The sequence below is a fragment of the Variovorax sp. PMC12 genome, assembly GCF_003019815.1.
Lineage (GTDB): Bacteria > Pseudomonadota > Gammaproteobacteria > Burkholderiales > Burkholderiaceae_C > Variovorax.
Map to the genome: position 1 here is coordinate 5,154,928 of NZ_CP027773.1, position 221,340 is coordinate 5,376,267.

Consider the following 221,340-nt stretch of genomic DNA (forward strand, 5'->3'; position numbering starts at 1 on the left):
GCCTGTTGTGCGAACGCCGTGCCGCCGGGCAGGCATGCAGCGGCGAATGCGATGGCTGCGAGGGCGCCCGGGCGAAGGATGGTGGGAATGCGCATGGTGTGTCTTGTCTCCTGGTTCTTGTGTGTATGCGTGCCTCGCCGAGGGGGGCAAGGCCTGTGCGTTCAGCCGGGCAGCAGCCCGAGCCCGCGCGCGCTCTCGACGATGGCGCGTGCGCGAAGCACGAAGGGGATGTCGATCATCTTTCCGTCCACCACATAGGCTCCGATGCCCTTGGCGTCCGCCTCGCGTGCCGCTTCGACCACCTTGCACGCGTGCGCGATCTCCTCGTCGGTGGGGCGGAACACTTCGTTCGCGATGGCGACCTGGCTCGGATGGATGCAGGTCTTGCCGAGGAAGCCGAGGTTGCGCGCGAGCTTCGCCTCGGCGCGAAAGCCTTCGGCATCGCGGATGTCGGCGAATGCGCTGTCGTAGGCGTAGACACCGGCTTCGCCTGCGGCGATGCGCACCGCGAACATCGCCTGCTGGATCGCTTCCGGCGCGCGCCGCGCAATGCCCAGCGGTTCGAACAGGTCGCCGAGGCCCAGCTGCAGCCCCTTCACGCGGGGATGCGCGAGCGCGAGCTGCGAGGCCATGCGCAGGGCAGAGGGCGTTTCGATGTTCAGCAGCAAGCCGATGGGTGTTGTCACGCCATGCGTTCGCTCGGCACGCTCGATGGCTTCCGCCGCAGCCTGCACGTGCGCCGGGCTCTCGGGCTTGGGCAGGTTGATCAGGTGCACGCCGGGCATCGCCACCGCGGCCACGTCGCGCTCGAAGTGCGGCGTGTCCATCGCGTTGACGCGCACGATCAGGGTCTTGCCGGCTGCTGCCGCATCGACGCCCGCCAGCAGCTGGCGCACGCAGTCACGCGCCTCGTCCTTGCGCGCTTCGGAGACTGCATCTTCCAGGTCTAGACAAATGCCGTCAGCCGCGCTGTCCAGCGCCTTGGCGAACAGCTCGGGGCGTGTGCCGGGAACAAAGAGCTTGCTTCTCATGCCCGCAGTGTCCGCAGTCCATGAGATTAGAAAAACACATGCTTTCTATGATCAGATCATAGAAAATCTATCTTCATGGAAACCGCCTACCTGCACAGCTTTCTATTGGTGGTGGAGTCCGGCTCGATGTCTGAGGCCGCGCGCCGGCTCGACCTCACGCCCGCCGCCGTGGCACAGCAGGTCCGCGCGCTGGAGCGCGAGCTCGGCGCGCCGCTGCTCGCGCGCGCCGGCCGCACGGTGCAACCCACGGAGGCAGGGCACCAGCTGGTGCAGCGCGGGCGCAACCTGCTCAGGGAGGTGAGCGACATCAAGGCGCTGCTCGGCAGCGATGCGGCCGGCGGCGAGCTGCTGGTGGGCACCATCAACACCGCCATTCACAGCCTGCTGCCGGACATCCTGGCGCACTTCGTGAAGGCGCACCCGGGCGCCAAGGTGTTCCTGCAGTCGGGCACCACCGCCACGCTGCACAAGGCGCTGGCGCAGGGCGAGCTCGACGCGGCCGTGTGCCTCCATCCGACCTTCGCGCTGCCGAAGACCTTCGACTGGTCGTTGCTGCGCGAAGAGCCGCTGGTGCTGCTCGCGCCCAGCCGCTTGGCGCGGCGCGATCCGCACGAACTGCTGAGGACATCGCCGCTGATCCGCTACGACCGCAACCTTGGCGGCGGCAAGCAGGCCGACCGTTACCTGCGCGCCGCGGGCATCGTGCCGCAGGAGCGTTTCGAGCTCAGCTCGCTGCTGGCGATTGCAATGATGGTCGACCGCGGGCTCGGCGTTTCGATCGTGCCGGACATCGCATCGCCGCTGCTGGAAGGCCAGCGCATCGCCAAGATCGCGTTGCCGCTGCCTTCGGAGCCTCGGCGCTTCGGTGTGCTGTGGCTGCGCGCATCGCCGCGGTTGAGACTGATCGAGGGCTTCGTGGACAGCGCAGGGCAAGTCAGCGGAGGCAAGAGAACTTCACGCAGAAGTGCCGCATCCAGGGAGGCCCAAAAAAGCAGGCTATAATCGAGAGCTTAGCGGCTGTAGCTCAGTTGGATAGAGTACTTGGCTACGAACCAAGGGGTCGTGGGTTCAATTCCTGCCAGCCGCACCACCTGTTAAAAAGCCCGGAAGATTCGTCTTCCGGGCTTTTTTCTTTGTGGGCTCCGCATCGTTCGCTCCGGAAAACCAAGAATCGGGTGAAAAAGGCAGGCTATAATTGCAAGCTGTGCGGCTGTAGCTCAGTTGGATAGAGTACTTGGCTACGAACCAAGGGGTCGTGGGTTCAATTCCTGCCAGCCGCACCACTACAAGGAAAGCCCGCAACGTGAGTTGCGGGCTTTTTTCATTTGGAGGATCTGCGTGAGCAAGGCATTCACCAAGGAAACCGAAACAGACGGGGACGACGACGGCGCCGATGGCGCATCGCCTCCGCTGCCCGCGGGCGGCAAGAACTACATCACCCCCGACGGCTACGCGCGGCTGCGCGACGAGCTGCTGCACCTGATGGACGAGGAGCGGCCGAAGATCGTCGAAACAGTGCATTGGGCTGCCAAGAACGGTGACCGCTCCGAGAACGGCGACTATCTCTACGGCAAGAAGCGCCTGCGCGAAATCGACCGCCGCATCCGTTTTCTCACCAAGCGTCTCGAAATCGCCGAGGTCACCGACCCGTCGGTGCATCACGGCCGGGACCAGGTCTTCTTCGGCGCCACGGTCCGATATGCCGACGAAACCGGCGACGAGCGGAGCGTCACGATCCTCGGCATTGACGAGGCGGAAAGCGCCCAGTCGCAGGTCAGCTGGATTTCACCGATCGCGCGGGCGCTGCTGAAGGCGCGCGAGGGCGACGTGGTGAAGCTCGTGACGCCGGGCGGCGCGCACGAGGTCGAGATTCTGTCGGTGAGCTATCCGGCACCGCGCCCGGCCGCGACGTAACAACGCCGCTTCAATCAAGGCCCGCTCAGGGGACGGGCACGGTCCTCGATGCCGTCAGCACCGACGCGGTCCGGCGCGCGGCGCGCAGCACCGCATCGAGATGCGCGCGGTCGCGCACCGCGATCACGAAGCGCAGGTCGGTCGAATCCTGCGGCGTTTCATCGGCCATTTCGACATGCGTGATGTCGGCTTCGGCATCGGCCAGCGTGGCGGCGACCCGCGCCAGCACGCCCTTGTCGTTGCGCACCGTGATGACCACGCCGGTCTCGAACGCGCGCGTGGGCTCGTCGGCCCATTCCACGGCGAAGAAGCGTTCGCTGTCCTTGTGGCGCAGGCGCTGGCCCACGCCGCATTCTTCGGTGTGCACCACCAGCCCTTCGCCATGCCCGAGGTAGCCGACGATCTGGTCACCGGGAATCGGGCGGCAGCACAGCGCAAAGCGCACCGATGAGTTCTCGCTGCCGTCCAGCGTAACCGCGCCCTGCGACACGGTTTCGTGCGAGATGAAGCGTTCGCGGCTCAGCAGCAGCGCGTCGGGGCGCTCGCCCAGCTCCGACAGCATGGCCACGAGCCGCTTGGCGACGATGCTGGCAATGCGCTTGCCCAGGCCGATGTCGGTCAGCAGCTCGGCACGGGTGCGGTTGCCGGTGAAGCGCAGCAGCTTTTCCCACAGCGCCTGGTGTTCCTCGTCGTTCTCGGGCAGCTTGCTCAGGCCTTCGGCGCGCAAGGCCTGCGCCAGCAGCTTCTCGCCCAGCCCTTCGGACTCGGCGTGCGCCAGCGTCTTGAGGTAGTGGCGGATCTTGGAGCGGGCGCGGCCCGTGCGCACGAAGCCGAGCCAGGCCGGGTTGGGCGTCGACACCGGTGCGGTGATGACCTCCACCACGTCGCCGTTCTTGAGCTCGGTGCGCAGCGGCACCTGGTCGCCGTTGATGCGCGCGGCCGAGGTGTGGTCGCCGATGTTGCTGTGGATGGCGTAGGCGAAGTCGACCACCGTGGCGCCGCGCGGCAGCGCCATGATCTGGCTCTTGGGCGTGAACACGTAGACCGCGTCGGGGAACAGGTCGACCTTGACGTGGTCCCAGAACTCGGCGGCGTCGCGGGTTTCGTCCTGGATGTCGAGCAGCGACTGCAGCCACTTGGTGCCCAGGCGGTCGTTGCTGGCCGCGTTCGGCTCGGCGGCCTTGTAGAGCCAGTGCGCGGCCACGCCGGATTCGGCCACCACGTGCATCGCCTCGGTCCGCAGCTGGAATTCGACGCTCACGCCGGCCGGGCCCACGAGCGTGGTGTGCAGCGACTGGTAGCCGTTGAGCTTGGCGATCGCGATGTGGTCCTTGAACTTGCCCGGCAGCGGCTTGTACATCTGGTGCAGGATGCCCAGGCCGGTGTAGCAGGCGATCACGTTCGGCACGATCAGGCGGAAGCCGTAGATGTCGGTCACCTGGGCAAAGCTCAGGTGCTTTTCCTCCATCTTGCGGTAGATGGAATAGAGCGTTTTCTCGCGACCGGCGATCCGAAGCGTCATGCCAGCGGCCGAGAAGGCGGTCTCGACCTCTTTCTGCACTTTCTGGATCAGGTCGCGCCGTCGGCCGCGTGCCTTGGCCACGGCCTTGGACAGCGTGGCGTAGCGCCACGGCTTCAGGTGCCGGAACGACAGTTCCTGCAGTTCGCGATAGGTCTGGTTCAGCCCGAGCCGATGCGCGATGGGCGCGTAGATGTCGAGCGTTTCGCGCGAGATGCGCGCCCATTTCTCGCGCGGCGCATCGGCCAGCGTGCGCATGTTGTGCGTGCGGTCCGCCAGCTTGACCAGGATGACGCGCACGTCGCGCGCCATGGCCAGCAGCATCTTGCGGAACGACTCGGCCTGGTTTTCTTCGCGCGTGTTGAACTGCAGCTTGTCGAGCTTGGTGAGCCCGTCGACCAGCTCGGCCACCGGGGCACCGAAGCGCTCGATCAGCTCGGGCTTGGTGACGCCGCAATCCTCTATGGCGTCGTGGAGCAGGGCGGCCATGAGGGCCTGCGCATCAAGCTTCCACTCGGCACATTGCGCCGCCACTGCGATGGGGTGGGTGATGTACGGCTCGCCGCTGTTGCGCAACTGCCCCAGGTGGGCCTCGTCCGCGAAGCGATAGGCGCGGCGGACCAGCTCGGTGTCTTCGGGGCTCAGGTAGTCGAGCCGCGCCGTCAACGCGGCAAAGCTTGCTGCGGCCGCGTTCAGCGCCGCCGGGCTCGGCTTCGGCGTGCCTTTGGGGGCATGGGACTGATGTTTGGCTACCGCGCTCATGGCTACCACTTTAGCGTGACCGCTCCGTGGACGCGTCCGGACATAAAAAAAGCACCGCATTGCGGTGCCTTTTCGTTGCAGGGCTGCGTCAGATCAGCCCGGCACTTTCTTGAGCATTTCGAGGCCGATCTTGCCTTCGGCGATCTCGCGCAGCGCCGTGACGGCGGGCTTGTTCTTGCTCTCGATCTTGGGGGCGTGGCCCTGGCTCAGCATGCGCGCACGGTACGTGGCGGCCAGCACGAGCTGGAAGCGGTTGGGAATATTGACGAGACAGTCTTCGACGGTGATGCGGGCCATGATGAGGATCTTTCTGTCTGGGAGCGGATGAACTCGGATATCAGGGGATGTTCAGTGCGGCGAAGGTGTCGGCACGCGCACGACGCTGTGCGGAGTACCGGAGCCGCTGAGCGTGGACGATCGCCTTGAGATCGAAAAGCGCGCGCTCAAATAACTCGTTGATTATAACGAAGTCGAATTTCCCCGCCTGCGCCATCTCTTCGGCGGCGTTCTTCAGGCGGGTTTCGATCACCGCGGCGCTGTCTTCGCCGCGCCGCTCCAGGCGGGAGCGCAGTTCTTCCCAGCTGGGCGGCAGGATGAAGATCATGACCGCGTTGGCAAAAGTCTTGCGGATCTGCAGCGCGCCCTGGAAGTCGATTTCGAGGATGACGTCGGCGCCCTGGGCGATCCGCTCCTCGATGGCCTTCTTGGAGGTGCCGTACTTGTGGCCATGCACGTGCGCCCATTCCACGAAGCCGTCGGCCGCGACCATGGCGTCGAACTCCGTCGGCGAGGCAAAAAAGTACTCGCGGCCGTGCTTTTCCTGCCCGCGCGGCGAGCGCGTGGTGTGGGAAACAGAGGGCTGGACGGCTGCGTCCAGCTCCATCAGCGCCTTGACCAGGCTCGATTTGCCGGCGCCGCTGGGCGCCGCCACCACGAAGATATTGCCGGGGTAATCCATGCTTTCGCTCGTCATTCGATGTTCTGGACCTGCTCTCGCATCTGCTCGATCAGGACCTTCATGTCCACGCCAATGCGCGTGAGCTCCAGGGCTGCCGACTTGGAGCCCAGGGTGTTGGCCTCGCGATGCAGTTCCTGGATGAGGAAGTCGAGCCGCTTGCCGATCTCGCCGCCCTTCTTGAGCAGGCGCTCGATCTCGTCGAGGTGCGAGTTCAGGCGGGTCAGCTCCTCGGCCACGTCGATGCGGATCGCGAAGGCGGTGGCTTCCGTCAGCGCGCGGTCCTGGGCGGCCTCGGGCAGGGTGCCGCCGGTGCTTTCGGTCAGGCCCATGGCCTCCTTCCAGCGCTCCAGGAAGCGGGTGCGCTGCTGTTCGACCAACTGCGGCACCAGCGGCCCGGCCTGCTGCACCAGGGTGCGCAGCTGGGCCAGGTGGGCCTCGAGCATCTTGGCCAGCCGGGCACCTTCGCGCTGGCGGGCCGACATCAGGCCGTCGAGCGCCTTGCCGGTCACTTCGAGCAGGTCGGGGCCCCAGTCGCCGCGGGCGGCGCTGTCGCCGCCGGCCAGGCGCAGCACGTCGGCCACGCTCAGGTCGCGGGCGCCGGGCAGCCAGGCCTTGATGCTGTCCTGCACCCCGTTGAGCCGCTGGAGCAGCTTGACGGAGGGCTCGACGACGCCCGCCTGGGCGGTGTTCTCGATGGCCGCGCGCACCTCGACCTTGCCGCGCTTGAGCTTGCCCGTGAGCAGCTCGCGCAGCGCGGTTTCATGCTGGCGCAGTTCCTCCGGCAACTTGAAGGTGAGATCGAGGAAGCGGCTGTTGACCGAGCGGATTTCGACCCCGAGCCGGCCCGCCGCGGAGGGCCGTGCTTCGGCTTCGGAGTGGCTGCCTGCGGACCCATTTTGGCCGCTGGCGTAGCCGGTCATGCTGTAAACTGGCATTGCGCCTCACTGTGGTTTTGCTTGCAAGCACCGAGGCGTCGGCACGGCGTTCGCTTGCCGCACCATCGCCTTCGGGCGAAACTCCCGGATTATGTCAAAGGTCAAGCCTTCGCCCCTGCTGCCCGATACGGTCATTGGCGGATACCGCGTTGTACGCCGGCTTTCCGCGGGTGGTTTCGGTGTCGTCTACCTGGCCATCGACCCTGCCGGACAGCAGGTCGCCATCAAGGAGTATCTGCCTTCGTCGCTCGCCACCCGGGGCCCCGACGAACTGGCGCCCCAGGTGCCGCCCGAGAAGCTCTCCCTCTACCGCCTGGGGCTCAAGAGCTTCTTCGAAGAGGGCCGCTCGCTCGCGCAAATTTCGCATGCCTCCGTGGTCAGCGTGCTCAATTTCTTCCGGGAGAACGAGACCGTCTACATGGTCATGAACTACCTGGAGGGCGCCACCCTGCAGGATTTCGTGGTCACGGCGCGCGACCTGAAGAAGCAGAAGGTGTTCCGCGAATCCACCATCCGGTCGCTGTTCGACGAAATCCTGCGCGGGCTGCGCATCGTCCACCAGTACAAGATGCTGCACTTGGACATCAAGCCGGCCAACATCTTCGTGACCGACGATGACCGCGCCGTGCTGATCGACTTCGGCGCCGCGCGCGAGGTGCTCAGCAAGGAAGGCATCTTCATCCGCCCCATGTACACCCCCGGCTTCGCGGCCCCCGAGATGTACCGGCGCGACTCTTCCATGGGCCCCTGGACCGACATCTACGCCATCGGCGCCTGCATCTACGCCTGCATGCAGGGCTACCCGCCCAACGACGCTCCCCGCCGCATCGAGAAAGACCGCCTCAGCCTGTCGCTGTCGCGCCTGCGCGGCGTGTATTCCGACAACCTGATCGAGGTGGTCGAGTGGTGCATGTCGCTCGACCCCCTGTCGCGCCCGCAATCGGTCTTCGCGCTGCAGAAGGAACTCAGCCGCGAGGGAGAGCGCCGCTACACCAAGCTCACCGTGGGCGAGAAGGTGCGGCTGTCCATCGACAACATCCGCTCCTTCGACAAGAAGGGCCTGCCCAAGGCCGCCGCGCCCACCACGCGGCCCGCATGACATCACCATGAAATTTTCCGTCTTCCAGGTCAGCCGCAAGGGCGGCCGTCTCAAGAACGAAGACCGCATGGGCTATTGCTACACGCGGGAATCGGGCCTGTTCGTGCTGGCCGACGGCATGGGCGGCCATCCGGAAGGCGAAGTGGCGGCGCAACTCGCCCTGCAGACCATCGCCGCGCTCTACCAGCGCGAAGCACGCCCGATCGTGAAGGACGTGAAAGCCTTCCTGGCCGAATCGGCCATGGCCGCGCACCAGCAGATCATGCGGTACGCCAGCCACAAGGCCATGCTCGACACGCCGCGCACCACCGTCGTCGCGGCCGTGCTGCAGGGCACCACCGCCACCTGGATGCACTGCGGCGACTCCCGCCTGTACGTGGTGCGCGACGGCCGCCTGCTGACCCGCACGCGCGACCACTCCCACGCCGAGCGCCCCAAGCCGCACGGCTCCGACGCGCCCGTCAACCGCAACCTGCTGCTGACCTGCCTCGGCTCGCCGACCACGCCGCTGTTCGACGTGTCCAGCCCGCTGCAGCTGCAGCGCGGCGACCGCCTCATGCTGTGCTCCGACGGCGTGTGGGGCGTGCTCGACGACGCGCTCATCGTGCACACGCTTTCCTCCGGCAAGCCCGTGTCCGACGCCGCCCCCGACCTCGCCGAAATGGCGCTGCGCAAGGGCGGCGCCCACAGCGACAACGTCACGCTCATCGCCCTCGAATGGGAAATGCCCGACAGCACGGGCGACGACCGCAGCGGCGTGTCCACCGAAACCATAGAAGACGGCGTGTTCGCCTCCACCATCCAGGCAGGCATGCCGTCGGACAACGAGATCGACGACCTCGACGAAGACGCCATCGAGCGCTCCATCGCCGAGATCAACGAAGCCATTCGCCGCTCGGCCGCCCGCAAGACCTGAGCGCGCCGTTCGTTCCTTTTTCTCCTCTTCCGAGTCTCAAACAATGACTGCTTTCACACGAAGCGGCGGCCGTGCCGCCGACCAGCTGCGCCCGGTGCGCATCACCCGCGGCTTCACCATCCACGCCGAAGGCTCGGTGCTGATCGAGTTCGGCCAGACCCGCGTGCTGTGCACCGCGTCGGTCGAAGAGAAAGTGCCGCCGCACAAGAAGGGCAGCGGCGAAGGCTGGGTCACGGCCGAATACGGCATGCTGCCGCGCGCCACCCACACCCGCAGCAGCCGCGAGGCCGCCAAGGGCAAGCAGACCGGCCGCACGCAGGAAATCCAGCGCCTCATCGGCCGCTCGATGCGCGTGGTGTTCGACCTGGCCGCCCTGGGCGAGCGCACCATCCACCTCGACTGCGACGTGCTGCAGGCCGACGGCGGCACGCGCACCGCGGCCATCACCGGCGCCTTCGTGGCCGCGCAGGACGCGGTCAACAAGCTCATCGCCGCCGGCACCCTGGCCGCATCCCCCATCAAGGGCCACGTGGCCGCCATTTCGGTGGGCATCGTCGAAGGCACGCCGCTGCTCGACCTCGAATACACCGAAGACTCCGCCTGCGACACCGACATGAACGTCGTCATGACCGGCGCCGGCCACTTCGTGGAAGTGCAGGGCACCGCCGAAGGCGTGGCCTTCACCCGCGAAGAAATGAACAGCCTGCTCGGCCTGGCCGAAAAGGGCATTGGCGAACTCGTGACCCTGCAGAAGCAGGCGTTGCTCGCCGCCGACTGACCACATCCAGCTACTGGCGCCTGCTTGCAAAGGCGGGCGCCACAGCCACTTTGACTTTCTATGAAACTGGTTCTGGCTTCCAACAACGCAGGCAAGCTCGCCGAACTCCAGCAACTGTTCGCGGAACTGGCCGTCACGCTCGTGCCGCAATCGGCACTGGGCGTGGGCGAGGCTGAAGAACCCTTCCGCACCTTCGTCGAGAACGCGCTGACCAAGGCGCGCCACGCCAGCGCCGCCACCGGCCTGCCGGCCATCGCAGACGACGCCGGCCTGTGCGTCGACGCCTTCGGCGGCCTGCCGGGCGTCGACACCGCCTACTACGCCACCCAGTTCGGCTACGCCAAGGGCGACGCCAACAACGTGAAGGCGCTGCTCGAACAGATGAGCGGTGTCGTCAACCGGCGCGCCGCGCTCGTCAGCACGCTGGTCGCGCTGCGCAGCCACGACGACCCCGAGCCGCTCATCGCCGTGGGCCGCGTCGTCGGCGAGATCGCGCCCGAGCCCGTGGGCGAGAACGGCTTCGGCTTCGACCCCGTGATGTACCTGCCGAGCTTCGGCAAGACCTTCGCCCAGCTGACGCCCGAAATCAAGAACGCCAACAGCCACCGTGGCCGCGCGGCGCAGGCCATGCTGGCCCTGATGCGCGAACGCTGGCTGCCCGCGTAATGGCCACCGTCTTTCCGATCCAGCCGGCGCAGCCCACGGGCGCACCGCAGGCCAACGACGTGCTGCACTGGATGCGGCCCGGCCCGCTGCAGCTCAGCGCGCTGCCGCCGCTGTCGCTCTACATCCACCTGCCGTGGTGCCTGCGCAAGTGCCCGTACTGCGACTTCAATTCGCACGAATGGCGCGCCGCCAGCGAGGCCGACATCGACGGCATTCCAGAGCAGGCGTACATCGACGCGCTCGTGGCCGACCTGGACGCGGCGCTGCCCCTCATCTGGGGGCGCACCGTGCACACCATCTTCATCGGCGGTGGCACGCCGAGCCTTTTTTCGCCGCAAGCCATCGACCGCCTGCTGGGCGACGTGCGCGCGCGCCTGAAGCTCGCGCCCGACTGCGAGATCACGCTCGAGGCCAACCCCGGCACCTTCGAACGCAACCGCTTCCGTGCGTTCCGCGCCGCAGGCGTCACGCGCCTGTCGGTGGGCGTGCAGAGCTTCAACGACGAGCACCTGAAGGCGCTGGGCCGCGTGCATGACCGTGCCCAGGCCATTGCGGCGGTCGAAGAGGCCGCGAGCGCCTTCGACACCTTCAACCTCGACCTGATGTACGCGCTGCCGGGCCAGACGCTGGAGGGCCTGGAAGCCGACCTTTCGCAAGCCCTGTCGCTCGCGCCGCCGCACCTGTCGGTGTACCACCTGACCATAGAGCCCAACACCTGGTTCGCCAAGTTTCCGCCCACGCTGCCCGAGGACGACATCGCCTACGAGATGCTCGACCGCATCACCGAACGCACCAGCGCCGTCGGCATGACGCGCTATGAAGTGTCGGCCTATGCGTGCGAAGGCCATGCCTGCGGGCACAACCGCAACTACTGGGAGTTTGGCGACTACCTTGGCATAGGCGCTGGTGCGCACAGCAAGCTGAGCTTTGCGCACCGCATCGTGCGCCAGGTGCGCTACCGCGAGCCGCGGCTGTACATGGACAACGCGCGCGCCGGCGCCGCCGTGTCGCAGAGCGATGAAGTGGCGCTGGCCGACCTGCCATTCGAGTTCATGCTCAATGCGCTGCGGCTGAAGGCCGGCTTCACGCTGCCCCATTTCAGCGAACGCACGGGGCTCGCGATGACCGCCATCCAGCGCGGCCTGGAAGAGGCCGAACGCAAGGGGCTCCTGGCGCGCGACCTGTTCCGGGTGTGGCCCACCGAACGCGGGCTGGACTTTCTGAGCGATCTGCAGGCGATGTTCCTGCCGGACGGAGAGTAAGGCGCCGCCGTCGGCTTAAAATCTGAGGTTCCGGAGAGTTGGGTGAGTGGTTTAAACCAGCAGTCTTGAAAACTGCCGACGTGAAAGCGTCCGTGAGTTCGAATCTCACACTCTCCGCCAGAATCAATCCCTGGCAGTTTTTGAAAGTCCCGCGCAGCCTCTGCGACGGGACTTTTTCATTGGGGAAATCGTCTTTTGGGGTCCGGCGCAATCTGTTGCGAACTGCCTCTAGCCAAGCACCAAACATGGCATCAGTCATGGTATTTTCTGGCCGATACCATGACCCTTACTGTTAAAGCTGTTGACGCCGCTAAACCGCGCGAGAAGGCCTACAAGCTGACCGATGCGCATGGCCTGTACTTGTTCGTCTCTCCGGCTGGCTCCAAGAGCTGGCGAGCGAACTACACCGCCGGCGGAAAGCAAAAGACGAAGACCTACGGTCTTTACCCGATGGTGAGCCTGGCCGACGCACGGAAAGCGCATGCCTCCGCTAGGGAGGGGGCGCCGGCCATCACAAAAGCGCCAACCTTCGAGGCGGTCGCGCGTGACTGGCTGAGGGCGAAGCTGCCGACGCTCTCTAACGGCAAGCATCAGATTCAGGTGGAGAACACCCTAGAGCGATATGCATTCCCTCAGCTCGGCGCGCGGCCCATCGATTCCATACCTCGCTCGGAATTGGTCACTGTGGTGCGGGCTGCGCAGGCCGGCGGAAAGATCGAAACCGGTCACCGGGTAGCAAGCCGCATATCGGCCGTCTTCGACTTCGCGCAAGACACGGGCGTGCTTCAGCAGCATGGTGCGGCCGGCCTGACGCGCGTGCTCATCGCGCGAAAGACAAAGAAGCCTATGGCAAGCATCCCGGCGGAAGAGGCCGGCGAGCTTATGCGGGCCATTCATGGCTACGAAGACTCGGTGACTCGGCTCGGCCTGCAACTACTGGCTCACACGTTCGTTCGGGTGGGCGAGTTGCGCGGCATGCTGTGGGGTGAGCTGAAAGAAAAAGGCGCGGTGTGGGTGGTGCCGGAGACGCGAATGAAAATGCGCATTCCGCATGTGGTGCCTCTGTCGCGCCAGGCGCAAGCGATTCTTGCGACGCTGCGAGAGATGAGCGGGGATGGTTCGCTCGTGCTTGACTCTCCAATCCGTCCCGGACACCCGCTGTCGGAGAACACGTTTCTGTTTGCTCTCTATCGCTTAGGCTACCGCGGCCGAATGACGGCGCATGGATTTCGTGCCTTGGCATCGACGGTGCTAAATGAACGTTCCGGCTTCCCTCACGACGTAATAGAGAGGCAGCTTGCGCACAAGGAAACGGATGCAGTGCGCGCGGCGTACAACCGCGCAGAGTATCTCGCACAGCGCCGTGAGTTGATGCAATGGTGGTCAGACTGGCTCGACTCTGCCGAAAAAACCAAGATTGCGTAACGGCACCTGCTTGTAAGTACTAATGGCTCCGGTGGGTGATCTCGCCGAAGCTCGCCAGCGTTGCGTGCTTCCCTGCGCGTGGATTAAACCCGTTGATTCCTGAAAATGAATGATGAGGAGAAGAGACAAATGAACGATCAAGCGGAAAAAACTAATGAAGCGGCAGTGCTTAAAATCGGCGCTCCGAGTGGAGGCCCGGCAATCTCCCCAATAGAGAATGTGGCTAAAAATTATATTCAAGCAATAAGGGGTATAGCTCAAACTGCCCAGATTGCGCTCCCGCATTTTGACGAATGGAAGAACGCCGAGCTCAACAAAATTGCGGCGAAACTCAATAAATACGTCCCAATAAAGTCGGAAAAAGAACACACAACATTCAAGTTTACCGCCGCACGCGATTTTGCGGAATTTACAGAAACTTGGCGAGAGTTTAAAGAGCACTTAGGGCAAAACCCTTCGGCTGTTTTGGCAAAAAGTCTATTTACACATCTTTTTGCAGAGTTTGACTCATATATAGGTGAATTGTTAAGGGTAATTTACCTAAAAAGCGACAAGTTAATTAAGGGTATTTCACGTGAAATATCGCTTTCCGATCTGATGGATTTTTCTTCTTTGGCGGATGTCAAGGTTGCGATGGTTGACAAGGAGATCGATACATTTCGGCGAGAAAGTTATATAGAACAATTTGCGGCTTTAGAGAGAAAGTTAGGACTATCGTTAAGAAAATTTAAAGAATGGCCCGCATTTGTTGAACTATCGCAACGCCGGAATCTTTTGATTCATAACGGCGGATTAGTAAGCGAGCAGTACTTGACTGTGTGCGCTAAGGAGAAGTACTCCTTTGCTGACAAGGTGAAAATTGGCGACCCACTCGAAGTTTCTTTTGAATACTTTTCAACTGCCAGTCGCATCCTTTCTAAAGTCGGATTAATGCTGGCTTACACGTTGTGGAGTAAACTTTTCCCTGAAGAGGCGCCGATATTTCATATGTCTTTGAATGAGACCATGTATCACTGCCTACAACACAAACGATGGAAGTTTGTCGGGGAACTCCGCGATTTCGTGCTTAGTGAGCCATTGCGAAAAGACCTGTCGGAAATGGACCTGAGGATTCGAATTATCAACGCTGCCATCGGTTTGAAATTTTCCGGAGATACTGAGGGTGCTAGTGATTTATTGAAATCGGTTGATTGGACGGCGAGCATCAGAGATTTCAAGCTAGCTACGGTTGTGCTAAAAGATGAGTACGCCGAAGCGGTCGAAATCATGAAGAGCATTGGCAAGGCTGGCGAGATCATTCAACAATCTTGTTATCACTCGTGGCCTCTATTTACTGAGTTCAGAAAGCAGCCTGAATTTTATAAGGCATATGCAGAAATTTATGGTGAGCCATTCTCGGAAACTGTTCAAACTTCAGATGGCGCCGTGCGTGCTCAGGCTACAGCGCCCGAGACGCTTCCCACCATTGATATGGGTCAGCCGGTTGGTGAGGCGGAGGTAAGGGAGATCACTCCGAAGAAGGTTGCATCGAAAAGGGCTAAAAGCGCCTCGAAAGCCAAGCCAGTTAAAAGCTAGCACCGCAACATTTATTGACTGAAGTTTCGACGAATCCGCGTAGGTCCGCCACACGCCATCGTGTCAGACCCGCGATTTTTACTGGCTGTGGTAACTGCTGCATTTTGACTTTGTTCCAAAATGTGGAACGACCCATCGATAGCATCGCTGCGGCTTCGGCGGCGGGAACAAGAAGTTTTTCTTTTGCAATTTGGTTCATTTTTGTTGCATTCATTGTTAGGCGGCTGATTTCTGACGGGTGGCTTAAGCGCAAGAAAATGCACGCTTAGCTGGTACTTTTGATGTTGAATCTGATGCGGTCAGGAGAGATTCCAATTTCGCGGGCAATGAAAAGGGACAGTACTTCGACCTGAAGGTGGTTTACGTCCCGTGCATTGGTAATGACCGCTTCGGGTTTGAAGCGGCTTCCGTCCGTTGCGCTGACGTGGGCCCCCTCCGCAGCGCCGGTATGGCCAGGGCGGATAAGTTGCCAAATCACGGCGCCGGCCATGCGCAACGCATGGGCCTCGTTGTCAAACCGTACGTCAGTGACGACGAAGCGGGTTTCGCCTTCGCGACGGTAGTAGGCGAGGTTTCTGATGAGCTGCTGAGTCCAATAGCTTGGCGACTGGGCGCGGCGGTACTCGGTGCCCCACCACTGCATGATTTGCCGTGGGCTGCGCGGCTCGTCGAGCCATTCGTCGCTGAGTGGCGTGCGATGGTCGGGCGACGCGGCCGACAACGACAGGACCACAGCGGCGAGGAAGTCGCGCGGCGCGAGGCGCATGCGTAGTGCGACCGTTGCAACGTTTTTCAAGTGGGGGGCGTTTAGGTCGTCAAGCGATACGCCGAAGGCGTTGGAGACCTCGCCGCGCAGGGCGTCGGCGAAGGCCAGTTTTCGAAAGCGGCCGTGCGCCACCAGTAGGTCGGCCGTGGTGTCTTTGCCGGCGCCGGCGTGGCCGGTCAGCGCGATGAGGTGGTGAAGCGCAGGGCGCTTCACAGGGGGCGTGGTGAAGGTCATAGGGCGAGGCGTAGGGGGGGGCTAGGCGGCTTGTGGGGCTGCGGGGGCGCGCGCGGGCAGAAGCTCGCACGAGGTGATGGCGGCGTGCGTCTCCGGCGACATAGCGCCGGGCATCGCGCGTGGATTGGTGAGCACCAGGCGCAGCGCGTCGCCGGCCTTGAGGTCGGGGTGCCTTGCGCGCCAGTCGGCGGCGGCCTGCCCGGCCCAGCGCGTCACATAGACCTCGACGGTGCGCGGCCCTTGGTTGTCGATCAGGCGCATCTTCAGCACGAACTCGCCCGCGTCGGACTTGTGTTCGCTGACGGCCGGGCGGCCTGGCCGGTCCTTGCTGATGAAGAAAACGCCCGTAGTGATTGTGGTCATGGTGTGCTCCAGCCGTAGACGCACATCGCGGCGAGCACGATGGGCAGGACGATGAAGACCGCCACTGCGGCGACGGTCGCGAGGATGCGCGGCGAGGGCGCGACTGGCGATGTCCTCATGAGGCCAACGCCGGTTTCTTGGAACGAGGTCGAGCGCATGGTCGGCCTTTCAGAATGGGCAAGCCGCGAGGGCGCGGCCCGGGGTGGTGAGGGCGATTTCGAGCGCGATCTCAAACACCTCTTCGTCAGAGGCGCCGTGTCGGCTCGCGAGCAGGGCCGCGCTCATCGGGTTGCGCTCGCAGTACGGCGAACCCGGCCGGTGCTCGTAGTGGTATCCGCCGCACCGGCAGAGCCGGTGGCCGGTTTCGCGCAGGTGCTGCGTGAACAGGCCATAGCTGCGGCGCCGCGTGCGGCACTCGGGGCAACGGAAAAGGAATGCCATCAGGCTGCGTTCGCGGCTGTCTTCAGTGCGTCGATGCGGGCGCGCTCGAAGGCTTCGATTTCCTCCGAGAGCGACGGGTGCTCGGACGAGAGGAATCCGGCCACGTAGTGCCAGTTCGCATGCCCGCACTCTTTGCTCGACTTCATCGCGCGGATGAGCGCTTGCACGGCAGGTGTGCGTCGCGCGCGCGGCGTCCTCATGCATCACCTCGCGCGCAGAGGTTGAGGGCATCGATTTCGCTGTTGAGGGCGCGAGCCCGCTCGGCAAAGTCGGCTGCTGCCGGATGGGTGGGCGCATCCTCGGTGTAGGGCGCGACGGTCGCGTCCACGAGGCCCGGCAAGCTGATGCTGCCGAGCTTCAGCGCTTTGTTGGCGAGCGGCACGCCCATGGCCTGCCAGTTCGCAACGCCGGCGGCGCTGCAGCGGTAGAACGCCTGGCGACGGCCCCGGATGGTACGGACCCAGATGTCTACGCGCGCCGAGCTGGTGGCCGCATGGCGCGTGGCGGCGCGGCTGTCGGTGGCGTGGTTGATTTGTGCGCGTGCCACAGCATCAACCCTCGATGCGGGTGGCTTCGATCACCGGGCAGCCGGTGACTTTCTGTGCCAGTTCGAGGGCGTGCTCTGCATTTGCAGCGTGGAGCTGGACAAACGGCGCGGCGCCGGTGTCCGAGGGGTTCAGGTGCCCGAGGGCATCCCGAGGGGTGTAGTAGCAGCGATAGCGTCTGGCGTTCATGTCCGACTCCAAGTGAAGACGGACGAATACTAGCGGCGCTATCCTTTTGCGTCAATAGCGGCGCTAGGATTAGGTCGGTGCTGATACATGTAGCATTTCGAAACTATGTCCAAGATGCTTTTCTTGTTGTTGGGTGGTCTGGCCTCTGTCGCTGTTGCGGGCGCCTCTGCACAGACGCTCTACCGCTGCGGAAACACTTTCAGTCAGACGCCTTGCGGTGAAGGAGCGCGCGAGGTCCGCGCGTCGGGGGTGGCGCAGCCGGTTGTTCCTCCGCCGCTGGCGCCGATCGATAAGAAGCGTGAGACTGATTTGGCGGCGCGTTGCATCCATGCCATTCGGACCATCCCCTCATGGAAGGATCGCGACAGCTTGAAGATTGCAGTGCCCGAGCGCGCAACGGCTGGGGTGGCGCGCGATGTGGAGGGGCGACGCATTGCCGTTGTCCCGTGGTACGGGCAGGTCAACGCAAAGAACAGCTACGGCGGGTATACCGGCGACAAGATGGCGAACTGCTACTTCGATTCCACCGAATCCCGAATCGTCGATCTATTTATCGCCCCGTAGCGCCAACTTAGAGCTGCTCGCTGCGCCAGGCTGTGAGAATCTTTCCGAAAACCTGGAAGTCCATTCGCTCGGTGATATCAAAGGGGTCGTAGTCGCTGTTGAAGGACTTCGCTCGAAGAATCATCCCGTCCTCCTTGGGAATCCGCTGCAGCTGCTTAATGAACCCTTGCTTCCCGACTCGGAAGAAAAAGACGCCGTCTGTATCCACGACGTTCACGCCCCTGTCGCAGAGAAGTGGATCGCCCGGGTTGTACTTTGGCTTCATTGATGGGCCGAACCCTGTCACGATGCAAAGATTCTTCACGCTTGTGAAGTGGCGAACGTTCATGCGCAACCACTCGTGATCTACGCGCCAGCTCTTAATGAGTCCGGGAGGCTGCTCTTCCAGCTCGAACCCGAATCCCATCGCACCGCCGGTGTCGTACTGCGCAATGATGAGGTCGCCGTTCAAGTCGTTCGGGCGTTGTGGCTGGCCTGCCACTGAGGCGGGATTTAACCGGTCAATCTCCGCCGCCACGCGGGGGCTGAAATCCGCCACGCTGCACTGCAACTCAGCGGCAAAAGCCGCTGCCGCCTTTGGATTCAAAGCGCTTCGACCGTTGAGGTAGTGCCCGACGTTGGCCTGATTTCCAAGGTCGTAGCTCTCGCCGAAGACGGCTTGAGTTCGGTGTGGACGCGAATCCCACAGTTCGCGGAGACGCGCGGCCTCTGCAGCGTGTTCTTCAGTGAGTTTGGATCGTTTGCTGTCGGCCATGATAGAAATTATTAGCGCGGCTGTTGATATGGCAAACTAGCGCCGATATTGACCAATGACACTAGCGCCGCTACTATTCACGGAATGCACAACCTGAAAGTAATCCGTGAACGGCTCTGCGTCACACAGCAGGTGCTCGCCGATGGCATTGGCTGTACGCAGGGGAATATCGGCCACTACGAAAGAGGCCAAACACTGCTGCCTGATGTCGCGGCGAAGCTCATCGTGTTCGCGGCTTCGCGAGGTCTCTGCATTGGCTACGACCATGTGTACGGCGACGCGCCCCTGCCGAGGCTTCGAGCGGAATTCGAGCGTGCGGATGCATAAAGCGTTAGCCGCCGGACCTCGGCCTAGGAAATCCATCCGTTCGCCGGCCGTAGCACGTCTACGGCGGGGGAAAGCACGCGCTCGCACAGTTGTTCCAACGCGGCGCGTTGACGCAGCGCCTGTAGCCCTTGGGCGCCTGCGCTTGCCGTCATCACTTCCATCCATGCCGCGACGTTCTCGCGGCTCAAGTCTGGTTCGACCTCCAGCAGTTGCACGAGCTGCTGCAGGAATTGCTCGATGGCGTCGATGCGCTCCGCCAGCGTCGGAGCAGGACTCGCTTTCGCGAGGCACTGGCTTGTTTTTTCTGAGGTCTGCATGAGGACGAATATCTCAATCGACGAGGCGCACGGCTATGGCGCCGATGAGCCCGTGCCCGACAAGCTGCGCGGCCACGATGCCGCTGCGGCGGCCTACGACACGGCACACGGCTACGAGGGCGGCATCGGCGCGCTTGCCAAGCGCATGGGGCACAACCCCAACACGTTGACCCACAAAGTCAACCTGCAGAACACCACGCATCACCTCACGCTGCGCGATGCCATCGAGATGCAGTGGCAAAGCCGCAATTTCGCCATCCTGCACGCGATGGCGGGCGAGCTGGGCCATACCTGCAGCCGCGCCACGCCGGTCTACTCCGAGGGCGACCCGCTCGATACGCTCGTGCGCATGCAGGTGGCCTATGCCGACTTCGTGCAAGCGATGGGCGAGGCGTTGCTGCGACGCGAGGGCGGCGTGACGCGCAACCAGATGCGCAAGGCCGAGCACATGGCCGCAGAGGTCAACGCGCATGTGGGCCACTGCCTTGGCGTGCTGCGCGGCCTGATGCGGGAGGAACCGAAGTCATGAGCATGAAACTGCTAACGATGGTTTTTGACCGCTATACGGGCGGCCCCGGTGAACGCCTGTTGGCCCTCGCGATGGCCGACTACGCGCGCGACGATGGTTTGCAGATTCGAGCGTCTGTCGCTGCCCTGAGCAAGAAGACCGGGCAGAGCCGCAGCACTGTGCAGCGCCAGCTCACGCGGATGCTCACGGCGGGATGGCTGGTGCGCGTGGAGAGCAGGGCAGGGCGCGGCGGCTTCACGGCCTACCGCATCAGTCCGGCGTGGATCGCAGGGGGCCGAGCGGGCGCATGAGCATCAAGCTGATGACGATGGTGTTCGACCGCTATCCCGAAGGCGGCAGCGAGATGCTGCTCGCCCTGGCGATGGTCGATCACGCGCGCGACGACGGCACCAGCATATGGCCATCGGTCGACGAACTGGCGCGCAAGACGCGGCAGAGCCGCCGCACCGTGCAGCGCCAGATTGCCAAGATGGTGGCTTCCGGCTGGCTTGAGCAGGTGCGGGCGGCAACGGGCAGGCGTGGCCTCACGAACGAGTACCGCGTATCTGCGGCGTGGGTGGCCGGCGAAACGCTCCCTACAACCACGGGTGTCAATTTGACACCCGACGAAAACGCGACCGAAACCGCCACGGGTGACAGATTGACACCCCTCAAAACACCCGAAGTTATCCACACGGGTGACAGATTGACACCCCATGAAGCGGGGTCGAGGGGTGTCACCCGTGACGCGAGGGGTGTCACCGGTGACGCGAGGGGTGACACAGCTATGACACCCGAATCTTCAAGAACCATCATTAACCATACCCCCCTACCCCCCGGCGGGGGGGCGACCGGGTTCGATGAGCTTTTCTCGATCTACCCGAATCAGGACAACAGGTCGAAGGCCGAACGCCGATACCGCCGGCTTGCGCCGACAGCCGCGCAGCAGCAAACGATGCGCGCGGCCATCGAGGCCCAAAGGCTTAGCAAGAGGTGGCAGAAGGACGGCGGTGAGTTCGTGCCCGAATTCGCAACCTGGCTGCGCAACGAGCGTTGGCGCGACGTGCCTCGTGCAACTGGCGCGACTTCGGGTGCATGGCACGAGACGCGCAGCGGCATCGACGCGATGGCCCGCGCCCTGGGCCTTGCCGCATGGGATGAGTCAGCGTTCTCGATGGGTTGCGGCGAGAGCTACCTCGCATTCACCGCACGAGTGCGGCACGCCGTCGATGGGGCAGGGAGTGCCGTATGCGCGTGACCGTTGGATTCGAGGGCAGCGGTCTCGCCAGCGTGCAGGCGCAGCTCGCCAAGCTGTCGGGACAGCAGGCCAAGCAAGCCTATGCTGATGGCCTGAGTGATGGCGGCTTCCGCGCCCGGCGAGAGTGGCAGCGCGAGATGCGTGAGCAGTTCGACCGGCCCACGCCCTACATCCTCAAGAGCGTGTATGTGCGCAAGGCCACGCCCGAGCGGCTGAGCGTGGACATTGAGCCGACCTACTTCGGCGGCAAGGGCGTGGACCCGCAGAAGATTCTGCAGGCGCAAGAGTTCGGCGGCCCGCGGCGCGACAAGCGCAGCGAGGCAGCGCTGCGCCGCATTGGCATCCTGCCTGCCGGCTATCAGACGGCCATGCCTGCCACGCCCTACCCGGGCAGCGATGACGGCCGGGGCAACGTGCGCGGCGGCTTCCTCGTGCGCCTGCTGTCCTACTTCCAAGCCATGGGAGAGCAGGGCTACAGAGCCAACATGACGGACAGGCGCAAGGCCCGTCTGCACAAGGGCACCAAGGACCGCGAGGGCGTGCGCTTCTTCGTTGCATACGGTCGTCTTCGCAGCGGCCCGACACAGCACCTCGCACCTGGCATCTGGGCTGCGACCGGGCAGGACGGATTCATCGTGCGGCCCGTGCTGATGTTCGTTCGTGCTGGCGTCTATGACGCGCGAATCAGCCGCGAGCGCGTTGCCGAGCGTGGAGACCTTCAGGCCTACATCGAGCGCCGCATTCGCTACCGCGTTCGGAAGCTGGTGGGCGAATGACGGGCGCGCTCGACCTGTCGCCCGCCAGGGCGCCGCGCCCCTCCGACCGCACCCCGATGGTGCGGCCCGAGGGTGTCGCGGGTCCTTCGGCAGAGGTGGTCGCTACGGGTAATTCGAACCCCGGACTTGGACTGTTCGGCGGTACTGCTAAGGGGGTTAAGTGAAGGCTGTTGAAGCAATGAGGCAGGCGATTTCGCAGGCCGAGTTTGGCGCATGGGTCGGCGTGAGCGAAGCGCGAGTGAGCCAGCTCATGGCCGAGGGCGTGCTGACGCGCGGTGAGTCCGGCCACGAGTGGCTGATTGCCTACTGCGAGCGCATGCGCGATATGGCGGCCGGGCGTGCCTCGTCGGAGCTGGGCGGCCTCGACCTTGTGCAAGAGCGCGCGGCGCTGGCGCGCGAGCAGCGCCTCGGCATCGCGATCAAGAACGCCGTCGCCCGCGGAGAGTACGCGCCCATCTCGCTCTTGGCCGAGGTGCTGGCGACCGCGAGCCAGTCCGTGTCGGAGCGCTTCGAGCAACTGCCCGGCCTGCTGCGCAAGGTGTGCCCGGAGCTGCCGGACACGGCACGCGACAAGCTCATGTCTGCCATCGCCGATGCGCGCAACCAGTGGGTGCGCGCGACGGCTCGGCTCGTGTCAGAAGCAGTCTCGCCGCCCGAGGACGACGAGCCGGAAGAGGGCGAGGCAGCATGAGCCTGGCCCCGAGCGAAACGCAGCGCGCCGTCATCGCTGCGACCTTGACCGGCCTCGGGCCGCTGAAGATGGAGCGCCCCCAGCCGCTGAGCGCCTGGGCCGAGGACAATTTCTACCTGTCGCCCGAGGCAAGCCACACGCAGGGCGAATGGAAGGCCTACCCGTTCCAGAAGGGCTGGATGGATGCCTTCAGCAATGACGACATCGAAGAGGTGACGGTGCGCAAGGCGAAGCGCGTCGGCTACACGAAGACGCTGCTCGCATTCATCGCCTACAACGCGGCGCACCGCCGGCGCAAGCAAGCGCTGTGGATGCCGACCGACGACGACCGCGACAGCTTCGTGAAGTCCGAAATCGAGCCCATGCTGCGCGACGTGACCGCGCTCAAGGCCGTGACGGTGCCGGGCAAGGAAGACACCATGAAGCTGAAGAGCTTCTTCGGGTCGGTCCTGCACCTGCTAGGCGGCAAGGCAGCACGAGCCTATCGCCGCATCACGGTGGCCGTCGCGATCCTCGACGAAGCCTCTGCCTTCGATGCCAAGATTGAGAAGTCCTCGGACCCGATCACGCTCGCGCGCGGTCGCCTCGAAGGCGCGCCGTTCCCGAAGCTGGTCGCAGGCAGCACCGTGCGTATCAAGGACTTCGACCACATCGAGTACCGCGAGAAGAACGCCGACGTGCGCATGCGATACAACGTGGTGTGCCCGCATTGCGATGCCGAGCACCCGCTGCTGTGGGGCGGGAGGAAGGTGCGCCACGGCTTCAAATGGGACGGCTACGACCATGACACCGTGCGCCACGTCTGCCCGCATTGCCATGAGTCGATCACGCAGGCCGACTACCTGCGCATCTGGGACACGGGCGCAATGTGGGTCAGCGAGTGCGGCCGGTATCGCTACGACCATGACCTGCACGTCTGGACCGATGCGCAGGGCGTTGTCATCCGCGCGCCGCGGCATGTGGCCTTCGTCGAGATGTGGAGCGGCTACAGCCCCCAGCGCGCATGGTCCGACATCGTGCGCGAGTTCCTGGAAGCCACGACCAAGGCGAAGGCCGGCGACACCGCGCCGCTCGAAGGCTTCATCAATGAGACCTTGGCGCAGTATTGGGAGGCCGTTGTGGAGCGCGCCGACGAACACGCGCTCTCACGCCGTGCCGAGGCCTATCGCCGCTTCACGGTGCCGTATGGCGGCCTCGTGCTGGTCACTGGCGTGGACGTGCAGGACAACCGCTTCGAGGTCGTGACCTGGGCCGTTGGCCGCGGCGAGGAAATGTGGTGCATCGACTACAGCGTCATCTACGCCAACCCGGCCGATGAACGCGATTGGGCGCACCTCGATGCCTACCGCCAAACGATCTTTCAGCACGCCAGCGGGCAGGCGATGAAGATTGAAGCCATGGCCGTGGACACCGGTGGCCACTTCACGCACCAGGCCTACAACTACTGCCGCCAGCGCGAACGCGAGCGCGTGTTCGCCGTGCGTGGCGACCCGCAGCCCAGCAAGATGGTGAAGAGCAAGGCCACCGTGCAGGACGTGAACTGGGGCGGCAAGATCATCAAGAAGGGCGTGCGCCTGTGGTACGTCGGCACCGACACGGCAAAGGACTTGATCTATGGCCGTCTGTGCGTCGAGAAGCCCGGCGCCGGATACGTGCACTTCAGCAAGGACTTGCCGCACGAGTTCTACACGCAGTTGACGGCCGAGGCGCGTGTGCCGCAGCGCGTCGCCGGCGGCGAGGCATATCGCTGGATCAAGGCTCCTGGCGCGCGCAATGAAGTGTTGGACTGCACCGTCTACGCCGTCTTCTGCACGCACATGCTCGGCCTGCACCTCTACACCGGGAAGATGTGGCAGCGCTTGGAGTCAATCGTGCAGCCGCCGAACGGAGACCTGTTCGCGGGAGGCCAGCAGCAAGAGGGACCGCACGCCGATGTTTCACGCGAAACGCAGGTGCCCGAGAGCGCGACGGGAAATGTTCCACGCGAAACGCAATCGCTCGAAACCGCTCCAGTCGATGTTTCATGCGAAACGCATCCGACTCGACCAGTGCCCATGCCTGCGGCTGTCGAACAGCCGGCGCCAGAACCGGCGGCGCGTCCGCTGCACGCTCCCGCCCCTGCAAAGCCGGCGCCCGCGCGCCGAACTTTTCAACGCCCGTCACGACAATCCTTCCCCCCTAGATCATGGTGAACGACACAAATAGAAATGACATCGTCCTCGACATCCTCGGTCGTCTGCAGCAAGCGCTCGCCGAGGCCAAGGGAGAGCTTACGCCCGAGCTAGTGAAAGGCATAGAGGCCGACATTCGCGCTGACTGGGGAGGTGACCGGGTGTTCATTGCGAAGCGCCGCAGCGAGGGCCACAGCAGCCGCAATAGCCGCATCTTCCGCGACTACTTGGCGGGTGAGCGGGTCAAGCTGCTATCGCGGCGCTACGAGCTTTCCGAGCGCCAAGTTCTGCGCATCATTAAGATGCCCACGAAGTGAATCGATCTTTCGACAAGACCTGATCCTAGAATTGAGCGAAAGAAAAATTCGAGGAGAAATGAAATGTTCGTTGATCGACCAAAAAGGCTCTATAAATACTTTTCGCCACAGCGGTGGACCTTTTTTCAAGACCTCCGTCTGAGGTATAGCCCCTTTGGGGTGTTCAACGACCCCTTCGAGGGGCGCCCGGATATCACGGCATTTGCTGGGCCAGAAACTCAAATCCGCAACGTGAAAAATGCGTTGAAAGGGGTGGTTGACGAGCTCTATCCCAACCTATCAGTGGAAGATCGTGAGCGAATAGCGATTGAAAAATATCAAGAGCTGTCAGCGAGCGAGGCCTTGACGGCGGACTTAAACCAGCAAATTTCGAGCTTCTTCGCAGCTCAAAAGATCTCAATGTATGAGAAGTTCGATTCGCTGATCGGAGCCCTCTGTCTATGCGAAGAGCGCTACAACTTGTTGATGTGGGCTCACTACGCCGATAGCCATACTGGCTTTCAACTCGAGTTTGATTCGGCGCATGTCGCGAAAACAAAAACGGGCAGCGAGAGGCCCTTGCACAGGGTCCGCTATCAAGAAAGAAGACCTAGCGGTACCCTTGAGGATCTATCCGAGGTGGAAGTGATGCTCAGTAAAAGTAGCCACTGGAGCTACGAGCGCGAATGGCGCGTCTTTGCTCGTTTGGCCGACGCAGTCGAAACCAAAACGTCAACGCCCTATTCGGTTTGCCTTTTCGATGTCTTACCTCAGGCTGTCACTGGGATTGTCCTCGGGGCGCGAATTGATCCCGGTATCGAGATGAACATAAGAGATGCGTTGAGGTTGAACGGAAACCTCAGCCATGTTCAGGTATACCGCGCCGAACCAGACCAAACACACTACTTCTTGAATTACGTTCCCGCGTAGCGTGGTGCGCTGCAATCCGAGCGAGGTTGACAGTTGCAACCTCGCCACGAGGTGACACGAAGCGCCTTGTTGATGTCAGTCTCAGGCTTCGATAGTCCGGTCAACACTGACCAAAGGTCCGACTGTGACTATCGACACCTCCAACCCCGAACCCATCTCCATCATTCCTGGCGATACCGTCAAGTGGGCACGAAGCCTCCCGCGCTACCCGGCCTCAGCCGGATGGGCGTTGAGTTACGAGCTACTCAACGCGATGCATCGCTACGAGATTCCGGCCACCGCTGACGGCGATGCCTTCCGCGTCGTCGTGTCGGCTCAGACCTCGCAGAGCTACGCGCCTGGCTCCTATGACTGGCGGGCGCGCGTCACGAACGCCGATGAGGTCTACACCGTCGCTAGCGGGCGGATGACCGTGGCGCTGTCCTTCGGTGCAGCCGGTGATGTTCGCTCGCATGCCCGCCGCACGCTCGACGCCATCGAGGCGGTGCTCGAAGGCCGGGCCACGAGCGCCACCGCCGAATACGAAATCAACGGCCGTCGCCTGAAGTACATCCCGCTCAACGAGCTGCATGCGATGCGCTCGAAGTACCAACGGGAGGTTGCAGCGGAAGAGGGCAAGAGCGGACCGCGGGGCGTGTCCGGTCGCATCTCGGTGAGGTTCGGCGCATGAAGGCCCCGGCATTTCTTCGCAACCTGTTTCGCGGCAAGGTCGTTGGCAAGAAACAGGTGCGCCGCTTTCAGGCCGCGCGCGTTGACCGCCTTACCGCCGACTGGATCGCCACCTATTCCAGCATCAACGAAGAGCTGCGCAGTGACCTCGACAGGCTTCGCGCACGGGCGCGCGAGCTGCGCAACAACAACGACTACGCGCGCAAGTTCTGCGGCATGGTCGAAACCAACATGGTCGGGCCGGCCGGCTTCGTGATGCAGGCGCGCGTCGAGAACGCGCCCAACAAGGCCGACAAACTCGCGAACGATGCCATTGAAGCGGCCTTCGTGCGCTGGCAGGCCGTGTGCGACGTGACGGGCCGGCAGTCCCTGCGAGATATGTGTGAAACCCTCGTAGGTGGTCTCCCGTGCGATGGTGAGTTTCTTGTGCGCCTCGTGCGCGGTGCTGATGCCCGCAACGAATTCAACTTCGCGCTGCAGCTCATCGACGTGGACCGCATCGATACGACATTCAACGGCGTTGAGCCCTCGACGGGTAACACCGTCATCATGGGCATCGAGGTGGACGCCTACCGCCGCACCGTCGCGGTTCATATCTTCGAGGCGCATCCCAACGACGGCATGCGCACATCTCGCCAGCGCGTGCGCCTGCCGGCCGAGGACATCATCCACGGCTTCAAGGTCGAGCGTGCCGAGCAGGTGCGCGGCATCCCGTGGATGGCGCCGGGCATGCTGAGCCTGCATCACCTGGGCGGCTTCATGCTGGCTGCAGTGCTCGCCGCCGAGCACGGCGCGAATCACTTCGGCTTCTTCACGCAGAACCAAGACGCCGCTCCCGGCACGCTGCCCATCGGTCAGCAAGACGATGACGGTGAAGCCATCACGACTAGCCAGCCTGGCGTCTATGACACGCTGCCGCCTGGCTACGACTTCAAGCCTCATGAGAGCAAATACCCGAATGAGGTCTTCGGTCCCTTCGTGAAGACGGCGCTACAGCGCGTGGCGAGCGGGTGGCGGGTGTCCTATCACGCACTTGCGAACGACCTCGAAGGCGTCAACTTCTCCAGCATCCGAAGCGGCACGCTCGACGAACGCGACCGGTGGTCATCCGATCAGCAATGGTTCATCGACATCTTGCTCAAGCGCGTGCGCGCTGAGTGGATGGTGATGTCTCTGCTGTCGAATGCCATCACGATGCCCAACGGCAGTCCGTTGCCTGCGGCGAAGGTCGCGAAGTTTGCGCCCCACGATTGGCTTGGCCGCCGTTGGGAATGGGTGGACCCGTTGAAGGACATGAACGCGCGCATTGCCGGTGTGGGGGCTGGTCTGGTGGCGCCTCAAGACCTGAGCGCGCAGATGGGCCGCGACTTCTACGACACCATGCTGAAGATCAAAGAGGCGCAGGACCTTGCGAAGCAGCTTGGCATCGTGCTGCCTGCCTACGCCCTGAAGGTGGCCGAGCCCGCTCTGAAGCCGGCGCCGAAGGGGCGGCCTGCAGAGCCCGAGGAAGAGCACGAAGAGGAAGAAGCCACGGCCTAGTGACATTGCGCGCCTTATGAATGTCAGTGCCGCGCCGTTGCAATAGCGGCATGACTTCAAGTCTCCCTCAAGCTCTTCGCGAGCATCTGCCCACCGGTCAACTCAAGCGCGCTTTCGTTGTGGAGCGTGCCTCCATCGACGAAGAGGCGCGCACCGTGAAGCTCGCTTTCGCGAGCGAAACGCCGGTCAATCGCGGCTGGTTCATCGAGGTGTTGGACCTCAGTCGCAAGTCAATGCGCACCGGCCGCCTCACCGCCGGCGCGAACCTCCTTTGTGACCACGACACACGAGATGTTGTCGCGGTCGTTGAGTCTGTGGAAATCGGTTCGGACAAGGTAGCCCGTGCCGTGGTGCGCTTCGGTCGAAGCGTGCGCGCAGAGGAAGTCTTCCGCGACGTGATTGACGGCATTCGCGTCAACGTTTCGGTGGGCTACATCATCCACGAAGCCATTCTGGAAGGCACGAAGGACGGGTATGACACCTACCGCGTGACCGACTGGGAGCCCTTCGAGTTGTCTCTGGTCAGCGTGCCGGCGGACGCGACTGTCGGTGTCGGCCGCAGTCTCGCCGCAGACCCGCAGGCCGCTCCTTCCCTTCCTTCCATTTCCCCATCTTCTACGGAGAACCGCGCCATGACGACGCCTGCAAACACGCCCGCCGCCAACCCGGCACCTGTCATCGAAACCCCCGCCGTGCGCAATCACGCCAGCGAAATCAGCAAGATCGCCGCCGCAATGCCTGGCGGTGCCGAACTGGCGATGCGCTCCATTCAAGCCGGCCACACGGTCGAGCAGTTCCAAGCCGAGGCGATTCGCTCGCTCTCGTCCAAGCCCGTGCCCACCGCCGACATCGGCCTGACGCCGAAGGAAACACGCCGCTTTAGCATGGTGCGCGCCCTTAACGCGCTTGCCAGCCCTGGCGACGTGGCGGCCCGCAGCGCGGCGGCCTTCGAGTTCGAATGCTCCGCCGCGACCTCGCAGAAGCTCGGTAAGGCAGCGCGCGGCATCATGATTCCTTTCGAAGTTCAGAAGCGCGACCTCGTGGTGGGCACGCCATCGGCCGGCGGCAACCTCGTGGGCACCGACCTGATGGCCGGTGACTTCATCACCATCCTGCGCGATGCGATGGTGCTGAATCAGCTTGGCGTGCGCTTCCTCTCGGGGCTGGTGGGAAACATCGCTATCCCTAAGCAAACGGGCTCGGGTAGCGCCTACTGGGTGGCCGAAGGTCAGGCGCCCACCGAAAGCGGCGCCGCCATCGGGCAAGTGGCGATGTCGCCGAAGACGGTCGGCGCTTTCACTGACATCAGCCGCAAGCTGCTGCTGCAGTCGAGCATCGATGTCGAGAGCTTCGTCTCGGCAGACTTGGCAATGGTGCTTGGCCTGGCGATCCAGCGCGCGGCCATCGCCGGCGGCGGCACTGCCAACGAGCCGAGCGGCATCCTCGCGAGGATCGCGGCGAGCGTTTTCGGTGGCGCAAACGGTGGCGCGCCCGACTGGGAAAACGTGGTGGACCTCGAAACCGCGGTGTCGGTCGCGAATGCGGACGTGGGCACCCTGGCCTATCTCACGAATGCGAAGGTGCGCGGCAAGCTCAAGAAGACCTTCGTCGATGGTCCCGGCACGGGCGAGCGCGTGTGGCAGAAGGGCAGCGAGCCGCTCAACGGCTACCGCGCCGCAGTCACCAACGCGGTGCCAAGCAACATCTCGAAGGGGACCGGCACGGACCTGTCGGCTCTCATCTTCGGCAACTTCGCAGACCTCGTGATTGGCATGTGGGGTGGCCTTGACCTGATGGTCAATCCCTACGTGTTCAGCGAGACGGGCACCGTTCGCGTGACGGCGCTGCAAGACGTGGATGTCGGCGTGCGCAATAACGAGAGCTTCGCAACGATGGAAGACGTGCTCACCGCGTAAGTCCATGTTTGCCGAAGACCTTTCCGTTTTCTTCAGCGACTTCGCGGTGAGCGCTTCTTTCACCGTCGAAGGCGTGCAGAAGACCGCGCGCGTCCTCTTCGATCACCCGTATGCGGCGCCCTTCGGGGCGCAGGTCGATGCGGACGCCCCGGCGTGCCAAGGCGCGACGGTGGACCTCGCCGGCCTGCAGCGTGATGACGCGATCACCGTAGACGGGCGAGCGTTCGAAGTGGTGCGCGCCGAGGCGGACGGCACCGGCGTGACCAACCTCGTTCTGCGGAGCGCCTGAGATGTTCCTGCTCGAAATCAACATCTGCGAACGGCTGCGGGCTGCCTTGCCTGCATGGGAAGTCATGGGCTGGTCCACGGGTAAAGGCAACCGCGACGCCGGTGCGCTTGTGTCAGTGATGTTCGCTGCAGGCGCGCTGGCCGACGTGAAGGAAGGCGCGGTAGGTCTGGCACCTGGCTGGAACGTGCTGCTTTCGGTCAAGCGCGGTCCATCCGCTGCGGCGTTGCTCGACACAGCGATTTCAACCGTTGTCGAGCAGCTTCACAACTGGGCGCCCGGCGAGGCCGGCGGTCGCAATTGGGGCGCGCTGAAGCTGGCGCGCTTCGCTCCCCCTGAGTTCGCAGACGGCGGCCTCATCGGCATCGAGCTTCTTTTCTCAACGACTGGCCGCTACTTCGGCCAAGAGTGAACCAACCAACGGAGCCAACATGGCAAACATCTTCGAAAAGAGTCAATACGTCATCCCGCGCGGCCGGGTCTTCTTCGACCTCTACGACGCGGCCGACCAGCTCACGGGCGAGCGCCACCTCGGCAACTGTCCGACCGTGACGCTGAGCATCTCGACCGAGAAGGCGCCGCACTACAGCGCCGAGAGCGGCCCCGGCGTGAAGGATGCGAACCGCGTCGTGCGCATCGACCGCACCGGCAAGATTACTTGCGACAACATGAGCGCGGACAACCGGGCGATGTTCATCTCTGGCGAAAAGTCCACGGTCTCGCAGGCCACCGGCAATGTGGCCGCTGAAGAGATCACCGTGATTCCCGGGCTGTTCTACCAGCTCGGCCGCACCGATGCGAGCCCGGCGGGCGCGCGCAAGGTCACGCAGGTTGTGGTGACGCCGGAAGCCGGCGGCGAGCCCTACGAGCTGGGCGAGGACTACACGGTAGACGCGGCGCTCGGTCGGCTGCAGATCGTCGCCGGCGGCGGTATCGCGGCCGGAAAGATCAAGGTCGCCTATTCGAAGGCCGCCACCACCTGGCTGCGAATCAAGTCCGGTGACAAGGCCGAGCTTCGCGGCGCGTTGCGTGTTCTCTCCAACGTCGCCGAGGGCGAGCAAAGCGATACCTACTGCCCGCTCGTGACGCTGGCGCCCACCGGCGACATGGCGCTCATCACCAGCGATGACGGGTATGTGCAGATGGAATTCGACATCGAGGTGCTCACGCCCCCCAGCGGCGTCGCGATCTTCGTGGATGGCCGCCCCGTCGAGGTCTAACCCTTCGCCTCGCCGCCGCTCGCGCTGAGCGGCGGCGACGCCTGGCGCTTCGCACGAGGCGCCAAACGTCGCCGCACTGGCTTCCCCCTTCACCACTCCCCAAAAGGTTCCCCGTTGGCCTTCAAGCCCATTCAGATCGTCATCAATGCCAAGGACGATGCGTCCAAGGTGTTCGACAAGCTGCAGACGCGCCTTGCCGCGTTCGCTGCGGTTGTGCTTGGCTACTTCGGCATTCAGGCGTTCGCCGGCTGGGTGAAGGGTGGGGCCGACTTCGAACAGGCGCTGAGCCGCGTGCAGGCCGCCACGGGCGCCACGGCGGCCGAGATGCGTGCGCTGCGGAAGGCGGCGCAGGAAGCGGCGGCAGATGCGCGGTACGGCTTCACAGAGCTGGAGGCGGCCGGGGCGCTGGAGAACCTGGCGAAAGCCGGCCTCAACGTCTCTGACGCCATCAAGACGCTGCCTGCGGCGATGCAGCTCGCCCGTGCCGGCGATGTGGAGCTGGCGACCTCGGCCGAGTACTTGACGAAGATCGTGAGCGGCCTGGGCCTCTCGTTCACAGATGCGGGCCGTGTGGCCGACGTGCTGGCGAAGGGCGCCAATGCGACAAACACCAGTGTGGCGGGCCTGGCTCAAGCGCTGAGCTATGCCGCACCGTTGGCGAACACGCTCGGCCTGAGCCTCGAATCGACTGTCGCCATCATTGGCAAGTTCGCCGATGCCGGCATTGACGCAAGCCGCGCCGGCACGGCATTGAACAGCATCCTTGCGCAGTTCTCCGACCCGGCCAGCAAGTTCCGCACAGAGCTGGCCGCCTCGGGCATCACGACGAACAATTTCGAGAAGATGCTGCACGAGCTGGCCGCAGCCGGGCCGGCGGGGCAGCGCGCGATTGCGGCTGTCGGACAGGAAGCCGGCCCGGCCTTGCGTGCGTTGCTCAATCAGGGCATCGGCAAGCTCGACGAGCTCACCAAGTCCCTGCAGGACGCGAAAGGCAGCGCGCTCGAAACTACCGCTGTAATGCAGGCGAATCTCAAAGGCGCATTCAACGGCCTGCTGACCGCTTGGGATTCGACCAAGAATGCACTGACGGCGCCCGTTCTCCCTTTGCTCACGCAAGCAGTCGAGCGGCTCGCCGGCGCACTGCGCGCGGCGGTGGCTGACGGCACGGTGGCGCGCTTCGGCACGGCCATCGCTACCGCCTTTCAGAATGGCATCAAGTGGGTGCAGGCATTCGCCGCGAGCATCGACGTGCCGGCGTTGGTGGCGAAGGCGCAGGCGATGGCCGACCGCGTGGGGGCGCTGCTCGACAGCTTCGGCCAGAAGGCCCAGAACACCGGCAACATCGTGAAAACGGTGTGGGGTGTCGCGTCCGCTGGTGCGAACACCCTGATTGCGACCGTCTTCCTTGTGGCCGAGGCTTTCGCCGGCGTGACCCGCGACATTTTGAGCGGGGTCGGAGCCATGCTGGAGGGCCTCTCGAAGTTGAGCTTTGGCGCCGTGTCGGCGGCGTTCAAGCAAGCTGCGGCCGAGGTGCGTGAGTCGGTCGCCGGCATGAACGGCGTAACCGACGCCTTCGGCGACAAGGCGGCGGAAGCCTTCGACCGTGCCGACAAGGGCGCAGAGGAAGCGCGTGCGGGTTGGACGGGCCTGACCACCGATGCTGAGACCACGACGGCAGCGGCGGGCGCCAGCTCCGCAGCGTTCACCAGCATGGCGGCCTCGATGCAGGCCGCCGGTACGAGCGCGCAGGAAGCGGGCGACAAGGCCGCCGCTTCGGCCGAGGCGCAGCGCGCGAAGGTGGCCGAGGCCGAGGCTGCCGTTTCCCGGTTGCGCGACGAATACAACCAGGCGTTCGCCGCTGGCAATGTGGAGCTTGCGGGCCAGAAGCTCGACGAGCTGCGCAAGGCGAGCGACGTGCTGGGCGCCGCACTTGCTGCGCAAAAGGAAAAGGCGGAAGACGCGCGCGAAGCGGTGAAGCGTCTGCGCGGCGAATATGACCAAGCCATCGCGACCGGCAACCTTGAGCTTGCGGCGCAGAAGCTCGCGGAGCTGAAGAAGGCCAATCTCGCTGCCGCAGACGCTGCCGCAACGAACAAGAAAGCGCAGGCAGATGCGGCGGCTGAGATAGCAGCGGCATTCCAGCGCTCGGGCGTGCAGACGAAGGTCGAGCTTGAGACCGTCGCCAAGGTGGCACTGCGTGACTACGAGTTGATTCGCGACAGCGGGCAGGCCACAGCCATCGGATTGGGCGAAGCATGGAAGAAAGCCGCTGAGGCCGCCATTGCTGCGGGAAGCGGTGTCGCGCCCGGCTGGGTGCAGGCGCAGGCCGCGATGCGTGGCTTTGAGATCGTGCTCGACAGTGCAGGGCGTTCGACACTGAAGCTCAAGGACGCGCAAGCTGATGCGACGAAGTCGGCGAACGAACTGGCCGGCGCCTTGGGCAACGTGACCAACGCCCGAGAGCGTGACCTCGAAGCACGCGAGAAGGCCATCCAGTTGCAAGAGCGCGAGATCGCGCTCGAGAACAAGCGGCTTGGACGCGACGCGAACGGCTTCTCGACCGACAAGACCGGCAAGACCGTGACCGCAGGGAGCGACCTCGGCACCTTGACCGGCATCGCCGCGTTCCTGAAGAACGCCGGCGTCAAGGACGACGAGACCGCACGCCGCATCGCGCGGGAGTTCGCCGACGAGAAGGGCAACGTTCAGTTCTTCAACAACCCGGGCCAGAAGAAGTACGGCGGCGACACGCTGAGCGCTGCGGTGATGAAGGCGGCCGAGAAAGTGACCTTCTTCGGCGACGGCCAGACGCCCACCAGCATTCCGAAGCCTGAGTCCACCCGCACCATCAATCTGCGCCTGAACGTCGATGGGCGCGACTACGGCACGGTGAACACCGACAGCGCCGGCGCGGGTGTCATCGAAGGCCTGCTCTCGCAGCTCTCCGCAGCGAAGGGCGCCTCTTCCAACCGTCCGGGGCGCTGAACATGGCAACGGCAAAGTTTCACGCCCTGGGCGCGTTGCAGATTCCGCGCGGCATGGTTTGGTCCGATGAGTTCGGATGGAACCCCGTCGAGAAAAGCCTCGACTACTCCGTCACGGGCGCCGCGCTCATCGATGCGGGTGTGCGCCTGGCAGGCCGGCCCATCACGCTGCAGGGCGAGGCCGATGCAGGCTGGATCAAGCGCGGCGGCCTCGTTGCGCTGCAGGCGCTCAACGCGGCCGACGCCGTGGGCGAGCACGCCCTCTTGCTGGCCGATGGCCGCAGCTTCACCGTGCAGTTCGCGCCCGGCCTTGCCGTCGAGGGCAAGCCGCTCGCGCGCCCCGAGCTGCCCGCCGACGACTACCCCTATATCGCCACCGTGCGGCTCATCACTGTTTGACCATGACCATTCTCGAATCCGACATCAAGATCGTTGCCACGCAGGTGATGGACGACGTACCCGAAGGCGGCGGCGCACCGACAGCCAAGGTCATCGCGGACGGCGCCAGCAATGCCATCTACAAAGACATCTCGGCGGTGGACCGCGCGCGCGGCGATGTGTCCATCATGAAGATCGCGGCCACCGTGCAGACGATGAACACCGACACCGCGCTCGGTGGCCTCGTCATCATCTCGCGCCCGCCCGTGGACCCGAACGTCAGCCCGGCGCTGTTCTACACCGGCGACTTCTTCGACCGCCGCGCCAGCATCCAGAACCGAATCGAGGCCTACACGTCGCCGGGCGAAGAGCTCAACGGCTTTCTGCTCTCCAACCATGTGCAAGGGCAGCGCTCGCTTTTGATCTTCCAGCGCCCCGGCGCCACACCGCCGAGCGTCAATGGCACGCTGCAGATCAGCGGCGGCGGCAAGGCCGAGTACGTGCGCGTGTCCGACGTGTCGGTCGAACAGCGCACCTACAGCTACAGCGCCGGCAATGGCTCGTTCGTGGACTATGCCGCGCAGGTGTGCGTCTGCGAGCTTCTCGACGGCCTGAAGAACGACTACAGCGGCACCGCGGCGAATCGCCTTTTCGAGCGCACCGCAGCCGCCGCGGCGATCAACAAGATGCTCGTCGCCAATGCGTCGAAGTTCTACGGCATCGCCAAGCTCGCGGCCAACGTGACCACCGGCGACCTGTCTGCCAAGGTCAACACCATCAGCACGCAGCTCGTGCCCAGCGCCACCACGGAAATCCCGCTCGTGGACATCTCGGCGGGCGGCTCATCGACCTCGCTCGTCGCCTCGGGCGCCGGCACGGTGTCGCTGAATACGAGCGTGGCCTTCGGCCCGAATGTGGTCATCGCCTTCGGCAACTCGGCGTATCCGGGCACGCTGTCGGTATCGACCTCGGCGGGCACGCTGACCGATGACGGCGGCCGGCTCAAGCTCGGCGCGCTGACCATCGGCAGCGTGAACTACGCCAGCGGCTCGATGACCTTCGCGAGCGACGCGCCCACGATCACGGGAAACAAGGCCATCAGCTTCCGGCCCGCCGGCGCACCTATCGAGCTGGCCGACTCCACGTCCATCGTGGTGACGGCCGAGAGCCGCCGTATCAACTACCCGCTGACCATCCTTCCGCCGCCGGCGCCCGGCTCGCTGCGCGTGGCATTCCGTGCGGGCGGCAACTGGTACGAGCTGGCCGACGACGGCGGCGGTCGCCTGTCGGGCACCAGCTCCAGCATCGGCAGCGGCACCGTGGACTTCGCGACCGGCACGGTATTGCCCACGCTCGGCAGTCTGCCCGACGTGGGAAGCGAAATCATCTTCACCTGGGCGGCCAAGTCGAACTACAAGGACCGCAGCGGCACGCTCACGGCGGCCGTGTCCATCATGCTGGCACTCGACAACCAGGCGGCCCAGTCGGGCACCGTCTCGGTGGACTGGAACGACGGCACCGCGCGCCACGCGAGCGACAACGGCAGCGGCTTGCTCACAGGGGACGCGACCGGCCCGGTGTCCTATGCGTTGAGCCGCGTCGAGGTGCGGCCCAACGTCCTGCCGGGCTCGGCCGTGGCCTTCACGGTCGGCTACAGCCACGGCGAGGCGTCCTCGAAGGCGTTCCCGGCGCCGGCGCGTGAAGTCGATGGGTCCATCACCCTGAACCTCGGCAAGACCAACATCGCGCCGCGTTCGCTGTCGCTCGACTGGAACCTCGTCCTGATGTCCACCGGCGGCGTGCCGGCCAGCCAGTGGGTGCCGCAGAACTTCGCGTCGAACAAGAGCGTGACCGACAACGGCGCGGGCAAGCTGGTGGATGGTGTGGGTGTCGAGTTCGGCACCATCGACTACGCCACCGGCATGGCGAAGCTGTACCCCGAAGCCGTCGTCAGCGTGGCGGTGCCGCAATGGGTCGTGAGCCCGCAGGGTGTGCTCGGCACGGTGCTGTCGCCGAGCCTGCCGGGCTTCTATCGCAACACCCTCACGGGCTACACCTATGCCGTGCTGAATGCGACACTGCCGGCCGACTCGACCGCGCTCGTGAGCGCGAATTTCCGGGTCGCGGGCGCAGGCACGACGAAGAGCCAGACCTTCAACCAGCCCAAGCTCTCCATCAAGCTGTTGCCCAACTTCAGCGAGGCCGGCGTGCCGGGCTCGATCAACTTCGCGTTAGGCGGCAAGACCTACTTCGACCGGGCGGGCAGTCTCTACACCGACCTCGACCCGGCCACGGGCGCCGCATCGCTGGCCGGCACCTACGACTACGCCACGAACGTGGCCTCGCTCACGACCTGGCCGGCCTCGGCTTCGACCTCGGTCGTCGTCAACAGCCTGTTGACCACGCTCGACGGCCAGCCGGTGGAATACGTGGTCTTCCGCACGCCGGTGGCGCCTGTCGTGCCCGGCTCGTTCCAGCTCCTGGCAACGCGCCTGAACGGCGGAACGATCAACGTCACGGCCGATACCTCGGGCCTCATCAACGGCACGAACGTGAACGGCACCTACGACTACTCGACGGGTGTCGGCAAGGTGCGCTTCGGTGACTGGGTGACAGCCGCCGGCAATGAGAGCGCGATCTGGTACTCGGCGGATGCCGTGGGCAGCGACGGCAAGATCTGGCGGCCTATCCCCGTCTTCGCGAGCACCATCCGTTACAACGCGGTCGCGTACACGACGCTGCCGGTCGATGCCACGCTGCTGGGCCTCGATCCGGTGCGCCTGCCCTCGGATGGCCGCGTGCCGATCTTTCGCAAAGGCGAACTTGCCGTCATTCACAACACCAAGCGCCTGGCGCCGACGACCGTCTCCAACGGGATGACGCTCAACGCGGGGCGCGTGCGGCTCTCGCGCGCACGCCTCATCGGCGCCGATGGGCTGGGCATCGAGGCCGGCTACACCCGCAACCTCGATGCCGGCACGCTGACAGTCACGGATGCCTCGGCCTTCGTGCAGCCGGTGGTCTTCGAGCACCGCATCGAAGACCTTCTGACGGTCTCCGATGTCGGCATCGATGGCCGCCTGGCGTTCGCCGGCCGCATCACGCACGACTACACCGCCGGCGACAGCTACGTGAGCAGCGCGCTGCCGATGGGCGACGTGAAGGCGCGCGTGTCGCTGCTGTTCGATCAGCAGGCATGGACCGGTGTCTGGTCCGACAGCCTCATCGGCAACCAGGCGGACCCGTCGTTCAACGACATCGACTATCCGATCACGGTCACGAACAAGGGCGCCGTGACGGAGCGGTGGCGCATCCAGATGAATGCCGGGGGCACTGCCTACAACCTCATCGGCGAGCACGTCGGCCAGATCGTGACGGGGCAGAGCCTGACGGCCGACTGCTCGCCGCTCGGCCCTTCGGGCGTGCCCTACATGACCATCCCGGCCGCCGGCTTCGGCTCGGGCTGGGCCGCTGGCCAGCTCATCCGTTTCAACACCGTGGGCGCGACGTTTCCCTTTGTGCCGATTCGCACCGTGCAGATGGGCGCCGAGACGGTGCTCGATGACAGCTTTGAAATCTCGGTCCTCATTGGTGTGGACCGCCCCTAACTCGCTCAAGGAAAAGCATGGCTTCCATCGTTGACACCAGCGTCAAGAATTTCAACAGCACGATGTCGGGCGCGCCTGCGCTGAGCGGTACGGCCGGCTCGCTCATTGCCCTGCTCGATGCGGTGCTCGTGAACGGGTTCGACATCAAGGCCGCGAGCGCGCTCACGGTCTCCGGGGGCATCGCCTCTATGCCGTTCATTGGCTCGCACAGCGCGCAGGTCGAGAGCGTTATCAGCATCACGGGCATCACGGGCGCCTATGCCTCGCTCAATGGCGAGCAGAAGGTCACGTCGGTGGCGGCAGGGGTGGTGCGCTTTGCCACCTCGCTGGCCGATGGTGCGGCGTCGGGGACCATCAGTTTCAAGATGGCGCCGCTGGGCTGGTTGAAGCCCTTTGCGGGGACGAACCTCGCCGCGTACAAGGCTTCGGACGTGGCAGCGAGCGGAATGCTGCTGCGTGTCGATGACACCGGGACGCAGTCCGCGCGTGTGCGCGGATACGAGTCCATGAGCGACATCAACAACGGCCTCGGGCCTTTCCCGAATGAAACGCAGATGGCGGGGGGTGGCTACTGGGCTAAGTCTGTGGCTGCCAGCTCAGCGGCGGTGCCGTGGGCCATACACGGCGACGGGCGCTTGTTCTATTTCACGGCGGCGCCAGGCGTGGCGAACACTCCTGCAGCGCAGTCAGGCGTCACGCGAGTATTTGGTGACATGTTGCCTCTGCGTCCCGGGGGCGATCCGTACGCATGCTATTTGTGTTACTCAAACGCGACATCGAGTGTCAATCAAATCGATGCGGGTGTTGGAAGCGGTGGCGATGTACTCAGATTTGCGGCTCCGCGTGATTTCACCGGACTGGGATCATCAGTCTTGCATGCGAAGTACCCCTATACCTTCTCATCGGCTATCGCTGTTTCTGGGTTGTCGGGTGCCTTCGGACCTTTCCCGAGCATTGTTGACGGCTCACTCATGACGTCTCGGCAGTTTCTGGCGTCGAACTCTGGTTCCGCTCCGCCGCGGGCCGATTTTCCCGGGGTCTACCATTGTGGACAGACGGGGGTTTGGGACACTTTCAAATTTCTTGATACGGCGCCTGCGGCCGGTGTGCTGGCGGGTCGAACATTGCAGGCCCTGCCCACGTCAAACAGCGGGTTATCGACGGGCTCGACCAATACGAACACAGGCGTGCTCATGGTTGACCGCACGGGGCCTTGGCGCTGAGATGGCGGCGCATCGCTACTGGCGGGCCCTGTCATTGGAGGCCTACGGATTCAAGGGCCTTGAGCTGAGCGAATTTCAGCTCATGGCGGGCGCCAGCCGCGTCGATGCGGCTGCGACCCTTACGGCGAATGTTGCGCCCGCTTCGGGCTCGCTGGCAAGCCTCAAAGACGATTCACTCAATACGTCCGCGTTCTGGAGTGCGGCCGACGTGCGCGCGCTGGTGTTGGCGTGGGACTTCGGTTCTGGCGGCGATCAGGACATAGGGGATATCCGTCTTGGGTCCGCTGCCGATCCCGCGAAGTTTCTGCTTGTCGCGCGAATGCAGTTTTCGGACGACGGCGTGACGTGGATCAATGCCTTCACGGCATCCGGTATTCAGTGGCCGGGGGTGCGTGCGAAGACGGCGAGCGTCGTGGACAACACCGGACCGAACACGGTCTCGCTGCTGCACTTCAATGGCGCCAACGGGTCAACGACGATCACGGATGAGCGTGGCAAGGCATGGACCGCACAAGGCAATGCGCAGATCAGCACGGCGGCACCGATCTTCGTCGGCCCTTCTTTGCTGCTCGACGGTGCCGGCGACTGGGTGCAGACGACGAGCGGGCTCACGGACTTTGCATTCGGCACCGGCGACTTTGTAGTTGAGTGCAGATTCCGGACGGTTAAGTCCGGCGCGCAGGTGCTGCTCGACTTTTATGCGACGGGTGGGGCGGGCAAAAACTGGCAGTTATGGCTTAACGGCAATCGAGTGCCCGAGTGGTACACGGGCGGTCCATCGAACGCCATAGCGCTCACGGCAAACACCGGGGCTGTGACGACGGGCGACACGCATCACGTTGTTGTACGCCGAATTTCGGGTGTCTTGACAATCTTTGTCGACGGCGCCCCGGCTGGGTCTGCTGTTGACATGAACGATTACTCGAACGTCGGGGCGGGTCAATTCGCGGTCGGAGCGCAGGTGGGCGCCCGCAACGCTGCTTACGACGTGCAGGGAAATATCGACGAGGTGAGAGTCGTCAAGGGTTCGGGCGGCGTGCTGCGCCTTCCTTTCGTCCCGGCTTGGATGCCTGAATACGACCTTGCGACGAAGTACGCCATCAACAGTACTGTTTACGCCCGGCCCGCTTTCGATACGCCCAGCCCGACAGCGGCAGGCAATATTCCTGTGTATGGGGTGCTTCGCGAAATCCCCAGCCGCTTCCGAGGCCGTGCGGACTACCTCACGGGCGTGCTCGGGCAGGGCATCGGTCGCGTGCGCGGCTTCACGCTCGACTATGTCAACCCGCTGAACAAGCCCTATCCCTGCCGCGTGGTTCTGGTGCGCGAGTCGGGCAATCTCACTGTGCGTGAGCAGTGGTCCAAGGCTGACGGAAGCTATGACTTCCAGTTCGTCGACGAATTGCAGAGCTACACCGTGATTGCCTACTACGAAGGGCACGCAAAGCGCGCGGTGATAACGGACGGCCTCACGCGCGCCAATGGAAAAGTGGAGTTGATGGCATGAACGTGCTCGCCATCAATGCAATGTTGGCCGGGCCGGGCTTCGTGGCCTGGCTCGGCGAAGGCGCGCGCTTCCTGGCCTGCGATGGGGTGCAGCCCGGCGAGGGCGGCCCGCTCACCAACGTGCTCGCTGCTGCAGTGCTCGCCGTCCCTGCCGGCACCGTGGATGCCGGCGCCCTCAGGCTGGTGCAGGCCGACACGGCGGGCGATCTGGTGCTCGCCACCGGCGTGCCGACGTGGGGGCGCATCGTGCGCGCAGATGGCGTTTGGGCCATCGACTACAGCGTGAGCGGTCCCTCCGGCGCCGGCCAGGTGAAGATCGTCGTACAGAACCCGCCCGAGGGCGACCCGGAAGCGAAGCTCTATCAGGGCGGAACCTTCTTCATCGGTGAGGTGGTCATCGGTGGTTGACGACCTCATCTTTCGGAAGGCGCCGCTCGACGGGCCGCCGAACATCCTTGTTTTTGGCGAGCCTGATGAGCCCACCGGCGGCGCGGCCTATGCGCTCGGGCGCATCCCGCTGCCTGGCTTCTTCGCTTCGGGCGGTGCCACGGTCACGAGGCCGCCGCTTGCCACGGCCGCTGGGCGGCTTTCGCTGCCGGTCTTCATGGCTCGCGGTGTCTCGAAGTACTCGAGCGCCGTCTCTCGTCCGCTGGTGGGCAAGGTGTCGAGCCGCTGGCAGGTGGCGGCGCAGATCGAGGGCGGCGCCGTGGCGAAGCACCAAAGCGCCGAGCGCGCGCGTGCTGGCAGCGTGTCCCGGTGGCAGATGGCCGAGCAGCGCGCCGGCGGCGTGTCGGCCGCATGGCAGGACACGCTTCATTCGCGCACCGCTGCGCTCGCCCGGCATCAGGCCGCGCACCAGCTCGAAGCCGGCGCCGGGCTTCGCTATCAGGGCGCGGTGCAAGCCCGCTCCAATGCCGCCGCGCGATGGCAAGAGGCGCAGGGCCTGGCGCTGGAGCCGGTCGGCATCCGTTACCAAGAGGCCGAGCGCCTTCGCCGCGACGTGGCCGCAGCCTGGCAAGAGGCGCAGCGCGTGCAGGTTCGCCATACCGGCCGCTTCGGCGCGGCGCTGCAGCTCGACGTGGGCCGCGTGGTGCGCTGGCAAGCGGCCATGTATCCGCTGCCGGGCCGCTCGGTCATCGTGCCGCCCGAGGTGGACCCCTGCTATGTCCCATCGACCACGCTCGTTTTCGGCGAGCGCCAGCGTTACAGCACCACGCTGATTTTCATTTGCGAGCGGCACCAGCCCTCGCCCGGCACCGGCGAAACCGTCGTGGTGCCCGTCCTGGAGGCCTACACCGTGCAGAACAGCATCACCCTCGTGCGCTTGGACAGCGGCGAGGAAATCGAGGCCCTGGCCTTCTCCATGAGCCTCGATGCCGACTCGTGGACCTGGCGCTGGAATGCCACGCTGCCGGGCTCGGCGTGGCCCGTCATCCGCCGCGGCATTCACGCGGCGCCGGTGGACATCCTCGCCACCGTCAACGGCGTGCCGTACCGGCTGAGCGCGACCAACTGCAACCGCGACCGGCGCTTTCCTTCTACGAGGGTGCAGGTAGAAGGCAAGGGGCGCGGCGCCATGCTCGATGCGCCGTATGCGCCCACGCTCAACCATGCATCCACCGCGACGCGCAGTGTCGAGCAGTTGCTCAACCTGGCGCTGACTTACAACGGCGTGAGCATCGGCTGGGGCGTGGACTTCCGCCTCATGGATTGGACCGTGCCCGGCGGGACGTGGGACTTTCAGGGGAGCTACATCGGCGCGGTGCTCGACATCGCCAGTGCGGCCGGCGCCATCGTGCAGCCGCACGCCATGGATGCGACGCTGCGTGTCTTGCCGCGCTATCCGGCCGCGCCGTGGAACTGGAGCACGCTCTCGCCCGACTTCGTTCTGCCTGCTGCGGCGGTGTCCGTCGAGGGCATCCAGTTGCTCACGCGGCCGGACTACAACCGGGTTTTCGTGGCCGGGATGAACAGCGCCGGCGTGCTGGGACAGGTCACGCGCAGCGGCACCGCCGGCGACAGCGTGGCGCCGATGCTCACGCATGCGCTGACGACCGATGTCAATGCCGTGGCGCAGCGCGGCCTCGCCGTGCTCTCGGACACCGGCGCGCAGGCGAGCGTGAGCCTGAGCCTTCAGGTGCGGCCGGAAACCGGCGTCATCCTGCCCGGCGCGTTCGTGCGCTACGAGGACGGCGCCGAGACGCACCTCGGCCTTGTGCGCAGCACCTCGGTGAACTGGCAACGGCCCGTGCTGCGCCAGTCGATCACCCTCGAAACGCATGTGGAGGCATGAGCATGGCCTCGACCAACCTATTCACCGCCTTCATCGAGCTGCTGCCGAGCTATCCGCTGCAGGTCGCAACCATCACCGCCATTGAGGGCGAGGTCGCCCGGCTGGCGCTGCCCGGCGGTGGCGTGCTCACGGCCCGGGGCACCGGCGCCGTCGGCGATCAGGTCTTTGTGCGCGATGGCGTCATAGAAGGCCAAGCGCCCTCGATGCCCTTCGTGCAAGTCGAAATCTAACGAGAGAGAAGAGGCACCACATGGATATGGGCGACATCGCCGGCAACCCCATCGCGCAGCTCGCGGCGCTGGTTCTTTCGATTGCTGGCGGATACAGGGTCTGGCGCTCGCAGCAGCCGACCGAAGCAAAGGAGCGCGCGGACAGCGAGGGGCAGATTGCCGCGCTTGCGACCTGGCAGGCGCTGCTCGAAGGCGAGCGCGCAGCGCGCGTGAAGGCCGAAGAGCGGGCCGACAAGTTCGCGGCCGAGCGCAACCAGGCGATGCAAGAGCTTTGGGAAATGAAGGGCCAGCTCAAGGCCATGAACGAGACCCTCACCGCGCAGACGCTGGAGCTGGGCTCGCTGCGCGACCTCGTTCGCCAACTGAAGGACCAACGCAATGAACAGTGAACCGCACACCGATTCCGACCGCGCGCCGCTCGATGAGCAGCCGCGCATGCGCGTGCCGCATCAATGGCGCCGCCTCTTCGAGACCGTGGGCGTCGTCGGAAGCCTGTTCCTCGGCGGCTTCGGCTCGGGCTACTTCTGGGCCACGCGCAATGCCGAGGTGCAGATGACGCGCCAGCGCGATGACCACCTGGCGGAAATCGACCGGCTTCGCGAAGCCTTCGGCGACCGCCTTACTTCCCTTGCCGGCCGCGTGAACCAAGCGGCCGGCACCGCGGCCAGCGCTGCGCAGACAGCGGGCGAAGCCGCCAGCACCGCGCAGAGCGCCGCACAGACCGCCAACCAGGCCGCGAAGACAGCGGCAAAGGAGTTCAAGAAACCATGATCGACACACAAACCCTCATCGACTGCACCGGCGCCACGCGCGCCAACGCCGAGCGCTTCGTACTGCACCTGGCGGACGGCATGAACCGCTTTCGCATCCACTCCGATAGCGCGGTGGCCGCCTTCCTCGGCCAGCTCGTGATCGAGTCCGCCACGTTGGAGAAGGTCGAAGAGGGCCTTTACTACACGACGGCCGCGCGCTTGCGCGAAGTCTTCCCGAGCCTGTTCGTGCAGGGCGGCTATCGCGCCGAAGACTACCTGCGCAACCCGCGTGCGCTGAGCATGCTGCGCTACAAGGGCTTCCATGGCCGAGGGTTGATCCAGCTCACTTGGGAAGACGCCTACATCGCGGCCGGGCGCGCTATCGGCGTGAACTACCGCGACAACCCCGAGCTGCTGCTGCAGCCGCAGCATGCCGCGCTGTCGGCGTGCTGGTTCTTCGCCGACTTCAAGGGCTGTCTGCCGTCGGCCGAGCGGGGCGATGTCTACGACATCACGGGGCGCGTCAACGGGCCGAAGCGGCTGAAGCTGGCCGAGCGCAAGGCGGCCACCGCTCGGGCTTACAAGGTGCTGAGCAAATGAGCCTGCTGCAAACCCTGTTGGTGGCGCTCGGGTTGAGCGTGGCCGGCAATGCCGTACTCGGCTGGGCGTGGGTGGGAGCGCGTGAAAAGGCGGCTACGTCGGTGCTGCAGCGCGACGATGCACGAGCGGCGGCATCCGCGTGTAGCGATGCAACCGACGACCTCCGCGACCTGGCGGACAAGCGCGCGGCCGAGGCAAAGAAGGCGCAAGCTGCGGCTCGCACGGTGGCCCTTGGTCATCAGGTGAGCGCGCAGACGATCCTCGCGACGCCGGCCGCTGTGCCGGGCGATGCCTGCGCGAGCGCGCAGGTGCGTGTCGATGGTTGGTTGAGGGGGAGGGCAGGGCAATGAAGGTTTGCGCACGTCTCTGGGCCGCTTTGGGCCTTTGCGCGGTGCTCGCAGGCTGTGGCGTGGCGCCCGTGCAGTCGGTGAAGGTGCCTGTTCCCGTCGAGTGCCGTGTGCAACGACCGGTGCGGCCGGCCATGCCGACCGAAGCGCTCGCGCCTGGCGTTGATCTTGACCGCTTCGCGGCGGCGGCGATGGCCGAGATTGAGCTGCGCGAGGGCTACGAGCTGGAGCTAAATGCGGCTCTCGCTCACTGCACAGCGCCGATGTAGCTTACAAAAAAGAGACCCGCCAAAGCGGGTCAAAGGGTCATCGACTTGACCCGAGGATGCGGCGAGGGCCGCCGCGGGTCGATTCTCCAACTGAGGGACGCAAGGTGTGTGTGAAGAAATCCGCGACAGAGTGTCAACAAAGGTGAGATGAGCATTTCTCTCCTCATAGATCGCTTTGTTCTGGCGTCGGGCGTCTGAGCTTGCCCGCATTCTCTGCCACAGCCTTCGGGCGGGAGTGTTGCTCAACCCTTGATTGATCGGCGCAGTTCGATCGGACCGATGCCGCTGTAGACCGTATTGCCATCCTTCAGGGACACGACGGTCCAACGGTCGCCCGGGGTGACCTTGTAGTCTCCTGGCGCCAGCGGCAGCTCGAATTCTTCGCGTACCTTGTCGCTGTACCAAGCTGGCGTGTAGAGGGTGGTAGTTTCGGTGGGAAAAATGTCGGCTTGGCTCATGTGTGGATTGTCGCGGGCTAGAAGAGGTCGTCGACGGGGGGCGGGGGGGCGGTCTGATTGTCGGCAGGCGGCTCTGCTGGCTTGACCTTCTTCGTTCGTGGCGGCAGGGGAGCAGGGTAGGTGTCGAGTTGACCCATCCACTGCTTGAAGAACTTCGGAGCGCTGGCGACCGGGCACGTCAGCCACTCGTCGTATTGCTCGGGGTCAAGGATGACGACCATGCGTTTCTCGTCGCCCCACTTATGGAATCGCGACATCACAGGGTGGCCGTCAGCATTGACCGTCAGCATCGCGAAACTGAACACGTCTAGGCCGGTCTCCGTGTCAACCCACTTCTCCCAGATACCCGCGATGGCAAGTGGCACCTCGCCAGGCTGCTGGATGCGCCAGCGCACCGGCTTCGCATCGGCGGTCTCGTAATAGGGCTCGAAGATGGCTTCGGCGGGCACGATGCAGCGCTGCCCGAGGCGCCAAGCGTTGCGAAAACTGGGCAGGCTCGAAACGGTCTCCGACTTGGCGTTGTAGGTCCGCCGTCCGTAGGTCAGCTCCTTGGCGAACTTGGGCACCAAGCCGAATGCGCCGTCATCGACACGTCGATTGCCTGAGCCGTCTTCTGCCAACCTGATGAAAGGAGCCATGCCAGTCGGCCACGCGATGACAGGGCTTTCGTCCCCTTTGCGCACTACGCCGAAGAACGACAGCAGGCGGTCCGCCCGGGTTACTGCTTCATAGTTGCTGCACATGGACGTTCCTCAATCGGTCATGTCGTCGTCGTTGACATCGAACCCGCTGGATGACCGTGGGTTGTGGCGGGCAAGGGCGGCATAGGCTTCTTCGTGGTGCACCACGCACCACCATGTCTGCTGCGTGTGGGTTGGTTTGCTTTTGACGGCCCGAAACGTGATCTCTACCCCTGTGAGCATGATGCCGCCGTCCTTGATGGCGAGGATGCGCGCGTAATGCAGCGGCTCCAAACAATCTTTCTCCGGGTCCTTCAGGCTAAGTAACCGGGCGTCCCACGTCCGCCCGTAGTACGCGGGGTTTGCTTTCCTGAAATCAAGCCAGCCGCGTGCGCCGGTCTCGCCTTCGAGCTGCGAGCGCGAGCGCCAGTGTCCATGCCTGCGGAGAAGGACTACGTTTGAAATCACTGTATAAGCATACAGTGATCAGGTCGAGCTGCTATCTCCGAAAACGGCCGAATTCGGCGGAATTTCCGGCGCGGTTCGGCCTAGTTTGTCCCGCTCTTGTCCCGGTTGGAAAAAAGCCGTTGAAAATCAACGGCTTGCGGATGCCTGTGATGGGGACCGAACCTGTAGATTTCCGGTGCCTCGCGGATACACTTGTTGCCATGAGCCAAACGTTCGAGAAAGCACCTCTCGTTGAGATCATCGTCGAGGTTCGTTGGGCTGACGCTGCCGGTTTCCCGCAAGCGGGCGGTGGCCTGCTACAGCTCCCGGTCAACAACGCTGCAGATGAGTTCTACATGCGCTTTGGAGGGGCGGCTTACTCCAATGGTTTTCGTCAGACTGAGCGACTAGTCCCGCCGGGGTTTCCTGTCATGCCAGGGCAAGCGATCTATCGCTATCGGCCAGCATCGGATTTCCCTGATGAGTTGGCGCGGTCAGCTTTGTGGCAAATTGGCTCCGGCGTGTTTACTGCGAACGCTACGCCCCCATATAAATCTTGGCTTGAATTTTCGCCCTGGGTTGCGAAAGGAATCCAAGCAGTTTTGGATACTCGGAATGAAGCCGAGAAGAATTCCGACTTCGCGAGCATTTCCCTTAGATACATAGATGCGTTCACGTCGGATTTTATTGGTGGATTGTCTTATGAAGAATTCCTGCAAGAGCGATTAGGGTTTAAGGTTCAGTTGCCTCCAGCGATTGAAAAGATGGCTGCGGATGGAGCAACTGCGGAACACATCATTCAGTTCAGATTGTTGCTGCAGAACGGAATGAGTTTGACAGTATTGGCTGCAAAAGGAACATCGAACGGTGTTGACGCACTGATATTGAATACCACCGTCTCTACTACTGAAAAAACTGCTGCGAACGTTGAAACCGTGATGGCTAAGCTTAGCGATGCTCGAAATATGATTCACAATTCATTTGTGGAAATGACGTCGGATATCCACGGAATAATGAAGCCCACTTCAAAGGACTGAAATGGAAGCCGTACTTGACAACTCGATCACGTCGCCTACTAGACAATTGGCCTCCACAGTGTCCTTAAGCGGATGGATGGCGCGGCCTTCATATGTGCAGCAGGTAAAGCAGGGAAGTATGGCTTCTACCTATGAGGGCGTTGTGGGGGATAAATTTATCCAGGAACTTGGACGCTTGGGTGAGGATTGGGATGGTTATGGTGCGGCATCGATCGACATATCCATCATATTGCGCGCCAGAGAAATCTATGCCTCGTTTGTAAGACAATTGCCTGCGCCAGATATTAGTCCAAATCCAAATGGAACGATCTCTTTTGAATGGACTAAGGATGGTGCCTCCGCACACTACGAGGTCGGTCGAAGCGGCTATAGTTTTTACTTAACGCCGAGAAATGGCGAGTCACAGTACGCTAAGAATGATCATTCCGCCGTCGATACGCAGTGGATTGCAGGAATGATCGCGGATCAAATTTTTTCGGGCATGTCGGTGGACTATAGCGTTGGCAATTTCCATTGGTGGGAAAGCAGTGTGCACATCTGAGGTTGAGTGCGATATACCCTCTGATATACCGGATGAAGAAAAAGTCGTTCGGGCAATAAAGACGCCTTACTACTTTCATAAAACTCGGAAAACTGAGCTAACGTCGCGCGCGCTTTACCCGCCGCCAGAGTCATCTGACGCTTCGGTGACTCGCCATTGCATGGGCAATGACTTTTGTGCAGACAAAAGTCGCAGCACGGTGAAAGAAGAGGATGCCAGCAGCTATTGTGGGATGCTGGTTTTTGCTGCTAGCGTGGCGCGGGAAACAGGCACGGATGTCTATGATTACCGCGCCGACTTTTGTGGTCATGCACATATCAATCACGGCGTGTCGATGCCACCTCGCGGCGAGACGATGGACCCAAAAGAGCGAGAGGCGCTCGATAAGAAGTGCAAGGCCATACTCGCTTCGGCGGTCTTCCATCAAGATGCTTACGGCGCCGGCCCAGGTTGGAACGGCGCCCCCTTGTAGTCCCGCCGCAGGAGTGGCAATTTTTGTGTGTCGACTCGACAAAGCTTTGGCCGAGGTCCTCTAAGCTTTCGTCCGTCCATGCTTTGCTACCAGCTGCAATGCCCGGGTAGCGTCGCGATGATCAAGGTATTGGCCGTGGTATCCGAGAGATAACTCGTTGAAAGTAAACAGTTTTCTGCTCTCACACTCTCCGCCAGAATCAATCTTTGGCAGTTTTTGAAAGTCCCGCGCAGCCTCTGCGAAGGGACTTTTTCATTGGCGGACTACTCCTCGCTGCAGCATCTCCGCGCCTACGCGGCTCCCAGCGCCGTATCAATGGCCTGCAACAACCTGTCCGCATTCACCGGCTTGAACAAGACCGGCACACCTGAATCGCGCACGCGCTGAAGGCGTTCCGGCGCGGTCTCGCCAGTGATAAGAAGCAGCGGCATCGGCTTGCCATTGCGCCGATGCAGGCGCAGGCCGGCTTCGAGCCCGCTGCCGCCGTCGGCCAGTCGGAAGTCACACAACAGCAGTTCGAACGGCCGCCCATCGGATTCGGCCTGAGCCAGAGCCATGGCCGCCGCGCGTTCGTCGACGACCGCCTGGACATCGAATGCGTGCGCGCGCAGCAAGGCGCTCATTGCGCTGCGGATTTCGGCTTCGTCGTCGATGAGCAGTACGCGCCGAGGCATAGCGCGTGATGGGGGCTGGGCCGGCGGCTGCCGCATCGACTCTTCCTGCTGACGCGTGGCCGGCACGTGGCTGATTGGCGTGCCGGCTGGCCGGCGCGTTGCAGACACATACACACGAAAGCGCGTGCCGCGACCGACCTGCGACTGCACTTCGACGGGATGATCCAGAAGCCGCGATAGCCGTTGCACGATGGATAGCCCGATGCCAAGGCCGCGTGCACGGTCGCGTTCCGAGTTGTTGATCTGATAGAACTCCTCGAAGATGCGTTCCAGTTGTTCGGGCGCCATACCGATGCCCGTGTCGCGCACTTCGATCCACACGCGCTCGCCTCGCGAACGCACGCGGACGACGACGCCGCCGCGCGGCGTGTATTTGAGCGCGTTGTCCACCAGGTTCGAGAGCATCCTTTGCAGCAGCAACTGGTCGCTGCGTACCCACACACCGCCAGCACGTACGCGCAATTGCAGACCTGCCTGCTCGGCGCGGGCCAGGAACACGTGATTGAGCGACACCAGGAGTGCGTCGAGCGCAATGGGCTGGATGTCCGGCGTGATGACGCCTGCGTCGAGACGCGAGACGTCGAGCATGGTGTCCAGCGAGTGGCCGAGCGCATTGACCGAGCGCATGAGCCGCTCCGCGTTCTGACTTTCGGGGTGGTCATGGAGCGCCTTCTGGAGCGCCGCCCCGAACAGCGCGATGGCGTGCAGGGGTTGGCGCAGATCGTGGCTGGCCGCGGCAAGGAAGCGCGTCTTCTCCGCGCTGGCGCGTTCGGTCGCCGCAATCTGCTCGCCAAGGCGGGTCGCGAGCGACTCGTTCTCGAAGCGCAGAATCAGCGCGTCGGTCAATTGCTTGTTCTGCAGGACGCCGCGGCGCAGGGCAAACAGCAGATACGCACTACCTACCGCAGCCAAGAACAGGTTGATTCCGTCGCTGTGCCAGAGCAACGCACCGATCAGCCCTCCCATCATCGGAATGCCATAGCCGAACAGCGAGGCTGTCATGGGCCACAAGGATTGCATGGCCAGGCCGCAGCCGACCATGATCAGTATGGCCATCAAGGCCGTGACTTGCGGGTTTTGCGTCGAAACGAAAAACCAGGGCACGGGTGCGGTGGCCACTCCGATCAGAGTCATCTGGAACGTGTGCCTGCGCGCCCAACGTGGACCATCGGCCAGCGGTACGCCGGCATCCCAGCGCGGCGACAACAGCACGTACAAATTCGCGCAGGCGAGCATCGTCACGAAAGGCAGCACCAACGGCAACTTCAAATAGAAGTACCCCATCGCTCCGCCGATGAAGGTAAAGCAAAGGTGGCCGCAAACGCCGGCCATTCGCGCTGCATAGACGGAAGAAAGATGCTCGCGCAGAACACGCAGGTCGTTGGGGGTGTCGATGGTGGGGTTGTTCAATGGGAGGCCGGCGGATCGTGCGACGTTGCACCGATTCTGCATGTGAGGCTTTTTGCGCGCATCCGCCTGGTGGACACTCTCCGCAAGTCACGGATGCTTTTTGCGTTTTGCGCTGCTCTCGTTCCTCCCGATCTCTTCCCGATCGCTCCCTGGGTCTATCTAGCGTCTAGCAGTCCTATCGCCCGCCAGGTGCAACCAGAGCAATCCGAAGCGTCTGCAGCGTAAGGTCCGCTGCTCTGATCCGCCGTTGCAATTCTTCGTTGACCACCCGCACAAGCGCACTGAGTTCAGTACGCGTCGTGCAGATTTCTTCCGTGTCATTCGAGTGCTGCGAGGCAATCAGCTTTTCGAGGCCTGTGTAAGCACTCTGTAGTTCGTGCAATGCGTCGACCTCATCGCACGCTTGCAGCGTGAGTGACTCAGCAGAAGTTTCAGAAAACGAGGGGACGCGAGCGGATGCAGCCATGTTTGGCTCCCTGGGTTCGGTTTGCTACAACCACCGCACCCAACGCCAATTGGAGGCGGCAGCTCGAACAGGTTGGCGTACCGGGAACCCGCTTGCGCGAACCGGCGAGCCTCGCGGCTCCCTGCTCGAGCCGCCAAAAACTGGAGGCACGAACGCGAAAGCCGCAGATCTCTGCGGAGAAGTCTGCGGCTTGCGTCGCAGCGGGTTACTCGGGACGCCAATCCCGATCACGCCTTTTTGTGGCGTGACGGGGCGGAGTATATCCACGCATCCCGCTGCAATGCGCAAACGCCGCGGCCCGCATCACATGCTCACAGCGGATCCAGCGACCCGTCGTCAATCTGCTGCGCCTGCTGCGAGCCATGCCGCGAACGCGCCCGCTGCACCAGCAGCCCGATAAGCAGCGCCGCCGCCGCAGAACCCGCCAGCGCCCCCGAACTGCCCAGCAACTGCGCAAGACTGTCCACAGTCTCGACGCTGACCTGCTGCGCGTGATGCACCAGCGCCACCATGTCGGCGGCGTGCACGTTCTGCAGGTCGTCGATGCGCACGTTCAGGTCCTGCCCCGCGCTGCGGAAGCGGATCTTCGCGAAGATGCCGTTGGCAATCGCCACCAGCGAGAGCACGCCCAGCGGGCGCAGCAGTGTCTCCACGAGGCGGCGGCGTTCGTCGGTGGGTGCGGACTCGTACACCTGCGCCACCAGCGCGGGGATCGCGTTTTCGTCGGACGTGGGTTCGGGGGATGGTGATGCGGCCGTGCGGCCTGTGGGTTGCGATGGATTGGAGGCCATGGCGTCGTCTTCCTTTGCGTGCCGGACCCTGCATGTTCTTCCCGCCGCCGAGCCGTTTTGATGAACGGACCGTAAAGCTGCGTTGAATTTACGAAACCGCTGGTGGCGCAAAGGTGTCGGCGGGCGAGAAGGATTAGCCCGGCATTAGCGCCGGGCCTTCTCGCTCATTCGATCCTGAAGACGAACTCCTGCGTTGCCACAACCTCGGCATCGCCCGTGGTCTGGCATTCGTAGCGCATCATCGCCGAGCGCACTGCCGACTGGTAGACCTTGGGCCCGGAGAGAAAGCGCACCTCCGTCACGTGCCCGCCCTTGATGCGCACCTCGGCCTTGACGACACCGCTGATGCCTTCGTCCAGCGCCTTGCGCGGCATCTCGGGCTTCACCTGCCTGGGGCATGCCACCGCGATGTCGGTGGACGCGGCTTGCGGCGGAGCGGGAGGCGCGGGCGGTGCCGGCGGCGCGGCGGGCGGTGGCGCCACCGGCTCGGTGCTCTGCACCGCGGTGATGGCGGGCGCGGTGCTCGGCGGTGGCGTTACCGCCGGCGGCGGCACGTAGGCCGGGCGCGGTGGCGGCGGTGCCTTCGGCGTTTCCTGCCGGATGATCTTCTTCGGTGGAGGCGGCGGGGGAGGGGGCGGCGGTGGCGGCACCTTCACTTCCGTGATGATGGTCGCGTCCATCGGCTTCTTGATCATCTCGATGGTCTTGCGCGCCAGGCCCGAAACCAGCGCGTAGCCCACCAGCACGTGGAACAGCACCATCACGCCGATGCCCACGGGCCCGAAGCGGGACTTGGGGTCGAAGTCGTTGGCGCGGCTCATGGCACGAACTGCTCCGAGCCCATGATGCCCAGCTTGGTCAGGCCCGACCGCTGGGCCGAGGCCATCACGCCGGCCACCACGTCGTAGCGGGCCTGCTTGTCGGGGCGCAGGTGCACTTCAGGCTGCACGGGTTGCGCCGCGAGTTGCTCGAAGCGCCGCTCCACCTCGGACAGCTCCGCCACGGCCTCGCCGTTCCACAGCACGGTGCTGCGCTCGTCGATGTCCACGCGCAGCACCTCGGGCTTGATGTCGCTGGGCGGCGGGTTGCCGTTGGGCATGTTCAGGTTCACCGCGTGCAGCTGTATGGGGATGGTGATGATGAGCATGATCAGCAGCACCAGCATCACGTCGATCAGCGGCGTGGTGTTGATGTCCATCATGGGCTCGTCGGTGGGGGTGCCGCTGCGGCGCCCCTGTTTTTCTTTTCGCATGGCTGTGTGTGTGTTCTCAGTTGCGCGCGGGCGGCTCGGTGATGAAGCCGACCTTGACGATGCCGGCCGACTGGCACGCGTAGATGATCTTTCCCACCGGCTCGTACACCGAGTGCCAGTCGCCGCGTATGTGCACCTCGGGCTGCGGGTTGAGGGCAGCCACTTTCTTCAGCCGCTCGGCCAGGCTGTTCACGTCGCGCACGGGCGTGTCGTACCAGTAGATGCGCCCGGCCGTGTCCACCGACAGCACGATGGTGTCGGGCTTGCTCTCGCGCACCTCGTTGCGCTGCTTCGGCACCTCCACCGGCACCGAGTAATTGACCACCGGGATGGTGATGAGGAAGATGATCAGCAGCACCAGCATCACGTCGACCAGCGGCGTGGTGTTGATGGCCGCGATGGCCTGTTCCTCGTCGCCGCCGCCGGATGGGATGTTCATCGCCATGGTGTGGCTCGCTTCGCGTGCGGTGGTGGCGCGGCGCTCAGGCGGTGGCCCGGCCCGACAGGATCACGGAGTGCAGCTCGCCGCTGAATTCGCGCACGTCGTCCATCACCGTGATGTTGCGGCGCAGGAGCCAGTTGTAGCCCAGCACCGCGGGCACGGCCACGGCCAGGCCGATGGCGGTCATGATGAGCGACTCGCCCACGGGGCCGGCCACCTTGTCGATCGACGCCTGCCCGGCAATGCCGATGGCGGTGAGCGCGTGGTAGATGCCCCAGACGGTGCCGAACAGGCCCACGAAAGGCGCGGTGGAGCCCACGGTGGCCAGCAGCGACATGCCGTTGCTCAGGCGCCGGTTCACGCGTTCGGTGGCGCGGTGGATGCACAGGTCGACGAAGTCGGCAAAGTCGACCTTGCCGCGCAGGCCGTCATGCTTGCGCGTGGCATGCACGCCCGCATCGGCGATGAAGCGGAAGGGGCTGCCCTCGGCGAGCTTGGCGGTGCCGGCCTGCACGCTGCCCTCGTTCCAGAACTCGTTGTCGACTTCCTTCGCCTGCCGGCCCATGCGCATCTGCTCGAGCAGCTTGGTGACGATGACGTACCAGCTGCCCATCGACATGATCGCGAGGATGGCCAGCACGGCCTTGGCCACCAGGTCGCTCTGCGCCCAGAGCGCGCCGATGCCGTAGGGGTTGTCGACCTTGGTGGCCGCTGCTGCCGGCACTGTGGCCGGTGCCGCGGGGGCAGCAGTGGCTGTGGGCGCAACGGCGGGTGCGGGTTCCGGCGCGGCCTGGGCGTTGGCGGCGTTCGGCGCGGCGGTCAGGCAGAGCGCCAGGGCGAGCGGAGCGGCCACGGCCATCAGCTTCGCGAAAAAGGTCTTCATCATCTTTGACTCCAAAAAACAAAACGGAGGGCGATGCGGGCGCGCGTTCAGGCCGCGCGCCAGCCGAGGGCCTTGCCCCACACGGCGTACACGCTCGCGCTGCTGCCGCGCACCACGTGGTAGCGGTCGTAGGGGGCGGCGGTCATGCAGGCGTGATGCGGAAGAATGCGCACGCGGCTGCCGATGGGCAGTGCCTCGAACATGGCCTGCAGGTCGTCGTCGCCATCGCCTTCGATGGCGATCAGGCCGTGCTCCTGGTGCAGCTCGGCCACGCGCAGGCCGGGCAGCGGCGTGGTGCCGTCCGCGCGGCACACCAGCCCGAAGCCCAGGCCGCCGCGGAACTCGGCTGCCGACTCGTCCTTCGACAGCGCGAGCGCGCCGGCGTCGATGAGCACGCGGCGCGAGCGCGGGTTGTGGCCGATCACCGTGGCCAGTACCGACAGCGCGATGTCCTCGATGCCGCAGATGCCGCGCGCGGCCTGGTCCAGGTCGAAGAAGGTGTAGACGCCGGGGCGCATTTCGGTGACGCCGTCCAGCCGCTCGGCGCACACCGCGGTCGGCGTGGCGCCCACGCTGACGACATCCACCGTGAAGCCGGCCGCGCGCAGGCACTCGGCGGCACGCACCGCGCCGGCGCGCTCGGCCTCGGCGATGGCGCGGATCGAGTCCAGCCCCTCGGCGTGGTAGCTGTGGCCGGCGTGGGTGAGCACGCCGGCCAGCGTCAGCGATTCACTGCGTTGCACTTCGGCCGCGATGGCGAGCAGCGTCTCTTCATCGTCGGGCGATACACCGCCGCGGCCGCCGCCGGTGTCGACCTCGATCAGCAGTCCGAAGCTCGCGCCCAGGGCGCGCGCACGCGCGGCCGCCGCCCGCACCGCTCCGACGCAGTCCGCGAGCAGGTTCACGCGGGCGCCGTGCATGCGCTGCACGCGATGCAGCGCATCGATCTTGCCGGCGCTGATGCCCACCGCGTAGGTCAGGTCCAGGAAGCCGTAGCGCGCGAAGTAGTCGGCCTCGGCCACGGTGGACACGGTGATGGCGCCGCTGTGCCCGCGTGTGGCCAGGCGCGCCACCTCGGCCGACTTGGAAGTCTTCAGGTGCGGGCGCAGCGCCACGCCGTGGCGCGCCGCGCGCTGCGCCATCGCATCGCAGTTGCGTTCGAGGACGGTGCTGTCGAGCAGCAGCGCCGGCGTGTTCAGCTCGGCAAGCGCCGTGTGCGAGAGCTGCGTCATCGGGCGCATCCGAGCTCCGCCATGACCCAGTCGACTTCTTCGGCAATGCGGTTCACGAAAGGCGGCAGCACCACCAGCGTCATGTGCTCGGCGCCTTCTATGCGATGCAGGCGGCTTCGCTTCGACAGCGCCGCATGCGCCTCCTGGTACTCGGGCCAACGCCGCTGCACTTCGGCGCCTTCCTCGGCACCCGGCGGCAGCTTCTGCATGACCGTGGCCGACAGCACCGACAGCGGCCGCGTGCCCAGGTCCGGCGACGCACCGGCCTGCCGCGCGACGTGCTGCAGGCCTTCATGTTCCTTCACCATCGTGTCGATGGTTTCGGGCGTGTAGTTCGCGGCCATCTGCCGCAGCACATGGGGCATGTCGGCAAAGATGGCCTGGACCGGCGCGAACTCCGGCGGAGGCAGCCCGCCGGCCTGGAACTCGGCGCGCTTCTTGCGCTCCGGCGCCAACGTTTCCGCCGGCAGGCCCTTGAAAACTTCGAACTGCTCCGGATGGCTGGCGTCGAGCATCACCACGCCGGCCACCTGCTCCGGATACAGGCCGGTGTAGATGCGGTTCAGCAGGCCGCCGAGCGAATGGCCGATCAGCACGATCGGGCCGGTCACGCCGGCCGCGGCCAGCAGCGCATGCAGATGCTGCGCGTTGCGCTTGCCGTCGAAGGGCGCGTCGTCTGCCTCGCTCCAGCCCATGCCGGCGCGGTCGTAGCTGATCACCGGGTACTTGGCCGACAGCGCTTGCTGCAGGCGTGCGTAGACAGGCGAGGCGCAGCCGCCGCCGGCTTCGAGCACCAGCGTGGGATGCGACGCACTGGCCGGCGCGGGGCCGCTGCGCTGCAGGTGCATCCGGCGGCCGTCGACGATGTACAGCTCGCCGGGCGCGGGCATGCCGCGCCCGTCCACCGACGACGGCAGTGCGCCGGCGGCACCGCGCTTCGGCTCTTCCACGCGCGGCCAGTAGTCGAGGTCGCGCACGCGGTACGGCAGGTTGGCGAAGTCGGTGCTCAGCGCGGCCGGTGTCGAAACGTACAGCACCGACTTGGCGATCGGCCCGAACTCCGCATGGAAGTGCTGCGCCGACTTCACCACCACCAGCTTCTTGGCCGCCAGGTCGATGCCCAGGCCAGTGAACAGGTCGGAGCCGATGACCTGGTTGCGCTTGCTGATGAGCACGATGTCCACGCCGTTCGCGGCCTGCACCCACACGCAGGGGCCCATGGGCGTGTGGTTGCCGGGCACGAGGCCGCGTTGCGAATGCGCTTCCCGCACGGCCTTGACGGTCACGTGCAGGTCGATCGGGTCGCCCGAGGCCGGGCCGCACTTGCCGCCCAGCCGCAGCTCGAAGCTGGCGCCGACGCCCGCGTCGCGGCACAGCTGTACCGCGCCCAGGTCCCAGACGCCGCCGAAGGCCACGTTGCCGATGCCGCGATCGAGCAGCGCGCGCAGCACGAAGGTGCTGTCGCTGGTGGCGCCGCCGCCGGCGTTGTCGGCCGTGTCGGCAATCACCACCGGGCCGCCTTGCGTGGCCATGGCCCGCTCCAGCGTCTCGTCGATGGAAAGCGAAGGCACGCCGGTCTGGTGGCGCAGCGCCCAGAACTCGCGGCCCAGTTCGTCGGCCAGCCTGGCGGCCAGCGCGGGGTCGTTGTCCGTCACCACCCACAGCTTGGCGCCGGACTCGGGCACGTCGGCCCAGGGGAAGCCATGGCCCAGCGATACCGACAGCACCCCCGGCAGCTTCTCGCAGGCTTCCATGCGGCGCACGAAGCCGGCCATGGGTTCGCGCGTGGTGTGCCACTTGCCCACCATGCGGCAGTCGTGCACGGCGGTGACCGGCTGCACGCGGCCCTGCGCGGTGTCCACCACGATGCGGACCAGCTCCTGCAGGCGGTCGAGCGCGTCGGTGTGCGGATACTCCTTGTAGCAGATGATCACGTCCGACTCGGTCAGCATCTGCTGCGTGAAGTGGCAGTGCAGGTCGAGCGACACGCCGATGGTCACCTTCGGGCCGACGATGGCGCGCACCCGCGAGATCAGGTCGCCTTCGCAGTCGTCGTAGCCGTCGGCCACCATGGCGCCGTGCAGCACCAGGATCACGCCGTCCACCGGGCCGGCCTTGCGCAGGTCGTCCAGGATCTCGTCGCGCAGGCTTTCGTACACGGGGCGCACGGTGCGCCCCAGCGGCTGCGCGAAGGCCAGCAGGCTCTCGACCAGCTCATGGCCTTCGGCCGCCAGCTGCTTGCGCACTTCCACCGCGAACATGCCGTAGCCGGATGCGTCGCGCGTGCTGGAGTCGCCGTGGAAGATGCCGTATTCCTCGAAGCTGCCCAGCCCGGTGGGGGCGGAGACGAAGGTGTTGGTTTCGGTGGCGAAGAGGGTGGTGAAGAACTTCATGCGCGTGGCTCCTGGCGTGCGAGTTGGATGTTGCGGGTGCGCAGGGTGCTCAGCCGCAGTCCCGTGACCCGGCCCTCCTTGCGCTCCACGGTGAGGACCGATTTGCCCATTTGGCCCAGCACCGGGTCGGTCGAGACGAGCGTCATCACGTCGGCCGACAGCGGCGTCAGCGCGCAGGCGTGCTGGCCGTGGCTGCCGTGCACCGTGAGCAGCAGCCGGCCGCCCGCGAGCGCCACCTGCGCGGTGGCGTCCAGGTCGGCGCTGGTGTAGTCGCCGCACAGCTGTTCGGCCAGCGTGGCGAGGTCGGGCGCGGCCGCTGCAATGCGCTCGAAGCGGCGCGGCTGGCCGCCTTCGTGCAGCACCAGCGTGTCGGGCGCGCGTTGCGGATCGATGTCGCTGGCGTCGAGCACGAGGTCGTTGAGCGGCAGGTCCTGCAGGCCCAGCCACAGCTTGCCTTCGCCCTGGTGCATCGGCCTTGCATCGCCGGCCTGCCATGACATGCACAGCCTGCCCGAGACATCGGAAAAGTCCATCACGCTGCCGGTGGACGGCTCGTGGTAGTTCTGGCCGACGAGCGCGGGGAAGGCGCTGGCCTGCGGACGCACTTCAGGCGGCTGCAGCGCGTCGCCCAGCAGCAGCTCCACCACCTTGAGGGCCAGCGGCGACGGGGCCACCGGGGCGCCGTTCACCATGACGATGATGTCCAGCCCGTGGCTGGGCACGCTGAGCATCTGCGACTGGGCGCCGAGCACCGCGCCCGCGTGGTGGACGATCTCGACCCCGCGGTAGGGATGGCGCGCCAGCCCGAAGCCGTAGCTCACCTTCGAGCCCGACGACAGCGTGGTGGGTTCCGACAGCATGGCCCAGCTCTGCGGGCTGCCCACGATCTTCTCGCTGCTGCGCATGTGCGCGAGCCAGCGCAGCATGTCGTCCACCGTCGACACCAGCGAGCCGCCGCCGTCGAGCTCGCACGGGTACAGGCCGCGTTGCCATCCGCCGCGCGGCGACGCGATGTAGAGGCCGGCCAGGCCGGGAACCACGTCGAGATCGGTCGCGACCGATGCGGTGTCGGGCATGCCCAGTGGCCCGAAGAGGCGCGCTTTCAGGAAGTCGCCGTAGCTCTGTCCGCTCACGCGCTCGATGATCTTCGCCAGCAGGAAGTAGCCGCCGTTGCTGTAGACCATCTGCGTGCCGGGCTCGAAGTTCAGCTCGCTCTGGCGGACCATCGCGGGCAGCCCCGGGCCGGGCTGCGTGAACGTGAGGCCGTGCGCCATGGCCCACAGCTCGTCGTGGGCGCGCCAGCCGCCCGTGTGGGTCATCAGGTGGCGCAGCGTGGGGCCGTTGGCGCTCAGCCGCGGCATCTCGGGCAGGTGCTTGTGCACCGCGTCGTCGATGTCGAGCAGGCCGTCTTCCGCCAGCAGCAGGATGGCCATTGCCGTGAAGTGCTTGCTGGTGGAGGCGATGCGCATGCGCGTGGCCGGCGTGTTGGCCACGCCCATTTCCAGGCTGGCCATGCCGACGGCGCGGCGGTACAGCAGGCGGCCGTTGCGCGCGATGCCGATCACCATGCCGGGCGCGTCGCTGCGGCTGAAAGGCGCCACCAGTGCGTCGATGGCGGCCAGCGCTGCGGCCTCCGCGGCGGCTGGCGAAGATGGGGTGTCAGGTAATGAAGGCGAGGGTTGTTGTGGCATGGAAGGACGACGAAAGAGGGAGGGAAGAAATAAGAAAGCCGGGCAGGCTCAGGTGGGCCGCGCCGCACGCATCAGGCGCACGAACGGGCCTTCGGTGGCGCGCAGCACCATGGCGCCCATGACGCCGCCGATCAAGGTCGTGGCGACGATGGCCACCGCCAGCCCGTTGGGCACCGACTTGAGGGCGTCCGACAACATGCCGACCACCAGCGGCCCCACCACGCCGAACGGCAGGCCGGCCACGGAGAGCAGCGCGATGGTGCGGGCGCGCAGGTGCGGCGGCGCCGCGTCCTGCAGCACGTTGGGCAGCAGCACCGCGCCGCTGATGAGCGGCACGACCAGCAGCGCCAGCAGCGTGAAGGCGTCGGTCGCCGAGCGCGTGAACAGCAGCAGCGACGACAGCAGCGCGGCCGTGAGATTGCCCAGCATGATGATGCGCAGCGCGGCCGCCGGCCCCATGCGGGGCTGCACGTAGCGCATCGCCGCCACGCCCAGCAGGCCGCCGATCACCGTGCCGCACAGAAAGGCGATGCCCATGCCTTGCCCCATCTGCGCCGGCGTGACGCCGTACTGACGCGCCGCCATGACCGGCAGCCAGGTGCCGATGGAGCTCATGCCGATGCTCGCCAGGCCCGCGCCGATCACCAGGCCCGCGAAAGTGCGCCAGTGCTGGCGCAGGTGGTCGCGGAAGCTGATGGTGCTGACGGCATCGTCAACATCATCGGCAGCGGCTTGAATGGCGGCGGGTGCGGCTGCGGGCATTGCGCCAGCCGCTGGAGAAACGGGCTGCGCGCCCCCGCGCCGGGTGCGGCGGATCGACAACACCAGCAGCGTCACCGGGATGCCGGCGGAGGCCATCACGAAGAAGGTCAGCCGCCATGCCTCCAGCTGCTGCATCGATGCGGGCAGCCAGTGCCGCAGGTCGTCCGTCAGGTGCACCACGGTGCCGCCCAGCAGGGCGCCCAAGGCGCTGCCGAAGATGGCCGACAGCGCGAACACCGCGTTGGCCAGCACCCGCTGCGCGCGCGGGAACAGGTCGGGGATCATGCTGTTGGTGATGGGCCCGAGGCCCGCTTCGCCCACGCCCAGGCCGATGGAGGCGATGAACAGCACGCCGTAGTCCATGGCGGTGCCGCGCATGGCCGTGGCGGCGCTCCACAGCAGCACGCAGGCGGCCAGCACCACGCGCCTGTCGTAGCGGTCGCTGAGCCAGCCCAGGGGCAGCGTGGCGATGCCGGTGAACAGCACGATGCCCGCGCCCTGCAGCAGGCCCAGTTGCGTGTCGGAGAGCGACAGCGCAATGCGCATCGGCTCCGTCAGCAGCGTGAGGATGACCTTGTCGATCGAGCCCAGCACGGTCGCGATGACCAGCACCGCCAGCGCGTACCAGGCGCTGGCCGGTGCTTTTCGAGCCGTTCCGGGCGCGGCGGCGCTCGCCGCATCCGGCGGCAACGCGGCCGCCAGCGGATTGATGCTCGACATCTCAGAAGGGAACGTTGACGGCCAGGCCGACGGTGCGTGAAGGCGCCAGTGCCGCCTGCACCAGGTTCGGGTTCGCCGCCAGGCCGGTGTCGATCGACAGGAAGCCGCGCTTGTTCGTCAGGTTGCGCACATAGGCCGAGAGGCTGAAGCGCTGGAAGTCGATGCCCGCCTGCAGGTCGACCAGCGTGTAGGCCGGCATCTTGATGCTCGGAATGGTCGAGCTGCCGGCGTAGCCCGCGTCGCGCTTGCCGGTGTAGCGTGCGCTGACGCCGAAGTAGGCGGGGTGCTCGGCAATGCTGAAGTTGCGCGTCACGCCCAGCGTGGTCGCGAAGCGCGGTGTCTGGGGCAGGCGGGTGCCCGCCTTGGCGTCCAGGCCCTTGGCGTCTTCGGTGAGGCGTGCGTCGATGAGCGCGGCGTTGGCGGTGAAGCGCCATTCCTTGCTGGGCTTCCAGGCGAGCGTGAGCTCGCCGCCCTTGACGCGTGCGCCGCCGGCGTTGGTGACGAACACGAAGCCGCCGCTCCTGGTGGGCTGCTGCACGTCGCGCCATTCGATGTCGTAGAGCGCGGCTTCCAGCGACAGCTTGCGGTCCAGCAGGTCGGCCTTGTAGCCGAGCTCGTAGCTCCACAGCGAGTCCGACTTGTACATCGGCTGCACGATCCTGCGGTCGGTGTCAGCCTTCAGCACATTCGGGCCGCCGGGGCGGTAGCCGCTGGCTGCACGGAAGTAGACGTTGCTGGTCTCCGACAGCGTGTACTTGGCCGCGGCGAGGTAGGTGGTGGGGCTTTCCGACGAAGTGCCGCTGGCGTTGGCGTCGACCGGCCCGACCAGCGTGCCGGACTGCCTGCTCGCATAGCGCTGGTTGTTGCGCGCCAGCCGCATGCCGCCGGTGAACGACAGCGCGGGCGTCGCGTTCCAGGTGACGTCGCCATAGAAGGCCTCCTCGCGGTAGCGCGAAGACTGCGTCGACGCGAGGAAGGTCTTGCTGCCCAGCCCGCCGTTGAGGTTCGCGCTGAGGGTGCCGTCGTTGGCGCCGCGTTCGCGGTTCAGGTAGATGCCGGCGAGCCACTCGATGGTGGTCCCCGAGCGCGAGGTCAGGCGGAACTCCTGGCTCACGCGGTGCTGCTCCACGGCGCTGGCCAGCGGCGCCGAGGCGGCCGACAGGCGCAGCGCGGCGAGCGCCGGCGCATAGAGGGCGGTGAGGTCGACGGAGTTGGTGATCTTCACGTCCTGCGCGGAGGTGATCGAGTTCAGGCGCGCCCAGCCGAAGTCGTACTCCACGTCCAGGCCGAACAGCTGCGTCTTGTTGGTGTAGGGCTCGCGGGACGACAGCTGGCGCGTGCGGTCGAGGCCCCACGGGCGAAGGGTGCGCCTGTCGATGTCCTCGAAGCCCAGGCCCTGGCGCTTCACGTCCTGCACGGTGCCCGTCAGGCGCACCGTGAGTTCCCTGGTGGGCGTCAGCAGCACCGAGACCCGGCCGCCGTCGGTATGGCCGCGGTCTATGTTGCGGCCCCGTGCCGGGCCGGACGCGTCATAGCTGCCGCCGAGCTGGTCGGTGAAGGCGGCGAAGCGCACGGCCGCCACGTCTTCCTTCAGCGGCACGTTGAGCACCGCACCGGTCGTGAAGCCCGGGCCGCCGCCCTGCGTCCACGAGGTGCCGAATTTCACCGAGCCCGCGAACTCCATCGTGTCGGGCTGGTTGGTCACGTACTTGAGCACGCCGCTCATGGCGCCGGCGCCGTACAGCGTGCCCTGCGGGCCGCGCAGCACCTCGATGTGGTTCAGGTCGAGCATGCCCATGTCCAGCGGCGTGAAGCCGGCGAGCGCGCCGGACGAGCTCAGCCCCGTGGCCACGTCGTCCACATACACGCCGACAGTGGCAATGCCCTGCACCGGGCCGGTGGTCAGCCCGCGCATTGTCAGGATGCCGCCCACGCTGCCGCTGCTCGTCATGTTCACGCCCGGCTGCTCGGCCACGTAATCGGCGAGGTTCTTGGCGCCGGCGCGCTCCAGCGTCTCGGCCTTCATCACGTTGACCTGCATCGGCACTTCGCGCACCGGCTCGCGGCGGCGCGTGGCCGTGACGGTGACGCTGTCGAGCGACTGGGGCTCGTCGGTGGTCGGCTTCGCCACGACGGGCGCGGCGGTGTAGATCACGATCGCGCCGTCGTCGCCACGGCGCGTGAGCAGCGGCGTGCCTTCGAGAATGCGCGACAGCGCTTCCTGCGGTGGCAGCGCGCCCTTCACGCCGCGCGTGACCATGCCCTTCACGTCGTCGACCTTGTAGAGCAGCTGCACGCCGCCCTGCGCGATGTAGGCGTCGAGCGCCGCCTTCAGGTCGCCGGCACCCACGTCGAAGACCTGCTGCGCCTGGACCTGCGGCTGTGCCTGCGCCATCGCGGGCAGCCCTGTCATCAGTGCGCACGTGCCGCCGATGACCCAGTGGCGGATCGCCGCCGGAAGGCCCGCCGGCCTGTTTTTTTTCTGCTGCTTCTTCTTCTTGGAGGGCAGGCTTGCGGCTTGCTCGATTCGGGTCATGGGTGTCGGTCTCCAGTGTGGCTTTGTTCGGTATTCACTGAGACGAATGCCCGGTCACATTCCGGTAATAAGCTAGTTTGAAATTCTTGTTTCGTTGCCGCTTTCCTGCACCGAAAGACCGAAGCCCTGCTTCAGCAGTGCCACGAAGCCGCCCATGTTGTTGGCATCGAAGCTGCCGCCGATGCGGATGCGCGCGAGCGCGGGATCGGCGATCACCAGCTTGCGCGTGTTGTAGCGGTTGAACTGCGCGGCCGCGTCGCCCAGCGAGGTCTGGTCGAACACCAGCTTGCCCTTGCGCCAGCTCAGTTCGTCATCGATCTGCTTCGGCGCCTTCGAGATCACCAGCACGTTGTTCGCGCTGGCAACGGCCGCCTGGTTGCGCACGAGCACGGTGGGCTCGCCGCTCTTCGCGCTCTTGTCGGTGCCGCGGTCGCTGCTGGCCGATGCGATCTGCACGCGGCCTTCCTCGACCACCACGTTCACCTGCTCGCCGTCGCGCCGCACCACGAAGCGCGTGCCCAGCACGGTGATGCGGCGGTCGCCGGCGATCACCACGAAGGGGTGCGCCTTGTCGTGCGCGATGTCGAAGTAGGCCTCGCCGTCTTCGAGCCACACCTTGCGTCCGTTGGCATTCACGACAGTGCGCAGGTGGGTGGCGGTGTTCAGCGTGAGCACCGAGCCGTCGGGCAGCGAGACCGACTGGCGTGCGCCCACGGCGGTGGCGTAGTGCTCGCTGCGCCAGTCCTGCGTGTACTTCCAGCCCAGCCAGCTGCAGCCGGCGGCCGCGATCAGCATGCTGGCCGCGATGCGCTGGGTTGAAAAGCGCGGCAGTTGAAAGGCGCGGTGCCCACGAGCGCCGGGGCGCGCAGGCGCGGGTGCCGGCAGCGGGATGGGAATGACCCCGGGCGCCGCCGCCGCGGCCGCGGGTGCCGCTGGCGTGCGCAGGGCGCCGAGCCGGTCGGCACGCTCCCAGACGCTGGACAGGCGCAGCCACGCGATGCGGTGCGCGACGGACTCGGCAATCCAGGCGTCGAGCTGCTGCTGGTCGGTGTCGGTCCAGCTGCCGCTGTCGCGGCGCGCCAGCCAGTCGGCGGCTGCGGATTCGATGCGTTCGGCTTCAGTCATGGTGAGAGCTTCTTTTCGTTCTGTGCCCGGCCGAAAGCCTTGGTGTCGAGCTGCACGCCGCTGGAGAGCATGGCGTCCGCCAGCGCGCGCACGCCGCGCGACACCTGCCGCTCGACCGTGTCCTCGGTGATGCCGAGCAAGATGGCGACGTCGCGCTGCGGCAGGCCGTCGATCTTGCGCAGCTCCACCACGCGGCGGCACTTGGGCGGCAGGGCGTCGAGCGCCGTCTGCAGCAGCCGCAGCTCGCCGCGGCCCGCGGCATGGCGCTCGGGCGTGAGCTCGTCGGCCGAGAAATCGAGCGCGTCGAGGTCGGCAATGATTTCGATCGACACGATCTGCGCACGCCGCGCGCGGTCGATCAACAGGTTGCGGGCCGTGGCGAAGACAAAGGGCTTCACCAGCTCGGGCACGGCTTTGGCGGCGGATTCGTAGATGCGCACATAGACATCCTGGCGCAGGTCGGGTACTTCGGCTTCGTCGCGCCAGTTGCGGCGAAGGAAACGCGTGAGCGCCGCCTCCATCGGCAGCACTTCGCTGACGAACCAGTTGTCCAAGTCACTGAGAACCAAAAAAGCGCTCCTGGAAAAATGGCCGGATGGGGATACGGCGCGTCGCCGGGAATGGCGACACACACTGAGACGAACGGCCAGAAGATTTCCGGTAACGCGCGATGCGGCGCGAATTCTAGGAGCACTGAAATGGGGCGCGGCGTTACCGGAAAGCGCGCGCGCGCTCGTCTCATGGGAGTACGAGAAAAAACAGCTCGCTGGAAATACAAAGACATGAATCGAATCGGGAGGCAGAACCCCATCCTTCGCGCCGCAATGGCCAGGCGGCACCTCGCCGTCGGCCTGGGATGCGCACTGATCGGGGGCCTCGCATGGGCCAACGCGCGGGACTTCGACGTCGGCGGCGGCGAACTGCGGCCCGCGCTGGACGTCTACATCGCGCAGTCGGGCGTGCAGCTGATCTACAAGATGGAAGACGTGAAGGGCCTGTCGACGCGCGGCGTCAAGGGCAGGATCGCGCCCGACGCGGCGCTGGAACGCCTGCTGGACGGCACGCGGCTGCGCATACGGCGGGGGCAGGACGGGGCGATGGTGCTGATCGCGCCGGCCCCCACCGCGGCTGCGGCGGCCGGCACCGCCGAAAAGAAACAGTGACGGCGTAACTTTCGCGCGGGAGCGACCGAACTACGCTGCATGGGGCGCGGATGCGCATACATGCCGATGCCGCGTATTCAAGGGTCACCACTCCAAGGATCTGCCATGAACCACCACGGACGCCGTTTCGTTCTCAAGGCCGGCTCATCGACGCTCGGCCTGGCGCTTTTCAATGGCCTTGGCTGGAGCGCCGGCCTGGCGCATGCCGCCGAGCCCGGAAAGTTCGCGATCACCCGCACCGATGCCGAGTGGCGCAAGCTCCTCACGCCCAACCAGTACGCCGTGCTGCGCCAGGAAGGCACGGAGCGGCCCTACTCGAGCCCGCTGAACGACGAGCACCGCGAAGGCCGCTTCGCCTGCGCGGGCTGCTCGCTCGAGGCTTTCTCGTCGAAGACAAAGTTCGACAGCAGGACCGGCTGGCCCAGCTTCTGGCAGCCGCTGCCCGATGCCGTCGGCCAGAAGGTCGACACCTCCGCCGGCATGACGCGCACCGAGGTGCACTGCAGCCGCTGCGGCGGCCACCTGGGCCATGTGTTCGACGACGGACCCAAGCCGACCGGCCTGCGCTACTGCATGAACGGCGTGGCCATGAAGTTCAACCCGGGCGCTGCGTGATCGCTTGATCGCTCATCGCTTGCTCGCCTGAACGGCCCGCCCCATGCTTCTGTTCGCCGTCGCCTATCTCGGCGGGGTGCTGACCATCCTCAGCCCCTGCATTCTTCCGGTGCTTCCCTTCGTGTTCGCGCGCGGCGACCAGCCTTTTCTCAAGGGCGGCCTGCCGCTGCTGCTCGGCATGGCGCTCACCTTCGCCGGCGTGGCGTCGCTGGCTGCGGTGGGCGGTGGCTGGGCGGTGGAGGCCAACCAGTACGGGCGGATGGCAGCGATCGTGCTGATGGCGCTGTTCGGCGTCACGCTTCTTTTCCCGCAACTGGCGCAGCGGCTCGCTCGGCCGCTGGTGAACTGGGGCGAGCGGCTGTCGGCAACGGCCGGCGGCAACGGCAGCGCGGGGCGAGGCGGGCGCTCGTCCTTCGTCGCATCGGTACTGCTGGGCGTGGCCACGGGGCTGCTGTGGGCGCCTTGCGCCGGGCCGATCCTCGGCCTGGTGCTGACCGGCGCGGCACTGGGCGGTGCGAGCGCGAAGACCTCGCTGCTCCTGCTGGCCTATGCGGCAGGCGCGGCGACTTCACTGGCGTGCGCGCTGCTGGTCGGCGGGCGCCTGTTCAGGGCCATGAAGAAATCGCTGGGCGCGGGCGAATGGATCCGCCGCGGCATCGGCGCGGCGCTGCTGTGCGGCGTGGCGGCCATCGCCCTGGGGCTGGACACAGGCGTGCTCGCGCAACTGTCGGTGTCGGGCACCTCGTCGGTGGAGCAGAGGCTGATCGACAAGGTGCGCCCGAAGAAGCCCGGCCCGCCGATCGGGACTCAGCCGGTGCCCACCAGCCACAGGCCTGACGACGGGCAGAGCGCCGCCGGCGCGCCGTTCACCAAGACCTGTTCTTCGTCGAGCCGCGAGGCAGCCGAAGGATCGACGTCGAAGGCGATCTGAAGCGCCTTGCCCACCAGCGCGTCTTCGATCGGCAGCTCCCACGTCAGGAACACCAGCGTGCAATCGCGTTCGGGCGCGAAGTCGGCCGCGTCGAAACCGGTGCTGCCGCCGCGCGGAATCACGGCATGCGGCTGGCCGGTGTCGAAGACCACCACCGTGCCGCGCATCAGCGGAATTCGAATGTCCGCACAGGGAAAGTGCAGGTCGAGACCCTTGTCTTCGCTCATGAAGAGATTGCAGAAGGCCGCGCCGCCGTATTGCGCGCCGTCGTGGTGATACCGCGCGCCGCGGCAAGCCATGAGCGCGACGTCGCTCGCGGCGAGCACGCCGGGCAGTCCGAGTGCCTCCGTCCAGTCCGTCGCGGCCTGCACGCATTGCCGGTAGTCCGGCCAGCGCGTGCGTGCGCGCGCCAGCGGCAACTGCTCGACGTCGCCGGGCTCCAGCGCAAGCTGCGTGGAGATCTCGCGCTCCCAGTCCGCGGTCAGGCGCGTGGGAGGCTTGGGCACGTCGAGCGTGCCCGTCAGCACCAGGTCGCTCACGCTGCGGCTGCGCATGGCGTCGCCGCTGCGGTAGCAGGCAGTCAGGCGATCTCGTGCGCTGCGTGGTGGCGGGGCGGGGGACATCGGGGCAGTGTAGTGACGCCGGCTACTCGCCAATCACCCGCCGCACGGTCAGCAGCGCACTGCGCAAGCTCGGCAGCCCGACGGAGCCCAGCGCCAGCCGCAGCGCATGCGGCACGTGCTTCGACGTGGCGAAGGGCTCGGCCGTCGATACCGAGATGCCTTCGCGCATCAGCGCCGCCGAAACGTGGTCGGCGCGCGTTTCCTCGGGCAAGGGCAGCCACACGAAGTACGACGACGGATGGCGCACGAAGCGCATGCCCGCGAGCGTTTCGTCGACGATGGCCTGGCGCACCGCGGCGTCGTGCCGCTTTTCGGATTCGAGCCGCTCGACGGTGCCGTCTTCCAGCCATGCGCAGGCAATGGCCGTTGTCACGCCGGGCGTGCACCAGGTCGTGGCCCGGATGGCGCGTTCGATCTTCGGCACCCAGGCCTGCGGCGCCACGACGAAGCCCACGCGCAGCCCGGTCGCCACGTTCTTCGACAGGCCCGAGACGTACACGGTCGATTCGGGCAGCAACGTGGCCAGCGGTGGCGGCGGCATGTCTTGCGGATCGTCGGCCAGGAAGGCGTAGGCCGCGTCCTCGATGACGAGCAGGCCGTGCCTGCGGGCGATGCTTGCCAGCCGGCGCCGGCGGCTCGTGCTCATCACCCAGCCCAGCGGGTTGTGCAGCGTCGGCATCGCATAGATGGCACGCACGCGGCGGCGCGCGCACAGGCGCTCCAGCGCGTCGAGGTCGGGGCCTGCGCCCGATGCCGGGATGGGGGCCAGCTCCAGCCGGTGCGCCTCGGCCAGCACCTTGAAGCCGGGATAGGTGAGGGCATCGACCGCCACCACGTCGCCGGGCTGCAGCAGCGCCATGGCCGTGACCGCGAGGCCGTGCTGCGCGCCGTCGACCAGCAGCACGCGCGACGGGTCGAGCGCGTCGAGCCCGCGTGACGCGAGATGCCGCGCGACACAGGCGCGCTCGTGCATGCGGCCGCCGTGCGGCGCGTAGCGCAGCATCGCGTCGAGCTCGCCGCCGGCGGCCAGCTGCCGCAGCGCGCCGCGCAGCAGTTCGGCCTGCCCGGGCAGCGAGGGGTAGTTGAAGTTCAGGTCGACCTGGCCCGCCGCCACGGCCTGCTGGTCGATGCCCTTGTCGCGGGGAATGGTCGCTTCGCGCACGAAGGTGCCGCGGCCGACCTCGCCGCTGACCAGGCCCATGGCTTCGAGTTCGGCGTAGACGCGCGACGCTGTCACCAGCGCGAGGCCGTGGCGCTCGGCCAGGCGCCTGTGCGTGGGCAGGCGGGTGCCGGGCTTCAACCGGCCCGCGCGGATCTCGGCGGCGAGTTCATCGACCAGTTGCTTGTAGCGGGCTTCGGCCATCGGTGCGATGTATGCATGACAATTTTTTGATTGTATTGATCGTCTTGCCTAAGATGGACGGACCCGCTTTCCCGCACACACAAGAACGCCATGCACATCGCCATCCTCACCTTCGACGGCTTCAATGAACTCGACTCGCTCATCGCGCTGGGCGTGCTCAACCGAATCAGGAAGCCCGGCTGGCGCGTGACGCTCTGCTGCCCGACGCCGGAGGTCACGTCGATGAACGGCGTCGCCGTGCGCGCGCAGTCGCTGCTCGAGGAGGCGCGCTCGGCGCAGGCGGTGGTGGTCGGCAGCGGCGTGCGCACGCGCGAGGTGGTCGAGAACGCGGAGCTGATGGAGCGCCTGGCGCTGGACCCGGGCCGCCAGCTCATCGCGGCGCAGTGCTCGGGCACCCTGATCCTTGCCAAGCTGGGCCTGCTGGGCAGCGTGCCGGCCTGTACCGACCTGACCACCAAGCCATGGGTGCAGGCGGCCGGCGTCGAAGTGCTGAACCAGCCCTTCTTTGCCAGCGGCAATGTCGCGACGGCGGGCGGCTGCTTCGCGTCGCCCTACCTGGCCGCGTGGATCATCGCGCGCGCCGAGGGGCGGGAGGCCGCCGAGGCGGCGCTGCACTACGTGGCGCCGGTGGGCGAGAAAGAGGCCTACGTGGCCAATGCCTTCAGGTACATCGCGCCGTATCTGCCGCAAAAATGACGACGCGGGCCTTCATTTTTTCGGCACGCTGCCGATAAGCCTCTGGTCGACACACAAAGGACGGAGGAAAACATGGTTGCAGCCATTGGAGCGACGACTCCCGCGAGCGGCGGTGGGAATGACGTGAACGCCCAGATCGCAAGGATCCAGCGGCAGATCACCGACACGCAGAAGAAGATCGCGGAAACGCAGGGCGAATTGATCGAGGCGCCCACTGACGAAGCGCGCAAGGCGATCCAGATGCAGCTCCAGTCGATGGCCGCGCAGGTCCTCATGCTGCAGCAGCAGATCAACATGCTGCGGACCTCGCAGGTCCAGAAGGAGGCGCTGGAATCGGTCTCCAACGCGGTGGACGGCGCCAAGAAGAGCGGCGGCATCCGCACCAATGCCGAAGGCGTTCCCATCGGCGGCACGGTGGACGTGCAGGCCTGAGCCCGCCGCTGCCTTCAGCTGCCGCCGCCGGCCTCCCGCTCGGGCCAGCGGTGGCGCGTGCCGCCCGAGCGCCGGTCGGCCTTTTCCATGACCACGCCCTGCGCGCTCAGTTCATTGCCGCGCTGCTCCAGGTGCCGCAGGCACTGGAGAAAGATCTCCAGGTGCGCGGGCGTGATGCCCTCGAGCAGTTCGGTGTTGAGCCCCGCGATGCGCGGGAACAGCTTGCCGTACAGCTGCTCGCCAGAGGCGCTCAGGCGTACGTGAACCTCGCGCCGGTCCTCGGCATCCTGCCTGCGCACCACCAGCTTCTTCTCGACGAGGCTGCGCAGCCCGCGCGAGGTACGCACCCGGTCCAGGTGCAGGTGCGCGGCCAGCGCGGACGATGTCATCTCGCCGCGCTGCGCGAGCGTGCCGATCATTCCCCACTCGCGCCGCGTGATGCCGAAGCCGCCCTCGACCATGCGGGTCGCCATGCCGCTGCTGGTGCGCATGGCGCGCGACAACCTGTAGAGCAGCAGGTCGTCCAGGGATCGCGGCTCGCGCAACGAACCCGCGTCGGGAAACACTTGCATACGGATGGGTTAAGGGTACTGGGCGTTGTGTGGTCCACCGGCCTCGAAAGCAGGTGATGGATTAGATCAACTGTTTGTTACCTGCGTATAAACCGCTCACAAATTTTCACAAACAGCGATCAGGAACGGCAGGCGATTTTCGCCACGACGGCATCGCGCATGACCGCTCACAACCACCGCTCTCAGGAAACCCCCATGGTTGCATTCTTTTCCAGGCGCAGGCTCTTGGCGTGGGGCCTCGGGCTCGCCGCCTGCATTTCCGGTGCCCAGGTCCAGGCGCAGCAGGCGCTGGACGGCCCCTTGACCCTGGTGGTCGGCTACGCGGCCGGCGGCACCACGGACCGCATCGCGCGCCTGGTTGCGGAGCGGCTGGGCGCCAAGCTCGGCGTGGCCGTGACGGTCGAGAACAAGCCGGGCGAGGGCGGACGGCTCGCGGCCAAGGAAGTGCGGCGCACGCCAGCGGGGCAGAACGTGCTGATGCTCGGCAACCCCGCCGTGATGGTGGTCGCGCCGCTGGTCATCAAGGACGTGGGCTACGACCCCGACAAGGACTTCGTGCCGGTGTCGCAAGTCAGCAGCTACGACTTCGCGCTGGCCGTGGGCCAGAAGCTGCAGCTCGACCGCGCCATGTTCCTGGTGGGCCGGCTCTGGGCGCATCCGGAAGAGGCCGTGTTCGGCGTGCCCGCGACCGGCAGCCTGCCTCACTTCTTCGGCCTGATGGTGGGCGACGCGCTGAGCGTGCAGCCGCAGATCAAGGGCTACGGCGGATCGGCGCCGTTGTCGGCCGACCTGATCGGCGGCACGCTGCCGATCGCCATCGACACGCTGGATTCGCTCTACGCGCAGCACCTGGCCGGCAAGATCCGCATCCTGGCGGTGTCGGGCAAGAAGCGCGCGAGCTTTGCGCCCGCGATCCCGACCTTCCGCGAGGCCGGCATGAAGATCGACGCCGACGGCTGGAACACCTTCTTCGCGCCCAGCACCATGTCACCGGCCAAGGTGCAGCTGGTGGCCGGCGCCATCCGCGAAGCGATGCGCGATCCGGGGCTGCAGAAGGCGGCCGAGGCGGCCTACATCACGCCGGTGGTGAGCTCGACCGCGGAAACCGCGCAGATGCTCAAGGCCTACAGGCAGCAGTGGGAGCCGGTGGTGCGCCGCTCGGGCTTCTCGCCCTGAGGGCGGGCTGTCAGTGCGAAGCGACGTAGACAGATGAGGGCAACGGGTCGGGCAGCGCGAACGCCTTGCGCATGCGCTCCGCTTCTTCGGCGGGGCCGCGTCCGAACATGCGCTTGAATTCGCGGCTGAACTGCGACGCGCTCTCGTAGCCGACTTGCGAACCGGCCACGGCTGCAGTCACCTCGCTGCGGGCCATGATCAGCCGTGCCTGATGCAGCCGCGTCGACTTGAGGTACTGCATGGGCGAAGTGGCCGTGACCGTCTTGAAGTGCGCATGGAACGACTGCGGGCTCATGCCGGCCTCGCCGGCCAGTTGACCGATGTCGAGCGCTTCCGCAAAAGAGGCGTGGATCTTCCGGATGGCTTTCGCGATCTTGCCGAACTGTCCTTGCCGCGTGAGCGCATTGCGCATCGAGGCGCCCTGCTCGCCGGTGAGCACGCGAAAGTAGATCTCGCGCACCAGCGCCGGACCGAGCACCACTGCTTCCAAAGGGACGCGCATGACTTCGAGAAAGCGCAGCACCGACTGAGCGAGCATGGCGTCCATCGGCGTGGACATCAGGCCCCGGGGTGCGGCCTGCGCCGCCAGCCCCTGTTCGTCGAGTTGGAGCATGAGTTCGGCGGCCACGCTGAAGTCGAGCCGGAAATAGATGGCCAGCAAAGGTTCTTCGGCGGTGGCGTCCGTTTCCATCGAGAACGGCACCGGCACCGACACTGCCAGGTAATGCTGTGCGTCGTACAGATACACCTCGTCGCCGAGAAAGCCGCGCTTGCGGCCCTGGCAGACGATCACGATGCCAGGGTCATACAGCACCGGCGCGCGGCTCAAGGGGCGGTTCGAGCGCAGGAAGCGCACATCGGGCAGGGCGGTGAGGTTGTAGCCTTCCGTCGGCGCGAGGGAGCCGAGCAGTTCGACCATGCGTGCCTGCATGGCCAATGGCGGGAGCGGAGGCACGGTCATCGTGGGTGGGGGCGGGGTGTTCGATGCGGCCAATTTGCCAGATCGGGCCGCCTCTTTCCAGCGGGCTGGAGTTTCAGGCAAGCAACTCAGCGAGACGGGCATTCCTGTTGCAGGCCCCGTTTCATAGCATGAGGCATCCATTTCTCAAGGAGCCCACATGGCTGCATCTTCCTCCAGGACATTCCTCATCACCGGCGTCAGCTCGGGCTTTGGTGACGCCTTCGCGCGGGCTGCGCTCGCGGACGGCCACGTCGTCGTCGGCACCGTGCGAGGCGAGGCTGCGCGCGGCGCCTTCGAAGCACTCGCCCCTGGCCGCGCCCATGCCGTGATGCTCGACGTGACCGACTTCGACGCCATCGAGCCGCTTGTAGCCGCCGTCATGCAACGGGTCGGGCCTATCGACGTACTCGTGAACAACGCGGGCTACGGCCACGAGGGCACGCTCGAGGAATCCGGCCTCGATGCGATGCGTCGCCAGTTCGACGTCAACGTCTTCGGCGCCGTAGCCATGACCAAGGCCGTCCTGCCGTCAATGCGCGAGCGCCGCAGCGGGCATATCGTCAACATCACTTCGATGGGCGGCTTCATCACGATGCCCGGCATCGCGTATTACTGCGGCAGCAAGTTCGCGCTCGAAGGTATTTCGGAAGTGCTGGCCAAGGAAGTCGCAGGCTTCGGCGTGAAGGTGACCGCGGTTGCGCCAGGCTCCTTTCGCACCGATTGGGCCGGGCGTTCGATGGTGCGCACGGAACGCACGCTGCCCGACTACGACGCGCTGTTCGAACCGATCCGCAAGGCGCGCCAGGAGAAAGACGGCAAGCAGGCGGGCGACCCCGCCAAAGCCGCGCAAGCCTTGCTGCGCATCGTGGCCGACGAGAACCCGCCAGTGCATCTGTTGCTCGGCAGGGACGCGCTCCGGTTGGTACGGGACAAGCTGGCGGTCATGTCGAGCGAGATCGATGCGTGGGAACTGCTGTCGGCCTCGACGGACCACGACTGACGGCTTCGACGAAGCGCTTCTCGATGTGCTGAAGTCCTGGGATCGCGTGGCGCACAAGCCGTCCATTCTCCAAGCCATGCTGTCCATCCTGCCGCACACCGATGTGCAGGAGGCAATAAGCGCTGTGAGGTCGAGCGGAAAGCGGTGCTACATCGCCAGCAACCAGCAGGCCCTGCGTGCGAGGTTCATGTCGACCGAACTGGGCTATGCGTCGATGTTCGATGGAGAGTTGTACTCATGCGCGCTGGGTGCCGCGAAACCCAGCATGCTCCACTTCGAGCGAGCATTGAAGGCGGTTGGCGCCGATGCAAGCACGACGCTGTTCATCGACGACAGGCTCGAGAATGTGGAAGGAGCCCGCCGGGCCGGGCTGCACGCCTTCCTGTACGACGGGCGCAGTGGAGCCGCCGTGCTGAAGTCCCATCTGCGCAAGTTCGGTGTCTTGGCGCCACAGTGAGCGCCAGCCCTGAGACGCGTCAGCGCGTCGCAACGATGAAGAGCCGCGGAAACGGCAGCAGCACGCTGCCGTCCTTCAGCGCCGGATAGGCCTTCGCGACGGCTGCCAGGTAGCTCGCGAGAAAGCCCGCCTGCTGCTCCGCGTCGAGCAGCCCAAGGTACGGCCGCAACGCCGAGCCCTTGAACCATTCGACCACCGCCGGCGCGCCACCCGCCAGCGGGTGGTAGTAGGTGGTGCGCCACACGTCCACGCGGCTGCAATGCGGTTGCAGCATCTCGTAGTAGTCGATGGCGCCGTGCCGCGCCGGGTGGCGCACGTCGCCGATGCGGTCGGCCCAGCGCGGGTCTTTCGCTGTTTCGCGGGCGAGCCGGTGCGCGGGTTCTTCGAGGTTGTCGGGCGTCTGGATCGCGAGGTTGCCGCCGGGCGCGAGCTGCTGCGCCAGCCGGGGGTAGAGCGTGGCGTGGTCGGGCAGCCATTGCAGCGAGGCGTTGGCCAGGATCACGTCGACCGGCTGCGCGGGCCGCCAGGTGGCGATGTCGGCCACCTCGAAGTTCACGCCGGGCATGCGCTTGCGTGCGGCCTGGATCATGTCGTCGGAGCTGTCCATGCCGCTGACCAGCGCGCCGGGAAAGCGTTGCGCCAGCACTTCGGTGGAGTTGCCGGGGCCGCAGCCCAGGTCGACGGCGCTGCGCACTTCGCGCTGCGGCAGGGCGGCCACGAGGTCGCGCACGGGGCGGGTGCGTTCTTCTTCGAAGGCTGAATATTGCTTGGCTGACCAGGTCATCGCGGGGTTCCTTTGCTGTTCTGGCGGCGAGTCTGCCGAGCAGGGAGCGCTACGTAAAATGAATTTATTCTGCCCATTGATTCATAAATCTGATGAAGATCGACATCCTCGGCATCCAGGCTTTCGTGGCCATTGCCGACGAAGGCAGCTTCCAGGCAGCGGCCGGCGCGCTCAACGTCACGCAGACCGCCATCACGCAGCGGCTGCGCAAGCTCGAGGACTTCCTGGGCGTGGCGCTGGTGGAGCGCACCACGCGCTCGGTGGCGCTCACCACCATCGGCCGCGACTTCGTGCCGCGCGCGCGGCGGCTGCTGGTGGAACTGGCCGATTCGCTGCTCGAGATCCGCGAGACCGGCAAGGCGGAGCGCGGCGACGTGTCGATCGCCTGCGTGCCCACGGCGGGCGTGCAGTTCCTGCCGCGCATCATGCAGGCCTATTCGGCCAGGCATCCGCACAACCGCATCAAGATACTGGACCACTCGTCATCGGCGGTGGCGAATGCGGTGCTGCACCGCGAGGTCGAGTTCGGCATCGGCATGGCGGGCGCGCACGCGCCGGAGCTGCAGAGCGTGCCGCTGATCGAGGACGAATACGTGCTCATCTGCCACGAGGCGCATCCGCTGGCGCAGCGCAAGCGCATCGCCTGGCGCCAGCTCGAACCGCACCCGCTGATCTTCGCGGGCCACGCAAGCGAGAACCGGCCGCTGCTCGACCTGGCGCTGGGCGCGGCCGCCGCCAACCTGAAGCCCTTCTACGAAGTGCAGCGCAGCTCGACGGCAGTGGGGCTGGTCGCCGAGCGCGTGGCGGCCGCCGTGGTGCCGCGGCTTGCGCTGCAGAAAGGCGCCTACCCCACGCTGCGGATCGTCGAGCTCACGGAGCCCAAGGTGTCGCGCACGCTGGTGCTGATGACGCGCAAGACGGCGCGGCTCTCGCCGGCCGCGCAGGCGCTGTATGACCTGATCGAGGCGCAGGCCTCGGTGGCGACCGCTCCGCGCCGGCGCTGACGGCACGGTTGCTCAGGCCGCCTGTTTCGTCCCCAGCCTGCTTCTGCCCCAGCGCCCCGCCAGCCGCTTCACCAGCAGGTAGAACAGCGGCACGAAGAAGATGCCCAGCGCGGTGGCCGTCAGCACGCCGCCGAACACGCCGGTGCCGATGGCCACCTGGCTCGCGGAGCCCGCGCCCGTGGCCAGCGCCAGCGGCACCACGCCGGCCAGGAAGGCCAGCGAGGTCATCAGGATCGGCCGCAGCCGCAGGCGCGCGCCCTCGGCCACCGCGTCGAGCAGCGGCACGCCGCGGCGCAGCGCCGCTTCCGCGAACTCGATGATCAGGATCGCGTTCTTGGCCGACAGCCCGATGGTCGCGAGCAGGCCGACCTGGAAGTAGATGTCGTTCGACAGCCCGCGCAGCGACGCGGCAATCACCGCGCCCAGCACGCCCAGCGGAATCACCAGCATCACCGAGAACGGCACCGACCAGCTTTCGTACAGCGCGGCCAGGCACAGGAACACCACGAGGATCGACACCGCGAACAGCAGCGGCGCCTGCCCGCCCGACAGGCGCTCCTGGTAGGACAGCCCGCTCCATGCGTGGCCGGTGCCCGCCTGCTTCCTGGCGATGGCCTCGACCGCAGACATGGCCGTGCCGGAGCTCGTGCCCTGCGCGGCCGCGCCCTGGATCTGCACCGCGGGCAGGCCGTTGTAGCGCTCCAGCTGCGACGCGCCCTGCGACCAGCGCGTGGTGGCGAAGGCCGAGAACGGCGTCATCGCGCCGGTGCTGCCGCGCACGAACCACTGGCCCATGTCCTCGGGGGCCGAGCGGTAGGGCGCGTCGGCCTGCACGTACACGCGCTTCACGCGGCCGCGGTCGATGAAGTCGTTGACGTAGTTGCCGCCCCAGGCAATGCCCAGCGTGGTGTTCACGTCGTCCAGCGACAGCCGCAGCGCCGACGCCTTGACCTGGTCAATGTCGACCTGCAGCTGCGGCGTGTTGGCGATGCTGTTGGCGCGCACCGACTGCAGGCGCCTGTCCTTGTTGGCGTCGCGCACCAGCGCCTCGCGCTTGTGCACCAGCTTGTCGGGGCCCATGCCGGAGGTGTCCTGCAGCCAGAACTCGAAGCCGTTGGACTGGCCCAGGCCCTCGATGGGCGGCGGCACCATGCCGTAGACCTCGGCGTCGCGCTGCTGCTTCGAGAGCGCGGCGCTCGCGCGCTCGACGATGGCGTGCGCACGCTTTTCCGGGTCCTTGCGCTGCGACCAGTCCTTGAGCGAGACGAAGGCCATGCCCGTGTGCTGCCCCGAGCCGGCATAGCTCCAGCCCGCCAGCGTGAAGATGGTGTCGGTGGTGTCCTTCTCGGTTTCCAGGAAGTGCTTCTCGACCGCCCTGTTCACGGCGTCGGTGCGGCTCTGCGTGGCGCCGGCCGGCAGCGAGACCTGCACCATCACGCTGCCCTGGTCTTCCTCCGGCAGGAAACCGCCAGGCAGGCCCAGGTACAGCAGGCCCATGCCCGCCACGATGGCGGCATACACGGCGGTGAAGCGCAGCGGCTTGCGCAGCATGCGGCCCAGCAGCCCCACATAGCGGCCCTGCGCGGCGTCGAAGCGCCGGTTGAACGCACCGAGGAAACCGCGCGTGCGCGGCGGCACGCCCGGCTTCAGGAAGCGTGCGCACAGCGCCGGGATCAGCACGATGGCCACCAACACCGACAGCGCCATCGACGCGATGATCGTCACCGAGAACTGCCGGTAGATCACGCCCACCGAGCCGCCGAAGAAGGTCATCGGCAGGAACACCGCCGACACCACCACCGCAATGCCCACCAGCGCGCCGGTGATCTCCTTCATCGACTTGATGGTGGCGGCCTTCGCGTCGAGCCCTTCCTCGTGCATGACGCGCTCGACGTTCTCCACCACCACGATGGCGTCGTCCACCAGCAGGCCGATGGCCAGCACCATGCCGAACAGCGTGAGCACGTTGATCGAATAGCCGAAGGCCGCCAGCACGCCGAAGGTGCCCAGCAGCACCACCGGCACGGTGATGGCCGGGATCACGGTGGCGCGCCAGTTCTGCAGGAACAGGAACATCACCACCACCACCAGCGCGATGGCCTCCAGGAGCGTCTTGAGCACCGACTGGATCGAGATCTTCACGAAGCGCGTGGTGTCCTCCGCATAGGCCACGCGCAGGCCGGCGGGCAGCGAGGGCTCCATTTCGGCGATGCGCGCCTTCACCGCCCTGGCGGTGGTCAGCGCATTGGCGCCGGGCGCCAGCATGATGGCCGCGCCGGCTGCGGGGTGGCCGTTCAGGCGCGTGGTTTCAGCGTACGACTCGTTGCCGATTTCCACGCGCGCCACGTCGCCCAGCCGCACCACGGCGCCGTCGGCCTGGGTCTTGAGCACGATGCCGCGGAACTGCTCGGGCGTCTGCAGCCGCGAGAGCGCGGTCACGGTCGCGTTGAGCTGCTGGCCGGCGGGCGACGGCCGCGCGCCGATCTCGCCGACCGACACCTGCGTGTTCTGCGCGGTGATGGCGGCGGTGATGTCCGACGGCATCAGCTGGTAGCTCGCCAGCCGGTGCGGGTCGAGCCAGATGCGCATCGCATACGCCGCGCCGAAGGCCTGCACCGAGCCCACGCCGTCGACGCGGCTCACCGGGTCGCGCAGGTTGCTGGCCATCCAGTCGGCCACGTCGGTGTCGGTGCGGCGGTCGGTCGCGTCGTAGAGCGCCACGATCAGCAGGAAGTTGTTCTGCGACTTGTAGACCGTCACGCCCTGTTGCTGCACCGCCTGCGGCAGCCGGCTGGTGGCCTGGCTGACCTTGTTCTGCACCTGCACCTGCGCGGTGTCGGGGTCGATGCCCTGGCGGAAGGTGATGCTGATGTCGGCATAGCCGGCCGAGCTGCTCGTCGACTTGAAGTACAGCAGGCCGTCGATGCCCTTGAGCTGCTGCTCGAGCACCTGCGTCACGCTGTTCTCCACCGCCTGCGCCGATGCGCCGGGGTAGTTGGCCGAGACGACGACGGTGGGCGGCGCGATGTCCGGGTACTGCGAAACCGGCAGCGTGCGTATGGCCACGCCGCCCGCCAGCATGATGAGGATGGCGATGACCCATGCGAACACGGGCCGGTGGATGAAGAAATTCGCGATCACGTCGGGTTGCTCAATCTGCGGAAGAAGCCGTGGCGGTGTTCGCGGCCGTCACCGGTACCGGCTTCACCTTGGCTCCGGGCTGGGCGCGCTGCAGCCCGTCGACCACCAGGCGGTCGCCTTCGCGCAGGCCCTTGCTCACGATCCACTGGTCGCCCGTGGTGGTGCGCAGCTCCAGTGCGCGCAACTCGACCTTGTCGCCCGCGCCGACCACCAGGGCGGTGGGCTCGCCTTTCTCGTTGCGTGCCACGCCGCGCTGCGGCGCGAGGATGGCCTGCCGCTCCACGCCGGACTCGACCTGCGCGCGCACGTACATGCCGGGCAGCAGCAACCCCTGCGGGTTCGGGAACTCCGCGCGCAGCGTGACCGAGCCCGTGGCCGGATCGACCGCGACTTCGGAGAACTTCATGGTGCCCGTGTGCGAATAGGGCAGGCCGTCTTCCATGCGCAGGCCGACCTGCGCGCTGGCGGGCGCCATGTCGCCGGAGATGAAGCGGCGCTTGAGCCGCGTCAGATCCAGGCTCGACTGCACCACGTCGACATAGATCGGGTCCAGCCGCTGGATGGTGGCCAGCGCCACCGTCTGGCCCGGCGCCACCAGCGCGCCTTCGGTCACGCTGGAGCGCCCGATGCGTCCCGCGATGGGCGCGGTGATGCGGGTGAAGCCGAGGTTGATGCGCGCCGCCTTCACCGCCGCTTGCGCGGCCTTCACGCCGGCCTCTGCCTGCACCAGCGCGGCCTGCGCCTCCTCGTGCTCCTGGCGGCTCACCGCATTGGCCTTGACCAGTTCGCCGAAGCGCCCGGCCTTGCCCCGCAGGCTCGCGATGCCGGCCTGCGAGGTGGCGAGCGCGGCCTGGGCCTGTTCGTGCGCGGCCTCGAAGGGGCCGGGCTCGATCTCATAAAGCACCTGGCCCGCGCGGACCATGCTGCCTTCCTCGAACAGGCGCTTGCGCACGATGCCGTTGACCTGCGGCCGCACTTCGGACACGCGGAAAGCGGCGGTGCGGCCCGCCAGTTCGGTGTGCACCGGTACGTCGGTGGCACGCAGCGTGACCACGCCGACTTCGGGCGGCGGCGTGTCGGCGGTGGCGGGAGGCTGCTTGGCGCCGCATGCGGCGAGCACGAGCACGGAAAGCAGCGAAAGCGAAAACAGGAGCTTGGAGGTCATGGCCGTCGAGAAACGCGTTTCGGCGCGAGCCGGAGTCGTCCGGGTCGCGCGGGTGTGATTTGCACAAAGTTGGTGCATTGTGCCGCTCGTGTTGCGTCGCAACATGAAGAATTCCTTAGCCTTCCAAGGGCTGAAACCAACGACAAAAAGCCCATGCAGGCACGAGCCCGCCGCCACGTCGATCCGTGGCGGCGGGCCCTGCCGCATGGGCCGCTATGGCGGTGGCTGGCTTGGAGCTAGCTGGCGCTCTGCTGGCGCCGTCCCAGTGCGAACACCGAGTTCGGCGCGTCGACGACGAAAGGCTTGCGCGCGGCCGGCTGGCCGGCCGGCGTGCGCCGGCTGTCGGTCCGCACGGCGGCCTGGACGCCCTTGGCCTTCTGTTCGTCGACCAGGCTTTGCAGCGAGATCGACTTGAGGAACTCGACCGCCCGCAGGTTCACGGTGGCCCAGAGTTCGTCGATTTCGCAGCGGCCGGGTTCGCCAGGCGCGTCGGCGCCGCGCTGGCGGTTGGATTCGGCATCGTGTTCCTCGATCGAGAGGACGATGTCGGCCACGGAAATATCCGCAGCCTTCCGGCTCAGAGAATACCCGCCGCCCGGGCCCCGTGTCGACTCGACCAGGTCGTTGCGGCGCAGCTTGCCGAACAGCAGCTCCAGGTAGGACAGCGAGACGCGCTGGCGCATGCTGATCGACGCCAGCGTGACCGGACCCGAGCGTCCGTGCAAGGCGATGTCGATCATCGCCGTGACCGCGAAGCGGCCCTTGGTGGTGAGGCGCATGGGGAGTTCCTTTCCTTCCTGGGTGGTGTTATTCGTCCCGGCCGCCGGCGATGCCTAGCAGGGCCAGCAGCGACTGGAACACGTTGTAGATGCTGAGGTAGACGCCCAGCGTGGCGGAGATGTAGTTGGTCTCCAGGCCGTCCTTCACGCGCTTGAGGTCGTGCAGGATGAAGGCCGAGAAGATGCCGATGGCCAGCACCGACAGCGTCATCATCAGCGCGCTCGACTTCAGGAAGAAGTTGGCGATGCCCGCCACCAGCAGCAGGATGGCGCCGATGAAGAGCCACTTGCCCATGCCCGACAGGTCGCGCTTGATGACCGACGACAGCGTCGCCATGCCCAGGAAGATCGCGCCGGTACCGGCGAAGGCCGTCATGACCAGGCTGGCGCCGTTCTGCAGGCCGAGCACGGTGCCGACCAGGCGCGACAGCATCAGGCCCATGAAGAAGGTGAAGGCCAGCAGCACCGGCACGCCGGCGGCGGATTCCTTGGTTTTCTCGATGGCGTACATGAAGCCGAAGGCGCCGCCGAGGAACACCATCAGGCCGATGCCCGGCGACATGGCGCGCGAGAAGCCGGTGGAAACGCCGATCCAGGCGCCGAGAACGGTGGGCAGCATCGACAGCGCGAGCAGCCAGTAGGTGTTGCGCAGGACGCGGTTGCGTTCCTGGGACGAGGCCAGCGGCAGGTCGGTGCTGGCGTAGACGGGAGGGCTGTTGTTCATTGTGATGATTCCTTGATGCTTGTTGGACGACCGGCGCCGTGCGGTGCGAATTGGCGTGCGCAGCGGCGAACGGCCGAAAAAAACGAAATTGCTGTCTGGGCGATGCCGGGTGCCGCCGATTGGGCGGCAGGCCCGGATCAGGGGAGGCGGGAGCCGTGGCGGCTCCCGGTCGCGCAGGGCCTTGCGGCCTCAGGCGACGAAGAGCGCGGCGCGGGGTGGCCGCTTGGGCCGGGCGAGGAACGGCGAGACCGTGGTGGTCAGGCCGAGCTTGGGTGGCTGCTCCGAAAGAAGGAGCGGCAGGGGAATGTCGTTGCGGGCGTCGACCAGCTCGGCGTGTTCGGAGCCGGCTTCATCGAGCGAATTGGCATCGTCGGGTGCCGGGTCGGCATCGGCGACCAGGGCCTTGCCGTCGGAAAGGGCGCCGTCGGCCAGCGATGCGGCGGCGACGAGCGTCTTGGAGGTCAGGGTGGTTTGCGAGGACTGCGCCTGCTGGGCATGCGAATGGCCGGCACCGATCATGTTGTGGGCAAGCACGGCAAAACCGTAGCAGGACAACATGATGGCAAGGACAGTAGCGGCAAACCAGCGGTACATGAAGGGGTAATTTTACCTGCCGCGCCAGGGGCTGTCCGGCGCGGCCACTTTCAACCGACCTGATCGCACGGATGCTCCCTCAGGCAGGCGCGGTCGGCGTTTCGCTGCCCGAGGGCTGCAGCCATTCGCTTGCGTGGGTGCGCAAGGCATCGATCTGCAGCCATATCAGAGCCAGTTCGGTGTGGAAAGTTCGCGCCTGCGGGTTCGATTCGCCGCCGGCGGCCGCTGCCGCCTGGGCCAGCGCGGCGCGCGCGGCCTGCTCGGCCGCGGTGTCGCGCGGCCCGTCCACCGAGCCGCTGTCCAGCCCCGCCGCCAGCGCCTCGAGTGCCGCGATGGCGCCTTCCGCCGAGCTGCGCAGCACCGCCATCTGTGCCGAATCGGGCAGCGCCGCGCGGTGCGCGCCCAGCGCCGAGAGATAGCTCAGCAGCGTGTGCGAGCGGATCAGGAAGCGCAGCGCCACGCCCGCGCGCGGCCGCACGTAGCCCGGTTCGCGGAACATGTCGGACACCGCGGTGGACAGCGCCGCGTCGGCGTTGTGGTCGTTGCGGCGGGCCAGCCGGTAGTCGAGGTGGTCGCGCGCGCCGGTGCGGTACTGCTCGACGATCTGCCGCAGGTAGCCCGCGTGGCCGCGCATGGCCGTGGCCGCCAGTTCGTTGATGCGGCGCGCCTGCCAGTGCGGCAGCACCAGCAGCACCGCCAGCCCGGCGATCGCGCTGCCGATGGCGGTGTCAACCAGCCGCGGCACCAGCAGCACGCCGCTGTCGCCGACCTGGTTGAAGCACATCAGCACCAGCAGCGTCATCGACGCGGTGGCCAGCAGGTAGCGCGTGGTGCGGGTCGCGAAGAACACCACGCCCGCCGCCACCGCTATGACCGACTGCACCAGCGGCTGGGGAAACAGCTGCAGCAGCGCCCAGCCCGCCACCACGCCCAGCGCCGTGCCCGCAATGCGCTGGCCCATGCGTGCGATGGTGTCGCCGTAACTCTGCTGGCAGACGAACAGCGTGGTCAGCAATATCCAGTAGCCCTGCGCCGGATGGATGACCTGCATCACGCCGTAGCCCGCCACCAGCGCGATCGACAGCCGCAGCGCATGGCGGAACAGCGGCGAGCGCACCGTGAGTTGCCGCCGCACGCGTTCCACGGCGTCGCGCCATGAACGCGGCGAGCGGTCGAACAGGCCCATCTCGGTACGGCCGGCGCGCGCCGAAGGCTGGCTTGCGCCCGCCAGTTGCCCGTCGAGCTGCGCGAGGTTGCGCGCCAGCGCCTCGACCGACGCGAGCAGCACCAGCCGCTCGGGCGTGGCGGCCCGCGCGCGCTCATGTTCGATGGCGCTGCGCAGGTCGGCCAGCGCCAGCACGGTCTCGGTTCCGGTGTCGAAGGGCTCGCGCCGCGCGATCGATTCGGACAGCCGCAGGCACGCCAGACCCTGCAGGCCCAGCACGCGCTGGCAGCGGTAGAGCAGGTCGCTGTGGAAGAAGGCGTCGGCCAGCGCGTTGTAGTCGTCGTGCGAGGAGCTGGCGCGCTCGTGCACGTCCTGCGCGATCAGGTAGAGGCCGCGGTAGCGCGAGATGCGCCCGGTCGGCGCCCGCGCGCCGATGCGGCGGAAGATGCTTTCCTTGGCCGCGTTGAGCTCGCTCACCACCTCGGCATTGAGCTGCGCGAGCGCGAGCCGCTTGCGCTCTATGTCGATGCCGCGCAGCGGCTCGAACAGCGAGGCCTTGAAGCGCACGTAGTTGCCCAGCACCGTGAACAGCGTCACCAGCCGTGCCTGCACCGGCTGCGCCGGAAAGGCCGCGCACCAGAGCACCGAGAACACGCCGTACCAGGCCGCGCCGGCCAGCAGCAACAGCGGCTCGCGGCCACGGTGGACCGTGGTTCCGTGCGAGCTCATGTTCTCGATGCCGAGCGTGGCGTACATCCCCAGGATCAGCGTGGCATAGGCGATGGCCTTGTAGCGTGCCTCCACGGCCCCCAGCATCGTGAGGCAGAAGGCCGCGAGCGCGAGCCCGGTGATGAACAGCCACGGCAGGCCGAACAGCGCCTCCACCGCGAACGCCGTCGCCGCGAAGCAGGCCAGCGTGACGATCTGCGCGCGAAGCCGGCCGCGCCAGCTGTCGTCGGTCTCGGCGAGCGCGCTGGCGATGGCGCCGAGGAACAACGGGATCACCGCGTCGGGATGGCCGGTGTAGCCGCAGGCGGCCATCAGGCTGCCGAGCGTGAGCAGGATGCGCAGCGGCTGCGCGCGGGAAGCAAAAGACCGCAGCCGCTGGCGCAGCGCGTCGGGAGACAGGGGAAGCATGGCGCGATCTTGCACGATGCATGCCACGGGATTCTTACGTCACGGCGTGGCGGCGCAGGAATCCGTGGCGTGGGGCGATCCAGTCGGCCGTGCTGGCGGCGGTGGTGGCGGTGCCGGTGAACAGCGTGCCGTCTTCGGCCAGCAGGAATTGCAGGCCCCCGGCGCCGTTCAGCACCTGCAGCGTGGCGCCGCCGAGGTCGAGCGATTCGCCGGGCGCGGGTTGCAGCACGGATGCTTCGGGCCACGCTTCGCGCACCGCGTCTTCCAGCGGCAGCGCCTGTGTCGACCAGATCCGGCGCACATGGCCCGGCGCGGCATTGCGCAGCGCCGCGATGTGCGCGGGGCTCGCCGGCGAAGGGTCGATCAGCACGCAGTCGCCGCCTTCGATGCCAGCGAAATAGCTGTGCGGCAGCGCGCCAGTCGCATCGGCCGGCCCCGTGACGCGCCAGACCCGTGGCGACAGCCGCATCACCAGCCCGGTCTCCAGCGCATAGCGCCCGCCGCCCTGGCCGTCGGGGTCGACGCGCCCGACCTCGTCATATGCCGGCTCTTCCATGTTCACAGGCCGCCGTCCCTGTGGGCCGTCCGCGAGCCGGGGCATGACGCGCGGAATGTGCTTCAGCCCGCGCGCATGGTCCATGAGTTCCCGCACGCTCGAGAACTGCGCGAGCTGTTCGAGGATGCGCCGCGTCACGTTCATCAGCTTGAGTCCGCGCGCCGGGGAAACGGCATCGGCAGGCTGCAGCCACAGGTGCTCGACCGTCTCGCGGCCGTCGGGCCGCACCGTCTGCGCGTCGGGCATCGATGCCAGGAAGAAGCGCGTGTCGAAGCGGCGCGGCATGCCCGGCGGCGTGAGCCAGTGCGTGAAGTACGCGAGCCGGTCCACCGCCAGCTGCCAGCCGTGGGCTTCGCACATCGCAACCAGCGCGTCGGTGCCTTGTTCCGCTGCATGGCGCATGGCCGAAAGCTGCCCGGCCGGCATGCCGTCGAGCGCCACCAGCCGGCCCGGGCTCGCCTTGTCCGTCGCGAACAGCAGGCCGGCCTCCTCGAAGCATTCGCGGATCGCGGCCGCGTAGTAGTCGAGGCCGCCTTCGGGCACCGCGAGGCGCGCGCTCGCGGCGGCATCGTCGAGCCCGCTGCACTGCGCGTGAAGGCTGCGGTCGTGCGCATCGATCACGCCTCCGGGGAACACGCTCGCGCCGCTGTTCTGGTCGTCGGCCTTCTCGGCGCGGCGCAGCATCAGCACCTCGAGTCCGTGCGTGCCGTCGCGCAGCACGATGAGCGTGGCCGCGTTGCGCACGGGGCGCAACGCGGCGGGTTTTTGCCGTGTCTCGTTGTTCTGGGTGTTCATGGGCCGTCATTCTCGCGCCGGCCGGCCGCTGGCACACAGGTGACAGCCGCACCGCGCGGCTGTCGCGCGAAGGACCGTGCGAAACCCGCTGCGCCGCTTAACTTCAATGCACTTTGTTGAAGGACGCCTGATGCATTTCGAATTCACACCGAAGGTGATCGCGCTGCGCGACGAGTTGTTGAAGTTCATGGACGAACACGTCTACCCGAACGAAAAACGCCGTGAAGAAGAGCTGGCCGCCAACGCCCGCGCCGGCCGTCCCTATGCCGAGCTGCCGATGATGGCCGGCCTCAAGGCCAAGGCGCGCGAGCGCGGGCTGTGGAACCTTTTCCTGCCCGAGGCCGAGCACGGCCCGGGCCTGACCAACGTCGAGTACGCGCCGCTGTGCGAGATCATGGGCCGGCGCTACTGGTGCGCCGAGATCTTCAACTGCTCCGCGCCCGACACCGGCAACATGGAAGTGCTGGCGCGCTACGGCACCAAGGCCCAGCAGGAGCGCTGGCTCACGCCGCTGCTGGCCGGGGAGATCCGCTCGTCGTTCGCGATGACCGAGCCCGAAGTGGCATCGAGCGACGCCACCAACATCCGCTGCAGCATCCGCCGCGAAGGCGACGAGTACGTCATCAACGGCCGCAAGTGGTACATCACCGGTGCCATGCACGAGCGCTGCGAGATCTTCGTGCTGATGGGCAAGACCGACCCGGACAACGCCGACCGCCACAAACAGCAGTCGATGATCCTGGTGCCGAAGAACACGCCCGGCGTGACCATCGTGCGCGACATGCAATTGCTCGGCATGTACGACCCGCCCTTCGGCCACCCCGAGATCGTGTTCGACAACGTGCGCGTGCCGGTGGAGAACATCCTGCTCGGCGAAGGCCGCGGCTTCGAGATCGCGCAGGGCCGCCTCGGCCCCGGCCGCATCCACCACTGCATGCGTGCCATCGGCATGGCCGAGTCGGCGCTGGAGATGATGTGCCAGCGGCTGGTGTCCCGCACCGCGTTCCACAAGCCGCTGTCGGAGCAGGGCGTGTGGCGCGAGCGCATTGCCGAGTCGCGCATGCTCATCGAGCAGTCGCGCTGGATGGTGCTCAACGCCGCCTACCGCATGGACACCGTGGGCAACAAGGTCGCCGCGAAGGAGATCGCGATGATCAAGGTGCTCACGCCCAACAACTGCGTGAAGGTGATCGACTGGGCCATGCAGGCCTTCGGCGCGATGGGCCTGAGCCAGGACACGCTGCTCACCCACTTCTACGCCTACGAGCGCCACCTGCGCGTGGCCGACGGCCCCGACGAGGTGCACCGCAACGCCATCGCCAAGCAGGAGCTGGCGGCGTACCGGTAAGGCAGCGGCGAGCGGCGGGAAGATGTCCGGCGCTCAGGCCGGAACGGGCGCTTCCCAGGCAAAGCCCACGCCGTACACCGACCGGATCCAGTCATGCTCCGGCGTCACCGCGCCGAGCTTGCGGCGCAGGTTCTTCACGTGGCTGTCGATGGCGCGCTCGGTCACGTCCACGGTGTCGTCGTAGGCCAGCTCCAGCAGCCGCGCGCGCGAGAAGATGCGGCCCGGGTGCCGCGACAGCACCTGCAGCAGCCCGAACTCGCGCCGCGTGAGGTTCAGCGGCGTGCCTTCGAGCGACGCGCGCCAGTGCACGTCGTCCATCACCAGGCCCGGCGCATCGTTCTGCGCAGAGCCCTGGCCGGGCATGTTGCCGGGCGCGGTGCGCCGCAGCACGGCGCGCACGCGCGCCACCAGTTCGCGCGGCGAGAAGGGCTTGCACACGTAGTCGTCGGCGCCGAGCTCCAGGCCCAGCAGGCGGTCGACCTCTTCGATGCGCGCGGTGAGCATGATGATCGGATGCGCGGTGTGTTCGCGCGCGCGGCGCAGCACCTCGATGCCGTCCAGCCGCGGCAGCATGATGTCGAGCAGCGTGAGGTCGGGCGGCGTGGCCACGATGCTCTCGAGCGCGCTCTGCCCGTCGGTGAAGTGCGTGGTCTCGTAGCCGGCATGGCGCAGGTAGTCCTGCACCACGGAGGCGATGTCGGTTTCGTCTTCGACGATGACGATGCGTGTCATGAGGAGGTGGCCAGTGGCAGGGTGATGGTCACGCGCAGCCCGCCGAGCGGCGATGCCGACGCTTCGATGGTGCCGCCGTGCGCCTCGATGGTCGCGCGGCAGATCGACAGGCCGAGCCCGGAGCCGCCGAGCTCGCGGCTGCGCGAGGTCTCGCCGCGGAACAGCCGGTCGAACAGGCGCGGCAGTTCCTCGTCGGGCACGCCGGGCGTGCTGTCGTCGAACAGCAGCGTGAGGCAGTTGCCCGTGCGGGCGCCTTCGACGATCACGTCCAGCCGCAGCTCGCCGCCTTCGTCGGTGTAGGCCAGCGTGTTCTCCAGCAGGTTCATGAACACCTGGTGCAGCCGGTGCGCGTTGCCTTCGATCACGGGCTGCGCCGGGCCCGCGACACGGTCGACCGCATGCCGGTCGACCTCGATGCCGCGCTTGGCGAAGCGGTCGCGCGTGTGGTCCAGCGCCTCTTTCAGCAACGACAGCGGGAACACCGTGGTCATCTGCAGGTCGCCCTGCGGCTCGCGCATGCTGCTGCGCAGGTCGTCGACCAGCTGGCCGAGGCGTATGACCTGGCGGTGCAGCCGCAGCGCCGTGCGCTCGTCGAAGGTGCGAACGCCGTCCTGCAGCGCCTCGATCTCGGCGCGCATGGCGGCCAGCGGCGTGCGCAGTTCATGCGCCGCGTCTGCCAGCCAGGCGCGGCGCGAGGCCTCGACGGTGTCCAGGCGCTGCGCCATGTCGTTGAAGGTCTTGCCCAGCAGGGCGAGCTCGTCCGAGCCCTGCACCGCGACGCGGGTGGACAGCCGGCCGCGCGCCACGTCCTGCGCGGCCTGGGTGAGTTCGTCGATCGGCCTGAACCAGCGTCGCGCGAGCAGCCACGACAGCACCAGCGCAAAGCCCAGGCCGCACAGGCCGGTGAGCACGATCACGCCCGACTGGCGCGCGACGAAGGCGCGGTCGGCCTCGCTTTCCAGCCCCTCCAGCGGGGCGAGCGCGAGGTAGCCGACGACCGACTTGTTGTGCCGGATCGGCATGCGCGCGGCGTTCGCCATGTCGATGTCGGCGCCCACCACCCGCTTGCCGCCCGCGTCCAGCACCGCCAGGCGCTGGAAGATGGAGTCGTGCATGCCGCGCGGGTCCGGAAACACCCAGGGCGGCGGTGCGCCGAGCATGCGGCGCGGCATCAGGTCGAGCTGCGGCGGCGGGCCGCCGCCCGGGCCGCCGTCCGGCGGCGGTTCGGGGCGCATGGCGCGGTATTCGTACCAGGGCGGCAGCCGCCGCTCGTCGCCGCTGGCGGCGGTGCTGTCGAGCAGGCTGGCGAAGCGGCCCATCTGCAGGCGCTGCCAGGCGTCGTCGTTGTCGCGCAGGTGCTTCCAGTCGCCGTTGGCCACGTAGTTCTTGAGCACCAGCTGCGCAAGCCAGTCCATGCGCCGGATCTCGATCTCGGCCACGTAGGAGCCCAGGCCCCGCTGCAGCGCAACGATCGACAGCCCCGCGAAGCTGATGAGCAGCACGATCAGCAGGGCGGCCAGCGCCAGGAAGATCTTGCGGGAGAGGGTCAGTTGCGGCATGGGCAAGGCAAGGGCATGGCCGCATTCTGCGGCACGCCTGGCGGAGGAGAGAAGAAGGGGTGGCAAGCCGATGATGCGGGCGGAATTTGGAGGAAATTGGGAGGAATTCCGGCCGGGCTTCTCCATCTTTCCTCCCAGATGGGGCCGCAGCATAGGGCCATGAATCCGGAACCGAGCCTTGCGCTGCTGGGTGCGATCACCTTGTTCCTGGGCCTCGTAGCCCCGGCATGGTGGCTGCTGGTCCGCTGGGCCGAGGGCCGCGCGACGCGGCCGTCCGGCGCACGGCCCGCCGGCCCCACCGAGCACGAGCAAGAACAATGACCCACCACGACACATCCTCCATCGGCCGCCGCGGCCTGCTGGCCACCCTCGGCGCCGCCACGCTGGCTGCCGCCTCCAGCCGTCCCGCGGAGGCCGCCACGCCAAGGCTGCCGCTGACCGCGCAGACCACCGAGGGCCCCTACTACCTCGACGTGGCGCAGGTCCGACGCGACATCACCGAAGGGCTCCAGGGCGTGCCGCTGGACGTGCGCTTCACCGTGTGCGATGCGGCGGGCAAGCCGCTGCCCGGGCTGCGCGTGGACATCTGGCATTGCGACGCGCAGGGCCGCTACTCGGGCTTCCCGGCGCAGGGCGACGACCGCTCGGGCGCCTTCGAAGGCAAGACCTTCCTGCGCGGCAGCCAGTTCACCGGCCGCGACGGCGCCGCCGCCTTCGCCACCGTCTATCCGGGCTGGTACGCGGGGCGCACCACCCACATCCACATGAAGGTGTTCAAAGGAACCCGCGCCGTGCTCACCTCGCAGTTCTTCCTGCCCGATGCGCTCAGCGAGTTTCTCTACACGCAGGTCCCGCTCTACCAGCGATCCCGCGTGCGCGACACGCTCAACAGCGTCGACGGCATCGCCCTGCGGGCCGGTGACACGGTGCTGGGCGCGGTGCGAGAGGAGCGCCAGCGCTATGTGGCCACGCTCGCGCTGGTGGTCGACCCGGCCGCCGACCCGGTGGTGGACCGTCCGCCCCGCCCGGGCGCCATGCCGCCACCGCAAGGCGCGCAAGGCACGCCCGGGATGCCGGCCATGGGCGTCGGTGGAAGGCCCGTGCACCCCCGCGCACTGGAAGGCGCCGCGCGCATCAAGGCGCTGGTGCCGCCTCGCACCACGGGCTGAACTCGGCGTTCATTGACGTCGAGCGCTTCCTCCACCAGCAGGATGCGACCCAGGGCTTCGGCCCCCGGCTTCAGAAAGACGTTCCGATCTGGAACTGGAAGCGCTGCGTGCGGTCGGCCGCGATGTTGTTGGCCGTGTCTTCCTTCTGGTAGAGCAGCGGCACCGCATACGCCAGCCGCAGCGGCCCCAGCGGCGAGATCCAGCTGATGCCGATGCCGGCCGACGCGCGCAGGCGGTTCTGCGCCTTCCACTGCGCGTCGGTCATGCTGGCGGTGCGGTCGGCGAACACGTTGCCCGCGTCGAAGAAGCTGTAAAGGCGCAGCGTCTTGTCGTTGCCCGCGCCCGGGAAGGGCGTGCTGAACTCCATGTTGAAGATCGCCTTGCGCGTGCCGCCCAGTGCGCCGTCGGTCACCGAGTCTTTCGGGCCGAGCGAGTTCTGCTCGAAGCCGCGGATCGAGCCCAGGCCGCCGGCATAGAAATTCTTGAAGATCGGGTAGGTGCTGTCGCCCAGCGCGCGCGCATAGCCGAGCTGCCCGTTGACGGCCAGCGTGTACTGCTTCGACAGCGGGAAGTACTGCTGGTACTGGTAGTTGGTCTTCAGGTAGCGCAGCTCGCTGCCCACGCCCACTTCGAGGTTGGCGCTTTGCAGCTTGCCGCGCGTGGGCACCAGCGCGCTGTCGCGGTCGTCGCGCGACCAGCCCAGCGTGGCCGGAATGCCCACCACGCTCGACTTCGCGCAGGTCACGCTCGGCGCGGTGCCGGTGCACTTGAAGTAGTCGAGGTAGGCCTGCGGCGTGGCGGTGTACACGTAGGAGCCGTCGACCAGCGCATAGGTGCCGTTGGTGCCGGGCGTGAACGAATAGCGCTCCACGCCGATGCCCAGGTACACCGTGTCCTGCTCGCCCACCGGCAAGCCGAAGCGCACCGAGCCGCCGTCGCTGGCGAGCTTGTAGTTGCCGTCGGCCTCGTAGTAGGGCCGCGTGGTGGTGTGGAACACGTTCAGCGTGCGCGAGATGCCGTCCTTGGTGAAGTACGGGTCGGTGGCCGTGAGCGAGATGGTGCGGTTGTACGAACTGGTGTTCACGTTCAGCCCCAGGTAGTTGCCGCTGCCGAACACGTTCTCCTGCGTGATGCCGAAGCTCAGCGACACCTTGTCTGTCGACGAGTAGCCAGCGCCCAGCTGCAGCGAGCCGGTGGGCTTCTCCGTCACGTTCACGACCAGGTCGACCTGGTCGGGCGAGCCGGGCACGTCGACGGTGTCGATGTTCACGTCGGTGAAGAAGCCCAGGCGGTCGATGCGGTCGCGCGAGGCGCGGATCTTGTTGCCGTCGTACCAGGCGCCTTCGTATTGGCGGAACTCGCGGCGGATCACCTCGTCGCGCGTCCTGGCATTGCCGCCGATGTTGATGCGCCGCACGTAGGCGCGACGCGAGGCTTCCGCCTTCAGCACGATGGTGACGCGGTTGTTCGCCCGGTCGATCTCCGGCTCCGCCTTCACGCGCGCGAAGGCATGGCCGAAGGTGCCGAAGTAGTCGGTGAAGGCCTTGGTGGTGGCGGCCACGTCGTCGCCGTTGTAGGGCTGGCCGGGACGGATGGTGACCAGCGTCCTGAACTCGTCGTCGCGGCCCATGTAGTCGCCCGAGAGCTTCACGCCGGCCACCGCGAACTTCTCGCCCTCGGTGATGTTGATGGTCAGCGCGATGGTCTTGCGGTCCGGCGATATGGCCACCTGCGTCGAGTCGATGCGGAACTCCAGGTAGCCGCGCGTGAGGTAGTAGGAGCGCAGCGTTTCCATGTCGCCGTTGAACTTGGTGCGCGAGTACTGGTTCGACTTCGTGTACCACTCGAGCCAGCCGCCGGTGTCCTGGTCGAACAGGTCGAGCAGCGTGCTTTCGCTGAAAGCCTTGTTGCCCACCACGTGCACTTCCTTGATGCGCGCGGGCTCGCCTTCGGTCACGGTGAAGGTCAGGTTCACGCGGTTGTTCTCCAGCGGCGTGACGGTGGTGATCACCTGCGCGTTGTAGAGGCTGCGGCTGATGTACTGCCGCTTGAGTTCCTGCTCGGCGCGATCGGCCAGTGCCTTGTCGAAGGCCTGCCCCTCGGCCAGGCCGATCTCGCGCAGCGCCTTCTGCAGCGCGGCCTTGTCGAACTCCTTGGCGCCGACGAAGTCGACGTCGGCGACGGTGGGGCGCTCCTCGACGATCACCACCAGCACGTTGCCGTTCACGTCGATGCGCACGTCCTTGAACAGGCCGAGCTTGAACAGCTCGCGTATGGCATTGGCGCCGCGCTCGTCGCTGTAGGTGTCGCCGGTGCGCAGTCCCATGGTGGCGAACACGGTGCCGGGTTCAACGCGCTGCAGGCCTTCGAGGCGGATGTCCCTGACGGTGAACGGATCGGTGGCCCATGCGGGGAGGGCCGCCAGCGAGGCAAGCAGAACGGCGGCCGTTGCGAGTGACTTCGGTAAGTGCATCGCCGCATGGTCTGCGTCAATGTCGTAGAAATTTGGGACTCCCCGCGTCCACCGGGGTTGTGCCGTTTCCCGGCGCTACTGCAGTCTCTCGCGGCAGTTCTGCTCGTGGTCTTCCAGCGAAAGCGATCCCTGTATTTCCAGCAGGCGCTCCACCGTGCGGTCGATGCCCTGCGCGTCCAGCAGGCGGTAGGTGCGCGCGGTGCGCCCGTTGTTGCGCACCAGGCGCGCGATGTAGGGCAGGTCCTGCTGCGTGATGACCGCGGCGGGCATCACGCCTTCCAGCTCGATGCCCTCGCAGGGCAGCAGCACGAAGTACTGCAGGCGCAGGTCGTCGGGCAGCAGGCTGCGCAGCTGCGTGGTCTTGCGCCCGCCCTGCCATGCGGGGTCTTTCACTTCGCGCGCGTTCTTGCAGCCGTTCACCTGCAGGAACCAGCGCGGCGGCGACTGGTCCGACTTCTTGCGATAGACGAAGGCATTGCGCCAGGCCTTGATCTCGAACAGGTAGACGCCGGTCTCGCACACCACCACGGCGTCGATGCGCGCGGTGCGCACCGCGTGGCCCTCGGGCATGGGTATGACGAGGTTGCGAAGAATGCGCAGGTGCGAGAAGGCGGGACTGAATGCGTTGGCGAGCTGCTGCACGCCCAGCGACGATGCGATGGTGCTTTGCAAGGCAATGGTCATGGTTGGGGCTCCTTCGGCCCCGGAGCATTGCGCGGCTTTTGGGAGACTTTTCGTACGAGGTGTTTCGGTCGGTCGCCGCATTCGGTGTGCACGCAAACAACAGTTCGCGCAAAGACGAGGCATTCACAAGATTCCTCCGAATTTGAACGAGACCATGCGTGCCTGCCGCTCGATGTAGAGCGGTTGAAACCGGAGAACCTGAATGAAGAAATCCCTCACGGCATTCGCTGCCCTGGCCGTCTGCGGCCTGGCCTCTGCCCAATCGTCCGTCACGCTGTTCGGTGTCGTCGACGCCGGCGTGACCTACCAGTCGAACACCGCGCGCGACACCGTCACGGGCCTGTCGAACAAGCAAAGCAAGTGGAGCCTGGGCAACTCCGGCTACAACTCCAGCCGCATCGGCTTTCGCGGCACCGAAGACCTCGGCGGCGGCCTGGCCGCGAGCTTCTGGCTCGAAGCGCCCATCACCAACGACGATGGCGCCACCGGCGTGTCCACCTTCAACCGCCGCTCCACCGTGAGCCTGTCGGGTGGCTTCGGCGAGCTGCGCCTGGGCCGCGACTACACGCCCACCTTCTGGAACGACACCGTCTTCGATCCGTTCGGCACCAACGGCTCGGGCACCAACGTGATCAGCACCGTCAGCGGCAACACCACCATCAACAACGCCAACTACGTGCGCGCCAGCAACTCGGTGGGCTACTTCCTGCCGCCGAACCTGGGCGGCTTCTACGGCCAGCTGCAGTACAGCTTCGCCGAGAACACCAGCACCAGCGCCACCAGCACCACGGCCGCGACCAGCAGCAGCGCAGGGCGCTACGTGGGCGGGCGCTTCGGCTATGCCAACGGCCCGCTGGACATCGCGCTGGGCGTGGGCCGCAGCACCGCCGTGGACACCGCCGCGCTGGAGCGCAGCGTGCAGACCATCAACCTGGGCGCTTCGTACGACTTCGGCCCGGTCAAACTGTTCGGCGAGCTGTCGAACGTGAAGAACAAGTTCGACTACTCGGCCGCGGCCGACACGCACGACAGCTACAACGGCTACCTGATCGGCGCGACCGTTCCGGTGGGCGCCGGCCTGATCCGCGTGGCGTACTCGCAGGTTCGCTACAACGAAGGCGCCGCGGGCGTCACGGGCGAAGACCCGCTGGCCCGCAAGCTCGCGGTCGGCTACGTGCACAACCTGTCCAAGCGCACGGCGCTGTATGCGACGGTGGCACGCGTGAACAACCGCAACGACGTGAACTACACCGGCAGCCTGGTGTCGGCCAGCACCACGGGCTACGGCAGCACCGGCGTGGGCTTCTCGGGCCTGCCGCGTTCGTCGACAGGCTACGACTTCGGCATCCGCCACGCGTTCTGACGCGCGGCGCGCACTGTGCGGGGAAAGAGGGCGCATGCCCTCTTTCTTCGTTGCCCGTTCGTCCATCCACAGCAACGAGTTTTCAATGAACCGACTCCGACTCCTCGTGGGCGCCCTGGCGGGCGCAAGCCTCGCGGGCTGCATCGTGCTGCCCCCGCCGCCCATGCCCTACCACCGGCCGCCGCCGCAGTTCGGTCCCCGCATGCCGCCGCCGGGCTGGCAGGCCTGCGAAGCGCCGCGCAGCGGCCCCGGCAACGAATGCGCACGCGGTGCCGAGGCACCGCCCGAGGGAGCCCGCCGATGACCGGCGGACTGCAGACCGGCCATCTCGGCACCATCATCGCCGGCGTGATTCTGCTGGGCCTGGGCGGCGTGCTCTGCATGATGGGCTCGCTGTTCGTCGCCAACCTGCGGCAGGGCGCGAGGGCGCGCGAGCGCGCGGCGCAGTCCATGCAGGACATGCGGCAGCGGCTGGGCGCCAGCCGCGTGCAAGACCTGCGGCCGCTGCTCGACGCGGCCTCGGGCCACACGGCCCGCGAGACCATCCGCGTGGACATCCAGCTGCCGCAGGAGGCAGTGCCCGTGCTCGCGATCGGCTCGGAGCTCGGCGAGCTGTTCGCCAAGGTCACGGCCTACGCAGCCAGCGTGATGCGTGCCGACGCGACGCTGCAGGTGTGCGCGCATGCGGACGGAAAGCATGCCGTGATCCACTGGCGCGACCTCGATGCCGCCGATGCGAGGCCGCCCCTTGCGCGGTTCTTCGACCGCACCCATGCGGCGATCGTCAGGGCCAGCGCCGATGCCTGCGAACGCATTGCCAGCCACCACGGCGGGCGCATCTATTCGGCACCGCACGCAAGCGGCGTCCTGGGGCTCACGCTGCGCCTGCCGCTCCTGCAGCCGCGGGCATAGCGACCCAACATGGACAAATGGTAATGAAGCGGCGGCGCGTTCTCTGGTTGAATCGCGGCTAGGATCGTTCCGGCGGCGCCCGGATGGACGGTGGGCCGGCCGACTCCATCGCCATGAGCACCAGAACGCAGTCACTCCCCGCTCTCCTTCCTTCGCCGGCCCACTCCGCTGCCTCGCACGATGGCGCGGCGCCCAAGTGCTAGGCGCCACCGCCATGTGGCGCTGCCTCATCGTCGAGGACGACGCCGACAACGCCCGCTACATCGCCGAGGGCTTCCGCTCGCTCGGCCACGTGGCCGTCATCAGCCGCGACGGCACCGACGCGCTCGCGCGCGCGACCGGTGAGTCGTGGGACCTGGTGATCCTCGACCGCATGCTGCCCAACGAGGTCGACGGGTTGTCGATTCTTTCGACGATGCGCGCACTCGGCAAGAAGACGCCGGTGCTGGTGCTCAGCGCACTGAGCGCGCTCGACGAGCGCGTGCGCGGCCTCAAGGCCGGCGGCGACGACTACCTTGCCAAGCCCTTCGCCTTCTCGGAGCTCTCGGCGCGGGCCGAAGCGCTGGTGCGGCGTTCGCGCACCGGGCCCGAGATCCGCATGCTGCAGGTTGCCGACCTGACGCTCGACCTTGCTCGCCGCCACGTGGAGCGCGCGGGCCGGCCCATCGCGCTGCAGCCGCGCGAGTTCAGGCTGCTGGCCTACCTGATGATGCATCCGGGCCAGGTGGTCACGCGCACCATGCTGCTCGAGGCCGTGTGGGACTACCAGTTCGATCCGCAGACCAACGTGATCGACGTGCAGGTGAGCCGCCTGCGCGGCAAGCTCGATGCGGGCGGCGCGCCGACGCTGATCCACACCGTGCGCGGCGTGGGCTACACGCTGGCACCGCCGCAATGATCCGCACGCTGCGCCAGCTGTGGCGCTCGGTCGGCTTCAGGCTGGCCTTCTATTACGGGCTGCTGGTCGCAATCACCATGCTCGCGGCGCTGGCCATCGTCTACATGCAGACGGTGGGCGTGCTGCAGCAGCGCATGGTGCGCCAGGTGTCGGCCAGCATGCAGCAGCTGATGGTGCGCTACGACGCGCGCGGCGCCGACGGCGTGGCCGGCGAGATCGGCTACGCGCTGGCCGACGGACGCAACTCCGACAACGAGATCTACCTGCTCACCGACCGCGAGGGCCGCAAGCTCGCGGGCAACCTCGACCAGATTCCCTCGCTGGCGCCGGACGCCGGCGACGGCGTGCACCGGCGCGTGGTGCGCTCGGGCCAGGGCGCCATCGGCTACATCCTGATGAAGCACCTGCCCGACGGCGGCCTGCTGGTGGTGGGGCACGACCTGCGCGACCAGGAGTCGATCGAGTCGCTGGTCGCGAGCGCGAGCGCGGCGGCGGGCATCGTGGCGGTGCTGCTGCTGATCGGAGGCACCTTCGTCTTCCGCCAGGAGCTGGAGCGCAGCGTGGGCGCGGTGCGGCGCACCGCGGCGCGCATAGCGGCCGGCGAGCTGCAGGAGCGGGTCGAGCCGTCGGGCGAGGAAGACGAGTTCGCGCTGCTGGAGCACGACATCAACGCGATGCTCGACCGCATCCAGTCGCTGATGGACGGCGTGCGGCATGTGTCCGACACCATCGCGCACAACCTGCGCACGCCGCTCACGCGCGTGCTGGTGCGGCTGCGCGCGGCGGAGCAGGGGCTGGGCGCCGGCGACCCGCAGCGCGAGGCCGTGGCCACCGCCATCCGCGAACTCGAGGAACTGGCCGTGGTGTTCGAGAAGCTGCTGCAGATCGCCGAGGTGGAGGCGGGCGCGCGGCGGCAGCAGTTCGCGCAGGTGGCGCTGCACGTCATAGCCGACGACGTGGCCGAACTGTACGAGGCGGTGGCCGAGATGCGCAACATCACGCTGCTGCGCGATCCGGCCGACATGGCCTTCGCGCTGGGCGACCGCGACCTGCTCGCCGGCGCGGCCGCCAACCTGCTGGACAACGCGCTGAAGTACGCGGGCGACGGCGCCACGGTGCGCATCGGCACGCACACGGTGGACGGCAGGGCGCAGCTGTTCGTGCAGGACAACGGGCCGGGCGTTCCGCCCGCCGAGTTCGAGCGCATCGGCGTGCGCTTTCATCGCCTGGACCGCAGCACGCCCGGGCACGGCCTGGGGCTGGCGAGCGTGCAGGCGGTGGTCGCGTTGCACGGCGGGCGGCTGCAGCTGGGCGACGCCGCGCCGGGCCTGCGCGTGTGCATCGACCTGCCGGTGGCCGGCGACTGACGCGCACGCAGGCTCGGCCGGGCTCCGCACATTGCCGAACGGCAATGTTCTGTTCATACACACCGGGCTCCTGAATTCCTAGGATCGGCTGCGCACGTCTTGTGCCGATCAATGCAGTTCCAGGAGACATCAACGGTGAGAATCAAGAGTCAGAGAGACTTCTGCTCGGGCGTACTTTTCAGCGCCTTCGGCGTGGCCTTCGCATGGGGCGCCACGACCTACAACGTCGGCAGCGGCGCCCGCATGGGCCCGGGCTACTTTCCCCTGATCGTGGGCATCCTCATCGCCTTAATGGGCGTGCTGATCACGCTCAAGGCGCTCAGCGTGGAAACCGAAGACGGCGAGCCCGTCGGCCGCATCGCATGGAAGCCGCTGGCCTTCATCATCGGCGCGAACCTGATGTTCGGCGTGCTGCTGGGCGGCCTGCCGAGCATCGGCCTGCCCTCGATGGGGCTCATCGTGGCGATCTACGCACTGACCTTCATCGCCAGCCTGGCGGGCGACAACTTCGGCTGGAAGGGCGTGACCGTGCTTGCGACGATCCTCGCGCTGGGTAGCTACCTGGCCTTCGTGGTGGCGCTCAAGCTGCAGTTCCAGGTGTGGCCGACCTTCATCGCAGGCTGATTCACATAGAAGAACAAGACAAGACAAATGGACCTGATTACCAATCTCTCGATCGGCTTCGGCGTTGCCTTCACGGCGCAGAACCTCGTCTATGCCTTCGTGGGCTGCCTGCTGGGCACGCTGATCGGCGTGCTGCCGGGCATCGGCCCCGTGGCAACCATCGCGATGCTGCTGCCCGCCACCTATGCGTTGCCGCCGGTGTCGGCGCTGATCATGCTGGCCGGCATCTACTACGGCGCGCAATACGGCGGCTCCACCACCGCCATCCTGGTGAACCTGCCGGGCGAGTCTTCTTCGGTGGTGACCGTGATCGACGGCTACCAGATGGCGCGAAAGGGCAGGGCCGGGCCTGCGCTCGCGGCCGCGGGGCTGGGCTCGTTCTTCGCGGGCTGCGTGGGCACGCTGATCCTGGCTGCGTTCGCACCGCCTCTGACCGAGCTGGCCTTCAAGTTCGGGCCCGCCGAATATTTCTCGCTGATGATCCTGGGCCTGATCGGCGCCGTGGTGCTGGCCTCCGGCTCGCTGCTCAAGGCCATCACGATGATCCTGCTGGGCCTGGCGCTGGGCCTGGTCGGCACCGACGTGAACTCCGGCGTGGCGCGCTACAGCTTCGACATTCCGGAGCTCACCGACGGCATCGGCTTCATCGCCATCGCCATGGGTGTGTTCGGCTACGGTGAAATCATTGCCAACCTGGCCGTGCCCGAGCATGAGCGCGAAGTGTTCACCGCCAAGGTGAAGGGCCTGTGGCCCACCAAGCAGGACTTCAAGGACATGACGCCCGCCGTGCTGCGCGGCACGGCGCTGGGCTCCGCACTGGGCATCCTGCCGGGCGGCGGCGCGCTGCTGTCGGCCTTCGCGGCCTACACCATCGAGAAGAAGATCAAGCTCAAGCAGGGCGAGACCGCCTTCGGCAAGGGCAACATCCGCGGCGTGGCCGGCCCCGAGTCGGCCAACAACGCCGGCGCGCAGACCTCCTTCATCCCGCTGCTGACGCTGGGCATTCCGCCCAACGCGGTGATGGCGCTGATGGTGGGTGCCATGACCATCCACAACATCCAGCCCGGCCCGCAGGTGATGACCAGCAACCCCGAGCTGTTCTGGGGCCTGATCGCCTCGATGTGGATCGGCAACCTGATGCTGATCGTGCTGAACCTGCCGATGATCGGCATCTGGATCAAGCTGCTGACCATTCCCTACAAGTGGCTCTTCCCGTCGATCGTGCTGTTCTGCGCGGTGGGCGTGTACTCGGAGAACAACAACACCTTCGATGTGTGGATGGTGGCGATCTTCGGCATCGTGGGCTACCTTTTCCTCAAGCTCAAGTGCGAGCCCGCGCCGCTGCTGCTGGGCTTCATCCTGGGGCCGATGATGGAAGAGAACCTGCGCCGCGCGCTGCTGCTGTCGCGCGGCGACTGGAGCGTGTTCGTGATGCGGCCGCTGTCGGCAGGCCTGCTGGCCGCCGCCGCGCTGCTGCTGGTGGTGGTGCTGCTGCCTTCGGTGAAGGCCAAGCGCGAAGAAGCCTTCGTGGAGGACTGAGGCACCGGGGCAGCGAGGCAGCGCCCGGTGCGGAACTCCGCGTCATACTCGCGGTCCCACGGTGCCGCTGCCTTTCCCCCGATGCCAAACGTGCGATCCACAGCCTCCCTGACCCTTCTGCGGGCGCTCGCCGCGAGCGCCCTTTTCGTCGCCGCCGGCGCCCTGCATGCGCAGGCCCTGCCGCCGGGCGTGCGGCTCGGCATGACGCCCGACGAACTCCAGGCCGCGCTGCCCGCCGCCGAGCGCGTGCAGCGGCCCCAGCGCCTGGGCGGCGGGCTGCTCGGCAGCTGGCGCGGGGAACCCGTGCAGATGGCCGGCCTGCTGTTCGAACCCACCTTCTTCTTTGCCGCTTCCGAGCTGCGCCGCGTCGAGTACGTGGCGGCGGCGCAAGGCACCCCCGACAGCGGCGCGGCTGCCTTCGCCGCGCTGGTGCAATGGGGCCGCGGCGCATTCGGCAACGAGCTGGCCTCGCGCGACCCGGGCAGCGCCTATGCCGCATGGGTGAGCAACGACACCGACGTCTACGTGCAGCAGGTCAGCGACCCGCGCCGTGCGAGCGTGCGCCTGGTCTACAAGGCGCGGCAGCTGCGCGACGGCAGCGAACTCTGAACGGGCGCCCCGGCCTGCGTCAGGCCGGGCCGCGCTGCTCGAGCTTCTGCAGCGCCACTGCGAGCTCTTCCACATCGACCGGCTTCAACAGGTGGTGGTCGAAGCCGGCCTGGGCAATGCGCAGCCGGTCGTCGGGCTGGCCCCAGCCCGTCAGCGCGATCAGCCCGATGCCATGCAGCCGCGGATGCGCCCGCAGGCGGCGCGCCAGCTCGCAGCCATCCATGCCGGGCATGCCGATGTCCAGGATGCCGACCGACGGATGGAAGTGCTCGGCCTTCGCCAGCGCATCCAGGCCGCTGAACGCCACGGCGGCCTGCGCACCGAGCAGGCCCAGCAGCGCAGCGAGCGACTCGGCCGCATCGCGGTTGTCGTCCACCACCAGGATGCGGTGCTGCACGGCCATCGTGGCCTGCGAGGCGTCGGCTTTCGCGCCGGTCTGCACGCCGTGGCCGAGCAGCGGCAGGGACACCGTGAACTCGCTGCCCCGGTTCGCGCCCTCGCTGCTTGCGGTGACCGTGCCGCCGTGCAGCTCCACCATGCTCTTCACCAGCGTGAGGCCGATGCCCAGGCCGCCCTGCGCGGCGCGCGCGGTGCCGCTCACCTGCACGAACATGTCGAAGATCGCGCCCAGCATGCCGGCTGGAATGCCTGCACCGGTGTCCTTCACGCGCACCACCGCATGGCCCCGGCCATCGTTCTCGACGAACACGTCGATGCGTCCGCCCTCGGGCGTGTACTTGGCGGCGTTGTTCAGCAGGTTCGCGAACACCTGCGTGAGGCGCACGCTGTCGCCCTTCACGGCCAGCGAGCCGTCGGCGACGTGCACTTCGAGCGCATGGCGGCCGGCGTCCATCAGCGGGCGGCTGAGTTCCACCGCGCCGCGTATCACCTGTTCCAGCACGAGCTCGTCGAGCTGCAGCTCGATCTTGCCGCGCGTGATGCGCGACACTTCCATCAGGTCGCTCACCAGCCGCACCATGTGGTCCAGCTGGCGGCCCATGAGGTCGTAGTAGGGCCGGGCGGCTTCCGACGTGAGCGGCTTGCGCTTGAGGATGGCCAGCGCGGTGCTCAGCGGCGCCATGGGGTTGCGCAGCTCGTGCGCCAGGGTGGCCAGGAATTCGGTCTTGCGCCGGTCGGCCTCGTTGAGGTCTTCCAGGATGCGGCGCAGCTCGTACTGCCGCCGTCGTGCACGCAGCGCGCTGCGCAATGCGCTCACCAGCGAGGCCACGCGGATCGGGCGCTCCAGCACGGTGACGTTGGCCATGCCTTCCATGGCGTTGGTGATGGCGCGCGAGTCGGCGCCTTGCCGCGCGAGTATCAGCACCGGCAGGTCGGACCACGGTGGCTGCACCGCCACGGCCGCGGCGAGTTCGGTGGCGCCGCTGCCCGCGAGCATTTCCTCGGAGATCAGCAGCGCGCCGGCGCCGCGCTCCGTCTCGCGCAGCAGCTCCGGGAGATTGGCGCACACGTGTGTTTCTATGCCCGCCTGCTGCAGCACGGCGGTGGCCATCACGGCGTCCTTCGCGGTGGCCGTTCTCATCAGGACGCGCAGCTGCGGATCTCGCGGCAGCGGCGGCTGGATAGTGTGGCCGTCCGTCACGTCGGGGGCGTGGCAACGCCGTCGATCGGCACGGGCACGCCGGTGAGGATGCCTCGGAAATGGCGCAGCGGCTCGCCCACGATCAGGCCTCGCCCGTCCATCGAGAACGCGCGGATGGAGCGCTCATGCGTGCCGCCGCGCTTCTTGAGCACCGAGATGGCCTGGCGCACTTCGCCCTCGGCCTCGTAGTAGCGCAGCAGCACCACGGCGTCGGCCAGGTAGCTCGCGTCCACGGGGGTCTGCATCTGCATGCCGATGAGCCCGTGCTGCGCGCCGACCAGCAGCGTGGCCACGCCGGATTGCCCGAGATAGGTGAGCAGCTCGTGCAGCTGCACGATAAGGAAGCGTTCGTCCGGCATCGCGTTGAGGTAGCCGTTCAGGCTGTCGATGACGACCACCTTCGCGCCGTGCAGCGTCACGGCCTGGCGGATCTCGTGCACCAGCTCGCCGGGGGAAAGTTCCGCCGGGTCGACCTGCTTGATGCGGATGCGGCCCGATTGGATATGCGGCTCCAGCTTCATGCCCAGGCCGGCGCTGCGCGTGCGCAGGGTGGTGACGCTCTCGTCGAAGACGAAGAGCGCCGCAGCCTCGCCGCGCTCGGCCGCGGCGATGGCGAACTGCACCGCCACCGACGACTTGCCCGTGCCCGGCGCGCCGACGAGCAGGGTGCTGGTGCCCTTCTCGAGCCCGCCGCCCAGCAGCGCGTCCAGGGCCTCGATGCCGCTGGGCAGCTTGGTCAACGTGGTGTCGCTGACGTGCTCGGCCGCAACCAGCCGCGGAAACACCTGAAGGCCGCCGCGATGGATCTTGTAGTCGTGGTAGCCGCCGCGAAACGACTGGCCCCGGTATTTCACGACCAGCAGGCGGCGGCGCGCGGAACCGTAGTCGGAGTTCGACTGCTCCAGCCGCACCACCGCGTGCGCAATGCTCTGCACCTGCAGGTCGTGCTCGGTGGCGGTCATGTCGTCCAGCAGCAGCACCGTGCACTGGCGCCCCGCGAAGAACTGCTTGAGCGCCAGGATCTGCCGGCGGTAGCGCAGCGAGGTGCCCGAGAGCAGCCGCAGCTCGGAGAGCGAATCGAACACGATGCGCGAGGGCTTGATGGCCTCCACGTCGCTCAGGATGCGCAGCGTGGTTTCGCTCAGTTCCACCTCGGAGGGATGGAACATGGTGTATTGCTCTTCGGGCTGCAGGCTGTCCTGTGTGGGCAGCATCTCGCGCACGTGGACGTTGTCGATGTCCCAGCCGTGGGAGACAGCCACGCCGCGCAACTCGTGCTCGGTCTCGGACAGCGTCACGTACAGCACCGACTCGCCGCGCGCCGCGCCTTCGAGCAGGAACTGCATCGCGATGGTCGTCTTGCCGGCGCCGGGCGTGCCTTCGAGCAGGTAGAGCCGGTTGGGCTCCAGGCCGCCGCCGAGCACGTCGTTCAGTCCGGGTACGCCCAGGCTCAGCAGTCGCTGATGGTCAGGCTCCATGGTGGCTTCTCCATTCCATGAGTGAATGAGTTCAATGCCGCATTCAAGCATCGAAGCCCTGGCGGCTCGTGCAGGACGGCGCCGCGTGGCGGGCCGCGGGAGCGACTATGGGAAATGTCCTGCACGGGGCAGCGGATTCGTCCGGCTGGCCGCATGGGGCGGCTGGAGAAACTGCCATTCCGGCCGCGGCCGCCCTTCTTTCCTTCTTAATTTGTTCTTCAGGAGAAGACGATGCGCGAAGACACAGAGATCCGCATTCCCCAGGACGATGAACGGATCGACGTCACAGACCTCAAGGAGGTCGACTATTGGACCCAGTGGTTCGGCGTGAGCGAGGAGCGCCTGCGCACCGCCGTGGCATCGGCGGGCACCGTCAAGGACGACCTGCGGGTCTACCTCGGCCTGCCTTGATGCTCGCGGGCCGCCTCAGCCCGCGGCGAGCATGCCGCGCTCTTCGATGAAGGCCACCACTTCGGCCACGCCGGTGAGCGTCTTGAGGTTGGTCATCACGTAGGGGCGCTGGCGGCGCATGCGTTGCGTGTCCTGCTCCATCACGTCGAGATTGGCTCCCACGTACGGTGCGAGGTCGGTCTTGTTGATGACGAACAGGTCGCTCTTGGTGATGCCGGGGCCGCCCTTGCGCGGAATCTTCTCGCCGGCGGCCACGTCGATCACGTAGATGGTGAGGTCCGACAGCTCGGGGCTGAAGGTGGCCGCGAGGTTGTCGCCGCCCGATTCGACGAACACCACGTCGGCATTCGGGAAGTCCTCGAGCATGCGGTCGATGGCCTCGAGGTTGATCGAGGCGTCTTCGCGGATGGCGGTGTGCGGGCAGCCGCCGGTTTCCACGCCCATGATGCGCTCGGCCGGCAGCGCGCCGGCCACTGTCAGCAGCCGCTGGTCTTCCTTGGTGTAGATGTCGTTGGTGATGGCGACGAGGTCGTACTTGTCGCGCATCGCCTTGCAGAGCATTTCGAGCAGCGTGGTCTTGCCTGAGCCGACCGGCCCGCCGATGCCCACGCGCAGCGGCGGCAGTTTCTTGGTGCGGTGGGGAATGTGGTGCAGTGCGGAGGTCATGGGGAGGTGTCCGGTTCAGCTTCGGAAGAGGCGGGAATATTGTGTTTCATGGCGGGCCGACAGCACCGCCAGCAGGGGCGTGAAGGCTTGGCGTTCATCGTCGCCCAGGGCGATGGCGCGGGTCACTGCATCGGGGATTTCGTTGGCCAGCCGTCCGAGGATGCGCTGGCCCGCGCTCTGGCCCAGCGGCACGGCCTTGACGGCGGCGGCGACCATGTTCTCGGCCCAGCCGAAGGCGAAGGCGAGGCAGCAGTCGTGCACCGCGGCGTCGGTGCGGCTGGCCGCGAAGGCGAAGGCGATGGGGTAGCTGGCGGGCAGGTCGGCGAAGACTTCCGCCGTGTCGGTGTGGTGCAGCTTGAGCCACTCGACGAAGGAGCGGCCCATCTGCTCGGTCTGCAGGAAGAATTCGGCGGATTCACGGGTGGCCAGCACCCATTGGTTGAGCTGGCGCACGCGTTGTGTGTCTTTGTTGCGCCAGGCTTCCACGGCCTGTGCGAAGACGGCGAGGTCGCCGCGCGCGAAGCTCAGGTGCAACTGGTCGGCGAGCCATTCGGCGGCGCGCTGCTCGGAGTCGATGCCGGCCCATTCGACGGCCGCTTCCACGCCTTCGGAGTAGGAGAAGCCGCCTACCGGCAGGGCGGGGGAGGCGAGCCAGATCAGCTGCAGGAGGCTGTTGGGGGCCGTCATTTCAGTGGCTTGCGGCTGTTCGGGGCGCTGCTGTTCGGGGCGTGTGCACAGGCCGCCGGGTACTCCCCTCCGCGAATGTCCCCCGGCCTGCGGCCTCCTCCTTTATTTCGCTGCGGGGAGCACCCGGCGGCCTGTGCACGGGGCACGCCGCTGGTATTCGGCCGATCGACGACTGCTCTGTCCGACGCTCGCGCCGATGGGGTGCCTTGCGCAGCGAAATAAAGGAGGAGCCCGAAGGGCGGGGGACATTCGCGGAGCAAGGTACCCCGCCGGCGGGAGCGCGCCCCGAACATCCAGCGCGGCGAATCGAAAAGCAGGCCCGCATGTCAGTGCGAGTGGCCGTGATGCCCGTGGTCACGATCGTGCGAGTGCTCGTCGAGCAGTTCGGGCGCGAGCACCAGCGGCTTCGGGCCTTTGCTGCTGCCATGAGCGTGGCCGTGATCATGGTCATGGTCATGGTCATGGTCATGGCTGTGGCCGCCACCATGCGAATGCTCGTGCGATCCATAGGCCCCGCCTTCGGGCTCGAACGCCTCCTCCACCGCCACGACGATCAGGTGCATCGACCGCAACATGTCGGCCAGCACATGGTCGGGCTCGATCTTCAGGTGATCGGGCTTGAGCTCGATCGGCACATGCCGGTTGCCCAGGTGATAGGCCGCGCGCGTCAGGTCGAAGGGCGTGCCGTGGGCAGTGCAGTGCGTGATGCGCAGCACCGGCTGCGGCGCCGCGATCACGCGAACCAGGGAGCCGTCTTCGGCCACCAGCACATCGCCGCCCCGCACCGCCGTGCCGCGCGGCAGGAACACGCCGATCTGGCGGCCCTGCGAATCGGTGGCGTCGAAGCGGCTCTTCTGGCGGACGTCCCAGTCGAGCTCGATGGTGGCGGCGCGCTTGAGCAGCACGGGCGCGAGGCCGCGGCCCTGGGGCATGAGTTTGTTGGCGGTGAGCATGGTGCAAATGGAGCGCCCCGGAGGGCGCCCGCTGGCTGGATGAGTACCTTCGAGGATACGCAGCCTGTCAAGCAGGCGCATCCCCCGGCTTCAAAACAGGAAATACCGCTGCGCCATAGGCAGCAGCTTCGCCGGCTCGCAGGTCAGCAGATGCCCGTCGGCGCGCACCGCATAGGTCTGCGCGTCGATCTCCATCTTCGGCGTGTAGCCGTTGTGGATCAGGTCCTGCTTGCGCACGTTGCGGATGTTCTTCACCGCGCTCAGGTGCTTGCTCAGGCCGTAGCGCTCCTTGATGCCCGAGGCCAGCCCGGCCTGCGAGACGAAAGTGAGCGAGCTCCTGGCGAGCGAGCCGCCGTAGGCGCCGAACATCGGGCGGAAGTGCACCGGCTGCGGCGTGGGAATGGATGCGTTCGGGTCGCCCATGGCCGCCATCGCGATGGTGCCGCCCTTCAGGATGGTGAAGGGCTTCACGCCGAAGAAGGCCGGCTTCCAGACCACGATGTCGGCCCACTTGCCGACTTCGAGCGAACCCACCTCGTGCGCGATGCCGTGCGCGATGGCGGGGTTGATCGTGTACTTGGCGACGTAGCGCTTCGCGCGGAAGTTGTCGTTGCGCTCGCTGTCTTCCGGCAGGCTGCCACGCTGCAGCTTCATCTTGTGCGCGGTCTGCCAGGTGCGGATGATGACCTCGCCGACGCGGCCCATGGCCTGGCTGTCGGAGCTGAACATGCTGATGGCGCCGAGGTCGTGCAGCACGTCCTCGGCGGCGATGGTCTCCTTGCGGATGCGCGACTCGGCAAAGGCCAGGTCCTCGGCGATGCCGGCGTCCAGGTGGTGGCACACCATGAGCATGTCGACGTGTTCGTCGAGCGTGTTCACGGTGTAGGGCATCGTGGGGTTGGTGGAAGAGGGCAGGAAGTTGGCCTCGCCCACCACGCGCAGGATGTCGGGCGCATGGCCGCCGCCCGCGCCTTCGGTGTGGAATGCGCAGATGGCGCGCCCGCCCACGGCGGCGATGGTGTTCTCGACGAAGCCCGATTCGTTGAGCGTGTCGCTGTGGATGGCCACCTGCGTGTCGGTGGCGTCGGCCACGTCCAGGCAGTTGCTGATGGCAGCGGGCGTGGTGCCCCAGTCTTCATGCAGCTTCAGGCCGATGACGCCTGCCTCGATCTGCTCATGCAGCGCGCCCGGCAGGCTGGCGTTGCCCTTGCCGAGGAAGCCCAGGTTCATCGGGAAGGCGTCTGCCGCCTGCAGCATGCGCTCGATGTGCCAGGGCCCGGGCGTGGAGGTGGTCGCGAAGGTGCCGGTGGCGGGGCCGGTGCCGCCGCCGAGCATGGTGGTCACGCCGGAAGACAGCGCTTCTTCGATCTGCTGCGGGCAGATAAAGTGGATGTGGCTGTCGATGCCGCCGGCGGTGACGATGTTGCCTTCGCAGCTGATGATCTCGGTGCCCGGGCCGATGACGATGTCCACGCCCGGCTGCACGTCGGGGTTGCCGGCCTTGCCGATGGCGGCGATGCGGCCGTCCTTCAGGCCGATGTCGGCCTTGACGATGCCCCAGTGGTCGAGGATGAGCGCGTTGGTGAGCACCGTGTCGACGGCGCCCTGCGCCCTGGTGCGCTGCGACTGCGCCATGCCGTCGCGAATGGTCTTGCCGCCGCCGAACTTCACTTCCTCGCCGTAGCCGCCCGCGCGCAGCGTGTAGTCGGCCTCGACTTCGATCAGCAGGTCGGTGTCTGCAAGACGGACGCGGTCGCCCACGGTGGGGCCGAAGATTTCGGCGTAGGCACGCCTTCCAATGGTCGCCATCAGAGTTTCCCTTGAACCAGGCCGCGAAAGCCGTAGACGATGCGATCGCCCGAAAAATCGACCAGTTCGACCGTGCGCTGCTGCCCCGGCTCGAAGCGCACCGCGGCGCCCGAGGCGATGTTCAGCCGCATGCCGCGCGCGGCGTCGCGGTCGAAGCCGAGCGCGCCGTTGGTCTCGGCGAAGTGATAGTGCGAGCCGACCTGGATCGGCCGGTCGGCGGTGTTCTGCACCACCAGCGTGAGGGTGCGTCGGCCGGGGTTGAGCGTGTGCTCGCCGTCGTCGGTGAGGAGTTCGCCGGGGGTCATGGCCAGCCTTGCCTCAGATGGCTTGCGCCAGCAGCGTCGCGCCCAGGCCGAGCACCGCGGCGCCTGCCACGCGCGGCAGCCATGCGTTGGCATGGCGCAGCGCCCAGCCCGCCGCGATGCCCGCCACGTGCAGCAGCACCGTGGCGCTGACCATGCCGGCCAGCGTGAGGGCGGCGCCTTCTTCGCTCGCGAGCTCGTAACCGTGGGCCACGCCGTGGAAGACGGCGAACACGCCGACCACGCCCATGGCCACCACCGCCGGCAGGCGCACGCGCGTGGCCACCAGCAGGCCCAGCACCAGCAGCGAGGCCGCGATCATCGGCTCGACCGCCGGCAGCTGCACGCCGGCCAGGCCCATCAGCGCGCCCACCAGCAGCATGCCCGCGAAGGCCAGCGGCGCCCAGAGCAGGTCGGGCCAGGCGCGACGCGCGGCCAGGGCGCTCCAGAAGCCGACCGCGACCATCGCGGCCAGGTGGTCGGCGCCGGTCAGCGGGTGCAGGAAACCGGTGGCGAAGCCGTGATGCATGCCGCCGTCGACGCCGGTGTGGGCGCTGGCCGCAAGCGGCAGCAGCAAGGCGGCGAGGGCAAGGGTTCTGGAAATGTTGTAGCGCATGGAAAGTCCTTTTGTTCTTCGAGTTTCAGACGATGGGCTGGTGGACGGTCACGAGCTTGGTGCCGTCGGGGAAGGTGGCTTCGATCTGGATGTCCGGGATCATCTCGGCGATGCCGTCCATCACGTCGGCGCGGGTCAGCACGCTGCGCCCGTCGCTCATGAGTTCGGCGACGCTCTTGCCGTCGCGCGCGCCTTCCATCACGGCGGCGGAGATCAGGGCGATGGCTTCGGGGTAGTTCAGCTTCAGGCCGCGCGCCTTGCGGCGTTCGGCGAGCAGCGCCGCGGTGAAGATCAGCAGCTTGTCTTTTTCGCGCGGGGTCAGTTCCATGGGATTGGCATCGGGTGGCGGGGAGAGGCGGCCATTATGGGCAAGCTGGCTTCTTTGCAACAGTCGTGCCCTGTTCGCCAAAAGCCGTACGGATGGCACGGAAGATGCACCGAAACGGTGTGAACCCTGATGCCGTACCCACCACTCCCGACGACGCCCCCCAGCGCATCGTCAAGGTGCGGCGCGACTACAACAGCTGGGTCGCCAGCGAAACGCTGGAAGACTACGCCCTGCGCTACACCCCGCAGCGCTTTCGCAAGTGGTCCGAATGGCGGGTGGCCAACACGGCCTTCGGGGCGGCGTCGTTCCTGATCCTGGAGGCGGTGGGCGCCACGCTGCTGGTGCAGTACGGCTTTGCCAACGCCTTCTGGGCGATCCTGGCGACGGGGCTCATCATCTTCCTGGCCGGCCTGCCGATCAGCGTGTACGCGGCGCGCTACGGCGTCGACATGGACCTGCTCACGCGAGGCGCCGGCTTCGGCTACATCGGCTCCACGCTCACTTCGCTGATCTACGCGAGCTTCACCTTCATCTTCTTCGCGCTCGAGGCGGCGGTGATGGCCTATGCGCTGGAGCTGGCGCTGGGCATTCCGCCGGTATGGGGCTACCTGGTGTGCGCGCTGGTGGTGATTCCGCTGGTCACGCACGGGGTGTCGGCCATCAGCCGGCTGCAGCTGTGGACGCAACCGCTGTGGCTGCTGATGCTGGTGGTGCCTTTCGGCTATGTGCTGATGCGCGATCCTGGTGCTTTTGCGGGCATCGTGCACTACAACGGTGTCAGGCCGGGCACGCAGGGCTTCAATCTGCACCTTTTTGGCGCCGCACTCACCGTCGGCATCGCGCTGATCACGCAGATGGGCGAGCAGGCCGACTACCTTCGCTTCATGCCTGCGCGCACCGCGGCCACGGCGCGCCGCTGGTGGGCCGGGGTGCTGGCCGGCGGTCCTGGCTGGGTGGTGTTGGGCGTGCTCAAGATGCTGGGCGGGGCGCTGCTGGCCTACCTGGCGATCACGCACATGGTGCCGGCCGATCGCGCGGTCGACCCGAACCAGATGTACCTCGCGGCCTACGAGTACGTGTTTCCGAACTACGGCTGGGCGGTGGCGGCCACGGCGCTGTTCGTGGTGATCTCCCAGCTCAAGATCAACGTGACCAACGCCTATGCGGGCTCGCTGGCCTGGAGCAACTTCTTCTCGCGCGTGGCGCACAGCCACCCGGGGCGTGTGGTGTGGGTGGTGTTCAACGCGCTGATCGCCTTCATGCTGATGGAGATGAACGTGTTCGAGGCGCTGGGCGACGTGCTTGGCCTGTTCGCCAACATCGCCATCGCCTGGATGATGGCCGTGGTGGCCGACCTCGTCATCAACAAGCCGCTGGGGCTGTCGCCGCCGGGCATCGAGTTCAAGCGGGCGCACCTGTGGGACATCAACCCGGTGGGCGTGGGCGCGATGGCGCTGGCCTCCGTGCTGTCGATCACCGCGCACCTGGGCGTGTTCGGGCCGCTGGCGCAGGCGTTCTCGGCGCTGATCGCGCTCGGCACGGCGCTGGTGGCCTCGCCGCTGCTGGCGTGGGCCACGGGCGGCAAGTACTACCTGGCGCGCGGCTCGTGGGCGAACGGCGCCGTGGCCTTCGCGCCCGCGCCGGGCCCGCGCGCGGTGCGCTGGGCGAAGGTGGCGCACGACGACAGCTATCGCCGCCTGAAGGTGCAGCACTGCGTGATCTGCGAGCGCGAGTACGAAGGGCCCGACATGGCGCACTGCCCGGCCTACCAGGGCGCGATCTGCTCGCTGTGCTGCACGCTCGACGCCCGCTGCGGCGACCTGTGCAAGCCGCATGCGAGCCTGTCGGCGCAGTGGTCGGCGGTGCTGCGCTGGCTGCTGCCGCGGCGCAGCTGGCGCTACCTGGACACCGGGCTCGGGCATTTCCTGCTGCTGATGCTCATCATCGTGCCGCTGCTGGCGGTGGTGTTCGGCGTGCTCTACCAGCAGGAGCTGCGCGCGTTCGGCGAAGGCGCGCTGGAGCTGGCCTCGCAGGCCGACGTGGCCGCGGCGCTGGCGGGCGTGCAGAAGCTGTCGCTGCGCTCGGGCTTCCTGAAGGCCTACATGGCGCTGCTGGTCATCGCGGGCATCGTGGCGTGGTGGCTGGTGCTCGCGCACCAGAGCCGAAAGGTGGCGCAGGAAGAGTCGAACCGCCAGACGCACCTGCTGGTGCGCGAGATCGAGCTGCACCGCGAGACCGACCGCGCGCTGCAGGCGGCCAAGCAGGCGGCCGACGAGGCGCGCGAAGTGGCCGAGCACGCCAAGCTCGCGGCCGAACTCGCCAAGCAGGCCGCCGACCAGGCCAACCAGGCCAAGAGCCGCTACATCAGCGCCATCAGCCACGAGCTGCGCACGCCGCTCAACAGCATCCTGGGCTATGCGCAGCTGATGGGCGAGGACCAGTCGGTGCCGCCGCACCGGCAGCAGGCGGTGGCGGTCATCAAGCGCGGCGGGGAGCATCTGCTGTCGCTGATCGAAGGCACGCTGGCCATCGCGCACATCGAGGCCGGCAAGCTCACGCTGCATGCGCGGCCGATGCGCTTTGCCGACACGCTGCGCGAGCTGGCCGACATGTTCGAGCTGCAGGCGGCGGAGAAGGGACTGCAGTTCCGCTTCGAGGCCGCGGGCCCCTTGCCGGAGGTGGTGCGCGCCGACGAAAAGCGCGTGCTGCAGATCCTCATCAACCTGCTGGGCAACGCGATCAAGTTCACGGCGGCGGGGCAGGTCACGCTGCGGCTGGCCTATGCGCGCGAATTCGCCTCGGTCGAGATCGAGGACACGGGCCCCGGCATGCCGCCCGAGGACATCGAGCGCATCTTCGAGCCCTTTGCGCGCGGCAATGCCGCGGGCGCGTCGGCCGCGCCGGGCGCGGGGCTGGGGCTCACCATCGCGAAGATGCTGACCGACTTGATGGGCGGCGAGATGAAGGTGCGAAGCACGCCGGGCGAGGGCTCGCTGTTCTGCGTGCGCCTGTTCCTGCCGCGCGTGCATGACACGGCGGCCGGCACCGGGCGGCCGGTGCCGGTGCAGCGCGCGCGGCGCGGCTACCAGGGACCGCGCCGCCGCCTGCTGGTGGTCGACAACGAGGAGGCCGACCGCGACCTGCTGGGCCATGTGCTCGCGCCGCTGGGCTTCGAGCTGCGCAGCGCGGCCAGCGGGCACGACGCGCTGGACCTGATCGCCGCCGGCTACCGGCCCGACGCGATGTTCGTCGACCTCGCGATGCCCGGCATCGACGGCTGGGAGACCATCCGCCGCGCGCGCAAGCTGGGGCTGACCGGGGCGTCGGTGGCCATCGTTTCCGCCAACGCCTTCGACAAGGGGCTCGACAACGACGTCGGCATCGCGCCCGAGGATTTCTTCGTCAAGCCGGTGCGGCATACCGAACTGCTCGACTGGCTGGAGCGCAGGCTGGGGCTGCAATGGACCGACACCGCCGCCGCCACGCCGGCCGCCGCGGTGCCGCCGCGCGCCTTGCAGGCGCCGTCGCTGCCTCGCCTGCGAGCGCTGGAGGAAGCGGTGAGCCTCGGCTACTTCCGCGGCATCATGAACCAGCTCGACGACATCGACGCCGCGCAGCCCGAATGCATGGCGTGGACCGAAGCCCAGCGCGTGCTGGCCCGGCAGTTCCAGTTCGAGGCCATGAGCCGCGCGCTGGCAGAGGCGGCAGTGAGCGCGCCATGACCACGACCAACCCTTCGAACCCGACCATGGAAACATCGCCGCTTGCCCGCACGCTGCGCGAGCAGCAGGGCGCCAACAGCGACCTCGTGCTGATCGTGGACGACGTGCCCGACAACCTCGCGGTGCTGCACGACGCGCTCGACGAATCGGGCTACACGGTGCTGATCGCCACCAACGGGGAGCAGGCCCTGCAGCGCGCCGCGCAGGCCCGGCCCGACATCGTGCTGCTCGACGCGATGATGCCGGGCATCGACGGCTTCGAGGTGGCGCGCCGGCTCAAGGCCGATGCCGCCACGGCGCACATTCCCATCGTGTTCATGACCGGCCTGACCGAGACCGAGCACCTGGTGGCCGCGCTGGAGGCGGGCGGTGTCGACTACGTCACCAAGCCCATCAAGCCGAAGGAGGTGCTGGCGCGCATGAACGTGCACCTGCAGGGCGCGCGACGCGCCCGTCAGGACGCGCAGCAGGCCGGGCAGGCGCGCAATGCGCTCGACGCCTTCGGCTACGCCAGCATCACGGTGAGGCTGCCCGAGGGCCGGTTGATCTGGCAGACGGCGCTGGCGCGCGACCTGCTGGAGCGCTACTGCGAGACCCGCGCGCCGGAGACGCCGCCCGCCGTGCTCGAGTGGCTGCGCAGGCATGCGCCCGATGCGCGGCAGCGCGGCATCGAGCCGCCGCCGCTGTCCATTGCGCAGGGCGCCGGCAGCCTCACGCTGCGGCTGCACCAGCAGACCGGCAGCGACGACGACGGCGACGAGTGGATGATCATCATGCGGGAGGTGTCCGGCACCGGCGTGATCGAGGCCATGAGCCTGAGCCTGAAGCTCACGGCGCGCGAGGCCGAGGTGCTCTACTGGGTGGTCAAGGGCAAGACCAACAAGGACATCGGCGAAATCCTGGGCAGCAGCCCGGCCACCGCCAAGAAGCACCTGGAGCGGGTTTACGTGAAGCTCGGCGTCGAGACGCGCACGGCCGCCGCGGGCGTGGCCATCAAGCGCATCCGGGAGCTGCAGCCGCAGTTCGAGATCTGAGCGCTTCAGCGGGGCCGGTTGCGCCGCGTCATGGCGTCGACTTTCGGCGTCCCTAGAATGGTTCGAGGGCTCCGGGCATGCGCTCCATGAAGAACAACAGGCAAAGAACCACGACTCCACCGCCGCACCGCGGCGCAACGCTTGCCGCTTCCTGCCTCGCATTCGCGAGTCTGGGCGCGCAGGCGTCCGGGCATTTCGATGTCGACGACGCAGGCATGCTCGACCCGGGCCAATGCCAATACGAAACCTGGTGGGGCCGCGCCGGCGCGGAGCCGGTCACGGGCTTTCACTTCGGGCCGGCCTGCCGGGTCGGACCGGTCGAACTGGGCCTGAACTTCGACCGCAGTTCGGTGGCGGGCGTGCATTCGCTCACCGGGGGATTGCAGCTCAAATGGAACTTCCTCGGACAGGCGCCGGACGCGCCGTTCAGCGCGGCCTTGTCCGCGAGCACCGTTTCCGACCTGAAGCGCGGCGGCCGCACCGGCGGGCAGTTCGTCGTGCCGATGACCTGGCGGCCCGCCAGCAGCCTGCAGGTGCATGTGAACCTGGGTGCCGACTGGGCGCCGGGCACCGGCGTTCGCACACCCCGCGGCGGCGCCGCCGTCGAATGGGCTCTAAACGACACCGTGTCGCTCATCGCGGAGCGCAACCGCGCGGCGGGCGAGTGGACCTCGCGCATCGGCGGGCGCTTCAGCCTCACGCCGCTCATCAGCGTGGACGTGAGCACCTCGCGCACCGGCTCGCAGGGCGTGCGCGGCTTCGTGGTCGGGCTCAACCACGAGTTCACCTGGAAGTGAAGCGCCGTCAGCGCAGGTAGCGCAGGATCCGCTTTTCGTCTTCGGCCAGTTGCTGGCGCATCAGCGAGATGAAGTCGCGCGCGGTGGCCGACAGCACCTTGCCCGCGGGCATGGCCAGCAGGCAGGTGAAGTACACGTCGACCGAGAATTTGCGCACCACCAGGCCGTGCTCCGCATAGTCGAGCGCGGTGATCGGGTTGACCATGCCCACTCCCAGGCCGCGCAGGGCCATTTCGCACACGCTTGCCGCGTAGGGCGTCTGCACCAGCACGCGCAGCGCCACCCCGTGGGGCGCCAGTGCGGCCTCGAGCCGCTGGTGCGAAGGGTCTTCCGGGTTCAGCGCGATGAAGGGCGCTTCGGCCAGTTGCTCCGGCTTGATGGTCTTGAAGCGCGCGAGCGCGTGGTCCGGCGGCATCACCACCACGCCGGGAAAGCGCGCGAATGTCGAATGGTCGATGCCCTCGAGAGACAACTCGTCGGCCATCAGGCCGAAGTCGGAGATGCCCATGGCCACGCGGTCGCGCACGTCCTTGGAGCTCAGCACCTGCAGCGACACCTGCGGCCAGGGGCTTGCGCCGCGGTGCGCCTTCAGCCGTGCCAGTGCACGCGGCACGAAGCCCAGGCCGTAGGCCGGGAAGCAGCTCAGCTCGAGCTGGCTCACGCCGAAGTCGCGCAGGCTGCGCACCCGGTGCTCGATGGCGTCCATGCCGATGAACACCCGTTCGACCTCGATCCACAGGGCGCGCGCCTCGGGCGTGGGCACCAGCCGGCCGCCCGTTCGCTCGAAAAGCAGCATGCCCGCCTGTGCTTCGAGACGCTTGAGCGACTGGCTGATGGCAGGCTGCGTCAGCTGCAGCAGGGCGGCCGCCTTGCGCGTGGAACCGCCGCGCATCAGGGCCCGGAAGGTCTCGATTTCGGCGAAGCGCATCGATAAGTTTTGTTATCGGTTGAGTATCTGGGGCTGCGTAATTTTATTTCTTATTGCATAAGATTTGGGCACAACCTACAACGCAAGACGCTCGTGACGACATCGCCAGTTCTGGACTTCAAGTTCGCAGCACCGCCAGCGGATCCTTCGGCCCCTCATTCGGCCCCCCATTCGGGCGCTTCGCCGGGCATGGTCCGGGACCGCACCCCCAAGCCCCTGCGCAACCCACGCCTGCGTGGCCTGCAGTGCCTGCGATGCGACGCGCTCTACCCGGTCACGCTGACCCACGACGGCTGCCAGGCCTGCAAGCGCGAAGGCGTTCACGTCGCTCTGCGCGCCAGCTACCTGCCCGACGGCCCGGCCGATACCCTGCCCATGCCCTATGGGCAGGGCTTCACGCTGGGCGAGGGCAACACGCCGCTGCAGGAGATGCCTGAACTGGCAAGGCAATTCGGCATCGCGGGCCTGGCGCTCAAGGACGAGTCGTGCAATCCGACCGGCTCTCACAAGGACCGCATGACCGCGGTAGGGGTGGCGCAGGCCTTCGATTTCGATGCGCACACGCTGGTGCTGGCCTCTTCGGGCAACGCGGCAGTGTCGGCGGCGCACTATGCCTGGGCCGCGGGCCTGGGCTGCGAGGTGGCCACCTACGAGGGCTTGCCCGCCACCTACGCACGCCAACTCGATGCGCTGGGCGCGCGGCGCTATGTGTTCGCCGACAACGCGGGCCGCTGGGCCTTCGTGCGCGAGCGTTCGCAGCACCCGGGCTACTTCGCGCTGACCAACTACCGGTTGCCCGCGCTGGGCAGCGCACCGCTGGCGATCGAGGGCTACAAGCCCATCGCCCTCGAATGCGTGACCGAAGGCGGCCTGCCCGACCACATCGTCATTCCCACCGCACGGGGCGACCTGGCCTGGGGCATCTACGCGGGCTTTCGCGACCTGATGGCGGCGGGGCGCATTGCACGCATGCCGCAGCTGTGGCTCGTGGAGCCGTTCGCGCGGCTGTCGCGGGTGCTGGCGGGCGGTGCGATCAACGGCAGCTACCCCGGCCACACCGCGCAGTTCTCGACCGCCGGCGCCACCGTGACCTACCTGCAATGGCAGGCCGCGACCGCCACCCGCGGCGGCGCGGTGGTGGTGGGCGACGAAGAAGCCCGCGAGGCGCGCCGCCTGCTCACCGCGGCCGGCGTGAGCGCCGAGCTGTGTTCCGCAGGTGGCCTTGCCGCGCTGAAGAAACTGCGCGAGAGCAACGCCGTCGCGGCCGACGCACGCGTGGTGCTGATGCTGACCGCCAGCGCGTCGAGCGACCCGAGCTGGCCAGATCCAGCGGCCTGACACGCGGCCCGATTTCGCGCCATCGGTTCCAGCGGCGGGCCGCCGGCCCGGCTATCTGGCGTCGCTGTAGACGGTGGCGCGCGACACGCCCATGTGCGCCGCGGCAATCTCGGCGCCGCGGCGGACTTCCAGCAGGCCCGCCTTCTTCAGGTCCTGCACCAGCTGCTTGCGGTCCGCCGGCTTGAGCGAGCGCGAGGTGGTCGCGCGCGCGGCCGCGAATTCGTCGATGCGCGCATGGATGCGGTCCGTGTGGTTGCCGCCGGCCTCGATGTGCTCGTGCACTTCCTTGTCGTCGATGCGGGTGAACTGCGAGATCGCGCCCTGGAAGCTCTGGAACAGCGTGAGGTCGACGTTCAGGCACAGCGCCGCCACGTACTCGCCGCTCTCGTCCTTGATGCCGATCGAGGTGCTCTTGACCTTGCGCCCGTCCGGAAAAGTGTTGGCGTAGTTCGAGATCACCGCCGGGAACTCCGGGTCGCGGATGCGCGCCAGGCCCAGCTCGGTGACCGACTCGCCCACTTCGCGGCCGCTCAGGCTGTTTTCGATGGCGTAGATCGCGTTCTTCGGATTGCTCAGGTCGTGCACCACCACTTCGCAGAAGGGCGCGAAGGTTTCGCCCAGGCCTTCGGCCATGCTGCGCAGCATCTCGAGCACCTGCTTGTTCGACTTCTTTTTCATCGCATGGAATGTATCCAGCGCTGGACTAATAATCCAAATTATACAAAAAGTATAGAGTTGGATGTATTATCCAGTTTTGTCCATGGAGTCGCGAATGACCTCGAAAGAACGCGCGCGCTACGTCGATCCGCGCACCGGCAGGCATCACGAACTGTCGGAGCGCCGCTGGCGCTCCGACGACGGCAACCCGATGCTCGTCACGCCGCTGCCCGGCATCTCGCGCGACGACATCGATTCGCGCGCGCGTTCTCTCTGGCGCTACCGCGCGTCGCTGCCGGTGGCCATCGAGAACCCGGCGAGCATGGGCGAAGGCTGTACGCCGCTGGTGCAAAAGCGCTGGGGCGGGCTCGCGCCGTACTTCAAGCTCGAATGGTTCAATCCGACCTGCAGCTTCAAGGACCGCGGCGCGGCCGTGATGATGTCGTTCCTGCGCCAGATCGGCGTCGATGCGGTGCTGGAAGACAGCTCGGGCAACGGCGGCGCGGCCATTGCCGCGGCTGGCGCGGCGGCGGGCATGCGCGTGAAGGTGCTGGCGCCGAGCTACACGCCGGCGCCCAAGGTGGCCCAGATCCGCGCCTTCGGGGCCGAGGTGCAACTGGTGCCGGGGCCGCGCGAGGCGTCCGAGCACGAGGCGGTGCGCCAGTCGGAATCCATCTTCTATGCGAGCCACAACTGGCACCCCTTCTTCCTGCAGGGCACGAAGACGCTGGCCTATGAGCTGTGGGAAGACCTGGGCTTCGCCGCGCCCGACAACGTGGTGATTCCGACCGGGGCGGGCAGCAACGTGCTGGGGTGCTGGATCGGCTTCAAGGAACTGCTGGCTGCGGGGCAGATCGGCAAGCTGCCGCGCATCTTCGTCGCGCAGCCGCTGAACTGCTCGCCCATCGATGCGAGCTTCACGGCAGGCACGGACACGCTGGTGGAGCGCGTCGTGCAGCCGACCATCGCCGAAGGCACGGCAATCAAGCGGCCCGTGCGCCTGCCGGAAATCATTCAGGCCCTGCGCGAGACCAACGGCAAGACAGTGGCGCTGACCGAAGAGCAGATAGCGGCGGCGGTGCGCCAGTTGGCCGCGAGCGGTCTCTACGCGGAGCCGACATCCGCCTCGGCCGCGGCGGCCATCGAGGTGCTGGCGAAGCGCGGCGACATCCGCGCCGGCGAGACGACGGTTGCGCTGCTGACCGGCACGGGCCTGAAGTCCACCCAGTTCATGACCGGGTTGTTCGGAGGCGCCTCCTAACAGCGCGCCGCCACGGCCCGGCTCACCACGGCCACGCGATGCGCGTGCCCGATTCTGTTTCGTCCGCCCGCGCGTGCAGCAGGCGCGCGACGGTCAGGTCCTGCAGCGCGAGGCCGGTCATATCGAAGACCGTGATGTCTCCGGGTGCTCGATGGAAGGGCGTTTTTCCACTCAGCAGGTCGCCGAGTTCGGTGCCCTGCGTGTCGGGCGCCCATTGGGTCTCGCCGATCTGCCGCGCCTGGGTGGCGTCATCGACGAACAGCCGCGTGCGCGGCAGCAGGCCTTCGGGCAGTTCGCGTTTGCCGCGGGTGTCGGCGCCGACGCAGTTCAGGTGCGTGCCGCTCTGCACGGCCTCCAGGTCGAAGAGGGCACCGCCGCCCGGGGTGGCGGTGATCACCACGTCGCTGCGTGCGACGGCCGCATTGCGGTCGCTGGCGGGGGCGATGTTGCAGCGCCCCGCGAATGCAGCTTCGAATGCCGGCTTGCGCTGGCCGTCGGCGCTCATATAGAGAACGTCGCTCAGCGAGGGCAGCAGGCGCAGCGCAAAGTCGAGCTGGATGCGCGCCTGCACGCCGGTGCCGAACAGGCAAAGGCGCGTGCTGTCGGGCCGCGCAAGTTGTTGCAGGCCGAGCCCGCCCGCCGCGCCGGTGCGCACGGTCGTGACCGCGTTGCCGTCGATCACGCACAGGGGGCGGCCGGTGGCCGGGTCGATCAGCAGGATCGTGGCCTGGTGCGGCTCGCCGCCGCGCTGCCGGTTGGCGGGCCAGAAGCCGGCCGCCTTGAAGCCGAGCAGGCCCTGGGCCTGCACGTCGCCCGACTTGATGCCGAAGACGCCGCCGGTCTTCAGCGGTTCGCGCACGACCGGGAACACCCGGCCTTCGCGCTCGCTGTGCAGGACGAAGGCCTCGCGGACGGCTCGCAGCACGTCATCGGGAGGAAGGAGAGCGTCGACCTGGTTCTTGTCGAGCAGGAGGAGCCGGGCGTCGGCAGGGGCTGGAGATGGCGTCATCTGGAAATATTATCTATTTCCAGACGAAAAATATAGGCCTGGCCGGCGAAGTCAGCGCCCCGTGTGCACCTTGATGCGGATGCTCGCGACGTCCCAGCCCCGGTTCTTGAGCCGCGTCACCAGCATCGGCGCCAGTTGGCGCAGCTTGGCGGCGGCGGCGCTGCCCTGCACTAGCAGGCACCACACGTCGCCTTCGGCCGGCCCGGCCTGTATAGCCCCGCGCATGGCGGGTGGAATCAGGCCTTCCACGGCTTTCAGCCGCTCCGCCGTGTCGCGGGCGCGCGCCATCAGGCTTCCCAGCGTGGGCGAGCCTTCGGCAGCTTGCTGCAGCGAAATGGCGGGGGGAGTGCGGCGATACATGGGTAATCCAGGGGTTAGAAACAAGACAGCTAAAATGCCCGGTTTGCCGACGTTCGCGCCGGAAAAAGGGCCGCTTGCTTTCATTGAAAGCGCGCCCAACTGCTTTCACCATATCTTAGGGAATCCGGTCGAAGTGCCTGTCGCGTCAGGCGCCCGCCCATCTCCACCCATGGCAACCAACTTCCTGACCCAGATTTTCGGCAGTCGCAACGATCGGCTGCTCAAGCAGTATCGCAAGACGGTGGAACGCATCAATGCGCTCGAACCCGAGTTCGAAAAGCTCAGCGACGACGCACTGCGCGCCAAGACGCAGGAGTTCAAGGACCGCATCGCCAAGGGCGAGACCCTCGACGCCCTGCTGCCGGAGGCTTTCGCCACGGTGCGCGAAGGCTCCAAGCGCGTCATGAAGATGCGCCACTTCGACGTGCAGCTGCTGGGCGGCATGGCACTGCACAATGGCAAGATTTCCGAAATGCGCACCGGCGAAGGCAAGACGCTGACCGCCACGCTGCCGGTGTACCTGAACGCGCTGTCCGGCAAGGGCGTGCACGTGGTCACGGTGAACGACTACCTGGCCAACCGCGACGCGACCTGGATGGGCCGCCTCTACAACTTCCTCGGCCTCACCGTCGGCATCAACCTGCCGCAGATGCCGCGCGAGGAGAAGCAGCAGGCCTACGGCAGCGACATCACGTACGGCACCAACAACGAGTACGGCTTCGACTACCTGCGCGACAACATGGTCTACGAGCCCGGCGACCGGGTCCAGCGCGGGCTGAACTACGCCATCGTCGACGAAGTGGACTCGATCCTGATCGACGAGGCCCGCACGCCGCTGATCATCAGCGGCCAGGCCGAAGACCACACCGACCTCTACCTGGCCATCAACAAGGTGGTGCCCCTGCTGACCAAGCAGGAAGGCGAGGCCGATCCGCGCACCGGCGAAGGCGTCACGGTGCCCGGCGACTTCACGGTCGACGAGAAGACCCACCAGGTGTTCCTGACCGAGGACGGCCACGAGAACGCCGAGCGCATCCTGGGCGAGTTCAAGCTGCTGCCCGAGGGCGCGTCGCTCTACGACCCGGCCAACATCACGCTGATGCACCACCTGAACGCGGCGCTGCGTGCCCGTCACCTGTACCACCGCGACCAGCATTACGTGGTGCAGCAGGGCGAAGTGGTCATCGTCGACGAATTCACCGGCCGCCTCATGACCGGGCGCCGCTGGAGCGACGGCCTGCACCAGGCCGTGGAAGCCAAGGAAGGCGTGGAAATCCAGGCCGAGAACCAGACGCTGGCCTCGATCACCTTCCAGAACTATTTCCGCCTGTACGGCAAGCTCGCCGGCATGACCGGCACGGCCGACACCGAAGCCTACGAGTTCCAGGAAATCTATGGTCTGGAGACCATGATCATTCCGCCGAACCGCGTGAGCAAGCGCGACGACCAGCTCGACCGGGTCTACAAGACCACGCGCGAGAAATACGAAGCGGCCATCCAGGACATCCGCGAGTGCTACGAGCGCGGCCAGCCGGTGCTGGTGGGCACCTCGTCCATCGAGAACTCCGAAATCATCGACGGCCTGCTGACCCAGGCCGGCCTGCCGCACCAGGTGCTGAACGCCAAGCAGCACGCCCGCGAGGCCGACATCGTGGCGCAGGCCGGCCGCACGAAGATGATCACCATCGCGACCAACATGGCCGGCCGCGGCACCGACATCGTGCTGGGCGGCAATATCGAGAAGATGATCGAGGCCATCGAGAACGACGAAGGCCGCGACGAAGCCACCAAGAAGGCCGACATCGAGCACGTGCGCGCCGAATGGACCAAGGACCACGAGTTCGTGAAGTCGCTCGGCGGCCTGCGCATCATCGCGACCGAACGCCATGAATCGCGCCGCATCGACAACCAGCTGCGCGGCCGTTCGGGCCGCCAGGGCGACCCGGGCTCCTCGCGCTTCTACCTGAGCCTGGACGATCCGCTGATGCGCATCTTCGCGGGCGACCGCGTCAAGGCGATCATGGACCGCCTGAAGATGCCCGATGGCGAAGCCATCGAGGCCGGCATCGTCACGCGCAGCATCGAGAGCGCGCAGCGCAAGGTCGAGGCGCGCAACTTCGACATCCGCAAGCAGCTGCTCGAGTACGACGACGTGTCGAACGACCAGCGCAAGGTGATCTACCAGCAGCGCAACGACATCCTCGACGCGGGCGACCTCACGGCGCAGATCGCCGGCCTGCGCGAAGGCTGCTTCACCGACCTCGTGCGCCAGTACGTGCCGAGCGAATCGGTCGAGGAGCAGTGGGACCTGGAAGGCCTCGAGAAGACGCTCTTCGCCGAGTGGGGCATCGACATGCCGCTCAAGAAGGAAGTCGAGGCCTCGGAAGCCATCGCCGACGAGGACATCGTCGAGAAGGTGCTCAAGCACGCCAACGAGACCTTCGACGCGAAGGTGGCGCTGATCGGCCAGGAGAACTTCACCCAGTTCGAACGCATGGTGCTGCTGCAGAGCATCGACACGCACTGGCGCGAGCACCTGGCCTCGCTCGACTACCTGCGCCAGGGCATCCACCTGCGCGGCTATGCGCAGAAGCAGCCCAAGCAGGAATACAAGCGCGAAGCCTTCGAGCTCTTCGGCCAGCTGCTCGACTCGGTCAAGAACGAAGTCACGCGCCAGCTGATGACGGTGCGCGTGCAATCGGGCGAGCAGCTCGAGGAAGCCGCCGAGGCGCTCGAGAGCCGCGGCGAGAACGTCACCAACATCACCTACACCGCGCCAACGGAAACGGGCGAGGTCGAGGTGCGCGTCGACGAGGAAAGCCAGCGCCGCGCGGCGGCCGCGGGTGCGGGCGCCCTGAGCGCCGAGGCCCTGGCCTTCGCCCGCGTCGGACGCAACGACCCGTGCCCCTGCGGCAGCGGCAAGAAGTACAAGCAATGCCACGGCAAGCTGACCTGACCAGACCCGGAACCTAAGAAGAGACATCCCATGCCCGTGAACCTGTCTGCTCCCGATCCCGCCGCGCTGTTCGCGGTGCCTGGTGTCCGCATCGGCGTGGCCGAAGCGGGCGTGCGCAAGGCCAATCGCAAGGACCTGACCGTCGTGCTGATCGACGAAGGCTCCGCCGTCGGCGGCGTGTTCACCCAGAACCGTTTCTGCGCCGCGCCGGTGCAGGTCTGCCGCGAGCACCTGGCCGCGAACCACGGCATCCGCGCGATGGTGATCAACACCGGCAACGCGAACGCCGGCACGGGCGAAGACGGGCTGATGCGCACGCGCTCCACCTGCATCGCGCTGGCGCGCAAGCTGGAAATCTCGCCCGAGCAGATCCTGCCGTTCTCCACCGGCGTGATCATGGAGCCGCTGCCTGTCGATCGCATCGAAGCCGGCCTGCCGGCCGCGCTGGCCGATGCTTCCGCGGACCACTGGGCGCGCGCGGCCGAGGGCATCATGACCACCGACACCATCCCGAAGGCCTTCAGCCAGCGGGCCCAGGTCGGCGGCGCGACGGTCACCATCACCGGCATCAGCAAGGGCGCCGGCATGATCCGCCCGAACATGGCGACCATGCTCGGCTTCATGGCGACCGACGCGAAGATCGATCCCTCGCTCATCCAGCCGCTGGCCAAGGTGCTGGCGGATGCCTCGTTCAACCGCGTGACCATCGACGGCGACACCTCCACGAACGACTCGTTCGTGGTCATCGCGACGCAGAAGGCGGCCAACGCCGCCATCACCTCGCTCGACTCGGCCGACGGCAAGGCGCTGGTGGCCGCCATGCAGGACGTGGCGCGTCAGTTGGCGCAGGCCATCGTGCGCGACGGCGAAGGCGCGACCAAGTTCATCACCGTGCAAGTCGATGGCGGCCGCAACGCCGCGGAGTGCAGGCAGGTGGCCTACGCCGTGGCGCATTCGCCGCTGGTCAAGACGGCCTTCTACGCCAGCGACCCGAACCTGGGCCGCATCCTGGCGGCTGTCGGCTATGCGGGCATCGACGACCTCGACCAGACGGGCATCGACCTGTTCCTCGACGACGTGCACGTGGCGGTCAAGGGCGGGCGCAATCCGTCGTACCGCGAGGAAGACGGCCAGCGCGTGATGAAGCAGAGCGAGATCACGGTGCGCATCGGCCTGGGCCGCGGCGACGCCAGCGAAACCGTGTGGACCTGCGACTTCAGCCACGAATACGTGACCATCAACGCCGACTACCGGTCATGAACGAGCAGTTCCAGAGGCTGATCGAGCGCGCCGAACAGCTGATCAACCGCATCGAATCGATCCTGCCGCAACCGCTGGCGGAGCCGGCCGACTGGAACGCATCCATCGCCTGGCGCTATCGCCGCCGCAGCTCGGGCCACGGCGTGCTCGAGCCGGTGAAGCACGTGGCCGCGATGTCGCTCGATTCGCTCAAGGAAATCGACGTCCAGAAGGAAAAGATCGCGCGCAACACGCAGCAGTTCGTCGAAGGCAAGCCCGCCAACAACGTGCTGCTGACGGGCGCGCGCGGCACCGGCAAGTCGTCGCTCATCCGTGCCTGCCTGCAGGCCTATGCGCCGCAGGGGTTGCGCCTGATCGAGGTCGACAAGGCCGAGCTGACCGACCTGCCGGATATCGTCGAGGTGGTCTCGCAGCGGCCAGAGAAATTCATCGTGTTCAGCGACGACCTGAGCTTCGACGAGGGCGAGCCGGGCTACAAGGCGCTGAAGTCGATCCTCGACGGCTCGATCGCGGCGTCGACGCCCAACGTGCTGATCTACGCGACCAGCAACCGGCGCCACCTGCTGCCCGAGTACATGAAGGACAACCTCTCGTACACCCACACGGAAGACGGCGAAGTCCATCCGGGCGAGGTGATCGAGGAAAAGATCTCGCTGTCGGAGCGCTTCGGCCTCTGGGTGAGCTTCTATCCCTTCAGCCAGAACGAGTACCTGACGATCGTGGGCCAGTGGCTCTCGTCGTTCGGCGTGGACGAGGCCGCCATTGCCGCGGCGCGGCCCGAGGCGCTGGTCTGGGCGCTGGAGCGCGGTTCGCGCAGCGGACGCGTGGCCTACCAGTTCGCGCGGGACTACGCGGGTCGGAGCAACGCGTGAGCGAGCCGCGCAAGCACACGGAGGTCGCCGTCGGCGTGCTGATCCGCCTGTCGGACGACGCACTGCTGCTCTCGACCCGGCCCGAAGGCAAGGCCTACGCGGGCTACTGGGAATTTCCCGGCGGCAAGATCGAGGCGGGCGAAACGGTCGAACAGGCGCTGCGGCGCGAGCTGCAGGAAGAGCTCGGCATCACCATCGGCGGCGCCGAGGTCTGGAAGATCACCGAGCACGACTATCCGCATGCGCTGGTGCGCCTGCACTGGTGCAAGGTGACGGCCTGGACCGGTGAATTCGAGATGCGCGAAGGCCAGCAGATGGCCTGGCAGCAGTTGCCGCTGGACGTGACGCCGGTGTTGCCGGGCGCGCTGCCCGTGCTGCAGTGGCTGTCCGAGGAGCGTGGGCTGCCGTTCGCGCCGCAGCCGGCCGCCGCGCCGGCCGACTGATTGATGCACCCCAAGTACCGTCCGGATATCGACGGGCTGCGCGCGATCGCGGTGGCCTCCGTGGTCGTGTACCACGCCTTCCCCAAGGCGCTGATGGGCGGCTTCATCGGGGTCGACATCTTCTTCGTGATCTCGGGCTTCCTGATCACGACCATCATTCTCCAGAGCCTGGCGGCGGGTGATTTCAGCTACCGCGACTTCTACGAGCGGCGCATCCGGCGGATCTTCCCGGCGCTGATCGTGGTGCTGCTGGCGACGCTGTGCGCCGGCTGGTACCTGCTGCTGTCCGACGAGTTTGCCGAGCTCGGCAAGCAGACGGTGGGCGGCTCGGCGTTCGTGGCCAACCTGGTGTTCTGGAGCGAGTCGGGCTACTTCGACACGGCCGCCGAGACCAAGCCGCTGCTGCACCTGTGGTCGCTGGGCATCGAGGAGCAGTTCTACATTTTCTGGCCGCTGCTGCTGGGGCTGGCATGGCGCAAGCGCTGGCCGATCGTGCGCGTGGTGCTGGCGGTGGCGGCGGTGTCGCTGCTGGTCAACGTGACCACGGTCCATCCGCTGCCGGCGGCGTCGTTCTACTCGCCGGCTTCCCGTTTCTGGGAGCTCATGGTGGGCGGCATCCTGGCCTGCATGCGGCTGAAGCCGCCTGCGCCGAATGCCTGGCGCAGCCATGCGCAGTCGGTGCTGGGCGTGGGGCTGATCGTGCTCGGGCTGGTCATGATCCGCAGCAACAAGTCGTTCCCGGGCTGGTGGGCGCTGCTGCCCACGCTGGGCGCGGTGAGCTGCATCGCAGCCGGGCCGAACGGCGTGCTGAACAAGTACCTGCTGTCGAACCGGGTGATGGTGTGGATCGGCCTCATCAGCTATCCGCTGTACCTGTGGCACTGGCCGCTGCTCGCGTTCGTGCGCATCGTGGAGGCCGATCCGCTGCATCCGTCGCCGGTGTATCGCGCCGGTGCGATGGTGGCGAGCGTGCTGCTGGCCTGGGGCACCTACCGTTTCATCGAACGCTTCGCCAGGAATCGCCCCGGCCCCGGCACCATCAAGGTGCTGGGTGCGGGCATGGTGCTGGTGGCAGCGGCAGGCGTCGCGATCTTCCTGGGCGTGCCCGGGCCGCGCAATGACAGCGAAAGGCTGCAGATCGTCGCCAATGCCACGCTGGACGCCGACTACTACGCGGGCTTCAAGCTCGACCAGATCGGCGAGCAGCTGGTCTACAAGACCGGCAACGGACCGAAGCGCGTGCTGTTCGTGGGCGACAGCCACGTGCAGCAGTACGCGCCGCGGGTGATGGAGCTGTCGCGCACGCTGGCGATGCCGGACAAGTCGGCTTGGTTCGTCACCCAGGGGGCGTGCCCGGCGGTGCCCGGCGTTCAGGCCGACAAGAACATCGGCTGCGCCGAGCGGCGCGACGCCATGCTGGCCTATGCGATGGGCCCCGAGGTCGACTCGGTGGTCATCGGCGGCTGTTGGAACTGCTACTTCGTCGGCCACGGCGCGCTGGAATACTATTTCCGCGATGCCGACAACAAGGTCCATCCGTTCCAGGGCGGCGACGGCATCGAACGCTCCCTCGCGTCGCTGGAAGCCACGCTGCGAGAGCTGGCGCGGCACAAGAAGGTGTACCTGCTGCTCGACAACCCGGGCGGCGAGGAGTTCACGCCCAAGCGCCTGATCGAAGGCAGCCGCCTGACGCGCATGGAGGCGATGAGCTCCACGCCGACGGCCCCGTTGCCGGCCGACCAGAAGCAGCTCAACGACCGGCTGCGTGCGATTGCCGAAGCAAGCGGCGCGGAGCCCATCGACGCGATGGCGGTGCTTTGCAAGAACGACCAGTGCCTGCGCACGATGCCCGACGGATCGCCCGCCTACAAGGACGCCGATCACCTTCGGCCGCGCTACACCCGTGAAGAGGCGAGCTATTTCGACCGCACCGTCCGCACCGCGCCGGCCGCGGCCGCAGCGCAGCCGCGTTGAGCGAGGCGCCGCGCACGATGCACCCCAAGTACCGCCCTGACATTGACGGCCTGCGTGCCATCGCGGTCGGCTCGGTGCTGGTCTATCACGCGTTCCCGAGCCTGCTGCCGGGCGGCTTCATCGGGGTCGACATCTTCTTCGTGATCTCGGGTTTCCTGATCACGACCATCCTTCTGCAGAGCCTGGCGGCGGGCGACTTCAGCTACCGCGACTTCTATGCGCGGCGCATCCGGCGCATCTTTCCAGCGCTGGTGCTCGTGCTGCTCGCCACGCTGGCGTTCGGCTGGTATGTGCTGCTGCCGGGCGAGTTCTCGCAGCTGGGCAAGCAGACCACCGGCGGCGCGGCCTTCTTTGCCAACCTTGTGTTCCTCGGCGAGGCGGGCTACTTCGACGCGTCGGCGGAGACCAAGCCGCTGCTGCACCTGTGGTCGCTGGGCATCGAGGAGCAGTTCTACATCTTCTGGCCCCTGCTGCTGGGGCTGGCCTGGCGAAAGCGCTGGCCGATCCTGAAGGTGACGCTGGCGGTGGCCGTGGTTTCGTTCCTGGTCAACGTGCTCACGGTGCAGCCGCACCGCGCGGCCGCCTTCTACTCGCCGCTCTCGCGGGCCTGGGAGCTGATGGCCGGCGGCCTGCTGGCGGCCATGCGGCTGCGGCCGGCCGTGGCTTCGGACAGTTCACGCACCGCGATGCTGCGGCATGCGCAGTCCGTCGTCGGCATCGGGCTGATCGCCTGGGGACTCTTCGCGGTTCACAGCACGAGGGCGTTTCCGGGCTGGTGGGCCCTGGTGCCGGTGCTCGGTGCGGTCAGCTGCATTGCGGCGGGCCCGGGCGGCGTGCTGAACCGCTACCTGCTGTCGAACAGGCTCATGGTGTGGATCGGCCTGATCAGCTACCCGCTGTACCTGTGGCACTGGCCGCTGCTCTCTTATGCGCGCATCGTCGCGGGCGGGGAGCCGTCGCTGCAGGTGCGCATCGCGATGGTGGCAGCCGCGATCGTGCTGGCCTGGGCCACGTATCGTTTCGTCGAGCGCTTCGTCAAGCTGCATCTCTCGCAAGCCATGCTGCGCGGATTGGCGGGCGGCGGCGCGGCGCTGGCGCTGGCCGGCGTGCTGGTCTTCACAGGCACGCCGCTTCCTCGCCACGACAGCCCGGCCCTGCAGGCCGTGGCCGACGCGGTGCAGGAAGACAACTATTACGAGGGCCTGCAGGAGACAGCGCTGGGCGGGCAGTTCGTCTACAAGGCCGGCAGCGGCAGGCACAACGTATTGCTGATCGGCGACAGCCACATCGAGCAGTACGCACCCCGCGCGCTGGAGTTGGCCCGCACGCAGCCCGACCTGGCGCGCACGGCGTACTTCGCGACCCAGGGGGCTTGCCCTCCGGTGCCCGGCATGTTCAGCAGCGCCGACATGGCCTGCGACCAGCGTCGCAAGGCGGTGCTGGATCTGGCGCTGAAGCCCGAGGTCGATTCCGTGGTGATCGGCGCGTGCTGGAGCTGCTATTTCACCGGCACCGGCCCGATGGCGAACTACTTCGTGGACGACAGGCAGGCCGTGCACCCGTTCCTCAACGGAGACGGCGTCGAGCTGGCGTTGAAGTCGCTGGGCGACGTTCTTAAGCGGCTGTCGGCGCTGAAGCCGGTGTATCTGGTGCTCGGGAATCCGGTCGGTATGGATTTCGATCCGCTCCGGCAGATCGAGGGCAGCCGGCTCGGTGACCTGAGGGCCTCCAGCGGACTCAAGGCGCCGATGCCGCACGACCAGGCACTGTTCAATGCGCGGCTGAAGCAGGTCGCGCAAGCCAGCGGTGCGCGGGTCATCGAGCCGTTTGCCAGCCTGTGCGCGGGCGAAGAGTGCATCCGCAGCATGCCGGACGATGGTTCGCCGGCCTACAAGGACATCGGCCACCTTCGGCCGAGGTATGCGCGCAGCTTTGCGACGTACATCGACCCGGCGCTGCTGGACGAGGGCGGCGCCGCAAAGTAGCTTTTGCCGGGGTTACTGGATCTTCGGGTCGCCGAAGGGTTCTTCGTCCGGCGGCGCCTCGGCCGGCATCCGGAATTCCTCGCTGGCCCACGCACCCAGGTCGATGCCCTTGCAGCGTGCGCTGCAGAAGGGCCGGTAGGCGTTGCTGGGGGCGTAGATGCTGTCGCCGCCGCACGTGGGACAGCGGACGATCCGCTCGCCTTTGTCGTTCACCGCGGTCATGCGCAGAGGGTCAGCTCGAAAGGCGCGTCGTCCGAGCTTTGATGCAGGCGGTCGTCCTTGTCGTGGCGCATGAGGCGCACCGACACCATGAGGCGATTGCCGCTGATTTCAGGAATGAGGCCCAGCTTGGGGTCGATGCGCAGGCGCAGCAGCTGGAAGCTGCGGCCCTGGGGCAGGTTCTGCTGGAACTGGCCGTTGGTGGCGATCACCTTGTACGGCACGTCGGCGTCGCGCAGCAGCTTGAGCAGCAGGTAGATCGACGAGGCCAGCGGCGAGAGCGTGTTCGACCAGCGTTCGAGGTCGGCGCGGCGGCTGGCCGGCGGGCGATGCTGCCAGGCGTAGTAGGCGGGCAGGTCGAATTCGCAGGTGCCGCCCGGAATGCCGGCGCGGCTGCGGATGCTCATGAGCCACTCGTTTTCCGTCAACGCCTGCCCGGCCTTGCCGGCCACGCCGTTGAGGGCGCTGAAGTTGCGCTCGAGCTGGCCGATGACCTGGTCGAGCACCGTCTCGGCAATGGCCGGGTTGCCGCGGTAGCTGTTGAAGACGGTCTTGTGCTTGTCGAGGTCGCGCAGGACATCGGCCTTGAGGTCGGCCCGCGCGGCGACGTCCATGATCTCGAAGATCGTGATCAGGGCGTAGTGGTGGGACAGCGGCGATTCAGCGGGTACCAGCTCGCCCAGGCGGCGAAACAGGTGCTCCAGCCGCAGGTAGGTGCGGATGCGCTCGTTGAAGGGGTACTCGTAAAGGATCACGCGTATCGTTTTTTCACGTCAGGTTCGAGCTCATTGCGACTTGGCTGCCGGCGGCGGAAACACTTGTCGCACAGCCTCCAGCATACGCTGACCGAAAAGAATGTATCCGCGGGTCGAGACATGGGTTTCGTTGGCGGGGAAAAGGTCCATGACCTTGAAGCGGTTCTGCTCCGCGAGCGCGAACAGGTCCGGCCCGATATTTTGCGGGTTGAACGCGGCCCTGAACTCGTCGGCATGGTTTTGTTGCAAATACACCGTGCTCTTGTTCGGGACCACCATCCAGACGACCTTGTAGGGCGCGGCGGTGGTCTCGAAGCTCTTCATGAACCGGGCCGACTTGACCGACAGCGCCGGGTTGACGCGGTCTTCGGCGGTCATGAGCAGCTTGTCGCAGGCGTGGTGGCTGAACTGCTTGCAGCCGTCGGGCACGACGCGCGCGTCGATCAGCGGGCCCCAGCGCTCGGGCGTGTTGGTCCAGCTGTCGGAGGCCAGGATGGCCTTGGTGTTGTGGTACGTGTACCAGCCGCTGAGCAGTTCGGCGTCCCAGTTGAGCTGGAAGCCGGGCGCTGGCTTGGCCGGGTTTTCGAAGGGGGGCGGCGTCGGCTTGAAGGCATGCTTCATGGTTGCGCAGGACTCGGACTTCTGGATGCGGTCCTCGAGCAGCCGCTCGATGCTCTCGATGATCACGACCTTGCCCTTGAAGCCGGACTTTTCGAGCCAGCTCGAGAAGTCGCCGCACACCACGCCGCCGAGGTTGTCCCAGTGCGTGGTGGTCATCTTGTAGCCCGCGCCCACCAGCGCCGATTGCCAGGCGTAGCGCACCGAGAAGCTGTCGCCGATCACGAGGATGTCGGCCTCGTTGATCGGCCAGGTCTTGACGTCGGCGTCCGGAATGGGCGGCGGCGGCTCGTGCCAGCCGAATTCGCGCTCGGAGATGCGCCCGATGCGCGTCAGGTCGCCATAGGGAATGGGCGTGAAGAGGCTGGTCAGCAGCAGGGCGCAGCACACCAGGTAGCCCGCGGCGAAGATGCGAAGCCAAACCTTGGCCGATTTCGTGTCTTCCATGTCAGAACTGGAAATAGAGGAACGGGCTGTAGCTGCCGAACTTCGACAGGCACAAGCCAAAGAGATAGACGCAGCCCAGGCCCGTGACCCAGGTCGCCAGCAGCTGCAGGCGCGGGCGGCCGGCCAGGCCGGCGACACTCGGGATCCAGCGGTCGAGCGTGATCGTGGGCGGCAGCGCCAGGCAGATCACCAGGCCGGCCAGGATGGTCTGGAAGAACTCCGGCTTGCGGAACGGTACCTTGAACTCGCTGAATGCCGAGACGGGGGCGCCGTGCATGCCCAGCATGCCCTTGTAGATCTCGATGGCGGCCGACATGCTGTCGGCGCGGAACACGACCCAGGCGATCATGACGCAGACGAAGGTGATGAACCATCCGGCCACGCGGCCGTACCACGTGGTCCTGGTGTTGCCGCGGCGCACCTTGGCATTCCAGAAATGGTTGACCATGAGATAGGCACCGTGCAGCGCGCCCCAGATCACGAAAGTCCACGCCGCGCCGTGCCACAGGCCGCCCAGCAGCATCGTCAGGAACAGGTTGATGTAGCGGCGCGCCGGTCCCTTGCGGTTGCCGCCCAGCGGCACGTAGAGGTAGTCGCGCAGGAAGGTCGACAGCGAGATGTGCCAGCGGCGCCAGAACTCGATCATGTTGGTCGACTTGTACGGCGAGCGGAAGTTGAGCGGCAGCTGCACGCCCACGCACAGCGACAGGCCCACTGCCATGTCCGAATAGCCGGAGAAGTCGAAGTAGATCTGCAGCGTATAGGCCAGCACGCCGAACCAGGCCGTGTACAGCGAAGGCGCCACGCCTTCGTGCACGCCCTTGAACATCATGTCCGCGTACTGCCCCAACGGGTCGGCGATCAGCATCTTCTTGGACAGGCCGAAGACGAAGATGCCCAGCCCGAGCGCCAGGTTGCGGGCGTTGATCCTGTAGGTGGCCGGGTTGTTGAACTGCGGCATCATCTGCGCGTGATGCAGCACGGGGCCCGCGATCAGGTGCGGGAAATAGGTCACGAACAGGACGTAGTGGATGAAGCTGCGCTCGTGCACCTTGCCTTGCCAGCAGTCGACCAGGAACGCGATCTGCGTGAAGGTATAGAACGAGATGCCGATCGGCAGCACGATGTGCACCAGGTCGATCTGCGAGAAGCCCGCAGCGGCCAGGCCGGCGTCGATGTTCTCCAGGAAGAAGTTGGCGTACTTGAAGATCGCCAGCACACCCAGGTTGACCACCAGCGCGATGATCAGCAGGGCCTTGCGGTGCTTGTCTTCCCGCCCCGGAGACGGGGTCAGCCGCAGTCCGAACCAGTAGTTGATGCAGATCGACCCCAGCAGCAGCGGAAGCGCCTTGACGCTCCACCAGCCGTAGAAGAAAAGCGAGGCCAGTGCCAGGAAACCCGCCGCCGACCGGGGACTGCGCGCGCCGATCAGGAAGAAGCCGATCAGGACCAGCGGGAAAAATACAAAGATGAAAGGGTACGAATTGAAAAGCATCGTGAGGGGCGCTTAGGCGTGCGCCGTTTGACGTGATCGTCGTGTAGCCGTCGCGGCGTCAATCGTTAATTATCGCGTGCCCGTCCGAACCCACCGTTCCCAGAGACCCCGCACCTGCGCACCGAGTTCCTCCAGGGTCAGGTCGTCGTTGTAGATGACGGCGTCCGCGGCGGCCCGGCGTGCCTTGCGCGGGGCTTGCTGGGCGATCACGGCCCTGGTCGCCTCGGGTGTCCAGCCCGAGCGGGCAATCACCCGCTCCAGCTGTGTTTGTTCGCGGGCGTCGACCACCAGCACCCGGTCTACCATGGCGCGCCAGCGGCCGGACTCGACCAGCAGCGGAACGTCGAAGACGACGACGGCATCCGGGCCGGCCGCCGCGGCCTGGCGCCGGGTTTCCGCGCCGATCAGCGGGTGCAGGATGGATTCGAGCCGGGTCTTGGCGCCCGCGTCCGCGAACACGATCTGGCGCATGGCGGCCCGGTCCATGCCGCCGTCGGGTGCGATCACGCCGGGGCCGAATGCAGCTTCCAGCGCCGGCATGGCGATGCCGCCCGACTGCGCGATCGAGCGCGCGATGGCGTCGGTGTCGACCAGGACCGCGCCCTGCGCGACCAGCAGCGCGGCGACCGTGCTCTTGCCGCTGCCGATGCCACCTGTCAGCCCGATGCGCCGCACCATGAGCTTGCCGCTCAATGCGCCAGCGCGCCCAGCGGGAACGCAAACGGAATCCACTGCTTCACGAGCTCCGGGCCCGCCACCAGGCAGACCAGGCCCGCGCCGGCCAGGAACGGGCCGAAGGCGATGGGGATGTCCTTGTGCGCGAGCTTGCCTGCGAAGCGCAGTGTCAGCCCGATCACGGCGCCCACCAGCGACGAGACGAGGATGATCGCGATGAGATAGTCGGCACCCAGCCAAGCACCCAGCGCGGCGAGCAGTTTGAAGTCGCCATAGCCCATGCCTTCCTTGCCCGTGATCAGGCGAAAGCCATGGTACACAAGCCAAAGGCTCAGGTAGCCGAACACCGCGCCCCAGACGGCGGCGTTGAGCGAGACGCCGGTCCAGCCCATGGCCGCGCCGACGAGGCCGAGCCACAGCAACGGGTAGTTGATCGAATCGGGCAGGAACTGGGTGTCGAAGTCGATCAGGAACTGGCAGACCAGCAGTGCCCCGAACGCAGCCCACAGGACGCCGGCGGGGGTGATGCCGAAGCGATGGGCGCACAGGGCAAAGAGCCCGGCGGTTACCAGCTCGACCAGCGGGTAGCGCGGGCTGATCCTGGTCTTGCAGGAGCCGCAGCGGCCGCGCAGCAGCACATAGCTCAGCACGGGGATGTTCTGGTACCAGCGGATCTCATGGCCGCAGTTCCCGCAGCGCGATGCCGGGCGCATGAGGTTGAAGGGGGGCAGCGCCTCGATGGCCGTCGCCGCCTTGTCGGCCGCCGCCTCGAGCCCCGCCGGAGGCACGGCCTTCGGCCCGAAGGCCAGCGACCAGAGCGAGGGCATGTCCCTGGACGACATCAGGTTGGCCACGGCCTCGGACAGCCATTCCCGGTACATCATCACCGGAACGCGGTAGATGACGACGTTGAGAAAGCTGCCGATCAATAGCCCCAGGACACCGGCCAGAACGGTGTCGATCTCCCGCGAAACGAGCATCAGACGACCTGGCCGAGCTTGAAGATGGGCAGGTACATCGAGACCACGATGCCGCCGATGATGGTGCCCAGGAACACGATGATGATGGGCTCCATCAGGCTCGAGAGGCCCGCGACCATGTCGTCCACTTCCGATTCATAGAAGTCGGCCGCCTTGCCCAGCATGTGGTCGATGGAGCCGGATTCCTCGCCGATCGCGGTCATCTGGATGACCATCGAGGGGAACAGGTTGGCGTTGGTCATGGCCGCCGTGAGGCTGGTGCCGGTCGAGACTTCCTGCTGGATCTTGGCCGTGGCGTCCCCGTAGACGGTATTGCCCGAGGCTCCGCCCACGGAGTCCAGCGCTTCGACCAGCGGCACGCCGGCGGCGAACATCGTTGCCAGCGTGCGGGTCCAGCGCGCCACGCAGGATTTTTCGATCAGCGCGCCGAAGATCGGCACCCTCAGCAGCGCCCGGTCCATGACTCTCTGCACGCGTTCGTTGCGCTTCCAGGCCTGCAGAAAGAAATAGATGCCTCCGCCGAGCCCCCCGAAGATCAGCCACCAGTACGAAACGAAGAACTCGCTCATCGCCATCACGAACAGCGTGGGTGCCGGCAAGTCGGCGCCGAACGAGGTGAACACCTGCTTGAACGCCGGAATCACGAAGATCATGATGATGGCCACCACCACGAAAGCCACCACGACCACCGAAGTCGGGTACATCAATGCCGACTTGATCTTGGACTTGATCGCCTCGGTCTTTTCCATGTACGTGGCCAGCCGGTCCAGCAGGTCTTCCAGGATACCGGCGGCCTCGCCGGCCTCCACCAGGTTGCAGTACAGGTTGTCGAAGTACTTCGGAAACTTGCGGAACGCCGCCGAAAGGGACGTACCCGTTTCCACGTCGCTGCGGATGTCGTTCAGTAGCTTGGCCACGCTCGCGTTCGCGTTGCCGCGCCCAACGATGTCGAAGGACTGCATCAGCGGCACGCCGGCTTTCATCATCGTTGCCAGCTGGCGCGTGAAGATGGCAATGTCCTTGGGCTTGATCTTCTTGCCCGAGCGCATCCGCCGCTTCTTGATCTTCGAAGCCAGCACGCCCTGGCGGCGCAGCGCGGCCTGCACCTGGTTTTCGCCGGCGGCCCGGAGTTCGCCACGCACCAGCTTGCCGTTGCGGTCCTTGCCTTCCCACTCGAAGACAAATTCCTTGTGTGTGGGCTGGGAGCGGGAGGATGCCACTGTTGCCATTCGATCTCCGGATTTCAGTGTGTGCGTTATTCGTTGGTGCAGGCCACGACTTCTTCGAGCGAAGTCAGGCCCTGCATGACCTTGCGCAGGCCGGACTGGCGCAGCGAGCGCACGCCTTCCCTCTCGGACTGCTGTGCGATGTCGAGTGCGCTGCCGTCGCGCAGGATGATTTCCTGGATCGCTTCCGAGATCGGCATCACCTGGTAGATGCCGACGCGGCCCTTGTAGCCGCCGCTGCATGCCGAGCAGCCGACCGGGCGGTAAGGCTTCCAGCTGCCGTCCAGTTGTTCTTCCTGGAATCCCGCGTCGAGGAGGGCTTCGCGCGGTACGTCCGCGGGCGCGCGGCAGACGGTGCACAGCCGCCGCGCAAGGCGCTGCGCGGTGATCAGGATCACGCTCGATGCGATGTTGAACGGCGCGATGCCCATGTTGCGCATGCGCGTGAGCGTGGTCGGCGCGTCGTTGGTGTGCAGCGTCGAGAGCACCAGGTGGCCCGTCTGCGCCGCCTTGATCGAAATATCCGCTGTCTCGAGGTCGCGGATTTCGCCGACCATGATGATGTCCGGATCCTGCCGCAGGAACGCGCGCAGCGCGGCGGCGAAAGTCAGCCCCGCGCGCTCGTTGACGTTGACCTGGTTGACGCCAGGCAGGTTGATTTCCGACGGGTCTTCCGCCGTTGCGATGTTCACGCCCGGCTGGTTCAGCAGGTTCAGGCAGGTGTAGAGCGACACCGTCTTGCCCGAACCCGTCGGGCCGGTCACCAGCACCATGCCGTAGGGGCGGCCGATGGCATGCAGAAGCCGCGCCTTCTCGTCGGCGTCGTAGCCCAGCGCATCGATGCCCAGGCGCGCGCTGCTGGGGTCGAGGATACGAACCACGATCTTCTCGCCGAACAGCGTGGGCAGCGTGCTCACGCGAAAGTCGATCACGCGGTCGGGGCCGATCTTGAGCTTCATGCGGCCGTCCTGCGGCACGCGCTTCTCGGAGATGTCGAGCCGCGAAATCACCTTGATGCGGGAGGCGAGCTTGTCCTTGATGACGGTCGGCGGGCTGGCGACCTCGCGCAGTTCGCCGTCGACGCGGAAACGCACACGGTAGTTGTGCTCGTAGGGCTCGAAATGGATGTCCGATGCCCGCATGCTGACGGCGTCGAGCAGCATCTTGTGGAGGAAACGCACCACCGGCGCGTCTTCGACTTCGGCGATCGCCTGGTCATTGGCGTCGCCCGAGGTGTCGGGCGTGACCTCGTCGAATTCGAACTCGCTGCCGACGATGCTGTTGATGGTCTCCGCCGCGCTCACGGCGGCGGCTTCGATCATGCGCGACAGCTTGTCGTATTCCGCGATGACCCAGTCGACGCCCATCTGCGACGCGAACTTGATCTTCTCCGCCGCCTGCTGGTCCGACGGGTCTGCCGTGGCAACGATCAGCCGGTTGTTGCGCTTGCTGAGAACGACGATGCGGTAGGCGTGGCAGAGCTTCGGGTCGAGCAGGTCCTTGGGCAGGCGCTGGTGGTCGATGGCGTCGAGGTCGAGCAGCGGGGCACCGAATGCGCTGGAAAGGGTATGGGCAAGATCCGCGGCCGACACGGCGCCAGTGCCGGTCAGTTCCGCGATGAAGCTGGTGCGGCCGCTCAGCGACTTCTGATAAATGTCTTCCGCCGTCTTGGCGGCCAGCTTGCCGGCCGAAATCAGCGCGCGCGCGAGCCCAGGAAGCGCTATCTGCGCGGATTCTTTGACTGGAAGTTCGGCAGCGGCCATTCAGCGAATGCAAAAGATGTGAAAAAGTGCTTCACGATCATCGCTGAACACTCCTGTGCTGTAAATCGCTACACAGCAACAGGCATGGCCATTTATTTATGCCAGCCAAAGGCTGGTCGGGGTGAGAGGATTCGAACCTCCGGCCTCTACGTCCCGAACGTAGCGCTCTACCAGGCTAAGCTACACCCCGATGGTTGCAAGAAAAAGAGAAGTCGTTCCTAGATGCCAACTCAGGTGAGGTGTTCAGGCACGTCGCTCAAGCAACTGAGCCGCCAATTGTAGCAAACCTGAAGCGTGCAAATTGGACGGAAAGCCATTCAATGCATGAATTGCGCGTTGAGCTTCTGCGGCAGCGGCTTCGCGGGAAGCATCCAGTGCCCCGGTTTCGCGAACGATCTCGACCACCTTGCCCAGCTGGGCGGTGTCTCCGGCCTCGATGGCGGCGCGCACGAGCTGGCTCTGCGCAGGCGTTCCGCGCTGCATCGCAAAGATGAGCGGCAGCGTGGTCTTGCCTTCGCGCAGGTCGTCGCCGACGTTCTTTCCTGTCTCGTTGGCGTCGCCTGCATAGTCCAGCACGTCGTCGATCACCTGGAATGCGGTGCCCAGCGCTTGCCCATAAGTGGCGCAGGCTTCCTCGACCTCGGGCGTGGCGCCGGCCAGGACGGCCGCGAGCCGGGTGCTGGCTTCGAAAAGCTTGGCGGTCTTGGAGCGGATCACGCGCAGGTAGGCTGCTTCGTCCAGCGACGCGTCGTGCATGTTCATCAACTGCAGCACTTCGCCTTCGGCGATCACGTTGGTTGCCTCGGCCAGGATCTGCATCACCCGCATGTTGTCGGCGTCCAACATCATCTGGAAGGCGCGCGAGTAGAGGAAGTCGCCGACCAGCACGCTGGCCGGATTGCCGAACGATTCGTTGGCCGTTGCGCGGCCACGGCGCAGCGTCGATTCGTCGACCACGTCGTCGTGCAGCAGCGTCGCGGTATGGATGAACTCCACCACTGCCGCCAGATTGAAGCGCTGCTCGCCGGTGTAGCCCAGCGCGCCCGACATCAGCAGCAGAAGCGCTGGCCTCAGGCGCTTGCCGCCCGCGGAGATGATGTACTTGGAGACTTGGCTGACCAGCGGCACGCCCGTGTCGAGGCGGCGGGCGATGACACGATCGACTTCGACCATGTCGCCGGCAATCAGGTCCAGCACGGTGGCGGTGGGGGAGGTGTCGGCGGCGGGAACTGGCAAAGCGGGGGCGCGGAGCGCTGCTGAAAGTAAGGGCGGCCCAGGGGCCGGGACGCGCAAATTATAGGGAGCCGTTACCTTCCGCAGGGAGCGTGCCCGGGCCGGGGTGGTTGGCGGACACGAACCGCGCTATAATCTTGGGCTCTGCGGAATTCGCCGCGGGGACTCAATTTCTAAGAGGTTTACATGTACGCGGTCATAAAAACCGGCGGCAAGCAGTATCGCGTTGCTTCCGGCGAAAAAATTAAAGTAGAACAGATTGCTGCGGACGTAGGCCAGGAAATCGTGATCGACCAGGTTCTGGCTGTCGGAAACGGCGCTGAAATCAAGGTTGGCACGCCCCTGGTGTCCGGCGCAACGGTGACAGTCACGGTACTGTCGCACGGCAAGCACGACAAGGTTCGCATCTTCAAGATGCGCCGTCGCAAGCATTATCAGAAACGTCAAGGCCATCGCCAGCAGTTCACCGAACTGCAAATCGGCGCGATCGCCGGCTAAGGAGAAGATTCCATGGCACAGAAAAAAGGCGGCGGCTCAACGCGAAACGGGCGCGATTCCAAGCCCAAGATGCTCGGCGTGAAGGCCTTCGGCGGCGAACTGATCAGCGCAGGCTCGATCATCGTGCGCCAGCGCGGCACCCAGTTCCACCCCGGCGTGAACGTCGGCGTGGGCAAGGACCACACGCTCTTCGCCCTGGTCGACGGCCACGTGTCGTTCGGTCAAAAGGGTGCACTGAACAAGCACACGGTCAACGTGACGCCGGCGGCGTAAGCCTCGAGTCACTCCGATCAGCCCGAGGCCCCGCATTGCCGGGGCTTCTTCATTTGTAAACTGGACATCCCATGAAGTTCGTCGACGAAGCCTTCATCGACATCGCCGCGGGCGATGGCGGCAACGGCTGCGTGTCGTTCCGTCATGAGAAATACAAAGAGTTCGGCGGCCCCAACGGCGGCGACGGAGGCCGTGGCGGCCACGTCTTCGCGGTGGCCGACTCGAATCTGAATACTCTTGTCGATTTCCGCTATTCCCGCCGCCACGAGGCCAAGCGCGGAGAGCACGGCATGGGCTCCGACATGTTCGGCGCCGCTGGCGACGACATCACGCTCAGGATGCCGGTCGGCACGATCATCTCCGACGCCGAAACCGGCGAGGTGCTGTTCGAACTCCTGAACGAAGGTGAAGTCATCACCATCGCCAAGGGTGGCGACGGTGGCTTCGGCAACATGCGCTTCAAGAGCGCCATCAACCGCGCCCCGCGCCAGAAGACGCCCGGCTGGCCCGGCGAGAAGCGCAGCCTCAAGCTCGAACTCAAGGTCCTGGCCGACGTGGGCCTGCTCGGCATGCCGAATGCCGGCAAGTCGACACTGATCAGCGCCATCTCCAATGCCCGTCCTCGCATCGCGGACTACCCCTTCACCACGCTGCACCCGAACCTCGGCGTCGTGCGCGTCGGCCCGGAGCAGAGCTTTGTGGTGGCCGACCTGCCCGGACTGATCGAGGGTGCTTCCGAAGGCGCCGGCCTCGGCCATCTTTTCCTGCGCCACCTGCAGCGCACCCGCCTGCTGCTGCACGTGATCGACATGGCGCCGTTCGACGACAGCATCGACCCGGTGGCGCAAGCCAAGGCCATCGTCGGCGAACTGAAGAAATACGACGCGGCGCTCTACGAGAAGCCGCGCTGGCTGGTGCTCAACAAGCTCGACATGGTGCCCGCCGACGAGCGTGCCGCGCGCGTCAAGGACTTCGTCAAGCGCCTGCGCTTCAAGGGGCCGGTGTTCGAGATCTCGGCGCTCACGCGCGAAGGCTGCGAGCACCTGGTGCAGGCGATCTACCAGCAGGTCAAGGCGCAGCAGGCGGCCGAGCATGCGCCGGTCGAAGTCGATCCGCGCTTCATTCCGCTGCCGCCCGAAGGCGCCTGACCAGCGGCGCAGCATCGAAAGATGCTGCAAATCAGATAGCAATCAACGCAGCATTCACGACCGCTACAGCCGAAATGACTTCGAATTCTGGATCCACCGCCTTGCGGGATGCCCGCCGTATCGTCGTGAAGGTGGGCTCCAGCCTCGTGACCAACGAAGGGCGCGGTCTCGACGAAGCGGCCATCGGCGAATGGTGCCGCCAGTTGGCGGAACTCGTGCGTGACGGCCGCGAGGTCGTCATGGTGTCCAGCGGCGCCATTGCCGAAGGCATGAAGCGGCTCGGCTGGCGCACCCGCCCGCACGAGATCCATGAGTTGCAGGCGGCGGCGGCGGTAGGGCAGATGGGCCTGGCCCAGATGTACGAGACCAAGCTGCGCGAAAACCAGATCGGCAGCGCCCAGGTGCTGCTGACGCATGCCGACCTTGCCGACCGCGAGCGCTACCTCAACGCGCGTTCCACCCTCGTCACGCTGCTGCGGCTGGGCGTGGTCCCGGTCATCAACGAGAACGACACCGTCGTCAACGACGAGATCAAGTTCGGCGACAACGACACGCTCGGCGCGCTCGTGGCCAATCTCGTGGAGGCCGACGCGCTGGTCATCCTCACGGACCAGAAGGGCCTCTACACGGCCGATCCGCGCAAGGACCCTGAAGCGAAGTTTGTGCACGAAGCCGCGGCGGGCGATCCGGCGCTCGAGGCCATGGCCGGCGGTGCGGGGTCGAGCATCGGCAAGGGCGGGATGATCACCAAGATCCTCGCGGCCAAGCGCGCCGCGGGCTCCGGCGCCTCCACGGTCATCGCCTGGGGGCGGGAAGCCGATGCGCTGCTGCGCCTGGCGAAGGGCGAATCCATCGGCACGCTGCTGGTGGCGCAGACCGCCAAGCACCAGGCCCGCAAGCGCTGGATGGCCGATCATCTGCAGCTGCGCGGCGCCGTGGTCGTCGACCCAGGCGCGGCGGCCAAGGTCCGGGCCGAGGGCAAGAGCCTGCTGCCGATCGGCATGACTGGCGTGTCGGGCGAGTTCTCGCGCGGCGACGTGATCGCGGTGCGCGATACCGAAGGCGTTGAACTGGCCCGGGGGCTGGCCAACTATTCGAGCGTGGAAGCGCGGCTGCTCTGCCGCAAGCCCTCGTCCGAGTTCGAGCGACTGCTGGGCTATGTGGCGGAGCCTGAAATGGTCCACCGCGACAACATGGTGTTGATGCCCGGCTGAGGCTGGAAATTGAAACGGGGCCCAAGGCCCCGTTTGTTTTTCTGGCTTACTGAACTTCCCGGACCGGATTCCGGATGTTCTGGACCATTTCCCCGACCGATGCGCGCGGGGCATTGCCGCGGCACAGTGCCTGGCCGGCCAGCGCCTTGGTGTAGCTGGAGTTCAGGTCGTAGAAGCGCTTCCACTCGGGCTTCTCGTTCTCGTGCCAGCTGCCTTCGTTGTAGCGGGCGTAGCTCTTCATCTCCGACGTCGCGCAGCGCACGCCTTCGTAGAAGGCATTGACGGCGCCGCCGGAGCGGTTGTGGGCCACCACCACGTAGCGCACGATGCCGTCGTCGGTGATGGCGATCGTGTTCGGGTCGATGCCGAACTGCAGGCTCATGTACGGCGGCATCGAGATCGGCAGCAGGCGGCTTTCGCTGAACGCCGGGGGCGGCGGAACGGCGGTTTCGGCCCACTCCTTGTCCGTCTCGGTGCGCTTGGGCGGCGGCGGCATGCCGGCCTGGGCCCAGTCGGCGTTGTCGGTGTCGTGGTTGCCCGAAGCGCAGCCGGCGAGGACGCCGAAGCAGGCGAGCAGGAGGGCGCGTTCAGCGTTGCGTCGGAAGGAAGGGCGCTTTGTGATTGGCAGAAGGGTCATCGCTCACTGAAGGAATGTCTGGATGCGGATCGAAGCTGCCGCCCGGCGGCAGGTCCAGTCCGGGCGGCGCCCCGGCGTCCAGCGAGTGGCGCTCGAATTCTCGGGCGCGCACGTTGCTGCGCAGGAAGCGGTTGCGGAAATCCTGCCGTGGCAGGTAGCGAGCAAGCTCGGTGAGCGCCATCTCGTAGACGCCGCGCTTGAACTCGACGACAACGTCGAGCGGCACCCAGTAGTCATGCCAGCGCCAGGCGTCGAATTCGGGATGGTCGGTTGCACGCAGATTGAGATCCCAATCGTGGCCGACGAGTTGCAGCAAATACCAGATTTGTTTCTGGCCCTTGTAGTGGCCCCGTGCGTCACGGCGGATGAACCGATCCGGCACCTCGTAGCGCAACCAGTCGCGGGTACGGGCCACGATGCGCACATGCTCCGGGTGGAGCCCCACTTCCTCATGCAGTTCCCGGAACATGGCTTGCTCGGGACTTTCGCCGCGGTCTATGCCGCCTTGCGGAAACTGCCAGGAATGCGTGCGTATGCGTTTGCCCCAGAAAACCTGGTTTCTCTGGTTGAGCAGGATGATGCCGACGTTGGGCCTGAAGCCGTCCCGGTCGAGCATAATCAAACCCCAATTTTTGAACTGAGTCGATTATGCATGCCGGGGTGCCCTCGGCAAGCTGCGATGCAGGCTCTCAGGGTCTCTCCGGGGGAGCAGTTCCCCACTTCCATTTCGTTTCCATCACCGCGATCCCGATGAAAGCTTCCCGATTTTTTGTCTCCACCCTCAAGGAAGCGCCCGCTGACGCAGAGGTCGCGAGCCACCGGCTCATGATGCGCGCCGGCATGATCAAGAAGCTCGGCACGGGCATCTACACCTACATGCCCATGGGTCTGCGCGTGATCCGCAAGGTCGAGGCGATCGTGCGCGAGGAAATGAATCGCGCCGGCGCCGTCGAGATGACGATGCCGGTGGTGCAGCCGGCCGAGTTCTGGCAGGAGACCGGCCGCTTCGAGAAGATGGGCCCCGAGCTGCTGCGCATCAAGGACCGGCATGACCGCGACTTCGTGATCCAGCCGACCAGCGAAGAAGTGGTCACCGACATTGCCCGCCAGGAAATCCGCAGCTACAAGCAGCTGCCGAAGAATTTCTACCAGATCCAGACCAAGTTCCGTGACGAGCGCCGCCCGCGCTTCGGCCTGATGCGTGGGCGCGAGTTCATCATGAAGGACGCCTACAGCTTCGACCGCGACCTCGACGCCGCCAAGGCCAGCTACCAGGTCATGGCGCAGGCCTACCGCAACATCTTCGACCGCTTCGGCCTGCGTTACCGCGCCGTGGCGGCCGACAGCGGCGCCATCGGCGGCGACCTGAGCGAAGAATTCCAGGTGATCGCCGCAACGGGCGAGGACGCCATCGTCTACTGCCCCGACAGCGACTACGCCGCCAACATGGAAAAGGCCGAGGCGCTCGCCCCGGCCGGCCCGCGTCCCGCTGCCGCCAAGGCGCTCGAGAAGACGCCGACTCCCGGCAAGAGCACCTGCGCCGACGTGGCCGAACTGCTGGGCGTGCCGCTTTCCACCACCATCAAGTCGCTGGTGCTGGCCACCGACATCGTGGACGAGGCCGGCAACCCCAAGGGCTCGCAGGTCTGGCTGCTGCTGCTGCGCGGCGACCACGACATGAACGAGATCAAGGTCGGCAAGCTGCCCGGCCTGAACCAGGGCTTCCGCTTCGCGACACTCGCCGAAATCGACGAGCACTTCGGCTGCAAGCCCGGCTACCTGGGCCCGCTGAACCTCAAGAAGCCCGTCAAGCTCGTGGCCGACCGCGAAGCCGCCGTCATGGCCGACTGGATCACCGGCGCGAACGAAGTCGATTTCCACATGACCGGCGTCAACTGGGGCCGCGACCTGCCCGAGCCCGACCTGGTGGCCGACATTCGCAACGTGGTCGCCGGCGACGCCTCGCCCGACGGCAAGGGCGTGCTGGCCATCGAGCGCGGCATCGAAGTGGGCCATGTGTTCGTGCTGGGCACCAAGTACAGCAAGGACATGAACGCCACCTACCTCGACGAAGGCGGCAAGCCGCAATTCCTCGAGATGGGCTGCTACGGCATCGGCATTACCCGCCTGCCGGCCGCCGCCATCGAACAGAACCATGACGAGCGCGGCATCATTTGGCCCGACGCGCTGGCACCGTTCACCGTGGTGGTCTGCCCGATCGGCATGGACCGCAGCCCCGAGGTCAAGGTGGCGGCCGAAGCGCTCTACGAAGAACTGCTCGCCAAGGGCATCGACGTGCTGCTCGACGACCGCGGCGAGCGCCCCGGCGCGATGTTCGCCGACTGGGAACTCATCGGCGTGCCGCACCGCGTCGTCATCTCCGACCGCGGCCTGAAGGAAGGCCAGCTCGAATACCAGGGTCGGCGCGACACCGCGGCCACCAAGGTGCCTGTGGCCGGCATCGCCGAATTCATCAGCGGCAAGCTCGCGAAATGAGCCTGGAGGGCGGCCTCTCGCGACGCCATTGCCTGGGCGGCGCCATGACGGCGGGCGCCCTCACGATGTTGTCGCTGCCCCGGACCGCCCAGGCCGGCGCGCAGATCGAGGAGCCGCTGATCGACTCGGTGCGCACCGCGCTGAGTTCGGCCATCCACAACAAGGCGCCGCCGGTGCCCGAGTTCCCGAACACCGAAGCCCGGCTGGTCTACCTGCGCTGGCTCGGCGAGATGAGCGAGCGGCTCAAGAAGAAGATCCCCGACTGGCCGTCGCGCAAGGAATTCCTGCAGACCGCCTGGTACGAGTCCAAGCGCTCGGGCCTCGAGGTGAGCCTGGTGCTGGGGCTCGTGCAGGTCGAGAGCAATTTCCGCAAGTTTGCGGTGTCGAGCGCCGGCGCGCGCGGCTACATGCAGGTGATGCCCTTCTGGACGCGCGTGATCGGCGACTCCGACCCCGGCAAGCTGTTCCACATGCAGACCAACCTGCGTTTCGGCTGCGTCATCCTGCGCCACTATCTCGACCGCGAGAACGGCGACCTGTTCATGACGCTCGGACGCTACAACGGCAGCCGCGGCAAGTCGCCTTACCCGAATGCGGTGTTCGCCAACCAGCGGCTCTGGGCTTTCAACGACAGGGACCGCGAGCGCGACCGCTCGGCCGCCTGACGCAGCCGGACGCCACCGGATCTTCAGGCCGCCGGCGCCTTGGCGGTGCCCGAGCCCTTGGTGACCATCACCTGGTCGATGCGGTAGCTGTCGACGTCCATCACCTCGAAGGTGTAGCCGCCCCAGGTGACGTTGTCGGTGCGCTTGGGGACGCGGCGCAGCATCACCATCAGGAAGCCCGCGAGCGTCTCGTATTCCTCCGAATGCGGCAGCTCGTCGATGTGCAGCGCGCGCTGCACGTCCTGGATGGGCGTGATGCCGTCGATGAGCCACGAGTTCTCGTCGCGCTGCACGATCTGCTCTTCGTCGGGCATCGACACCAGGTCGCCCATCACCGTGCTCATCACGTCGTTGAGCGTGATCACGCCCACCACCAGGCTGTATTCGTTGACGATGATCGCGAAGTCTTCGTGCGCCTGCTGGAACTGCTCGAGCACCTCGGTCAGCGACAGCCGGTCGGGAATGACGAGTGCCTTGTGCAGCGGCAGGCCCTGGTCGAAGGCCAGCGGCTGGCCGCTGAGCACGCGCTGGAACATGTCCTTGGCGTCCACGTAGCCCAGCACGTGGTCGATGTCGCCGTCGCACACCGGGTAGGCCGAGAACGGCTCGGCCACGATGCGCGCGCGCAGCACCGTCTCGGGGTCGTCGTGCAGGAACCACGCGATGTTGTCGCGCACCGTCATCACGCTGCTGACGAGGCGCGTCTCCAGCTCGAACACGTTGGCGATCACCTGCTGTTCGCGCACCGCGAGCACGCCGGCCCGCGCGCCGGCTTCGGTCATCGCGAGGATGTCGGCCGAGGTGATCTTGTCGTCTCGCGCCATCGGCATGCCGAGCGCCTTGAACAGCAGGTCGGTGCAGCGCGTGAAGAACCACACCAGCGGCTTGAAGGTGGTGATCAGCAGCAGCATCGGCCCGACCATGCGCACCGCCAGCTTCTCGGGGTTGCTCATGCCCAGCCGCTTGGGGAACAGGTCGGCGAACACCAGGAACACCGCGATGACGATCACGAAGGAGCACAGGAACGCCACGTTGCCCGCGGCTTCCACGCTCAGCCATTTCTCGAAGAAGACGGCGAAATAGGGGCTGAGCGACCCTTCGCCCACCACGCCGCCGAGGATGGCCACGGCGTTCAGGCCGATCTGCACCACGGTGAAATAGTGGCCCGGCTGCTCCTGCACCCGCAGCACCTTCTCGGCCCGGGGGTCGCCCTCGTCGGCCATCTGGCGCAGTCGCAGGCGGCGCGAGGCTGCGAGGGTGATCTCTGCAAGGGAGAAGAACGCGCTCAGCGCGATCAGCAGGACGATGATGAGCAGGCTTTGGGTCAGGGTCATGGTGGCACGGCGAAGAATGCCATGGTGCCATGACTGAGGGTCTGTTCCAGCGACACCGCGGAACCGGCTTTGCCCGGCCGCTGGTGGCGCCCCCGGCGAGGGGGTTGGCGCAGCGACACGAAGTGCGCGAAGCCTGGGGGAGCGCCTATATCCCGCCGTGCGGATGGGTCGGGTCGACCCAGAGTACCGACTCGGGCTTCTCGACGGGTTCGATGTCGAGATTCACCGCCACCGCCTCGCCATCGCTGCGGCACAGCACGCATTCCAGCGTCTCGGTGGCGCTGGCGTTGATTTCCTGGTGCGGTACGTAGGGCGGCACGTAGATGAAGTCGCCCGGCCCGGCTTCGGCCGTGAACTCGAGCTTCTCGCCCCAGCGCATGCGGGCCCGGCCGCGCACGACGTAGATCACCGATTCGAGATGCCCGTGATGATGCGCCCCGGTCTTGGCGTCGGCATGGATGGTCACGGTGCCGGCCCAGAGTTTCTGCGCGCCGACGCGGGCGAAATTGATGGCCGCCGCCCGGTTCATGCCGGGCGTCTGGGCGGTGTTCACGTCGAGCTGGTTGGCGGCGATGACGCGCACGCCGTCATGCTTCCAGGCCGGTTCGCCCTCGTGGGAATGACCATGTGAATGGCCGTGCGAGTGGCCGTGATCGTGGCTCATCGCGGAGCCGCCGGATCAGGCCGAAGCGCCGCCGCCGATGACCTGCTGCAGCTCGCCGGACTCGTACATCTCCATCATGATGTCCGAGCCGCCGATGAATTCGCCCTTCACGTAGAGCTGCGGGATGGTGGGCCAGTTGCTGTATTCCTTGATGCCCTGGCGGATGCCGTCGTCTTCGAGCACGTTGACGGTCTTGAGCGCCTTGGTGTCGACGCCGACCGCCTTGAGGATCTGGATCGCGCGGCCCGAGAAGCCGCACATCGGGAAGCTGGCGTTGCCCTTCATGAAGAGCACGAGTTCGTTGGTTTTGACGAGATCGTCGATACGTTGCTGGGCGTCGGACATGGGGACTCCTGAAAAGTGGGCTGAAGGGATTATTTCACCGTGCGCCAGATTCCGCCGGAGCAGCGCTGGATGCCGGCGAGGTCGTCGCGGCTTTGCACTTCGGCGAAACCGCGTTCGGCGAGCAGTTGGCGCACCGCGGCGGCCTGGTCGTGGCCGTGTTCGAGCAAGAGCCAGCCGCCTTCCGCGAGGTGCGCGGGGGCGTGCCGGACGATCTGGCGGATGTCGTCGAGCCCGTCGGCACCCGCGACCAGCGCGGAGACGGGCTCGTGCCGCAGGGCGGGCAGGTGCGGGTCGTTGGCGGCGATGTACGGCGGGTTGCTGGCGATGACCGCGTAGCCGGTCTCGGCGCCGTCGAGCCAGTTCGCCAAGGCGAAGCGCACCGGCAGGCCCAGGCGCCGGGCGTTGGCCTGCGCGACCGCCAGCGCGTCGGCGCTGGCATCGACCGCGTCGACCCGCGCGTCGGTGCGCGCGTGCTGGAGGGCCAGCGCGATCGCGCCGCTGCCCGTGCCCAGGTCGAGCACGCGCGGCGCAGCATGGCCTTCGAGGCACTGCAAGGCCCATTCGACCAGCGTCTCGGTGTCGGGCCGCGGCACCAGCACCCGTGCATCGACCCGCAGGTCGAGCCCGTGGAATTCCTTCTCGCCGAGCAGATACGCCACCGGCTCGCCCGCGAGGCGGCGCGACAGTTGCGCGGAGAGCGCGGACCACGCGGTGTCCGGCATCGCGTCGGTGTCGTGCGCCAGCAGCCATGCGCGGTCGTGCGGCGCGCGGCCGAGCGCATGCAGCAGCAGCAACTGCGCGTCGAGCCGGTCGATGCCCAGCGCGATGCCGGCGGCCAGCGCCTGCGCCACGGTGGACGGCTTGGGGTCGTCGGTGGCCATCACGCCGGCAGGCTCGATTCCAGCTCGGCCAGCTGCTCGGCTTCGCGCGCGGCGCGCAGGGCGTCGAGCACGTCGCCGAGGTCGCCTTCCATGATGGCCAGCAGCTTGTAGAGCGTGAGGTTGATGCGGTGGTCGGTGAGCCGGCCCTGGGGAAAGTTGTAGGTGCGGATGCGGTCCGAGCGGTCGCCGCTGCCGATCAGCCCCTTGCGCATGGCGGCGTCCTTGGCGGCGCGCTCGCTGCGCTCCTTCTCCTGGATGCGCGCCGACAGCACCTGCAGCGCCTTGGCCTTGTTGCGGTGCTGGCTGCGGTCGTCCTGGCATTCGGCCACGATGCCGGTCGGGATGTGCGTGATGCGCACGGCCGAATCGGTCTTGTTGATGTGCTGCCCGCCCGCGCCGCTCGCGCGGTAGGTGTCGATGCGGAGGTCGGCCGGGTTGATCTGCACGGCCACGGTTTCGTCGGGCTCCGCCAGCACGGCCACCGTGCAGGCGCTGGTGTGGATGCGGCCCTGCGTCTCGGTGGCCGGCACGCGCTGCACGCGATGGCCGCCCGACTCGAAGCGCAGGTGGCCGAACACGTCGTCGCCGGAGATGCGCACCACCACTTCCTTGTAGCCGCCGAGTTCGCTCTCGCTCTCGCTCACGATCTCGCAGCGCCAGCCGGCACGTTCGCAGTAGCGCGTGTACATGCGCAGCAGGTCGCCCGCGAACAGCGCCGATTCGTCGCCGCCCGTGCCCGCGCGGATTTCGAGGAATGCGTTGCGCGCGTCGTCCGGGTCCTTGGGCAGCAGCAGGCGCTGCAGCTCTTCCTCGAGCTGCACCAGTTCGGCTTCGGCGCCGGCGATTTCCTCGCGCGCCATCTCGGCCATGTCGGGGTCGTCGAGCATTTCCCTGGCGCCGGCGATGTCGGCCTCGCGCTGCTTGTGGCGCTCGTAGCGGCCGGCGATCTGGGTGACTTCGGCATGCTCGCGCGAGATGGTGCGGTACTGCGCCATGTCGCTCATGATGTCTTCGCGCGAGAGCAGGAAGTCGAGTTCGCCGAGGCGCTGTGCGTAGCGTTCGAGTTGATGGCGCAGAAAGGATTTCACGGCGGAAGGGGCTCGAAAAATGGGAGGAAGCCGCAATGCAGCGGCAGGCGCAATGAAGGCTGCGGCCGGCCAGGAGAAGGCCGTGGCCGGGCCGCTGGCGAGCGTCGCTAACGCTCTTTGCGCAGGAAAAGGCGCGAGATGGTCTGCGCGGTCTGCTCGCGCGAGGTGGCGTCGCCCGCGTGCAGTTCGGCCAGCGCGCCGTGCATCATCTTCTGCGTGAGACCGCGCGACATGGCCTCGAGCACGGCCTCGACCGATTCGCCCTTGGCCAGCAGCTTGCGGGCGCGCGCCATCTCGGCGGCACGCCATTCGTCGGCCTGCGCGTTGAGCTGCTGGATCAGCGGCACGGTGCCGCGCTGGCCCAGCCAGTGCATGAAGCTCTGCACGCCGGCGTCGATGATGACTTCGGCCTGCGCCACGGCGGCCTGGCGGTTGGCGTGGCCCTGCTGCACCACCTGCGCGAGGTCGTCGACGGTGTAGAGGTAGACGTCTTCGAGCGCCTTCACTTCGGGCTCGATGTCGCGCGGCACGGCCAGGTCGACCATGAACATCGGGCGGTGCTTGCGTGCCTTGAGCGCGCGCTCCACGGCACCCAGGCCGATGATCGGCAGCGTGCTCGCGGTGCAGCTCACGACGATGTCGAACTCCGCCAGACGCGCGGGCAGGTCGGCCAGCCGCAGGGCTTCGCCGCCGAAGCGCGAGGCCAGCTTCTCGCCGCGCTCCAGCGTGCGGTTGGCGATGCCGATCGACTTGGGCTCCTTGGCCGCGAAGTGCGTGGCCGCGAGGTCGATCATTTCGCCGGCGCCGACGAACAGCACGCGCGTCTTGCGCAGGTCTTCGAAGAGCTGGCCGGCCAGGCGCACGGCCGCGGCGGCCATGCTGATGGAGTGCGCGCCGATCTCGGTGGCGGTGCGCACTTCCTTGGCCACGGCAAAGGAGCGCTGGAACAGCTGGTTGAGCGTGCTGCCGAGTGCGCCGGCGGTTTCGGCCGCGCGCACGGCGTCTTTCATCTGGCCGAGGATCTGGGCCTCGCCCAGCACCATCGAATCGAGCCCGCTGGCCACGCGGAAGGCGTGGCGCGCGGCTTCGTCGTCATGCAGGGTGTAGGCGTGCGAGCGAAGCAGGGCGGGTGCCACGCCGCCGCTCTGGGCCAGCCAGCCGAAAGTGTGGTCGAGTGCGGCGTGCTCGGACGCGCAATAGATCTCGGTGCGGTTGCACGTGGAGATGATCGCGGCCTCGACCTGGGGGTGGCGGCCGGCGCCGAAAGAACTGCGCAGGCTCTGCAGCGTGGGGGCGATCTGGTCGAGCGCAAACGCAAAACGACCGCGCAGATCGAGCGGCGCGGTCGTGTGGTTCAAGCCAAGAGCCCAGACAGACATGCCGTGATTATAAAATCAGCAACCGCGCCGGGCTTGCGCAGGGACAAATGGCTTTCCCTATGACAGCCATAAGCCCCGCCGCATGACCTCCCGCACGCATGCGGCCCCCCGATGGACCTGTCCGACCTCCTCGATCACCTGCTGAATTTCGTCGCACCGGCCGCCTTCATGGCGCTGGTGCTGGTGTTCGCCGGCCGCTACCTGGGCGGCAGGCGTGCCGGCGTACCGCGCTGGTGGGCGCAACTGGTGCTTGTTTTCGCGGCCGGTGTCGCGGTGCTGGCGGCCGGCCTGGCGGTGTTCGGGCGCGACGGGATGATGGCGACGTACGCCGCGCTCGTGGTGGTCTGCGGCACCGTGCAATGGCTGGCGATGCGCGGCTGGCGCCGCTGAAAACCGCTCAGGCCGGGTCCAGCCGGCGGATCATGTAGACCGACCGGCCGGGGTAGGTGGCCAGCCGGGCCTGCTGCTCGGCGCCATCGGGCTGCGTTGCCGCATAGCCCTGGCGCTCCCAGAAACCGACCGAAGACTGCACCGACACCAGCGTCGAATGCCGCCATCCGGCCTGCGCCGCATGCGCCCAGGCATGGCGCACCAGCCGCGGGCCGAGGCCCAGCCCCGCGGCGTCGGGGTGCACCGCCAGGTCGTGCAGGTACAGCGAATCGGCCTGTGCGGCTACTTCGAACTCGCCGTGCAGCGGCGTCAGCTTGCCGGCCACGGACGGATAGCCCGCCAGATAGGCCCGCACGCCGCCGCCATGCTCGGCGACCCAGCCCGTATGGGGTGCGGCCGCGAGCCGGCGCGCGATCAGCTCGCCGTCTTCCACGAAGCCCGCGCCGTAGCAGGCGAGCTGGATCGCCAGCACGGCGTCGAGGTCGGCGGCGCGCATGGCGCGCACGAAGGCGGCGTCCGGCACCATCAGGCCAGCAGCAGTTTGTCGTCGTCCAGCTTCTCGCCGCGGGTCTGCTCGAACATGCGCAGCAGGTCGGGCACGTCGAGGCCGGCGCGCTGTGGGCCGGCCACATCGAGGATCACCTGGCCCTCGTGCAGCATCACCGTGCGCGAGCCGTAGTCCAGCGCCTGGCGCATGCTGTGCGTCACCATCATCGCGGTGAGCTGGCCGGCCTCGACGATCTTGGCGGTCAGCTCCAGCACGAAGGCGGCGGTCTTGGGATCGAGCGCGGCGGTGTGCTCGTCGAGCAGCAGGATGCGCGAGGGCTTGAGCGAGGCCATCAGCAGGCTCACCGCCTGCCGCTGGCCGCCCGACAGCAGCCCGATGCGGTCGGCCAGGCGGTTCTCCAGCCCCAGCTTCAGAATGGACAGCTTCTCGCGGAACAGCTCGCGCAGGTTGCGGTTGAGCGCGAAGCCGAAAGCCCGCCGCTCGCCGCGCTTCCAGGCCAGCGCCATGTTCTCCTCGATGGTCAGCGCCTCGCAGGTGCCGGCCATCGGATCCTGGAACACGCGGGCCACCATGCCCGAGCGCTGCCAGGCGTTCATGCGGGTCACGTCTTTTCCGTCGATCTCGATGCTGCCCTTGTCGACGATCAGGTCGCCGCTCACCGCATTGAGAAAGGTCGACTTGCCCGCGCCGTTCGAGCCGATCACGGTGACGAACTGGCCGGTGGGAATCTCCAGGCCGAGCCCGCGCAGCACGCGGTTCTCGATCGGGGTGCCCGGGTTGAAGGTCATCTCGAGTTGTTGGGTGCGCAGCATCAGTTCTTCCCCTTGAAAAGCGCGCGCAGCTTGCGCTTGTAGGCCGGCACCAGCAGCGCGAACGCCACCAGCACGGCGGTGACCAGGTTCAGGTCTTGCGCCTGCAGGCCCATGAAGTCGGTGTTCAGCGCCATCGCGATGAAGAAGCGGTAGAGCAGTGCGCCCAGCACGCAGGCCAGGGTGGTGATGACCATGCTGCGCGCCGGCAGCAGCGTCTCGCCGATGATCACCGCGGCCAGGCCGATCACGATCGTGCCCACGCCCATGGAGATGTCCGCCGTGCCCTGGCTCTGCGCGAACAGCGCGCCGGCCAGCGCCACCAGCGCGTTCGACAGCGCCAGGCCGGCCATGGTGTGGAAGTCGGTCGAAATGCCCTGGGCCCGCGCCATGCGCGCGTTGCCGCCGGTGGCGCGCATCGCCAGGCCGGCTTCCGAGGCGAAGAACATGTCGACCAGGATCTTGGCGACGATCACGATGAGAAGCAGCAACAGCGGCTTGGCCCACTGCTCGGGCATGCCGCCGAAGTCGACCATGCTGAACACCGTGGGTTCGGTGATGAGCGCCACGTTGGGCTTGCCCATCACGCGCAGGTTGATGGAGTACAGCGCGATCATCACCAGGATGCTCGCGAGCAATTGCATGATCTTCAGCTTCACGTTGAGCCAGGCCGTGACCCAGCCCGCGGCGGCGCCGGCCACGCAGGCCACCGCGGTGGCGGCCGCAGGGTTCCAGCCAGCGACGATCAGCGTCGCGGCCACGGCGGCGCCCAGCGGGAAGCTGCCGTCCACCGTGAGGTCGGGAAAATTGATGATGCGAAACGACATGAAGACGCCCAGCGCGACCAGTCCGAATATCAGACCGATCTCGATGGCGCCCAGCGAGGCGATGAGGGACATGTGGGGAGGCTTCCGGCAGGCGGCGAGGCAACAACGGGCCCGCTCCGGTGGATGAGACCGGGGCGCGGGCCCGTCGAAGGGCTTACTTGGTGCTCACGACCTTCGCCGTCTTCAGCAGCTCGTCGGACAGCGTCACGCCCTGCAGCTTGGCCGCGCCGGGGTTCACCACCAGCTCGAAGTTGGTGCTGGTCTGCGAGGCGATGGTGCCGGGCTTCTCGCCCTTGAGGATGCGCACCACGATCTTGCCGGTCTGGCGGCCGATGTCGCTGTAGTTCAGGCCCAGTGCGGCCACGGCGCCGCGCTCCACGGTGGCCGTGTCGGCCGCAACCACCGGCAGCTTGGCCTGCTGGGCCACCTTCACGATGCCTTCGAAGGCCGAGACCACGTTGTTGTCGGTCGGCGTGTAGATGACGTCGGCCTTGCCGACCAGGCTCTGGGCGGCGGTCGGCACGTCCACCGTGCGGGCGGCGGCGGCCTCGACCACCGTCATGCCGGCGGCCGAGGCGGCCTTCTTGAGCGATTCGACGATGGCCACCGAGTTGGCTTCACCGGGGCTGTAGATCACGCCGATGCGCTTGGCGTTCGGCACCACCTGCTTGATGAGGCCAACATGCTTTTCCAGCGGCGACAGGTCGGACACGCCCGTCACGTTGGTGCCGCTGGCCTCCCAGTTCTTCACCAGCTTGGCCGCCACCGGGTCGGTGATGGCCGAGTACACGACCGGAATGGTCTTGGTCGAAGCGACCACGGCCTGCGCCGACGGGGTGGCGATGGCGACGATCACGTCGGGCGCGTCGCCCACGTACTTGCGGGCGATCTGGGCGGCGGTGCCCACGTTGCCTTGCGCGCTTTGATAGGTGAACTTGAGGTTCTTGCCCTCTTCGTAGCCCGAAGCCTTGAGCTCTGCCTTCACGCCGTCGCGCACGGCGTCCAGCGCCGGATGCTCCACGATGGCCGTCACGGCCACCGACTTGGTGTCGGCCGCGAACGAAGGCGCGGCGGCCAGCATGCCGAGGGCCAGGGCCGTTGCGCTGAAGGGTGTGCGAAGCGAAGCGTTTTTCACGTAGGGGTCTCCGGAGGGGAAATGGATACGTCTGAGTGCGCCGCCGGCGGGGCCGGGGCAGTAAATCCAGCTGGCCGGGAATGCGTGCAGCAATCCCGGCGCTCGGAGTCTAGATCGTACTTTGCACAATTAAGGTGCATGAAAGGTCCGGACTTACCCCGCTTTGCACCATAAAATTGCATCCGCAACGGATCAATGGAAATGAAATTGCACGAAGTCGAACTCGACCGGATCGACCGGCGGATTCTCGAACACCTCCAGACGAACGGCCGCGCGTCGAACCTGGAGCTGGCGGAGGTGGCCAATCTTTCGCCCGCCCAGTGCCTGCGGCGCCATCGGCGGCTCGAGGAACTGGGGCTGGTCCACGGCTACGCGGCGCGGCTGAATGCGCGCCGGGTCGGGCTGGGCGTGATCGCCTTCATCCACGTGACCATGGCGCGCGGCCATGTCGACGAACTGCCCAAGTTCCAGGACCTGATCGCCGACATGAAGCAGATCCTGGAGTGCTATTCGGTGACGGGCGACTTCGACTACGTGCTCAAGGTCGTCGCGCAGGACCTGGAGTCGCTCTCGCAGTTCCTGATGCACACGCTGATGCACATGCCCGGGGTGTCGGCGGTGCGTTCGAGCGTGTGCCTCAACGAGATCAAGTTCACCACCGCGCTGCCTCTGGAGTGAGGACGTCGCGGCGCTTCGCTCAGCTCTGCACGCCGGGGATCGGCGAGGCGGGCGATGAAGGCACGACGGGCGCCGGTGCCTCTGGCGCGGCCGCCATCACCATCGTCGGCACCGCCAGCGGCAGCGAGGCCTTCTTCAGCTCGTCCAGGATCACGAACAGCAGGTCGCTGCGCACCCCGCCCGCCAGCCGGGGGCTCGCCACGTAGGCGATGGCCTGGAAGATCAGCAGCCCGTTCTCTATGCCTTCGAGCGTGAGCGAGGGCGCCGGCGTTTCCAGCACGCCCTCATGCGCCTTGCAGGCCGCCAGGATCAGCTCGCGCACGCGCTGCGCGTCGGTGGTCAGCGGCATCGGCAGGCGGATCAGCACGCGGCCCTCGGCGTTGGCCAGGGTCATGTTGCGCACGGTCTTTGTGATGAACTCCGAGTTCGGCACGATCAGCGTGGAGCGGTCGCCCAGCTGGATTTCGGTGGCGCGCACGTTGATGCGCCGCACATCGCCCTCGGCCGTGCCCAGCACCACCCAGTCGCCCACCTTCACCGGCTGCTCCGCCAGCAGGATCAGCCCCGAGATGAAGTTCTGCACGATCGCCTGCAGGCCGAAGCCGATACCCACCGACAGCGCGCTCGCCACCCACGCGATGCGCTCGATGCCGATGCCCAGCGCCGACAGCGTGAACGCGATCACCATGATGCCGCCGACGTAGCCCAGCAGCGTGGTGATGGAGCTCTGCATGCCCGGCTCGAACTGCGTGTTCGGCAGGTAGCTGCGCGTGAGCCAGCGCTTGAACACCCGCAGCATGATGAAGCCCACCACCGCCACCGTCAGCGCGCTGAGGATCGCGCCCGGCACCAGCTGGAACTCGCCCACCTTCACGCCGGAGCCGAGCTTGCCGCCGCGCTGGAATACCTCGCCCGGCGAGGTGCCCAGCGGCGCGGCCAGTGCGATCAGCATGTACACGAACAATGCGACGCGGCTGATGCCCGACAGCACCGTTGCAGCCTGGTCCAGCGTCTGCGGCGCGAGGCCGAAGCTCTTCTGCAGCTTCTGGCCGAAGGCGCTGCGCGACGACGCGATGGCCATGAACACGTCGTCGGCGAACTTGAACAGCACGTAGAAAGCCGCCGCCACGATGCCGGTCCAGGTGAGCTGAGAGGCCAGGAAGCTGCCCAGCGCCACGTAGCCCAGGCCCACCAGCACCCAGATGGCGATCATCAGCGCGCCGATCAGCGCCACCAGCAGGCCGACCCACATCGGCCGCTCGGGCAGGCCGGCTGCGGGGGCGTCCGCGCGCAGGGCCTTCAGCCGGTAGATCACCGTGCCGACCAGCGCGGTGAGGATCAGCGCCGTGAGCACGTGCGTGGCTACCACGGCGGCAAAGCTGGCGTCGACCAGCGCGTTGACTTCGGCCGGCGTCCAGGCCAGTGCCGCCACCAGCGCCACCAGCCAGGGCAGCGCCGCGAGCTTGCTGGCCGTGGCGTCGGGAATCGGCGGCAGCCGCCATGACGGCCGGGCCGTGGCCAGAAGGGCGCGGCCCAGGCCGATGACGAAAGCCATGAAGGTCAGCGCCTGCGCCGAGGACTGCAGCGCCTTGCGCGCCAGCGGATCCCATGTGGCGTGCGCCTTGAGCACCTCCACGAAGCCATGCGCCGCCACGGCCACCAGCAGCACATGGCTCCCCACGATCCCGATCACCAGCAGCGAGCGCCGCAGCCGGCCGGCAGGCAGCATCCGGGTCGCGAGCCGGGTGAGCAGGCGCTCGGCGGCCCAGACGCCCAGCCATGCCAACAGCAATGCACCGATGAGTGTCGCGATCACCAGCGTGAGCGACGCGGGCGCCAGTGCCTGGTCGAAACCCGCGCTGAGCGCCGAGCCCATGGTCCGCAGCCGTTCCAGGTCGTCGGGCCAGGCGTCCTGCAGGTCGGTCCAGAAGCGTCCGGTGAGCGGGGAGGCGGCGCGCTCGGTGAGCTGAGCCTCGAACAGTTCACGGCGCTGCGTGACGAGGTCGGTGCCGCGCTGGCGCACGTCGACCGACAGCAGCCGCGCGAGCCGGATGTCGGCGTCCAGCGCGTTGCGCTCCTTGGTCAGGCGCGCACGCTGGCGGGTGATGTCGGGGTCTTCGGTGGCGCCGGCCCCGGGCGGGTTGCCGAGCTCGCCGAGGCGGGCGTTCAGGTCGGCCAGCTCGCCGGTGCGCGCGGCGACGAACTTGTCGGCCTGCGTGCCGATGTCGTTGATCTGCGTGAGCAGCTTGCGCGCGTCATCGTCGGTTTCGGCGGCGGCGCTGAGCTTGTTGAACTGGGCGCGAAGTTCGGCGACCGTGGGCGTCGGAGCGACGGCTGTGGCGGTGCCGCTGTTGTTGCTGCTGTCGGGCTGCGCCATTGCGCCGCCGCACATCAGCAGCGCGGCGAGGCAGAAGGTCGCGAAACGTAGGGTCCAACTCATGGCCGCATCATAGAAGCCGCCATTGCGTAAGAACCGGTAAGAAATGCAGCCTCAGCCGGCCGGAGGAAAGAGGTCGACCCGGTCGGTGATGATGCCGTCGGTGCCGAGGTCGATCAGCCGCTTCGCGGCCCACTCGTCGTTCACCGTGTAGCTCAGCGCGCGCATGCCGGCGCCGTGCACCTGCGCGACCACGCCGGCGTCCCACAGCGCGTGGTTGCAGACGATGGCCACGCAGCCGAGCTGCCGGGCGGCTTCGAGCCAGCCCTTCCAGAGCGAGTCGAGCAGCAGGCCGCGCGGCAGCTCGGGCTGGGCCGCTTGCGCGCCTTTCAGCGAATCGACCTGGAATGAGGTGAGCAGCGGCGGCACGGCCGCGCCCTGCCACAGGCGGGCGGCTTCGCGCGCCACCACCTCGCCGGTCTCGCGCTCGACGCCCGGCGTGGGCTTGATCTCGATGTTCAGCAGGTGGCCGTTGGCCAGGCAGAAGCGCGCGATGTTCTGCAGCGTGGGCAGTGGCTCGCCGGCATGGCCGCGCGAATGCCAGCCGCCGGCGTCGAGCTGCGACAGCGCGCTCCAGGGCTGCTCGCCGCCGATGCCGCGGCCGCTGGTGGTGCGCTCGAGCTTGGCGTCGTGCATCAGGAACGGCACGCCGTCGGCGCTGAGCTTGGCGTCGCACTCGAACATGCGATAGCCGTGGGCCGCGCCCAGCCTGAAGGCGGCCAGCGTGTTTTCAGGCGCCAGCTTGCCGGCGCCGCGATGCGCGACCCAGCGGGGGTAGGGCCAGGGCTTCAGCTCGCTCATCGTTCAATCCACGCGCTTGCCGGAGCCGGCGTCGAACCAGTGCAGCTTTTCTTCGCGCGCGGCGATCTTCACCGTGTCGCCGGCCACCGGCGGGCGGTCGCCTTCGTCGGTGCGCATGATGATCTGCTCGTCGCCGATGCGGCCGTACACCAGGCGCTCGGCGCCCAGCAGCTCGACCTGCTCGACCTGCACCGACCAGCCGCTTTCGTCGAGCTTCATGTGTTCGGGTCGGATGCCCAGGATCTGGCCCGGGCGCACGCCCGGCGCGTGCTTGAGCAGGTTCATGGGCGGCGAGCCTATGAAGCTCGCCACGAAGGTGGTGGCTGGGCGGTTGTACACCTCCTCGGGCGTCGCGAACTGGTCCATCACGCCGCCGTTCATCACGATGATGCGCTGCGCCAGCGTCATGGCCTCGACCTGGTCGTGCGTGACGAACAGCGAGGTGATGCCGAGCTCGCGGTGCAGCTTCTGGATTTCGAGGCGGGTCTGCGCGCGCAGCTTGGCGTCGAGGTTGGACAGCGGCTCGTCGAACAGGAACACCTGCGGCTGGCGCACGATGGCGCGGCCCATGGCCACGCGCTGGCGCTGGCCGCCGGAGAGTTCGCGCGGCTTGCGCTCCAGCAGGTGGCCCAGCTCGAGGATCTTCGCGGCCTTGTCCACGCGCGCCTTGATCTCGGGCACCGGCACCTTGAGGATCTTCAGGCCGTAGGCCATGTTGGCGAACACCGTCATGTGCGGGTAGAGCGCGTAGTTCTGGAACACCATCGCGATGTCGCGCTCGGACGGCTCGAGGTTGTTCACCACGCGGTTGCCGATGGAGATTTCGCCGGCCGAGATTTCCTCGAGGCCGGCCACCATGCGCAGCAGCGTCGACTTGCCGCAGCCCGAGGGGCCGACGATGACGATGAATTCGTGGTCGGCGATCTCGGCGCTCACGCCGTGGATGACCTGGTTGGCTTTCGGCCCGTGGCCGTAGCGCTTGATGACGTTGCGTAGAGAGAGAGCAGCCATGTTTCGTTCGTTCTGCGTTTATTTGTCGGTATCTACCAGGCCCTTGACGAACCACTTCTGCATCAGCACCACCACGATGCCCGGCGGCAGCATGGCGAGCACGGCGGTGGCCATGACCACGTTCCAGTCCACGGGCGATTCGCCGTTGCCGGTCATGGCCTTGATGCCGACCACGATCGGGTACATGTTCTCGCTGGTCGCGGCGATCAGCGGCCAGAGGTACTGGTTCCAGCCGTAGATGAACTGGATCACGAACAGCGCCGCGATGCTGGTCTTCGACAGCGGCAGCAGGATGTCCTTGAAGAAGCGCATGGCCCCGGCGCCGTCCACCCGGGCGGCTTCCACCAGCTCGTCGGGCACCGTCAGGAAGAACTGGCGGAACAGGAAGGTGGCCGTGGCCGAGGCGATCAGCGGCACCGAGAGCCCGGCGAAGGTGTTGATCATGCCGAGGCTGGCGACCACCTGGTAGGTCGGGCCGATGCGCACTTCGACCGGCAGCATCAGCGTGATGAAGATCAGCCAGAAGCACAGGCTGCGCAGCGGGAAGCGGAAGTACACCACCGCGAAGGCCGACAGCAGCGAGATGCTGATCTTGCCGAAGGTGATGATGAAGGTGATGACCGAGCTGACCCAGATCATGCGGGCCACCGACACGTTGGTGCTGGTGCGCCCGCCGCCGGTCAGCGCGGCCTTGTAGGTTTCCCAGAAGTTGGCGCCGGGCAGGATCGGCATCGGCGCCTGCATGATTTCCTGCGGCGTGTGCGTGGAGGCGACGAAGGCCAGGTAGATCGGGAAGACCACCAGCAGCACGCCGAAGATCATGATCGCGTGCGCGAGGATGCCGAGGGAGGGGCGGCGCTCAACCATGGCGGGCCTCCGTGGTGGTGGGATCGAGTTGCATGAGGGGGGAGGTCATCAGTACTGGACCTTCTTTTCGACGTAGCGGAACTGCAGCACCGTGAGGCAGATGACGATGGCCATCAGCACGACCGACTGCGCGGCCGCGCCGCCGAAGTCCATGCCGCGGAAGCCGTCGAAGTACACGCGGTAGACCAGCGTGGCGGTGTCCTTGCCGGGGCCGCCCTGCGTGGTGGCGTCGATGATCGCGAAGGTGTCGAAGAAGGCGTACACCATGTTGATCACCAGCAGGAAGAAGGTGGTGGGGGTGAGCAGGGGGAACTGGATCGTCCAGAAGCGGCGCATCGGGCGCGCGCCGTCGATGGCCGCGGCCTCGATCAGCGACTTAGGGATCGATTGCAGGCCCGCCAGGAAGAACAGGAAGTTGTACGAGATCTGCTTCCAGACCGCCGCCATCACGACCAGCGCCATCGCGTCGCCGCCGTTGAGCAGGTGGTTCCAGCTGAAGCCCATCTTCTTGAGCCAGTACGCGACGATGCCGATCGACGACGAGAACATGAACGACCAGAGCAGCCCGGTGACCACCGGCGCCACCGCGTACGGCAGGATCAGCACGCTGCGGTAGAAGCGCGAGCCGCGCACCACGCGGTCGGCAAAGACGGCCAGCACCAGCGCGATGGACAGGCCGAGCACCGTCACCAGCGTCGAGAAGATCAGCGTGGTCTGGAACGACGCCATGTAGGTGCTGTCGTTCCACAGCGCCACGAAATTGTCGAATCCGACCCATGTGACCGAATTGCCGAAGGCATCCTGCTGCTGCAGCGACTGCACCAGCGCCTGGCCGGCGGGCCAGAAAAAGAAGACGCCGACGATGATCAGCTGCGGGGCGAGCAAAGCCCAGGGCAGCCAGCTCGAGCGGAAGAGGACGCGTTTTTCCATGGGAGAGGGCGTTCAGGTCACAGACACACTAAATAAGCAAACAGCCAGCACTGCACGGGGGCAGGCTGGCTTGCGATGTTAAAACGAACCGAAACGAACATTCGTTCGCGCCGATTCGCCGGGTGCAGAGCTTACTTGTTTGCGGCCTGGAATTTCACCAAAAGTTCGTTTCCGCGCTTGACGGCGCTGTCCAGGGCTTCCTTCGGCGTCTTTTTACCGGTCCAGATCAGCTCGGTTTCCTCGTCTTCGATGGCGCGGATCTGGGGCAGGTTGCCCAGGCGCACGCCACGCGACTTGTCGGTCGTCTTCTTGATCATCTGGTTCACGGCCACGTCGGTGCCCGGGTTTTCCTTGTAGAAGCCGGTCTTCTCGGTCAGCTCATAGGAAGCCATGGTGATCGGCAGGTAGCCGGTGCGCATGTGGCTCTCGGACTGGACCTTGGGGCTCGACAGGAAGGTGAAGAACGCGGCCACGCCCTTGTAGTTGGCGGCCGGCTTGCCCGACATCACCCACAGGCTGGCACCACCGACGATGGTGTTCTGGGGCGCGCCCTGCACGTCCGGGTAGTACGGCAGCGCCGACTCGGCGAACTTGAACTTGGCGTCGCGCTTCACGCTGGCGTAGCTGCCCGACGAGCCGATGAACATGGCGCATTCACCCGAGGTGAACGAGGTGATGGGCTTGCTGGCGCGGCCCTTGTAGACGAACAGGCCCTGCTTGGCCATGTTGGACAGGTTCTCGAAGTGGCGAACGTGCAGCGGCGAGTTGAATTCCAGGCGCGCGTCGAGGCCGCCGAAGCCGTTGTTCTTGGTGGCGTACGAGGTGTTGTGCCAGGCCGAGAAGCTCTCGAGCTGGGCCCAGCTCATCCAAGAGGTGGTGAACGGGCACTGGTTGCCGCTGGCCTTGAGCTTGGCGGCGGCCGCAACGACCTCAGGCCAGGTGGCGGGGGCCTTTTCAGGGTCCAGGCCGGCGGTCTTGAAGGCGTCCTTGTTGTAATAGAACACCGTCGTCGAGCTGTTGAACGGGAACGACAGCATCTGGCCGTTGGGGGCCGTGTAGTAGCCGGCCACGGCGGGGATGTAGGCCTTGGGGTCGAACTTCTGGCCGCCTTCCTTCATGACGTCGGCCACGGGCTTGATGGCGCCCTTGGAGTACATCATGGTGGCGGTGCCCACTTCGAACACCTGGAGGATGTCGGGCGCGTTGCCCGAGCGGAAGGCGGCGATGCCGGCGGCCATGGACTGGTCGTATTCGCCCTTGTAGGTGGGAACGACCTTGTAGTCCTTCTGGCTCTCGTTGAACTGCTTGGCCAGGTCGTTGACCCAGTCGTTCAGGGCGCCATCCATCGAATGCCACCACTGGATTTCAGTCTGGGCCTGGGCGAGAACTGGCATCACCAGCGAGGTGGCCAGCGCCGAAGCGATGGCGAGCGTCTTGAAGCGCATGAAGAAAACTCCTGAGGGTTTGAGAAACCCGCGATATTAGGTTACGAATATGAACGTTTCGCGGCGATTGTTTTCGCATGAACGCGATTTCACTCAAACCGGGGAAACCCTTTTGACCATCCGCGCTCCTGTTTGGTGCATCGGCTTGCTGCGCTGCACCATGCTAGCCTTCGGGAATGAGCAAAACCTCTCTCGACAAAAGCAAGATCAAGTTCCTTCTTCTTGAGGGCATTCATCCTTCGGCCATCGAGGTGATCCGCGAGGCCGGCTACAGTCAGATCGAGACCCTGCCCAAGGCCCTGCAGGGCGAAGAGCTCAAGGCCAAGCTGGCCGACGTGCACTTCCTGGGCATCCGGTCGCAAAGCCAGCTCACGGCCGACGTGCTGTCGGCCGCGCCTAAGCTGGTGGCGGTGGGCTGCTTCTGCATCGGCACCAACCAGGTCGACCTGGACGCCGCCCGCGAGCGCGGCGTGGCGGTTTTCAACGCTCCCTACTCCAACACCCGCTCGGTGGCCGAACTGGTGCTGGCCGAGGCCATCCTGCTGCTGCGCGGCATCCCGGAGAAAAACGCCCTGGCGCACCGCGGCGGCTGGCTCAAGTCGGCCGTCAATTCGCACGAAATCCGCGGCAAGACGCTGGGCATCGTGGGCTACGGCTCCATCGGCACCCAGCTTTCCGTGCTGGCCGAAGCGCTGGGCATGCATGTGGCCTTCTACGACGTGGTCAGCAAGCTGCCGCTGGGCAATGCCCGCCAGGTGCCCAAGCTGCACGACCTGCTGGCCCAGAGCGACATCGTGACCATGCACGTGCCCGAGCTGCCGTCCACCAAGTGGATGATCGGCGAGGCCGAAATCGCCGCCATGAAGCCGGGCGGCATCCTGATCAACGCCGCGCGCGGCACCGTCGTCGAGATCGACGCCCTGGCCGCCGCCATCAAGGCCAGGAAGCTCTGGGGCGCCGCCATCGACGTGTTCCCGGTCGAGCCGGGCAGCAACAAGGACGAGTTCGTGTCCCCGCTGCGCGGCCTGGACAACGTGATCCTGACCCCGCACATCGGCGGCTCGACCATGGAGGCGCAGGCCAACATCGGCGGGGAAGTGGCGGAGAAGCTGGTCAAGTACAGCGACAACGGCACCTCGATCTCGTCGGTCAACTTCCCCGAGGTGGCGCTGCCCGCGCACCCCGGCAAGCACCGCCTGCTGCACATCCACCGGAACGTGCCGGGCGTGCTGTCGGAGATCAACAAGATCTTCTCGGACAACAACATCAACATCGCCTCGCAGTACCTGCAGACCAACGAGAAGGTCGGCTACGTGGTGATGGACATCGACGCCGCCTCGTCCGACCTGGCGCTGGAGAAGCTGGCCAAGGTGAACGGCACCATCCGCAGCCGCGTGCTGTTCTGAGCTTTTCCGGGGTGCCGGGACGCGGCACCGCCGCGCTTAGCACAAGGGCGTAGCGGGCGCCACGAGGCAAGACCCCAGTCGCTGCCCTAAAATCTCCGGCCCGGCTGAGTGGGCGCGCAGCGCCTGGCCGAGGCGCCACCCCGATGAATGCTCCGACCGCGTTGAATACGCTGTTGTCACAGGCCGCAGAGCCTGTGCGACTGCGCGAGATCCCGTACAACTACACCAGTTTCTCCGACCGCGAGATCGTGATTCGCCTGCTGGGCGAACGCGGCTGGGACCTGCTCCAGAACCTGCGCGCCGAGCGCCGCACCGGCCGATCGGCGCGCATGCTCTACGAGGTGCTGGGCGACATCTGGGTCGTGCAGCGCAACCCCTATCTCGTCGACGACCTGCTCGACAACCCGCGCCGGCGCGGCCAACTGGTCGATGCCCTCAGGCACCGCCTGGCCGAAGTGCAGAAGCGACGCACCCCCGACAGCGACCTGCCGCGCGACCAGCTCGTGGGCGAGCTCACCGGCCTGGTGGGCGACGCCGTGGCTGCCTTCGACACCAAGTTCCGCGACGTCGCCGCCCTGCGCCGCAAGGCCACGCGCGTGCTGCGCCGGCTCACGGCCAAGGACAACATCAAGTTCGACGGGCTGTCGCGCGTGTCGCATGTGACGGACGCCACCGACTGGCGCGTGGAGTACCCCTTCGTGGTGCTGTGCCCCGACACCGAGGCCGAGATGGCGCTGCTGGTCAAGGGCTGCATCGAGCTGGGCCTGACCATCATTCCGCGCGGGGGCGGCACCGGCTACACCGGCGGCGCCATTCCGCTGACCTGGAAGAGCGTGGTCATCAACACCGAGAAGCTCGAGGCGATGACCGAGGTCGAGCATGTCTCGCTGCCCGGCCTGGATGCGTCCGTGCCGACCATCTGGACCGAGGCCGGCGTGGTCACGCAGCGCGTGGCCGACGCGGCCGAGCGCGCGGGCTTCGTGTTCGCGGTCGACCCGACCTCTGCCGAAGCCTCCTGCGTGGGCGGCAACGTGGCCATGAACGCGGGCGGCAAGAAGGCCGTGCTCTGGGGTACGGCGCTCGACAACCTCGCCTCGTGGCGCATGGTCACGCCGCAGGCCGAATGGCTCGAAGTCACGCGCTTCGGCCACAACCTCGGCAAGATCCACGACGCCGAGAGCGCCGTGTTCGAGCTGCAGTACTACGCGGCCGACGGCAAGACCAAGCTGCGCACCGAGCGCCTGGACATCCCGGGCCGCACCTTCCGCAAGGAAGGCCTCGGCAAGGACGTGACCGACAAGTTCCTGTCGGGCCTGCCGGGCATCCAGAAAGAGGGCTGCGACGGCCTCATCACCAGCTGCCGCTGGGTGGTGCACCGCATGCCGGCGCACACCCGCACCGTCTGCCTGGAGTTCTTCGGCAACGCCAAGGACGCGGTGCCCAGCATCGTCGAGATCAAGGACTTCATGTTCGCCGAGCAGAAGCGCTCCGGCGTGCTGCTGGCCGGCCTGGAGCACCTGGACGACCGCTACCTGAAGGCGGTGGGCTACGCCACCAAGTCGAAGAAGCACGGCGGCCTTCCCAAGATGGTGCTGTTCGGCGACATCGCCGGTGACGACGCCGATGCGGTGGCCCGCGTCACCTCGGAAGTGGTGCGCATCGCCAATTCGCGCAGCGGCGAAGGCTTCATCGCCATCAGCCCCGAGGCGCGCAAGAAGTTCTGGCTCGACCGCAAGCGCACGGCCGCCATCAGCAAGCACACCAACGCCTTCAAGATCAACGAAGACGTGGTGATCCCGCTGCCGCGCATGGCCGAGTACAGCGACGGCATCGAGCGCATCAACATCGAGCTGTCGCTGCAGAACAAGCTGGCGCTGACCGACGAGCTGGAGGCCTTTCTCACGCGGGGCAACCTGCCGCTGGGCAAGACCGACGACGCGCACGAGATTCCCGCGGCCGAACTGCTCGAGGACCGCGTGGCGCAGGCCGTGGCGCTGGTGCAAGAGGTGCGGGCGCTGTGGGCCGGCTGGCTGCGCGATGTCGATGCGCAGTTCACGCAGCTGCAGGACCACACCCTGCGCGCGAGCTGGAAGACGCAGCTGCGCCAGCCGCTGCAGGAGATTTTCTCGGGCGCCGAATTCGCGCCGATCCTGGCCGAATGCACGGCCATCCACAAGCGCGTGCTCAAGGGCCGCGTGTGGGTCGCGCTGCACATGCACGCGGGCGACGGCAACGTGCACACCAACATTCCCGTCAACAGCGACAACTACGAGATGCTGCAGACCGCGCACGCCGCGGTGGTGCGCATCATGGCGCTGGCGCGCAGCCTCGACGGCGTGATCTCGGGCGAGCACGGCATCGGCATCACCAAGCTTGAATTCCTGAGCGACGAGGAACTGCGCCCGTTCACTGAGTACAAGGCCAAGGTCGATCCCGAAGGCCGCTTCAACAAGGGCAAGCTGCTGCGCGCGCCCGCCGGCCAGGTCGAGACGCTGCATGCCGACCTGACCAACGCCTACACGCCGAGCTTCGGCCTCATGGGCCACGAGTCGCTGATCATGCAGCAGAGCGACATCGGCGCCATTGCCGACAGCGTGAAGGACTGCCTGCGCTGCGGCAAGTGCAAGCCGGTGTGCGCCACGCACGTGCCGCGCGCCAACCTGCTCTACAGCCCGCGCAACAAGATCCTCGCCACCTCGCTGCTGGTGGAGGCCTTCCTTTACGAAGAGCAGACGCGGCGCGGCGTGAGCATCAAGCACTGGGAAGAGTTCGAGGACGTGGCCGACCACTGCACCGTGTGCCACAAGTGCCTCACGCCGTGCCCGGTGAAGATCGACTTCGGCGACGTGTCGATGAACATGCGCAACCTGCTGCGCAAGATGGGCCAGAAGAGCTTCCGCCCCGGCAACGCGGCCGCGATGTTCTTCCTCAACGCGACCAACCCGCAGACCATCAAGACGATGCGCGCGGGCATGGTGGGCGTGGGCTTCAAGGCGCAGCGCCTGGCCAACGACCTGCTGCGCGGCCTCGCGAAGAAGCAGACCGCCGCGCCCCCGGCGTCGCTGGGCGCGGCGCCCATCAAAGAGCAGGTGATCCACTTCATCAACAAGAAGATGCCGGGCGGCCTGCCCAAGCAGACGGCGCGCGCGCTGCTCGACATCGAGGATGCCGACTACGTGCCGATCATCCGCAACCCGAAGGCCACCACCTCGGAGACCGAGGCGGTCTTCTACTTCCCGGGGTGCGGTTCGGAGCGGCTGTTCTCGCAGGTGGGGCTGGCCACGCAGGCCATGCTGTGGCATGTGGGCGTGCAGACCGTGCTGCCGCCGGGCTACCTGTGCTGCGGATATCCGCAGCGCGGCAGCGGCCAGTTCGACAAGGCCGAGAAGATGATCACGGACAACCGCGTGCTCTTCCACCGCGTGGCCAACACGCTCAACTACCTCGACATCAAGACGGTGGTGGTGAGCTGCGGCACTTGCTACGACCAGCTGCAGGGCTACCAGTTCGACAAGATCTTCCCGGGCTGCCGCATCATCGACATCCACGAGTACCTGCTCGAAAAGGGCATCACGCTGGCCGATGCCGGCGGTGGCGGCTACCTGTACCACGACCCCTGCCATTCGCCGATGAAGCAGCAGGACCCGATGAAGACCGTGAAGGCGCTGGTCGGCGACAACGTGCTCAAGAACGACCGCTGCTGCGGCGAGTCGGGCACGCTGGGCGTTTCGCGGCCCGACATCTCCACGCAGATCCGCTTCCGCAAGGAAGAAGAGCTGAAGAAGGGCGAGGCCGCGCTGCGCGACAGCGGCAAGGTCGGCGCACAGGACAACGTGAAGATCCTCACCAGCTGCCCGAGCTGCCTGCAGGGCCTCTCGCGCTACGGCAACGACCTGAACAACGGCCTGCTCGAAGCCGACTACATCGTGGTCGAGATGGCCAACAAGATCCTCGGCGCCGACTGGATGCCCACCTACGTGGCGGCCGCCAACCAGGGCGGCATCGAGCGGGTGCTGGTATGACGGGGGCGGCGCGGCAAGGCTGCGTGCTCTGCGAAGGCCCGGGCGGGCGCCTCGTGTTCGAGGGCGCGAAGCTGCGCGTCATCCATGCGGAGGAGGCGGGCTTCCCGGCCTTCTATCGCGTGGTCTGGCGCGACCATGCGGCGGAGTTCTCCGACCTGGACGCAGCCGATCGCGTGCTGTGCATGGAGGCGGTGGCCGTGGTCGAGCAATGCATGCGCGAGCGGCTCAAGCCCGCCAAGATGAACATCGCCGCGCTCGGCAACATGGTGCCGCATCTGCATTGGCACGTGATCGCGCGCTTTGCCGGCGACAGCCATTTCCCCGGCTCCGTGTGGGCTCCGGCGCAGCGCGAGCGCAATGCGGCACACGAGGCGGAGATCGCCTCGCAGCTGCAGGCCCTGGAGGCTGCGATGATCGAGCGACTGGGCACAAGGAATTTCTGATGGCAGGCTTGAAACCGGGCGCACCGACGCCGCAATCGATCACCGTTCACGGCCAGTCGCGCGTGCTCGAGGTGGGCTTCTCGGACGGCGCGAGCTTTCGCATTCCCTTCGAGCTGATGCGCATCTACTCGCCTTCGGCCGAAGTGCAGGGCCATGGCCCGGGCCAGGAAATACTGCAGACCGGCAAGCGCGACGTGGAGCTGGTCGACCTCGAAGCCGTGGGCAACTATGCCGTGCAGCCGACCTTCAGCGACGGCCACAACACTGGCATCTACTCGTGGGACCTGCTCTACGAACTGGGCGCGAAGCAGGCCGAGCTGTGGGCCACTTACGAGCAGAGGCTGGCCGCTGCAGGCGTCGATCGCGACGCGCCGATGATCGAGCAGGGCGGGCACGGCTGCAGCAGCCACTGAGCTGGAGCCATGGCCCTACGCCCGTAAAGGGCGGGCGGAAAAAGCAACAAATGTCCGCCGTGCGTGCGGGGTCGTCGGCTTGATGTGAAGGCTTCCGGCCTAACATCGGTTGCATGAGCACCACACACTTCGGCTTCGAAACAGTCGACGAAAGCGAGAAGGCGAAACGCGTACGCGGCGTCTTCGACTCGGTCGCCTCGCGCTACGACGTCATGAACGACCTGATGTCCGCGGGCCTGCACCGTGCATGGAAGGCCTACACCGTGATGGTCGCGAACGTGGGCGAAGGCTCGCGTGTCCTCGACATCGCGGGCGGCACCGGCGACCTCGCCCTGGCCTTCGCCAAGAAGGTCGGCGCCACCGGCGAGGTGGTCCACACCGACATCAACGAAGCCATGCTGCGCACCGGCCGCGACCGATTGCTCGACGCCGGCGTGTCGTTGCCCACGATGGTCTGCGACGCCGAGAAGCTGCCTTTCCCCGACAACCACTTCGACGTGGTCACCGTGGCCTTCGGCCTGCGCAACATGACCCACAAGGACATCGCGCTGAAAGAGATGAACCGCGTGCTCAAGCCGCGCGGCAAGCTGCTCGTGCTGGAGTTCTCGAAGGTCGCCAAGCCGCTGGCCAAGGCCTACGACTGGTACTCCTTCAACGTGCTGCCGCGCCTGGGCAAGCTCGTGGCCGGCGACGACGCGAGCTATCGCTACCTGGCCGAATCCATCCGGATGCACCCCTCGCAAGAGGAGCTCAAGACCCTCATGAAAGAGGGCGGTTTCGGACATGTGGACTATCACAACATGACTGGTGGCATCGCCGCCCTCCATGTTGGAATCAAATGTTGATGAGGCGAATCTTTCGCTCAAGAGGAGACGACATGAAGAGTTTGGGTACTTTGTTCTTGGCGGTCGCGATGGTGCTGGGCAGTGTCCAGGCCGAAGCGGCCCGCATGGGTGGCGGCAAGTCGGTGGGACGCCAGTCGTCCAACGTGACGCAGCGCCAGGCCACTCCGCCGGCAGCGCCCGGCGCGCCCGCGCAGCAAGGCGCGTCCAACGCGGCAGCGGCCAAGCCCGGTGCCGCCGCTCCCGCGGCCGCCGCACCGAAGCGCCCCTGGGGTGCGATGCTCGGCGGCCTCGCGGCCGGCCTGGGCCTCGCATGGCTCGCAAATTCGCTCGGCCTCGGCGCGGGCTTCGGCAACATCCTGTTGATCGGCCTGCTCGTGCTGGCCGGCGTGGTGGCGTGGCGCATGATCAAGGCACGCTCGCAGCAAGCCTCGGGCGCCAGCCGCCAGGGCGGTTTCGCGTTCCAGGGCGCGGGCGCCAGCCCGAGCAATGCCAGCGCACCGGTGCAGTACAGCCCGGCCAACGTGGGCAACGACGCATCGGCACGCCCATGGGAGCGCAATGCGACCGCATTCGACGCGACGCCCGCCGCAGGCCACGGCAGCAGCCTTTCCGCAGCGGGTGCGGCGGCCGGCGGCAGCATGATCGGCTCGGCACTGGGTGGTTCGCAGTCGTGGGGCATTCCCGCCGGCTTCGACGTCGAGGGCTTCCTCGGCGCCGCCAAGCGCAACTTCGTGACGCTGCAGGACGCATGGGATCGCGCCGACGTGTCGATGCTGCGTTCCATGATGACTGACAGCATGGTCGACGAGATCCGCTCGCAGCTGGCCGACCGCGCCAGCCACACCGGCGGCGCGTCGAACAAGACCGAAGTCGTGATGCTCGACGCCAAGCTGCTCGGCATCGAGGAGCTGCCCGACGCCTACATGGCGAGCGTGGAGTTCTCCGGCATGATCCGCGAAGACGCCTCGGCGGGCCCCGGCCCGTTCCGCGAAGTCTGGAACATGACCAAGCCCATCAGCGGCACCAGCGGCTGGTTGGTTGCCGGCGTGCAGGCCCTGCAGTAAAAACCGGGCCGCGGCCGGCGCCCGGCCGCGGTACAGACCGGATAATGGGGACTATGGCCACACCATCGTCCCCTTTTTCTTTTCTCGGCGACCTCTTCAATCGCATCGGCGAGCGCCTCCAGCCGCCGGACTGGGCAGTCCACGAGATCCAGCACCGCGCGGTCCTGTTCCTGAACCACGTGCTGCAGCAGGAGCCTGAAGCCCAGCAGCGGCTTCTGCGCCAGCAGGGGCGGGTGGTGCGCTTCCAGTGGCGCTTCGTGACCATGGAACTGGTGGCCACGCCGGCCGGCCTGATCGACCTGGCCCCGGCAGGCTCGGTGCCCGAGCTCACGCTCACCGTCACCGAAGATTCCCCCTTCGACATCGCCCGCGCCACGCTGCGCGGCGACAAGCCCTCCGTGCAGATCATCGGTGACGTGCAGCTGGCCGCAGAGGTCAACTGGCTGGTCGATCACGTGCGCTGGGACATCGAGGACGACCTTGCCCGCGTGATCGGCGACGTGCCCGCGCACACGCTCGGCAACGCCGTGCGGCGCGTGGTGGGCGCGTTGCGCCAGTTCGTCGGCGACCGCACGGCGCGCGCCGGCGCTTCGACGACCGGCTCGGCGAGCAACGCCGAATGAGGCGCTTCTATCGCGGCTTGTTCATCGTCTGGGTCGCGCTGCGGTACGGCCTCGACGAGCTCGTGCTCACGAGCTTCCAGAAGCCCTGGCTGCGCGTGGTCGCGCGCGTCGTGTCCGTTGGCCGCAACCTCGACGCGCCGCGCGGCCAGCGGCTGCGCGAGGCGCTCGAAAGGCTCGGCCCCATCTTCGTGAAGTTCGGCCAGGTGCTGTCGACCCGGCGCGACCTGCTGCCGCCCGACATCGCCGACGAACTGGCCTTCCTGCAGGACCGCGTGCCGCCGTTCCCCTCGGCGGTGGCGATCGCCACCATCGAGCGCGCGTTCCGCCGTCCGGTGGGCGACGTGTTCGTGCAGTTCGACGAGACACCCATCGCCAGCGCATCGATCGCCCAGGTGCACTTCGCGACCATCCGCACCAACGAGGGCGAACTGCGCGAGGTCGCGGTCAAGGTGCTGCGCCCCAACATGCGCGGCGTGATCGAGAAAGACCTGGCGCTCATGGCCATGATGGCCGGCTGGGTCGAGGGCCTCTCGGCCGATGGCAAGCGGCTGAAGCCGCGCGAGGTGGTCGGCGAGTTCGACAAATACCTGCACGACGAACTCGACCTGGTGCGCGAGGCCGCCAACGCGGCCCAGCTGCGCCGCAACATGTCAGAGCTCGACCTGGTGCTGATCCCCGAGATGTTCTGGGACTTCTGCCACCCTGAGGTCATCGTGATGGAGCGCATGAAGGGCGTGCCGATTGCGCAGATGGACCGCCTGCGCGCGGCCGGCGTCGACATTCCCAAGCTGGCGCGCGACGGCGTCACGATCTTCTTCACCCAGGTGTTCCGCGACGGCTTCTTCCATGCCGACATGCACCCCGGCAACATCCAGGTGAGCCTGGAGCCCGAGACCTTCGGGCGCTACATCTCGCTGGACTTCGGGATCATCGGCACGCTGACCGAGTCGGACAAGGAATACCTGGCGCAGAACTTCGTGGCCTTCTTCCGGCGCGACTACAAGCGCGTGGCCGAATTGCACCTCGAAAGCGGCTGGGTGCCGGTGGGCACCCGCATCGACGAGCTGGAGGCGGCCATCCGCACCGTCTGCGAGCCGTACTTCGACCGGCCGCTGAAGGAAATCTCGCTGGGCATGGTGCTGATGCGCCTGTTCCAGACCTCGCGCCGCTTCCACGTCGAGATCCAGCCGCAGCTGGTGCTGCTGCAGAAGACGCTGCTCAACATCGAGGGCCTGGGCCGCAACATCGACCCCGAGCTCGACCTCTGGGCCACCGCCAAGCCTTTCCTCGAGAAGTGGATGGTCGACCAGATCGGCCCCAAGAAACTGTTCCAGCAGCTCCGGGCCGAAGCGCCCCGGTACGCCAAATTGCTGCCCCAATTGCCGCGGCTGCTGCACGATTTCCTCGAAAATCGGCCCGCCGACAACCGCCGCGAGCTGCTCGAACTGCTGGCCGAGCAGAAGCGCACGAATCGGTTGTTACAAACCATCGTCTACGGTGGCATAGGTTTTGTATTGGGGTTGCTCGCCATGCAGTTGCTGGTGCGCGTGCGTCTGTTCTAGAGGAGTTTCCGTCGTGCTGCTGACGTTGGTCATCGTCTATCTGCTTGTCACCATCGCGATCGGCCTCTACGCCGCCAAGCGGGTGAAGAACACCACCGACTTCGCCATTGCCGGACGGCACCTGCCGCTTTTCATGATCGTCACGACCACGTTCGCCACGTGGTTCGGCTCCGAAACGGTGCTCGGCATCCCGGCCAAGTTCATCGAAGGCGGGCTCAATGGCGTGGTCGAGGACCCCTTCGGCGCGGGCACCTGCCTGATCCTGGTGGGCCTGTTCTTCGCGGGCAAGCTCTACCGCATGACCCTGCTGACCATCAGCGACTACTACCGCGAGCGCTACGGCCGCGGCGTGGAAGTGGCGTGTTCGCTGATCATCATGCTGAGCTACCTGGGCTGGGTGTCGGCGCAGGTCACGGCGCTGGGGCTGGTGTTCAACCTGCTGTCGGCCGGCGTCATCAGCATCCCGATGGGCATGGTGATCGGCGTGATCTCGATCCTGGCCTATACGCTGTTCGGCGGCATGTGGTCGGTGGCCGTGACCGACTTCATCCAGATGATCATCCTGGTGGCCGGCCTGGCGGTGATCGCCATGTTCGCGGGCTCCATGGCCGGCGGCGCCGACAAGGTGGTGGCCTTCGCGGTCAGCAAGGACCTGTTCAAGTTCTGGCCCGAGCCCAGCTGGCACGACATGGTGTTCTTCTTCGCGGCCGCCATCACCATGATGCTCGGCTCCATTCCGCAGCAGGACGTGTTCCAGCGCGTGATGTCGGCCAACAGCGTGAAGGCGGCCACGCGCGGCCCGGTCATCGGCGGCCTGGCGTACATCCTGTTCGCCTTCGTGCCGATGTTCCTGGTGGCCAGCGCGCTGCTGATCATGCCGGAGCAGACCGCCACGCTGCTGAAGGAAGATCCGCAGAAGGTGCTGCCCACGCTGGTGCTGCAGAAGATGCCGTTCGTGATGCAGGTGCTGTTCTTCGGCGCGCTGCTGTCGGCCATCAAGTCGACCGCCTCGGCCACCTTGCTGGCGCCCAGCGTCACTTTCACCGAGAACATCTGGCGCCAGTTCCGCCCGGCCGGCACCGACCGCCAGAACCTCATGACGATGCGCATCACGGTGCTGCTGTTCAGCGCCGCGGTGCTGGCCTACGCCATCCGCATGCAGGGCACGCCGATCTACGAGCTGGTGTCGGGCGCCTACCAGGTGCCGCTGGTGGGGGCCTTCGTGCCGCTGGTCTGCGGCCTCTACTGGCGCCGCGCCACCACGCAGGGCGCCATCGCCTCCATTGCGCTGGGCATCGGCGTGTGGCTGCTGTTCCTGGCCGTGCCGGCCTGGGGCGCGGTGTTCCCGGCGCAACTGGCTGGCGTGCTGTGCTCGTTCGCGGGCATGGTGGCCGGCTCGCTGCTGCCGCAATGGGTAGTGGACACTCACACGCCGCATCGGCCTTTGGCCACGGAACCGGCCTGAGACTGAGGCCCGGCGCCCATGCCGGGCCCTGTTCGGCGGGGGCGCCCCTATAATCGAGGGCTTTGCGAGCGGCAGCTGCGCCGCTTTTTCCCCACCCGATTTCCCATGCCCATCTACGCCTACAAGTGCAGTGCCTGCGGCTTTGCCAAAGACGCTTTGCAGAAGATGTCCGACGCGCCCCTGAAGGTGTGCCCGGCGTGCGGCGCGAGCGCGTTCGAGAAACAGGTCACCGCCGCCGGCTTCCAGCTCAAGGGCTCGGGCTGGTACGTGACCGACTTCCGCGATGGCGGCGGCAAGAAGTCCGAGCCCGCCACGGCGCCCGCCTCGGGCGACGGCGCCAAGCCCGCCGATTCCGCGCCGGCCGCGTCCTCGCCCACCGCCGCCCCGAGCCCCGCTCCGGCGGCCCCGGCGCCCGCGCCGGCCCCCGCAAGCAGCGACTGATCGGCCGCCATGCTCGCCTTGCGCAAATGGTTGTTCTCCGGCTTGCTGGTGATCGTTCCGCTGTTCATCACCCTGGCGGTGCTGAAGTGGATCATCGACACGCTGGACCAGACGCTCTGGGTGCTGCCCGGCGCCTGGCAGCGCTGGCTGTACGAAAACAACATCCGCGGGCTGGGCGTGCTGCTCACGCTGGCCATCCTGCTGGTGGTCGGTGCCATTGCGAGCAACTTCGTGGGCAAGCGCCTGCTGGGCTGGGGCGATGCAGTGGTGCGCCGCATTCCGGTCGTGCGTTCCATCTATTCCAGCGTCAAGCAGGTCTCGGACACGCTGTTCTCCGAAAACGGCAATGCGTTCCGCACGGCAGTGCTGATCCAGTGGCCGCGCGAAAACGTCTGGACCATCGCCTTCGTGACCGGCGCGCCGGGCAACGAGGTGGCCACGCACCTGGGCAACGAAGACTTCCTCAGCGTCTACGTGCCCACCACGCCCAACCCCACGGGCGGCTACTTCGTGATGCTCAAGCGCAGCGACTGCATCGAACTCAGGATGAGCGTGGACGAAGCGCTCAAGTACATCGTCTCGATGGGGGTGGTCGTTCCCGGCGGCCCCGCCGTGCTGGCGACCAAGCCATCCAACTCATAAAAACGAACGCGCCGCCAAGGCGCCGGAAGTCCTCTCTATGGCCATGCGTACTCACTATTGCGGTCTCGTGACCGAAGCCCTGATGGGCCAAACCGTTACCCTGTGCGGCTGGGTCAACCGTCGCCGCGACCACGGCGGCGTGATCTTCGTCGACGTGCGCGACCGCGAAGGTTATGTGCAGGTGGTGTGCGACCCCGATCGCGCCTCCACCTTCGCCGTGGCCGAGAACCTGCGCAACGAGTTCTGCGTGCAGATCACCGGCCTGGTGCGCGCGCGCCCCGAGGGCACGACCAACGACCAGCTCAAGAGCGGCAAGATCGAAGTGCTGTGCCACGAACTGAAGGTGCTGAACCCCTCGGTCACGCCCCCGTTCCTGCTGGACGACGACAACCTGTCGGAAACCACCCGCCTCACGCACCGCGTGCTCGACCTGCGCCGCCCGGCCATGCAGCGCAACATGATGCTGCGCTACAAGGTGACGATGGAGACCCGCAAGTTCCTCGACGCCAACGGCTTCATCGACATCGAGACGCCGATGCTCGGCAAGTCCACGCCCGAAGGCGCGCGCGACTACCTCGTGCCCAGCCGCGTGCATGACGGCAGCTTCTTCGCGCTGCCGCAGTCGCCCCAGCTGTTCAAGCAGCTGCTGATGGTGGCCGGCTACGACCGCTACTACCAGATCGTGAAGTGCTTCCGCGACGAAGACCTGCGCGCCGACCGCCAGCCCGAATTCACGCAGATCGACATCGAGACCTCCTTCCTCGCCGAAGAAGAGATCCGCGAGATGTTCGAAGGCATGATCCGCAACGTGTTCCGCAACGCGGCGGGCATCGACCTGCCGGTGTTCCCGACCATGACGTACGCGGACGCGATGTTCAAGTACGGCTCCGACAAGCCCGACCTGCGCGTGAAGCTCGAATTCACCGAACTCACCGAGCTGATGAAGCGCGTGGAATTCAAGGTGTTCTCCAACGCCGCCACCATGGCCGGCGGCCGCGTGGTCGCGCTGCGCGTGCCCGGCGGCGGCGCCGAGGGCGGCCTGTCGCGCGGCGAGATCGACGCCTACCAGGAATTCGTCAAGATCTACGGCGCCAAGGGCCTGGCCTACATCAAGGTCAACGACGCCGCCGCCGGCCGCGAAGGCCTGCAAAGCCCCATCGTCAAGAACCTCGACGACAACGCGCTGGCCGAGATCATCGCCCGCACGGGTGCGCGCAACGGCGACATCCTGTTCTTCGGCGCCGACAAGGAAAAGATCGTCAACGACGCCATCGGCGCGCTGCGCATCAAGATCGGCCACAGCGCCTTCGGCAAGAAGAGCGGCCTGTTCGACGACCGCTGGGCACCGCTGTGGGTGGTCGACTTCCCGATGTTCGAGTTCGACGAGGAAGGCCAGCGCTGGAGCGCCGTGCACCATCCGTTCACCGCGCCGAAGGACGGCCATGAAGACCTCATGGACACCGCCCCCGAGAAGTGCATCGCCAAGGCCTACGACATGGTGCTCAACGGCATCGAGATGGGCGGCGGTTCGGTGCGTATCCACCGCGAGGAAGTGCAGAGCAAGGTGTTCCGCGCGCTGAAGATCAGCGCCGAGGACGCGCAGCTCAAGTTCGGCTTCCTGCTGGACGCGCTGCAGTACGGCGCCCCGCCGCACGGCGGCATCGCCATCGGCCTGGACCGCCTGGTCATGCTGATGACCGGCGCCGAGTCGATCCGCGACGTGATCGCCTTCCCCAAGACCCAGCGCGCACAGGACCTGCTGACGCAGGCGCCGAGCCCGGTCGACGAGAAGCAGCTGCGCGAGCTGCACATCAAGCTGCGCAACGCCCCCCAAGCTGCCTGATGCAGCCATGACGACCAGCCCCCGGCCCTGGAAGATCCCGGAGTCGGTGCTGGTCGTGATCCACACGCCGGCGCTCGATGTGCTGCTGATCCGGCGCGCGGACGCCGAAACCGACTTCTGGCAGTCGGTCACGGGCAGCAAGGACTTGGCCGACGAGCCGCTGGCGCTCACCGCGGCGCGCGAGGTGGCCGAGGAAACCGGCATCCAGTGCGGCGAAGGCACGGCGCTGGCCTCGCAGCTGGTCGACTGGCAGCTGCGCAACGTCTATGAGATCTATCCGCGCTGGCGCGCCCGCTACGCGCCCGGCGTGACCCACAACACCGAGCATCTGTTCGGCCTCTGCGTGCCGGAGCGCGTGGTGCCGGTGCTGGAACCCCGCGAGCACACCGCGTGGCAATGGCTGCCCTACCACCAAGCCGCGGACGCCTGTTTTTCCCCGTCGAACGCCGAAGCCATTCTGTTGCTGCCAGAATTTGCGCGATGAACCAGCCGGCAGCACCAGCAGCACCAGCGCAAAGCCTCCGGGTCGCGACCTACAACATCCACAAGGGTGTGCAGGGCATCGGACCGGCGCGCAGGCTCGAAATCCACAACCTGGGACATGCCATCGAGCAGCTCGACGCCGACATCATCTGCCTGCAGGAAGTGCGCAAGATGAACCGGCAGGCCGCCGCCCGCTTCGCGCACTGGCCGGAACTGCCGCAGGCCGATTTCCTCGCGCCCGAGGGCTACACCGCCGTCTACGAGACCAACGCCGTCACCCGCCACGGCGAGCACGGCAATGCGCTGCTCACGCGCTGGCCGGTGCTGCGCACCAGCCACCAGGACATTTCCGACCATCGCTTCGAGCAGCGCGGCCTGCTGCACGTGGTGATCGACGTTGAGGGCCGGCGGGTGCACGCCATCGTGGTGCACCTGGGGCTCATCAAGGGCAGCCGGGTGCGGCAGGTCGCCCGTTTGCGCGAATTCATCGACCGCGAGGTACCGCCCGACGAGGCCGTGGTGGTGGCGGGCGACTTCAACGACTGGGGCGCGCGCATGCGCTACGCCATGAACGCCATGGGCCTGCGCGACACCAGCGACCTGCGCGGTCCGCGCACGCTCACCTATCCCTCGCGCCTGCCGGTGGCCCAACTCGACTTCGTCTACGGACGCAGGCTGGAGCCGCTGGCCTGCACGGTGCCGCGCGGTCCCATCTGGGCACGCATGTCCGACCACCTGCCGCTGGTGGCCGATTTCACGCTCCTTAATTGATAGCATCGCTCCAAGAAGGGACGGGCGTTGCGGCCCTGAATCTCTGGAGCCATTCACTGGTACGATCCCCGCCATGCTGAGGAAAACCGACGTCGAACCCCTTCCCGATCGAAAAGACGACGACGAGGGTACGCCCGTCTCCGTCAAGATCCGCGAGCGCATCACCGCCGCGCGCAAGCGCTTCAATGCCAACGACAACATCGCCGAGTTCATCCAGCCCGGCGAACTCGAAGCGTTGCTCGACGAGGTCGAGGTCAAGATGAAGGGCGTGCTCCAGAGCCTGGTCATCGATGTCGAGAACGACCACAACACCGACAACACCGCGCGCCGCGTCGCCAAGATGTATGTCAACGAGGTGTTCCGCGGCCGCTACGTGGCGCCGCCCTCGCTCACCGAATTCCCCAACGCCGAGCACCTGAACGAGCTGATGATCGTCGGCCCGATCACCGTGCGCAGCGCCTGCTCGCATCACTTCTGCCCGATCATCGGCAAGCTCTGGATCGGCGTGATGCCCAACGAGCACACCAACGTGATCGGCCTGTCGAAGTACGCGCGACTCGCCGAATGGGTCATGGGCCGTCCCCAGATCCAGGAAGAAGCCGTGGTGCAGCTGGCCGACCTGATCCAGGAAAAGACCCAGCCGGACGGCCTGGCCCTCGTCATGGAAGCGGAGCATTTCTGCATGGCCTGGCGCGGCGTCAAGGAAATGGACAGCAAGATGATCAACTCCGTGATGCGCGGCGTGTTCCTCAAGGACCCGAGCCTGCGCCGCGAATTCCTTTCTCTCCTTCCCCGAAAGAGCTGAGCCATGCTGGTCCGACTTCTCTACGCCAGCCGCGCCGTCGACACCAGCCCCCAGGCCATCGAGTCGATCCTTGCGCAATCGCGCACGCACAACACCACCTGCGGCATCACCGGCATCCTCTGCTATGGCGCGGGCACCTTCCTGCAGGCCATCGAGGGCGGGCGCATGGCCATCAGCGAGCTGTATGGCCACATCCAGCGCGATGCGCGCCATAAAGACGTGGTGCTGCTGCACTACGAGGAAATCTCCGAGCGCCGCTTCGGCGGCTGGACGATGGGGCAGGTCAACCTCTCGAAGCTCAATGCCTCGACGCTGCTGAAGTACTCCGAGAAACCCGAACTCAACCCCTACGCGGTTTCGGGCAAGGTCTCGCTGGCGCTGCTCGAAGAACTGATGGCCACCGCCGCCATCGTCGGCCGCCACTGATCCAGGGGTGCCGCTCTCCGCATTCGCGCTGATCCTGCTGGCCGGGATCATCCATGCCGGCTGGAACATCGTCGCCAAGAAGGCGAACGGCGATTCGCGCTTCAGCTTCCAGACCAGCGTGTTCAACATGCTCATCTGGGCGCCCGTGGGCATCACGCTCGGCTGGAACGTGGTGCCCGGCTGGGGCATGGCCGAGTGGGGCTTCGTCGTGCTCAGCGGCGTGCTGCACATCTTCTATTTCGTCGTGCTGCTGCGCGGCTACCGCAAGTCGGACCTGACGGTGGTGTATCCGCTGGCGCGCGGCTCCGGGCCGCTGCTGTCGTCGCTGGTGGCGGTGCTCTTTCTTGGCGAGAAGATCAGCCTCCTGGGCGTGGCTGGCATCGCGGGCGTGGTGCTCGGCGTCTTCCTGGTGGCGGGCGGTCCGAAGCTGTGGCGCAAGGCGCATGACCCGGTGCAGCGCGAGCGTGTCCACAAGGGCATTCGCTACGGCGTGCTGACGGGCGGCTTCATCGCGGCCTACACGGTGGCCGACAGCTACGCGGTCAAGTTCCTCGCCATGTCGCCGATCCTGCTGGACTACTTCGGCAACCTCGTGCGCATCGTGCTCCTGCTGCCGGTGGCGCTGAAGGACCCGGCCACGACCGCGCGCATGTGGCGCTCGCAATGGAAATATGCGCTGCTGGTGGCGGCGTTCAGTCCGGTGTCGTATGTGCTGGTGCTCTACGCCGTGCAGCAGGCGCCGATCTCGCACGTCGCGCCGGCGCGCGAGGTGTCGATGCTGTTCGCGGCGCTGATCGGCGGGCACCTGCTGCGCGAAGGCGACCGGCTGCTGCGGCTGCTGGGCGCGATGTTCATCGCCGCCGGCGTGGTGGCCCTCGCACTGGGCTGAGGCGGCGATGCTGTTCGGCTGCGATTTCTCCAGCGCGCCGTCCTCGCGCAAGCCCATCGTCGTTGCCATCGGCGAACTGCAAAAGGACGGCGTCGTGGTGCTCGACGGCCCGCGGCGCTTCGCCTCGCTCGACGCGTGGGGCGATTGGCTGCGCGGCACGCCCGCGTGGGTCGGCGGTTTCGACTTTCCGTTCAGCCTGCCGCGCGAACTGGTCGAGCACCTGGGCTGGCCGCTGCAATGGGAGCCGCTGATGCTGCACTACGCCGGCCTGAGCCGCGCGCAGATCCGCGACACCTTCGCGGCTTTCTGCGCGTCCCGCCCCGTCGGCGGCAAGTTCGCGCACCGCGCGGCCGACCTGCCCGCGGGATCGAGCCCGTCCATGAAGTGGGTCAACCCGCCGGTCGCGTACATGCTGCATGCGGGCGTCCCGCGGCTCCTGGCATCGGGCGCGCGGATTCCCGGGCTCCATCCGGGCACCAATGAAGACCGCATCGCGCTCGAGGCCTATCCGGGGCTGCTCGCGCGCGAACTGATCGGCCGGCGCAGCTACAAGAGCGACGACCAGCGCAAGCAGACCCCGGAGCGCCTTGCCGCGCGCACCGACCTGTTGGCCGCGCTCGAAGCCGGTACTTCGCGGCTCGGCCTGCGGCTCGGGGTCACGGCCTCGCAGCGCGCCGAACTGCTGGCCGATGCGCGCGGCGACGACATCGACGCCGTGCTGTGCCTCCTGCAGGCCGCATGGGGCCGGCAGCGCGCCGGCAGCGAGGGGCCAGGCTACGGCCTGCCGCAGGGCTTCGATGCGCTTGAAGGATGGATCGTCTCCGCCTGAGCCTTGTTGTCCTACATGGCTTCGGGCTTCCCGCCACGTTCGGGGTCGCGGGCCAGCGCCTAGATTGAAGTCAGTGGGTCATATCGGCCCACGGTATTTCACCCACCCTCGAAGGAAGGAAGCGACATGAACAAGGACCAAGTGGCAGGACGCGTCGAAGAAGCCAAGGGCAAGATCAAGGAAGCTGCCGGCAAGGTCGTCGGCAATGAAAAGCTGCAGGGCGAAGGCCTTGCCGACCAGGCAGCCGGCAAGGTGCAGAAGACCTACGGCGACGCAAAGGAAAAGACCAAGGACGCGATCAAGTCGGGCGCAGACAAGCTCTGACTTGACGCACGGGGCTGCGCGTCTGGTGCGCGCGGCCCTTTTTCTTTGCAGAGAGCGAACGGAGGAAATCGAATGAACAAGCATCCCAAATCTACCGCCATGCCGCATTCGCGCGCGTGGCTTGCCGTGTTGCTGGCGGGCGCCGCGCTGACGCTGGCCGCCTGCGACAAGTCTGACAACCGCACCGCTGGCGAAAAGCTCGACAGCGCCGTCGCCAAGACCGAGCAGGCCGCCGATACCGCCGCGGCCAAGACCGGCGAGGCCGTGCGCGAAGCCAAGGCAAAGGTCGACGCGTCCGGCACGACCGCGGAGGTCAAGCAGGGCATGTCCAACGTGACCGAAGCCGCCAAGGAAGCGGGTGCCGCCGTGAGCGCGAAGGTCGACGATGCCGCCATCACCGCCTCGGTATCCGCCGGGCTGGCGAAGGATCCGGACCTCAGCGCCATCAAGATCAATGTCGACACCAAGGCCGGTGCCGTGAGCCTGAAGGGCCCGGCGCCCACCGCCGCCGCGAAGGCACGCGCCGAGGAAATCGCCAAGGGCGTGCAGGGCGTGACGTCCGTGGACAACCAGCTCGAAGTGAAGAGCTGATTCGCGCCTGGCTGAAAGCGAGCCGCAAACAAAAAAGAGCCCGGATGTTCCGGGCTCTTTCTTTTTGCAAGGCCCCTTTTCAGAGGCCCGGGGGATCAGGTGGGCTCAGTGCCCGAGCCAGTCCTTCAGCTCGTCTGCATGCTCTTCTTCGTCGGCGAGGATGTCCTCGAGCATGCGGCGGGTGGTCGGGTCCTTGTCGCCGATCAGCACGATCATCTGGCGATACGACTCGACCGCGATGCGCTCGGCAATCAGGTTGGCGCGCACCATGGACTGCAGGTCGGTGGATTCGTCGTAGGCCGCGTGGCTGCGCTCGAGCAGATGATTGGGTGCGAAATCGGGCTCGCCGCCCAATTGCACGATGCGCTCTGCAATACGGTCGGCATGGCCGGATTCTTCGTTCGCATGCACGAGGAACTCGTCGGCGATAGCCGGCGACTCGACGCCGTTGGCGGTGAAGTAGTGGCGCTTGTAGCGCAGCACGCACACCAGTTCGGTGGCAAGCGCGTCGTTCAGCAGCTTGACCACGTCGTCGCGCCAGGGCCCGTAGCTGGGCGTGACGGCGCCATCGTCCAGGCTCTTGCGCGCGGCGTCGAGGCCGCTCTGGTCGAGCACCAGGTGCTTGTGTTCCGAGGCCTTGTCGGATGAGGAAACATCGGCTTTCATGGAGGGTCCTTTCGTGGGGGGCTTGTGTTCTTCTGCATCAACGTGTTGACGACGTCAGCCACGTCGGATGTCTTCAGTACCGCAGCCAGCACTGCCGTGACGGAGAGCAGGCGCCACGGCCTCACCAGCACCAGCGCCGCACCGGTGGCCGCGGCAATGGCCATCAGCTTGGCGGGCTGCTTGCGGGCGTAGTGCTCGAGCACCGGGCGGGCCAGCTGGCCTGCCGCATGGGCCGGGTGGCGGCGCCACCAGCGCTGCAGGATGCTGCGGCCCAGCGGAAGCCAGACGCCGCCGAAGCTCGGCGGGCGATCCGCGCGGCCTGCCTGCGCGGCATCGTGGTGTTCGTATTCCAGGTCGTCGTCGGGCGCGCTGGAAGGCGCGTGGTTCAGAAACGCGTCGTGCGCGTCATTGCCGCCGCCGTTGAGCTGGCGCACCAGCGCTCGGCGCGAGAGTGCCAGGCGTTGCTGCGGCGTCAGGGGTGTGCGTTCAGCGCTGGCCATGATGGGCTCCGGCGTCATGCAAGGCCTGGAGGTCGGCCTCGAGTTGCGAGCGCAGGTCGTCGAAACCGTGGCTCTGGTTGGGGCGCGTGGCGTACCACGCGCAGAACGCGGCAATCACGACTGCCACGGCCGGCACGGCGACCAGCACCCAGTGAAAGCTGCCGTGCAGCACGCCCAGCAGCACGGCCACGCCGATCAGCCCGAGGGCCAGCATGGCGCTGGCCGCGGCCAGCACCCCCGCGACGATGCGGGCGACGAGGCCGCGCCCCGCCTGCGCAGTTTCCTGGCGGACGAGGGCGGCGTAGTTGGCGAGGTGTTCAGCGACGAGTTCCGGATGCCCGAGCACCGTGGAAAAAATCGGATGAAGCATGGTGCCGGGAATCGGTGGAACGAGCGGTCAGCGGATCAGTAGTCGTCCCGGCTGCGGCGGCTGGCCAGCACGATGAGCGCGGTGATGGCGGCGCCGGCGGCTGCGGCGATCAGCACCGAGCGCACGGGCTGGTCGGAGATGTAGCGGCCGGTGACGTCGGCGGCCTGCTCGATGCGGCGCTGGGCGCGTGCGCTGGTGGTCGATGCGGCATCGAGGCCGCGCTGGACCGCCTGCTGCACGCGGGCTGCGAGCTGCTCGACGGCCGGTTCGGCGTCGCGGCGCAGTTCGCGGACCTTTTCGCCCGCCGCATTCACCGCATTCTGTGCATACGCGCGGGTCGTTTCGACTGCTTCATTGGCGGTCTGGCGGGCGTCGTCGGCGAGCTGCGAGGGAGTCTTGGTCGTGTTCATGTGAAAGTCCTTTCCGGGAAGATGAAATGCGGGAGCCTGTTGATCGTAACTACGCTACTTGCGACGGAGCAAGCCGCCCAGGAAGCTGGCGATGGCCAGGATGGCAAAGATCACGAACAGGATCTTGGCGATGCCGACCGCGCTGGCGGCAATGCCGCCGAACCCGAAGAGGGCGGCGATGAGCGCGATGACCAGAAACACCACGGCGTAATGCAGCATGTGGAACTCCTTCGAGGCTTCCCTCGTTGTTTTGAAAAACGGCTCATCCGGGGCTTCCAGACAGGGGAGTCAGGACGCTTCGAATGGCACAGGAGCAACCTTAAGTGCCCCCCCGGCCCGGACCTGTCAGCGGTCGGGGGCGGGGTGCGTAGGAGATGGCCGAGTAGGCGGTGGGGCCGATGGCGGCGCCAGCTTCAGGCGGGGCGCACCACCGGCAGCATGGCGCTCAGGCGCGTGCCCCTGCCGGGTGTCGAGGAGACCGTCAGCTTGCCGCGGGCGGCCTCCACGCGATGCCGCATGCCCGCGAGGCCGTGCGTCGACGGGCGCAAACGCAGGGTGTCGAAGCCCTTGCCGTTGTCCGCCACTTCCACGATCACGTGGTTCTCGTAGTTCTTCAGGACGATGGTGGCCTCGCTGGCCTCCGCGTACTTGCCGATGTTGGTGAGGCTTTCCTGCACCATGCGGTAGATGGTGAGCTGGCGCGATTCGTCCATGACCACGGGCTCCAGCGCCATCTCGATCTGCAGGCCCGAGCGCTCGGCGAATTCGCGCCCGAGGATCTCCAGCGACGCGACCAGCCCGAGGTTGGACAGCGACGAGGGCCGCAGGTCCTCGATGATGCGGCGCTTGAGCGCGATGCCGCTGTTGAGCAGCTCGGTCAGATGCTGCAGCCGCTGGATGGCGTCGGGCGCATCCGCCAGCCGCGACTTCAGGCGCGCCACGTCCAGCTTCGCGGCCGTGAGCAGCGAGCCCAGCTCGTCGTGCAGTTCGCGCGCAAGGTAGCCGCGTTCGGTTTCGCGCACGTCCTGCAGGTGGGTGGCCAGTTCGGCCAGGGAGGCGGTGCGTTCCCGCACCTCGTCTTCCAGCGCGTTGCGCTCGCGCTGAAGGGTTTCCTGCTGCCGCTCGCCGATGGAGCGCAGCGCGTGCGTCTGCCGCAGGTACAGGAAGAAGGCGATCAGCGCGGCCAGCGCCACGATGGCGGTGCCGATGCGGGCCAGCTGCAGCGACTTGAGCACCTGTGCCTGGCTCTGGTGCAGCGTGTCGTTGCTGATCCTGACCAGCTCGCCCGCCGTGGCACGGATCGAATCCATCTCCTCGCGGCCCACGTCGGTGGTGATGACGAACTTCCAGGCGTCTTCCTTGCCGTCCTGGCGCAGGCGCACGCTCATGTCCATTTCCGCCACCTTGCGCAGCACGTGCTTGGAAAGCTCCGTCAGCTGGTTGAGTTCGGCCGGCCGCCCGGCATAGAGCCGGCGCAGCGTCGCGAGGTTGCCGTCGACTTCCTTGACCGCGGTGTCGTAGGGTTGCCTGTAGTTCGTCTCGCCGGTCAGCAGGTAACCTCGCTGGCCGGTCTCGGCGTCCAGCATGTTCTGCAGGATCTGGTTGAGCGTGCCGCGCACCTGCTGCGCCTCCTCGATGTCGGCAAGGGCGCGGCTGGACTGCCGGTAGCCGGCCTCGTTGATACCGACGAGGGCCAGCGCGGCAAGCGCCGCGAGCAGCAGGCTCACGGCCATTTTTGGAGGGGCTAACCAGTGCATGAAACTTTCAAGGCTGCTTACTACGCAAGTTCGTGAATAATTGACTAACAATCAGGGACGCGGAATGTTGCGGCCCGCATGCGCGCAACACAACGACGAAAGTAACAGATGATCAAAATCGGAATTGTGGACGACCACGCCATCGTGCGATCCGGCCTCCGGCAGTTCTTCTCCGAACACGTGGACCTGCGCGTGGCGGGTGAGGCGGCCAGCGGGCGTGAAGCCATCGAACTGGTACGCACCACGGAACTGGACGTGCTGGTCATGGACCTTTCGATGCCGGGGCAAAGCGGGATCGACGCGCTCGCCATGATCCGCGCCAAGGCGCCGGACGTGGGCATCCTGATCCTGAGCGGCTACCCCGAGGAGCACTACGCGATGAACCTGATCCGTCAGGGCGCGAGCGGCTACCTCAACAAGGAGTGCGATCCCATCGAGATCGTCAACGCCATCCGCACCATTTCCCTGGGCCGGCGCTACATCACGCCCGCCGTGGCCGAACTGCTGGCCCGCCAGCTCGACCGCAAGGACGACGCCGCGCCGCACGAGCAGCTCTCGGAGCGCGAATTCCAGGTGTTCCTGAAGCTGGCCAAGGGCGAGACCGCCGGCGACATCGCCAAGACGCTGTCCCTGTCCGTGAAGACGGTCAGCACCTACCGCACCCGCCTGATGGAGAAGATGAACCTCTCCTCCAACAGCGACCTGACCTACTACGCGCTGAAGAACAAGCTGATCGATTGAGGCCGGCAGGGGTGCGGGGATGGCGCCCGGCGCGGCGCTTTCAGCCCGCGGCACGCAATGCGTTCGCCTGCACGAGGCAGAAGTCGACCAGCGCGTCGATCTCGTTCGACTTGTCGAATACCGCGTCGACCCCGAACTCGGCGCAGCGCCGGCGGATGTCCGGCGTGGCGTAGTTGCTGAGCACCACCACCTTCTGGGCCGGGCTGCGTGCCTGGCAGGCCTGAAGCACGCCCAGGCCGCTGCCTTGCTTGAGGAACAGGTCGACGATGGCGAGGTCCCACTCGCCGGCGTGGTCCCGCAGCCATTCGCGCGCGCCGCTCTCCGTCTCGGCAAAGCCGACGACGGTGGCGCAGGTGAGCTCTTCCAGAGTGCCAATAAGGTTTTCACGGATCGTTAGGTTGTCTTCAACGACGTAAGTCTGCAATCTGGGATCCATGCCGAACCGCGCTTCCTCTTACGTTGGCAGGAGCATTCGAAGCGCCCCCGCCTGCGGGAATGCCTGCAGCGGGACACTGAGGCTTTCTCGTGGCGCATCATGCAAGCTTCGGGGGCCGGGTGTTGTAGGCGGGTTCCGACTATGCATCCGCAAAGCATCGCCGTAGGCCATGCCGCACGGTTTCTGCGGTCTCCTGCCGACCCTGGACGGGCCGCGCCCAAGGTATCCCACTGAACATGGCAACGAACATCTTCCGCTCCCGGCCCCTTTGGCAGAAGTCACTGGCTTTTCTCGTGCTGCTGCTTGCCGTGCTGGTGATCGTGCTGGCGTTCTTCCCCTGGGACGTGCTGCGCGGGCCGGTCAACCGCTACGTGAGCGAGAAGACCGGCCGCAAGTTCGAGATCACGCGCCGGCTCGACGTGAACCTCGGGCTGCGGCAGGCGACCGTCAAGTTCGACGGCATCGAATTCGCCAATCCGCCATGGGCCCGCGACCCCTATCTGGTGAAGGCGGACAGGGCCGAGTTCGACATCCGCATCTGGCCGCTGCTGGCCAGCAAGGTGAACATTCCGCGCCTTGCGCTGTTCTCGCCCACGGTCGGCCTGCAGATGGAGCAGGACGGCCGCCGCACCTGGGCGCTGGGCAAGGACACCTCCGACTCCGGCACGGTGCCCAGCATCGGCCTGGTGCAGATCGACAGCGGGGCGGTCGATTTCCTCGCCAAGCACCTGGGCGTCGACCTGCACGCCGACCTGAGCTATGACACCAGCCGCGGCGAGATGCCGCTCAGCTACCGCATCAAGGGCCGCTACAAGGGCCAGCCGCTGACGGCCAACGGCCGCACCGGCAATGTGCTGCAGATCAACGCCGCCGGCGCGCCGCCGTTCCCGATGGAAATCAACGCGGCGGCCGGCCAGACTCAACTGAAGGCCGCCGGTACCGTGGCCGAGCTGTCGGGGCTCGACGGCATCGACGCCAAGTTCGAGCTCAAGGGCCAGACCCTGGGCGCGCTGTTCCCGCTCCTGGGCATCGCGCTGCCGCAGACCTCGCCCTACGCGCTGAGCGGCGACCTGAGCAAGCGCGGCACGCTCTGGGGCGTGGCCGGCCTCAAGGGCAAGCTGGGCCTCTCCGACATCGCCGGCGACATGCGTTTCGAGCAGTCCGGCAAGCTGCCGTATCTGTCGGGTGAACTGCGCTCGCGCGTGATGGACATGGACGACCTCGGCCCGCTGATCGGCCTGCCGCCCACGGCGCGCACCGCGAACACGGTGGAAGGCGTGGCTCCGCCGCCGACCGTGACGCAGGTCAAGCGGGCCGGCGGCAAGGTGCTGCCGACGGCGCCCCTGGATTTCGAGCGCCTGCGCGCGATGAATGCCGACGTGAAATACACCGCCGACCGCATCCAGAACGTGCGCGAAATCCCGCTCGACCGCGGCAGCGTGCAGGTCAAGCTGGACAGCGGCGTGCTCACGCTCGATCCGCTCGACCTGGGCGTGGCCGGCGGCAAGCTGGGCGGGGCGATCCGCATCGACGCATCGAAGAATCCCGCCGACATCCGCGCGTCGCTGGACGTGCGCGCCATGCAGCTGGCCCGCCTGTTCCCCAAGCTGGAAACCACCGGCAACAGCGTGGGGCGGCTGGACGGGCGCGTGAACCTGTCGGGCTCGGGCAGTACTGTGGCCAACTGGCTGGGCGGCGTCTCCGGCGACGTGGCGGTGATTTCAGGACGTGGCCAGTTCGGCAACCTGCTGCCGGTGTTCGCGACGCTGGTGGGCGGCGACATCATCAAGTTCCTGCTGCGCGGCGACCGCAACGTCGAACTGCGCTGCGCGGCGCTGGCATTCGACGTCGACAAGGGGGTGATGACCGGACGCACGCTGGTGGTGGACACCACCAACGCGGTGTTCACGGCCACCGGGCAGGCCAATCTCGCGACCGAGGGGCTGGACTTCGTGATCCGTCCGGAGCCGAAGAGCAAGAACATCCTGTCGATCCGCACGCCGCTGGTGGTGAACGGTACTTTCGGGTCGCCCAAGGGCGGCCTGCAGGTGGCGCCGCTGGCCGAGCGCGGGCTGGCCGCGCTGGCGCTGGGGGCCATCAACCCGCTGCTGGCGCTGGCCGCGACCATCGAGACCGGTCCGGGCGAGAACGCCGACTGCCAGGGTGTGCTGGGCGATGCGAACCGCCCGACGGCGGGTGCGGCCGCCAACGGCGCCGCGAGGGCCAAGGCTGCCAAGGAGCCTGTGAAACAGCCTGCGAAACAGCCCTGATCGAATCCTAGGCGGGTGCGAGAGAGGGGCGTTGCCCGCAGACGCTGCACTGCGGGTCGCGTGCGACCCGCAAGGTATCGAAGCTGGTGCTGCGCCCGTCGAACATCAGCAGCTTGCCCGCCAATGACGGACCGATGCCGGCGAGCAGCTTGAGCGACTCGCTGGCCTGCAGCGTGCCGATCGTGCCGACCACCGGGCCGAATACGCCAAGCACCGCGCAGCGCGTTTCTTCGAAAGTCGCATCGGGCGGGAACAGGCAGGCGTAGCAGGGGGAGGCAGCGTCGCGCGTGTCGTAGACGCTCAATTGCCCGTCGAAGCGGATCGCCGCGCCTGCCACCAGCGGCCTGGCATGGGCCACGCAGGCACGGTTGACGGCCTGCCGGGTGGCGAAGTTGTCGCAGCAGTCGACCACCACGTCGGCCTGGCTGACCAGGCGGGACAGCAATGCCTCGTCGGCGCGCACGGCGTGCGTCTCGATGGAAATACCCGGGTTGATGTCGCGCATGGCCTGCGCGGCGGACTCCACCTTGGACAACCCGACACGCCCATGCGTGTGGGCCACCTGGCGCTGGAGATTGGTGAGATCGACTTCGTCGTCGTCGACCAGCACGATGCGGCCGACCCCTGCCGCGGCAAGGTAGAGCGCCACCGGCGAGCCCAGCCCGCCGGCGCCGATCATGAGAACCCGCCCGGCACTGACGCGCTCTTGGCCGTCGATGCCGAATTCCTCGAGAAGGATGTGGCGCGAATAGCGCAGCAGCTGGCTATCTTCCATGCGCCACCAGGCTCAGTTTTCCTTTTTTTCTTCCTTGTTGTCGACGATGACCTGCGTCTTGCTCACGAGCACCGGCTGGCCCTTCAGGCGATTGAGCGCCTGCACCAGCGGGAAGTCCTTGTCGGTGCCGAACTCGGGCACCTTGCGGTCCTGCGGCGGCTTCTTGGCTTCTTCCTCGAGGCGCTTGCGCGCTTCGTCGCGGGCCTTTTCGCGTTCCGGGTCCTTGACTTCGGGGCCCTGGCCGCTGGCCAGATGCTTCTCGAGGTCGGCCTCGCGCATGCGCAGGGCGGCGAAGGGGCTGCCCTCGGCGCTTTCGTCGACAAGCACGTTGGGCACGATGCCCTTGGCCTGGATCGAGGTGCCGCTCGGCGTGTAGTAGCGCGCCGTGGTGATCTTCAGCCCGGTGTCCGGGCCGAGCGGGCGAACCGTCTGCACCGAGCCCTTGCCGAAGGTCTGGCTGCCCATGATGGTGGCGCGCTTGTGGTCCTGCAGCGCGCCGGCAACGATTTCGCTGGCCGAGGCCGAGCCTTCGTTCACCAGCACCACCAGCGGCACGGTCTTCAGCGCCGCGGGCAGGCTGCGCAGCGGATCGCTGCCCGAACGGCGCTGGTAGAACTCCGGCGCCGCCTTGTAGATCGACTTGCTCTCGGCCAGTTGGCCGTCGGTGGTGACGACCGTGACGTTCTCGGGCAGGAATGCCGAGGACACCGCCACCGCCGCGTCGAGCAGGCCGCCCGGGTCGTTGCGCAGGTCGAGCACCAGGCCCTTGAGGTTCGGGTCTTCCTTGTACATCTCGTCGATCTTCTTGACGAAGTCGTCGACGGTGCGCTCCTGGAACTGCGACAGGCGGATCCAGCCATAGCCGGGTTCGATGATCTTGCCGCGCACCGACTGCGTGCGGATTTCCTCGCGCGTGATCGTGACCGGGAAGGTGCGGCTCTCGTCCTTGCGGAAGATGGTAAGCAGCACCTTGGTGTTGGCTTCGCCGCGCATGCGCTTGACCGCCTCGTTCAGCGACAGGCCGCGCACGGCGGTGTCGTCGATCTTGGTGATCAGGTCGTTGGGCTTGAGGCCGGCGCGGAAGGCCGGGGAGCCCTCGATGGGCGAGACGACCTTGATCAGGCCGTCTTCCTGCGAAATCTCGATGCCCACGCCGACGAACCGGCCGGTCGTGCCTTCCCTGAATTCCTTGAAGGACTTCTTGTCGAAGTACTGGGAATGCGGGTCGAGCCCGGCGACCATGCCGGAAATGGCGTCGGAGATGAGCTTTTTCTCGTCGACCGGTTCGACGTAGTCGCTCTTGACCATGCCGAAGACGGCAGCGAGCTGCTGCAATTCCTCGAGCGGCAGTGGCGCAAGCGAACCGCGTGCGACTGTCTGCAACGAGACGGTGGTCAGGACGCCTGCAACGGCGCCGGCGGCGACCCAGCCGGTGATCTTCAGTTTCTGGCCCATCATGAGTGGTTGTCCTTGTCGGCGGCTGTCGAACCAATATACACAGCTTGGAAGCAAATTGCCTGCCGGGGTTCCACGAATGGGCCGGCGGGAGAGGGTTTCTTCAGCCTTTACCCTGCGAGGCCACCGCGGCGGCGGCCTTTTCGGCTGCGGCGGCATCGCCGAGGTAGTAGTTGCGCAGGGGCTTGAGATCGTCGTCCAGCTCGTAGACGAGCGGAATGCCGTTCGGAATGTTCAGCCCGACGATCGCGTCGTCGGAGATGCCGTCCAGGTACTTCACGAGAGCGCGGATCGAGTTGCCGTGGGCCGCCACCACCAGGCGGCGCCCGGCGCGGATGGCCGGCGCCATCGATTCGTTCCAGAACGGCAGCACGCGGGCGACCGTGTCCTTCAGGCATTCGGTCAGGGGAATCTGCTCGGGCGACAGCTTGGCGTAGCGCACGTCGGAGCGCTCGCTGCGCGGGTCGTTGGCTTCCAGCGGCGGCGGCGGGGTGCCGTAGCTGCGGCGCCAGACCAGCACCTGCTCGTCGCCGTATTTCTTGGCGGTTTCGGCCTTGTTCAGGCCCTGCAGGCCGCCGTAGTGGCGCTCGTTGAGGCGCCAGGAATGCACCACCGGCAGCCAGGTGCGGTCGAGCTCGTCGAGCGTGTGCCACAGGGTGCGGGTGGCGCGCTTGAGCACGCTCGTGTAGGCGACGTCGAAGTCGTAGCCCTCTGCCTTGAGCAGCCGGCCGGCCTGCTTGGCCTGCTCCACGCCGGTCTCGGTGAGGTCGACGTCCGTCCATCCGGTGAAGCGGTTTTCAAGATTCCAGGTCGATTCACCGTGACGGATCAATACCAGTTTGTGCATGTGGGAGGCCTTTGGCTGCGCTTGCGAAACCCCGCATTCTAAAATCCCCGGTTTGCCATTCAAGGAACCCCCGTGAAATTGATCGAATTCGTCACCGCGAACTGGATGCTGATCCTGATCGCGCTCAGCTCGGGTGCCATGCTGGCCTGGCCGCTGGTGCGGGGGGCGGGCGGCGGAACGCTCACCGCGCAGGGCGCCGTGCAACTCATCAACCGCGAGCGTGCGGTGCTGGTCGACGTGCGCGAACCCGAAGAGTTTGCCGCCGGCCACATGATCGGCGCCAGGAACGTGCCGCTGAACCAGCTCGAGGAAAAGCTGACCGGCGCGGTCAAGAACAAGAACGTGCCGCTGCTGCTGGTCTGCGCCACCGGTGCCCGCGCCCAGCGCGGCGTGGCCATCGCCAAGAAGCTCGGCTACGAGCAGGCCCAAGCGGTAGCCGGCGGGCTGAAAGCCTGGAAAGAGGCTAACCTGCCGGTTGAAAAGGCCTGAACCTCCCCGAGATGAATCGTATGCAAGCAGTCAAGATGTACACCACCGCCGTTTGCCCCTACTGCACGCGTGCGAAGCAAATCCTCAAGTCCAAGGGCGTCGAGCAGATCGAGGAGATCCGCATCGACACCGACCCTCAGGCGCGCAACACCATGATGGAAATCACCCAGCGCCGCACGGTGCCGCAGATCTTCATCGGCGACACCCACGTGGGCGGCTGCGACGACCTGATGGCCCTCGACAGCCGCGGCGGCCTCGTGCCACTGCTGCAGGGCGCCTGAAACAGAAAGCAACCGGCGTCGCGGGAGCGACCCGGGCGTCGGGCGATAATCGTTCGCCTATTCATCTGCAGCCCGCTGCGGGAACCTCTCCCCGGCGGGCATTGTTTTGATCCTCGAAAGTTCAGCCATGGCCGACCAGCAAGCCCAAGATCCCGTTTTCCAGATCCAGCGCGTCTACCTCAAGGATCTGTCGCTCGAACAACCCAATTCGCCCGCCATCCTGCTGGAGCAGGAACAGCCCACCGTCGACATCCAGCTTGGCGTGGACGCCCAGCCCGTGGCCGACGGCATCTTCGAAATCACCGTGTCGGCCACCGTGCAGACCAAGATCCAGGACAAGACCGTGTTCCTGGTCGAAGCCAAGCAAGCCGGCATCTTCGAGATCCGCAACCTGCCCGAAGAGCAGATGGGCGCCATCCTCGGCATCGCCTGCCCGCAGATCGTGTACCCCTACCTGCGCGGCAACGTGGCCGACGTGATCCAGCGCGGCGGCTTCCCGCCCGTGCACCTCGCCGAAATCAACTTCCAGGCGATGTACGAGCAGCAGCAGGCACAGGCCTCCGGCCAGGCCGCGCCCACGCTGGCACAGTAAACCGGCACGACGCCGCCAACGCCGATGAAGATCTGCGTTCATGGCGCCGGTGCCTGGGGCACGGCGCTCGCCGTCAATGCGGCGGGCCGCCACGAGGTCACGCTCTGGGCCCGCGACGCGGCCCAGGCCGACGCCATTTCGAAGGCGCGGGAAAACACCCGCTACCTGCCCGGGCTGGCACTGCCGGCCTCGCTCGCCGTGCGCGCGGGCGACATCGGCCAGGCACGGGCCGGCGCCGACCTCGTCATCGTGGCCACGCCCATGGCCGCCCTGCGCGAACAGCTCAGCGCACTGCGCGGCACGACCGCGCCGGTGGCGTGGCTGTGCAAGGGCGTGGAGCCCGCGCTCGACACCTCTCCCGAATCCTTCGGCCTGTTCGCCCACGAGATATGGGCGCAGGTCGCACCCGACCTGGCCGCGGGCGTGCTCAGCGGCCCCAGCTTTGCGCAGGAGGTCGCCGAAGGGCGGCCGACCGCACTGGTGGCCGCCAGCCCCCATGCCGCCGTGCGCGATGCGCTCGTCGAGGCTTTCCACGGACCGGCGCTGCGCGTCTATGCCAACGAGGACATCGTGGGCGTGGAAGTGGGCGGCGCCGTGAAGAACGTGCTGGCCATCGCCACCGGGCTTTGCGACGGCCTCGCGCTCGGGCTCAACGCCCGGGCGGCGCTCATCACGCGCGGCCTCGCCGAAATGACGCGCCTGGGCCTGGCGCTCGGCGCCCGTGCCGAGACCTTCATGGGGCTTTCGGGCCTGGGCGACCTGGTGCTGACCGCCACCGGCGACCTGTCGCGCAACCGCAAGGTCGGCCTGCTGCTGGCCCAGGGCCGCACGCTGGCCCAGGCGGTCGATTCGCTGGGCCACGTGGCCGAGGGCGTGTACTGCGCCCGCACCGTGGTGCAGCGCGCGCGCGGCCTCGGCATCGAGATGCCCATCTCCGAGAGCGTGGTTGCGCTGCTCGATGGCCGCGTGGGTCCGCAGGACGCCGTCGCGGCGCTCACCGGCCGCGACCCGGTGCCGGAATCCGTGCCGCCCGCGCCGTCCCCCCGCCATTCCTCCTGAAAAAGACTGAAGACAGAAAGAGCCATGAGCCTTCGCTTTGATTTTTCAGCGTCGGCCGTGGCCGCGCTGGCCCGCTCCGATGCCGCTCGTGCGCTGCAGGAAGACGTCGCCGACGGCGACCTGACCGCGTCGCTGGTCGATCCCGCGCGTCGCGCCCGCGCCCGCGTGCTGGCGCGCGAATCGGCCGTGGTGTGCGGCGCCCCCTGGGTCGAGGCCACGCTGCGGCAGCTCGACCCCGATGTGCGCATCGAGTGGCGCTGCGCCGAAGGCGAGCGCTGCGCGGCCGACCAGGTCGTGCTCGAGATCGAAGGCGCCGCCCGCGCGCTGCTGACGGCCGAGCGCACCTCGCTCAACTTCCTGCAACTGCTGAGCGCTGTCGCCACCAAGACCGCCCTCTACGCCAACGCGGTGCGCGGCACGCGCACGCGCATCGTCGACACGCGCAAGACCATTCCGGGCCTGCGCCTGGCGCAGAAGTACGCGGTGCGCACCGGCGGCGGCCTGAACCACCGCATCGGCCTGTACGACGCGGTGCTCATCAAGGAAAACCACATCGCCGCCGCCGGCGGCGTTGCCGCGGCGCTGCGTGCGGTCGCGCCGGTGGCGTCGCAGGCCGCTTTCGTCGAGGTCGAGGTCGAGACGCTGGCGCAGCTGCACGAGGCGCTGGAAGCCGGCGCGCGCATGGTGCTGCTCGACAACATGGACCTGCCCACGCTGCGCGAAGCCGTGCGCATCAACGACGCCGTGGGCGACGACCGCAAGGCAGTGCTGGAAATCTCGGGCGGCGTCACGCTCGACGGCCTGCGCGCCCTGGCCGAGACCGGCGTCGACCGCATTTCCGTCGGCGCACTGACCAAGGACGTGAAAGCCGTCGACTATTCGATGCGCTTCCAGGACAACTGAGCTTTCTTGCCATGACGACCGCTTCCGTCATCGACGTCGACTACGAACAGCCCGCCGGATCGCAGGCGGGCTCCGCCTGCGACACCCGCCACGCCTGGGCCCGTGTGCCGCCCGAGCCCTCGCCCGACGAGCGCATCGCGCTGAAGGAGCGCATCCGCCGCCTGCTGCGCGAACATGACGGGGGAAGAGGCGCGGTGATGGTGTCGCACTTCTACGTGCACCCCGACCTGCAGGACCTGGCCGAGGAAACCGGCGGCATCGTGAGCGATTCGCTCGAGATGGCGCGCTTCGGCCGCGACCATGCCGCGCAGACGCTGGTGGTGTCTGGCGTGCGCTTCATGGGCGAGACCTCGAAGATCCTGTCGCCCGAAAAACGCGTGCTGATGCCCGACCTGGACGCGAACTGCTCGCTCGACCTGGGCTGCCCGGTGGAGCAGTTCAGCGCCTTCTGCGACCAGCACCCCGACCGCACCGTGGTGGTCTACGCCAACACCAGCGCGGCGGTGAAGGCGCGTGCCGACTGGCTCGTCACCTCCAGCTGCGCGCTCGACGTGGTGAACGCGCTGCACGCGGCGGGCCAGAAGATTCTCTGGGGCCCCGACCGTCATCTGGGCGACTACATCCAGCGCCAGACCGGCGCGGACATGGTCAGCTGGAACGGCGCCTGCATCGTGCACGACGAGTTCAAGGCGCTGGAGCTCGAATTGCTCATGAAGGAGCATCCGAAGGCCAAGGTGCTGGTGCACCCCGAATCGCCCTCGGACGTGATCGCGCTGGCGGACGCGGTGGGCTCGACCTCCGCCATCCTGAACGCCGCCCAGCGCATGGATGCGAGCGAGTTCATCGTTGCCACCGACAGCGGCATGCTGCACAAGCTGCGCACGCTGAATCCGGGCAAGACCTTCATCGAAGCACCCACGGCCGGCAACGGCGGCACCTGCAAGAGCTGCGCGCATTGCCCGTGGATGGCGATGAACGGGCTGGTGGAGCTGGCGAACGTGCTGGAAACCGGCGCGGGCGAGATCCATGTCGATCCGGCGCTGGGGCTACGGGCGCGGTTGCCGATCGATCGGATGCTGGCGTTCACGGCCGGGCTGAAGAACGGCCAGGCGCCCGGCAGCCTGATCGCCGGCATCGGCGCCGCCTGACCCGTCTTGCTCCTTCCCCCTCTGGGGGAAGGTTGGGATGGGGGCAGGCAGAGCGTGCCCGGTGGTGGCGCCGCTTGCCCCCACCCCGGCCCTCCCCCGGAAGGGGAGGGAGAAAGAAAAAGCTAGAAGTCCACGGTGCAGGAATCGCCCAGCGCTTCGCGCCATACCCGCACCCTTGACAGCGACGCCTTCAAATCCGGCAACGCCTCCGCAATGAACACGCAAAGGTTCTCCAGAGTCGGCGGGTGCAGCCCGGGTACGTCGTCCAGCAGGTGATGGTCGAGCTGCTCGCGCACGTCTTCCAGGCGCCGGCGCAGCAGCCCCAGGTCGATCACCATGCCCGTCACCGGATCGCGCTCGCCGGCAAGCCACACCTCCGCGTGGTACGTATGGCCGTGGATACGGCGGCTGCCTTCGACTTCGATCTCCCGCTTCAGCGTGTGGGCGGCGTCGAAGAAAAAGCGTTGGCTGATGGTGAAGCGCATCGTCAAAAAAGAAACTCGGGAAAAAAAGAGGCGGCCGCTTCAGCGGATGCCGGTGATCTTGTGCGTCTGCACGCTGAGCCGCCACACGGGCTGCTTCATGCATTCGGCAATGCAGAGCTCGGTGTTCGCGACCCGGTCGGGGCCGTCCATCGGCTGCAGGAAACGGTGCGTGAATTCGCCGGTGCGCGCCATCGTGTCGAGGTCGAACGCCGCCTGCGGCCACACCAGCTTCAGTTCCTGGCCGCGCTGCTGCACCCACGGCGCGCCGGCCTTGGGGCTGATGCACAGCCAGTCGATGCCTTCCGGCGCCTCGACCGTGCCGTTGCTTTCCACCGCGATGCGAAAGCGCCGCGCATGCAGCGCGTCGACCAGCGTTGCATCGACCTGCAGCAGCGGCTCGCCGCCGGTGAGCACCACCAGCCGGTGATCGGCGTCGCCGGCGGGCCATTGCGCGGCGATGGTGTCGGCCAGCAGGTCGGCGGTCTTGAACTTGCCGCCCAGCGTGCCGTCGGTGCCGACGAAATCGGTGTCGCAGAAGCGGCAGACGGCGGACGCCCGGTCTTCCTCGCGGCCGCTCCAGAGGTTGCAGCCGGCGAATCGGCAGAACACGGCTGGCATGCCGGCCTGGCCGCCTTCGCCCTGCAAGGTGTAGAAGATTTCCTTGACGCTGTAGCTCATGGCGTTGCGAAAGCCTCGATCTCCAGGTTGTCGATCAGCCGCGTGCTGCCCAGGCGCGCCGCGGCCAGTGCCACGAGCGGTTCCCCGGCGGACGGCGCCTGCAGGTCGGAACGGCGCCGCAGCACAAGATAGTCCGGTTGCCAGCCGCGCTGCGCCAGCGACTGCATTGCCCGCGCTTCTATCGCGGCCAAATCGCGCTCGCCCTCGCGCACCGCCTCGGCCATGGCCCGCAGCACCTTCGACAGCTGCACGGCCTCCGCGCGCTCGTCCCTGCTCAGGTAGCCGTTGCGCGACGACAGCGCCAGCCCGTCGTCGGCGCGGAAGGTCTCGCCGCCCACGATCTCGATAGGCAGCGCGAACTGCCGCACCATGTGGCGGATCATCATCAGCTGCTGGTAGTCCTTCTTGCCGAACACCGCCACGCGCGGCTGCACGCACTGGAAGAGCTTCATCACCACCGTGCACACGCCGACGAAGAAGCCGGGGCGGAAGTGCCCTTCGAGGATGTCGGCCAGCGCCGGGTCGGGGTGCACCTTGCAGGTCTGGGGCTCGGGGTACAGCACCTTCTCGGTGGGGGCGAACAGCACGTCGCAACCGGCGGCGCGCAGCTTCTCGCAGTCGCTGTCCCAGGTGCGCGGGTAGGTGTCGAAGTCTTCGTGCGGCAGGAACTGCAGCCTGTTGACGAAGATGCTCGCGACCGTGGCGTCGCCCAGCGGCCTGGCCTGCTTCACCAGCGCGATGTGGCCGTCGTGCAGGTTGCCCATGGTGGGCACGAAGGCGGGGCGCTTGCTGGCGGACAGGCGGCCGCGCAGTTCTTCGATGGTGTTTGCTATGTACATGGGGAGCGGTTCCTTTGTATTTGCCCGGTGTGCAGCGGGTCGTCGGCAGGCCGCCTCAGGGCGAGGCCGGCGGGGTGGTGTTCGACATGGTTGGGTTTCTCCCTGCGGGCGTCGGTGGCCGGGCATCCTTGAGTGAAGAAAACGAAGCGGGTGGGGCTAACGGTCGGCCGCAGGCGCCAGCACCGTGGGTGCGGCGCGCTCGGCGAGCGAGGGGTAGTCGCGGCTGAAATGCAGGCCACGGCTTTCGTGGCGGGCCTGCGCGGAGCGCACGATCAGCTCGGCCACCTGAACCAGGTTGCGCAGTTCGAGCAGATCGCGCGTGACGTGGAAGTTCGCATAGAACTCGTGGATCTCGGCCTGCAGCAGCGCGATGCGGTGGCTCGCGCGCTCCAGGCGCTTGTTGGTGCGCACGATGCCGACGTAGTCCCACATGAAGCGGCGCAGCTCGTCCCAGTTGTGCGAGATGACCACGACCTCGTCGGCGTCGGTGACGCGGCTGTCGTCCCAGGCCGGCAGTTCGGCGCGCTCGCGCACCGGTGCCGAGGCGATGGCACCGGCGGCCGCGCGCGCGAACACCATGCATTCGACCAGCGAGTTGCTGGCCAGCCGGTTGGCGCCGTGCAGGCCGGTGCAGGCGGTCTCGCCGATGGCATAGAGGCCCGGCACGTCGGTGCGCCCGCTCAGGTCGCCGAGCACGCCGCCGCAGGTGTAGTGCGCGGCCGGCACCACGGGAATGGGCTCGCGCGTGATGTCGATGCCCAGCTCCGCGCAGCGCGCCAGGATGTTGGGGAAGTGCTCCTTCAGGAACGCGGCCGGCTGGTGCGAGATGTCGAGGTACACGCAGTCCAGGCCGTGCTTCTTCATCTCGAAGTCGATGGCGCGGGCCACGACGTCGCGCGGGGCAAGTTCGGCGCGTTCGTCGTGCCTGGGCATGAAGCGCATGCCGTCGGGCAATTTGAGCAGCCCGCCTTCGCCGCGCACCGCCTCGCTGATCAGGAAAGACTTGGCATGCGGGTGGTACAGGCAGGTCGGGTGGAACTGGATGAACTCCATGTTCGACACTCGGCAGCCCGCGCGCCAGGCGGCGGCGATGCCGTCGCCGGTGGCTGTGTCGGGGTTGGTGGTGTACAGGTACACCTTGCCCGCGCCGCCCGTCGCCAGGATGGTGTGCGGCGCGCTAAAGGCCAGCACCTCGTCGGTCTTGTCGTCGAGCGCGTACAGGCCCTGGCAGGCCGGGTCGGCGAGCCCGAGCTTGCGGCCGGTGATCAGGTCGACCAGCGTGTGGTGCTCGAACAGCGTGATGTTCGGCGTGCGGCGCACCCGCTCGATCAGCACCTGCTGCACCGCCGCGCCGGTGGCGTCGGTCACGTGCACGATGCGGCGCTGGCTGTGGCCGCCTTCGCGGGTCAGGTGCAGGCCGCCGTCTTCCTCTGAAAAGGGCACGCCCAGCTCACGCAGCCAGCCGATGGCCTGCGGCGCATGCTCGACCACGAAGCGCGTGGCCTCGGCATCGCACAGGCCGGCACCGGCCACCAGCGTGTCTTCCACGTGCGCGTCGAAGCTGTCGCCGGCCGCCAGCACCGCCGCGATGCCGCCCTGCGCCCAGGCGCTGGAGCCGTCGGCCAGCGCGCGCTTGGTCAGCACGGCCACGCGGTGCGTGGGCGCCAGGTGCAGCGCGGCCGAGAGGCCGGCCAGGCCGCTGCCGACGATGAGGACGTCGAAGTCGCGCACGGCGGAAGTCACTGGGTCGGAAGGCCGGTTGGGTCAGCTTGGCGAGTAGGCCAGCCTGACGTAGATGGGAGCGAAGGCTTCCGCCTGCGTGATGTCGATGAGCGTTTCCTTCGCGAGCTCCAGCATCGCAATGAAGGTGACGATCAGCACCGGCGCACCGCGCGACACGTCGAACAGCTTCTCGAACTCCACGAAGCGCTGCCCCTGCAGATGGCGCAGCACGATGCTCATGTGCTCGCGCACGTTGAGTTCCTCGCGCGAGATCTTGTGGTGCTGCACGAGCTTGGCGCGCTTCATGATGTCGGCCCAGGCGTCGCGCAGCTCGGCCACGTCGACGTCGGGGAAGCGCGGCTTCAGCGACTGCTCGATGTAGACCTGCCCCTTCCAGAAGTCGCGGCCGTAGGTCGGCATGGCGCTGATGGCGGCGGCCTGCAGCTTGGTCTGCTCGTATTCGAGCAGGCGGCGAACCAGTTCGGCGCGGGGGTCTTCGGCTTCCTCGCCGTCGGCCACCTTCTTGGGCGGCAGCAGCATGCGCGACTTGATCTCGATCAGCATCGCGGCCATCAGCAAATACTCGGCCGCGAGTTCGAGATTCGTCTGCCGGATCTCGTCGACATAGCTCAGGTATTGCCGCGTGAGCCCCGCCATCGGGATGTCGAGGATGTTGAAGTTCTGCTTGCGGATCAGGTAGAGCAGCAAGTCCAGCGGGCCTTCGAAGGCCTCGAGGAACACCTGCAGCGCCTCGGGCGGGATGTACAGGTCCTTCGGCATCGCGAACAGCGGCTCGCCATAGAGCCTCGCGAGCGCGACCTGGTCGACCACGTCGGGCATGGCGACCACCAGCGTGCCGTTGTCCTCGTCTCCGTTCATCGGTCGAGCGCTATCATTTCAATAGCTTTCGGCGCAATGCTGGCGAGGGTTGGATGCCAATTCGGCTTCACCGATGAATTATTTGGGCTGGGTCTGGTAGACGTACGGCTGCATCGGGACGCGGGCTTCGCTGTACTCCTCGAGCAGGCTGCGGTCGAGGTGCTTGTCCCACAGCAGGGCGCGGCCGGCGCGCTGTTCGGCTTCCAGCGTTGGCTTCTTTTCCTTCATCTCCTCGATGAAGTTCGTGATCTCGGAAGAGTAGTGGGGGCGGCGGAAGATGGACATAGACTGGACCTTTATGGCGCGAATTTTACCGGGGACGGCATGAAGCATCGCAAAGGGTGGGGGATCGGCATGGCGGCGGCGTTGCTGGCGACCGTATTGGCGCTTGCGGCTTGCGACTCGAAGAACATCAGCGAACTCGAGGAAGGCGTCTCCACCGAGGCCGACGTGCGTGCCCGTTTCGGCGAGCCCGAGAACATCTGGGACGGCCCCGACCGCGGCCGCATCTTCGAATACAACCGCCAGCCGCAGGGCCAGAAGAACTACATGATCACCATCGGCACGGACGGCAAGATGAGCGCGCTGCGCCAGGTGCTGACGCCCGAGAACTTCGCCAGGGTGCAGCCCGGCATGATGATGGAAGACCTGCGCAAGATGCTCGGCAAGCCCGCCAAGGTCACGCCCTATGCGCTCAGGCGCGAGACCGAATGGGAATGGCGCTGGGTGCAGCCGCCGAACTCGGCCATGGTCTTCACCGCCACGCTGAACGACGACCAGCGCGTGGTGCGCAGCGGCTCGTCGCCCGACCGGGGCACCGAGGCGCCCTGATCCCGAGGCAGCCTCAGGCGCCGTGGGCCGCGGCGGGCCGGCCCGTCACCAGTTCCTCCGCGAAGCCGGAGCGCTCGATCACCTCGCGCGGCTGGGGCTGCAGCGACTCGATGCGCAGCAGCCCGCCGCGCGCCAGCACCGCGCGGTGCAACTGCCGCAGCGCGTCGACGCCTGTGGCGTCCAGGTAGGTCAGGTGCGTGGCGTCGAGCACCACCGTCATGCCGCGCGGCGCGCGCTCGGCGGCGTTCACCGCCTCGTCCAGCTTGGCCGCCGCGCCGAAGAACAGCGCGCCGTAGATGCGGTAGGTCAGCACCGGCGGCTGCAGCGTCACCAGCTCCACGCTGAACAGCCCGCTCATGCGCCGGATGAACAGTGCGCAAGCCAGCACGATGCCGACCTGCACCGCCACCGTCAGGTCGAACACCACCGTGAGGAAGAAGGTGCCGAGCATCAGCAGCCGGTAGTGCCGGCTGAAATGCCGCAGCTGCGTCGGCGTGAACTCGCGCCACTCGCCCATGTTCAGCCCCACGAACACCAGGATGCCCGCCAGCACCGCGAGCGGCACATGGCGCGCGAGCGGCGCGGCCAGCAGCACCACCAGCAGCAAGGTCAGCGCATGCACCATGCCCGCGATCGGCGACGTGCCGCCCGAGCGGATGTTGGTGACGGTGCGCGCAATGGTGCCCGTGGCCGGCATGCCGCCGAAGAAGGGCGTGACCACGTTCGCGATGCCTTGCGCCATCAGTTCCTGGTTCGGGTCGTGCCGGGGCTGCCCGCTGATCTGGTCGGACACGCGCGCGCACAGCAGCGATTCGATGGCGCCGAGCAGCGCGATGGTCAGCGTGGGCGTGACCAGCTGCTTCACCGTCTCCCAGGAAAAGTCGGGCAGCGCGAAGGCCGGCACGCCTTCGGGAATGCCGCCGAAGCGCGTGCCGATGGTCTCCACGGGCAGCTCGAAGCCCCAGGACACCAGCGTGAGCGTGACCAGCGCCACGATCGGCCCCGGCATGCGCGCGCCTACCTGCACGGCCCGCGTGCGCGCCACCCGGCCGCCCACGCGCAGCACCGCGGCGCCGATCTTCGACTCGGCGCGCAGCAGCCGCGGCCACAGCAGCAGGCCCGCCACGCAAGCCACGCCCAGCGCAAAGGCGTAAGGGTTGAAGGTGCCGATCTGCAGCGCCATGGCGTGCAGCTGCGAGAACACGTCGGCCGGCATCTTCGCCACCGTCAGGCCCAGCAGGTCCTTGAGTTGCGACAGCAGGATCAGCACCGCGATGCCGTTGGTGAAGCCCACCACGATCGACAGCGGCACGAAGCGCACCAGCCGCCCCAGCCCGAAGAGGCCCGCCATGAACAGCAGCACGCCCGCGCAGGCGGTGGAGATCAGCAGGTTGGCGACGCCGTAGCGCTCGACGATGCCGTAGACGATCACGATGAATGCGCCCGCCGGCCCGCCGATCTGCACCGCCGAGCCGCCCAGCAGCGAGATCAGGAAGCCCGCGATGATCGCCGTCCAGATGCCGGCCTCGGGCTTGAGCCCCGACGCGATGGCGAAGGCCATGGCCAGCGGCAGCGCCACGATGCCGACCGTCGCGCCCGCGCCCAGGTCCTTGAAGAAACGCGCGCGGTTGTAGTCCGCGAGCGCGTCCATCAAGCGTGGACGAAAGCGGTGGAGGTTCAGCGGGGAATGCATGGGCCCGCCGATTGTGGCCCGCGCGACGCCGCGCCCCGAATCGACCCCGTCCCGCCCGGGGATCAGCGCACGCGCATGCCCGGCGTCGCGCCCGGCCACGGCTCCAGCACGTGGATGCCGGGGTGGGCCTTTTCGTCGCCGTGGCTCGCGGCCAGCACCATGCCTTCGCTGATGCCGAACTTCATCTTGCGCGGCGCGAGGTTGGCGACCAGCACCGTGAGCTTGCCCACTAGCTGCTCGGGCTGGTAGGCCGAGGCGATGCCGCTGAACACGTTGCGGGTCTTGCCTTCGCCCGCGTCGAGCGTCAGGCGCAGCAGCTTGGTCGAGCCTTCGACCTTCTCGCAGGCCACGATCTTCGCGATGCGCAGGTCGATCTTCGCGAAGTCGTCGATGGTGATGGCGGGCGCGATGGCTTCGCCGCCGGGCAGCTCCTGGGCTTCCGTCGCGGCGGCGGGTGCCGCAGCGGGTGCCTCGGGCGCATCGAACAGCTTGTCGACCTGCTTGGGGTCGGCGCGCTGCATCAGGTGCTTGTAGTCGCCGATGGCGTGGCCCGCGGGCAGAGACTGCGCCGCGTCGGCCCAGACCAGCGGCGAGGTCTTCAGGAAGGCCTCGACGTTCAGCGCCAGCGCCGGCAGCACCGGCTTCAGGTACAGCGTGAGCAGGCGGAAGGCCTCGATGCACACGGTGCACACGTCGTGCAGGCGCGCCTCGGCGCCTTCCTTCTTGGCCAGCTCCCAGGGCTTGTTCTGGTCGACGTACTCGTTCACCTTGTCGGCCAGCGCCATCACCTCGCGCAGGGCGCGGGCGTAGTCGCGGCCGTCGTACAACGTGTGGATCTGGGTGGCCGCGTCGCGCAGCGTGAACAGCAGCGCGTCGCCGTCTGCCGACACCTCGCCCAGCCTGCCGCCGAAGCGCTTGCCGATGAAGCCCGCCGCGCGGCTGGCGATGTTGATGTACTTGCCCACGAGGTCGCTGTTGACGCGCGCCACGAAGTCCTCGGGGTTGAAGTCGATGTCTTCGTTGCGGCCGTTGAGCTTGGCGGCGATGTAGTAGCGCAGCCATTCGGGGTCGAGCCCGATCGACAGGTACTTGAGCGGGTCGATGCCGGTGCCGCGGCTCTTGCTCATCTTCTCGCCGCTCACCGTGAGGTGGCCGTGCACGTACACGGCGTCGGGCGCCTTGCGGCCGCTGAAGTGCAGCATCGCGGGCCAGAACAGCGTGTGGAAGGTGATGATGTCCTTGCCGATGAAGTGCACCTGCTCGAGGTCGGGGTCGGCCATGTACTCGGTGTACGAGATGCCGTCGCCGCCGAGTTCGATGCAGCGCTTGTCCAGCAGGTTCTTCAGCGACGCCAGGTAGCCCACGGGGGCGTCGAGCCACACGTAGAAGTACTTGCCCGGCGCATCGGGGATCTCGATGCCGAAGTACGGCGCGTCGCGGCTGATGTCCCAGTCGCCGAGGCCGCCCTTGCCCTCGTCGTCCTTGTAGAGCCATTCGCGGATCTTGTTCTGCACCTCGGACTGCACGTGGCCGGGGGCGGCGGTCCATTCCTTCAGGTAGGCCTCGCAGCGCGGGTCGGAGAGCTTGAAGAAGAAGTGCTCCGAGCTGCGCAGCTCGGGCTTGGCGCCCGACAGGGCCGAGTAGGGATTGATCAGCTCGGTGGGCGCGTACACGGCGCCGCACACCTCGCAGTTGTCGCCGTACTGGTCCTTCGAATGGCAGTTGGGGCACTCGCCCTTGATGAAGCGGTCGGCCAGGAACATGCCCTTTTCGGGGTCGTAGAACTGCTCGACGCTCTTGGTGCTGATCAGGCCGTTGGCCCGCAGGTCGCGGTAGATGTCCTGCGCGAGCTGGTGGTTCTCGGGCGCGTCGGTCGAGTGCCAGTTGTCGAAGGAGATGTAGTAGCCGTCGAGATACGGCTTGCGCCCGGCCGCAATCTCGGCCACGAAGGCCTGCGGCGTCACGCCGGCCTTGTCGGCCGCGATGGTGATGGCCGCGCCGTGCGCGTCGTCGGCGCAGACGAAGTTGACCTCGGCGCCGTTCATCCGCTGGTTCCGCACCCAGATGTCGGCCTGGATGTATTCCATCATGTGGCCGATATGGAACTTGCCGTTGGCGTACGGCAGGGCGGTGGTGACGAAGAGCTTGCGCGGGGCGGACATCGGGAAGGGCGCTTTCGGAGTGGCTGACGGGGAACCGGGCATTTTAGGTGGCCGCGTCCGGCCGTGGGTTGGACGCCGGCATCGCCCCCTCGAACCTCGCTTCCCGGGCTGCTTCGCTCCCTTGGGAACCGCCTCGAGGTGAGCTGAAAAATCAGTCAAATCCGCATGGCATCATTTCCGCTCCAAAACACAGGGAGGATTCGATGCACAGTGCTAAGTCATTTGGTTTCAAGGCGATTCTGGGCGCGGTTTTTGCGGCCGCTGCGACCACCAGCGCCATCGCCGCTGCACCATCTTTTGCCGATTGCTTCAAGCTGAAGCCCGGCGTGAACTACACGTTGAGCGACCGCTCGAAGATCCAGATCGTCAAGGCCCGGTTCGCGGGCAAGGCGGCCATGAGCGTGGTGAGCACCGACGGCGGCGTCAAGACCGCGAAGTTCTTCGATGAAACCGGCCGCCAGCGGCTGGGTTCCGAGCAATACGGCGTCGCGGCCCTGGGAGGCAACGCGAGCAAGGTCGTCATCAAGGAAGTCTTCTCGGCACCGTTTCCCGAGGTTCCGGCCGACGTCAAGCCGGGCGGCAATTTCAAGCTGGCCGGCAAGGGCGTGAAGACGACGAGCGCAGGCAACGAGGCCTTCGACTTCGCCAACAAGTACCAGTCCGAGCATGTCTTCGTGGGTTTCGAGAACCTGGAGCTGAAGCCGAACTACAACGCTCGCACTTTCGAAAACGTCTGCCATGTGCGCTCGCGCGGCGAGGACAACTCGGTCGACTCCTGGTACGCGCCCGAGTACGGTGTCATCAAGATGCAGGTGAAGACCGCCAAGGGCGAGTCGCTCTTCAGCTACGAACTCGACGGACTGGAATAACGTTGAGGCGTGAAAGGGATGCCGGCTGTAAAACCAGCCGCGCATCCCCCGGGGCGTAAGGCTTTGGCCCCACGGTGCGGGCGCACCGTGGGATGATCCCGGCGTAGACCGCCCGGCGAGTGCGCGCGACCTCCGCCACACCCGATGCAGGGAAGCCGGTCTCCGCAAATTCCTCGTCAACCGACCTGAGCGCCCAACCCATGACCACCTCCATTCCCGCAACCCTGATCCCCGGCGACGGCATCGGCCCCGAAATCGTCGACGCCACGCTGGCCGCGCTCGATGCGCTGGGCGCGCCCTTCGAATGGGACCGCCAGATCGCCGGCCTGGGCGGCGTGGTGGCCGCCGGCGACCCGCTGCCGCTGGCCACGCTGGACAGCATCCGCCGCACCCGCCTCGCGCTGAAGGGGCCGCTGGAAACGCCCTCGGGCGGCGGCTACCGCTCGTCGAACGTGCGGCTGCGCGAGGAGTTCCAGCTGTACGCCAACCTGCGCCCCGCGCGCACCATCATTCCGGGCGGCCGCTTCGACAAGATCGACCTGGTGGTCGTGCGCGAGAACCTCGAAGGCCTGTACATCGGCCACGAGCACTACGTACCGATCGACGGCGACCCGCACGCCGTGGCCATGGCCACCGGCATCAACACCCGCCAGGGCAGCCGCCGCCTGCTGGAATACGCCTTCGAGACGGCCGTGGCCACTGGCCGCAAGAAAGTCACGATCGTGCACAAGGCCAACATCATGAAGGCGCTCACGGGCATCTTCCTGGAGACCGGCTTGGACCTGTACGAGAAGAAGTACAAGGGCAGGTTCGAGCTCGACACGGTCATCATCGACGCCTGCGCCATGAAGCTGGTGCTGAACCCCTGGCAGTTCGACATGCTGGTCACGACCAACCTGTTCGGCGACATCCTGTCCGACCTGGTGGCGGGCCTGGTCGGCGGCCTGGGCATGGCGCCCGGCGCCAACATCGGCGCCGACGCCGCGATCTTCGAGGCGGTGCACGGCTCCGCGCCCGACATCGCCGGCAAGGGCATCGCCAACCCGACCGCGCTGCTGCTGGCCGCCGCGCTCATGCTCGACCACGTCAGGCTGCCCGAACTGGCCACGCGCCTGCGCACGGCCATCGACGAGACGCTGAACATCGACAAGGTGCGCACCGGCGACCTGGGCGGCACGGCGGGCACCGAGGCGTTCACGAAGGCGCTCGTCGCCCGCATCAACGGCGGCTGAGTTTCGCCGCATGGGGCTTGCGACGCGGTCGCGCCCCGTGCCGTGCCTTGCGTTTTCATTTCCGAGAATTTCCGTCGAGCCATGTCCAATCCGTTGCCCGTCCTGTCCCTCCTCGAAACCCGTGTCCTCGGCGTGCTGGCCGAGAAGCAGCGCACCGTGCCCGACAGCTACCCGCTCACGCTCAACTCGCTGGTGTCGGGCTGCAACCAGAAGACCAGCCGAAACCCGGTGCTCGAGCTCACCGAGTCGCAGGTGCAGGCCGCCATCGACAGCCTGAAGGGCTACAGCCTCGTCGCCGAAACCAGCGGCGGGCGCGCCTACCGCTACGAGCACAACATCGACCGCGTGCTGCGCATTCCGTCGCAGTCGGTCATCCTGCTGACCGTGCTGATGCTGCGCGGCCCGCAGACGGCGGGCGAGCTGCGCATCGCCTGCGACCGCATGCACAACTTTGCCGACATCTCGTCGGTCGAGGGCTTCCTCAACGAACTGGCGGAACGCCCGGCCGGTGCGCTGGTCGTCAAGCTGGCGCGGCTGCCCGGTGCGCGGGAAAGCCGCTGGGCGCACCTGTTGAGCGGCACGCCGGCCGAAGAAGTCGCGGGCTCGGGGAGCGCATCGTCCGACGCCGCCCATGCGCCGCACGACGTGTCGCTGGGCGAGGTCGCGGCGCTCAAGGCCAACGTAGCGCGGCTCGAAACCGAGGTGGCGTCGCTCAAGGCGCTGCTCGGGCGCGTGTGCTCCGAGCTGGGGATTTCCGAAACGGACTGATTCCGGTACTTCACACGGGCTTCACGCAGCCCGCGCATCCGCTGCCTAACTTCGTGCCCATTGCCAACTCTTCAATGGAGCACCGGACATGGACCACGGACAGATCGCCGAATGGCGCGATCACATGCCTTTCGACGACATCAGCCGCCGCCTGCTCGGCTGGCTCGCTGCACTGGCTGGCATCGCGAGCCTCTATGCGTTCTTCTGGTGGGCCGCATCGGCCACCGGCTTTCTTCTGTTCGACGGCTGGTGGAACACCTGGCGCGGCCTGGGCACCGCGCTCGCGTTCCGCGATGCGGATTCGGCCTTCTACCTGCTGAGCTGGGTGCTGTCGGTCTTCGGCGGCCTGTTCGGCTGGGTCGCGCTCATCGGCTTCGCGGCGGCGCACCGGCGCGGCTGGGAGGCGGTGCCGGCGTGGATTAAGTTCGGCTGCCTCGTCGGCGCGGTGGCCGGGCTGGCCTTCGAGCCCGGACGGCTGCTGGCGCTGGCGCCCATCGTGTGTGCGGTGCTGATGCTGCTGCGCTCGATGCTGCCGGCGCAGCCTGTGCGTTGAGGGTTGCGCACTTCGAGAAAGCTCGGCTATCGTGAGCTCCCGCATTTCCGTCGGAGCCGAATGACATCCACCTGTCTTCATTGCCGCCAGCCCGGTATCGACAGTATGGCCAAGCGCTGGTCCAGCCGTGCCAGGCCTGTCGAATGCAGCCACTGCGGCAAGCTGTCGCATGTGCTTGCCAGCACCTCGTCGGGCATCACGATGGCTGGCCTGCTGATCGTCACCGTCTCGGCCATTGCCGCGGGCGTATGGCACATGGCGCCGCTGGTGCTGGTCGGCCTGTGCCTTGCGGTCGCCAACAACATCCGGGCCTGGAAGCGCGCGAGGATGGTGCCGATCTCGAAGGAGGGCTCTGCCGGTGCCAGGAAGGAAGGCTGGTTCGTTTCCGGGGTCCTGGTGCTGCTCGGCCTGAGCTAGTTCGGCTTGGGCACACGGCGCAGGTACAGCCGTACCAACATACCCGCCAGGCCGTTCAGCAAGAACGCGAACAGCGCCTTGCCGGGGCTGAAGAAGCTCAGTACTAACGTCAGCACGCAGGACGCCAGCAGCACCAGCAGCGATATGCGCCGGTCCACCCAGTGTTCGTCTTTCACCGGGTCTGGCAGCAGCGACATCAGGAGGAAGGCCGTGGCGGCCATGATGCCGATGTTCACCGCGTAGATGGCCGTTGCCACGGTGTGCGAGGTGAAGCGGCCCATCAGCACGGTCGAGAAGGGCAGCAGCGTCACGAACAGCAGATAGAACAGGCTCCACTTCGCATAGCCCGCGCCCACCGATTCGCCGCGCGAACGGGCCTTGATCAGCGATAGCCAGCTCGCGCCCAACACGTAGAAGCTCAGCAGGTAAGGAACGAACTTGGGGCTCAGCGCCAGCAGGGCCCGATAGAACGAGGCCTCGGTCGCGCCCACGGCGGTTTCGTCGGGGATCCGCAGGTCGAGCACGAGGATGGTCATGGCCACGGCGAAGATGCCGTCGGTCAGCGCGTCGAGGCGGTTCTTGGGGTACATCGCGGCCTGCCTGTCTAGGGGCGTGAAACGGGCACGTCGAGGCTCGCTTTCACCGGGTCCATCGTCACCAGCGTGCGAAAGCGCTTGACGTTGTTGCTCTGGAAGAAAAGCTGCCGGGTCAGCGCGGTGTACTGCGCCATGTCGCGCACCACGAAGACCAGGATGAAGTCCCACTCGCCCGTCACGTAGTAGCACTGTTGCACCTGCGGGCAGTCGCGGAAGCTCTGCTTCATGGCGTCGAGCAGTTCGATCTGCTCGCTCTCGGTCTCCACCTCGGCCACGATGGTGAGCGGATGGCCCAGCGCGGCGGGCGACAGCACTGCGCCGTAGCGCTGGATCACGCCCTCGTCGAGCATGCGCTTCAGCCGCCGGTTGACGGCGGCCGTCGACAGGTGCACCCGTTCGCCGAGTTCGCTCTGCGGCATGCGGCTGTTGGCCTGCACGAGGTCGAGCAGGCGAAGGTCCAGGGCGTCCAGAGGTGTCATTCGAGGGCGGCGACGCAAAAACGTTGCGTCAATGGGCGCGATTTTGCGCGCCCATACTGCTGTGTTGTCAATAGCATCTCGCCATGAACATTGCAGACACCCCCCCTGCGCGACGAACTCACCGGCTGGCGCCGGCAGTTGCACGCCATGCCAGAGACTGGCTTCCAGGAAGCGAAGACCTCCGCCTTCGTGATCCGCGTGCTGAAGGCGCTGGGCCTCGAGGTGCACACCGGCATCGGCGGCACCGGCCTCGTCGCCAACCTGAAAGTGGGCAGCGGCAAGGGCGTGATCGGCCTGCGCGCCGAGATGGACGCGCTCGACATCACCGAGCTGCCCGCCGACCGTGCCCATGCCTCCACCGTGCCCGGCAAGATGCACGCCTGCGGCCATGACGGCCACATGTCGATCGTGCTGGGCGCCGCGCGGCTGCTGCGCGAGCGGCGCGACTTCGACGGCACCGTGCGCTTCATCTTCCAGCCTGCCGAGGAGCACGGCCGCGGCGCCAAGGCCATGATGGACGACGGCTTGTTCGAGCGCTTCCCGGTCGACGAGATCTATGGCCTTCACAACATGCCCGGCATGCGCGCCGGCACCATCGCCACGCGCGTGGGCGGCATCATGGCCAGCGAAGACAACTTCGTGATCCACGTGAAGGGGCGCGGCACGCATGCCGCGCGGCCGCACATGGGCATAGACCCGATCGTCATCGGGGCGGAGATCGTGCTGGCGCTGCAGACCATCGTGTCGCGCACGCTCGACCCCGGCGCGCAGGCGGTGGTCTCGTGCACCGAGTTCATCACCGACGGCATCCGCAACGCGATTCCGTCGAACGTCGTCATCAAGGGCGACACGCGCAGCTACGATCCGGCCGTGCAGCACATGCTGGCCACGCGCATGCGCGACATCAGCGAAGGCATCTGCCGCATGCACGGCGCCGAATGCGACTTCAGCTACACCCACGAGTTCGCGCCCACCGTGAACTGGGCCGAGTGCGTGACTTTCGCGGTGGCTGCCGCCACGGCCGTGGTGGGTGCCGGGAACGTCGACGCCGATGTGGTGCCGTTGATGGCGTCTGAGGATTTCGGCGCGTTCCTGCGGGCGGTGCCGGGTGCCTTCGTGTTCCTCGGCAACGGGGCCGACGGAGAGCCCGGCGGCACGCCGCTGCACAACAGCAGCTACGACTTCAACGACGAGGTGCTCGCGACGGGCGCCCGCTATTTCGCGGAGCTCGTGCGCATGCGCCTTCCCCGATCGACCGGCACGGGGAGCTGAGCAGCATGTTTTTCACCAACCCCCGGGCAAGCCGGCGCGCTTACGACGAATCCCTGCGCGAAGTGATGAGCATCGCGCGCGGCAAGCAAAGCCGGCAGTGGCTGTCGAGCTGGAACCGGCTTTCGCCGCAGCCGACACCGGCATGGGCGCTGCCCCGCCTTGCGGCGCAACTGGGCATCGGCGGGCTGACCGTCAAGGACGAATCGAAGCGCTCGGCGCTCGGCAGCTTCAAGGTGCTCGGCGCGCCGGTGGCGCTGCTGCGGCTCGTGCTGCGCCGCTGGCCCGATCGCGGATGGACGCCCGGCGATCTGCTGGCGGGGCGGCATGCCGGGGCGCTGCGCGATTTCGTGGTCGTCAGCGCGACCGACGGCAACCATGGGCGTGCGCTTGCCGCCGCCGCGCAGAGCATCGGCTGCCGCTGCGTGATCGTGCTGCATGCGCAGGTGAGCCAGGAGCGCGAAACGCCCATCGCGCAACTGGGCGCCGAGATCGTCCGCATCGCGGGCAACTACGACGAGTCGGTCGAAGAAGCCGCGCGGCTTGCCGGGGCCAACGGCTGGGAGGTGGTTTCCGACACCTCCTACGACGGCTACGAGGAAGTGCCGCGCGACGTCATGCAGGGCTACGGCATCCTGGCTGACGAACTGCTGGAGCACGCCGCCGCCGAAGGGCCGTGCCCGTTCACCCACGTCATCGTGCAGGGCGGCGTGGGCGGGCTGGCGGCCGGCGTGGCCAGCCATTTCTGGGAACGCTATGGCGCCGCGCGTCCGGCCTTCATCGTCGTGGAGCCCGAGCAGGCCGACTGCCTTCTGCAGAGCGCGCGAAGCGGCCGCCCCGCGCGTGCCACGGGCTCGGTCGACTCGGTGATGGCGGGGCTGGCCTGCGGGGAGACCTCGCCGCTCGCGTGGCGCTTCCTGCAGCCTGCCGTCGATCTGTTCATGACGGTGACCGATGCACAGGCAGAGCAGGCAATGCGCACCCTCGCGACCGGCGAGGCGGGCGATGTGCCGGTGCTCAGTGGCGAGTCCGGCGCGGCCGGCTTGGCGGCGCTGCAGGTGCTCGCGGCCGACCCCGATGCGCGCCGTTCCTCCGGCCTGGGCCCTGCGGCGCGCGTGCTTTTGGTCAGCACTGAAGGCGCGACCGCGCCTGGCGTCTACCGCGCGATCACCGGGCGCTCGGGCGAAGAGGTGGTCGCGGCGCAGGAGCAATGGCTGCTGCGGGAGCACCGGTAGGCGCAAGCGCGTCCCGGCGCGTTGAGGCAACTGTCATCGGCGGGCGTGCATACTCGCGCGCCCCCACCCCAGCATCGCTTCAACAAGGATCCCATGTCAGGACACGGCTTTCACGTGCACGGCCCGCACGATCACGAACTCGAACACGCCGCCTCGGGCGGCGGCCACGGCCAAGAGGCCGGCGGCATGAGCATGACCAGCAAGATCGCGATGTGCACCGCGGTGATCGCCACCTTCGGCGCGATCTTCTCGTACATGGGCGGCGCCACCCAGGCCAACGCCGGGCTCTACAAGAACAATGCCGCGATCAAGAAGACCGAGGCGTCCAACCAGTGGAATTACTTCCAGTCGAAGAGCACCAAGCAGGCGCTGGCCGAGTTCGCGCGCGACACCGCGACGGACGACAAGCGCCAGGGCTGGCAGGTCAAGGTGAGCCGCTACGAGCAGGAGAAGACCGAGATCCAGGCCGCCGCGAAAAAGCTTGAAGAAGAGGCGAGCCGCTGGGACGCCCAGTCGGAAGAGCAGATGCACCAGCACCACCGCTGGGCGCAGGCAACCACCGTCCTTCAGGTGTCGATCGCGCTGGCCGCCATTGCGCTGCTCACAAGGAAGAAATGGCTGGAGCGCGCGATGTTCGGCGTGGCCGCCGCGGGTTTCGCGGTGGGCGTGCTCGCCGCGCTGCACATCTAGGCCGCGCTTGCGGGGCTGCCCCAGCCGAAGAACCGCAGCACCTCGTCGCGCTGGCTCATTGCGTCGGCGCGGCCCAGCGCCATCAGCTCGCGCGTGTAGGCCGACTCGAACAGCAGGTAGCTCGCAAGCGCGCCGCCCTTCACGTCGGCCGCCACCTTCGAGCCGCCCAGCAGGTATCGCACCGCGCCGGGCAGGGCGTCGACATGGCGCGCCGCGATCACGTCGAGGCGCTCCGACGGCGAGATCACCAGCAGGTCGAGCGGACGCAGCCCGCTCGCCGCCCGCGCTGCCTCGGGAATGAGGCTCAGCGTGTGGTTGACGCGGTGCAGCCGCTCGATGTCGACCGCCAGCGCATCCAGGAAGATGCTCGACAGCGCATGGCCCGCGATCTGCGCCATCGTCGGGTAGCCGGTGTGGGTGTTGGGGCCAGGCGCTTCGCGCGGCTCGTGCATGCGCCCGGCGCCGATCACCACGATGCGCTGCGCGCCCAGGTGGATGGCCGCTGCAATCGGTGCCGACTGGCGCATCGAGCCGTCGCCGAAGTACTCGATGTGGTCCTGCTGCATCGGCAGCGCGGTGGCCGGGAACACGAACGGAATGGCCGATGAAGCCAGCAGGTGCGCATGGGTGATGCGGTCGCGCACCGAGATCCGCTGCGAACGCACCCAGGGTTCCATGGGCACGGCCGCCTCGAAGAAGGTGACGTGCTCGCCCGAGCTGTAGCTCGAGGCCGTCACCGCCAGCGCCTGCACGTGGCCGTCTTTCATGAGCTGCGGCAGGCGGTCGAGCTGCACAAGGCGCTGCAGCAGCTCTGCCAGCGGCGAGTTGTCCAGCAGCGACCTGGGCTTCACGCGCATCCAGTTGGCCGCGAAGCGCCCGAGCCCGAGCAGCATGCGCCATCGCGCGCCGCTGCCGATGACGGAAAGCGAGTCGGCCTTGTACACCTGCTCGGCGCGGAACTGGCTCCAGACTTCGGCGATGTGCGCCACCACGTGGTCGAAGCTGTCGGCGCCGCAGGCCAGCGCGGCCGCGTTGATGGCCCCGGCGGAGGTGCCGGTGATGACCTGGAAAGGATTGCCGGCGCCGGCAGCGGGGCCGGCGCCGCGCCGGATCTCGGCGATGGCCTCCAGCACGCCCACCTGGTAGGCGGCCCGGGCGCCGCCCCCGGTGAGCAGGAGGCCGGTGACGGGGCTTGTCTCTGGCATTTTTTGGTTATTGAGGAGCTGTTCGATGAAGGCCCGGAGAGCGCACTAGACTACCGGCCATTCAGGAGTTTGATCAATGGCACTCACCCCAGAAGGGCTGACGGACGCGCTCAAGGCCGTCGCGGACCCTAACACCGGCAAGGAATTCGTGGCGAGCCGGTCGCTCAGAAACCTCCAGGTCTCGGAGGGCGACGTGTCCTTCGACATCGAGCTCGGCTACCCCGCCAAAAGCCAGCACGCGGCCATCCGCAAGGCGCTGGTGGCGGCTGCCAAGACGGTGCCGGGCGTGGAGAACGTGTCGGTCAACATCGTCACCAAGGTCATCAGCCACGCGGTGCAGCGCGGCGTGCAGCTGATGCCCAACGTCAAGAACATCATCGCGGTGGCCTCGGGCAAGGGCGGCGTGGGCAAGAGCACCACGGCCGCCAACCTGGCGCTGGCGCTGGCCTCCGAAGGCGCCACGGTGGGCCTGCTGGACGCCGACATCTACGGCCCGAGCCAGCCCATGATGATGGGCATCGAAGGCCGCCCCGACAGCGCCGACGGCAAGACCATGGAACCCATGGAGCGCCACGGCGTGCAGGTGATGTCGATCGGCTTCCTGGTCGACCAGGACCAGGCCATGATCTGGCGCGGCCCCATGGCCACGCAGGCGCTGGAACAGCTGCTGCGCCAGACCAACTGGAAAGACCTGGACTACCTGATCGTCGACATGCCGCCGGGCACCGGCGACATCCAGCTCACGCTGAGCCAGCGCGTGCCGATGACGGGCGCGGTGATCGTCACCACGCCGCAGGACATCGCGCTGCTCGACGCCAGGAAGGGCATCAAGATGTTCGAGAAGGTGGGCGTGCCGATTCTGGGCATCGTCGAGAACATGGCGGTGCACATCTGCTCGAACTGCGGCCATGCCGAACACATCTTCGGCGCCGACGGCGGCAGGAAGATGGCGGCCGAATACCAGATGGAATACCTCGGCGCGCTGCCGCTGGACATCAAGATCCGCCTGCAGGCCGACAGCGGCGCGCCGACGGTGGTGTCCGACCCCGAAGGCGACGTGGCGGGCATCTACAAGGCCGTGGCGCGCCGCGTGGCCGTGGGCATCGCCGAGAAGGCGAAGGACTTTTCCTCCAAGTTCCCCACCATCTCGATCAGCAAGAACACCTAGGCATGAACCTGCTCGCCTCGATGCGCTATCTGGTTGCGCTCAGCGAGCACAAGCACTTCGGCCGCGCCGCGCAGGCCTGCCACATCACCCAGCCGGCTCTGTCCAACGCGCTGCGCGCGCTGGAAAGCGAGTTCGGCGTCGTCATCGTCAAGCGGGCCCGGGTGTACGTGGGCCTCACGCACGAAGGCGAGCGCGTGCTGGCCACCGCGCAGCGCATGCTGCGCGAGAACGACGTGCTGGTGCAGGAGCTGCGCAGCACGCAGGGCGACCCGCACGGCCGGCTGAGCATGGCGGCCGTGCCCACGGCCATTCCCATGCTGTCGCGCTTTGCGGCCATGCTGCAGCAGCGGCATCCGGGCATCGTGCCCGCGGTGCTGTCGATGAGTTCGCAGGAGCTGGAGACCGGGCTCGAGAGCCTGTCGGTCGACCTCGCGCTCGGCTACACCGAGCGCATGCACCTGCCGGGCATCAAGCTCAAGGCCTGGCCGCAGAGCATCGAACACTACTTCCTGCTGCGGCGCGCGAAGAAGGCGTCGGCCGACCATCTGCGCATCGGCAAGCCCATGCCGTGGGCCGAGGCCGGCAAGCTGCCGCTGTGCCTGCTCACGCCCGACATGCACAACCGCGCCATCATCGACCAGGCGCTGCGCGAGGCCGGCGTGCCGGTGGCGCCGGCCATCGAGACCAACTCGGTGCTGACGCTCGCGCTGGCGGTGAGCGTCGGCACGGTCAGCAGCGTGCTGCCGGGCGCGATG

General features: G+C 66.9%; 229 protein-coding genes, 4 tRNA genes and 2 pseudogenes (2 of these 235 cut by a window edge). 123 read left to right on the top strand and 112 right to left on the bottom strand.

What is annotated here, in order from left to right; all coding sequences use genetic code 11:
* Both C4F17_RS24095 and C4F17_RS24100 read right to left on the bottom strand, forming a co-directional pair.
* Positions 1-95, bottom strand: partial view of a tripartite tricarboxylate transporter substrate binding protein gene (locus tag C4F17_RS24095; RefSeq protein ID WP_106936929.1) — the 5' end (the start) only. 898 nt of this gene lie to the left of the window's left edge; 95 of the gene's 993 nt are visible here — the first part of the coding sequence; the start codon lies at positions 93-95; the stop codon falls past the left edge of the window.
* 66 nt (positions 96-161) lie between these two features.
* Positions 162-1,031 carry an HpcH/HpaI aldolase/citrate lyase family protein gene (locus tag C4F17_RS24100; protein WP_106936930.1) on the bottom strand — a complete coding sequence of 290 codons (870 nt, stop codon included), beginning with the start codon at positions 1,029-1,031 and terminating at the stop codon, positions 162-164.
* Between the two features lie 75 nt (positions 1,032-1,106).
* Here C4F17_RS24100 and C4F17_RS24105 point away from each other — a divergent pair, with 75 nt between their 5' ends.
* The 4 genes from C4F17_RS24105 to greB all read left to right on the top strand — a co-directional run bounded on the left by C4F17_RS24105 (position 1,107) and on the right by greB (position 2,945).
* Positions 1,107-2,033: a LysR family transcriptional regulator gene (locus C4F17_RS24105; RefSeq protein WP_106936931.1), complete on the top strand. Its 927-nt coding sequence runs from the start codon at positions 1,107-1,109 to the stop codon at positions 2,031-2,033.
* 11 nt (positions 2,034-2,044) lie between these two features.
* Positions 2,045-2,121, top strand: a tRNA-Arg gene (locus C4F17_RS24110).
* A 116-nt stretch (positions 2,122-2,237) separates the two neighbouring features.
* Positions 2,238-2,314, top strand: a tRNA-Arg gene (locus C4F17_RS24115).
* 55 nt (positions 2,315-2,369) lie between these two features.
* Positions 2,370-2,945, top strand: coding sequence for a transcription elongation factor GreB (greB, locus tag C4F17_RS24120; protein WP_159053694.1), 576 nt, complete (start codon positions 2,370-2,372; stop codon positions 2,943-2,945).
* 25 nt (positions 2,946-2,970) lie between these two features.
* On the opposite strand, the gene C4F17_RS24125 is transcribed toward greB, so the two are convergent.
* The 4 genes from C4F17_RS24125 to C4F17_RS24140 all read right to left on the bottom strand — a co-directional run bounded on the left by C4F17_RS24125 (position 2,971) and on the right by C4F17_RS24140 (position 7,119).
* On the bottom strand, positions 2,971-5,226 hold the full coding sequence (locus C4F17_RS24125; protein WP_081269839.1) for a RelA/SpoT family protein: 2,256 nt from the start codon (positions 5,224-5,226) through the stop codon (positions 2,971-2,973).
* A gap of 93 nt (positions 5,227-5,319) precedes the next feature.
* A complete protein-coding gene (gene rpoZ, locus C4F17_RS24130) occupies positions 5,320-5,523 on the bottom strand; it encodes a DNA-directed RNA polymerase subunit omega (protein WP_007835875.1) in 204 nt (67 codons plus the stop codon).
* A gap of 40 nt (positions 5,524-5,563) precedes the next feature.
* Complete coding sequence (gene gmk / locus C4F17_RS24135; RefSeq protein ID WP_081269990.1) at positions 5,564-6,184, bottom strand: guanylate kinase; 621 nt, start codon at positions 6,182-6,184, stop codon at positions 5,564-5,566.
* Positions 6,185-6,195: 11 nt separating this feature from the next.
* Entirely contained in the window at positions 6,196-7,119 is a 924-nt protein-coding gene (locus tag C4F17_RS24140; protein ID WP_106936933.1) for a YicC/YloC family endoribonuclease, read from the bottom strand.
* A gap of 91 nt (positions 7,120-7,210) precedes the next feature.
* Here C4F17_RS24140 and C4F17_RS24145 point away from each other — a divergent pair, with 91 nt between their 5' ends.
* The 8 genes from C4F17_RS24145 (at position 7,211) to C4F17_RS32870 (ending at position 14,840) form a co-directional block, all read left to right on the top strand.
* Positions 7,211-8,218 carry a serine/threonine protein kinase gene (locus C4F17_RS24145; protein ID WP_081269837.1) on the top strand — a complete coding sequence of 336 codons (1,008 nt, stop codon included), beginning with the start codon at positions 7,211-7,213 and terminating at the stop codon, positions 8,216-8,218.
* Between the two features lie 7 nt (positions 8,219-8,225).
* The gene (locus C4F17_RS24150; protein WP_081269836.1) at positions 8,226-9,134 is read left to right on the top strand and encodes a PP2C family protein-serine/threonine phosphatase; all 909 of its coding nucleotides are present in this window, start codon (positions 8,226-8,228) and stop codon (positions 9,132-9,134) included.
* Between the two features lie 43 nt (positions 9,135-9,177).
* Complete coding sequence (rph, locus tag C4F17_RS24155; RefSeq protein WP_106936934.1) at positions 9,178-9,912, top strand: ribonuclease PH; 735 nt, start codon at positions 9,178-9,180, stop codon at positions 9,910-9,912.
* 60 nt (positions 9,913-9,972) lie between these two features.
* A complete protein-coding gene (rdgB, locus tag C4F17_RS24160) occupies positions 9,973-10,578 on the top strand; it encodes an RdgB/HAM1 family non-canonical purine NTP pyrophosphatase (protein ID WP_106936935.1) in 606 nt (201 codons plus the stop codon).
* Positions 10,578-11,840, top strand: a complete 1,263-nt coding sequence (gene hemW / locus C4F17_RS24165) for a radical SAM family heme chaperone HemW (RefSeq protein WP_106936936.1) — start codon at positions 10,578-10,580, stop codon at positions 11,838-11,840. The genes rdgB and hemW overlap by 1 nt, the downstream gene beginning before the upstream one ends.
* Positions 11,841-11,872: 32 nt before the next feature.
* Positions 11,873-11,960 (top strand) — tRNA-Ser (locus C4F17_RS24170).
* A gap of 159 nt (positions 11,961-12,119) precedes the next feature.
* Positions 12,120-13,265 carry a tyrosine-type recombinase/integrase gene (locus C4F17_RS24175; RefSeq protein WP_106936937.1) on the top strand — a complete coding sequence of 382 codons (1,146 nt, stop codon included), beginning with the start codon at positions 12,120-12,122 and terminating at the stop codon, positions 13,263-13,265.
* A gap of 129 nt (positions 13,266-13,394) precedes the next feature.
* A complete protein-coding gene (locus C4F17_RS32870) occupies positions 13,395-14,840 on the top strand; it encodes a hypothetical protein (RefSeq protein ID WP_159053695.1) in 1,446 nt (481 codons plus the stop codon).
* Here the strand turns inward: C4F17_RS32870 and C4F17_RS24180 are convergent.
* The 8 genes from C4F17_RS24180 to C4F17_RS24210 form a co-directional block, all read right to left on the bottom strand.
* Positions 14,830-15,039 (bottom strand): helix-turn-helix transcriptional regulator, encoded by a 210-nt coding sequence (locus C4F17_RS24180; RefSeq protein ID WP_106936938.1) that lies wholly within the window; start codon positions 15,037-15,039, stop codon positions 14,830-14,832. The two genes, C4F17_RS32870 and C4F17_RS24180, sit on opposite strands and share 11 nt — an antisense overlap.
* A gap of 66 nt (positions 15,040-15,105) precedes the next feature.
* On the bottom strand, positions 15,106-15,840 hold the full coding sequence (locus C4F17_RS24185) for a deoxynucleotide monophosphate kinase family protein (RefSeq protein WP_159053696.1): 735 nt from the start codon (positions 15,838-15,840) through the stop codon (positions 15,106-15,108).
* Between the two features lie 21 nt (positions 15,841-15,861).
* Positions 15,862-16,203, bottom strand: a complete 342-nt coding sequence (locus tag C4F17_RS24190) for a hypothetical protein (protein ID WP_106936940.1) — start codon at positions 16,201-16,203, stop codon at positions 15,862-15,864.
* Positions 16,200-16,322: a hypothetical protein gene (locus tag C4F17_RS33660; protein WP_267898699.1), complete on the bottom strand. Its 123-nt coding sequence runs from the start codon at positions 16,320-16,322 to the stop codon at positions 16,200-16,202. The genes C4F17_RS24190 and C4F17_RS33660 overlap by 4 nt, the downstream gene beginning before the upstream one ends.
* Before the next feature lie 49 nt (positions 16,323-16,371).
* Positions 16,372-16,644, bottom strand: a complete 273-nt coding sequence (locus C4F17_RS24195) for a hypothetical protein (RefSeq protein ID WP_106936941.1) — start codon at positions 16,642-16,644, stop codon at positions 16,372-16,374.
* Positions 16,644-16,790, bottom strand: a complete 147-nt coding sequence (locus C4F17_RS24200) for a hypothetical protein (protein ID WP_159053697.1) — start codon at positions 16,788-16,790, stop codon at positions 16,644-16,646. Before C4F17_RS24200 ends, C4F17_RS24195 begins: the two co-directional genes overlap by 1 nt.
* A 50-nt stretch (positions 16,791-16,840) precedes the next feature.
* Positions 16,841-17,191 carry a hypothetical protein gene (locus C4F17_RS24205; RefSeq protein WP_106936943.1) on the bottom strand — a complete coding sequence of 117 codons (351 nt, stop codon included), beginning with the start codon at positions 17,189-17,191 and terminating at the stop codon, positions 16,841-16,843.
* 4 nt (positions 17,192-17,195) lie between these two features.
* Positions 17,196-17,378: a hypothetical protein gene (locus C4F17_RS24210; RefSeq protein ID WP_159053698.1), complete on the bottom strand. Its 183-nt coding sequence runs from the start codon at positions 17,376-17,378 to the stop codon at positions 17,196-17,198.
* 105 nt (positions 17,379-17,483) lie between these two features.
* On the opposite strand from C4F17_RS24210, the gene C4F17_RS24215 reads away from it, so the two are divergent.
* On the top strand, positions 17,484-17,942 hold the full coding sequence (locus tag C4F17_RS24215) for a hypothetical protein (RefSeq protein WP_106936945.1): 459 nt from the start codon (positions 17,484-17,486) through the stop codon (positions 17,940-17,942).
* Positions 17,943-17,949: 7 nt separating this feature from the next.
* Here C4F17_RS24215 and C4F17_RS24220 read toward each other — a convergent pair whose 3' ends face one another.
* Positions 17,950-18,696 carry a S24 family peptidase gene (locus C4F17_RS24220; RefSeq protein ID WP_106936946.1) on the bottom strand — a complete coding sequence of 249 codons (747 nt, stop codon included), beginning with the start codon at positions 18,694-18,696 and terminating at the stop codon, positions 17,950-17,952.
* A gap of 84 nt (positions 18,697-18,780) precedes the next feature.
* Here C4F17_RS24220 and C4F17_RS24225 point away from each other — a divergent pair, with 84 nt between their 5' ends.
* Positions 18,781-19,023 (top strand): helix-turn-helix domain-containing protein, encoded by a 243-nt coding sequence (locus C4F17_RS24225; RefSeq protein ID WP_106936947.1) that lies wholly within the window; start codon positions 18,781-18,783, stop codon positions 19,021-19,023.
* A gap of 23 nt (positions 19,024-19,046) precedes the next feature.
* Here the strand turns inward: C4F17_RS24225 and C4F17_RS24230 are convergent, their stop codons facing one another.
* Entirely contained in the window at positions 19,047-19,340 is a 294-nt protein-coding gene (locus C4F17_RS24230) for a hypothetical protein (protein WP_106936948.1), read from the bottom strand.
* Here C4F17_RS24230 and C4F17_RS24235 point away from each other — a divergent pair.
* The 27 genes from C4F17_RS24235 to C4F17_RS33750 all read left to right on the top strand — a co-directional run bounded on the left by C4F17_RS24235 (position 19,339) and on the right by C4F17_RS33750 (position 45,790).
* The gene (locus C4F17_RS24235; protein ID WP_106936949.1) at positions 19,339-19,869 is read left to right on the top strand and encodes a phage regulatory CII family protein; all 531 of its coding nucleotides are present in this window, start codon (positions 19,339-19,341) and stop codon (positions 19,867-19,869) included. The two genes, C4F17_RS24230 and C4F17_RS24235, sit on opposite strands and share 2 nt — an antisense overlap.
* Positions 19,866-20,159 carry a MarR family transcriptional regulator gene (locus C4F17_RS32875; RefSeq protein ID WP_159053699.1) on the top strand — a complete coding sequence of 98 codons (294 nt, stop codon included), beginning with the start codon at positions 19,866-19,868 and terminating at the stop codon, positions 20,157-20,159. Before C4F17_RS24235 ends, C4F17_RS32875 begins: the two co-directional genes overlap by 4 nt.
* Complete coding sequence (locus C4F17_RS24240) at positions 20,156-21,106, top strand: helix-turn-helix domain-containing protein (RefSeq protein ID WP_159053700.1); 951 nt, start codon at positions 20,156-20,158, stop codon at positions 21,104-21,106. The genes C4F17_RS32875 and C4F17_RS24240 overlap by 4 nt, the downstream gene beginning before the upstream one ends.
* Complete coding sequence (locus tag C4F17_RS24245) at positions 21,097-21,882, top strand: hypothetical protein (RefSeq protein ID WP_106936951.1); 786 nt, start codon at positions 21,097-21,099, stop codon at positions 21,880-21,882. Before C4F17_RS24240 ends, C4F17_RS24245 begins: the two co-directional genes overlap by 10 nt.
* Before the next feature lie 178 nt (positions 21,883-22,060).
* Positions 22,061-22,573 carry a hypothetical protein gene (locus tag C4F17_RS24250; protein ID WP_106936952.1) on the top strand — a complete coding sequence of 171 codons (513 nt, stop codon included), beginning with the start codon at positions 22,061-22,063 and terminating at the stop codon, positions 22,571-22,573.
* The gene (locus tag C4F17_RS24255) at positions 22,570-24,765 is read left to right on the top strand and encodes a phage terminase large subunit family protein (RefSeq protein WP_106936953.1); all 2,196 of its coding nucleotides are present in this window, start codon (positions 22,570-22,572) and stop codon (positions 24,763-24,765) included. The genes C4F17_RS24250 and C4F17_RS24255 overlap by 4 nt, the downstream gene beginning before the upstream one ends.
* Positions 24,759-25,061 carry a Mor transcription activator family protein gene (locus C4F17_RS24260; RefSeq protein ID WP_106936954.1) on the top strand — a complete coding sequence of 101 codons (303 nt, stop codon included), beginning with the start codon at positions 24,759-24,761 and terminating at the stop codon, positions 25,059-25,061. Before C4F17_RS24255 ends, C4F17_RS24260 begins: the two co-directional genes overlap by 7 nt.
* A gap of 63 nt (positions 25,062-25,124) precedes the next feature.
* Positions 25,125-25,970, top strand: coding sequence for a DUF2971 domain-containing protein (locus C4F17_RS24265; RefSeq protein ID WP_106936955.1), 846 nt, complete (start codon positions 25,125-25,127; stop codon positions 25,968-25,970).
* Between the two features lie 124 nt (positions 25,971-26,094).
* On the top strand, positions 26,095-26,640 hold the full coding sequence (locus tag C4F17_RS24270) for a hypothetical protein (protein WP_159053701.1): 546 nt from the start codon (positions 26,095-26,097) through the stop codon (positions 26,638-26,640).
* A complete protein-coding gene (locus C4F17_RS24275; RefSeq protein WP_106936957.1) occupies positions 26,637-28,178 on the top strand; it encodes a phage portal protein in 1,542 nt (513 codons plus the stop codon). The genes C4F17_RS24270 and C4F17_RS24275 overlap by 4 nt, the downstream gene beginning before the upstream one ends.
* 50 nt (positions 28,179-28,228) lie before the next feature.
* Positions 28,229-30,094 (top strand): phage major capsid protein, encoded by a 1,866-nt coding sequence (locus tag C4F17_RS24280; RefSeq protein WP_106936958.1) that lies wholly within the window; start codon positions 28,229-28,231, stop codon positions 30,092-30,094.
* A 4-nt stretch (positions 30,095-30,098) separates the two neighbouring features.
* Positions 30,099-30,383, top strand: a complete 285-nt coding sequence (locus C4F17_RS24285; RefSeq protein WP_106936959.1) for a head-tail joining protein — start codon at positions 30,099-30,101, stop codon at positions 30,381-30,383.
* A 1-nt stretch (position 30,384) separates the two neighbouring features.
* A complete protein-coding gene (locus C4F17_RS24290) occupies positions 30,385-30,792 on the top strand; it encodes a hypothetical protein (RefSeq protein ID WP_106936960.1) in 408 nt (135 codons plus the stop codon).
* 19 nt (positions 30,793-30,811) lie between these two features.
* The gene (locus C4F17_RS24295; RefSeq protein WP_106936961.1) at positions 30,812-31,600 is read left to right on the top strand and encodes a hypothetical protein; all 789 of its coding nucleotides are present in this window, start codon (positions 30,812-30,814) and stop codon (positions 31,598-31,600) included.
* Between the two features lie 114 nt (positions 31,601-31,714).
* Positions 31,715-34,585 (top strand): phage tail tape measure protein, encoded by a 2,871-nt coding sequence (locus C4F17_RS24300; RefSeq protein WP_106936962.1) that lies wholly within the window; start codon positions 31,715-31,717, stop codon positions 34,583-34,585.
* A 53-nt stretch (positions 34,586-34,638) separates the two neighbouring features.
* Positions 34,639-34,983 carry a hypothetical protein gene (locus tag C4F17_RS24305; protein ID WP_106937686.1) on the top strand — a complete coding sequence of 115 codons (345 nt, stop codon included), beginning with the start codon at positions 34,639-34,641 and terminating at the stop codon, positions 34,981-34,983.
* A gap of 2 nt (positions 34,984-34,985) precedes the next feature.
* Positions 34,986-38,570, top strand: coding sequence for a hypothetical protein (locus C4F17_RS24310; protein ID WP_106936963.1), 3,585 nt, complete (start codon positions 34,986-34,988; stop codon positions 38,568-38,570).
* 17 nt (positions 38,571-38,587) lie between these two features.
* The gene (locus tag C4F17_RS24315; protein ID WP_106936964.1) at positions 38,588-39,793 is read left to right on the top strand and encodes a hypothetical protein; all 1,206 of its coding nucleotides are present in this window, start codon (positions 38,588-38,590) and stop codon (positions 39,791-39,793) included.
* A gap of 1 nt (position 39,794) precedes the next feature.
* Positions 39,795-41,300 (top strand): LamG domain-containing protein, encoded by a 1,506-nt coding sequence (locus tag C4F17_RS24320; RefSeq protein ID WP_106936965.1) that lies wholly within the window; start codon positions 39,795-39,797, stop codon positions 41,298-41,300.
* Positions 41,297-41,707, top strand: coding sequence for a hypothetical protein (locus C4F17_RS24325; RefSeq protein WP_106936966.1), 411 nt, complete (start codon positions 41,297-41,299; stop codon positions 41,705-41,707). The genes C4F17_RS24320 and C4F17_RS24325 overlap by 4 nt, the downstream gene beginning before the upstream one ends.
* Entirely contained in the window at positions 41,700-43,592 is a 1,893-nt protein-coding gene (locus C4F17_RS24330) for a hypothetical protein (RefSeq protein ID WP_234382346.1), read from the top strand. The genes C4F17_RS24325 and C4F17_RS24330 overlap by 8 nt, the downstream gene beginning before the upstream one ends.
* A 2-nt stretch (positions 43,593-43,594) precedes the next feature.
* Complete coding sequence (locus C4F17_RS24335; protein WP_106937688.1) at positions 43,595-43,822, top strand: hypothetical protein; 228 nt, start codon at positions 43,595-43,597, stop codon at positions 43,820-43,822.
* 20 nt (positions 43,823-43,842) lie between these two features.
* Positions 43,843-44,211: a hypothetical protein gene (locus C4F17_RS24340; RefSeq protein ID WP_159053702.1), complete on the top strand. Its 369-nt coding sequence runs from the start codon at positions 43,843-43,845 to the stop codon at positions 44,209-44,211.
* Positions 44,201-44,593: a hypothetical protein gene (locus C4F17_RS24345; RefSeq protein ID WP_106936968.1), complete on the top strand. Its 393-nt coding sequence runs from the start codon at positions 44,201-44,203 to the stop codon at positions 44,591-44,593. Before C4F17_RS24340 ends, C4F17_RS24345 begins: the two co-directional genes overlap by 11 nt.
* Positions 44,590-45,174, top strand: a complete 585-nt coding sequence (locus C4F17_RS24350; protein ID WP_106936969.1) for a glycoside hydrolase family 19 protein — start codon at positions 44,590-44,592, stop codon at positions 45,172-45,174. Before C4F17_RS24345 ends, C4F17_RS24350 begins: the two co-directional genes overlap by 4 nt.
* Entirely contained in the window at positions 45,171-45,524 is a 354-nt protein-coding gene (locus tag C4F17_RS24355) for a hypothetical protein (RefSeq protein WP_106936970.1), read from the top strand. The genes C4F17_RS24350 and C4F17_RS24355 overlap by 4 nt, the downstream gene beginning before the upstream one ends.
* A gap of 131 nt (positions 45,525-45,655) precedes the next feature.
* Positions 45,656-45,790 carry a hypothetical protein gene (locus C4F17_RS33750; protein ID WP_325001199.1) on the top strand — a complete coding sequence of 45 codons (135 nt, stop codon included), beginning with the start codon at positions 45,656-45,658 and terminating at the stop codon, positions 45,788-45,790.
* A 242-nt stretch (positions 45,791-46,032) separates the two neighbouring features.
* On the opposite strand, the gene C4F17_RS24365 is transcribed toward C4F17_RS33750, so the two are convergent.
* From C4F17_RS24365 to C4F17_RS32880, 3 genes are read right to left on the bottom strand one after another with little or no spacing between them, the layout of a single operon-like run.
* Positions 46,033-46,248, bottom strand: a complete 216-nt coding sequence (locus C4F17_RS24365) for a hypothetical protein (RefSeq protein ID WP_106936972.1) — start codon at positions 46,246-46,248, stop codon at positions 46,033-46,035.
* Between the two features lie 17 nt (positions 46,249-46,265).
* Positions 46,266-46,991 (bottom strand): SOS response-associated peptidase, encoded by a 726-nt coding sequence (locus tag C4F17_RS24370; protein WP_106936973.1) that lies wholly within the window; start codon positions 46,989-46,991, stop codon positions 46,266-46,268.
* Positions 46,992-47,000: 9 nt separating this feature from the next.
* The gene (locus C4F17_RS32880; protein WP_159053703.1) at positions 47,001-47,396 is read right to left on the bottom strand and encodes a hypothetical protein; all 396 of its coding nucleotides are present in this window, start codon (positions 47,394-47,396) and stop codon (positions 47,001-47,003) included.
* Positions 47,397-47,515: 119 nt separating this feature from the next.
* Between C4F17_RS32880 and C4F17_RS24380 the strand changes: the two genes are divergently transcribed.
* From C4F17_RS24380 to C4F17_RS32890, 3 genes are all read left to right on the top strand, one after another.
* Positions 47,516-48,412, top strand: coding sequence for a TIGR04255 family protein (locus tag C4F17_RS24380; protein ID WP_159053704.1), 897 nt, complete (start codon positions 47,516-47,518; stop codon positions 48,410-48,412).
* A gap of 1 nt (position 48,413) precedes the next feature.
* The gene (locus C4F17_RS32885) at positions 48,414-48,953 is read left to right on the top strand and encodes a hypothetical protein (protein WP_159053705.1); all 540 of its coding nucleotides are present in this window, start codon (positions 48,414-48,416) and stop codon (positions 48,951-48,953) included.
* A 160-nt stretch (positions 48,954-49,113) separates the two neighbouring features.
* Complete coding sequence (locus tag C4F17_RS32890) at positions 49,114-49,425, top strand: hypothetical protein (RefSeq protein ID WP_159053706.1); 312 nt, start codon at positions 49,114-49,116, stop codon at positions 49,423-49,425.
* Positions 49,426-49,715: 290 nt separating this feature from the next.
* On the opposite strand, the gene C4F17_RS24385 is transcribed toward C4F17_RS32890, so the two are convergent.
* The 15 genes and pseudogenes from C4F17_RS24385 to C4F17_RS24450 form a co-directional block, all read right to left on the bottom strand.
* A complete protein-coding gene (locus C4F17_RS24385; RefSeq protein WP_234382348.1) occupies positions 49,716-51,509 on the bottom strand; it encodes an ATP-binding protein in 1,794 nt (597 codons plus the stop codon).
* Positions 51,510-51,684: 175 nt separating this feature from the next.
* Entirely contained in the window at positions 51,685-51,975 is a 291-nt protein-coding gene (locus C4F17_RS24390) for a hypothetical protein (protein WP_234382350.1), read from the bottom strand.
* A 311-nt stretch (positions 51,976-52,286) separates the two neighbouring features.
* Complete coding sequence (locus C4F17_RS24395) at positions 52,287-52,766, bottom strand: hypothetical protein (RefSeq protein ID WP_106936977.1); 480 nt, start codon at positions 52,764-52,766, stop codon at positions 52,287-52,289.
* Between the two features lie 164 nt (positions 52,767-52,930).
* Positions 52,931-53,587 carry an energy transducer TonB gene (locus C4F17_RS32895; RefSeq protein WP_159053707.1) on the bottom strand — a complete coding sequence of 219 codons (657 nt, stop codon included), beginning with the start codon at positions 53,585-53,587 and terminating at the stop codon, positions 52,931-52,933.
* Entirely contained in the window at positions 53,584-54,018 is a 435-nt protein-coding gene (locus tag C4F17_RS24405) for an ExbD/TolR family protein (RefSeq protein WP_106936979.1), read from the bottom strand. The genes C4F17_RS32895 and C4F17_RS24405 overlap by 4 nt, the downstream gene beginning before the upstream one ends.
* A 16-nt stretch (positions 54,019-54,034) precedes the next feature.
* A complete protein-coding gene (locus C4F17_RS24410; RefSeq protein WP_081267865.1) occupies positions 54,035-54,463 on the bottom strand; it encodes an ExbD/TolR family protein in 429 nt (142 codons plus the stop codon).
* 37 nt (positions 54,464-54,500) lie between these two features.
* A complete protein-coding gene (locus C4F17_RS24415) occupies positions 54,501-55,346 on the bottom strand; it encodes a MotA/TolQ/ExbB proton channel family protein (RefSeq protein ID WP_106936980.1) in 846 nt (281 codons plus the stop codon).
* 44 nt (positions 55,347-55,390) lie between these two features.
* Positions 55,391-56,575 carry an alanine racemase gene (locus C4F17_RS24420; protein ID WP_199851889.1) on the bottom strand — a complete coding sequence of 395 codons (1,185 nt, stop codon included), beginning with the start codon at positions 56,573-56,575 and terminating at the stop codon, positions 55,391-55,393.
* Positions 56,572-57,465: an alpha/beta hydrolase gene (locus C4F17_RS33485; RefSeq protein WP_325002793.1), complete on the bottom strand. Its 894-nt coding sequence runs from the start codon at positions 57,463-57,465 to the stop codon at positions 56,572-56,574. Before C4F17_RS33485 ends, C4F17_RS24420 begins: the two co-directional genes overlap by 4 nt.
* 63 nt (positions 57,466-57,528) lie before the next feature.
* Positions 57,529-58,968, bottom strand: a pseudogene (locus tag C4F17_RS33490) (M81 family metallopeptidase); the annotation flags it as partial.
* Positions 58,965-60,659, bottom strand: coding sequence for a serine hydrolase domain-containing protein (locus C4F17_RS24430; protein WP_106936983.1), 1,695 nt, complete (start codon positions 60,657-60,659; stop codon positions 58,965-58,967). The pseudogene C4F17_RS33490 and the gene C4F17_RS24430, both read right to left, overlap by 4 nt.
* A 48-nt stretch (positions 60,660-60,707) precedes the next feature.
* Positions 60,708-62,141: an MFS transporter gene (locus tag C4F17_RS24435; RefSeq protein WP_106936984.1), complete on the bottom strand. Its 1,434-nt coding sequence runs from the start codon at positions 62,139-62,141 to the stop codon at positions 60,708-60,710.
* 1 nt (position 62,142) lies between these two features.
* A complete protein-coding gene (locus tag C4F17_RS24440) occupies positions 62,143-64,677 on the bottom strand; it encodes a TonB-dependent receptor domain-containing protein (protein WP_106936985.1) in 2,535 nt (844 codons plus the stop codon).
* Positions 64,678-64,749: 72 nt separating this feature from the next.
* On the bottom strand, positions 64,750-65,802 hold the full coding sequence (locus C4F17_RS24445; RefSeq protein ID WP_106936986.1) for a FecR family protein: 1,053 nt from the start codon (positions 65,800-65,802) through the stop codon (positions 64,750-64,752).
* Positions 65,799-66,356 (bottom strand): RNA polymerase sigma factor, encoded by a 558-nt coding sequence (locus C4F17_RS24450; RefSeq protein WP_234382352.1) that lies wholly within the window; start codon positions 66,354-66,356, stop codon positions 65,799-65,801. The genes C4F17_RS24445 and C4F17_RS24450 overlap by 4 nt, the downstream gene beginning before the upstream one ends.
* 228 nt (positions 66,357-66,584) lie before the next feature.
* On the opposite strand from C4F17_RS24450, the gene C4F17_RS24455 reads away from it, so the two are divergent.
* The 3 genes and pseudogenes from C4F17_RS24455 to C4F17_RS24465 form a co-directional block, all read left to right on the top strand.
* Positions 66,585-66,965: an STN domain-containing protein gene (locus C4F17_RS24455; protein ID WP_159053708.1), complete on the top strand. Its 381-nt coding sequence runs from the start codon at positions 66,585-66,587 to the stop codon at positions 66,963-66,965.
* A 105-nt stretch (positions 66,966-67,070) separates the two neighbouring features.
* A complete protein-coding gene (msrB, locus tag C4F17_RS24460; protein WP_106936988.1) occupies positions 67,071-67,580 on the top strand; it encodes a peptide-methionine (R)-S-oxide reductase MsrB in 510 nt (169 codons plus the stop codon).
* Between the two features lie 43 nt (positions 67,581-67,623).
* A pseudogene (locus C4F17_RS24465) lies at positions 67,624-68,505 on the top strand (cytochrome c biogenesis CcdA family protein); the annotation flags it as partial.
* Here C4F17_RS24465 and C4F17_RS33495 read toward each other — a convergent pair.
* The gene (locus C4F17_RS33495; RefSeq protein WP_234382355.1) at positions 68,388-69,134 is read right to left on the bottom strand and encodes a hypothetical protein; all 747 of its coding nucleotides are present in this window, start codon (positions 69,132-69,134) and stop codon (positions 68,388-68,390) included. The pseudogene C4F17_RS24465 and the gene C4F17_RS33495 overlap by 118 nt on opposite strands.
* A gap of 22 nt (positions 69,135-69,156) precedes the next feature.
* Complete coding sequence (locus C4F17_RS24475; protein WP_106936990.1) at positions 69,157-70,497, bottom strand: aminotransferase-like domain-containing protein; 1,341 nt, start codon at positions 70,495-70,497, stop codon at positions 69,157-69,159.
* Positions 70,498-70,587: 90 nt separating this feature from the next.
* Here C4F17_RS24475 and C4F17_RS24480 point away from each other — a divergent pair, with 90 nt between their 5' ends.
* Positions 70,588-71,193 carry a DJ-1/PfpI family protein gene (locus C4F17_RS24480; protein ID WP_106936991.1) on the top strand — a complete coding sequence of 202 codons (606 nt, stop codon included), beginning with the start codon at positions 70,588-70,590 and terminating at the stop codon, positions 71,191-71,193.
* A gap of 72 nt (positions 71,194-71,265) precedes the next feature.
* Positions 71,266-71,625, top strand: a complete 360-nt coding sequence (locus C4F17_RS24485; protein WP_106936992.1) for a FlxA-like family protein — start codon at positions 71,266-71,268, stop codon at positions 71,623-71,625.
* A 14-nt stretch (positions 71,626-71,639) separates the two neighbouring features.
* Here the strand turns inward: C4F17_RS24485 and C4F17_RS24490 are convergent, their stop codons facing one another.
* Positions 71,640-72,197, bottom strand: a complete 558-nt coding sequence (locus C4F17_RS24490) for a MarR family winged helix-turn-helix transcriptional regulator (RefSeq protein WP_106936993.1) — start codon at positions 72,195-72,197, stop codon at positions 71,640-71,642.
* 195 nt (positions 72,198-72,392) lie between these two features.
* Between C4F17_RS24490 and C4F17_RS24495 the strand changes: the two genes are divergently transcribed.
* Positions 72,393-73,373, top strand: coding sequence for a tripartite tricarboxylate transporter substrate-binding protein (locus C4F17_RS24495; RefSeq protein ID WP_106937690.1), 981 nt, complete (start codon positions 72,393-72,395; stop codon positions 73,371-73,373).
* Positions 73,374-73,383: 10 nt separating this feature from the next.
* Here C4F17_RS24495 and C4F17_RS24500 read toward each other — a convergent pair whose 3' ends face one another.
* On the bottom strand, positions 73,384-74,334 hold the full coding sequence (locus C4F17_RS24500) for an AraC family transcriptional regulator (protein ID WP_234382362.1): 951 nt from the start codon (positions 74,332-74,334) through the stop codon (positions 73,384-73,386).
* A gap of 157 nt (positions 74,335-74,491) precedes the next feature.
* Here C4F17_RS24500 and C4F17_RS24505 point away from each other — a divergent pair, with 157 nt between their 5' ends.
* Positions 74,492-75,334 (top strand): oxidoreductase, encoded by an 843-nt coding sequence (locus tag C4F17_RS24505; protein WP_106936994.1) that lies wholly within the window; start codon positions 74,492-74,494, stop codon positions 75,332-75,334.
* 76 nt (positions 75,335-75,410) lie between these two features.
* Positions 75,411-75,791, top strand: coding sequence for an HAD family hydrolase (locus C4F17_RS24510; protein ID WP_159053709.1), 381 nt, complete (start codon positions 75,411-75,413; stop codon positions 75,789-75,791).
* Between the two features lie 19 nt (positions 75,792-75,810).
* Here the strand turns inward: C4F17_RS24510 and tam are convergent, their stop codons facing one another.
* Positions 75,811-76,575 carry a trans-aconitate 2-methyltransferase gene (tam, locus tag C4F17_RS24515; RefSeq protein ID WP_106936996.1) on the bottom strand — a complete coding sequence of 255 codons (765 nt, stop codon included), beginning with the start codon at positions 76,573-76,575 and terminating at the stop codon, positions 75,811-75,813.
* 92 nt (positions 76,576-76,667) lie between these two features.
* On the opposite strand from tam, the gene C4F17_RS24520 reads away from it, so the two are divergent.
* Complete coding sequence (locus C4F17_RS24520; RefSeq protein ID WP_106936997.1) at positions 76,668-77,579, top strand: LysR family transcriptional regulator; 912 nt, start codon at positions 76,668-76,670, stop codon at positions 77,577-77,579.
* Between the two features lie 12 nt (positions 77,580-77,591).
* On the opposite strand, the gene C4F17_RS24525 is transcribed toward C4F17_RS24520, so the two are convergent.
* From C4F17_RS24525 to C4F17_RS24555, 7 genes are all read right to left on the bottom strand, one after another.
* Positions 77,592-80,717, bottom strand: a complete 3,126-nt coding sequence (locus tag C4F17_RS24525; protein ID WP_106937692.1) for an efflux RND transporter permease subunit — start codon at positions 80,715-80,717, stop codon at positions 77,592-77,594.
* A 13-nt stretch (positions 80,718-80,730) separates the two neighbouring features.
* Positions 80,731-81,885 carry an efflux RND transporter periplasmic adaptor subunit gene (locus C4F17_RS24530; protein ID WP_106936998.1) on the bottom strand — a complete coding sequence of 385 codons (1,155 nt, stop codon included), beginning with the start codon at positions 81,883-81,885 and terminating at the stop codon, positions 80,731-80,733.
* A gap of 236 nt (positions 81,886-82,121) precedes the next feature.
* A complete protein-coding gene (locus tag C4F17_RS24535) occupies positions 82,122-82,664 on the bottom strand; it encodes an Rrf2 family transcriptional regulator (protein ID WP_081267887.1) in 543 nt (180 codons plus the stop codon).
* 28 nt (positions 82,665-82,692) lie between these two features.
* Positions 82,693-83,388 carry a Bax inhibitor-1/YccA family protein gene (locus tag C4F17_RS24540; RefSeq protein ID WP_106936999.1) on the bottom strand — a complete coding sequence of 232 codons (696 nt, stop codon included), beginning with the start codon at positions 83,386-83,388 and terminating at the stop codon, positions 82,693-82,695.
* Positions 83,389-83,577: 189 nt separating this feature from the next.
* The gene (locus C4F17_RS24545; RefSeq protein WP_234382365.1) at positions 83,578-83,982 is read right to left on the bottom strand and encodes a hypothetical protein; all 405 of its coding nucleotides are present in this window, start codon (positions 83,980-83,982) and stop codon (positions 83,578-83,580) included.
* A 79-nt stretch (positions 83,983-84,061) separates the two neighbouring features.
* Positions 84,062-86,284: a YccS family putative transporter gene (yccS, locus tag C4F17_RS24550; protein ID WP_106937694.1), complete on the bottom strand. Its 2,223-nt coding sequence runs from the start codon at positions 86,282-86,284 to the stop codon at positions 84,062-84,064.
* A gap of 34 nt (positions 86,285-86,318) precedes the next feature.
* Positions 86,319-87,635 carry an NUDIX domain-containing protein gene (locus tag C4F17_RS24555; protein ID WP_106937000.1) on the bottom strand — a complete coding sequence of 439 codons (1,317 nt, stop codon included), beginning with the start codon at positions 87,633-87,635 and terminating at the stop codon, positions 86,319-86,321.
* A gap of 130 nt (positions 87,636-87,765) precedes the next feature.
* Between C4F17_RS24555 and C4F17_RS24560 the strand changes: the two genes are divergently transcribed.
* Positions 87,766-88,983: an acyl-CoA dehydrogenase family protein gene (locus C4F17_RS24560; protein WP_106937001.1), complete on the top strand. Its 1,218-nt coding sequence runs from the start codon at positions 87,766-87,768 to the stop codon at positions 88,981-88,983.
* A 33-nt stretch (positions 88,984-89,016) separates the two neighbouring features.
* Here the strand turns inward: C4F17_RS24560 and C4F17_RS24565 are convergent, their stop codons facing one another.
* Positions 89,017-89,715, bottom strand: coding sequence for a response regulator (locus tag C4F17_RS24565; RefSeq protein ID WP_106937002.1), 699 nt, complete (start codon positions 89,713-89,715; stop codon positions 89,017-89,019).
* Positions 89,712-91,274 (bottom strand): ATP-binding protein, encoded by a 1,563-nt coding sequence (locus C4F17_RS24570; protein ID WP_106937003.1) that lies wholly within the window; start codon positions 91,272-91,274, stop codon positions 89,712-89,714. Before C4F17_RS24570 ends, C4F17_RS24565 begins: the two co-directional genes overlap by 4 nt.
* Positions 91,275-91,433: 159 nt before the next feature.
* On the opposite strand from C4F17_RS24570, the gene C4F17_RS32900 reads away from it, so the two are divergent.
* A complete protein-coding gene (locus C4F17_RS32900) occupies positions 91,434-91,595 on the top strand; it encodes a hypothetical protein (protein WP_155742487.1) in 162 nt (53 codons plus the stop codon).
* Complete coding sequence (locus C4F17_RS24575) at positions 91,592-92,443, top strand: intradiol ring-cleavage dioxygenase (RefSeq protein WP_106937004.1); 852 nt, start codon at positions 91,592-91,594, stop codon at positions 92,441-92,443. The genes C4F17_RS32900 and C4F17_RS24575 overlap by 4 nt, the downstream gene beginning before the upstream one ends.
* A gap of 70 nt (positions 92,444-92,513) precedes the next feature.
* Here the strand turns inward: C4F17_RS24575 and bamA are convergent, their stop codons facing one another.
* Both bamA and C4F17_RS24585 read right to left on the bottom strand, forming a co-directional pair.
* A complete protein-coding gene (gene bamA, locus C4F17_RS24580; protein ID WP_106937005.1) occupies positions 92,514-94,916 on the bottom strand; it encodes an outer membrane protein assembly factor BamA in 2,403 nt (800 codons plus the stop codon).
* A 75-nt stretch (positions 94,917-94,991) separates the two neighbouring features.
* Positions 94,992-95,600 carry a nuclease-related domain-containing protein gene (locus tag C4F17_RS24585; protein ID WP_106937006.1) on the bottom strand — a complete coding sequence of 203 codons (609 nt, stop codon included), beginning with the start codon at positions 95,598-95,600 and terminating at the stop codon, positions 94,992-94,994.
* Positions 95,601-95,802: 202 nt separating this feature from the next.
* Here C4F17_RS24585 and C4F17_RS24590 point away from each other — a divergent pair, with 202 nt between their 5' ends.
* From C4F17_RS24590 to C4F17_RS24625, 8 genes are all read left to right on the top strand, one after another.
* Positions 95,803-96,963 (top strand): porin, encoded by a 1,161-nt coding sequence (locus C4F17_RS24590; protein WP_106937007.1) that lies wholly within the window; start codon positions 95,803-95,805, stop codon positions 96,961-96,963.
* 85 nt (positions 96,964-97,048) lie between these two features.
* Positions 97,049-97,267, top strand: coding sequence for a hypothetical protein (locus C4F17_RS24595; RefSeq protein ID WP_106937008.1), 219 nt, complete (start codon positions 97,049-97,051; stop codon positions 97,265-97,267).
* Positions 97,264-97,875 carry an ATP-binding protein gene (locus tag C4F17_RS24600; RefSeq protein ID WP_199851890.1) on the top strand — a complete coding sequence of 204 codons (612 nt, stop codon included), beginning with the start codon at positions 97,264-97,266 and terminating at the stop codon, positions 97,873-97,875. Before C4F17_RS24595 ends, C4F17_RS24600 begins: the two co-directional genes overlap by 4 nt.
* Before the next feature lie 214 nt (positions 97,876-98,089).
* Positions 98,090-98,773, top strand: coding sequence for a response regulator transcription factor (locus C4F17_RS24605; protein WP_081267899.1), 684 nt, complete (start codon positions 98,090-98,092; stop codon positions 98,771-98,773).
* Positions 98,770-100,140: a sensor histidine kinase gene (locus C4F17_RS24610; protein ID WP_106937009.1), complete on the top strand. Its 1,371-nt coding sequence runs from the start codon at positions 98,770-98,772 to the stop codon at positions 100,138-100,140. The genes C4F17_RS24605 and C4F17_RS24610 overlap by 4 nt, the downstream gene beginning before the upstream one ends.
* Before the next feature lie 135 nt (positions 100,141-100,275).
* Positions 100,276-100,764: a tripartite tricarboxylate transporter TctB family protein gene (locus C4F17_RS24615; RefSeq protein WP_106937696.1), complete on the top strand. Its 489-nt coding sequence runs from the start codon at positions 100,276-100,278 to the stop codon at positions 100,762-100,764.
* A 27-nt stretch (positions 100,765-100,791) separates the two neighbouring features.
* The gene (locus C4F17_RS24620) at positions 100,792-102,303 is read left to right on the top strand and encodes a tripartite tricarboxylate transporter permease (RefSeq protein WP_081267901.1); all 1,512 of its coding nucleotides are present in this window, start codon (positions 100,792-100,794) and stop codon (positions 102,301-102,303) included.
* An 81-nt stretch (positions 102,304-102,384) separates the two neighbouring features.
* Positions 102,385-102,912, top strand: a complete 528-nt coding sequence (locus C4F17_RS24625) for a hypothetical protein (RefSeq protein ID WP_081267902.1) — start codon at positions 102,385-102,387, stop codon at positions 102,910-102,912.
* A gap of 19 nt (positions 102,913-102,931) precedes the next feature.
* On the opposite strand, the gene C4F17_RS24630 is transcribed toward C4F17_RS24625, so the two are convergent.
* A complete protein-coding gene (locus C4F17_RS24630) occupies positions 102,932-104,452 on the bottom strand; it encodes a hybrid sensor histidine kinase/response regulator (RefSeq protein ID WP_106937697.1) in 1,521 nt (506 codons plus the stop codon).
* A gap of 56 nt (positions 104,453-104,508) precedes the next feature.
* A complete protein-coding gene (locus C4F17_RS24635) occupies positions 104,509-105,990 on the bottom strand; it encodes an ATPase domain-containing protein (RefSeq protein ID WP_081267903.1) in 1,482 nt (493 codons plus the stop codon).
* Positions 105,991-106,221: 231 nt separating this feature from the next.
* On the opposite strand from C4F17_RS24635, the gene C4F17_RS24640 reads away from it, so the two are divergent.
* A complete protein-coding gene (locus tag C4F17_RS24640; protein ID WP_081267904.1) occupies positions 106,222-106,401 on the top strand; it encodes a DUF3606 domain-containing protein in 180 nt (59 codons plus the stop codon).
* Positions 106,402-106,416: 15 nt separating this feature from the next.
* On the opposite strand, the gene ureG is transcribed toward C4F17_RS24640, so the two are convergent.
* From ureG to C4F17_RS24675, 7 genes are all read right to left on the bottom strand, one after another.
* On the bottom strand, positions 106,417-107,067 hold the full coding sequence (gene ureG / locus C4F17_RS24645) for an urease accessory protein UreG (protein WP_106937010.1): 651 nt from the start codon (positions 107,065-107,067) through the stop codon (positions 106,417-106,419).
* A 15-nt stretch (positions 107,068-107,082) separates the two neighbouring features.
* Positions 107,083-107,754, bottom strand: a complete 672-nt coding sequence (locus tag C4F17_RS24650) for an urease accessory protein UreF (protein WP_106937011.1) — start codon at positions 107,752-107,754, stop codon at positions 107,083-107,085.
* Between the two features lie 326 nt (positions 107,755-108,080).
* Positions 108,081-108,707 (bottom strand): urease accessory protein UreE, encoded by a 627-nt coding sequence (ureE, locus tag C4F17_RS24655; RefSeq protein ID WP_106937012.1) that lies wholly within the window; start codon positions 108,705-108,707, stop codon positions 108,081-108,083.
* A 90-nt stretch (positions 108,708-108,797) separates the two neighbouring features.
* Complete coding sequence (gene ureC, locus C4F17_RS24660) at positions 108,798-110,516, bottom strand: urease subunit alpha (RefSeq protein WP_081267910.1); 1,719 nt, start codon at positions 110,514-110,516, stop codon at positions 108,798-108,800.
* Complete coding sequence (locus C4F17_RS24665) at positions 110,516-110,821, bottom strand: urease subunit beta (RefSeq protein WP_106937013.1); 306 nt, start codon at positions 110,819-110,821, stop codon at positions 110,516-110,518. Before C4F17_RS24665 ends, ureC begins: the two co-directional genes overlap by 1 nt.
* 13 nt (positions 110,822-110,834) lie before the next feature.
* Positions 110,835-111,434, bottom strand: a complete 600-nt coding sequence (locus tag C4F17_RS24670; RefSeq protein ID WP_106937014.1) for a HupE/UreJ family protein — start codon at positions 111,432-111,434, stop codon at positions 110,835-110,837.
* Positions 111,435-111,459: 25 nt separating this feature from the next.
* Positions 111,460-111,762, bottom strand: a complete 303-nt coding sequence (locus C4F17_RS24675; RefSeq protein ID WP_056512745.1) for an urease subunit gamma — start codon at positions 111,760-111,762, stop codon at positions 111,460-111,462.
* Positions 111,763-111,866: 104 nt separating this feature from the next.
* On the opposite strand from C4F17_RS24675, the gene C4F17_RS24680 reads away from it, so the two are divergent.
* The 3 genes from C4F17_RS24680 to C4F17_RS24690 all read left to right on the top strand — a co-directional run bounded on the left by C4F17_RS24680 (position 111,867) and on the right by C4F17_RS24690 (position 117,315).
* On the top strand, positions 111,867-115,484 hold the full coding sequence (locus C4F17_RS24680; protein ID WP_081267969.1) for a hybrid sensor histidine kinase/response regulator: 3,618 nt from the start codon (positions 111,867-111,869) through the stop codon (positions 115,482-115,484).
* Positions 115,481-116,518, top strand: a complete 1,038-nt coding sequence (locus C4F17_RS24685; protein ID WP_409196158.1) for a response regulator transcription factor — start codon at positions 115,481-115,483, stop codon at positions 116,516-116,518. Before C4F17_RS24680 ends, C4F17_RS24685 begins: the two co-directional genes overlap by 4 nt.
* Before the next feature lie 77 nt (positions 116,519-116,595).
* Entirely contained in the window at positions 116,596-117,315 is a 720-nt protein-coding gene (locus C4F17_RS24690) for a hypothetical protein (RefSeq protein ID WP_234382367.1), read from the top strand.
* Positions 117,316-117,322: 7 nt separating this feature from the next.
* Here the strand turns inward: C4F17_RS24690 and C4F17_RS24695 are convergent, their stop codons facing one another.
* Complete coding sequence (locus tag C4F17_RS24695) at positions 117,323-118,243, bottom strand: LysR substrate-binding domain-containing protein (RefSeq protein WP_106937015.1); 921 nt, start codon at positions 118,241-118,243, stop codon at positions 117,323-117,325.
* A gap of 93 nt (positions 118,244-118,336) precedes the next feature.
* Between C4F17_RS24695 and C4F17_RS24700 the strand changes: the two genes are divergently transcribed.
* Positions 118,337-119,581: a pyridoxal-phosphate dependent enzyme gene (locus C4F17_RS24700; RefSeq protein ID WP_106937016.1), complete on the top strand. Its 1,245-nt coding sequence runs from the start codon at positions 118,337-118,339 to the stop codon at positions 119,579-119,581.
* Between the two features lie 51 nt (positions 119,582-119,632).
* On the opposite strand, the gene C4F17_RS24705 is transcribed toward C4F17_RS24700, so the two are convergent.
* On the bottom strand, positions 119,633-120,259 hold the full coding sequence (locus C4F17_RS24705) for a helix-turn-helix transcriptional regulator (RefSeq protein WP_106937017.1): 627 nt from the start codon (positions 120,257-120,259) through the stop codon (positions 119,633-119,635).
* Positions 120,260-120,353: 94 nt separating this feature from the next.
* Between C4F17_RS24705 and C4F17_RS24710 the strand changes: the two genes are divergently transcribed.
* Positions 120,354-121,499 carry a threonine synthase gene (locus C4F17_RS24710; protein ID WP_106937018.1) on the top strand — a complete coding sequence of 382 codons (1,146 nt, stop codon included), beginning with the start codon at positions 120,354-120,356 and terminating at the stop codon, positions 121,497-121,499.
* 22 nt (positions 121,500-121,521) lie between these two features.
* Here C4F17_RS24710 and C4F17_RS24715 read toward each other — a convergent pair whose 3' ends face one another.
* Positions 121,522-122,508: an ornithine cyclodeaminase family protein gene (locus C4F17_RS24715; RefSeq protein WP_106937019.1), complete on the bottom strand. Its 987-nt coding sequence runs from the start codon at positions 122,506-122,508 to the stop codon at positions 121,522-121,524.
* A 51-nt stretch (positions 122,509-122,559) separates the two neighbouring features.
* Positions 122,560-122,868 (bottom strand): hypothetical protein, encoded by a 309-nt coding sequence (locus C4F17_RS24720; protein ID WP_081267917.1) that lies wholly within the window; start codon positions 122,866-122,868, stop codon positions 122,560-122,562.
* Between the two features lie 169 nt (positions 122,869-123,037).
* Here C4F17_RS24720 and secA point away from each other — a divergent pair, with 169 nt between their 5' ends.
* From secA to C4F17_RS24750, 6 genes are read left to right on the top strand one after another with little or no spacing between them, the layout of a single operon-like run.
* Positions 123,038-125,824: a preprotein translocase subunit SecA gene (gene secA / locus C4F17_RS24725; RefSeq protein WP_106937020.1), complete on the top strand. Its 2,787-nt coding sequence runs from the start codon at positions 123,038-123,040 to the stop codon at positions 125,822-125,824.
* A gap of 30 nt (positions 125,825-125,854) precedes the next feature.
* Entirely contained in the window at positions 125,855-127,084 is a 1,230-nt protein-coding gene (argJ, locus tag C4F17_RS24730) for a bifunctional glutamate N-acetyltransferase/amino-acid acetyltransferase ArgJ (protein ID WP_106937021.1), read from the top strand.
* The gene (locus C4F17_RS24735) at positions 127,081-127,956 is read left to right on the top strand and encodes an ATP-binding protein (RefSeq protein ID WP_081267920.1); all 876 of its coding nucleotides are present in this window, start codon (positions 127,081-127,083) and stop codon (positions 127,954-127,956) included. The genes argJ and C4F17_RS24735 overlap by 4 nt, the downstream gene beginning before the upstream one ends.
* The gene (locus C4F17_RS24740) at positions 127,953-128,399 is read left to right on the top strand and encodes an NUDIX domain-containing protein (protein WP_081267921.1); all 447 of its coding nucleotides are present in this window, start codon (positions 127,953-127,955) and stop codon (positions 128,397-128,399) included. Before C4F17_RS24735 ends, C4F17_RS24740 begins: the two co-directional genes overlap by 4 nt.
* Positions 128,400-128,402: 3 nt before the next feature.
* Positions 128,403-130,373, top strand: coding sequence for an acyltransferase family protein (locus tag C4F17_RS24745; RefSeq protein WP_106937698.1), 1,971 nt, complete (start codon positions 128,403-128,405; stop codon positions 130,371-130,373).
* A 17-nt stretch (positions 130,374-130,390) separates the two neighbouring features.
* Positions 130,391-132,358: an acyltransferase family protein gene (locus C4F17_RS24750; RefSeq protein ID WP_106937699.1), complete on the top strand. Its 1,968-nt coding sequence runs from the start codon at positions 130,391-130,393 to the stop codon at positions 132,356-132,358.
* 12 nt (positions 132,359-132,370) lie between these two features.
* On the opposite strand, the gene C4F17_RS24755 is transcribed toward C4F17_RS24750, so the two are convergent.
* The 10 genes from C4F17_RS24755 to C4F17_RS24800 form a co-directional block, all read right to left on the bottom strand.
* Positions 132,371-132,580: a DNA gyrase inhibitor YacG gene (locus C4F17_RS24755; protein ID WP_081267922.1), complete on the bottom strand. Its 210-nt coding sequence runs from the start codon at positions 132,578-132,580 to the stop codon at positions 132,371-132,373.
* Positions 132,577-133,332: a cell division protein ZapD gene (zapD, locus tag C4F17_RS24760; RefSeq protein ID WP_081267923.1), complete on the bottom strand. Its 756-nt coding sequence runs from the start codon at positions 133,330-133,332 to the stop codon at positions 132,577-132,579. Before zapD ends, C4F17_RS24755 begins: the two co-directional genes overlap by 4 nt.
* 30 nt (positions 133,333-133,362) lie before the next feature.
* Positions 133,363-134,397 carry a hypothetical protein gene (locus C4F17_RS24765; RefSeq protein ID WP_081267924.1) on the bottom strand — a complete coding sequence of 345 codons (1,035 nt, stop codon included), beginning with the start codon at positions 134,395-134,397 and terminating at the stop codon, positions 133,363-133,365.
* Position 134,398: 1 nt separating this feature from the next.
* Positions 134,399-135,892, bottom strand: a complete 1,494-nt coding sequence (locus C4F17_RS24770; RefSeq protein WP_106937022.1) for an MBOAT family O-acyltransferase — start codon at positions 135,890-135,892, stop codon at positions 134,399-134,401.
* A gap of 69 nt (positions 135,893-135,961) precedes the next feature.
* Positions 135,962-136,570, bottom strand: a complete 609-nt coding sequence (coaE, locus tag C4F17_RS24775) for a dephospho-CoA kinase (protein WP_199851988.1) — start codon at positions 136,568-136,570, stop codon at positions 135,962-135,964.
* Between the two features lie 11 nt (positions 136,571-136,581).
* Positions 136,582-137,547 (bottom strand): prepilin peptidase, encoded by a 966-nt coding sequence (locus C4F17_RS24780; protein ID WP_106937023.1) that lies wholly within the window; start codon positions 137,545-137,547, stop codon positions 136,582-136,584.
* Entirely contained in the window at positions 137,547-138,776 is a 1,230-nt protein-coding gene (locus C4F17_RS24785; protein ID WP_081267927.1) for a type II secretion system F family protein, read from the bottom strand. The genes C4F17_RS24780 and C4F17_RS24785 overlap by 1 nt, the downstream gene beginning before the upstream one ends.
* 26 nt (positions 138,777-138,802) lie before the next feature.
* Positions 138,803-140,536 carry a type IV-A pilus assembly ATPase PilB gene (gene pilB / locus C4F17_RS24790; RefSeq protein WP_081267928.1) on the bottom strand — a complete coding sequence of 578 codons (1,734 nt, stop codon included), beginning with the start codon at positions 140,534-140,536 and terminating at the stop codon, positions 138,803-138,805.
* Positions 140,537-140,649: 113 nt separating this feature from the next.
* Positions 140,650-140,726 (bottom strand) — tRNA-Pro (locus C4F17_RS24795).
* Positions 140,727-140,779: 53 nt separating this feature from the next.
* The gene (locus tag C4F17_RS24800; protein ID WP_106937024.1) at positions 140,780-141,772 is read right to left on the bottom strand and encodes a polyprenyl synthetase family protein; all 993 of its coding nucleotides are present in this window, start codon (positions 141,770-141,772) and stop codon (positions 140,780-140,782) included.
* A gap of 183 nt (positions 141,773-141,955) precedes the next feature.
* Here C4F17_RS24800 and rplU point away from each other — a divergent pair, with 183 nt between their 5' ends.
* The 4 genes from rplU to proB all read left to right on the top strand — a co-directional run bounded on the left by rplU (position 141,956) and on the right by proB (position 144,902).
* The gene (rplU, locus tag C4F17_RS24805; protein WP_057592097.1) at positions 141,956-142,267 is read left to right on the top strand and encodes a 50S ribosomal protein L21; all 312 of its coding nucleotides are present in this window, start codon (positions 141,956-141,958) and stop codon (positions 142,265-142,267) included.
* A 12-nt stretch (positions 142,268-142,279) separates the two neighbouring features.
* On the top strand, positions 142,280-142,540 hold the full coding sequence (gene rpmA / locus C4F17_RS24810) for a 50S ribosomal protein L27 (protein ID WP_081267930.1): 261 nt from the start codon (positions 142,280-142,282) through the stop codon (positions 142,538-142,540).
* A 71-nt stretch (positions 142,541-142,611) separates the two neighbouring features.
* Positions 142,612-143,688, top strand: a complete 1,077-nt coding sequence (cgtA, locus tag C4F17_RS24815; protein ID WP_081267931.1) for an Obg family GTPase CgtA — start codon at positions 142,612-142,614, stop codon at positions 143,686-143,688.
* Between the two features lie 74 nt (positions 143,689-143,762).
* Complete coding sequence (proB, locus tag C4F17_RS24820; protein ID WP_106937025.1) at positions 143,763-144,902, top strand: glutamate 5-kinase; 1,140 nt, start codon at positions 143,763-143,765, stop codon at positions 144,900-144,902.
* 46 nt (positions 144,903-144,948) lie between these two features.
* On the opposite strand, the gene C4F17_RS24825 is transcribed toward proB, so the two are convergent.
* Positions 144,949-145,539: a CNP1-like family protein gene (locus C4F17_RS24825; RefSeq protein ID WP_106937026.1), complete on the bottom strand. Its 591-nt coding sequence runs from the start codon at positions 145,537-145,539 to the stop codon at positions 144,949-144,951.
* Positions 145,490-146,155: an RNA pyrophosphohydrolase gene (locus C4F17_RS24830; RefSeq protein ID WP_081267934.1), complete on the bottom strand. Its 666-nt coding sequence runs from the start codon at positions 146,153-146,155 to the stop codon at positions 145,490-145,492. Before C4F17_RS24830 ends, C4F17_RS24825 begins: the two co-directional genes overlap by 50 nt.
* A 134-nt stretch (positions 146,156-146,289) precedes the next feature.
* Between C4F17_RS24830 and C4F17_RS24835 the strand changes: the two genes are divergently transcribed.
* Together C4F17_RS24835 and C4F17_RS24840 are read left to right on the top strand one after the other, a co-directional pair.
* Positions 146,290-148,035 (top strand): proline--tRNA ligase, encoded by a 1,746-nt coding sequence (locus C4F17_RS24835; protein WP_106937027.1) that lies wholly within the window; start codon positions 146,290-146,292, stop codon positions 148,033-148,035.
* Positions 148,032-148,700, top strand: a complete 669-nt coding sequence (locus C4F17_RS24840) for a lytic transglycosylase domain-containing protein (RefSeq protein ID WP_106937028.1) — start codon at positions 148,032-148,034, stop codon at positions 148,698-148,700. The genes C4F17_RS24835 and C4F17_RS24840 overlap by 4 nt, the downstream gene beginning before the upstream one ends.
* 23 nt (positions 148,701-148,723) lie before the next feature.
* Here C4F17_RS24840 and C4F17_RS24845 read toward each other — a convergent pair whose 3' ends face one another.
* The 6 genes from C4F17_RS24845 to hemA all read right to left on the bottom strand — a co-directional run bounded on the left by C4F17_RS24845 (position 148,724) and on the right by hemA (position 154,391).
* Positions 148,724-150,034, bottom strand: a complete 1,311-nt coding sequence (locus C4F17_RS24845) for a hemolysin family protein (RefSeq protein WP_081267937.1) — start codon at positions 150,032-150,034, stop codon at positions 148,724-148,726.
* A gap of 145 nt (positions 150,035-150,179) precedes the next feature.
* Entirely contained in the window at positions 150,180-150,698 is a 519-nt protein-coding gene (locus tag C4F17_RS24855) for a cupin domain-containing protein (protein WP_081267938.1), read from the bottom strand.
* A gap of 15 nt (positions 150,699-150,713) precedes the next feature.
* Positions 150,714-151,043 (bottom strand): Grx4 family monothiol glutaredoxin, encoded by a 330-nt coding sequence (grxD, locus tag C4F17_RS24860; protein ID WP_081267939.1) that lies wholly within the window; start codon positions 151,041-151,043, stop codon positions 150,714-150,716.
* A 29-nt stretch (positions 151,044-151,072) separates the two neighbouring features.
* The gene (gene prmC / locus C4F17_RS24865; protein ID WP_106937030.1) at positions 151,073-151,924 is read right to left on the bottom strand and encodes a peptide chain release factor N(5)-glutamine methyltransferase; all 852 of its coding nucleotides are present in this window, start codon (positions 151,922-151,924) and stop codon (positions 151,073-151,075) included.
* Positions 151,924-153,012 carry a peptide chain release factor 1 gene (prfA, locus tag C4F17_RS24870; protein WP_106937031.1) on the bottom strand — a complete coding sequence of 363 codons (1,089 nt, stop codon included), beginning with the start codon at positions 153,010-153,012 and terminating at the stop codon, positions 151,924-151,926. The genes prmC and prfA overlap by 1 nt, the downstream gene beginning before the upstream one ends.
* 107 nt (positions 153,013-153,119) lie before the next feature.
* Complete coding sequence (gene hemA / locus C4F17_RS24875; RefSeq protein WP_081267942.1) at positions 153,120-154,391, bottom strand: glutamyl-tRNA reductase; 1,272 nt, start codon at positions 154,389-154,391, stop codon at positions 153,120-153,122.
* A 111-nt stretch (positions 154,392-154,502) separates the two neighbouring features.
* Between hemA and C4F17_RS24880 the strand changes: the two genes are divergently transcribed.
* On the top strand, positions 154,503-154,781 hold the full coding sequence (locus C4F17_RS24880; protein ID WP_081267943.1) for a hypothetical protein: 279 nt from the start codon (positions 154,503-154,505) through the stop codon (positions 154,779-154,781).
* Between the two features lie 7 nt (positions 154,782-154,788).
* Here C4F17_RS24880 and C4F17_RS24885 read toward each other — a convergent pair whose 3' ends face one another.
* The 4 genes from C4F17_RS24885 to C4F17_RS24900 form a co-directional block, all read right to left on the bottom strand.
* Positions 154,789-155,307 carry a GNAT family N-acetyltransferase gene (locus tag C4F17_RS24885; protein ID WP_081267944.1) on the bottom strand — a complete coding sequence of 173 codons (519 nt, stop codon included), beginning with the start codon at positions 155,305-155,307 and terminating at the stop codon, positions 154,789-154,791.
* Entirely contained in the window at positions 155,307-156,101 is a 795-nt protein-coding gene (locus C4F17_RS24890; RefSeq protein WP_106937032.1) for an ABC transporter ATP-binding protein, read from the bottom strand. Before C4F17_RS24890 ends, C4F17_RS24885 begins: the two co-directional genes overlap by 1 nt.
* Entirely contained in the window at positions 156,101-156,997 is an 897-nt protein-coding gene (locus C4F17_RS24895) for an ABC transporter permease (protein ID WP_106937033.1), read from the bottom strand. The genes C4F17_RS24890 and C4F17_RS24895 overlap by 1 nt, the downstream gene beginning before the upstream one ends.
* Positions 156,998-157,079: 82 nt before the next feature.
* Positions 157,080-158,006 carry an ABC transporter substrate-binding protein gene (locus tag C4F17_RS24900; protein WP_106937034.1) on the bottom strand — a complete coding sequence of 309 codons (927 nt, stop codon included), beginning with the start codon at positions 158,004-158,006 and terminating at the stop codon, positions 157,080-157,082.
* Between the two features lie 261 nt (positions 158,007-158,267).
* On the opposite strand from C4F17_RS24900, the gene C4F17_RS24905 reads away from it, so the two are divergent.
* Positions 158,268-158,738, top strand: coding sequence for an Lrp/AsnC family transcriptional regulator (locus tag C4F17_RS24905; protein ID WP_106937701.1), 471 nt, complete (start codon positions 158,268-158,270; stop codon positions 158,736-158,738).
* A 19-nt stretch (positions 158,739-158,757) separates the two neighbouring features.
* Here C4F17_RS24905 and C4F17_RS24910 read toward each other — a convergent pair whose 3' ends face one another.
* The 6 genes from C4F17_RS24910 to ugpB all read right to left on the bottom strand — a co-directional run bounded on the left by C4F17_RS24910 (position 158,758) and on the right by ugpB (position 166,229).
* Positions 158,758-161,178 (bottom strand): DUF3772 domain-containing protein, encoded by a 2,421-nt coding sequence (locus C4F17_RS24910; protein WP_106937035.1) that lies wholly within the window; start codon positions 161,176-161,178, stop codon positions 158,758-158,760.
* A 51-nt stretch (positions 161,179-161,229) separates the two neighbouring features.
* The gene (gene ugpQ / locus C4F17_RS24915) at positions 161,230-161,976 is read right to left on the bottom strand and encodes a glycerophosphodiester phosphodiesterase (RefSeq protein WP_106937036.1); all 747 of its coding nucleotides are present in this window, start codon (positions 161,974-161,976) and stop codon (positions 161,230-161,232) included.
* A 3-nt stretch (positions 161,977-161,979) separates the two neighbouring features.
* Positions 161,980-162,987, bottom strand: coding sequence for a sn-glycerol-3-phosphate ABC transporter ATP-binding protein UgpC (gene ugpC / locus C4F17_RS24920; protein ID WP_081267950.1), 1,008 nt, complete (start codon positions 162,985-162,987; stop codon positions 161,980-161,982).
* Positions 162,988-163,005: 18 nt separating this feature from the next.
* A complete protein-coding gene (ugpE, locus tag C4F17_RS24925; protein WP_081267951.1) occupies positions 163,006-163,854 on the bottom strand; it encodes a sn-glycerol-3-phosphate ABC transporter permease UgpE in 849 nt (282 codons plus the stop codon).
* 48 nt (positions 163,855-163,902) lie between these two features.
* Entirely contained in the window at positions 163,903-164,784 is an 882-nt protein-coding gene (gene ugpA / locus C4F17_RS24930; RefSeq protein WP_081267952.1) for a sn-glycerol-3-phosphate ABC transporter permease UgpA, read from the bottom strand.
* Positions 164,785-164,915: 131 nt separating this feature from the next.
* Entirely contained in the window at positions 164,916-166,229 is a 1,314-nt protein-coding gene (gene ugpB, locus C4F17_RS24935) for a sn-glycerol-3-phosphate ABC transporter substrate-binding protein UgpB (protein ID WP_081267953.1), read from the bottom strand.
* Between the two features lie 176 nt (positions 166,230-166,405).
* Here ugpB and serA point away from each other — a divergent pair, with 176 nt between their 5' ends.
* The 20 genes from serA to C4F17_RS25035 all read left to right on the top strand — a co-directional run bounded on the left by serA (position 166,406) and on the right by C4F17_RS25035 (position 186,116).
* Positions 166,406-167,635 (top strand): phosphoglycerate dehydrogenase, encoded by a 1,230-nt coding sequence (gene serA, locus C4F17_RS24940; protein ID WP_106937037.1) that lies wholly within the window; start codon positions 166,406-166,408, stop codon positions 167,633-167,635.
* Positions 167,636-167,778: 143 nt separating this feature from the next.
* Positions 167,779-171,657 carry a DUF3683 domain-containing protein gene (locus C4F17_RS24945; protein WP_106937038.1) on the top strand — a complete coding sequence of 1,293 codons (3,879 nt, stop codon included), beginning with the start codon at positions 167,779-167,781 and terminating at the stop codon, positions 171,655-171,657.
* Positions 171,654-172,100, top strand: a complete 447-nt coding sequence (locus C4F17_RS24950) for an HIT family protein (RefSeq protein WP_106937039.1) — start codon at positions 171,654-171,656, stop codon at positions 172,098-172,100. Before C4F17_RS24945 ends, C4F17_RS24950 begins: the two co-directional genes overlap by 4 nt.
* Positions 172,100-172,513, top strand: coding sequence for a gamma-butyrobetaine hydroxylase-like domain-containing protein (locus tag C4F17_RS24955; RefSeq protein ID WP_081267957.1), 414 nt, complete (start codon positions 172,100-172,102; stop codon positions 172,511-172,513). Before C4F17_RS24950 ends, C4F17_RS24955 begins: the two co-directional genes overlap by 1 nt.
* A 113-nt stretch (positions 172,514-172,626) precedes the next feature.
* Complete coding sequence (gene ubiE / locus C4F17_RS24960) at positions 172,627-173,358, top strand: bifunctional demethylmenaquinone methyltransferase/2-methoxy-6-polyprenyl-1,4-benzoquinol methylase UbiE (RefSeq protein ID WP_081267958.1); 732 nt, start codon at positions 172,627-172,629, stop codon at positions 173,356-173,358.
* A gap of 32 nt (positions 173,359-173,390) precedes the next feature.
* Complete coding sequence (locus C4F17_RS24965; RefSeq protein ID WP_106937040.1) at positions 173,391-174,422, top strand: Tim44 domain-containing protein; 1,032 nt, start codon at positions 173,391-173,393, stop codon at positions 174,420-174,422.
* A 53-nt stretch (positions 174,423-174,475) separates the two neighbouring features.
* On the top strand, positions 174,476-175,045 hold the full coding sequence (locus C4F17_RS24970; RefSeq protein WP_106937041.1) for a ubiquinone biosynthesis accessory factor UbiJ: 570 nt from the start codon (positions 174,476-174,478) through the stop codon (positions 175,043-175,045).
* Positions 175,042-176,607 (top strand): ubiquinone biosynthesis regulatory protein kinase UbiB, encoded by a 1,566-nt coding sequence (gene ubiB / locus C4F17_RS24975; protein WP_081267961.1) that lies wholly within the window; start codon positions 175,042-175,044, stop codon positions 176,605-176,607. Before C4F17_RS24970 ends, ubiB begins: the two co-directional genes overlap by 4 nt.
* Before the next feature lie 13 nt (positions 176,608-176,620).
* A complete protein-coding gene (locus C4F17_RS24980) occupies positions 176,621-178,072 on the top strand; it encodes a sodium:solute symporter family protein (protein WP_081267962.1) in 1,452 nt (483 codons plus the stop codon).
* 105 nt (positions 178,073-178,177) lie between these two features.
* Positions 178,178-178,513 carry an FmdB family zinc ribbon protein gene (locus tag C4F17_RS24985; protein WP_106937042.1) on the top strand — a complete coding sequence of 112 codons (336 nt, stop codon included), beginning with the start codon at positions 178,178-178,180 and terminating at the stop codon, positions 178,511-178,513.
* 9 nt (positions 178,514-178,522) lie between these two features.
* Positions 178,523-179,155, top strand: coding sequence for a DUF502 domain-containing protein (locus tag C4F17_RS24990; RefSeq protein WP_106937043.1), 633 nt, complete (start codon positions 178,523-178,525; stop codon positions 179,153-179,155).
* Positions 179,156-179,192: 37 nt separating this feature from the next.
* Positions 179,193-180,998, top strand: a complete 1,806-nt coding sequence (gene aspS, locus C4F17_RS24995) for an aspartate--tRNA ligase (RefSeq protein ID WP_081266010.1) — start codon at positions 179,193-179,195, stop codon at positions 180,996-180,998.
* 7 nt (positions 180,999-181,005) lie between these two features.
* Positions 181,006-181,482, top strand: coding sequence for a dihydroneopterin triphosphate diphosphatase (gene nudB, locus C4F17_RS25000; protein ID WP_081266009.1), 477 nt, complete (start codon positions 181,006-181,008; stop codon positions 181,480-181,482).
* The gene (locus C4F17_RS25005) at positions 181,479-182,252 is read left to right on the top strand and encodes an endonuclease/exonuclease/phosphatase family protein (protein ID WP_081266008.1); all 774 of its coding nucleotides are present in this window, start codon (positions 181,479-181,481) and stop codon (positions 182,250-182,252) included. The genes nudB and C4F17_RS25005 overlap by 4 nt, the downstream gene beginning before the upstream one ends.
* A gap of 73 nt (positions 182,253-182,325) precedes the next feature.
* Positions 182,326-183,057, top strand: coding sequence for a GTP cyclohydrolase I (gene folE / locus C4F17_RS25010; RefSeq protein ID WP_106937044.1), 732 nt, complete (start codon positions 182,326-182,328; stop codon positions 183,055-183,057).
* 3 nt (positions 183,058-183,060) lie between these two features.
* Positions 183,061-183,483: a BLUF domain-containing protein gene (locus C4F17_RS25015; protein ID WP_081266006.1), complete on the top strand. Its 423-nt coding sequence runs from the start codon at positions 183,061-183,063 to the stop codon at positions 183,481-183,483.
* Positions 183,484-183,490: 7 nt separating this feature from the next.
* Positions 183,491-184,372: an EamA family transporter gene (locus C4F17_RS25020; RefSeq protein WP_081266005.1), complete on the top strand. Its 882-nt coding sequence runs from the start codon at positions 183,491-183,493 to the stop codon at positions 184,370-184,372.
* A 7-nt stretch (positions 184,373-184,379) separates the two neighbouring features.
* Positions 184,380-185,201 (top strand): DUF429 domain-containing protein, encoded by an 822-nt coding sequence (locus tag C4F17_RS25025; RefSeq protein ID WP_106937045.1) that lies wholly within the window; start codon positions 184,380-184,382, stop codon positions 185,199-185,201.
* A gap of 126 nt (positions 185,202-185,327) precedes the next feature.
* The gene (locus C4F17_RS25030; protein WP_081266003.1) at positions 185,328-185,525 is read left to right on the top strand and encodes a CsbD family protein; all 198 of its coding nucleotides are present in this window, start codon (positions 185,328-185,330) and stop codon (positions 185,523-185,525) included.
* Positions 185,526-185,597: 72 nt separating this feature from the next.
* Entirely contained in the window at positions 185,598-186,116 is a 519-nt protein-coding gene (locus C4F17_RS25035) for a BON domain-containing protein (protein WP_106937046.1), read from the top strand.
* A gap of 105 nt (positions 186,117-186,221) precedes the next feature.
* Here the strand turns inward: C4F17_RS25035 and C4F17_RS25040 are convergent, their stop codons facing one another.
* The 6 genes from C4F17_RS25040 to C4F17_RS25065 form a co-directional block, all read right to left on the bottom strand.
* Complete coding sequence (locus C4F17_RS25040; protein ID WP_081266001.1) at positions 186,222-186,782, bottom strand: ferritin-like domain-containing protein; 561 nt, start codon at positions 186,780-186,782, stop codon at positions 186,222-186,224.
* On the bottom strand, positions 186,779-187,282 hold the full coding sequence (locus C4F17_RS25045) for a hypothetical protein (RefSeq protein WP_106937702.1): 504 nt from the start codon (positions 187,280-187,282) through the stop codon (positions 186,779-186,781). Before C4F17_RS25045 ends, C4F17_RS25040 begins: the two co-directional genes overlap by 4 nt.
* Positions 187,269-187,652: a phage holin family protein gene (locus C4F17_RS25050; RefSeq protein ID WP_081265999.1), complete on the bottom strand. Its 384-nt coding sequence runs from the start codon at positions 187,650-187,652 to the stop codon at positions 187,269-187,271. The genes C4F17_RS25045 and C4F17_RS25050 overlap by 14 nt, the downstream gene beginning before the upstream one ends.
* Positions 187,653-187,687: 35 nt before the next feature.
* Complete coding sequence (locus C4F17_RS25055) at positions 187,688-188,062, bottom strand: hypothetical protein (RefSeq protein WP_081265998.1); 375 nt, start codon at positions 188,060-188,062, stop codon at positions 187,688-187,690.
* A gap of 54 nt (positions 188,063-188,116) precedes the next feature.
* Positions 188,117-188,281, bottom strand: coding sequence for a DUF1328 domain-containing protein (locus C4F17_RS25060; protein WP_081265997.1), 165 nt, complete (start codon positions 188,279-188,281; stop codon positions 188,117-188,119).
* A 194-nt stretch (positions 188,282-188,475) separates the two neighbouring features.
* Positions 188,476-189,795, bottom strand: coding sequence for a CHASE3 domain-containing protein (locus tag C4F17_RS25065; protein WP_081265996.1), 1,320 nt, complete (start codon positions 189,793-189,795; stop codon positions 188,476-188,478).
* A 132-nt stretch (positions 189,796-189,927) separates the two neighbouring features.
* On the opposite strand from C4F17_RS25065, the gene C4F17_RS25070 reads away from it, so the two are divergent.
* The gene (locus C4F17_RS25070; RefSeq protein ID WP_007837167.1) at positions 189,928-190,560 is read left to right on the top strand and encodes a response regulator; all 633 of its coding nucleotides are present in this window, start codon (positions 189,928-189,930) and stop codon (positions 190,558-190,560) included.
* Positions 190,561-190,600: 40 nt separating this feature from the next.
* Here the strand turns inward: C4F17_RS25070 and C4F17_RS25075 are convergent, their stop codons facing one another.
* The gene (locus C4F17_RS25075) at positions 190,601-190,996 is read right to left on the bottom strand and encodes a response regulator (RefSeq protein ID WP_106937047.1); all 396 of its coding nucleotides are present in this window, start codon (positions 190,994-190,996) and stop codon (positions 190,601-190,603) included.
* Between the two features lie 236 nt (positions 190,997-191,232).
* Here C4F17_RS25075 and C4F17_RS25080 point away from each other — a divergent pair, with 236 nt between their 5' ends.
* Entirely contained in the window at positions 191,233-193,266 is a 2,034-nt protein-coding gene (locus C4F17_RS25080; RefSeq protein ID WP_106937048.1) for an AsmA family protein, read from the top strand.
* 7 nt (positions 193,267-193,273) lie between these two features.
* On the opposite strand, the gene C4F17_RS25085 is transcribed toward C4F17_RS25080, so the two are convergent.
* The 3 genes from C4F17_RS25085 to gpmA all read right to left on the bottom strand — a co-directional run bounded on the left by C4F17_RS25085 (position 193,274) and on the right by gpmA (position 196,343).
* Complete coding sequence (locus C4F17_RS25085; RefSeq protein WP_106937049.1) at positions 193,274-194,041, bottom strand: HesA/MoeB/ThiF family protein; 768 nt, start codon at positions 194,039-194,041, stop codon at positions 193,274-193,276.
* A gap of 12 nt (positions 194,042-194,053) precedes the next feature.
* Positions 194,054-195,496 carry a S41 family peptidase gene (locus C4F17_RS25090; RefSeq protein ID WP_081266027.1) on the bottom strand — a complete coding sequence of 481 codons (1,443 nt, stop codon included), beginning with the start codon at positions 195,494-195,496 and terminating at the stop codon, positions 194,054-194,056.
* Positions 195,497-195,599: 103 nt separating this feature from the next.
* Entirely contained in the window at positions 195,600-196,343 is a 744-nt protein-coding gene (gpmA, locus tag C4F17_RS25095) for a 2,3-diphosphoglycerate-dependent phosphoglycerate mutase (RefSeq protein ID WP_081265992.1), read from the bottom strand.
* Positions 196,344-196,448: 105 nt separating this feature from the next.
* Between gpmA and C4F17_RS25100 the strand changes: the two genes are divergently transcribed.
* The 6 genes from C4F17_RS25100 (at position 196,449) to nadA (ending at position 200,815) form a co-directional block, all read left to right on the top strand.
* Complete coding sequence (locus C4F17_RS25100; RefSeq protein ID WP_409196369.1) at positions 196,449-196,832, top strand: rhodanese-like domain-containing protein; 384 nt, start codon at positions 196,449-196,451, stop codon at positions 196,830-196,832.
* A 20-nt stretch (positions 196,833-196,852) separates the two neighbouring features.
* Positions 196,853-197,113, top strand: a complete 261-nt coding sequence (gene grxC / locus C4F17_RS25105) for a glutaredoxin 3 (RefSeq protein WP_106937051.1) — start codon at positions 196,853-196,855, stop codon at positions 197,111-197,113.
* A gap of 127 nt (positions 197,114-197,240) precedes the next feature.
* Entirely contained in the window at positions 197,241-197,705 is a 465-nt protein-coding gene (gene secB, locus C4F17_RS25110; protein WP_081265989.1) for a protein-export chaperone SecB, read from the top strand.
* 24 nt (positions 197,706-197,729) lie between these two features.
* Complete coding sequence (locus C4F17_RS25115) at positions 197,730-198,764, top strand: NAD(P)H-dependent glycerol-3-phosphate dehydrogenase (RefSeq protein ID WP_106937052.1); 1,035 nt, start codon at positions 197,730-197,732, stop codon at positions 198,762-198,764.
* A gap of 24 nt (positions 198,765-198,788) precedes the next feature.
* The gene (gene nadC / locus C4F17_RS25120; RefSeq protein ID WP_106937053.1) at positions 198,789-199,667 is read left to right on the top strand and encodes a carboxylating nicotinate-nucleotide diphosphorylase; all 879 of its coding nucleotides are present in this window, start codon (positions 198,789-198,791) and stop codon (positions 199,665-199,667) included.
* Positions 199,668-199,678: 11 nt separating this feature from the next.
* Positions 199,679-200,815 (top strand): quinolinate synthase NadA, encoded by a 1,137-nt coding sequence (nadA, locus tag C4F17_RS25125; RefSeq protein WP_106937054.1) that lies wholly within the window; start codon positions 199,679-199,681, stop codon positions 200,813-200,815.
* A gap of 122 nt (positions 200,816-200,937) precedes the next feature.
* Here nadA and C4F17_RS25135 read toward each other — a convergent pair whose 3' ends face one another.
* The 6 genes from C4F17_RS25135 to C4F17_RS25160 all read right to left on the bottom strand — a co-directional run bounded on the left by C4F17_RS25135 (position 200,938) and on the right by C4F17_RS25160 (position 205,703).
* Positions 200,938-201,300, bottom strand: a complete 363-nt coding sequence (locus C4F17_RS25135) for a 6-pyruvoyl trahydropterin synthase family protein (RefSeq protein WP_106937056.1) — start codon at positions 201,298-201,300, stop codon at positions 200,938-200,940.
* A 39-nt stretch (positions 201,301-201,339) separates the two neighbouring features.
* On the bottom strand, positions 201,340-201,978 hold the full coding sequence (queE, locus tag C4F17_RS25140) for a 7-carboxy-7-deazaguanine synthase (RefSeq protein WP_106937057.1): 639 nt from the start codon (positions 201,976-201,978) through the stop codon (positions 201,340-201,342).
* A complete protein-coding gene (gene panC / locus C4F17_RS25145; RefSeq protein WP_106937058.1) occupies positions 201,975-202,817 on the bottom strand; it encodes a pantoate--beta-alanine ligase in 843 nt (280 codons plus the stop codon). Before panC ends, queE begins: the two co-directional genes overlap by 4 nt.
* Before the next feature lie 156 nt (positions 202,818-202,973).
* A complete protein-coding gene (gene nadB, locus C4F17_RS25150; protein WP_199851990.1) occupies positions 202,974-204,548 on the bottom strand; it encodes an L-aspartate oxidase in 1,575 nt (524 codons plus the stop codon).
* 33 nt (positions 204,549-204,581) lie between these two features.
* Positions 204,582-205,418: a segregation and condensation protein A gene (locus tag C4F17_RS25155; protein ID WP_081265981.1), complete on the bottom strand. Its 837-nt coding sequence runs from the start codon at positions 205,416-205,418 to the stop codon at positions 204,582-204,584.
* Between the two features lie 78 nt (positions 205,419-205,496).
* Complete coding sequence (locus C4F17_RS25160) at positions 205,497-205,703, bottom strand: DUF3460 family protein (RefSeq protein WP_081265980.1); 207 nt, start codon at positions 205,701-205,703, stop codon at positions 205,497-205,499.
* Between the two features lie 69 nt (positions 205,704-205,772).
* Here C4F17_RS25160 and C4F17_RS25165 point away from each other — a divergent pair, with 69 nt between their 5' ends.
* The gene (locus C4F17_RS25165) at positions 205,773-206,249 is read left to right on the top strand and encodes an outer membrane protein assembly factor BamE (RefSeq protein WP_106937703.1); all 477 of its coding nucleotides are present in this window, start codon (positions 205,773-205,775) and stop codon (positions 206,247-206,249) included.
* Positions 206,250-206,262: 13 nt separating this feature from the next.
* Here C4F17_RS25165 and C4F17_RS25170 read toward each other — a convergent pair whose 3' ends face one another.
* Positions 206,263-207,942, bottom strand: a complete 1,680-nt coding sequence (locus tag C4F17_RS25170; protein WP_106937704.1) for a SulP family inorganic anion transporter — start codon at positions 207,940-207,942, stop codon at positions 206,263-206,265.
* Between the two features lie 62 nt (positions 207,943-208,004).
* Positions 208,005-210,104 (bottom strand): methionine--tRNA ligase, encoded by a 2,100-nt coding sequence (gene metG, locus C4F17_RS25175; protein WP_081265979.1) that lies wholly within the window; start codon positions 210,102-210,104, stop codon positions 208,005-208,007.
* A 326-nt stretch (positions 210,105-210,430) separates the two neighbouring features.
* Between metG and C4F17_RS25180 the strand changes: the two genes are divergently transcribed.
* The 5 genes from C4F17_RS25180 (at position 210,431) to C4F17_RS25200 (ending at position 213,943) form a co-directional block, all read left to right on the top strand.
* Positions 210,431-210,973, top strand: a complete 543-nt coding sequence (locus tag C4F17_RS25180) for a hypothetical protein (protein WP_159053711.1) — start codon at positions 210,431-210,433, stop codon at positions 210,971-210,973.
* A gap of 200 nt (positions 210,974-211,173) precedes the next feature.
* Complete coding sequence (locus C4F17_RS25185; protein ID WP_106937061.1) at positions 211,174-212,205, top strand: isocitrate/isopropylmalate dehydrogenase family protein; 1,032 nt, start codon at positions 211,174-211,176, stop codon at positions 212,203-212,205.
* Between the two features lie 81 nt (positions 212,206-212,286).
* Positions 212,287-212,973 carry a YceH family protein gene (locus C4F17_RS25190; RefSeq protein ID WP_106937062.1) on the top strand — a complete coding sequence of 229 codons (687 nt, stop codon included), beginning with the start codon at positions 212,287-212,289 and terminating at the stop codon, positions 212,971-212,973.
* An 88-nt stretch (positions 212,974-213,061) separates the two neighbouring features.
* Complete coding sequence (locus tag C4F17_RS25195; protein WP_106937063.1) at positions 213,062-213,526, top strand: hypothetical protein; 465 nt, start codon at positions 213,062-213,064, stop codon at positions 213,524-213,526.
* Positions 213,527-213,631: 105 nt separating this feature from the next.
* Positions 213,632-213,943, top strand: a complete 312-nt coding sequence (locus tag C4F17_RS25200; RefSeq protein ID WP_106937064.1) for a hypothetical protein — start codon at positions 213,632-213,634, stop codon at positions 213,941-213,943.
* On the opposite strand, the gene C4F17_RS25205 is transcribed toward C4F17_RS25200, so the two are convergent.
* Both C4F17_RS25205 and C4F17_RS25210 read right to left on the bottom strand, forming a co-directional pair.
* Positions 213,940-214,533 (bottom strand): TMEM175 family protein, encoded by a 594-nt coding sequence (locus C4F17_RS25205; RefSeq protein ID WP_081265973.1) that lies wholly within the window; start codon positions 214,531-214,533, stop codon positions 213,940-213,942. The two genes, C4F17_RS25200 and C4F17_RS25205, sit on opposite strands and share 4 nt — an antisense overlap.
* A gap of 14 nt (positions 214,534-214,547) precedes the next feature.
* A complete protein-coding gene (locus tag C4F17_RS25210) occupies positions 214,548-215,018 on the bottom strand; it encodes an Lrp/AsnC family transcriptional regulator (protein WP_106937065.1) in 471 nt (156 codons plus the stop codon).
* A gap of 90 nt (positions 215,019-215,108) precedes the next feature.
* Here C4F17_RS25210 and C4F17_RS25215 point away from each other — a divergent pair, with 90 nt between their 5' ends.
* From C4F17_RS25215 to C4F17_RS25225, 3 genes are all read left to right on the top strand, one after another.
* Complete coding sequence (locus C4F17_RS25215; RefSeq protein WP_106937066.1) at positions 215,109-216,290, top strand: M20 aminoacylase family protein; 1,182 nt, start codon at positions 215,109-215,111, stop codon at positions 216,288-216,290.
* 5 nt (positions 216,291-216,295) lie between these two features.
* A complete protein-coding gene (locus C4F17_RS25220) occupies positions 216,296-217,522 on the top strand; it encodes a diaminopropionate ammonia-lyase (RefSeq protein WP_106937067.1) in 1,227 nt (408 codons plus the stop codon).
* Between the two features lie 93 nt (positions 217,523-217,615).
* Complete coding sequence (locus C4F17_RS25225) at positions 217,616-218,212, top strand: DUF4337 domain-containing protein (protein ID WP_106937068.1); 597 nt, start codon at positions 217,616-217,618, stop codon at positions 218,210-218,212.
* Here C4F17_RS25225 and C4F17_RS25230 read toward each other — a convergent pair.
* Positions 218,209-219,417 carry a patatin-like phospholipase family protein gene (locus tag C4F17_RS25230; RefSeq protein WP_106937069.1) on the bottom strand — a complete coding sequence of 403 codons (1,209 nt, stop codon included), beginning with the start codon at positions 219,415-219,417 and terminating at the stop codon, positions 218,209-218,211. The genes C4F17_RS25225 and C4F17_RS25230 overlap by 4 nt on opposite strands.
* 76 nt (positions 219,418-219,493) lie before the next feature.
* Between C4F17_RS25230 and apbC the strand changes: the two genes are divergently transcribed.
* Positions 219,494-220,585 (top strand): iron-sulfur cluster carrier protein ApbC, encoded by a 1,092-nt coding sequence (gene apbC / locus C4F17_RS25235; RefSeq protein ID WP_106937070.1) that lies wholly within the window; start codon positions 219,494-219,496, stop codon positions 220,583-220,585.
* A gap of 2 nt (positions 220,586-220,587) precedes the next feature.
* Positions 220,588-221,340: the 5' portion of a LysR substrate-binding domain-containing protein gene (locus tag C4F17_RS25240; protein ID WP_106937071.1), read on the top strand. Its footprint extends 192 nt past the window's final position; only the first 753 of its 945 coding nucleotides appear in the window; its start codon is at positions 220,588-220,590; its stop codon lies off the right edge, out of view.

Bases quoted from the DNA above. Each gene is read 5' to 3' on its own strand.
- C4F17_RS24535 (WP_081267887.1), bottom strand. From the start codon at position 82,664: ATGCGCCTCACCACCAAGGGCCGCTTCGCGGTCACGGCGATGATCGAC.
- nadC (WP_106937053.1), top strand. From the start codon at position 198,789: ATGAGCCTTCGCTTTGATTTTTCAGCGTCGGCCGTGGCCGCGCTGGCC.
- C4F17_RS24665 (WP_106937013.1), bottom strand. From the start codon at position 110,821: ATGACCCCCGGCGAACTCCTCACCGACGACGGCGAGCACACGCTCAAC.
- C4F17_RS25115 (WP_106937052.1), top strand. From the start codon at position 197,730: ATGAAGATCTGCGTTCATGGCGCCGGTGCCTGGGGCACGGCGCTCGCC.
- C4F17_RS24390 (WP_234382350.1), bottom strand. From the start codon at position 51,975: ATGGCTGCATCCGCTCGCGTCCCCTCGTTTTCTGAAACTTCTGCTGAG.
- C4F17_RS24950 (WP_106937039.1), top strand. From the start codon at position 171,654: ATGACGGGGGCGGCGCGGCAAGGCTGCGTGCTCTGCGAAGGCCCGGGC.
- C4F17_RS24885 (WP_081267944.1), bottom strand. From the start codon at position 155,307: ATGGTGCCGGACGCCGCCTTCGTGCGCGCCATGCGCGCCGCCGACCTC.
- C4F17_RS24780 (WP_106937023.1), bottom strand. From the start codon at position 137,547: ATGCTCGTTTCGCGGGAGATCGACACCGTTCTGGCCGGTGTCCTGGGG.
- C4F17_RS24420 (WP_199851889.1), bottom strand. From the start codon at position 56,575: ATGACGCAGCTCTCGCACACGGCGCTTGCCGAGCTGAACACGCCGGCG.
- C4F17_RS24315 (WP_106936964.1), top strand. From the start codon at position 38,588: ATGGCTTCCATCGTTGACACCAGCGTCAAGAATTTCAACAGCACGATG.
- C4F17_RS25090 (WP_081266027.1), bottom strand. From the start codon at position 195,496: ATGGGCCAGAAACTGAAGATCACCGGCTGGGTCGCCGCCGGCGCCGTT.
- C4F17_RS24565 (WP_106937002.1), bottom strand. From the start codon at position 89,715: ATGACACGCATCGTCATCGTCGAAGACGAAACCGACATCGCCTCCGTG.
- C4F17_RS32895 (WP_159053707.1), bottom strand. From the start codon at position 53,587: ATGAGCCGCGCCAACGACTTCGACCCCAAGTCCCGCTTCGGGCCCGTG.
- C4F17_RS25055 (WP_081265998.1), bottom strand. From the start codon at position 188,062: ATGAACACGACCAAGACTCCCTCGCAGCTCGCCGACGACGCCCGCCAG.
- C4F17_RS24405 (WP_106936979.1), bottom strand. From the start codon at position 54,018: ATGCGAAAAGAAAAACAGGGGCGCCGCAGCGGCACCCCCACCGACGAG.
- C4F17_RS24590 (WP_106937007.1), top strand. From the start codon at position 95,803: ATGAAGAAATCCCTCACGGCATTCGCTGCCCTGGCCGTCTGCGGCCTG.
- C4F17_RS25005 (WP_081266008.1), top strand. From the start codon at position 181,479: ATGAACCAGCCGGCAGCACCAGCAGCACCAGCGCAAAGCCTCCGGGTC.
- C4F17_RS24770 (WP_106937022.1), bottom strand. From the start codon at position 135,892: ATGCTTTTCAATTCGTACCCTTTCATCTTTGTATTTTTCCCGCTGGTC.
- yccS (WP_106937694.1), bottom strand. From the start codon at position 86,284: ATGCTTCCCCTGTCTCCCGACGCGCTGCGCCAGCGGCTGCGGTCTTTT.
- folE (WP_106937044.1), top strand. From the start codon at position 182,326: ATGCTGAGGAAAACCGACGTCGAACCCCTTCCCGATCGAAAAGACGAC.
- C4F17_RS24620 (WP_081267901.1), top strand. From the start codon at position 100,792: ATGGACCTGATTACCAATCTCTCGATCGGCTTCGGCGTTGCCTTCACG.
- C4F17_RS24185 (WP_159053696.1), bottom strand. From the start codon at position 15,840: ATGACCTTCACCACGCCCCCTGTGAAGCGCCCTGCGCTTCACCACCTC.
- C4F17_RS24530 (WP_106936998.1), bottom strand. From the start codon at position 81,885: ATGACCTCCAAGCTCCTGTTTTCGCTTTCGCTGCTTTCCGTGCTCGTG.
- gpmA (WP_081265992.1), bottom strand. From the start codon at position 196,343: ATGCACAAACTGGTATTGATCCGTCACGGTGAATCGACCTGGAATCTT.
- C4F17_RS25185 (WP_106937061.1), top strand. From the start codon at position 211,174: ATGACCACCTCCATTCCCGCAACCCTGATCCCCGGCGACGGCATCGGC.
- C4F17_RS24195 (WP_106936941.1), bottom strand. From the start codon at position 16,644: ATGGCATTCCTTTTCCGTTGCCCCGAGTGCCGCACGCGGCGCCGCAGC.
- C4F17_RS24685 (WP_409196158.1), top strand. From the start codon at position 115,481: ATGACCACGACCAACCCTTCGAACCCGACCATGGAAACATCGCCGCTT.
- C4F17_RS24485 (WP_106936992.1), top strand. From the start codon at position 71,266: ATGGTTGCAGCCATTGGAGCGACGACTCCCGCGAGCGGCGGTGGGAAT.
- C4F17_RS24180 (WP_106936938.1), bottom strand. From the start codon at position 15,039: ATGAACCAAATTGCAAAAGAAAAACTTCTTGTTCCCGCCGCCGAAGCC.
- C4F17_RS24830 (WP_081267934.1), bottom strand. From the start codon at position 146,155: ATGCTCGACCGGGACGGCTTCAGGCCCAACGTCGGCATCATCCTGCTC.
- ubiB (WP_081267961.1), top strand. From the start codon at position 175,042: ATGAGGCGCTTCTATCGCGGCTTGTTCATCGTCTGGGTCGCGCTGCGG.
- cgtA (WP_081267931.1), top strand. From the start codon at position 142,612: ATGAAGTTCGTCGACGAAGCCTTCATCGACATCGCCGCGGGCGATGGC.
- C4F17_RS24220 (WP_106936946.1), bottom strand. From the start codon at position 18,696: ATGGCCGACAGCAAACGATCCAAACTCACTGAAGAACACGCTGCAGAG.
- C4F17_RS24965 (WP_106937040.1), top strand. From the start codon at position 173,391: ATGAAGAGTTTGGGTACTTTGTTCTTGGCGGTCGCGATGGTGCTGGGC.
- C4F17_RS24825 (WP_106937026.1), bottom strand. From the start codon at position 145,539: ATGACCCTTCTGCCAATCACAAAGCGCCCTTCCTTCCGACGCAACGCT.
- panC (WP_106937058.1), bottom strand. From the start codon at position 202,817: ATGTACATAGCAAACACCATCGAAGAACTGCGCGGCCGCCTGTCCGCC.
- gmk (WP_081269990.1), bottom strand. From the start codon at position 6,184: ATGGATTACCCCGGCAATATCTTCGTGGTGGCGGCGCCCAGCGGCGCC.
- C4F17_RS25030 (WP_081266003.1), top strand. From the start codon at position 185,328: ATGAACAAGGACCAAGTGGCAGGACGCGTCGAAGAAGCCAAGGGCAAG.
- C4F17_RS24310 (WP_106936963.1), top strand. From the start codon at position 34,986: ATGACCATTCTCGAATCCGACATCAAGATCGTTGCCACGCAGGTGATG.
- C4F17_RS24520 (WP_106936997.1), top strand. From the start codon at position 76,668: ATGAAGATCGACATCCTCGGCATCCAGGCTTTCGTGGCCATTGCCGAC.
- C4F17_RS24230 (WP_106936948.1), bottom strand. From the start codon at position 19,340: ATGCAGACCTCAGAAAAAACAAGCCAGTGCCTCGCGAAAGCGAGTCCT.
- C4F17_RS25025 (WP_106937045.1), top strand. From the start codon at position 184,380: ATGCTGTTCGGCTGCGATTTCTCCAGCGCGCCGTCCTCGCGCAAGCCC.
- C4F17_RS25210 (WP_106937065.1), bottom strand. From the start codon at position 215,018: ATGACACCTCTGGACGCCCTGGACCTTCGCCTGCTCGACCTCGTGCAG.
- C4F17_RS24695 (WP_106937015.1), bottom strand. From the start codon at position 118,243: ATGCGCTTCGCCGAAATCGAGACCTTCCGGGCCCTGATGCGCGGCGGT.
- C4F17_RS24705 (WP_106937017.1), bottom strand. From the start codon at position 120,259: ATGAAAAAGAAGTCGAACAAGCAGGTGCTCGAGATGCTGCGCAGCATG.
- C4F17_RS24140 (WP_106936933.1), bottom strand. From the start codon at position 7,119: ATGCCAGTTTACAGCATGACCGGCTACGCCAGCGGCCAAAATGGGTCC.
- C4F17_RS24200 (WP_159053697.1), bottom strand. From the start codon at position 16,790: ATGAAGTCGAGCAAAGAGTGCGGGCATGCGAACTGGCACTACGTGGCC.
- C4F17_RS24440 (WP_106936985.1), bottom strand. From the start codon at position 64,677: ATGACCCGAATCGAGCAAGCCGCAAGCCTGCCCTCCAAGAAGAAGAAG.
- C4F17_RS24495 (WP_106937690.1), top strand. From the start codon at position 72,393: ATGGTTGCATTCTTTTCCAGGCGCAGGCTCTTGGCGTGGGGCCTCGGG.
- C4F17_RS24710 (WP_106937018.1), top strand. From the start codon at position 120,354: ATGACCTCGAAAGAACGCGCGCGCTACGTCGATCCGCGCACCGGCAGG.
- C4F17_RS24305 (WP_106937686.1), top strand. From the start codon at position 34,639: ATGGTTTGGTCCGATGAGTTCGGATGGAACCCCGTCGAGAAAAGCCTC.
- C4F17_RS24545 (WP_234382365.1), bottom strand. From the start codon at position 83,982: ATGTACCGCTGGTTTGCCGCTACTGTCCTTGCCATCATGTTGTCCTGC.
- C4F17_RS24415 (WP_106936980.1), bottom strand. From the start codon at position 55,346: ATGATGAAGACCTTTTTCGCGAAGCTGATGGCCGTGGCCGCTCCGCTC.
- C4F17_RS24370 (WP_106936973.1), bottom strand. From the start codon at position 46,991: ATGTGCAGCAACTATGAAGCAGTAACCCGGGCGGACCGCCTGCTGTCG.
- C4F17_RS24720 (WP_081267917.1), bottom strand. From the start codon at position 122,868: ATGTATCGCCGCACTCCCCCCGCCATTTCGCTGCAGCAAGCTGCCGAA.
- grxD (WP_081267939.1), bottom strand. From the start codon at position 151,043: ATGTCCGACGCCCAGCAACGTATCGACGATCTCGTCAAAACCAACGAA.
- C4F17_RS24490 (WP_106936993.1), bottom strand. From the start codon at position 72,197: ATGCAAGTGTTTCCCGACGCGGGTTCGTTGCGCGAGCCGCGATCCCTG.
- C4F17_RS24445 (WP_106936986.1), bottom strand. From the start codon at position 65,802: ATGACTGAAGCCGAACGCATCGAATCCGCAGCCGCCGACTGGCTGGCG.
- C4F17_RS24290 (WP_106936960.1), top strand. From the start codon at position 30,385: ATGTTCCTGCTCGAAATCAACATCTGCGAACGGCTGCGGGCTGCCTTG.
- C4F17_RS24235 (WP_106936949.1), top strand. From the start codon at position 19,339: ATGAGGACGAATATCTCAATCGACGAGGCGCACGGCTATGGCGCCGAT.
- C4F17_RS24840 (WP_106937028.1), top strand. From the start codon at position 148,032: ATGAGCCTGGAGGGCGGCCTCTCGCGACGCCATTGCCTGGGCGGCGCC.
- ureE (WP_106937012.1), bottom strand. From the start codon at position 108,707: ATGCTCACCGCCAACAAACTCATGCCCCAGGGCCGCGGCCTCGCGCCC.
- C4F17_RS24215 (WP_106936945.1), top strand. From the start codon at position 17,484: ATGTCCAAGATGCTTTTCTTGTTGTTGGGTGGTCTGGCCTCTGTCGCT.
- C4F17_RS24955 (WP_081267957.1), top strand. From the start codon at position 172,100: ATGGCAGGCTTGAAACCGGGCGCACCGACGCCGCAATCGATCACCGTT.
- C4F17_RS25070 (WP_007837167.1), top strand. From the start codon at position 189,928: ATGATCAAAATCGGAATTGTGGACGACCACGCCATCGTGCGATCCGGC.
- C4F17_RS24150 (WP_081269836.1), top strand. From the start codon at position 8,226: ATGAAATTTTCCGTCTTCCAGGTCAGCCGCAAGGGCGGCCGTCTCAAG.
- C4F17_RS24335 (WP_106937688.1), top strand. From the start codon at position 43,595: ATGGCCTCGACCAACCTATTCACCGCCTTCATCGAGCTGCTGCCGAGC.
- rpoZ (WP_007835875.1), bottom strand. From the start codon at position 5,523: ATGGCCCGCATCACCGTCGAAGACTGTCTCGTCAATATTCCCAACCGC.
- aspS (WP_081266010.1), top strand. From the start codon at position 179,193: ATGGCCATGCGTACTCACTATTGCGGTCTCGTGACCGAAGCCCTGATG.
- C4F17_RS33495 (WP_234382355.1), bottom strand. From the start codon at position 69,134: ATGTCCCCCGCCCCGCCACCACGCAGCGCACGAGATCGCCTGACTGCC.
- C4F17_RS24680 (WP_081267969.1), top strand. From the start codon at position 111,867: ATGCACCGAAACGGTGTGAACCCTGATGCCGTACCCACCACTCCCGAC.
- C4F17_RS25035 (WP_106937046.1), top strand. From the start codon at position 185,598: ATGAACAAGCATCCCAAATCTACCGCCATGCCGCATTCGCGCGCGTGG.
- C4F17_RS33750 (WP_325001199.1), top strand. From the start codon at position 45,656: ATGCCGACCGAAGCGCTCGCGCCTGGCGTTGATCTTGACCGCTTCGCG.
- C4F17_RS33660 (WP_267898699.1), bottom strand. From the start codon at position 16,322: ATGAGGACATCGCCAGTCGCGCCCTCGCCGCGCATCCTCGCGACCGTC.
- C4F17_RS24175 (WP_106936937.1), top strand. From the start codon at position 12,120: ATGACCCTTACTGTTAAAGCTGTTGACGCCGCTAAACCGCGCGAGAAG.
- bamA (WP_106937005.1), bottom strand. From the start codon at position 94,916: ATGCACTTACCGAAGTCACTCGCAACGGCCGCCGTTCTGCTTGCCTCG.
- ugpC (WP_081267950.1), bottom strand. From the start codon at position 162,987: ATGGCTGCTCTCTCTCTACGCAACGTCATCAAGCGCTACGGCCACGGG.
- C4F17_RS24320 (WP_106936965.1), top strand. From the start codon at position 39,795: ATGGCGGCGCATCGCTACTGGCGGGCCCTGTCATTGGAGGCCTACGGA.
- metG (WP_081265979.1), bottom strand. From the start codon at position 210,104: ATGTCCGCCCCGCGCAAGCTCTTCGTCACCACCGCCCTGCCGTACGCC.
- C4F17_RS25160 (WP_081265980.1), bottom strand. From the start codon at position 205,703: ATGTCCATCTTCCGCCGCCCCCACTACTCTTCCGAGATCACGAACTTC.
- C4F17_RS24585 (WP_106937006.1), bottom strand. From the start codon at position 95,600: ATGACCATTGCCTTGCAAAGCACCATCGCATCGTCGCTGGGCGTGCAG.
- C4F17_RS24145 (WP_081269837.1), top strand. From the start codon at position 7,211: ATGTCAAAGGTCAAGCCTTCGCCCCTGCTGCCCGATACGGTCATTGGC.
- C4F17_RS24240 (WP_159053700.1), top strand. From the start codon at position 20,156: ATGAGCATCAAGCTGATGACGATGGTGTTCGACCGCTATCCCGAAGGC.
- C4F17_RS25085 (WP_106937049.1), bottom strand. From the start codon at position 194,041: ATGGAAGATAGCCAGCTGCTGCGCTATTCGCGCCACATCCTTCTCGAG.
- C4F17_RS32890 (WP_159053706.1), top strand. From the start codon at position 49,114: ATGGGCAATGACTTTTGTGCAGACAAAAGTCGCAGCACGGTGAAAGAA.
- C4F17_RS24280 (WP_106936958.1), top strand. From the start codon at position 28,229: ATGACTTCAAGTCTCCCTCAAGCTCTTCGCGAGCATCTGCCCACCGGT.
- pilB (WP_081267928.1), bottom strand. From the start codon at position 140,536: ATGGCCGCTGCCGAACTTCCAGTCAAAGAATCCGCGCAGATAGCGCTT.
- C4F17_RS24260 (WP_106936954.1), top strand. From the start codon at position 24,759: ATGGTGAACGACACAAATAGAAATGACATCGTCCTCGACATCCTCGGT.
- nudB (WP_081266009.1), top strand. From the start codon at position 181,006: ATGACGACCAGCCCCCGGCCCTGGAAGATCCCGGAGTCGGTGCTGGTC.
- C4F17_RS25045 (WP_106937702.1), bottom strand. From the start codon at position 187,282: ATGGCCAGCGCTGAACGCACACCCCTGACGCCGCAGCAACGCCTGGCA.
- C4F17_RS24735 (WP_081267920.1), top strand. From the start codon at position 127,081: ATGAACGAGCAGTTCCAGAGGCTGATCGAGCGCGCCGAACAGCTGATC.
- C4F17_RS24900 (WP_106937034.1), bottom strand. From the start codon at position 158,006: ATGCTGGCCGCCGCGCCTTCGTTCGCGGCCGACACCAAGTCGGTGGCC.
- C4F17_RS25225 (WP_106937068.1), top strand. From the start codon at position 217,616: ATGTCAGGACACGGCTTTCACGTGCACGGCCCGCACGATCACGAACTC.
- C4F17_RS25040 (WP_081266001.1), bottom strand. From the start codon at position 186,782: ATGAAAGCCGATGTTTCCTCATCCGACAAGGCCTCGGAACACAAGCAC.
- C4F17_RS24895 (WP_106937033.1), bottom strand. From the start codon at position 156,997: ATGTCCCTCATCGCCTCGCTGGGCGCCATCGAGATCGGTCTGATATTC.
- C4F17_RS24355 (WP_106936970.1), top strand. From the start codon at position 45,171: ATGAGCCTGCTGCAAACCCTGTTGGTGGCGCTCGGGTTGAGCGTGGCC.
- C4F17_RS24630 (WP_106937697.1), bottom strand. From the start codon at position 104,452: ATGAGAACGGCCACCGCGAAGGACGCCGTGATGGCCACCGCCGTGCTG.
- C4F17_RS24945 (WP_106937038.1), top strand. From the start codon at position 167,779: ATGAATGCTCCGACCGCGTTGAATACGCTGTTGTCACAGGCCGCAGAG.
- C4F17_RS24505 (WP_106936994.1), top strand. From the start codon at position 74,492: ATGGCTGCATCTTCCTCCAGGACATTCCTCATCACCGGCGTCAGCTCG.
- C4F17_RS24285 (WP_106936959.1), top strand. From the start codon at position 30,099: ATGTTTGCCGAAGACCTTTCCGTTTTCTTCAGCGACTTCGCGGTGAGC.
- C4F17_RS24785 (WP_081267927.1), bottom strand. From the start codon at position 138,776: ATGGCAACAGTGGCATCCTCCCGCTCCCAGCCCACACACAAGGAATTT.
- C4F17_RS24650 (WP_106937011.1), bottom strand. From the start codon at position 107,754: ATGACGGCCCCCAACAGCCTCCTGCAGCTGATCTGGCTCGCCTCCCCC.
- C4F17_RS25165 (WP_106937703.1), top strand. From the start codon at position 205,773: ATGGCGGCGGCGTTGCTGGCGACCGTATTGGCGCTTGCGGCTTGCGAC.
- C4F17_RS32875 (WP_159053699.1), top strand. From the start codon at position 19,866: ATGAGCATGAAACTGCTAACGATGGTTTTTGACCGCTATACGGGCGGC.
- C4F17_RS24755 (WP_081267922.1), bottom strand. From the start codon at position 132,580: ATGACCGCGGTGAACGACAAAGGCGAGCGGATCGTCCGCTGTCCCACG.
- C4F17_RS25155 (WP_081265981.1), bottom strand. From the start codon at position 205,418: ATGAACGGAGACGAGGACAACGGCACGCTGGTGGTCGCCATGCCCGAC.
- C4F17_RS25050 (WP_081265999.1), bottom strand. From the start codon at position 187,652: ATGCTTCATCCGATTTTTTCCACGGTGCTCGGGCATCCGGAACTCGTC.
- argJ (WP_106937021.1), top strand. From the start codon at position 125,855: ATGCCCGTGAACCTGTCTGCTCCCGATCCCGCCGCGCTGTTCGCGGTG.
- C4F17_RS24880 (WP_081267943.1), top strand. From the start codon at position 154,503: ATGGACCTGTCCGACCTCCTCGATCACCTGCTGAATTTCGTCGCACCG.
- rph (WP_106936934.1), top strand. From the start codon at position 9,178: ATGACTGCTTTCACACGAAGCGGCGGCCGTGCCGCCGACCAGCTGCGC.
- C4F17_RS24395 (WP_106936977.1), bottom strand. From the start codon at position 52,766: ATGGCCTCCAATCCATCGCAACCCACAGGCCGCACGGCCGCATCACCA.
- C4F17_RS24555 (WP_106937000.1), bottom strand. From the start codon at position 87,635: ATGAACACCCAGAACAACGAGACACGGCAAAAACCCGCCGCGTTGCGC.
- C4F17_RS24475 (WP_106936990.1), bottom strand. From the start codon at position 70,497: ATGGCCGAAGCCCGCTACAAGCAACTGGTCGATGAACTCGCCGCCGAG.
- msrB (WP_106936988.1), top strand. From the start codon at position 67,071: ATGAACCACCACGGACGCCGTTTCGTTCTCAAGGCCGGCTCATCGACG.
- C4F17_RS24670 (WP_106937014.1), bottom strand. From the start codon at position 111,434: ATGCGCTACAACATTTCCAGAACCCTTGCCCTCGCCGCCTTGCTGCTG.
- C4F17_RS24350 (WP_106936969.1), top strand. From the start codon at position 44,590: ATGATCGACACACAAACCCTCATCGACTGCACCGGCGCCACGCGCGCC.
- C4F17_RS24990 (WP_106937043.1), top strand. From the start codon at position 178,523: ATGCTCGCCTTGCGCAAATGGTTGTTCTCCGGCTTGCTGGTGATCGTT.
- hemW (WP_106936936.1), top strand. From the start codon at position 10,578: ATGGCCACCGTCTTTCCGATCCAGCCGGCGCAGCCCACGGGCGCACCG.
- serA (WP_106937037.1), top strand. From the start codon at position 166,406: ATGAGCAAAACCTCTCTCGACAAAAGCAAGATCAAGTTCCTTCTTCTT.
- C4F17_RS24640 (WP_081267904.1), top strand. From the start codon at position 106,222: ATGCGCGAAGACACAGAGATCCGCATTCCCCAGGACGATGAACGGATC.
- C4F17_RS24765 (WP_081267924.1), bottom strand. From the start codon at position 134,397: ATGGAAGACACGAAATCGGCCAAGGTTTGGCTTCGCATCTTCGCCGCG.
- ubiE (WP_081267958.1), top strand. From the start codon at position 172,627: ATGAGCACCACACACTTCGGCTTCGAAACAGTCGACGAAAGCGAGAAG.
- ugpQ (WP_106937036.1), bottom strand. From the start codon at position 161,976: ATGAGCGAGCTGAAGCCCTGGCCCTACCCCCGCTGGGTCGCGCATCGC.
- rdgB (WP_106936935.1), top strand. From the start codon at position 9,973: ATGAAACTGGTTCTGGCTTCCAACAACGCAGGCAAGCTCGCCGAACTC.
- C4F17_RS24595 (WP_106937008.1), top strand. From the start codon at position 97,049: ATGAACCGACTCCGACTCCTCGTGGGCGCCCTGGCGGGCGCAAGCCTC.
- C4F17_RS24845 (WP_081267937.1), bottom strand. From the start codon at position 150,034: ATGACCCTGACCCAAAGCCTGCTCATCATCGTCCTGCTGATCGCGCTG.
- C4F17_RS24250 (WP_106936952.1), top strand. From the start codon at position 22,061: ATGAGGCAGGCGATTTCGCAGGCCGAGTTTGGCGCATGGGTCGGCGTG.
- C4F17_RS24255 (WP_106936953.1), top strand. From the start codon at position 22,570: ATGAGCCTGGCCCCGAGCGAAACGCAGCGCGCCGTCATCGCTGCGACC.
- C4F17_RS24105 (WP_106936931.1), top strand. From the start codon at position 1,107: ATGGAAACCGCCTACCTGCACAGCTTTCTATTGGTGGTGGAGTCCGGC.
- ugpB (WP_081267953.1), bottom strand. From the start codon at position 166,229: ATGCGCTTCAAGACGCTCGCCATCGCTTCGGCGCTGGCCACCTCGCTG.
- C4F17_RS25220 (WP_106937067.1), top strand. From the start codon at position 216,296: ATGTTTTTCACCAACCCCCGGGCAAGCCGGCGCGCTTACGACGAATCC.
- C4F17_RS24430 (WP_106936983.1), bottom strand. From the start codon at position 60,659: ATGCCACAACAACCCTCGCCTTCATTACCTGACACCCCATCTTCGCCA.
- C4F17_RS24225 (WP_106936947.1), top strand. From the start codon at position 18,781: ATGCACAACCTGAAAGTAATCCGTGAACGGCTCTGCGTCACACAGCAG.
- proB (WP_106937025.1), top strand. From the start codon at position 143,763: ATGACTTCGAATTCTGGATCCACCGCCTTGCGGGATGCCCGCCGTATC.
- C4F17_RS24210 (WP_159053698.1), bottom strand. From the start codon at position 17,378: ATGAACGCCAGACGCTATCGCTGCTACTACACCCCTCGGGATGCCCTC.
- C4F17_RS33485 (WP_325002793.1), bottom strand. From the start codon at position 57,465: ATGCCCGCGCCCGGCGAGCTGTACATCGTCGACGGCCGCCGGATGCAC.
- C4F17_RS24295 (WP_106936961.1), top strand. From the start codon at position 30,812: ATGGCAAACATCTTCGAAAAGAGTCAATACGTCATCCCGCGCGGCCGG.
- C4F17_RS24245 (WP_106936951.1), top strand. From the start codon at position 21,097: ATGCGCGTGACCGTTGGATTCGAGGGCAGCGGTCTCGCCAGCGTGCAG.
- secB (WP_081265989.1), top strand. From the start codon at position 197,241: ATGGCCGACCAGCAAGCCCAAGATCCCGTTTTCCAGATCCAGCGCGTC.
- C4F17_RS25205 (WP_081265973.1), bottom strand. From the start codon at position 214,533: ATGTACCCCAAGAACCGCCTCGACGCGCTGACCGACGGCATCTTCGCC.
- C4F17_RS24890 (WP_106937032.1), bottom strand. From the start codon at position 156,101: ATGCTGCGCACCCAACAACTCGAGATGACCTTCAACCCGGGCACCCCG.
- C4F17_RS24635 (WP_081267903.1), bottom strand. From the start codon at position 105,990: ATGGAGCCTGACCATCAGCGACTGCTGAGCCTGGGCGTACCCGGACTG.
- ureC (WP_081267910.1), bottom strand. From the start codon at position 110,516: ATGGCGACCATTGGAAGGCGTGCCTACGCCGAAATCTTCGGCCCCACC.
- secA (WP_106937020.1), top strand. From the start codon at position 123,038: ATGGCAACCAACTTCCTGACCCAGATTTTCGGCAGTCGCAACGATCGG.
- coaE (WP_199851988.1), bottom strand. From the start codon at position 136,570: ATGGTGCGGCGCATCGGGCTGACAGGTGGCATCGGCAGCGGCAAGAGC.
- C4F17_RS24745 (WP_106937698.1), top strand. From the start codon at position 128,403: ATGCACCCCAAGTACCGTCCGGATATCGACGGGCTGCGCGCGATCGCG.
- C4F17_RS24125 (WP_081269839.1), bottom strand. From the start codon at position 5,226: ATGAGCGCGGTAGCCAAACATCAGTCCCATGCCCCCAAAGGCACGCCG.
- C4F17_RS24625 (WP_081267902.1), top strand. From the start codon at position 102,385: ATGCCAAACGTGCGATCCACAGCCTCCCTGACCCTTCTGCGGGCGCTC.
- apbC (WP_106937070.1), top strand. From the start codon at position 219,494: ATGGCACTCACCCCAGAAGGGCTGACGGACGCGCTCAAGGCCGTCGCG.
- C4F17_RS24600 (WP_199851890.1), top strand. From the start codon at position 97,264: ATGACCGGCGGACTGCAGACCGGCCATCTCGGCACCATCATCGCCGGC.
- C4F17_RS24610 (WP_106937009.1), top strand. From the start codon at position 98,770: ATGATCCGCACGCTGCGCCAGCTGTGGCGCTCGGTCGGCTTCAGGCTG.
- queE (WP_106937057.1), bottom strand. From the start codon at position 201,978: ATGAGCTACAGCGTCAAGGAAATCTTCTACACCTTGCAGGGCGAAGGC.
- rpmA (WP_081267930.1), top strand. From the start codon at position 142,280: ATGGCACAGAAAAAAGGCGGCGGCTCAACGCGAAACGGGCGCGATTCC.
- C4F17_RS24455 (WP_159053708.1), top strand. From the start codon at position 66,585: ATGAATCGAATCGGGAGGCAGAACCCCATCCTTCGCGCCGCAATGGCC.
- C4F17_RS24265 (WP_106936955.1), top strand. From the start codon at position 25,125: ATGTTCGTTGATCGACCAAAAAGGCTCTATAAATACTTTTCGCCACAG.
- C4F17_RS25230 (WP_106937069.1), bottom strand. From the start codon at position 219,417: ATGCCAGAGACAAGCCCCGTCACCGGCCTCCTGCTCACCGGGGGCGGC.
- C4F17_RS25080 (WP_106937048.1), top strand. From the start codon at position 191,233: ATGGCAACGAACATCTTCCGCTCCCGGCCCCTTTGGCAGAAGTCACTG.
- C4F17_RS24325 (WP_106936966.1), top strand. From the start codon at position 41,297: ATGAACGTGCTCGCCATCAATGCAATGTTGGCCGGGCCGGGCTTCGTG.
- prmC (WP_106937030.1), bottom strand. From the start codon at position 151,924: ATGGCCACCGACGACCCCAAGCCGTCCACCGTGGCGCAGGCGCTGGCC.
- rplU (WP_057592097.1), top strand. From the start codon at position 141,956: ATGTACGCGGTCATAAAAACCGGCGGCAAGCAGTATCGCGTTGCTTCC.
- C4F17_RS25060 (WP_081265997.1), bottom strand. From the start codon at position 188,281: ATGCTGCATTACGCCGTGGTGTTTCTGGTCATCGCGCTCATCGCCGCC.
- nadA (WP_106937054.1), top strand. From the start codon at position 199,679: ATGACGACCGCTTCCGTCATCGACGTCGACTACGAACAGCCCGCCGGA.
- C4F17_RS25065 (WP_081265996.1), bottom strand. From the start codon at position 189,795: ATGGCCGTGAGCCTGCTGCTCGCGGCGCTTGCCGCGCTGGCCCTCGTC.
- hemA (WP_081267942.1), bottom strand. From the start codon at position 154,391: ATGTCTGTCTGGGCTCTTGGCTTGAACCACACGACCGCGCCGCTCGAT.
- C4F17_RS24570 (WP_106937003.1), bottom strand. From the start codon at position 91,274: ATGCCGCAACTGACCCTCTCCCGCAAGATCTTCCTGGCGCTGGCCGCC.
- C4F17_RS24855 (WP_081267938.1), bottom strand. From the start codon at position 150,698: ATGAGCCACGATCACGGCCACTCGCACGGCCATTCACATGGTCATTCC.
- ureG (WP_106937010.1), bottom strand. From the start codon at position 107,067: ATGACCTCCGCACTGCACCACATTCCCCACCGCACCAAGAAACTGCCG.
- C4F17_RS24365 (WP_106936972.1), bottom strand. From the start codon at position 46,248: ATGAGCCAAGCCGACATTTTTCCCACCGAAACTACCACCCTCTACACG.
- C4F17_RS24715 (WP_106937019.1), bottom strand. From the start codon at position 122,508: ATGACGCCATCTCCAGCCCCTGCCGACGCCCGGCTCCTCCTGCTCGAC.
- C4F17_RS25190 (WP_106937062.1), top strand. From the start codon at position 212,287: ATGTCCAATCCGTTGCCCGTCCTGTCCCTCCTCGAAACCCGTGTCCTC.
- C4F17_RS24500 (WP_234382362.1), bottom strand. From the start codon at position 74,334: ATGACCGTGCCTCCGCTCCCGCCATTGGCCATGCAGGCACGCATGGTC.
- C4F17_RS32885 (WP_159053705.1), top strand. From the start codon at position 48,414: ATGGAAGCCGTACTTGACAACTCGATCACGTCGCCTACTAGACAATTG.
- C4F17_RS32900 (WP_155742487.1), top strand. From the start codon at position 91,434: ATGAATCCGGAACCGAGCCTTGCGCTGCTGGGTGCGATCACCTTGTTC.
- C4F17_RS24970 (WP_106937041.1), top strand. From the start codon at position 174,476: ATGGCCACACCATCGTCCCCTTTTTCTTTTCTCGGCGACCTCTTCAAT.
- C4F17_RS24190 (WP_106936940.1), bottom strand. From the start codon at position 16,203: ATGACCACAATCACTACGGGCGTTTTCTTCATCAGCAAGGACCGGCCA.
- C4F17_RS24275 (WP_106936957.1), top strand. From the start codon at position 26,637: ATGAAGGCCCCGGCATTTCTTCGCAACCTGTTTCGCGGCAAGGTCGTT.
- C4F17_RS24560 (WP_106937001.1), top strand. From the start codon at position 87,766: ATGCATTTCGAATTCACACCGAAGGTGATCGCGCTGCGCGACGAGTTG.
- C4F17_RS24410 (WP_081267865.1), bottom strand. From the start codon at position 54,463: ATGGCGATGAACATCCCATCCGGCGGCGGCGACGAGGAACAGGCCATC.
- ugpA (WP_081267952.1), bottom strand. From the start codon at position 164,784: ATGGAAAAACGCGTCCTCTTCCGCTCGAGCTGGCTGCCCTGGGCTTTG.
- C4F17_RS24675 (WP_056512745.1), bottom strand. From the start codon at position 111,762: ATGGAACTGACCCCGCGCGAAAAAGACAAGCTGCTGATCTTCACCGCG.
- tam (WP_106936996.1), bottom strand. From the start codon at position 76,575: ATGACCTGGTCAGCCAAGCAATATTCAGCCTTCGAAGAAGAACGCACC.
- C4F17_RS25170 (WP_106937704.1), bottom strand. From the start codon at position 207,942: ATGCATTCCCCGCTGAACCTCCACCGCTTTCGTCCACGCTTGATGGAC.
- grxC (WP_106937051.1), top strand. From the start codon at position 196,853: ATGCAAGCAGTCAAGATGTACACCACCGCCGTTTGCCCCTACTGCACG.
- C4F17_RS25135 (WP_106937056.1), bottom strand. From the start codon at position 201,300: ATGCGCTTCACCATCAGCCAACGCTTTTTCTTCGACGCCGCCCACACG.
- C4F17_RS24985 (WP_106937042.1), top strand. From the start codon at position 178,178: ATGCCCATCTACGCCTACAAGTGCAGTGCCTGCGGCTTTGCCAAAGAC.
- C4F17_RS24435 (WP_106936984.1), bottom strand. From the start codon at position 62,141: ATGTCGAGCATCAATCCGCTGGCGGCCGCGTTGCCGCCGGATGCGGCG.
- C4F17_RS24910 (WP_106937035.1), bottom strand. From the start codon at position 161,178: ATGAGTTGGACCCTACGTTTCGCGACCTTCTGCCTCGCCGCGCTGCTG.
- C4F17_RS25015 (WP_081266006.1), top strand. From the start codon at position 183,061: ATGCTGGTCCGACTTCTCTACGCCAGCCGCGCCGTCGACACCAGCCCC.
- C4F17_RS25075 (WP_106937047.1), bottom strand. From the start codon at position 190,996: ATGGATCCCAGATTGCAGACTTACGTCGTTGAAGACAACCTAACGATC.
- C4F17_RS24750 (WP_106937699.1), top strand. From the start codon at position 130,391: ATGCACCCCAAGTACCGCCCTGACATTGACGGCCTGCGTGCCATCGCG.
- C4F17_RS24100 (WP_106936930.1), bottom strand. From the start codon at position 1,031: ATGAGAAGCAAGCTCTTTGTTCCCGGCACACGCCCCGAGCTGTTCGCC.
- C4F17_RS25200 (WP_106937064.1), top strand. From the start codon at position 213,632: ATGGCCAAGCGCTGGTCCAGCCGTGCCAGGCCTGTCGAATGCAGCCAC.
- ugpE (WP_081267951.1), bottom strand. From the start codon at position 163,854: ATGGTTGAGCGCCGCCCCTCCCTCGGCATCCTCGCGCACGCGATCATG.
- C4F17_RS24835 (WP_106937027.1), top strand. From the start codon at position 146,290: ATGAAAGCTTCCCGATTTTTTGTCTCCACCCTCAAGGAAGCGCCCGCT.
- C4F17_RS24345 (WP_106936968.1), top strand. From the start codon at position 44,201: ATGAACAGTGAACCGCACACCGATTCCGACCGCGCGCCGCTCGATGAG.
- C4F17_RS24540 (WP_106936999.1), bottom strand. From the start codon at position 83,388: ATGAACAACAGCCCTCCCGTCTACGCCAGCACCGACCTGCCGCTGGCC.
- C4F17_RS24605 (WP_081267899.1), top strand. From the start codon at position 98,090: ATGTGGCGCTGCCTCATCGTCGAGGACGACGCCGACAACGCCCGCTAC.
- C4F17_RS24510 (WP_159053709.1), top strand. From the start codon at position 75,411: ATGCTGTCCATCCTGCCGCACACCGATGTGCAGGAGGCAATAAGCGCT.
- C4F17_RS25195 (WP_106937063.1), top strand. From the start codon at position 213,062: ATGGACCACGGACAGATCGCCGAATGGCGCGATCACATGCCTTTCGAC.
- C4F17_RS32870 (WP_159053695.1), top strand. From the start codon at position 13,395: ATGAACGATCAAGCGGAAAAAACTAATGAAGCGGCAGTGCTTAAAATC.
- C4F17_RS24690 (WP_234382367.1), top strand. From the start codon at position 116,596: ATGCGCTCCATGAAGAACAACAGGCAAAGAACCACGACTCCACCGCCG.
- C4F17_RS24340 (WP_159053702.1), top strand. From the start codon at position 43,843: ATGGATATGGGCGACATCGCCGGCAACCCCATCGCGCAGCTCGCGGCG.
- C4F17_RS24575 (WP_106937004.1), top strand. From the start codon at position 91,592: ATGACCCACCACGACACATCCTCCATCGGCCGCCGCGGCCTGCTGGCC.
- C4F17_RS24480 (WP_106936991.1), top strand. From the start codon at position 70,588: ATGCACATCGCCATCCTCACCTTCGACGGCTTCAATGAACTCGACTCG.
- C4F17_RS25100 (WP_409196369.1), top strand. From the start codon at position 196,449: ATGCTGATCCTGATCGCGCTCAGCTCGGGTGCCATGCTGGCCTGGCCG.